Consider the following 229,588-nt stretch of genomic DNA (forward strand, 5'->3'; position numbering starts at 1 on the left):
GTTCCCATGCCGCCGCCGCGCTCCGCGATTTTTCAACGGCTTGTCATTTCTGCCGCGACCTTCGTCGAGAGAGCCGGGGGAGAGCCAAATCGGCGATGTCATGGTGCGCCCCAGCGGACCGGATGAACAGAGGACAAGTGCATGGCCGATTGGGATCGCCATCGCAGCCGGGCCGGGCCCGCGGTTTGCTGGAGGGCGGGTTTGAGGCGGACGTGTGCAATGGCGCATGCGGCCGCCGCCCGGAGTCCTGTTCGATGTCCGATGCCATCCTGTGTCCGTGGTCCGTTCGCGAGCGAAGGCGCGTCGTATTGCGGCGTGGTCCGAGCCCGCGCACGGCGATCGTTCCGACACGCGCCGCTTCCGTGTTGCCGACGTCGGGCCGGGCACGCTTCACGGCGGCCGAATCCATGCCGCCCGCCGTCGCGCGCGCGGGCGACGGCGGCAATTCGCCGGACAGCGGCCGGCGTGACGGCCCTGCACCGGGCCACCGCGCCGATCAGCCGACCGACGCGCCGGGCGGCGGTGGCGGCGATGGCCATCCGCACGACGACCGCGGCGGCCGCACCGGCGGCGACGGCGACGGCAACAACGGCGAAGGCGAACGCCGGCGGTCCGGCAAGAAACCGTTGATCATCCTCGGCGTGGTGCTGTGCGTGCTGCTCGTCGCGGCGCTCGTGTGGTGGTTCGCGACGCGCAACCAGGAAAGCACCGACGACGCGTACACCGACGGCAACGCGGTGGCGGTCGCGCCGCACGTGTCCGGCTACGTGACGCGGCTGGCCGTCGACGACAACACGTTCGTGCGGCGCGGCGACGTGCTCGTCGAGATCGATCCGCGCGACTACCGCGCCCAGGTCGATGCCGCGCAGGCGCAGCTCGGTCTCGCCCAGGCGCAGCTCGACGCGTCGCGCGTGCAGCTCGACATCGCGCGCGTGCAGTACCCGGCCCAGTACCGGCAGGCGCGCGCGCAGATCGAATCGGCGGAAGCGGCTTACCGCCAGGCGCTCGCCGCGCAGGAGCGGCAGCGCGCGGTCGATGCGCGCGCGACGTCGCAGCAGGCGATCGACGCGGCCGACGCGCAGCGCGCCAGCGCCGACGCGAACGTCGCGATGGCCCAGGCGCAGGCGCGCACCGCGAGCCTCGTGCCGCAGCAGATCCGGCAGGCCGAGACGGCCGTCGAGGAACGCCGCCAGCAGGTGCTGCAGGCGCGCGCGCAGCTCGACACGGCCAACCTGAACCTGTCGTACTGCGAGATGCGCGCGCCGTCCGACGGCTGGGTCACACGCCGCAACGTGCAGCTTGGCTCGTTCCTGCAGCCGGGCACGTCGATCTTCTCGATCGTGACGCCGCGCATCTGGATCACCGCGAACTTCAAGGAGTCGCAGCTTGAACGGATGCGCATCGGCGACCGCGTCGACGTGTCGGTCGACGCGTATCCCGATCTCGACCTGCACGGCCGCATCGACAGCATCCAGCTCGGCAGCGGTTCGCGCTTTTCCGCGTTCCCCGCCGAGAACGCCACCGGCAATTTCGTGAAGATCGTGCAGCGCGTGCCGGTGAAGATCGTGCTCGACGGCCCGCTGCCGACCCGTCCGCCGCTCGGTCTCGGCCTGTCGGTCGAACCGACCGTGTACCTGAAATGACCGGCCGCCGCGCCGCGGCCGGGTTCGACCGGAGCGATCGACTCATGCCTGCCATCCGCCTGTCGTTGCCGTTTCCCGGAGCGTGCCGGTGAACCGGCCGCCCGACCGGCCGGCTTCGTCCGGCGACGCATGGCGGCCGGCCGCGAACCCGTGGCTCGTCGCGATCGTCGTCACGCTCGCCGCGTTCATGGAGGTGCTCGACACGACGATCGTCAACGTCGCGCTGCCGCACATTGCCGGCACGATGTCCGCGAGTTACGACGAGGCGACCTGGACGCTCACGTCGTACCTCGTCGCGAACGGCATCGTGCTGCCGATCTCGGGTTTCCTCGGGCGCCTGATGGGCCGCAAGCGCTACTTCCTGCTGTGCATCGCCGCGTTTACCGTGTGTTCGTTCCTCTGCGGCGTCGCGACCAATCTCGGCGAACTGATCGTGTTCCGCGTGCTGCAGGGGCTGTTCGGCGGCGGGCTGCAGCCGAACCAGCAGTCGATCATCCTCGACACGTTTCCGCCCGCGCAGCGCAATCGCGCGTTCTCGATCTCGGCGATCGCGATCGTCGTCGCGCCGGTGCTGGGGCCGACGCTCGGCGGCTGGATCACCGACCATTTCTCGTGGCGCTGGGTGTTCCTGCTGAACGTGCCGATCGGCGCGCTGACCGTGCTCGCGGTGATGCAGCTCGTCGAGGATCCGCCGTGGCGGCGCGGCGCCGAACGCGGGATCTCCGTCGACTACATCGGCATCGGGCTGATCGCGATCGGCCTCGGCTGCCTGCAGGTGATGCTCGATCGCGGCGAGGACGAGGACTGGTTCGGCTCCCCCTTCATCCGGGTGTTCGCGGTGCTGTCGGCGCTCGGGCTCGTCGGCGCGACGCTGTGGCTGCTGCGCACGAAAAAGCCGGTGGTCGACCTGTCGTGCCTGCGCGATCGCAACTTCGCCCTCGGCTGCGTGACGATCGCGACGTTCGCGGCCGTGCTGTACGGCAGCGCGGTGATCGTGCCGCAGCTCGCGCAACAGCACCTCGGCTATACGGCGACGCTCGCCGGGCTCGTGCTGTCGCCCGGCGCGTTGCTGATCACGCTCGAAATCCCGGTCGTGAGCCGGCTGATGCCGCACGTGCAGACGCGCTATCTCGTCGGCTTCGGCTTCGTGCTGCTGTCCGGCGCGCTCGTCTATTCGCGCATGCTGGTGCCCGATATCGACTACCTGCATCTCGTGCTGATCCGCTGCGCGCAGTCGCTCGCGATCGGTTTCATGTTCGTGCCGATCACGACGCTCGCCTACCTGACCGTGCCGCAGCGGCTCAATGACGACGCGTCCGCGCTGTTCACGATGTTCCGCAACGTCGCGGGCTCGATCGGCATCTCGGTGTCGACCGCGTTGATCCGCGAGCGCACGCAGGCGCGGATGGCGCATCTGTCCACTCACATGTCGCCGCTGTCGCAGAACTTCCAGGACGCGCTGCAGCAGAACGCGCAAGCGATCGGCGCGCTGACGGGCGCGCGGCCGGCGGCCGCGCTGCAGACGGCCACCGGGCGGCTGTACGAGACGTTCATCGCGCAGGCGACGATCCTCGCGTATATCGACGTGTTCGCGATCCTCGCGGTGTTCTGCGCGTTCAGCATTCCGCTGACGTTCCTGTTTTCGCCGGCGAAGGCCGCGCGCGGCGCGGGAGGGCATTGAGATGAGTGCGTGCCGCGACAGCCGCCGCCGCCGGATTCGTTCCGTCGCGGGCGATGCCGCCATGCTATTCCTTGCATGCGCAACGATATCGGGGTGCACCGTCGGGCCCGACTACCAGCCGCCGCACGCGGAGGTTCCGCCTGCCTGGCATGCGATGCAGGCGGACGGGCAGGCGGCGCCCGCGTCGGACGTCGCGGCGCGCTCCGCGCCGGTAACCGATGCGGATCCCGATCCCCGCTGGTGGCATGCGTTCGGCGATCCGGAGCTCGACTGGCTCGTCGAGCGTGCGGCGCGCGACAACCTCGACGTGCAGGCCGCCGTGCTGCGCATCGAGCAGGCTCGCGCGCAGGTTCGGGCGGCTGCCGCGCAAGGCCTGCCCGACGTGCGCGCGAACGCAAGCTACCAGCGCGAACAACTCGGCCTGCGAGGCATCGTCGAGGAGCAGGGCATCGACCAGCGAGTCGACCGGCTCGGCGCACCGGGCTCGCCGCTCGACCGGTTCGGGCCCGGGACTGGCGCGAGCGTGCGGCAAGGCGCGCGCGGCGTGCTCGATGCCCTCGAGGCGCCGGTCAACCTGTGGCAGGCCGGGTTCGATGCATCGTGGGAGCTCGACCTGTTCGGGCGCGTGCGCCGCTCGGTCGAGGCGGCCGGCGCACAGGCGAGTGCGGCGGTCGCGAGCCGCGACGACGCGCTGCTGTCGCTCGAAGCCGAAGTCGCGCAGACCTATCTGCAACTGCGTGGCGCGCAGGCGCAACGCGCACTGGCCGACGACCTGCAGCGCGCGCAGCGCGAACTGCTCGACCTGACGCGCGAGCAAGCCGCGCACGGGCTCGCGAGCGACCTCGACGTACGGGCGGCCGAGGCGCGGCTCGCGCAGATCCGCGCGCAACTGCCGCAATTCGACCAGCAGATCGTGCTGCTGCGCAACGGCCTGGCGTATCTGGTCGGCGGCGCGCCGGGCGCGCTCGACGATTGGCTGGCCGCGCCGGCCACGCTGCCCGGCGTGCCGCCGACCGTGCCCGTCGGCCTGCCGTCGACGCTCGCGCGCCGGCGCCCCGATATCCGCCGGGCGGAGGCCGACCTCCATGCGGCCACCGCCGACGTCGGCGTCGCGGTCGCGCAGTTCTATCCGGACATTTCGCTGACGGGGCAGGTCGGCCTGCGCGCGTCGCACGTGCGGGAGCTGGCGCACTGGTCGCACCTGTTCTATGCGTTCGGGCCGGCCGTTTCGCTGCCGATCTTTTCCGGCGGCGCGCTCGTGTCGAACTTGAGGCTGTCGCAGGCCCGCCAGGCCGAAGCCGCACTGGCCTACCGGCAGGCCGTGCTCGTCGCGCTGCGCGACGTCGACAATGCACTGGCCGTGTATCGCACCGACCAGGCGCGTGCGGCGGCGCTCGACGATGCGGTGAAGGCCGAACAGGGGGCGCTGGATCTTGCGCGCGATCGCTACCGGAAGGGGTTGTCGCCGTTCCTCGACGTACTGGATGCCGAACGGCAGTGGTCGCAGGGGCGGCAAGACGCCGAGCAGGGAACCCTGCAGACGACGACCGACCTCGTCGCGCTTTACAAGGCGTTGGGCGGCGGATGGCAGGCCGGACGCTGATCCGGCACACGTGCGGCAGCCGCGGGCGCATGCCGGACGTCGCGGCCCGAGCACCGTGCAACGCCGCATGGTTGCGCGCGCAGCGAATCACTCCCACGCGTGCTTGCTGAACTGATAACCCTTGGAGCGAATGGTCTTGATCCGTTTAGGCTCGGTCGCGTCGTCGCGCAGTTTGCGGCGCAGCTTCGAGATGCGGCCGTCGATCGAACGATCGAGGCCGTCGAACGCGATGCCGCGCAGCAGCAACGTCAGGTCGGCGCGGCTGACCACTTCGCCGGCGCGGCACGCAAGGGCCCACAGCAGGTCGAATTCGGTCGACGTCAGGCGCGGCACGCTGCCGTCGGGAAGGTGGACGCGGCGATCCGTGCGGTCGATCGAGAGCTTGCCGAACGTGAACCGCTGCGGCGATTCCGGCCCGCGGTCGGCCGGCTGCGGGCGTGCCCGCCGCAACTGCGCCTTGATCCGCGCGAGCAGGATGCGCGGCTCGACCGGCTTGCGGAGAAAGTCGTCGGCGCCCAGTTCCAGGCCGAGCAACTCGTCGAACGGTTCGTCGCGGGCCGTCATCATGATGAGGATGCCGTCGTATTGCGTGCGCGCCGCGCGGCAGATCTCGAAGCCGTCCTTGCCCGGCAGGTTGATGTCGAGCAGCACCAGGTCCGGGCGGCTCGCGATGATCGTCGTCGCCGCGCCCGTGCCGTCGGACAGCGTGTCCACCTGGTAATGATGCTGGCGCAGATAGTCGGCGATCAGCGCGGACAGGGGGACGTCGTCTTCGACGAGCAGGATTCGGATGGGCATCGCGGAACGAGGGGGGAAACGGGAAAGTGGCGAGCGGTCAGGCCCAGTCCGAACGCGGGGTAGCCGACGCGACGTGCATGGTACTGCGCGACATTCCGACGGAATGTGACGAAATCTGATTCGTTCGGTGAGCGTATCGATGGGGGGACCGCCGCTGCCTGGCGAAGCGGCGAATGGCTGTCGGCGTGCAGACGCACGTTTGGCCGAAACGGTCGGCGCGATAGCCGGCGCGGGGCCGGCGAGGATGCGTGATCGGGCATCCTTCAGACGAAAACGTTTGCGGAAAATCCGTTGTTCCCACCGTCGTCTGTATGGGCGAAACCGAGGCCAGGCAAGGTTACTCGACATATCATTACAAAATATTACCAATGTCGCCGAGTATCCGTCCCTACAATTTCGGCACCTGTCGCGCGCGCCGGACGGATCGCGATTCGTTGCAGGTGCGCGGGGCGGGGAGCCGGGTCGCGCCACACGAAATCCACGCGGGGATCATCGCGCCGAAGGCGGCACCGCCGCCTCGAGCCGCGCTTTCCGCGCGGGCACCCGATCCGTTTCCCGTCCGGCAACACGAAGCGGATATTCGCTTCCTTTGGAAATGGCATGAGATTCAGAAAACGCACCAGTTATGTCGATGCAACACGGTGGTTCGCCGACGGCGATCATGACCGGGTGAAGAGCCGTCACGGCGTTTGGGCCATCGCGACGCCGGAAGGCTGGCGCACGGTGAAGCCGGGCGACTGGATCCTGCTCGATGAATGCGGAAACTGCTGGCCGATGGACGACAGTCTTTTCAGGCATTTCTACGAACCGGCAGCGGAGTGAGGCGGCCGCCGGATTAACGCGGTATTCGCGCCTATCGACGCCTGCGCGAGAACAGCAACGAATCGGCGTCGTTGAAGCGGATGCGTTCCGGTTCGCCATACCCGGCCTTCTCCGCCACGCGGATCGACGCGACGTTGGTCGGCGCGATCAGGCACACGCTGCGCTCGAAGCGCTGCTGCCCGTCGAGCCACGCCAGCGCGGCCGCGAGCGCCTCGGTCGCATAGCCCTTGCCGTGCGCCCAGCACGCGAGCGCCCAGCCGGCTTCCGGCACGCCGCGCACCGACGGCTCGATGTTCCGGTGGAAATCCGCGAAGCCGAGATCGCCGACATAGCGCCCTGACGCCTTCTCGCGAATCGCCCAGTAGCCGTAGCCGAGCAGCGGCCACAGCCCGCGATACGCGAGCAGGCGCATCCACGAATCGCGCGGCGCGGACGGCTGGCCGTTGAAGATGTGCGCGACGACCGCCGGCTCGGCCCACATCGCCGCAAGCGCGTCGAAGTCGCCGAGCGGATGGCCTTCGAGGACGAGGCGGGGCGTGTCGAGAACGGGCGGGGAAGAGACCGGCGGCATCGAGGTTTCCGGAACAGGGTTGAACAGAACAACCAGGCCGTCAAGGCGCCGAAATCATATCAAAACCCCTGCGCGGCGGTGGCGGCGACGTGCAGCCGCTGTTGCCCGATGCAACGGGCAATCCGCATGGCCGCGGGCATCCCCGCCGTGGAACCCCGTGCGGCCGCAACCGGCAATCGGGCTCCTCCCGTGCAAGGCAAGGCCGCTCGCGGGCGGCGGCCTATTTCCGGCTTTTCAGGAAGGTCCGCCCTTCGGCCGTGATCGACGCGCCGGAGCGGCCATGCACCGGATGACTGACGAAGCCGGCGCTGACGAGCTCCCGCGCGATCGACCAGCCGAGTGCCGGCGCATCGCGTCCGTAGCGGACATCGGCGAGGCGTTCCAGCGCCCAGATGGCGGAGGCGGACAGGTTGGGGGTGTTGGACATGTCGGTATCGCTCATCGCTTCCTCGGGGAGTGGAGATTCGGGGGGCGCGGCGCAATGCCGCGAGACGGGTGGCGCAAGCATCAGCGCGCCTGGAGCAGCGGCAGCAGCGCGTGCAGCGCGGCTTCTTCATCGGGCCCGGTGGCCAGCACCTGGGCCGACGTGCCGCCGTGTACCTGCAGCGACGCGATGGCCGCGCTGTCCTTCGCGTTCCCGCTGAGCCCGTTCGCGATCAGCAGGATGTCGCTTTCGAAGCGGCGCGCTGCGTCGGCGGTTGCGTCGCGGGCGGCGGCACCGCGGTTGCGGTTCCACGCCGAGCCGATCTGAACGTACACAACGGTTGCCACGATGCTGGAAATCCTCCGGACGGGGGCGGGATCGATGTGCGGCGTGCACCGTCGGGCCGGGCTTTCGCGGTTTTCCGCGGGAGCGCGGCGCGCGATCCGGTGCGAACTTGCAGACATCCTCAGTAAAGCTGCCTTCAAGTTCGCTGAATATCGTGAAGTCGAGGATTATAATGCATCGGTCAGAATATGTGTATTGCATTATAATGTCGTGTGCGCCGATGGCGACCTGCGCGTCCCTGGCAGGCGTGTCCCGGTTGCATGACCGGCCGGGTGCGCAACCTGCCCGCCCGGCATTTTCCTGACCGATCCAACTCCTCCCGAATGGAAGCTGCAATGAACGCCGCCCCCGCCTGCCCGCAATGCGCGATGGAAAACACTTACCCGGACGGCACGCTGACCGTCTGCGCCGACTGCGGCCATGAATGGTCGGCGGGTGCCGAAGTGCTCGACGAACCGGCGGGTGACGTCGTCAAGGATGCGAACGGCAACGTGCTGTCGGACGGCGATTCGGTCGTGCTGATCAAGGATTTGCGCGTGAAGGGCTCGTCGATCACGCTGAAGATGGGTACCAAGGTGAAGAGTATCAGGCTCGTCGGCGGCGATCACGAAGTCGATTGCAAGACCGACATGGGCGGCTTCATGCTGAAGGCCTGCTACCTGAAGAAGGTCTGAGCGCACGTCGCGCCCGGCCGTTTTCGCCCGATTGCCCGCCCATGATCGACGATCCAGCTTCCTACGACGCGTTCGTCAAATTCCTGGCGACGCCGCTGAACGACGGCCGGCCGTTCGTGCTGGAGACACGGCATGCGCTGTCGCTGCACTTCGATCATTTCGCGACGCAGAGCTTCATGTCGCTGCGCGATCCCGTGCGGCTCGAGCTCGGTTATACGCGCGTGATGATGGGCTTTCTGCTGCTGCAGCCCGAGCCTGCGCACATCTGCATGCTCGGGCTCGGCGGCGGTTCGCTCGCGAAATATTGCTACCGGCACCTGCCCGGTACGGCGATCGACGCGGTCGAGATCAATCCGGACGTGATCGCGCTGCGCGACATATTCAGGATTCCCGCCGATGATGCACGGTTCTCGGTGATATGCGCCGACGGCGCGGATCATGTGAACCGGGCGGACGTCCGGACGGACGTGATCCTGCACGACGCGTTCGTCGCCGACGGCACGCCGGGCCGGTGTACCGGCGCGGCCTTCCTCGACGCGTGCCGCGCGCGCCTGGGCGACACCGGCGTGCTGGCGATCAACCTGATGGACGACGATCCGGCGCTGCCGCGGCATCTCGAGCACCTGCGAACGGTGTTCGGCGCGTCGTATACGCTGGTGCCGTGCGGCGACGACAACAACTTCGTCGCGTTCGCATGGAAGCACGACACCCGGCTGCCGTCGTTGCGGATCCTGCTCGAACGCGCGCTCGCGTGCGAGCAGGCCGGCACGCTGAAGCTGGCGGCCACGGCGAGGCGCATGAAGGCAGGGGAGAACGTCGATCCGCGGCGGCTGGCGCGGCGCGCGCAAGCGCGCGGGCGATGGGAAATCGACGCATGACCGGCGTGTGACCGCCGTCGCGGGCGCGGCCGGTGTGGCCGCGCTTACTTCACGCGCTTGCCGAGCGCGCTCTTGGTCTTGTACGTGACGCCGTGCCGGTCGAGATAGTCGCGGATCAGTTGCCGCACGACTTGCGACGGCGTGAGATCCTGCTCCGCGCAGAGCATTTCGAAGGCTTCCTTCTTCGCGGGGTCGATCAGGACGGTCAGGCGGGCGGTTTTCGTTTCCATGACGGGTCGAGCGTGGTCGGTATGTTAATCAAATTATAATCGATCCGACTTCGGTGCCGCCGCCGGAACGAGGGCCTCGGGGCCGATCAGCGGCTGCCGCGGAGCAGCGCGAGCAGATCGTCGATCACGGGAACGATCGCGAGCATCACGAGCACCGCGGCGAGCGGCACCGTCGATACGTAGCCGACATGCTTGAAGCCGATCGCGCCGGCCAGCCCGCCGACGAAGAACGACGTGAGCATCATCGCGTGAATCCTCAGTTTCGAGCGGTTGGCGATCACCGCATGCGCGTCGACGTCGATGGCCGACCGGTTCCAGTAGAACAGCTTCCCGAGCTCGATGCCGAGATCGGTCACGATGCCCGTCATGTGCGTCGTGCGGATCTCCGCGCCCGAGAGCTTCGTGATCGTCGCGTTCTGCAGCCCCATGATGAAGCACAGCAACGTCACGGTCACGGGCACGAAGAAGGTTTCCCACAGCGCGAGGTGGCTGCCGAGCAGCCCGAACAGGAGCAGCAACGCGGCCTCGACCAGCAGCGGCAGCACGAACTGGCTATGCAGCCCGCGGCGGCGCCCCCAGTTGACGAGGATCGCCGAGCAACTGGCGCCGAACAGGAACGACCCCAGCGAACTGATGCCGGCCAGGGCCAGCCGGACGTCGCCGAGCGCCGTCTGGTCGGCGATCGCGGACACGATGCCGCTCATGTGCGACGTGTACTGCTTGACCGCGAGAAAGCCGCCGGCATTGGCCGCGCCGGCGACGAAGGCCAGCGAAAACCCGAGCTGACGGTTCGCGGTCGCGCTGCGGTGTTTTCCGGTCAGGTTGCGAAAGTACTGCGCTGGCATAAGGGTTTCGCTCAATCGCCGCGGATCGCGGGCACGGACGGGAAAGCCGGCGCCGGGCGGCAAGGTGGGCACGCTGCCTGCGCCGGAGACCGGGGCTGTCGAATCATGTGATGAACATGATAATGTCATTATCATACTCTGTTAGCCGGATGGGGCTTTCAGTACAATATGCCCGGTACGACCGGCCTGTGGCTTCGCTGCCGCGCGGCCCGCGTTTGCGATTCCTTCGACCCACCGCTTCATGACCCCGATCAAGTTCATCCTTCGCTACACGGCGATCCCGTTCACGGCCATCGTGGCCGTGGTGCTCTGGACTGTCATACCATCGTCGAAAGAGATCGATGCGAGACAATATGCGGCGCTGTCGCGCGCCTACGCGAGTTTCCCGCTGCCGTTCCGGCGCGAGATCTCGGAAGCCATGGATCACGGCCGGCTCAACGACCGGCGCTACCAGGCGCTCGTGCGCGATTCGCTGGGCAACGGCGTCGCGCTGGACTGGCCCGCGTCAGGCGTCGGCGGCATCGCCGACGAACGGAATAAACTGGCCGAACTGATTCAGGCCGATTCGGATCTTCAAAGGCAACAGCAATGAAAACCCTGCTGGTTTCTGTGGCATTCGCGATGATCATCGCGAGCTTGATCTTCGCGCTGTATTTCATGAATCACGATCGCGGCAAATCCAAGCGGATGGCGTGGTCGCTCGCGGCCCGCGTCGGGCTGTCGGTCACGCTGTTTCTGTCGCTGCTGATCGCGTACAAGCTCGGCTGGATCGAGCCGACCGGATTGCCGATCGGACGTTGAGCGGGGCGCCTCGCGGCATGCGGGGCATTCTCGTAAATGCGAGTTTGGTTATCTAATCGCGGTGTTGTGATAAGAATACTTATCCTGACGTCGTTGATGTAAATGAATCCCGTTGGCGGACATACCGTTTCGGCTGTGCCGCCGAGGCCATTCGCGGGCGCCAACAGACGCAGAGGCGACCGGCGCTAGCGGCCCGACCCGTCGGCCAGGCCATGCCGATACGCGCGCGGCGAACAACCCACGATGCGCTTGAATGCGTGTCCGAACGCGCTGTCCGAGTCGTAGCCGAGCCGCTGCGCGATCGCCGATATCGAGACGTTCGAGCGTCGCAGCTCCCGCATCGCAAGTTGTATCCGCCAGCGCAGCACGTATTCGAGCGGCCCGAATCCCAGCCGTCGCTTGAAGTGCAGCGCGAACGTCGAGCGCGACACGTGGCAGCAGGCCGCGAGTGCGTCGACGCTCCAGCGTCGCGCCGGCTCTGCGTGAATGGCGGCCAGCGCCGCGCTCACCCGCGAATCCGCGAACCCCGCAAGCCACCCGACATCGCCGTTCGCACCGTCGTCCACATAGCGCCGCAGGATCTGCACCAGCATCATGTGTCCGAGATGCCGGACCATCAGCGACCCGCCTGGCGACGACGCACCGAATTCCTGCGCGAGTTGCTGCAGCGCCCAGCGCAGCACCGCCGCCTGTTCGGAGCCGCCGTTCACGACGACGACGGGCGGCAGGCTGCCGAGCAGCAGCGGCATGCCTTCTTCGTACACGAAGCGGCCACCGATCAGAAAGCAATCCGCCGGCGCGCCAAAGTGCGCGATACCGCGTTCGACATTCCGATAGACGTCGGCGGCCGGCACCGGGGCGAGCGCGGGATCGCTCGCCAGCGAAAACGCGCGCGGCGAAGCGAGCAGGAAACAGTCCCCCGGGCGTAGCCGGACAGGCGGCCCCGCTCCGTCGACGGTCAGCCAGCAGCTTCCTTCGACCACCGCGTTGAACTTGACCCCGTCGGGCGGCGGAATCGCGACTGCCCACGCACCGCCGGCGCGCAGGCCGGTGAAAAACGAATCGCGCGTTTCCAGCAGCGACAGCACTTCCGACAGCGGATCCATGCGCAACTCCCGGACGATCTCGACGAAAAACCGGATTCTATTGCATTCACAGTCCGGGTGCGTGCCCCGAGAATGGGCTCGTGCGGTGACGTGACCGGCGGGCGGCCGCGTGCCGTGCGTATCATTCCTGGAGCCTTCAATGACGAGCAGGCAACACCCCCTTCATTCCGGATTCGGCGCCGCGTCGACGGCGAGCGATGTATTGGCCGGTCTCGACCTTCGAGGCAAAACCGCCATCGTCACAGGCGGCCATTCGGGTCTCGGCCTCGAGACCACGCGCGCACTGGCGCAGGCCGGCGCGCAGGTCATCGTCGGCGCGCGGAGCGCCGATGCCGCGCGCGACGCGACGCGCGGGATGGCCGGCGTCGAGAGCGCGGCACTCGACCTCGCCGATCTCGCGAGCGTGGCCGCATTCGCCGCGCGGTTCGTCGACGCGCGGCGCGACGTGCATATCGTCATCAACAGCGCGGGCGTGATGGCGTGCCCCGAGACGCGCGTCGGCGACGCCTGGGAAGCGCAGATCGCCGTCAATCATCTCGGCCACTATGCGCTGGTCAACCGGCTGTGGCCCGCGCTCGCGCATGGGCACGGCGCCCGCGTGGTCGCGGTGTCGTCGCTCGGGCACCGGCTTTCGCCGATCCGCTGGGATGACGTTCAGTTTGCGCACGGCTACGACAAATGGCTCGCGTACGCGCAGTCGAAGACCGCCAATGCGCTGTTCGCGGTGCAACTCGACGCGCTCGGCGCCCAGTTTGGCGTCCGCGCCTACTCGTTGCATCCGGGCAAGATCGCGACGCCGCTGCAACGTCATCTCACCCGCGAGGAGATGATGGCGCAGGGCTGGGTGGACGAGCACGGCGTGCCGATCGACCCGACTTTCAAAACGCCGGCGCAGGGCGCGGCGACGCAGGTGTGGGCCGCAACGTCGCCGCGCCTCGCCGAAATCGGCGGCGTTTACTGCGAGGATTGCGACATCGCGGTGGTGACGCGCGGCAACGAGGAGTCGGGCGTGCGACCGCACGCGATCGATCGGGAGGACGCTGAACGTCTGTGGGCGTGGTCCGCTGCGTTGACGGGGGTCGACGCCTTCGCGCCACGCCGCTGACGCCGGAGCGAGCGCCGGGAACCGCTCGGGCCCGGGCCGGGATGGCGAGTCGGCGCATGGGTTCTGCCGGAACGGCGCGGCGGACTGAGCGTTGTCTCTGCGCGCCGCGAGCGGATGGTTTCGTGCGCGGGCATCGTCGTGACCGTGCGTCGCAGGCCCATCCGGCGCCGACACGGCAGCCATGCGCGACCATTCCCGGCGCACGCATAACAAAAGCTGAAATCGGCTTTTCACGTGCGCCGGACGCGTCCCTATACTTTGCGATGCCGCGATCGCACTTCGCCGCGACGCACCCGATCACCTCCCACAAGGATTTACCCGATGACTGCCCGTGATGCCGTCGATCCACGCGACGCGTTGCGCGACGCGCTCGCCACGCTGCCCGATCTCGCGAACGCGATCGGCCAGGATGCCGCGCAACGCGAGGCGCGCCGCGAACTGCCGTTCGAGGGCTTCGCGATCTTTCGGCGCTCGGCACTGGGCGCGCTGCGGATTCCGGTGGCACGCGGCGGCCTCGGCGGCACGCTGGTCGATCTGTTCGATACGATCGCGACGCTGGCCGCCGCCGATTCGAATCTCGCGCACGCCTTGCGCATTCACTACGACCAGACCGAGACGCTGCGGCTGTCGCCGCGCACACCGTTCAACGACGTGCAGCTCGAACGCGGGCTGGCCGGCGCGATCTTCGGCGGCGCGTCGACCGAGCTCGGCACGTCGCGGCCGGGCGAAAACACGACCGTGTTGCGCCGGGACGGCGATCACCATCGGGTCACGGGACGAAAATACTATTCGACGGGCACCGCGTTTGCCGATTTCGCGCGCATCAACGTGGAAAACGAGCAGGGCGACGCGCTGGCCGTGATCATTCCCGTCGCGCGCGACGGCGTGCAGGTGCTCGACGACTGGGACGGGATGGGGCAGCGCATGACGGCGAGCGGCAGCCTGCTGCTCGACAACGTGCAGGTGTTCGCGGACGAAGTGACCGCGCGCGACGGGTCGACGCTCGTCGGCCGCCATTGCGGCGCGCTGCGGCAGCTGCATCTCGTCGCGACGGCGGCGGGCATCGTGCGCAACGTGGTGGCCGATGCACGTCGCTACGTGCTCGCGCACGGACGCCCGGCGCTGCACAGCCCGGCGCCCACCGCGCACGACGACCATTTCGTCCAGCAGGTCGTCGGCGAGCTGTCCGCGCACAGCCACGCGATCGACGCGCTCGTGCGCGAAAACGCGCGGGCGCTCGATCGCTCCGCCGACGCGATCGAAGCGGGCGACGCCGACGCGCATGCGCACGTGCTCGACAGCGCGCTCGCGACCGCGCGCACGCAGCTGATCGTCAGCAAGCTCGCGCTGCATGCGGCCGAGCGGCTGTTCGAAGTCGGCGGCGCGTCGGCGACGGCGCGCGCGCACAACTTCGACCGGCACTGGCGCAACCTGCGCACGATCTTCAGTCACAACCCGCTGCTGCACAAGGCACGCGTGATCGGCGACTACGAACTGAACGGCGTGACGACGCACCTGACCGAAGGGCGCGTGTTCTGATCGCACCAGGCCGGTTGCCGCGGCCGGACGTCAGCGCCGCAAGCCGGCTTCGCGCAGCAACGGCAGCACGCGTTCGCCGAAGAAGTCGAGGTCGGGCCTGAAGTCGTAGAAGCTCAGCTGGATACCGTCGATGCCGGCGCGGTGCAGCCGCACGATGGTGTCGGCGACTTCGTCGGGCGAGCCGGTGATCGAGATGTTGCCGCCGATCGCACGCGCGGCCGTCTGCGAACGCTGGTCGAAGCCGCCGCGCCACGCATGCGCGTCGCTGTCGAAACGGTGAAAGCTGCCTTCGTCCGCGTGCGCGACGATCGCGTCGCGGTACGCGCGCGCTTGCGCCGCCGTCTCGCGGCAGATCACGAGCGGATTGAGCAGCGTGCGGATCGTCCGGCCGCGTGCGGCAGCGGCCGCCTTCACGCGGGCAGTATGCGCGGGCAGCGCGTCGATCGCCCGTTCGGCGTCGGGGCCGGCCGGGCTCGTGACGAACACGATGTCCGAATAGCGCGCCGCGAATTCGATGCCGGCGTCGGAGCCCGTTGCGTTGATCAGCAACGGGCGGCCGTAACGCGGCTTCGGCGTCACGAATGCGCCGCCCAGGCGCCAGTTCGACAGTGCCGGCGTATAACTGAAGTTGTCCGGTTGCGCCCACAACTGCTGGACCGCATCGAGGAATTCCGCGGCCATCTCGTAGCGTCGGTCGTGCTCGATCCGGTTCCAGCCGAACATCTCGTGTTCGATCGCGCGATGACCCGTCACGACGTTGATGCCCCAGCGCCCGCGCGAGATGTGATCGAGCGTCGCGGTGAATTTCGCGAAATGCAGCGGATGCCACGGCCCGTAGAGCACGTGGCTCGTCGCGACGAGGATGATCCGCTCGGTGCGCGCGGTCAGCGCGGCCAGCGTCATGAACGAGTCGAGCGCCTGGCCGTCGAACACGCCGCCGTAGCCGCCTTTCGGCAGCCACTGCGACAGCGCGAACACCAGATCGAAGCCGAGTGCCTCGGCGCGCGCGACCAGATCGGCGTTGTAGTCGAAGGTCCACTCGGTGGAACGCGGCAAGGTCGACGCGCTCCATCCGCCGGCCTGGATCGGCAGGAACAGCCCGAGCATCAGCGGCTGCGCGAGCGCTCGCGACACGGGGCTGTCGGGGAAATCCGCCGGTGAACGGACGTCGACGAACGGCGACGGCGCGAGCGGGGCGGCGAGGGAGGTGTCGCTCATGGCTTGCTCCTGGCGAGGGTGGCGCGCGCCGGGCAACGGCGACGGGCGCGGCGCCCGTCCGGTTCGGCGTTCACGCAGGCGGCCTCGCGCGGCGAAACGCACATTCTCGGCAACCGGGCACGGCGCGGCAAACAACGAATCCCGCTTTGCTTATCGCGCCGCCCCCAATACGCGTGCCGTCAGAACTTCACGCGCAGCCCGCTGACGAACGCGAGCTGCCGGTTCGTCGACGACGCGCTGCCGATGTTCGAGATCGCGGCGATCTTGCGATAGCCGCCCGACGTGGCCGTGCTCGCATCGCCGGCCGCGAGCTGGTAGATGCCCGATACGTAGATGTCGGTGCGCTTCGACAGCGCATAGTCGAACCCGAGCGTGAACTGGTGCCAGCGCGGCTTCAGCGTCTGGCCGCCGGTGCCCGGCAGGCCGCTCGCGCGCCCGTCGGTGAACGTATAGACGCTGATCAGCGTGGCGGCCGGCGTGATCTGGTAGCGCGCGTTCACGTCGTAGTTGTTGAACTTGCGCGACGAGCCGTCGACATAGTCGAGTTGCGTGTGGCTCCAGGCGAAGCCGACCGTCGCGCGGCCGAGCGCGTAGTTCGCGCCCAGCGCCCCGATCTGCTGCTTGAGCACACCGCCGTTCAGCCCGTAGAAGAATGCGCCGCTGTAGTCGTTGCCGGTGGTCGAGGTCGCGCCGCCCACCGCGCCGCTTGTGTTCGACGTCGCGTTCGGGTGATTGAACCGCACGTAGCCGCCGCCGACCGACAGCGGGCCGTTCACGTAGTTCGCCGATACACCCCAGGCGTTGTTGTTCGAGAAACCCGTGCCCGCTCCGCCGTTCGCCTGGTTGCTGAATGCATAGAGCAGGTCGGCCGTGAAGCCGGCGATCGTGTCGCTGCGGAACTTCACCGCGTTGTTCAGCCGGAAGCTCTGGTTCAGGTTGTCGTTGTCGCCCACGTGGGTGGCCGGCGACCAGAAGCCGGCGCCGGAGTACTGCGCGACGAGGTCGGTGATCGGCTCGTACTGGCGGCCGAACGTCAGCGTGCCGAGGCCCGACCTGGCGAGACCCACGTACGCGGAGCGGCCGAACAGTCGGCCGCCCTGGCCGAGGCCGCCGTCGCTCGGCCGGAACCCGCTTTCGAGCGTGAAGACCGCCTGCAGGCCGCCGCCGAGATCTTCCGCGCCTTTCAGGCCCCAGCGGCTGCCGCTCAGCTTGCCGCTCGTCTGCTGAATGTTGCTCGCGCCGCCCTGGTTGTTCGTATACGCGATGCCGGCGTCGACGACGCCGTACAACGTCACCGAGCTCTGCGCGTACGCACTGACCGAACCGATCGAAACCAAACCCAGTACTACCGATTTTTTGATCATCGCTATCCTCTGTTTTTTATGGGTACGTCCGTGAGGATCACGATGCTATTGACGACGGACGCGCCGATGAACGGTCGATCCGTGGTTTGTAAATCGTCGCGCGGTCGATTTGTAATGTGCAGGGTCGCCGGCCCGGCATGTCCGTCGTGATCGCGTCCGGCGTGCATGCTGCGGCGAACACATCGCCTGGACCGCATACGGCGGGCAGCGGCAACCCGTGCGTGATGTCATATCGATCGATGAAATCGTTCGATATCCGCAATATGTGCAGCCCCGACCGCGATGTTTTTATGCAACGCCCGCTAGGCGGCGTAGCACCGATGCGCTATGCGGTCCCGCATATCGATTCCGCAAAACGTTGGTAGGGCCGCACGACGCGTGACGGTAGAGTCGGGCATCCGGTCGCGGGCCGGCATGCGCCGGGAATCGACGCGCACACGGGTGCAAGCGTCCCGGCCGGGTGGATCAACGAACATGGGAGCCGATTGACATGAGTCGCGATGTACTGTTTCTGCTGGAACCGGGCTTTGCCGATCCGAAGCATCCGGGCCAACGCTTCGTCTGTCCGCATGGACTGTCGATCGAAGGACTGCTGGCGAGCGCGCCCGATCGTGCCGGCCGCCTCGACGTGAAACGCGTCGGGTTCGAGCGGCCGCGGGCCGCGGTGATCGACGCGCTCGACGATGCCCATCAGGGCCTGCCGGTCCTCGTGCTCGGCCGCGACCAGCCGGCGCCGGACGACGCGCAGACGCTCGGCGACGTGCGCTTCGTCACCGACGCGCGCCGCATTCTCGAGCTGCTGGCCGAGCGCCACGGATTTCCGGCGCTGCATTGACACGCCGGTTCCGGCAACCCATTCAATCGACAGGAGCACCCGATGTCGTCAATCTCGGCGTCACGCCGCCGCCTGCTGCTCGCCGGCGCCGCGGTCGTGGCGGCACCCCTGGCCGCGAGGTCCGTGTTCGCGGCGCCGGCCGTCAACACCGATCTCGCCGGCACGACGTTGCGCGTCGCGACCTACAAGGGCGGCTGGCGCGCATTGCTGCAGGCTGCCGGGCTCGGCGACACGCCGTACCGGATCGACTGGCGCGAGCTGAACAACGGCGTGCTGCATATCGAGGCGCTCAATGCCGATGCGCTCGATATCGGTTCGGGCAGCGAAATCCCCGCGGTGTTCGCCGCGCGCCAGAAAGCCGACGTGCGGTTCATTTCGCGGGTGCGCGAAGACCTGAACAACCAGGTCACGCTCGCGCGCAAGGACACGCCGATCCGCAGCATCGCGGCGCTGAAGGGCAAGCGCGTCGGCTATGTGCGTGCGACGACGTCGCACTATTTTCTGTATCGCCAGCTGACGGAGGCCGGCCTCGGTTTCGACGACATCCAGCCGATCAACCTGTCGCCGACCGACGGGTTGTCTGCGTACGATCGCGGCGACATCGACGCGTGGGCGATCTACGGCTACAACGGCCAGCTCGCGCGCAATCGCTACGGCGCGCGCGTGCTGAAGACGGGGAAGGGCTATCTGTCGGGAAATTTTCCGGTGTACGCGAATCCCCGGGCGCTCGACGATGCGCGCCGGCGCGCGGCCACCGCCGATCTGCTGCTGCGGTTCCGGCACGCATATGCGTGGGCGAACGGGCGCTTCCGCGACTATGCGCTCGCGCAGAACCGCGAGACGCGCGTGCCGGTTGCCGATCTCGTCGCGATGTTCGACCAGCGCAGCGAAGACTTCGCGCTACTGCCGGTGACGCCCGACGTGGTCGCGCAGCATCAACAGGTCGCCGATGTGTTTACCCGGATCGGCGTACTCGACGGGCCGGCCAACGTCGCACCGTTGTGGGATACGTCGTTCAATTCGGTGGTTGCGGCGGGGTGACGCGCCGCCGCCGGGCGCTGCCCATGTGAACGGGCGATGCGACGGGCCCGGCGGAATCAGGAGAACGTCGTCGCGACCATGATGCCGAATACCAGCCCGATCGCGATCCCGCTGAGCCGGCCGTAAATCGACGCGCGAACATTGTCGTCGAGCACGAACGGCGAGCGCTTGTGCTTCCAGATCGTGCTCAGTGCCACCGGGCGGGTGAGCAGCGCGATGCATGCGATCAGCACGGGCGTGGCGATGAGCATCGCGATGCGCTGCCCGTTCCAGTCGACGCCGTGCATGGCGAGCGAAACCAGCGCGGCGAGCGGCACCTCGACGCACAGGCCGAGCAACGAGCCGCTGACGAATGAATCTCCCGGGGACTGGAACATGATCGGTCCTGGCGTTCGAATGAAATCGGCAACGCGGTCGAGCTGCCGAGGGAAAACTCCACGGCCGGCGCCCGCGGCCGGTCGACCGTGGGCGGCATCGGCGAGGATGACGGCCGGATGGTAAGGCAAATTGCCGGCCGGTTGTCGGTCATTCAAGCTATTTAACAAATGCCCGGCGCCGCGGCATTTTCATCCCGCATCGGGCGCCGGCGCGATCGTGATCGTCGGGCAATCGGGCCGGGTACGACGCACCGGCGTGCGTCTTCAGGAATCCGTCGTTCTTCATTACAATCGGACATCGCTTGTCGAGCGAACGGATGTGTCGATACGAAGCCGCTGAAATGGATTCACCGCGATATCGTATGACGATAACGAATATTCGATTGCTGCCCGGCAACCGGTCTCGCGCGCAAGAACCTGCAGCCGGACTGACTCGATACGCGCCACCTTTTCGCCACCACACGCATGAACACGTCCGATAACAACGAGACCAGCCGCCGCCATCTCGTCGCCTTCGCGATCGACGACAACCGGCAAGCCTGGTACGAGATGGTCATTCCGTTCATCGTCTCGCTGCGCGCGACGGACTACCGCGGGCGCATCGGCGTCATCGGCTACGGCTTGTCCGCCGACAAGCAGCAGCGGCTGCGCGACAACGGTATCGAAGTCTATGCCGGGGCAGGCGTCGGCGACCTTTCGTGGGATCGCTACATCTCCGCGGCCGCGGTCTTCGACGCCGATCCGGAACTGCAGACGCTCGCGCTCTACGACGCCGATATCTGGTTCCCGGGGCCGCGATTCGATATCTTCGACGTCGCGACCGATGACGATCTGCTGCACGTCGCGCCCGACGCCCACTTCTGCGCGTTCGTGATGTCGCCGATCATCGGCGAGCGGCGGGACGCGCTGGTCCGTCAATGCGTCCAGGACGTACTCGATCGGGTCGGGCATCCGTTGCAGGCGGGGCTCGTCGTGGGCGGCCGAGCGCCGTGGGCGCGGTTTGCGCAGTATGTCCGCGAGCAGGCTGGACGCATCGGCCTGGACTTCGCCGGGATCCACGGGCTCGATACGACGTTCCTGCATCTGTGGGGCGGGCTGGGGCAGGTTCGCCTGGTCGGCTGCGAACAGAATTTCGTCACGAAATGGGGGCTTCACGAGCGGCACGATTTCGATGCCGTGCAAATCCTGCTCGAGCATCAGGGCAAGCCGATCCGCGGCCTGCACATGACGGGCGACGTGCGCTTCCTCAATCACTGGCGATATCTGTCTCGCGATGCCGAGCAGGCGATCGCGCTCGGCCAGGCGTTCGCGTTGCCGCCCGAACCCGGCATGCGGGAACAGCCGGCCGCCCTCGACGCGCTTCCGCTCGAACGCCTCGCCGCCAACGGGCTGGCGCTCGTGGCCGCGCACGAGGACGTGCTGCCGGATGTCCCGCGTCTCGCCGCGGGAGCGTCGTTCCGGCACCCGCAGGGCAGTGCGCTCAATGCATGGGCGTCGCACACGGTCGAATTCGAGGTGACGCGCGAACGGACGGTGCTGGACATCGGGCTGTCGCACCTGAGCGGCCAGCCGTCGGCGCCCCGGGCGCATGTGGCGCGCAACGGCGAAAGCGTCTCGCTGCAGGCGCCGTACAAGATCAGCGTCTCGACGCAACCGGGCGACCGCATCGTGTTGAGCGCGCTCACGTTGCCGGGGCAGGCATGCCATACCGCGTGGGATATCGTCGTGCGACACGCGTGATGCCGCGGCTGCCAGGCATGCAGTAGGCCGATACGTGCCGGCGCGGATGCGTCAGGCGGCGAAGATCCGGCGCTGGTAGTCGAGGATCAGGCGATCGATGTCCTGCGTGGCGCGCGGCGGCTGGCTTTTCGGTTCGAGCCAGAGCCATCGCATCATCCGGTAGCGCGCCTCGACGCACATCAGCCAGGCGTCCCAGTCCGACCAGTGGCGCAGCAGCGGGATATTGCGAATGTCCCGCAATCCGTCGCGGATCTCGTACACGTGGAAATGCTGGCTCGCGCGCTGGCTCAATTCGTCGAATGCGCGGGCGGCCTGCTCCGGGTCGGACAGCAGGAAATCGTGGATCTCGATGATCACGTGGCTGCCGGAGAGCTGTTCCAGCAGCGTGTCGTCGAACAGGTCGAATTCCGCGCCTTCGATATCGCACAGGATGACGCGTTCGGCCGGCGCGCCGCCGCGCTCCGACAGGATCGCCGGCAGGTCGCGATCGGCCTTGCCGTAGACCGCGACGCGATCCGCCAGCCCCATCTCCGCGGCGCGGTGCTGGATGGCTTGGCGGCGCTGCTCGTCCATCTCGAAGCACAGACTGCGGGCAAAGACGTTGTTCCGGACCAGGCCGATGCCGAAGATCCCGTCGGCGGCCCCGAGATCGACCAGCACCTTGTCGGGTGACCCGAGCGCCTCGAGGATCGCGCAGACGGCAATTTCATAGGTGCCGAGCAGGTAGCCGCCGACCGCGACTTCCGCCCAGTGACTGAAGCCGATCGGAAACCCGCGAAGGATGCCGTACTGGACGATCGAGCCGGTCTGCTCGCGCAGCAACTGCGACAGATAGTGCAGGCGAAGATTCGCGGCCTGGATCGAGCTTTGGCTGAAGTACTGCGCGTGGTCCATTTTTTCGTTCTCGCTGGGTGAGGAAGCACGTCGGAGCATGCGGCGATGGCCGGACGGGCGTCTTCCGCGGAGGCGAGCGCGTCGTCCTGCTCGGACGAGAATATAGCGCGTTGCCGGCGTATCGCCAGCATGGCATGAACCCGGACGATGCCGGGCGGCGGGCCGGCGGGGCAGCGCAATGGGTTGAACGAACGTGTCGTCTGCTTGGGCGGATGCTTCGGTCACGGTGCCGCGTCGACGCCTCTGCAATGATCCGCCGGTCAACCGCCCGAGAATCGCAGGCGGTTGACCGGCAACGGTCCCCGTCGTTCGCGTGAACGTCGCGTGACCGCGTCCGGCCAGCCTTCGATGCGAAGGACCGAAGGACGGCTGCGCGATCGCCCGACGTTCGACGGGTTCACGCACGCACCGTCAATTCACCCCGACCGCGCTCCAGGCCCGCGCGACCGTTGCGCTTTCGGCCGAGTTCGCGCCATACAGGTCGTTCGCCGCCTGGATCGACGCCCGTCGCGCGTTCGGGTAGCTCGAGTTGGCGTTCAGGTACACGGTCAGCGTGCGGTACCAGATCTTGCCGGCCTTCTCGCGGCCGAGGCCGCTGAAGGTCGTGTCGCCGTTGCAGACCAGTTGCGCCTTCGACAGGCCGGTGTCGGTCGACGGCACCGACGGGCCTTCCGACAGCAGGTAGAAGAAGCGGTTGCCGACGCCCGACATGAAATGCGGATCGTGGCGCGGATTCGACCACGAGAAGCCGCCGGACGGGTAACAGCTGAACGACCGGCCGTCGAGATCCTGCTTGTACATCTTGCGCAGGCCGCCGCTCACCACGCGCGCGCCGATCACGTAGTTGCCGGGATCGTTCGGGTTGTTCGCGTAGTACTTCACGAGCGTGCCGAAAATGTCGGACGTCGATTCGTTCAGGCCGCCCGCGTCACCCGAATAGTTCAGGTTGGCGGTGGCCTCGGTCACGCCGTGACTCATCTCGTGTCCGGCGACGTCGACTGAAACGACCGGTTTCGGCAGGCGAGTGCCCGGATCGCCGTCGCCATACACCATCACGTGCGACGACAGCCAGGCCGCGTTCGCGCCGGTCGTGCCGCTGCCGGTGTTGAAGACCACGTGAGCGTAGCTCTTCACGCCGCGGCCGTCGTTGAAGATGCCGTTGCGGTTGTGCGTGGTCTTGTAGTAGTCCCACGTCAACGCGAGCCCGTAGTCGATGTCCGCGGCGACCGTCTGCCGGTCGGTCGTCGTGTTGTTGCCCCACACGTTCGTGCTGCTCGTGAAGATCGGCAGGTCGGTCGCTTGCTCGACATCGTCCGAGCTCAGCCCACGGCCGTCGTAGACCGATCCGCTGCCGCGGCCCGGATCGAGCATCCGGTACGCGTTCGTGCCGGTCTGGTCCGTGGTGAGCGTCAGGTTGCCGTAGTACAGCGAGCGGCCGGTGCCGGTCGCGGCGGCGGTCTTGATCAGGTCTTGCGCGTCGAGCACGGTGCCGGTGCGTGCGTCGACGTAGTACAGCACCGCATCGCCGTGCGCTTCGCTGGCCTTGCCGTATACGCGCACCGCGTAGGCCAGAACCGGCGCGACGTCGCGCGCGAACACGACGAGTTCCGCGTCATCGACACGGCGTACGTCCGAGTTGAAACGCGCGGCCGCGATGCGCGTGGCCCTGGACACGCCGACATCGGGTGCGTTGCGTACCACCGCGCGGTTTCCGACCTTGCCGATCGTGGCGGCGAGATTGATCGGCGCGGGCTGGGTCAGGCTCGCTTGCTTCAACTGCCCGTTGCGCGAATGGACGACAACGTCGCCGCCTATCACGGGCAGGCCCGCGTGGAAGCGGTCGAAGCGCACGTGCTCGGTGCCGTCGGGATCGACGATCACGTCGCGTACCTGGAACTGATCGCCGTCCGCCGGCGCGTTCGCCTGCGGCCCCGCGAACTTCAACGTGCGTACCGTGCCGCCGGTGGCGAGGCTGAAGGCGGACGGGTTCTGCTGGATCAGTTGCAGCGCTTTGTCGACCGCGGCCGACGGGTCGCCGGCCTGGGCAAAAGCGCTGAGACTCGCGACGGTAATCGCGGTGACGGGCAGCAGTCGAGACAGTTTCTTCATGTAATTCCCCAGATTATGAATGGGTTTGTTCGAGGAATGAATCAAGTGAAGACTTCCATACAAGACATGTCGCGAACAGCAGAGGCATGCTAGAGGGTGGTTTTTATAATTACAAGATATTTCCGGTTGGATTAAATTTTCATATCGCTATCGTTAATCAAGTCATGATTTGGTGATGGATTTGAAATGATCTTGTCGGCTTCATCGGAGGCCTCGCCGGCATTGCATCGGCGGTGGATGACTGCGAGGCGTCTCGTGACGCTCAGCGCGGCGCGGGACGCGGCTCGACGTGGGTCGGGAGGAATGAGCGAAGTGGAGCGGATTGAAAGCGGCCGCAGAAACTTGATTTATTAAACGTCGGTTTTGATTGTTTTCATTTGGTACTGAATTTGCGAGCATGAATAATGATTGAGATATTTCAGTTTTTTGATGGAGAAGACTTTGAATCCACGTTGAGATTTGGGAGGACGCCCGCTACGTAGCGAAATTTTGAACGTGAGGCCGTCAGATATTTTGATGCCGTGTTGATCGTGACCCGATGGCGGGTAATCCCGGTCGTGCAAGCTGCTGCCGGACTGATCGTGTGACGGATATCGAGGCCGGCGACAGGCTTGCCGGGACCGGCCCAAACATAGCCGCTGCCGGTGGCTGCTTCGTCGAAGCGGGCGGCGCACCGCCGCGGGCGCGGGTGGCCGGGTTTATCCGGCCGACGGCTCGATGCTTGCAAGGGAGCGACGGATCGACCGTGGAGACACGAGCTTTCCAGAATCAACTGAGGGCATTCAATCGCAGCAGGCAAGCTCGGAATTATCAATAAAAAAGAGCAAATATCCGCAAAATATCGGGTTTGCCCGATGGTGCGGTATCGTACAAAGAGCGCCGGCAAAGTGACGGATCATTGGCCCGTCGGATTCAGTGCTGTAAAAAAACTGCGGTGAAATCTGATGCCGACCCGCCATTCAATGACATTTCGTTGATTAGGTGAGCGGCATTTAGTGCGCGATTATTCTCGGTCGATCCTCGTTCGGGCAGTCGTTCTCGTTGAAATTTCGTACTCCATGACGTGCGGGTGCCGCGGCATCCATGCACGGGGGCACCTGTACGTCCGTTACTCGACGTCTTTCAGACGGATGCCGGACGGGACGAGGAGTGCTCGTATAGCGCCGATGAATTACCGTCCGGTTGCCGATTACGGTGAAAGGTCGACCGATTGATCTCGGCCGCCGGGATTTTATGCGCCGTTTGAGCAGGATTGATGCAAGGGCTTAATTCGGATTGGTCGATATGTCGCGTCGTTCGAAAGTTTAAATCTATTTAACGTGTTGATCTGCGTCGCAATCGCGGCGTTGTTCGATGCCCCGCTAGATGGATTATCTAGCAATTTGAAACTGGAGAAATGCAATGCAAGAACTGAATCAACAGGAAATCGCACAAGTTTCCGGCGGCTACTACAGCGGCCCGGGCATCCCGTCGGCGTTGGGCAACATCATCGAATGGGGCGGCAGCACCGCGGAGAGCATCGGCAATGCGCTGACGTTCGGCATCTTCGCCGCACCGGTCAAGCAGGCATACAACATCGGCGAGACGATCACGACCGCCGCGGTGAACCTGCTGGACGGCCTGTTCGGCGGCCCGCAGTACTGAGTTGCCTGCATTGAGGCGACGCGGTAGCGGCCGCGTCTCCCGATGATGGAACTGACGATCCGGTATGCACGGGTCTTCCATGTATACCGGATCGCTTTTGCCTGTTCCGACGCGTGGAAGCGGAATGGACGCCGATACCGATATTGGGCGACACGTTGGTGAAAATGGAGTTCGGTCTTTTTCGTTCTGAAGCGGCACAGGCTCGGCGCATGCGGGTGCTGGGCGACATCGTGCTCGTGCACCCTCTGTCCATGACGCTGCTGACGGTCGCCGCGATGGTCATGGCCACCTGCGTGGTGCTGTTCTTCACGTTCGGTACGTATACGCGGCGCACGACGGTCTCCGGTGTGGTGATGCCGGATGCGGGCCTGGTCAAGGTCTATGCATTGCAGCCGGGCATCGTCGTCGAGCGCGACGTGAAGGAAGGGCAGCGCGTGACGCGCGGGCAGACGCTCTACACGGTGTCGACCGACTTGCAAAGCGCGGCGCAAGGTGCGACGCAGGCCGCGTTGATCGCGCAGGCGCGGCAGCGCAAGGCATCCCTGCTCGCGGAAATGGACAAGACCCGCAGCCTGCAGCAGGACGAGCGCGACACGCTGCGCGCGAAGATCGCCAATCTGAAAGGCGCGCTCGCGCAAATCGACGACCAACTCGCGGCCCAGCGGCTGCGCACGTCGATCGCGGCCGACGGCGCCACGCGCTATCGCCGCCTGCTCGCGCAGGATTACATCTCGAAGGACCAGGCACAGCAGCGCGAGGCCGACCTGCTCGACCAGCAGTCGAAGCTGAACGGGCTGCTGCGCGACCGTGCATCGACGCTTCAGTCGCTCACCGAGGCGAGCAACGAACTGTCGGGGCTCGGCTTCAAGCAGCAGAACCAGCTCGCGCAGATCGACCGCAACGTGATCGACGTCGACCAGAACCTGATCGAAAGCGAGGCGAAGCGCCGGATCGTCGTCACCGCGCCGGAGGCGGGCATCGTCACGGCCGCGATCGCGGACGTCGGCCAGTCGGTCGATACGTCGCGGCCGCTCGCGAGTGTCGTGCCGGGCGGCGCGCGCTGGCAGGCGCACCTGTTCGTGCCGAGCACGGCGATCGGCTTCGTGCGGGCCGGCGAGCCGGTGCTGGTCCGCTATCAGGCATTCCCCTATCAGAAATTCGGCCAGTACGGGGCCACGGTCGTGTCGATCGCGCGCACGGCGCTGTCGGCGGCCGAACTCGCGAACGACGGCGGCCCGGCGGCGACCCCGGGCGAGGGGCGCGACGCGACGTTCTACCGTGTGATCGTCGCGCTCGACGCCCAGCACGTCACCGCATACGGCGCGCAGCAGCCGCTGCAGGCCGGCATGACGTTGCAGGCGGACATCCTGCAGGAACGCCGGCGCCTGTACGAATGGGTGCTCGAGCCGCTTTACAGCCTGACCGGCAAACTCTGACGGGCGCACGCATGCGATTACTCGATCGACTCTCGTTCGGCCTCGGCCGCAAGCTGCCGATGGTCCTGCAGACCGAAGCGGCCGAATGCGGCATCGCATGTCTCGCGATGGTGGCCGGTTATCACGGCCATCACGTGGATCTCGCGACGCTGCGCGCGCAGTTTCCCGTTTCGCTGAAAGGCGCGGGCCTCGGGCGCGTGATCGAGATCGCGCAGCGCCTGTCGCTCGGCACGCGCGCGGTGAAGCTCGACCTGGCGCAGCTCGGCCAGTTGCGCCTGCCGTGCCTGCTGCACTGGAATTTCAACCACTTCGTCGTGCTGAAGGAAGTGAACGGCAAGACCGCGACGATCCACGATCCGTCGCACGGTATTCGCAAGGTATCGCTCGCCGATGTCTCGCGCGCGTTCACCGGCGTCGCGCTGGAGCTGTGGCCGAACGCCGGCTTCGCGCCGCGCGCGGCGCGGCCGGCGGTCAGGCTGCGCGAACTGCTGGGCCCGGTGTCGGGGTTGTCGCGCTCGCTCGCGCAGATCCTGGTGCTGGCGATCGCGCTCGAAGTCTTCATGCTCGTGCAGCCGTTCTTCCTGCAATGGGTGATCGACGAAGTGATCGTCAGCGCCGATCGCGACCTGCTGACGGTGCTCGCGCTCGGCTTCGGCCTGTTGCTGCTGATGCAGCAAGCGACCGGCGCGATTCGCGCGTGGGCGCTGATGTATGTCGGCGTGACGCTCAACATCCAGTGGCGCGCGAACGTGTTCACGCATCTGCTGAGCCTGCCGGTGCGCTATTACGAACGCCGCCATCTCGGCGACGTCGTGTCTCGCTTCGGCTCGATCGACACGATCCAGCAGACGCTGACCACGTCGTTTCTCGGCGCGGTGATCGACGGGCTGATGACGCTCGTCACGCTGGCGATGATGTTCGTCTACAGCCGCACGCTCGGCTTCGTCGCGCTGGCGACGATGGCGCTGTACGCGCTTGTCCGATGGATGTGGTACGGCCCGTTGCGGCGCGCGACGGAGGACCAGATCGTGCACGCGGCCAAGCAGCAGAGCCATTTCCTCGAGACGGTGCGCGGCGTGAAGACGATCAAGCTGTTCAACCGCCAGACGGAGCGGCGCGCGAGCTGGATCACGCTGCTGGTCGAGCAAGTGAACGCGAGCCTGCACGTGCAGAAGCTGCAGATCTTCTATCAGCAGCTCAACGGGCTGCTGTTCGGCATCGAGAACGTGCTGGTCATCTGGCTCGGCGCGCGGATGGTGATGGACGGCCAGTTCACGGTCGGCGTGCTGATGGCGTTCAACGCGTACAAGAGTCAGTTCGACAGCCGGGTCGGCAGCCTGATCGACAAGTATTTCGAGGTCAAGATGCTGCAGTTGCAGGGCGAGCGGCTGGCCGACATCGTGTTCGCGGAAGCGGAACCCGACGCGAGCCTGCGCAGCGTGCCGGGCGAGGCGGACACGCTCGACGCGAGCATCGAGATCGACGGGCTGTCGTTCCGCTATGCGGACGGCGAGCCGCTGGTGCTGGACGGCGTCAATGCGACGATCGCGGCCGGCGAATCGGTCGCGATCGTCGGGCAGTCCGGTTGCGGGAAGACGACGCTGATCAGCGTGCTGCTCGGGATTCACGAGCCGACGGGCGGCGCCGTGCGCATCGGCGGGCTCGACGTGGCCAGGCTCGGCATCGAGCGGCTGCGCGCGCTGGTCGGCACGGTGCTGCAGGACGACGTGTTGTTCGCGGGGTCGATCGCGGAGAACATCAGCTTCTTCGATCCGGAAGCGGACCCGGACTGGGTCGCCGAGTGCGCGCGCATCGCGGCCGTGCACGACGACATCGCGGCGATGCCGATGGGCTACAACACGCTCGTCGGCGACATGGGCACCGTGCTGTCCGGCGGCCAGAAGCAGCGCGTGCTGCTGGCGCGCGCGCTGTACAAGCGGCCGCGCATCCTGGTGCTCGACGAAGCGACGAGCCATCTCGACATTCAGCGCGAGATGCAGGTCAATGCGGCCGTCACGCAGCTCGCGATGACGCGGCTCATCGTCGCGCACCGGCCGGAGACGATCGCGTCCGCGCAGCGCGTCATCATGCTGCAGGGCGGGAAGGTCGTGCTCGATCAGTCGACCGCGGCGATGCGCGCGGCGGTCGCGGCGAAGTCGCATGCCGGCGTGCCGGCCGCGTCGCGGCCGGCACCGCACGATGCCGGGCCGGTAGAGCCGGTGGCGGGGCGCTAGATGATGAAGCGATCATTCGCCGTCGTGCTGACCGCCGTTGCGCTGGCCGCCGCGCTGCCCGCGAGCGCGCAGATGCTCGACATCTATCGCACGCGCGACGACGTCGCGGCGACGCAGGCCGGGTCGATGGCATCGGCCACCGCGTGCGGCGCACGGCGCCTCGACGACCGGCCGCTCGCGCTGGAGGACGCGATCCTGCTCGCGATCTGCTCCCATCCGCAACTGAGCCGCACGTGGGCGGATGCACGCGCGGCGACGGCCGAGGTCGGCGTGTCGAAGGCCGCGTACCTGCCGACGCTGAACGCGACGGCCGGGATCCAGCGCGACAACGTGAACACGACCTATACGGGCGGATTCTCCGGCGATCAGCGCAGCACCAGCCGTTACGGCATGCTCAACCTGAGCTGGGTGCTGTTCGATTTCGGCAAGCGCGGCGCGAACCTCGATCGTGCGCGCGCGTTGCTGCGCGCGGCCAACGCGGCGCACGACGACGCGTTGCAGAGCGTCTTCTTCGACGCGGCGCAGGCGTTTTATGCGCTGCGCGATGCGCAGGCGGCGCTCGAGGCCGCCCAGGCGGTCGAACATGCGGCGCAGGAGAGCCTGGCCGAGGCAAGCGCGCGGCATGACGGCGGCGCCGGCACGCTCGGCGACGCGTTGCAGGCGCAGACGACCTATCGCAAGGCGCTGCTCGACCGCGTGAGCGCGGAGGGCGACCTGCAGAACGCGATCGGCACGCTCGCGACGACGCTCGGCGCGGACGCCGACACGCCGCTGCGGATCGCCGACGCGGAACCGTCGCCCGATCGCGACGATTTCACGCGCGGCGTCGCGAACCTGATCGCCGAAGCGAAGCGCGATCACCCGAAACTGATCGCCGCCCGCGAGCGGCTCGAAGCGGCGCGCGACCAGATCCGCGCGGTGCGCGCCCAGTCGCTGCCGACGATTTCGCTGATGGGCAGCCTCTCGCGCAACAACCCGTCGTACCAGCAGCAGCCGTCGCTGTTCCAGTTGCGGAGCAGTCACAGCAACTCGATCGGCATCCAGGTTTCGATTCCGCTGTTCGAGGGATTCGCATCCGGGTATCGCATCGCGCAGGCGAAGGCGCAGGCCGATGCGCAGGAAGCCGATGTGCGCAGTACCGAACTCAAGGTGTCGCTCGACGTGTGGAAGAGCTACCAGAGCTTGCAAACCGACACGACGAACCTCGACAACTCGCAGCATCTGCTCGACACCGCGCTGCATTCGCTCGACATCGCCCGAGGCCGCTACAAGGCCGGGGTCGGCACGTTCACGGAACTGCTGAATGCGCAGTCGGCGCTCGCGGATGCGCGCCGGCAGCGCGTGCTCGCGGTGTCGAGGTGGCGGACCGCGAGACTGAAGCTGGCCGAGAGCCTTGGGAGGTTGGGATTATGGAACGACGCGAGTTGAACGGTACCGGGCCGAACGTGGGCGACGCGCAAGCGTGCGGCTGCGCGTTCCTGTTCCCGGGACAAGGGGCGTTCTATGCGGGCGCGTTGCGGCAACTCGGGCGAGAACACCGCGGCGTGCGGCAGACGCTCGACGCGATCGACGCGGTCGCGAGCGAGCGGCTCGGCCAGCCGCTGACCGGCGCGCTGTGGCGCGACGATGCGGGGCTCGATACGTGGCTGCGCGAGGCGCCCGACTTGTTGCAGCTCGGGATCTTCGGCGCATCGGTCGGGATGTTCGGCGTGCTGCGCGAACGCGGCGTCGTCCCCGACCTGCTGATCGGACACAGCTTCGGCGAAATCGCGGCGCTGGTGTGCGGCGGCGTGTATTCGATCGAGCAGGGCGCGCGCATCGTGTGCGACCGGATTGCGTCGTTGCAGGCCGCGGCGCCGGCCGACGGCATGATGGCCGCGATTTCGGCCGGCGCCGACGCGACACTCGCGCTGATCGACGCGAGCGCGATCACGCACGGGGTGCGCAACGTCTGCATCGCGGTCGAGAACCACGCGTCGCAGACCGTCGTGTCCGGCCCGCGCGACGCGCTGGAAGGTTTCGTCGCGGCCTGCGCGGCGCGCGGCGTGACCGCACAGACGCTCCGGTCTCCGTATGGCTTTCATCACCCCGACCTGGCCGGCGCGCGCGCGCAGTTCGCCGCGCGGCTTGCCGCCTATCGACCCGGTGCACTCGCGATTCCGGTGTATTCGCCGATCCTCGGCCGCCGCTATAGCGGCGCCGACGATCCCGGCATGCGGCTCGCGTCGCATTTCGTGATGCCGGTGCGCTTCGCGGACGCGATTCGCGCCGCGCGCGCGGACGGCATCGCCCGCTACGTCGAGTGCGGCGCGCTCAATGCGCTGGCGCGCATCGTCGTGCGCATCGCCGGGCCGGGCGCGGTCAGGACGTTCGGCGGCCCGACGAGCGTGGCAGAGGAATCGAGCGTCGTCACGACGATCACCCGTTATTTCCAGGAGGACAGCATCATGAAGGACGATATTCGCATCGGCAACGCCGGCTCCGGCTTCGACGCGTTCTGGCAAGCGCGCGGACCGCACATCGTCGACTGGCTCAAGGGCGAACTGCGTCACGCGTTCGACGCGGCGGGCACGGTGCCGGCAGGCACCGCACCGACGGCGACGCCACTCGCGCCGCAGCCGGACCCGATTCTCGCGCCCGCGCCGCGCCTCGCGGCAGTGGGTGGAGCGGCGCTGGCGCCGGTTCCGGCGCCGCCGAGTGAGGGGGCGCCCGCGGCGGTTGCCGCGGCGCGGCCCGCGCACGTGCCGCGCGAGCGGCTGTTCTCGGAGCTTGTCGATATCTACGCGCAGGCGATGGAATATCCGGCCGAGGTGTTCTCCGAATCGATCGAGCTCGAAGCCGAACTCGGTATCGACTCGGTCAAGCAGACCGAGATCATCCAGCGCATCACGGCGCGCTATGCGTTGCCGCCGCTGCCCGCGAATTTCCGCAGCGGCGACTTCAAGGCGATGGGGCAGATCGTCGATTTCGTCTACGAAAACCAGGGAAAGGCGCTCGCCTGACGGCCGCGCGCCGAAACGTTGGTCGGCAGGGGGGGCCCTGCCCGTAATCACAAGTTCTCGATAGGCAGGCGATCCATGTCGAATACCAGCATGCGCGGCAAGCTCGTTCTCGTGACGGGCGGTGCGAAAAACGTGGGCAAGGCGATCTGCAGGCGTTTCGCCGAGCAGGGCGCGCACGTGATCCTGAATTTCTTCCATTCGCTCGACGCGTCGAAGGAGACGGCCGAGGAACTGCGCGCGCTCGGCGCGACCGTCGACGTGATCCGAGCGTCGGTCGCGCAGCAGGCGCAGGTCGACCGGATGTTCGACGAGATCGAACGGCGCTACGGCCGCCTCGACGTGCTCGTCAACAATGCGGCGTCCGGCGCGCTGCTCGGCGTCGACGAGATCGGCGCCGAGCATTTCGATCGCGCGCTCGACACCAACCTGAAAGGCGCGTTCTGGTGCGCGCGCCGTGCCGCGGCGCTGATGGCGCGCTCGGGCGGCGGCGCGATCGTCAACGTGTCGTCGGTGGGCGCGACGCTCGTGCCCGCGAACTATCTCGTCGTCGGCACCGCGAAGGCGGCACTCGAATCGCTGACGCGCTATCTCGCGGTCGAGTACGCGGGGCGCCAGATCCGGGTGAACGGCGCATCGTCGACGCTGATCGACGGCGACGTCGCCGCGCAGTTTCCGGACCCGGAGAACACGAAGCGATCGAGCATCGCGGCGACCCCGCTGAAGCGGCTCGCGCGCGCGGAGGATCTTGCCGATCTCGTCGTGTTTCTCGCGTCGGATGCCGCGCGCTGGATTACCGGACAGGTGGTCGTCGCGGATGGCGGGTTGTCGCTGTGCAGCGAGGGATTGTCGCCGCGCGCGGACTGGGCGACCGCCGGGCTGGATGCGGCCGCTGCCGTCGCGCAACCGGCTGCCCGTACGGCCGCCGCTGCCGACGACGCACCGGACAGCGACGACATCGCCGTGGTCGGCATGGGTCTCGCATTGCCCGGCGCAAGCGATCCGGACGCATTCTGGCGCGCGCTACTGGACGGCCCCGAGCTGTTCGGCAACGTGCCCCCGGATCGGTGGGACTACCGCTCGTTCTACTCGCCGGATACGTCGGCGGAAGACAAGAGCTACCAGTCGCGCTCGGTCTTCATCGAACAGTTCGAGCCGTGCTCGACGGTGCGCGCCGAGCTCGACGCCGGCACCGCGCCGCGCGAACTCACGACGCTGTGGCTGCGCCACGCACTGTGCCAGGCGCTCGACGGCGTGACGCTGCGCGACGCCGATCGTGTCGCGTTTCTGGTCGGCTACACGGCGGACGGCAGCCAGCATCTCGAGGAAGGCATGGTGCTGGCCGCCGCGCGCGAGCGCCTGAACGCGGTGCTGGCCGACGCCGGCGTCGACGCGGCCGAGCGCGCGCGCCGCGTGGCCGCGATCGATGCGGTGCTGAGCGCGCGCTATGCGCGCGGCGCGGGCGATCTTGCGTCGTTCTTCCCGCACCGTGTCGGTCTGAACGCGATGAAGGGCGTGCTGCCGGACGATGCGGAATACATGATGGTCGACACCGCGTGTTCGTCGTCGCTGTATTCGATCGATCTCGGGATCAAGGCGCTGCTGCTCGGCAAGCAGGACGTGGTCGCGTGCGGCGGTGCGTTCGCGCTCGCACCGCGCGGCTCGATCCTGTTTTCGAAGCTGCACGGGCTGTCGCGCAGCGGCGAGGTGCGGCCGCTCGATCGCAACTGCGACGGCGTGCTGTTCGCGGACGGCGCGGGCGTCGTGATCCTGAAGCGCCTGGCGCGCGCGCGCGCGGACGGCGACCGCATTCTCGGCGTGCTGAAGTCGTTCGGCTCGTCGTCGGACGGGAAGGGCAAGGCGATCTACGCGCCGAATTCGGCCGGCCAGCGCATCGCGATCGACCGCGCGTATGCGCGCACCGCGACGGTGCCCGCCGACGTCGACTGGGTCGTGGCGCATGCCACCGGCACGCCGGCCGGCGATCTCGCCGAATTCCAGAGCCTGCGCGACGCGATCCGGCGCGATCGCCCGGTGCAGGTGACCTCCAACAAGTCGCTGGTCGGCCATACGGGCTGGGCGGCGGGCGTCGTATCGGTGATCCAGGTGCTGCTCGGCTTGCGCCACGAGGTCATCCCGCCCCAGCATCGCTTCAGCGAACCGCCGCCGGAATTCGAACTCGGCGGCACGAGCCTGCGGATCCCGGTGGCGCCGGTGGCGTGGCCGGTCCGGCGCGATTCGGCGCGCGTCGCGGCGGTGTCCGGTTTCGGCTTCGGCGGCACGAACGGCCACCTGATCGTGTCGGAGTACCGCGCCGATCTGCCCGCCGGCGGCGCGAGCGGCCGCTTCAAGCGCGAACCGCTGGCGATCGTCGGATGGTCCGCGAAGTTTCCCGGTCTCGACGGCGACGCCGAGGTCGCGGCCTGGCTGCGTGGCGAAGGCCGCGCGCCGGACGCGAGCTTCGGGATCGGCTATCCGCTGCCGAGCTTCGCGCGCGTGAAGATGCCGCCGGCCGTGTTGCGCGCGCTCGATCGCTGCCAGCTGATGGCGCTCGATGCCGCGCACGATCTGCGCGAACGTCTCGGCACGTTCTGGCAGGAGCATGCGGACACGATCGGGCTCGTGATGGGACATATGGGGCCCACACGTAACGCGGCGCTGTATGCGAGCCGCTGCTATCTCGACGACATCGCGGCGGCGGTGCTCGACGCGACGCGGCCGGACGAGCGCGCGACGACCGAGCGCCTGCTGGACGGCTTGCGCGACGCGACGCAGCGGCTCGTCGCGCCGACCACCGAAAACTCGTTTCCCGGGATGATGCCGAACGTGATCCCGGCGCGCGTCGCCAATTACCACGATCTGCACGGGATGAACATGACGGTGGACGCGGGCCACGCATCGACGCTCGCCGCGTTCGAGGCGGCCGAGCGGTTCCTGTGCAGCGGCGAACTCGACATGGCGATCGTCGGCGGGATCAACGGCAACGCCGCGGAGGAGGTGGGTCCGGCATTCGGGCTGCCGCTCGCGGAGGGTATCGTGCTGTTCGCGGTGACGACCGTGCGACACGCGCAGGCCGAAGGGCTGCCGGTGCTCGCGGTGGTCGGCGGCGGCGACGCGCGGGCCGCGGTCGAGCCGGCCGCGCCTTGCGATGCGACGGGCCGCGCGGTCACGTACGCAGGCGCGGATGCGGCGATCGACGTGCTGCGCGCGATCGTTGCGCGTACCCCCGACGTGACGCTGGCACGCGACAGCGGCGGCGACCGGCCGCGCTATGCGCTGCACGTCGCCTGCGAGCCGGCCGCCGCGCAGGCGGCCGCCCCGCGCGAACCGCAAGCCGCAGTTGTAGCCGCGCCGGTGCAGCCGGCGCCGGCTGCCGCACCCGTCGGGCCCGGGACGTTGCTGCCCGGCACGTTGCGCCGGACCGGCGTCGCGGCCGACGGCGAGCCGCTCGGCGTCGCACGATACCGGATCGAATGGCGCGATGCGCCGTGGCGGCCCGCGGGACGATCGACGCCGTTCATCGCGCCGCGTTGCGTGATCGTCACCGACCTGCCGGAAGCGCTCGCGGCACAGGCCGATCCGGGCCCCGGCTGCGTGGTGTTGTCGACGCGTCCGTTCGCCGCGAGCCGGCCGGGCTGGCACTGGATCGAGCGAATCGACGAAACCGTGCTCGACGGGCTGCCCGACGACATCGGCCACGTGCGCGTGCTGACGTCGCTCGATGCCGGCACGCTCGCCTCGGGCACCGCGGCGCCGGCCGCGCCCGCGCGGCTCGCGCTGCACGATCTCGCGTTCCTCGCGATCAAGCGTTGCCATGCGGCACTCAAGCGCGACGGCAGCTTCGTCGCGCTGCTGCTCGATGCGCTCGCGGGCGAGGTGCCGCATCCGGATGCCGGGCTCTACACCGGCCTCGTGAAGGCGCTGGCGATCGAGATGCCGGAAGCGCGCCCGGTGGCCGTGCTGACCGATGCCCGCTCGCTGCCCGATGCGCTGCGCGACGCCGAGCATGAAAGCGGCGCGCGTCACTGGCTGCCGGTCGTCGCACTGGGCGGCGGGCGTCGCCGCACGCCGCGCGTGATCGAGGACGCGGGCGAGCTGCGCGCGGACGAGCGCCTGGCGCTCGGGCCCGACGCGGTCGTCGTCGCGGTCGGCGGCGCACGCGGGATCACCGGCGAGCTGATGAAGACGCTGGCCGCGCACGTGCGCCCGACGCTGTACCTGATCGGCAGCAGCGCGCTCGACGAGGTCGACGCGGACTTGCTCACGATGGACGACGAAGCATTCGCGAAGACCCGCCCCGATTACATTCGCCAGCAGAAGGCACGGCATCCGGAGCAGCCGCTGCCGGCGATCATCCGCGCGTTCGAGCGGCGTGCCGACGCGCGCACGGCGTGCATGAACATCGAGGCGATGCGCGCCTTCTGCGGCGCGCATCGCGTGACGTACCTGCGCGCCGACGTGATGGACCCCGGCAGCGTGCGCACGGCCATCGACACGATTCTCGCGCGCGAACCGCGCGTCGACCTGCTGGTCAACGCGGCCGGACTGAACCGTTCCGCATCGGTGCTCGTGAAGTCGCTGGACGATTTCGTCGCGGTGCGCGACATCAAGGTGCGCGGCTACTGGAACCTGCGCGGCGCGTTCGGCGCCCGGCAGCCTCGCCTGTGGTGCAACTTCGGGTCGTTCATCGGCCTGACGGGCCAGGCCGGCGAAACCGACTACGCGTCCGGCAACGACTTCCTGAACACGCAGGCGTCGTATCACCGCGCGGCGCTCGGCCACGACGAATTCACGATTGGCTGGACGCTGTGGCGCTCGGTGGGGCTCGGCTCGAATCCGGTCACGCGCGCGTTTCTCGAGAAGAGCGGCCTGTTCACGAGCATGCGCACCGCGGAAGGGCAGCATCATTTCATGCGCGAACTCGGTCTCGGCGAGCGCGCGGCGATGTCCGTGCATCTGGGCGAGGCCGAGCGACGGGCGATCGAGACGCACCTGCCCGGCTACTTCGAACTCGACGAAGCGGAAGCGGCGCCGCACGTCGCCACGCCGCGCGAGCCGGATTTCTATCTCGGCCGCGAGCTGGCGCGCACCGGCGACAGCGTGAGCTTCGAGCGCGTGTTCGATCTCGAGCGCGATGCGTATCTGCAGCATCACGTCGTCAACGGTTTTCCGACGCTGCCGGGCACGTTCGTGCCCGAAGTGGCCGCCGAGGCCGCGCTGCGGCTCGTGCCGGGGCTCAAGGTCGTCGGATTCGCGGACGCGGCGTTCCTGCACTTCCTGCGCGTCTACGATGCGAAGCGGCCGAGCGCGAAGCGCATCCACGCGCGCATCGCCGCGCGCGACGGCGACGCCGTGCTCGTGCACGTGCGGATCTCCGGCGATGTGCTGGCGCCCGGCGGCCAGGTGCTCGTGCGCGACAAGCCGCACTTCGAGATCACCGTGCGCCTGGCTGCGGCCTACGCGCCGGCACCGGTGTGGAGCGAACCGCCGGGCGGGACGTTTGTGCCCGTCGCCGATCCGTATCACTTCGACGCGGCGCCGGTGAGACTGACCGGCATGTTCGTGTCGACGACCGACACCGGCATGAGCGAAACGGGCAAGCAGGCGCGCTTCCGGCTGAACGTGCCGGACGGCGATCCGGTGTTCTCGCGCTTCGTGGTGCCGAGCATCCTGCTCGACGGTCTTGCACGCGTGGCGGCGCTCGATCATGTCGCCGGCGACTACATCCCGCTCGCGGCGCCGATGTCGATCGGCCGCATCGACCTGTACGAAGCCGGCAACGACTGCGAGCTGGCGGCGCGCCATGCGTCGATCGCGCTGCGCGTGACGCCGCGCGCCTTCGCGCTCGAAGGGCCGGCGAGCAGCGGCAACCGGTTCGTCGCGGTGCGCCCGGACGGCCGCATCGTGATGCAGATGCGCGACGTGACGGGCATCGTGACCGGCTACGTGCACCGCGTGACCGGCGCGTTCGCCACGCGCGGCGAGATCGATGCGCGGCTCGCCGCGCCCGCGGCTTCCGAACAGGTGTCGGCATGAGCACGAAGCGTCTCGCGCCCGGCCCGCGCGGCAGCGTCGTGATGGGCAATCTCGCGGAATACAAGCGCAATCCCGTCACGATGCTGCTGAAGCTGCAGCAGCAGTACGGCGACATCGCCCGCAACCGGCTGGGCCCGTTTCTCACGCATGCGCTCGCGCATCCGGACGGCGTCCAGCACGTGCTGCAGGACAATCACCGCAACTACGTGCGCGGCCGCTTCTACGACAACTTCAAGATGTTCTTCGGCGACGGACTGCTGACGACGGACGGCGAGTTCTGGCGGCGTCACCGGCGCGTCGTGCAGCCGCTCTTTCACCGCAAGCAGGTGGAAGCGCATACGGCCGCCGTCGGCGACGCGGCGCTCGCGCTCGTCGAGCGCTGGCTGAAGCGGCCCGCGCACGCGCCGTTCGACGCCGTCGAGGAGATGATGCGCGTGAGCCTGCGCATGCTCGGGTTGATGCTGTTCAACGCGGACATCTCGCGGCACGCGGACGAGGTCGGGCCGGCGGTGCGCTTCGGCATCGAGGCGATGATGCCGCAGGGCAACATGAACGATTTCGTGCCGCGCTGGATGCCGACGCCGTTCAACCGCCGGATCGCACGCGCGCGCCGCGGGATCGACACGATCGTCGATGCGATCGTCGCCGAGCATCGCGCGGGACGCTGCGACACGAGCGACGTGATCGCGCTGCTGCTCGCCGCGCGCGACCCCGACACGGGCGCGCCGCTGACCGAGCGCGAGGTGCACGACGAGGTGATGACGGTGTTCCTGGCCGGCCACGAAACGACCGGCAGCGGGATGGCGTGGGGGCTCTATGCGCTCGCGCAGCATCCGGACGTGCTGCGGCGGCTGCGCGAGGAGCTCGATGCGGTGCTCGGCGGTCGCGCGCCCACGGCAGACGACATCGCGCGCCTGCCGTATCTGGTGCAGACCGTCGACGAGATCCTGCGGCTCTATCCGCCGATCTGGGGCTTCACGCGCGATCTGGTCGACGACGACGAGATCGGCGGCTATCACGTGCCGGCCGGTTCGTCGGTATTCATGTCGCCGTACGTCACGCATCGTCATCCGGCGCTGTGGGCCAACCCGGACGCATTCGATCCGGAGAACTTCGGATCGCACGCGCCGACGCGGCACAAGTACGCGTACTTTCCGTTCGGCGGCGGGATGCGCAAGTGCATCGGCTATCAGACCGCGCTGCTGCAGATCCGCGTGCTGATCGCGGTGGTCGCGCAGCACGTCGATCTGAGCGCGGTGCCCGGTCGTTCGCTCGACACGGGCGCGACGATTTCGCTGCGCCCGCGTGACGGCATTCAGCTGGTCGCCCGGCCGAGATCGCGCGAACGCACGAGCGCGGCGCCTGCCGGGCGCGACGTGCAGGTGCCGGCTTCGCGCGGCACGGCGTGTCCGTTCACGGGCGCGCCGGCAGCGACGGCCGGCGGCGAGCGGACGGCAAGCGTGGCGGCGCCGGCCGCGCCCGGGCCTGCTGCCGGACCGGCGCTGGCGCCCGACGTGTGGGCGTTTCTGCAACGCGACGCGATGGCACCCGAAGCCCGGCGCGGCATGGACGTCGAAGCAGACGAGGACGGCGCACCGACCCACCGCTTCACGTGGCGGCCGGTCGAGATCGAACCGCTGCCCGAACGGCCGGCGGCCGAACTGAGCGGCAAGCGGATCGCGATCGTCAACGGCCTCGGCCGCACGGCCGAGCGCGTGGTGGCGGCGCTCGCGCGCGCCTGCGCGAAGCCCGCGGTGTTCGCCCCCGCCGACGGCGTCGATCCGGCGGCGGCCGCGAACGCGTTCGTCGCCCAGTCGGGTCCGTTCGACGGGATCGTCGATCTCGGCGTCGAGGCACCGTTCTCGCTCGACGTGCGCGATCAGTGGGAAGCGCCGCTGCGCCGCACGGTCGCGTTGCTGCAGGCGTGTTACGGCGACTGGGTGCAGGAAGAAGCGACGTCGCGGCTGTTCTATCTCGCCGTGACCTGGCTGGATGGACTGATGGGATACGGCGACGACACGCTCGTCCAGCCGCTCGGCGGATTGTGGGCGGGGCTCGCGAAGACGCTGCCGCAGGAATTGCCGAACTGCAACGTGCGCGTGCTGGACATCGCGCCGGACGAAACCGGCCGCGTCGACGGGTTGATCGCACGCGAGCTGTATCGCTGGGGGCGCTTCGAGGTCGGTCATCGCGACGGGCGCCGCCACACGCTCGTCGCGACCCGCGACGACCTGCCGGCGCAAGCGGCGCCCGACTGGGGGCCCGACGATGTCGTGCTGTTCTCGGGCGGCGCACGCGGTATCGGGTTCCTGGCCGCCTGCGAGATCGCGAAGCAGTATCGCTGCACGGTGATCGTCACCGGTCGCGAAGCGCCGCCGGCCGGCGACGAGCCGTGGCTCGCGCTCGACGATGCGGGCTTCAGGCGCTACGGGCTCGACCTGCTGCGCCAGGCGACGCCGGAGCGGCCGCCCAAGGCGATCCGGCATACGCTGCAGCAACTCGAACGGCGCCGCGAGCTGAAGGCGTCGCTCGACGCCGCGGCCGCGCTCGGCCTGCCGGTACGCTACGCGGTATGCGACGTGACCGATGCGAACGCCGTGCGCGCGTTGTGCGACGCCTTCGGCGCGCGGCTGCGTGGCGTGATCCACAACGCCGGCATCGACCAGCCGGTGCGGTTGCCGCGCAAGTCCGCGGACGAATTCGTCGGTACCGCGCGCGTGAAGGTGCTCGGCTTCATGAATCTGTACGCGGCCGTGCGCGAGCGGCCGCGTGTCGACTGCTTCGTCAACGTCGGCTCGCTGACCGGCCGCTGGGGCGGCATGACGGGCGAGACCGACTACGCGGCCGCGAACGAGGCGCTCGCGCGGCTCGGCTGGTGGGCGCGCCGCGATGCGCCCGGGCGCGACGTGAAGACGCTCGTCTGGCCAACGTGGGACGGCGTCGGCATGATCACGAACCTCGCCGTCACGCGGCGCTACGTGACGCCGATGCGCATCGCCGACGGCGTCCGGCACTGGCTGGCGGAACTCGCGCCGCCCACGCTGCCCGGGGCGCCCGGCGGCGGCGAACCGATGTACATGGGCGCCGTCGGCCGTGCGTTGACGCCGATCCAGCTTCGCGGCTTCGATGCGGTCGACGGCTTGCCGAATCTCGGCGAGCTGGCGACACGCCGGCACCACGCGGGCGAGCCGCGGCGATTCCGGCCGTTCGCGTTTTTCTCGACGCGCTATCGCGCGGCCGGCGCGCCCTATACGCGCGCATTCCGCTTCGGCGGCCGCGCGGCGGTGCCCGCGTCGCTGCTGCTCGAGCACGCGCGCGTCGTGGCCGACTGGGTTGCGCCGCCCGACGGCGAGCGCGCCTACCTGCATGAAGCCGCCGACGTGACGATCGCGCTCGATGCGCTCGCCGACGCGCTCGATGCGCACGGCGACCTCGCGCTCGACACCGACGTGACCGGCCGCACGGCCGGCGACGGCTGGCACGTGACGGTGCGGTGCGCGTCGCTCGCCGGCCGCGTGCTGCTCGATGCGACGTTCGTGTACCGCGGTCATCCGCCCGCGGGGACGACGGTGCCGCTGCCGCACGACGGGCAGGACGATGCGGTCCGGCCGGCCGTGTGCGCGATCTGGCGCGGCGACCTGCTGCCCGACGCGGACTGGCGCGGCGGCATCGCGCAGGTCAGGGCCGCCGACGCCGATGCGTTGTGGCGCGCGCCGGGCGACGGCGACGCGCGCGACGCGGCGCCGTCCCCGCAGGTATGGCTGCCGGTCAATCATCTGGAGAACGTGTTGCGCGTGCTGCTCGGCGCGTGGCCCGCAGACGGCGAGCCGCCGCGCACGTGGCGCATCGGCGGCATCGCATTCGGCGCCGCGTGCGCCGCCGACGCCGAATTGCTGCTGCGCTATCCGGACGGCCGCTTCGCGATCGCCGATCGCGGCGGCGCATCGATCGCCGATCTGCGCGATGCGCGGCTGGCCGGCGCGACCGGCACGCGGGCCGCGGCCGCGCCGGTTCTTTGAACGGAAAGGGGAGATCCACCATGACGGAGCGCAACGACGGCGCGCGGTACTGCATCATCGGCGCGGGCGCGGCGGGAATCACCGCCGCGAAGAACCTGCTCGCGGCCGGGATCGGCTTCGACGTGATCGAGCGCGAGGACGACGTCGGCGGCAACTGGTACTACGGCCGGCCGAGCGGCGCGGTGTATCGCTCGATTCACATGATCAGCTCGAAGCGGTTTTCGGAGTACACCGATTTTCCGATCCCCGACGACTACCCGACGTATGCGCGCGGCGACCAGGCGCTCGCGTACCTGCGTGCATACGCGCGGCGCTTCGGCGTGTACGAGCGGATCGAGTTCGGCCGCTCGGTGCTCGAGATCGCGCCGGTCGACGGCGGCTCGGGGTGGCGCGTCGAGCTGGATCGCGGCGAAGTGCGCACCTATCGCGGCGTGATCGTCTGCAACGGGCATCTGTCGCATCCGCAACTGCCGGACTATCCGGGCCGCTTCGACGGGCTGCAGCTGCATTCGTCGCAATACCGTACGCCGGAGATCTTTCGCGACCGGCGCGTGCTCGTGGTCGGCGCGGGCAATTCGGGCTGCGACATCGCGGTCGAGGCGTCTCATCATGCGCGCGCGGTGTTCCACAGCACGCGGCGCGGTTACTACTACTGGCCGAAATTCCTGTTCGGGATACCGGCGGACCAGTGGGCCGAATGGCCGCTGCGGCTGCGCATGCCTTTGTGGGCGCGCCGCTTCTTCGGCGAGCGGCTGCTGCGGCTGACGACGGCCGGGCAGCCGGAGGACTACGGACTGCGCAAGCCCGACCACAAGCTGTTCGAATCGCATTTCATCATCAATTCGACGCTGTTCTACCACCTCGGCCACGGCGATCTCGATGCGCGGCCCGACGTGCGCGAACTGAAGGGCGATCGCGTCGTATTCGCCGACGGCCGCGAGGAGCCGGTCGACGTGATCGTCTACGCGACCGGCTATCAACCGAGCTTTCCGTTCATCGACCAGGCGCACCTGCAATGGCACAAGCAGCAGCCGTCGCTGTACCTCAACATGTTCGACGCGCAGCATCGCGACCTGTTCTTCATTGGGCTGTTCCAGACGTCGACCGGCAACTGGCCGCTGATGGACTACCAGGCGCAGCTGCTCGCACGCTATCTGCATGCGCGCGACGCGGCGCCGCGCAAGGCCGCGCACGTCGACCGGCTGATCCGGCGCGGACGGTCCGACTGGAGCGGCGGCATCGCGTTCCATCGCACGCCGCGGCACGTGATCGAGGTCGAGCATTTCGCCTACCGGCTGCAGTTGCGGCGGCTGATACGCGGCCTGCCGGCCGTGCCGGGCGCGGCCGGCACCGATGCGCGCACCGCGCCGGCGGCCCCGGCGGCGCCCGTGCACGCGGGAGGTGCGTCATGAGCCTCGTGAACGTCGAACACCTGTCGAAGACCTACCTGCTCGACAGCGTGCGCGTGACCGGGCTCGCCGACGTGTCGGCGACGCTCGAGGCCGGGCGCTTCACCGTGTTGAGCGGCCCGTCGGGCAGCGGCAAGACGACGCTGCTGAACATGATCGGCTGCATCGACCGCCCCGACAGCGGGCGCGTGACGATCGCGGGCCACGATACCGCGTCGTTGTCCGACGATGCGTTGTCCGATTTCCGCGCGCGCCATGTCGGCCACGTGTTCCAGACCTTCAACCTGCTGCCGGTGCTGTCCGCGTACGAGAACGTCGAGTACCCGCTGCTGATGGCGGGCTGGGCGCCGGCCCGGCGCGCGGCGCGCGTGCGCGACCTGCTCGACGCGGTCGGGCTGGCCGACAAGGGACGGCACCGGCCGAGCCAGCTGTCGGGCGGCCAGCGCCAGCGCGTCGCGATCGCGCGGGCGCTGGCCGCCGAGCCCGCGATGGTGCTGGCGGACGAACCCACCGCGAACCTCGACAGCGCCACCGGCCACGCGATCATCGCGCTGATGCGCACGATCCAGCGCGAGCGCGACGTGTCGTTCATCGTGTCGTCGCACGATCCGCAGGTGGTGAGCGTCGCCGACGAGGTGATCCGGATTCTCGACGGCCGCATCGTCGGCCGGGAACGGGCCGGCGACGGCACGGCGGCGCAGGAGGTGTGCCGATGATCCATACGCTGATGCTCGCGCTGCGCAACCTGCAGCGCAACCGCCGGCGCTCGCTGACCACGCTGCTCGCGATGATCGTCGGCGTCAGTGCGATCCTGCTGTTCGGCGGTTTCAGCCGCGACATCACGCTCGGGCTGCAAACCGACTTCGTGCAGCGCAGCGGCCATCTGCAGATCCAGCGGCAGGGCTATTACCTGTACGGCACGGGCGATCCGGCCGCGTACGGGATCCGCCGCTATGCGGCGCTGATCGACCTCCTGCGGCGCGACCCGCAGCTCGCGCCGCTGCTGCAGGTCGTCACGCCGACGCTGCAGTTCGGCGGCATCGCCGGCAATTTCGCGGCCGGCGTGTCGCGCACCGTGATGGGATTCGGCGCGATTCCCGACGACCAGTACCGGATGCAGCAGTGGAACGCCTACGGTTTTCCGCTGCGCCCGCGCGCGTTCGCGCTGCGCGGCAGCGCCGACGACGCGGCGGTGGTCGGTCTCGGCGTCGCGCGCGTGCTGCATCTGTGCGGGCCGCTGCACGTGGCGGACTGCCGCGATGCGCCGCCGGGGCCGGCCGCGCCCGCCGCCGCCGGCCCGGACGCGAGTGCGCCGGCCGACGTGCTCGCGCTCGCGCAGGGCGAGGCCGGCTCGCAGCCGGCCGGCGACGGCGCAACCCACATCGAGGTGCTGACCGCGAGCGCGGGCGGCGCGCCGAACGTCGGCCGCTTCTCGGTCGTGAAGGCCGAGCAGCAGGGCGTGAAGGAGCTCGACGACGTGTATCTCGCGGTGCGCCTGCCGCAAGCGCAGCGGCTCGTATACGGCGGCGCCGAGCCGCGCGCGACCGCGCTCGAGATCCAGCTCGCGCGCACGGCCGATCTGCCGGCGGCGCGCGCGCGCATCGAGCAGCTGCTGCGCGGCGGCTTCGACGGCCAGCCGCTCGACGTCGTCGATTTCGCGACGCTGAACCCGTTCTACGACCAGACCAACCGGATGTTCTCGGTGATCTTCGGCTTCGTGTTCGTGCTGATCAGCGCGATCGTGCTGTTCGTGATCAGCAACACGATGAGCACCGCGATCATCGAGCGCACGGTCGAAATCGGCACGCTGCGCGCGATGGGCATGCGGCGCGGCGGCATTCAGGCGCTGTTCGTCTGCGAGGGCGCGCTGCTCGGCGTGGCCGGCGCATCGCTCGGCGTGCTGGCGGCGCTCGCGATTGCCGCGGCCGTCAATCACAGCGGGCTGGCCTGGACGCCGCCCGCGCGCATCGACGCGGTCGCGCTCACGGTGCGCGTGTGGGGCGAGTGGCGAACCATCGCGGTCACGTTCGCGGGGCTCGCATGCGTGGCCGGGCTGTCCGCGTGGCTGCCGTCGCGGCACGCGGCGCGGCTGTCGATCGTCGATGCGCTGCGGCATGTGTGACGCCGTGCGGATGCGGTCATTTTCGTTCATTTCACTTTCGGGAGAGCGCACGTGCGTCGCCTGTTCGTTTCATGCTGTCTGAGTCTTTCTTTCCTGGCCGGCGCCGCGCACGCGCAGCCGGCGCCCGATCCGCAGAAGGTGCTCGCGGCGAGCGACGCGATCCGCGCGCCGGCGAAATCGTTCGTGCTGACCGCGACGCTGATCGAGTATCGGTCGGGCAAGCAGGTGGACGGCAATACGCTGTCGATCTATTCGAAGCCCGATGCGCCGGGTGGCGCGTTCCGCACGCTGGTGCGCTTCGTCGCGCCGGCGCGCGACACGGGCAAGCTGATGCTGAAGAACGGCAACGACCTGTGGTTCTACGATCCCGCGAACCAGGCGAGCGTGCGGATCTCGCCCGACCAGCGGCTGCTCGGGCAGGCCGCGAACGGCGACGTCGTGACGGTCAATCTCGCGCACGACTACACGGCCGAGCTGAAGGGCGTCGAGGACATCGCCGACGGCGACCGGCAGACCCGCCGCGCCTACCGGCTCGCGCTCACCGGCCACGGCGACGGGCTCACGTACCGCCGCATCGAGATCTGGATCGACGCGGCGAACAACCGGCCGCTGAAGGCGCGCTTCTATTCGGAAAGCGACCGGCTGCTGAAGACCGCGTTCTACCGGCGCTACACGATGCAGCTCGGCGTCGAGCGGCCGACGGAGACGGTCATCATCGACGGGCTCGACAGCAACTGGGTCACGGTCATGCGTTTCTCCGACTACGCATGGCGCGACATTCCCGATGCATGGCTGCAGCGCGACTACCTGTCCCGCTTCCAGGCGCAATGACGGCGCGGCGTCGATGCCGGGTCGCCGCGCTCGCGTTCGTGCTGCTGCCGGCGCTGGCGCGTGCGGCGCCGGCCGGCGCGGAGGCGACGAGCGGGGCGGGCGGCGTGGATGCGGCCGATGCCGCGGCGCTCGATCTCGCCGACCAGTCCGCCACCGCGCCGGCCGATACCGCGAAGCCGTGGAAGCTCGACGTGCAGGACGCATTGCGTGCGAGCCGCTATCGCGACGGCGCGCACGCCGGGCGCAACCAGCTGTCGGTCGAATTCGAGTACGGGCAGTGGCTGACGCCGACGTTCGCCGCGCACTTCTCGATGCGCTTCGACCGGTTCGATCCGCTCGGGACCTCGCGCACGTCGTCGCGCGACGTGACGCTCGTGAAGGAGGCGTACGCGAGCTGGCGCGCGGCGCCGACGTTCGTCGTCGACGCGGGGCGCGTCAACGAGCGGCTCGGCGCGGCGATCGGCTACAACCCGACCGACTTCTTTCGCGCGGGCGCGGTGAGCCTCGACGTGTCGCCCGATCCGGACAGCCGCCACACGAACCGGCTCGGTACGGTCGCGCTGCGCGCGCAGCAGGTGTGGGACACGGGCTCGCTCGCGGCGCTGCTGTCGCCGCGGCTCGAGCGCCGCAGCCTGCCGGGCGACCCGGCCGCATCGTCCGACCTGCAGCGTACCAACGGCGTCGATCGCTGGATGCTGGTCGCGAGCCAGCGGCTCAGCACGGCGATCCAGCCGCAATGGATCGTCTACGGCGAAAGCGGGCAGGCGCCGCAGTTCGGCCAGAACCTGAGCGTGCTGCTCGGCAACTCGGTGGTCGCCTACGTCGAATGGGCGGGCGGCTACCGGCGCTCGCTGATCGCGCGCGCGACCGGTGCGGCCGGCGACAGCGCGTTCCGCACCAGCTCGTCGGTGGGCGCGACCTGGACGCTGCCGATCGACCTGTCGCTGAGTGCCGAGTTCCAGAGCAACGGCGGCGGCGCGGACGCCGCGCAATGGCGCGCGCTGCAGCGCGCGAACCCGGTCGCCTGGGGCAGTGCGGTGCAGACGTCGATCGCCGCGCAGGAACTGCAAACCCGTCACGGCGTGTTCCTGATGGCGGCATGGCGCAATATCGGCGTGCGCCGTCTGGATCTGTCGGGCTTCATGCAGGCCGATCTCGGCGGCGGCCGGCAATACTGGGTCGAGCTGCGGCGGCGCTTCGACCGGTTCGACGTCGCGCTGCAGTGGCTGCATCAGGGCGGGCCGTCGTGGAGCCGCTTCGGTGCGATGCCGGAGTCGACCAGCGTGCAGGTGCTGGGCATTTTCTATCGATGACGCAAGGAGGTTTCGAATGAGCAAACGTGCGCTTCAGACGGCGACCGCCGTGCTTGCGCTGGTCCCGTCGATCACCGGGGTGCTCGGCATGATGGGCATCCACGATCCGCTGTACGCGTCGCTCGGCCTCGCGCTGCCGGCCGACGCGACGCTGGACGGCAACCTGCGCTTCTACGCGGGCGTCTGGCTCGGGCTCGGCCTCGCGGCGTTCTCGGTGATTCCGGGGATCGAGCGCCAGGGGCGGCTGTTCGCGACGCTGTGGACGATGATCTTCCTCGGCGGCATCGGACGGCTGATTTCGCTCGCGACGCTCGGGCTGCCGTGGCCGCCGTTCGTCGGCTTCACGGTGCTCGAAGTCGTCGGCGCGCCGTTGTTCATCGCGTGGCAGCGGCGCGTGGCCGCTCACGCAACCTTGGGGAACGCGCATGCATGACATCGACATCGATATCGCTCGACGCGCCGTGCCGCTGCGACGCCTTGCGCGCGCGTGCGCGCGGTTCCTGGCCGCTGCCGCGCTGCTCGCCGGCGTTGGCGTGGCCGCACCCGCGGCGCGTGCGCAGACGGCGGCCGGCGTCGCGCTCGACGACTATGCGGCGACCCGCTATCCGATCATTCTCGTGCACGGCCTGACCGGCACCGACGACTATTTCGGCGTGGTGCCGTACTGGTACGGGATGCAGGCGGACCTGCAGCGGCATGGCGCGACGGTCTACGTCGCCGACCTGTCGGGGTTCCAGAGCGACCTCGGCCCGAACGGGCGCGGCGAGCAACTGCTCGCCTATGTGAAGCAGGTGCTGGCGGTCACGGGCGCGGCCAAGGTGAACCTGATCGGACACAGCCAGGGCGGGCTGACGTCGCGCTACGTGGCGTCGGTCGCGCCCGCGCTCGTCGCGTCGGTCACGACGATCGCGACGCCGCACCGCGGCTCGCAGTTCGCCGACTTCGTGCTCGCCGCGCTGAAGCTCGACCCGACGGGCATCTCGACGCCGGTGTTCGGTGCGCTGCTGAACCTGTTCGGCATCCTGACCAGCGACACGCACAACACGAACCAGGATGCGATCGCCGCGCTCGACGCACTCGGCACGGCGCGAACCACGCGGTTCAACCAGCTGTTCCCGAGCCCCGGCCTCGGCGCCGGTGCCTGTCGCACCGGCGCGCCGACCGAGACGATCGGCGGCAACGTACACCTGCTGTATTCATGGAGCGGCGCCGCATATCAGCCGGTGTCGCTGCTCGGCATCGTGACGGGCGCCGTCGATACCAGCGTGATTCCGGTGATCGATCCGGCGAATCTGCTGGATCCGTCGACGCTCGTGTTCCTGACGGCCGGCAACGTGATGGCGCTGGCCGGCGCGGGGCCGAACGACGGCTTCACGTCGACCTGCAGTTCGTTGTTCGGCACGGTGATCTCGACGCGCTACCACTGGAATCACTTCGACGCGATCAATCAGTTGCTCGGCATCCGCGGCGCGTATGCGGAAGATCCGGTCGCCGCGCTGCGCGTGCATGCGAACCGGCTGAAGCTGCAGGGCGTTTGAGCGATGACGGTCCGGACGATGCTGTCTCGCACCGTGCTCCATGGCGCCGTCGGCGTGCTCGCGGCCGCAGCGGTATGGCATGCGCTCGACCGGCCGGCGGCGTCGCCGCAAGCCGCTGCGCTGCCTGCCGCGCGCGTCGTGGTGCCCGACGCGGCGGTGCCGCGGCCCGTGCCTGCCGCGTCCGACGTCGCGCCGCCCGCGTCGCTGGCGGGTTCGCGCGCGCCGCGCCTGCCGCTCGGGCCGGACGGGCGTCTGGCGAAACGGCGTGCGGTGCGGGAATTCTTCGATTACTTCCTGCTCGCGCAGCACGACCTGACGCCGGACGCGCTCGACGCGCTGGTTGCGCGGGAGGTCGCCGCGCAGCCGATCGGCGGGCAGGCACAGCGCGAAGCGCTCGACCTGTGGCCGCGCTATCGCGCGTGTCTCGCCGCGCTCGATGCGCAGCCGGGCGCCGTGCAGCCCGGCATGCGTATCGATCCGGACGCGCTCGCGGGCCAGCTCGAGCGACGGGCGGCACTCGCGAGCCGCTGGCTCGGCGACTGGAGCACGCCGTTCTTCGCCGACGAGTTCCGGCAGCAGCATGACGACCTCGACCGGATCCGGATTGCGCGCGACCCGGCATTGAGCGACGCGCAGAAGCGCGAACGCATTGCGGCGCTCGACCAGTCGTTGCCGGCGGACATGCGCGACGCGCACGAGCGGCTCGCGCGGCAGCGCGAGGCGGTCGCGACGGTTGCACGGCTCGACGCGCAGCGCGCGACGCCCGATGCGCTGCGTGCGCAGCTCGGCGCCGACGTCGCGGCACGCGTCGTACGGCTGCGGCAGGACGACGATGCGTGGCAGGCGCGCTATCGCGACCATGCGGCCGAACGTGAGCGGCTCGCCGCGCAACAGCTTGGGCCCGATGCGCGCGATGCCCAGCTCGCGCAATTGCTGCGGCGCGATTTTCCGGATCCGGCGGACGCACTGCGCGCCGCGTCGCTGGACGCGGACAGCGCGGACATCACCGCTCGCCAGCGCGCGCGATAACCGCCCGGCGCCGGCATCCCGGGCAGGCGCCGTCATGGATCTTCCACGTTCTCCGTTGGAGAAGTGTGGGATATGTCACTCAGTCCGCATTATTTCGATGGGGGAATGATTTTTATTTTCAGGATTAACTGCATTCCATTGCATTGGCCACTATTCGGAATTTTCAATGATTCTCCGGGAAGGTGTCTTTTCAAGGGAGGCATTTAAATCGCCGATAATTGATTGACCATGCAAATATCCTCGGTAAACACCTGAAACTGTCAAATTACTTCATGTAACAAAGCCGGAGTGGCGCGAACGACAGGGCTGCGTGATACCTTTTTGTTTAATTAGACCGTAAGGAAAACGGCAAAACCGGAAAACCGGTTCGTTTTAACGCTGCATGAAGATTCGGTGGCCGAGGGGCAGCAATACAACGTACGAGGTGCACCGTGATACATCAGGCCGACAATGTCATCGAGTTGCCGCATGCGCTTGGTGCCAATCAATTCCTGTCTGCGCTCGACGGAATTAGCCGCGCGGAATTGGCGCCTCATTTGATGCTTTCGAATCTCAAGACCGGCCAGCTGCTGTGCGACGCCGGCGAGAATCTGGAGGCCGTCTATTTCCCGGTGACGGCGGGTATTTCGCTTCAATACACGACAGGCGGCAAGACGACGCTCGGCGTGACGGAGATCGGCCGCGAAGGCATCGTGTGCGACGACGTGATCGGCAGCACGATGCAGCGCCGCGTCGTCGTCTATCACGGCGGATTCGCGTATCGGCTGCATGCGCGCCGCTTCGTCGACGCGTGCGATGCATCGACGGCGATCAGGCGGCAGGTCTTCGTGCGGATGCAGCTGGTGCTGGCGCAGGCGTCGCAGGTCATGTTCTGCAGCCGCCATCACGTGATGCGACATCAGGTGGGCCGCTGGCTGCTGATTGCCTACGAGCGCTCGCGGAGCATCGAAATCCCGGTCACGCACGGCACTTTGGGGCAGATGCTGGGCGTGCGCCGCGAGACCATCACGGATACCGTGCGACAGCTCCACGAGCTCGGCCTGATCCATCAGCATCGCGGCGCCATCGTGCTGACGGATCTCGCCCGTCTCGAAGGGCAGGGCTGCGACTGCCATCGCGTCATCCGCGACGAAACGCGCCGCATTCTCGCGATCGATGCCGGTACCGGGGCCGGTGTCGGGCTGTCGCGACGCGTCCGGACGACCTAGTGGCCGCAGCCTCCTGCCGCGCGGCCGGCACCGGCGTGCCGCCGCGACGGCGTGTGCGCCGGCGCGGCGCGCGCAGGGAAGGGGCGAGATCCGGGCGCAAGCCGCGTCGCGACGCGGCTGGCCGGCGGTATCGAGAAGAATCAGAAAAGCAGTCAATCAGGTATGGAAAACATTTCGAAGCTCCAGAGTCAGCGCAGCTCGTTTCACGTGTGGCCATGGAGTCCGGCGCTCGGCATCCTGCCGATCGTCGTCGTGATCGTCGCGCTGGCCGGGTTCGTCGCGGTCAGCCTGATCGTGATCATGTCGCTGCGCGTGTACGTCGGCGGCGAAAGCAGCTGGTCGAAGGCGCAGAAGGACGAGATCATCCTGCTGACCCGCTACGGACAGACCGGTGACGAAAAGCTGTTCGACGATTACCTGGCGGTTGACCGCACCCTCACGTTTCTCGGCGTCGCCCGCCGCGCGATGATCAGCGTGCCGCCGGACCACCGCGCGGCGCGCCAGGCGCTGATCGACGCGGGCATCAATCCCGTCGATGCGGTCGCGGTGGTGTGGTTCTATCCGATCCTGAGCAGCTTCGCGCGCCTGAACGCCGCGTTGCAATACTGGGAGGACGCGGACCGGCAACTGGTCAACCTGCGCGCGATCGCGAACGCGCTGCGCGCGTCCGTGCGGGCGGACGACGTTCGACGCACGAGCCGCCTGAACCGCGCGGTCTGGGACTTCAACTCGCACATCGAGCCGCTGCCGAAACGCTTTTCCGACGAACTGAGCGCCGAATTCCGTTCGGCCGTCATCCAGCTGTTCCTGTCGTACGTCGCGGCCTCGCTGCTGATCGTCCTGCTGTCGGTGCGATGGGCGAGCCGCGCGCAGCGCCAGCAGGCGTCGATGCAGACCGAGCTGGACCGTAGCCAGGCGTTCGCGGAAGCGGCGCTGCGCTCGGTGGCCGATGCGATCGTCACGATCGGCCTCACGCGCAGCATCGAGACCGTCAATCCGGCGGCCGAGCAGCTGCTCGGCGCGCCGTCGCGGCTGTGTGTCGGCAAGCCGATCAACGACGTGCTCGACCTGATCGACACGTCGACCGGCATGTCGATCAAGCTGCTCGCGTCGCTCAGCAACAGCGGCGATCACACGTTCACCCGCGATCTCGACCTGATCCGCGTGTGCGGCGCGGCGGTGTCGGTGCGCGCATCGCTGTCGAGAATGGACAACGCCGCGGGCCGCTGCGTCGGTTACGTGCTGATCCTGCGCGACATGACGCGTGAATACCAGTTGATCGAGAAACTGACCTGGCAGGCGTCGCACGATGCGCTGACCGGCCTGATCAATCGCACCGCGTTCGAACAGCGCCTGGGCGACGCGTTGACCCACCGCGGCGGCGGCATGTTGATGGTTCTCGACCTGGACGGATTCAAGGAAGTCAACGACGTGTGCGGGCACGCGGCCGGCGATGCGCTGCTGCGCGACGCGACCGCGGTGTTCGCGCGCTGTCTCGCGGACGACGACGTGTTCGGCCGGCTGGGCGGCGACGAATTCGGCATCCTGTTGCCGGCCGGCCGCAACGGCTCGCCGGACGACGGCAAGGCCGAGCGCATCCGCGCGTGTCTCGAGGATTTCACGTTCCTGTGGGAGGGCGAGCCGTTCAAGATCAGCGTGAGCATCGGCGTGCTGGATCTCGCCTGTCGGCCCGAGAGCGTCGAGAAGGCGATGCAGATGGCCGACATCGCGTGCTACATCGCGAAGGACCGCGGCCGCAACCGCGTGCACGTCGCGGATTCGCGCGACATGAACTCGGGACGCCAGGCGTACCACATGCAGTGGAGCCGCCGCGTGAAGACGGCACTCGAAACGAATTCGTTCCAGTTGTATGCGCAACGCATCGTGCCGATCCAGCCGGCGCACGGCGCCCAGGAGCGCGCGGAGATCCTGCTGCGCATCCCGGACGCCGACGGCAAGCTGATCTCGCCGGTTTTCCTGCCGGCCGCCGAGCGCTACGGCCACATGACGATGATCGACCGCTGGGTCGTGCGTAACGTGATCCGGCGGCTCGCGCGGCTCGAACGGCGCCAGTACGTCGAATACAACGTGAACCTGTCGGCGATGTCGATCACCGACGAGCGCTTCGTGGAGTTCGCGATCGCCGAGCTGTCGGCGTCGGGGCTGGACCCGACGCTGCTGTGCTTCGAAATCACGGAGACGAGCGCGGTCCGCAACCTGGAGGTCGCGTCGCGTTTCATGCACGAGCTGCGCGACCTCGGCTGCCGCTTCGCGCTCGACGACTTCGGCGCCGGCATGTCGTCGTTCTCGTATCTGCGCCAGTTGCCGATCGACTACCTGAAGATCGACGGCGGCCTCGTGGCGACCATGACGTCCGACAGCGTCAAGCGCGGCATCGCGTCCGCCATCAACGACATCGCTCACGTGATGCAGTACCGCACCGTCGCCGAGCACGTCGAGGACGAGGCGACGGCCGAGATGCTTCGCGCGCTGGGCGTCGACTATTGCCAGGGCTACTACTTCAGCCGCCCCGCACCCTGGCAGGAAGGGGGATTCCATTGAACCAAGCGAGGAACGAACGCATGAGTGCTCCATTTGAACTGACCGGCGACCTGATGGACCTGACGAGCTATCCGGCCTGGCTGCGCGACGTGGTCGGCGCGACCGACGAGTTGAAGGCCCGTGTCCGAGCGCATCCGGTGTTCGCGGCGATGAGCGGCGGGACGCTGCGCGCGTCGCAACTGCGCGCGTTCTTCGTCACCGGGTGGGCGGTGGTCAGCCAGTTTCCGGAATACATGGCGATGAACCTGGTGAAGACCGCGGCCTATCGGTCGCGCGGCGACGAGAAGGCGCGACGCTATCTGATCCGCAATATCCGCGTCGAGCAGAACCACGTCGATCACTGGGCCAACTGGGCTGCGGAATCGGGCGTGACGATCGACATGCTGCTGCACGGCGATGCGCCGCTGGACGGATTCGCGCTGAGCCACTGGTGCTGGAAAAGCAGCAGCGCCGACGCGCTCGCGCCGAGCATCGCCGCGACCAACTACGCGATCGAAGGCGTGACCGGCGAGTGGAGCGCGTTGCTGTGCGCATCGCCGTATGAACGGCAGTTCGACCCGGCCGTGCGGCATCGCGCGATGCGCTGGCTCAAACTGCATGCCGACTACGACGACCGGCATCCGTGGGAAGCGCTCGACATCGTCGCGACGCTGCTCGGCCAGTCGCCCGCGGCCCGCGACGTGCGGGACGTCGAGGCGTCGATCCGCAAGAGCCTGAGCTATCTACTGACGAGTCTCGATTGCTGCATGCATGTGTAGTTGGCTGCGCCGCACGTTCGCGGGTTCGTGCAGGCCGCGCCCGGCCGTTCAGGCCGGAAGGCGGGCCGGCGTGACGTCGCGATACGCCGTGCGGGCCGTCGTGCTGGACGATTTTCCATGGCCACCCACGTTCTTGTCGTAGAGCCCGATCCGCGCATGGGCGACCGGATCCGCGCGCTCCTGCGCGGCTGCCAGATCGCCACGTCGGCACTCGACGACGCGTCGCGGCTGCTGGCGCACGTGACGGCCACGCCGCCCACCCTGATCGTGATGCGGGTCGAACGGCCGGCCACGACGTTCTACATGGCGCTCGGTGCGCTGCGGCGCGCCGGTCACGACATGCCGGTGATCGTGATCAGCCGCGACGCGCAGGTGCTCGACAAGGTCGTTGCGCTCGAAATCGGCGCGGACGACTATCTGGTGGAGCCGTTCGACCCGATGGAACTGATCGCACGCGTGCGCAGCGCGATGCGCCGCTACGCGCCGAACCGTCCCGTGTCGGTGCGCGCGCCGGTGAATCCCCAATCGTACGCATTCGGCGACATCGAGGTGAATTTCGTCACGCGGCGCGCCACCCGCGCGGGACAGGACCTCGGGCTGCGTGCCAGCGAATTCGCGCTGCTCGCGCTGTTCATCTCGCAGCCGATGCGCGTCCTGTCGCGCGCGGAGATTCTCGCGCTGCTGGGGCTGAGCGTGGCCGGGCGCTCCGAGCGCGGGCTCGACGTGCTGATCTTCCGGCTGCGCAACCTGGTCGAGCAGGCGGTCGGCGATTATCGCTACATTCGCACCGTGCGCGGGAAGGGCTACATTTTCGTGCCGCTCGGCAGGCTGGCAGACGAAGCGGATGCGTTGCCGCACGCGTGAGCCGGGCGGCGGCCGTTCCGGGCCGGGATTCGGCGGAAATCGACACCCCTGCGAACGGCGTTTTCGCGCTGCGTCTTCATGCAGACCCGCTCGGGCTGTTCGGGCTGTTCGGGCTGTTCGGGCTGCTCCAACGTCGAGGAAGGGCGCGGAGACTTTCGCGGACCAAGGTCCAAAACAAAAATAATGGTGGACGATGGAAAAATCCCATCCAATTGCGATGCCGTGCTTCTCACTACTGCCGTCAGGTCAACTCACTCCCGCGATGCGGGTTGCCGCAGTGCCAGCGCGAAGAAGCGCCGGATCTCATCCATCAATTCCGTGCGGGCCGACGCGAAATCGAACGCGCGCCGGTTTTCGTGCGCGTAGCGCTGGCGCCAGTCGTCGGCCGCATGCCGCGCTTCGCGTGCGCGCAGATCGTCGAGTTCGGGCGTGCGCAATGCGTGATCGGCGATCAGCGTCACGCCGTCGCGGCTGACCTCCAGCACACCGCCCGCGACGAGGAGACGGCGATGCTCGCCGGTCGGCGCATCGACGAGCATCACGACGCCCGGCCGGATCCGCGTGAGCAGCGGCGCGTGATGCGGATAGATCCCCAGTTCTCCGCTTTCCCCGGAACGACGACGAAATGCGCGTCGCCGGCATACAGCACCGCTTCCACGCTCACGATGTCGAGCCTCATCGACGTCTTCATGCGACTCCTTCAGACCGCCGCCGCGCCGGCGACGATTTCGCACAGCTCGGTGGTGATCTGCGCCTGTCGCGTCTTCTGGTACAGGTGCCTCAGTTCGCGCAACACGCGGTCGGCGTTGTCCGTCGCGGTCTGCATGCTGAACATCCGCGCGCATTGCTCGCACGCGTAGTTCTCGACGACGGCCTGATAGAGCATCGCCTCGACGTAGCGCAGCAGCAACGTGTCGACGACGGGTTTGGGCGCGGGCTCGTACAGATAATCGGACGCGGCCGCGCCGTCGGTCGGCGCGCTGGTGTCGAGCCCCGCGATCGGCAGCATCGCATCGATGCGCGGTTCGTACGCGAGCGGGCTCGTCAGCCGGTTGTACGCGACGTGCACTTCGTCGAGCTCGCCGTTGACGAACGCGGTCAGCGGCACGAGCAGCGCTCCGAGCAACTGCTCGAAGTGCGGTTCGGCGGCCAGGCCGCTCGCGCGCGCCGTGATGGTCGCGCCGTGGCGCAGCAGCGGCGCGATGCCGCGCGCGCCGATCACGCTCAGTTCGCATGAAACGCCGGCCCGGTCCCAGCGTTCGAGCGCATCCACGCATTCGACCAGCAGCCGCGCATTGAGCGGGCCGCACAGCCCGCGATCGGTGCTGACGACGATCAGGCCGACGCGGCGCACGGTATCGCGTCGCGCCATCAGCGCCGATACGTAGTCGGGACGGTCGCGCAGCACGCGTTCCGCCATCGCGCCGATGCGCGCCGCGTACGGGCGGAACTCACGCGCGCGTCGCTGCGCGCTCGCCATCTTGGTGCGCGCCATCATTTCCATCGCCTTGGTGATCTTGCGCGTGGACGAGGTACTGGCGATCTTCGAGCGGATTTCGCGTATGTGCATGTCAGGGAGGGGCGTCGCGGCCATCCGGCTGTCATCGTGCGGCTTCATGCTATCGGGACTTCACCTGAAACGATTGACTGAAATCAAACGACGTCGCCCGGTCCCGCACCAGAATCCGTTCACGTGATCCTTGCAAAGGGGCAGTCGATGACCGAGTTGCGCACGCATCAGAAATACGAAGCGCTGATTGCGCGTTGCCGCGCGTTACGCCCGGTGACGGTCGCGGTCGCGCATCCTTGCGACGAGGTATCGCTGCATGCGGCGGCCGCGGCCGCTCGGGCCGGTATCGTCGTGCCGGTCCTGGTCGGCCCGGTGGCGCGCATCACGATGCTCGCCGCGACGCTCGGTGTCGACCTGTCCGGCTATCGGCTCGTGGATGCGCCGCACAGTCATGCGTCGGCGGCACGCGCCGTCGAACTGGTGCGCGAGGGCGACGCTCAGGCGCTGATGAAGGGCAGCCTGCACACCGACGAGTTGCTGGCGGAGGTGGTGCGCGCCGATACGGGGTTGCGCACCGGGCGGCGCCTGAGCCACGTGTTCATCATGGACGTGCCGACTTACCACAAGCCGCTGTTCATCACCGACGCGGCCGTCAATATCCGTCCGACGCTCGAGCAGAAGGCCGACATCGCGCAGAACGCGATCGATCTCGCGCACGCGCTCGGCATCGCCCGGCCGAAGGTGGCGATCCTGTCGGCGGTCGAGACGGTCAGCTCGAAGCTGCCGTCGACGCTCGACGCGGCCGCGCTGTGCAAGATGGCCGAGCGCGGCCAAATCACCTGCGCGCTGCTCGACGGGCCCCTCGCGTTCGACAACGCGATCAGCCCGGAGGCCGCGCGCCTCAAGCATCTCGGTTCCGAGGTCGCGGGCGATGCGGACATCCTCGTCGCGCCCGACCTCGAGGCCGGCAACATGCTCGCGAAGGAGTTGACGTTCCTGGCGAATGCCGATGCGGCCGGCATCGTGCTCGGCGCGCGCGTGCCGGTGATCCTGACGAGTCGCGCCGACAGCGAACGCACGCGCCTGGCGAGCTGCGCGGTCGCGGCGCTCGTCGCCGCAGCGGCGGCGCCCGGGGCCACGCCGGCGGTTGCGGCCGGCACGCACTGACGGCGCCGCGATGCGACATCCCGTCCTGGTGCTCAACGCCGGCTCGTCGAGCCTCAAGTTCTCGGTCTACGACACGCACGAGGATCGCTCGCTCGATGCGGGCCTGCACGGGCAGGTCGAGAACCTGCACGGCACACCGCATCTGTTCGTGGCCGATGCGCACGGCGAGGTGCTCGCCGACAGCGCCGTCGCGCGACCGGGGCATCAAGGCGCGATCGAGGCGCTGCACACGTGGTTCGCCGCTCACGTCGGGCGAGAGGCCGCGTTCGACGGCGTCGGGCACCGGATCGTGCATGGCGGTCCGTATTTCACCGCGCCGGTGCGGATCGATGCGCGCGTGCTCGATGCGATCGCGTCGCTTTCGCCGCTCGCGCCGCTGCACCAGCCGCATCACGTCGACGCGATCCGCGCGGTTGCCGCCGTGGCGCCGAACCTGCCGCAGGTCGCGTGTTTCGACACCGCGTTCCATGCGACGGTACCGGCGCTTGAACGGGAGTTCGCGCTGCCGCGCGCGCTGACCGAGCAGGGCATCGTGCGCTACGGGTTTCACGGGCTGTCGTACGAGTACATCGCGACGGCGCTCGCGGCCCTCGATCCGTCGTGGGGGCGGCAACGGACGGTCGTCGCGCACCTCGGCAACGGCGCGAGCCTGTGTGCGCTCGCGAACGGCCGCAGCGTCGCGACGACGATGGGGTTCACGGCCGTCGACGGACTGCCGATGGGCACGCGCACGGGCGCGCTGGACCCGGGCGTGATCCTGTACCTGCAGCGTCACGCCGGCCTGTCGCTCGACGAGGTCGAGCATCTGATCTATGCCGAATCGGGCTTGCTCGGCGTGTCCGGCGTGTCGAGCGACATGCGCACGCTGCTCGCGAGCAACGCGCCGTCGGCCGCGCATGCGGTCGAGCTGTTCGCCTATCGCGCGGCCCGCGAACTCGCCGCGCTGGCCGGCGTGCTCGGCGGCCTCGACACGCTCGTGTTCACGGCAGGCATCGGCGAGCACGCGCCGCGCGTGCGTGAACGGATCTGCAGCCGCGCGGCGTGGCTCGGCATCGTGCTCGACGACGCGGCGAACGCCGCCGGCCTGCCGGTGATTTCGAGCGACGCGTCGCGCGTGACGGTGCGCGTGATCCCGACCGACGAGAACCTGATGATCGCGCGGCACACGCGCCGCGTGCTGGACGACGCAATCCCTTCCATGCCGTATCCGACCTCGTGAGACCTCCGATGACAGCACGCGACACGTCTTCCCCTGCCGTCAGCGCCCCCGCGCTGCCGATTTTCTGGCCGATGGCCGCCGCCACGGCGATGTTTGCGGCCGGCTCCGAGATCACGGCGCGCAATCTCCGCTTCCTCTCGGAAGAGGAGAAGCTCCATTTCGAAGCGCATCCGGCGCTGGCATCGGCGAACCGGCCGTTGCTGGAGCTGCGGACGATGACGTTCCGCGATTATTCGTCCGCGCCGGCACATGGGCTGCCGACGATCGTCGATGCGCCGTACGCGGGGCACAGCGCGATGATCGCCGACTACCAGCCGGGGCAGAGCCTGATGCAGACGCTGCGCGAGCACGGCGTGACGCGTCTGTACCTGACCGACTGGCGCTCGGCCACCGAGGACATGAAGGACCTCGAGATCGACCAGTATCTGGCCGAGCTGAACGTGTGCGTCGACGAACTCGGCGGCCGCGTGAATCTCGTCGGCCTGTGTCAGGGCGGCTGGATGTCCGCGATGTACGCGGCGCGTTTCCCGCACAAGGTCGCGAGCCTCGTGCTGGCAGGCTCGCCGATCGACACCGACGCGGGCGACGGCCCGATCAAGCAGATGGCGCACACGTATCCGACGTCGTTCTACGAGGAACTCGTCGCGATGGGCGGCGGGCTGATGCGCGGACGCTTCATGCTGCGCGGCTGGAAGAACATGCATCCCGACCAGCACTATCTCGCCGAGCACGTCGACCTGTACGAGCATCTCGACGATCCCGAATACCTGCGCAAGCGCGAGGTGTTCGCGAACTGGTACGAAAGCCCGATCGACCTGCCGGGACGCTGGTACCTGCAGGCGATCGGGCAGATCTTCAAGGAGAACCGGCTCGCGAAGGGCTCGTTCGTCGCCCTCGGGCGCACGCTCGACCTGAAGGACATCGCATGCCCGGCCTATCTGCTCGCCGGCGAGGCCGACGACATCACGACGCCGGAGCAGGTGTTCGGCGCGCGCGATCTGCTCGGAACGCCTGCGTCGAGGATCGAGAGCCGGCTCGTGCCGGGCGGCCATATCGGCCTGTTCATGGGGACGCGCACGCTGAAGACGGTGTGGCCCGACATCGCGCGATGGATCGCGGCGCAACGCTAGGCCGGCGGGGGGCGACATGACATTGCGACACAAGCGGGGGCTCGTCGTCGGCATCGCGAACGAACGGAGCATCGCGTGGGGATGCGCGCGCGCGTTTTGCCGGGCGGGCGCCACGCTGGCGGTGACCTGGCAGTCGGACAAGACCTTGCCGCACGTCGAGCCGCTGTTCGCGCAACTCGACGCGCCGATCCGGATGCCGCTCGACGTCGGGCGGCCGGACCAGATGGCGGCGGTGTTCGACGCGCTTGCGGCGCAATGGGGCGCGATCGACTTCGTGCTGCATTCGGTCGCGTTTGCGCCGAAGGCCGATCTGCAGGGCCGCGTGGTCGACAGTTCGCCGGAAGGGTTCGCGCTCGCGATGGATACCTCGTGCCACTCGTTCATCCGGATGGCGAGGCTGGCCGAGCCGTTAATGACGCGCGGCGGGAGCCTGATGGCGATGAGCTATCTCGGCGCGGAGCAGGTCGTCGCGAACTACGGGGTGATGGGGCCGGTCAAGGCCGCGCTCGAGGCGAGCGTGCGGTACCTGGCGGCCGAACTCGGCGGCGCGGGCATTCGCGTCAACGCGATTTCGCCGGGCGTGCTGCCGACGCGCGCGGCGTCGGGCCTGCCGGACTTCGGCCGGCTGCTTGACGACACCGCGCGCCGGGCACCGCTGCATCACGCGCTCGACATCGACGACGTCGGTGCGTTCTGCGCGTTTCTTGCCAGCGACGGCGCACGGGCGATCACGGGCGGCACGCACTATGTCGATTCCGGTATGCACATGCTCGGTTAGGCTTCCGCATGCATATGAGGCGATCGTCGATCGAGATCCTGCCTCGAAGAGCAGATCCGCTCCGCCGTGCTCACGATGCTGGCCGAGGCGGGCGACAGCGCGCCGGCTAGCAGTACCGTAACCGACTGAATCGCCCGGAAAATGCCGGTTAGCGCGGAAGAAAGATAAAAGATCGAGGGCTCGCGAACAGGCCTATTGCGCGCAACCCCAATAGCGGCAAGGGCCGGCTGCAGGCAACTCGGCACCCTGAAGTCGCCACATTTCGCATGAAAAGGACGCATACCCCACCCGCGTCATCAAGGGCCAAACCAACGAACAAACGCTCGGGTTGCGACAAATTGCACCGGATACGCCCTTGATTCAAGGGGAAGCGCTACGGGTTTGCACTCGAATCAATTGCAATGCGATTATTTGTATTCCATTGCAATTTTGATGATCCTATCCTTCGCAACATGAATTGACCGGCGGCAACGGCAACCGGTGCAACCTGCGAGGAATGGAACATGGAAGTCGAGGTCGGACTGATCGCAGCACTACAAGCGAAATTGGGCGCAGATGCGGTGCTGACCGCCGAAACTGACATGGCGGGCTTCGTCGAGGACTTTAGAGGGCGTTACAAGGGCCGCGCGCTGTGTGTCGCGCATCCGTCGTCGACGGAGCAGGTCGCTTTCATCGTCAGACAGTGCGCCGCGCACGGCGTGTCGGTCCTGCCGCAAGGCGGCAACACGAGTCTGTGCGGTGGCGCAGTGCCGCGCAGCGCGGGTCCGGCACCTGTGATCGTCAGCCTCGCGCGCATGCGGCGCATCCGTGCGCTTGATGCCGCCAATCGCTCGATGGAAGTCGAAGCCGGTTGCATTCTGAAGACCGTGCAGGACGAAGCGGCGGCGGTCAATTGCCTGTATCCCGTGAGCCTGGGCGCGGAAGGTTCCTGCCAGATAGGCGGCACGCTGTCGACGAATGCGGGCGGCACGAGCGTGCTGCGTTACGGCAATACGCGCGACAACGTGCTCGGCTTGGAAGTCGTGCTCGCCGACGGCAGCATCTGGAACGGGCTGCGTAGCCTGCGTAAGGACAATACCGGTATCGATCTCAAACAGGTGTTCATTGGTGCGGAAGGCACGCTCGGCATCGTCACCGCCGCGACGCTCAAGCTGCATCCGCTGCCCACTCACCACGCGCTCGCGTGGTTTGCGCCGGTCAGCCCCGAAGCGGCTCTGCGCGTACTCGGCATGTTCCAGACAAACTGTTGATCGCGTCTGTCTGCTTATGAATTGATGAACGCGCGGCAATTGCAGCTCGTGGTCGAGCGCGTGTCGGACCGTCGCAACCCGCTGGCGGAAACGCATGCGTGGCACGTACTGGTCGAATTGTCGGATACGCGCGATGGCGCGGAGATGGAGGCCATCCTGCAGCGCACGCTCGAGGAAGCCGCAGAAGCGGATCTGATCGAGGACGCGATCATCGCCATGAGCGACGCGCAGCGCGCGAATCTCTGGGAAGTGCGCCACAGCGTGACCGAGGCAAACAAGGGCGCGGGCGTGGGCTTGACGACAGATTGTTCGGTGCCGATCTCCGCCGTGCCGACCTTCATCGACGATGCCACGCGCGCCGTGCATGAGATCGCGCCAGATCTGGACGTGGTGATCGTCGGGCACATGGGTGACGGCAATATTCACTTCATCCCGATGTTTTCCTTCTCGGCATGGCAAGCGCTGGCCGATGCGCCGTCGATGGGCAGTGCGCTGCGTCGCGCCGTCAACGACGTGGCGCATCGGCTCGGCGGTTCGTTCAGTGCGGAGCATGGCATCGGCGAAACCGGTCTCGTCGAAATGGCGCACTACAAGTCGTCGGTCGAACTGGGCGCGATGCGCGCCATCAAGCAGGCGCTGGACCCGAACAATCTCATGAATCCGGGGCGTCTCATTCCCTGAGCTTGGCGGATGTGATCGGAGCGCAGGCCAGCTCGTCAATCAGTCGATTACTGCGTTCAATGATTAATACGTAGTACAAACCTTTTGAGTTCACGATGAAGTCGAAGAAATCCGAGCACTGCACGATCGAAAATCCGGCACGCCGAAGCGTGATGAAACTGGCGGCCGCCGGTGCGGCGTCGGTGGCGTTTCCATTTGTCTGGACTCCGGCGCGTGCAGCGAACAAGCGCATCGTCGTTCGAGACGACGGTGGGATCTATACGAAGGCGTACCGGGCCGTCTACTACGAGCCGTTCGCCAAGGCGACCGGCATCGAGGTGGTCGGCGTGCAGGCGAACGCGGAACCGACCGCGCAGATCAAGAGCATGGTGGACGCTGGCAGCTACACCTGGGACATGGCGAAGATCAGCCAGCCGGCCGTGCTGATGCTCACGGCGGGCGGCAAGGAATATCTCGAGCACCACGGACTCGAAGCCGATCCGGCCGTATCGAAAGTCCCCAGCCAATATATGTCGCCGTTCGCGGTGGGCACGAACGTGTATGCGACCGTACTGGCGTATCGCACCGATGCGTTCAAGGGCCGCAAGGCGCCGTCGTCGTGGGCCGATCTCTGGAACGTGAACGAGTTTCCGGGTCGCCGCGCCATGCGCAAATATCCGTTCGACACCATCGAGGAAGCGCTGATGGCGTCGGGCGTTCAGCCCGGCCAGGTGTATCCCTGCAATCTCGACCGCGCGTTCGCGAGCCTCGACAAGATCTCGAAGCACGTCGATGTCTGGTGGACGACGGGCGCACAGGTTGAGCAGATGCTCGGCTCCGGCGAAGTCGCGATGGTCGCGACCTGGGCGTCGCGCGCGCAATCGGCGATGGCCAACGGCGCACCGGTTTCCATCGTCTGGAACCAGAACATCTGGGGCTGTGACAGCTGGGCGATCCTGAAGGGCACGCCGAACGCGAATGCCTGCCGCGAGTTCATCAAGTTCGCGACCGATCCGAAGCGCCAGGCGCAACTTGTCGATTACTTCCCGGCGGGCCTCACACTGCCTGCGGCGTTCAATTATGTGAAGCCCGAAGTCGCGAAAAATTGTCCGACCTTTCCGGACAACATGAAGACTGGTGTCCATATCGACGCGAAGTACTGGCTGCAAAACCAGAGTACTGCGCTGGAACGATTCAACCGTTGGATTCTTTCCTGATCTTTCAGCACTTTCCGGATTTCGACGCCAATGTCAGCTACCAATCTCACTGTCAACGGACTCAGCAAACGCTACGGCGATTTCGTCGCGCTTGCCCCGATGGATCTCGACGTCGCCCAGGGCGAATTCCTGACCCTCCTCGGGCCGAGCGGATCGGGCAAGACCACTTTGCTCAGCCTGATCGCGGGGCTGTCGCATCCCGATAGCGGCAGCATTCACATCAACGGGACCGACGTAACCTACGGCGCGCCGTACGAACGTGACATCGGCATGGTGTTTCAGAACTATGCGCTGTTCCCGCACATGACGGTGGGCGAAAACATCGCGTTCCCGTTGCAGATGCGCAAGGTCGACGCCGCCGCGACGCGTAAGCGCGTCGCCGAAGCACTGGAGATGGTGCATCTTCCGCACTTGGCCGGGCGTTATCCTCGCGAGCTGTCCGGTGGCCAGCAGCAGCGGATCGCGCTGGCGCGTTGCATGGTGTATCGCCCGTCGATCATCCTGATGGACGAGCCCCTGGGCGCGCTCGACAAGAAGCTGCGCGATCACATGCAGCTCGAAATCAAGCGCATTCACCGCGACCTCGGCACCACGATCGTCTACGTGACACACGATCAGGAAGAGGCGATGACGATGTCGGACCGCATCTGCCTAATGAACGCCGGCGCGATCGCACAACTTGGCACGCCTGCTGATCTGTATTTTCGGCCCAAAAGCGTGTTTGTGGCCGATTTCCTCGGCGAATCGAATCTGCTCGACGCCACGGTGTCGTCGCGCGACGACGAACGCGTGGGTATCGCCATCGGCGGGCGCCACTGCGGTCACGCGATGGCGTACGACGGCAGCCTGCGCCCCGGCAGCAAGGCGCGGATCATGATCCGTCCGCAGAACCTGCATGTGGAAGCCGGCAACATCGGTGCGAACCAGCCGAACCAGGCGGAGTCGATGCAGGCGCGGCTCACCGACATCATGGTGACCGGCGGCATGACGAAGCTGTATTTGCAGGCCATCGAGCCCGTGAACGGCGGCACGGAAGTGATCGCCGCGTTCCCGACCAACCGGCTCGGCGAGCAATACGAGATCGGCCAGGCGCTGCGCCTGCGCTGGTCGGCGTCCGATGCCGTCGCGATTGCGGAGTAAGTCATGAATCCTTTCGCGCTCACTGTTCCCGCCGAGGCGAACCGCACTGGCCTGCAACGGCTGCGCTGGCGCCGCGCGCTGCGCATCGCCGCGATGGTCGCGCCGATCGTCGTGCTTCTGGCGGTGTTCCTGATTTACCCCGTCGGGCAATTGCTGCTGCTGAGCATTCGCGACGACAGCGGCTTCTCGCTCACCGAATACCGACGGCTGTTCGCGTCGCCCGTCTACATCGAAGTGCTGTGGGTGACGATGAAAATCTCGCTGCTCACGACGTTCTTTTCAGTGCTGACCGCGTATCCCGTCGCGCTGTTCATTTCGACGCTCACGCGCGAGCGCAAGAGCAAGGTGTTGTACTGGGTGCTGCTGTCGTTCTGGACCAGCTTTCTCGTACGTACGTTCGCATGGGTGGTGCTGCTCGGGCGCAACGGCGTCATCAACTGGACGCTGATGCATCTCGGCATCATCGATCAGCCGCTCGATCTCCTCTACAACCTGTCCGCCGTGATCGTCGGCATGGTGCATGCGCTGATGCCGCTCGCGATCCTCACGATGCTTTCAGTGATGGAGAATATCGACCGTCGCCTGCCGACCGCTGCGGCGACGCTTGGCGCGCGCCCGGGCACCGTGTTCTGGAAGGTGTATTTCCCGCTCTCGCTGCCGGGCGTCGCGTCGTCGGCGCTGATGGTGTTCGTCACCGCGATCGGCTTCTTCATCACGCCGGCGCTGCTCGGCGGCCGTCGCCAGACCATGATCACGCAGCTCATCATCGACCAGGTGATGCAGGCGCTGAACTGGCGCTTCGCTGGCGCGATCTCGGTGCTGTTGCTCGTGGTGGTGCTGGTGGTGTTCGTGGTCTACGACCGCATGGTGGGCCTTTCGACGATGGCCGGCGGCAGCTCCACGACGGGCACGCCGCAGAGCGGCCGCCGCTGGAGCCGAAAGGCCGGCGACGTCGTGCTGACCGCGCTCGGAAATCTGACCGACGCCGTGTTGCATATCGTGCCGACGCCGCGCCGCAGCGCGAGCGGCGACAAGCAGCGTTCGCTCCGCACGGTGGTCTGGCTGATCCTGATCTTCTTGAGCGCGCCCGCGTTCCTCATGATTCCGCTGTCGTTCGACTCGCTCTCGGGTCTCGCGTGGCCGCCCCACGGCTTCTCGTTGCAGTGGTATCAGCAGGTCGCGGATTCGCCGCTCTGGATGCAGGCCGTCACGCGGTCGCTCTTGGTCGGCGTGGGCACCGGCGTGCTTTCGATGGTGATCGGTACACCCGCCGCGTTCCTGCTCGTGCGCGGCGGCCTCAAGTGGAATGCGGCGATGCTGGCCTTCGTGCTCGCGCCGATTGTGGTGCCGCGCATGATTCTGGCGGTCGGGGTGTTCTACTTCTTCGCCCGCATCGGCCTGGTCGGCTCGTCGTTCGGGCTGATACTCGCGCATACGGTCGTGGCTGTGCCCTACGTCGTCATCACGATGATGGCGGTGCTGCGCAACTACGACGTGCGTCTCGATCTCGCCGCGCAGAGCATGGGCGCACGCCGTTTCACGACACTGCGCCGCGTGACGTTCCCGATTCTCGGCGCGGGTTTGATGTCGTCGTTCCTGTTCGCGTTTGCCACGTCGTTCGATGAACTCACGATTGCGCTGTTCACCTCGGGCGGTTTGAGCACGACGCTCCCCAAGCAGTTCTGGGACGAGACGACCATGCAGATCTCGCCCGTGATCGCTGCCGTCTCGACGTGCTTGTTTGTCTTCATTTCGGTGCTGATCGCGGTTGCAGACCGCCTGCGCCGCCGCAGTCTGGCTTCCTGACTGGTTTTCCTTGAGAGATTGATTGAATGATCACTTCACAAAATCTGCGCGGCATCCTGCCCGCGATCCCGACGCCGGTCCATGCGGATGACACGATCGACGTCGACGCCGCGCGCAACCTGCTGCGTTACCTGCTCAAACAGGGCATCGACGGTCTGGTTCCGCTCGGCGGCACTGGCGAATACGGCGCGCTCCCGCGTGCTGAACGCATCCGCATGGCCGAGTTGTCGGTCAAGGAAGTCAACGGCGACGTGCCGGTGATCGCAGGCGTGCTCGACCCGGGCTATCACGACGCATTGCAGGCCGGCAAGGAGTTCGCCGCCGCGGGCGCGGACGGGCTGCTGGTGCTAACGCCGTACTACACGAACCCGACCCAGCAGGGCATTCGCGACTACTTCTTGCGCTATGCGGACGAGTCGCCGGTGCCGATCCTGATCTACGAAATTCCGTACCGCACGCGCATTGCAATCGCGCCGGAGGTGCTGCACGAGCTGTCTCGTCACGAACGCATCATCGGCATGAAGGCATGCAACACGGACATGTGGCACTTCCTGCGCACGGTGGCGGGCGTCGACGAATCGTTCTCCGTGCTGAGCGGCGAGGACACGCTGTTCCCGATGCACTTCGCGGCAGGCGCGCGCGGCGGCATCGTCGTGACCGCGACGCTGTTGCCGACCGCGTGGCGCAAGATTCAGGAGCATGTCGAGAACGGCCGCATCGGGCAAGCGCTCGAATTGCATCGGTCGCTGATTCCTCTCATGAATCTCGCGTTCGCGGAGACGAATCCGGGGCCCATGAAGGCAGTGATGGATCTGATCGGCGTCGACGCGCCGCATATGCTCGCACCGCTCGTGAAGCCAGATGCCGCGCTGGCCACGAAGCTGCGTTCCGAGCTCGCGAAGCAGCTCGCCCTGTTCGAGCCGGGGGTTGCCGCCTGAGCGGCGCTGCTACGTCAGCGACGGAAAGTGGAAAGCCGTGACTTCGAAATGGAAGTCGCGGCGACCTGAATGTGTTTGGCGAGTTCGGCTTCGGCGCGCTCGATCGACCAGCGCGAGGTGGGCACGGCGATGTTGATGGCGGCGACTGCGGTGCCACCATGATCGGTGATCGGCGCGGCCACGGCGATGTCGCCCAGCACGGTTTCGTTCTCGACGATGGCATAGCCGCGCCGCGTCGCGACCCGGATGCGTTCGAGCAGCTTGTCGGGATTGATTTCGGTGTAGGGCGTGATCGGTTCAAGGCGCGTCTGGGCGAGGATGCGTTTGACCTGCGCCTCGGGCAAGCGCGACAGGATAGCGATACCGGATGCGGTGAACATGGCTGGCAGGCGCGCACCCACGACGATATCGACATTGACGAGGTGACGGCCCGGGAAGCGCGCGACGAACACGATTTCAGTGCCGTCGAGCTCCTGGAGATTGGTGGTCTCGCCGATTTGTCGGCTGATTTCGAGGAGATAGGGCGACGCCTTGTCGACGAGTTCATTGGCGCGAATGTAGTTGTATGAAAACTGCAGCACCTTCGAGGTGAGACCGTAATTTCGGGTGTCCGGCACGCGATAGAGATAGCCGAGTTCCTCCAGCGTATGCACGACGCGCTGGGTGGCGCTGCGATCGAGATCGGCTACGCGCGCGATGTCGCCTAGCGTCATGTGACGGCTCGGTCCGTCGAAGGCGTGCAGCACGCGAAACGTCTTTTCTGTCGAGCCGATGAACAGCGACGAACGCTCGGCTTTGCGTGCGCTTTCCGTTTTGCGCGGGGATTCGGAGGTAGTTTTCGGCATGGACAGTCCGTAGGAGACGGATGGCGGCCAGGTGGCGACGCATCGATTTTCAATCAGTGTAATTGTAATGCAATTATTTTCTCGCGGAACTTCAGGGGCCGACATGCTGGCTTGTATTGACGATTACCGCCGTGCCGCTCGGGCACGCCTTGCCGGGATTGCATGGGATTACCTCGAAGGCGCGGCCGAAGATGGCGATTCGATGCGCGCGGCGCGCAACAGCTACGGGCGATGGCAGTTCAGGCCGCGTGTCCTGGCGAATGTGTCCGCGTGCTCGCCGGCCACTTCGATATGGGACCGCGAAGTCGCTGCACCGATGATCGTCGGACCAACCGGGCTCAATGGTCTGTTCTGGCCGAGGGGCGACGAGATACTGGCGGCGGCCGCAGCCGAAGCGGGTTTGCCGTTCGTCGTGTCCACGGCGGCAACGTCGTTGCTGGAGGACGTGCGTGCCGCTGCACCGGATGCGGATCTGTGGCTTCAGTTGTACGTGCAGCGCGACCGCGCGATCGCCGAGGACATGATGCGGCGCGCGAGCGATGCGGCGTTCAGCACGCTGGTGTTGACGGTCGATACGCCCGTTCATGGCAATCGCGACCACGATGTGCGCAATGGCTTTCGCATGCCGCTGAGGCCGTCGGCGAAGTTGTTGCTGGACTGCGTCCGGCATCCGCGGTGGTCGTGCCAGATGCTGTGGCACGGCGTGCCGCAACTGCGCAACATCGCGAAGAGCGTGGGCGAAGCCGAGAACCTGGACCGGCAGGCCGCGTTGCTGAGCCGAGAGATGGACCTGGCGTTGCAATGGTCCGATGTCACGTGGATACGGCGTCATTGGCGCGGGCGCGTGGTCGTTAAAGGCATTCTGGATGTCGATGACGCACTTCTCGCTCGCGACGCCGGCGCGGATGGCGTCGTGCTGTCGAATCATGGCGGCAGGCAGCTTGCGAGCGCGCCTGCGCCACTCGACGTGCTGCCGGCGATTCATCGGCAGGTGGGCCGCGATCTGCGCGTTTTCGTCGATGGTGGCGCGCGGCGCGGTTCGGACGTCGTCAAGGCAGTCTCGCTTGGCGCGACAGCGGTGCTGCTCGGACGCGCACCGCTCTACGGGCTGGCCGCGCGAGGCAAGAGCGGTGTCTCGCATGTGCTCGCGCTGATGAAAGCGGAAATGAATACGACGATGACGCTGCTTGGACGAACCCGAGTCGAGAGCTTGAATCGCGAGTGTGTACGGCCTATTGGGACTTCATTGGCGGAAGTCGATTAAGCGAGTCTGACGAATACTTTTGTACTTGTCTCGCTTCTTCGCTTAGATCTACTTATGCGCAGAACTGCGTGCACTGCAAGACCTGCGACATCAAGGACCCGACGCAGAACATCGTGTGGGTCACGCCGGAAGGCGGCGGCGGGCCGAATTACCCGAATATGTAATGACGCAGTCCACCGATCGCGCTGCGTCGAAATCAATGAACACCTCATCCAGATAGCGAGCCACTCATGAAGATTGCATTTATCGGCGCAGGAAATATGGCGAGCGCGCTTATCGGCGGATTGATCAGCCGTGGTGCCGCTCCGGGCGATATCGCCGCGATCGACCCGGGCGCAGAAGCGCGCGCGAAATGCAGCACGACGTTCGGCATCGACGCACACGAACGCATCGATTCGGGGCTGTCGGAAAGCGACGTGATCGTGCTGGCCGTCAAGCCTCAACAGATGCAGGCAACCTGTGCATCGATCTCGCCACTGCTGCGGGGACAGCTCGTCATTAGCGTTGCTGCGGGCGTTCGGGTGCGGGAACTGTCGAACTGGCTGGGCGGGCACACACGCGTGGTGCGCGCCATGCCGAACACGCCCGCGTTGATCGGTTTGGGCGCTACGGGTCTTTTTGCATCCCCGGAAGTCGGTGGCGATGATCGCGAAGACGCATCGACGATTCTCGGCGCGGTGGGCGTTGTCAGCTGGTTCGACGCCGAGGACGATCTGGATTCGGTGACGGCGATCTCGGGTAGCGGGCCCGCTTACGTTTTCTATTTCATCGAAGCGATGCAGGCGGCCGCTGAAGAGTTCGGATTCTCGTCGGCGCAGGCACGCGCGCTGACGCTTGCGACATTCAAAGGCGCCGTGCAACTTGCGTTCGAATCGACCGATCCAGTGAGCGTGCTGCGCGAACGCGTGACCTCAAAGGGGGGACAACGGCTGCTGCGCTCGCCGCATTCGCGCGGGCCGATGTCGCCACGAGCATCAAGCGCGGTGTGCTCGCGGCGAAAGTTCGCTCGAAACAGCTCGGCGACGAATGGGTTTCTGTATAACGACGCGATTCGCCGGCAGAGTCGAAAGATCCAAAGCGAAAAATTGCGCACTTCCACCCGACAAGCGGCTTTGTCACGTGTTCGAGCGCGGCGTGATCTAAGCTATGAAACGATCCGCCGTTGGTGCGACAAGTTCGGCGTCGGTTTCGCCCACCGGATCAAGGCCAACCGGCGGCGCCTTGGAGCCACCTGGCACCTCGACGAAATCTTCGTGACGCTGCGTGGCGAGCCGCATTCGCTGTGGCGCGCGGTCGACGAGCAGGGCACCGAAATCGACATCTTGCTGCAGAATCTACGCGACAAGGCCGCAGCCAAACGCTTCTTTCAGCGAGTGCTGCGCTCGTGCTCCGCACCGAACAAGATCGTCACCGATCAGTTGCGCAGCTATCCGGCGGCCAAGGCAGATGTTCCGGAACTCGTAAACGCGGAGCATATTTTCGTCAAAGCGGCTGCCCGCGTGAACAACCGAGCGAGAACAGTCATCAGCCTACACGCGAACGTGAGCGCCGCATGCGAGGCTTCCGGCTTCCGACTGCCAGAGCGCACGCAGGCATTCCTGGGTATTAATTTTACATAATGTTGATGATCAACTTTTTTGTGTGTAGCAGCTATATCCTAATGTCGTGTTCGGGGGTTTCGGCGCGTGCTGGCGGCGGTTCGAACTGCCGGAGCGCATCGTGGGGCAACCTGGACTGATCACCATGAGCATGCGGGAGCTGGATCGTCTGAAGGTCGTGGAAGCTGTGGTCGAGCAGCGTCTGATGCCTTGGCGGGCCGCGGAGCGGCTCGGGATCAGTCGACGGCAGATTGAACGGCTGGTCGCCCGGTATCGGGCTGCTGGCCCGGCCGGTCCGATTTTTCCAGCGTAGGAGACTCCCAACGAACTTCGTAGCTTCCATCCATTGCGTTTACTGCCGAGGCGGCGCCAATTGCCACGCTCGCAACACTGCACGCCATGAAGAAAGCTTTTTCAGCTTGTACACCTGCTTCGGCTGCCGGCCGTGCGGAGCACTGGCTAGCGCGCCAGGTTGGTTTCCTGTTTATCGGCTTGCACGGCGATTACTTGATCAACTGCATCCCTGCGACCTTGGCGGCCCCGACATCAAAGGTAGCCGTGTACTCACAATCGGCTGCATGGCCGGAACGCTCGATCAGGCAGTCTGCGAAATCCGCCTTTGAAGATGCCGCGTACACGCGAAGTGCCTTTCGCACCGTGTCCGCACCTTCAACTGCCAGTTCCTTGGTGCCGATCATCGAGTCGATGATGTCCTTCATCTGCTCGCGCTCAACGCCGTAGCACCGCCCGAGCACCCACACAACTTCGACCAAGGCGACCTGCGAAACGTATCCCGGCCGCTCGGTCGACAGAGACTCCATCAGCGCCGTCGCCTTCCTCGACTGTACGTCGTCGTCCTGGGCGAAGTAGCGGACCAGCACGTTCGTATCCAATCCGATCATTTCGCGGATGCTCCTTGGTCCGCGATGGCTCGATTCATTTCCTCGATCGACACCGGTTTCGCGGGCTTTTTCACGATGCCCTTGAGCGACGCAAGCGACCGCGTGGCCGGATAGACCTCATACCTGCCAGTTCCCTCGTTAAAGCTGAACTCGATCCGGTCGCCGGCCTGCAAACCAAGCTGATTGCGCACGTCCACGGGAATCGTGACCTGACCCTTTGATGTGATGGTTGCTGCTGTCATGATGGTACCTCCTATATTCCTTACTTTAAGGTAAGGCGATCGCTCACGCAAGGGCAAGATCGATGCATCCACCACACTCGGTCCGACAGGTTCGGCGACCGTCGCACCTTCCCCTGGAAGCCGTTGTCCGGCCCGGGGCCGCCGGCACCCTCCCGATTCTTCCTGGAGCACGTCCATCATGAAAATTTCGTCCACCCGCAGCGGCGCCGTTTCCGAACACACGCAGGACAGCCCGGCCGGGCATCCCGCAGGAAAACCGCGGGCGCCTGCCGCATCGTTAGGATAGCTTTCCAATTTGTCAGCGATGGCTCGCCCGAAGCGGGGTGCAGGTGCAACGGGCCCCGCGATGGGTGCGGACAATGGCACCACGCCGTTTCATGCCGGCACGCAGAACGATTGCGGCCTGCATACCATCGCGTCCCTGACCGGCTGGTCCGAACCCACGGTGGTGCAGAAGCTCGGGCTGTCGGAGCAGGACGTGAAAGACATCAGTGCGCACGGCATGCAGCCCGATACGGTGACCGCCGCGTTCAAGCACATCAACAACGGCAACGTCGAGCATCGCCAGGGCACCGCCGACGATCTCGTCAAGGGGCTGGCTCAATTCCCGGAAGGTCACCAGTTCGCGCTCGGCATGCAGCGCGATTCGGGCATCGGCCACCTGGTGACCGCGAAACGTGTCGGCGACCGCCTCGATATCACCGATCGTCAAATCAACCAGACGACGTCGGTCCGCAGTGAGCAGGAGCTTCAGCAATACCTGCAGCAACAGGGCGCGTCGAAAATCCACACCTGGTACGACAAGTAAACGGGGCACCGGCAACCGGTGCCCTGCCCGATGCCGGCCGGGCATCGCCGAGCAGCGCCTCGGCGGCGGCACGCGGCTTCCATCTGCCGATCATGCGCCGGACAGGGAGAACGGCATGCCACGCCTATCGTCCGCCGTGACCTGCATCTGCAAGCGCGCGGATGAGCCGGTTCTATCTGGTCGGCGTTCAATGGGAGAAGCCCGGGCGACCCAGGACGCGTTGACCCGACACTCCATGGACGGACGCATGCCGGACCGTGCGATGCTCGATCGAGGCTGACACGACGACATCGGGCTGCGGAACCCGCTGCCGATTCGACACGAGCAATTCGTGCGTCGACAATGGGAAGCCACGACTGCGGAGCGGGAAACACTGAGTCAGGCGGGTGCGCAGGCAGACCGCCTTTCCGCGCGCTACGATTCTATCGTCGCATTGCCCGACGCGCTGTCGGGCAACATCCGGCATCAAGGGACCGGGCCATTCGTCCGCGTTCGCTTGACCGCGATTCAGCGCGACGGTGCGCCCGCATGCCGTGCTCGCGAGCGCACCGTCTCTTCCATTCGACAATACGCTCGGCTCTACAGCCCCTCACCTCGTCCAAGCTGAAACACCGACACGACCTCCACGAGTTCCCGGGACTGCTGACGCAGACTGATGGCCGCTGCCGCCGTTTGCTCGACCAACGCGGCGTTTTGCTGCGTCGTACGCTCCATCTGGCCGACGGCTTCGCCGATCTGGGCCACGCCGAGCGATTGCTCGGTGCTGGCGGCGCTGATTTCGCTCATCGTCTCGGTGACGCGACGGATCGAGTTCACGACTTCGGTCATCGCCACCCACGCGCGCTCGACTTCCGCCGAGCCTTGAGCGACGCGCCCCGCGCTCGAGCCGATCAGCTTCTTGATCTCCTTGGCCGCATCGGCCGAACGTCCGGCCAGGCTGCGCACCTCGCTGGCAACGACCGCGAAACCTCTGCCCTGCTCGCCGGCACGCGCAGCCTCGACCGCGGCATTCAAGGCCAGGATGTTCGTCTGAAAGGCAATGCTGTCGATGACACCCGTGATATCCGAGATTCGATGGGAACTGTCGTGGATGCCCTTCATGGTCGCCACAACCTGGTTGATCACTTCGCCGCATTGCGCGGTAACCGTGGACGCGTTCACGGCCAATTGATTCGCTTCGTGAGCGTTATCGGCATTCCGGGCCACCGTGGAACTCAGTTCTTCCATGGACGCGGCGGTTTGCTCGAGCGCACTGGCCTGGCTCTCCGTGCGGGAGCTGAGATCGTCGTTGCCCTGTGCGATTTCGGCACTCGCCGCCGCCAGGTTATCCGAGCCGCGGCGCACATTGGAAACCACGCGAAGAAGTGCAGCTTGCATGTCACGCAAGCTGCCGAGCAATTGGCCGAGTTCGTCCGTGCCATGAACATCGACACGAACGCTAAGGTCGCCTCTGGCCACTCGATGCGCGACGTCCGTCGCGCGCATGAGCGGCCGGGTAATACTGCTGGTGATCAGCCATCCACATACCACGCTCAGCAGCATGCCGACCACGCCGAACGCGATCATCAACGTGCGCCCGAATTGATAATTTGCGTCGATCTCGGCCGCGAGTCCGTCGATTTCCACGCGCTGGTACTTCACCAACGCGTCGACTTTGTCGACCAATTGCCGCGCGGTCGGTATGAACTGCTGTTCGAGCAACTGGTCGGCCTGTTCCGCTTTTCCTTCTTTCTTCAACGCATAGATCCGATCCCGGATAGCGAGGAAAAGCTTGCGTTGTTCGCCGATGGCAGCGAACAAGCGCTTTTCCGTGCTCGACGTCATCAGCGCCTCGATGGCCGTTTGCTTCGCCGCAGACACTTTCGATGCAGCAATGGCTTCGTCGTTGAAATAGCTGGCCAGCCCCGGATCGGCACTCTTGGCAATCGCGGTAGTCCGCGTAACCGCGACGCTGATTTGCCGGGACCAGTCATTGACCAGCCGTTCGGTCTGCAACGGCTTGGCGACCAGGTCGCGGGTTGCCTGGGCAACGGAAGACAAACGCAGCAGTCCGATGACGATCCCGATCAACGACATCGCCAATACCAAGGCAAAACCGAGCCCCAGCCGCTTGCCGATGTTCAACTTCGAAATAACGGTCAACATACCTTTCACTCGTTCATATTGATGAAAAATTGATGAATTCAAGACACGTGATTAATTCGGTTTACTGAGTATTTTTATTATCGTCACGCATCGAATAAACTTGAGGAAAGATGCCGTTCTGGACAAGGTCCGCGCTTTCCCGTAGCGCCACTCCAGGCGGACATATGTTCTGCCCGCGAAGCGCGGGCGCGTGCCCGGCACTTCGCGCGCATCGTCATGCCGAGTACAAGGTGTCGACTGAACCGATCTCGCCTCGGAACGAGAATCGTCGAATATCTTTCAAGCCAACTCGGCTATTCGAGGCGTTGCATCGAGTCCGCTGCCTGTCATGCGTAAAACAAGCCGACATCGCGTGTAGCGGGATACCTGGTCGCGCATGTCGTTCCTGCATACGCGCGGGAATCCCGTAGCGACCGGGCCCGTTCTCCGTCATTGAAATGACTCGAATAAATCCGGAAAGCCACACTCCGAAGCAAGACCATTTTTATCGCATCAGTAAATTAATACGTGCTCGGCGATCGCCTGCTTCAACTCCTTCAAAACAAGCGTGAGAAGACGAGATACTTGCATTTCGACCCCGTCGCCCTCGACGGTAACGAGAGCACTCACCCTGTTTCCTTCGATGCTGCCGAGCCAGTCGAGGTCTTGCGGACGTGTCGACCACAATAGCAACGGCACGCCTCGCGGCAATTGACTCAACCGGTCCTCCCCGCTCGTCTTCGACGCATTGGACATGCTGCCCGACATCAGCGACTCGCTCCATGCACGGTGTGCATCAGCGGGATCGTCAATCTGGAGAAGCGCCACCTCCGGCACCGCCGTCAAGGAGGCTACGGTCGCTGAAACCGCGGCCACGCCAGGGCTTGGATCAACGACGACACACACGCGGGCCCGCTCCGAAGGCGGTAATAGCCAATTCCACATCGAGGCCTCCAACGATACCGCGTCCAGTTTCCTTGCACTCATTCCGACCTCGCCTCGCATTTCATCGAAACAGTCTCGGACCGCATCCGGTGAAGCAATCGCTCGATGCGCTGCCTATCGAAGATTCAACATCGATCGGCATCCCCGCAATGCACTCAAACTCAGCACGCCGAGCAGCATCAGGTAAAACGCCGGCGATGCCAAATTGCCTGTCTGATGTATCAACGATGCGACGATCAGCGGCGCGAAGCCGCCAAACAGCGTGACGCCGATGTTGTAGCTGATAGCCATACCGGTCGCCCGGGTTCCTGTCGGAAATACTTCCGACATCAACGCGGGTAGTGCGCCAAAATAGACCGCCTTCAGCGTCCCGATCCAGGCCATCATCGCAATGAGCCTTCCCAGATCGGGATGCGCCCCAAGCAATTTGAAGACCGGATAAATGGTCAAGATAAATGCTGTCCCGGCCCAGGTCATCAGTCTAACGCGGCCGATCTTGTCCGAAAGATAGCCAACGAACGGCGTGACGAACGTCAGGATGCCGCCGGTCAACATCGTTGCGATGAAGCCGAAACTGGCAGGCAGATGAAGTTCCCGCACCGCGTAGGTGGGAATATAAAGAATGACGTAACTGGCGCCAGTGGAAAGGACGAGCGTACCGATCGCCAACAACATTCTGGTTTTCTGATTGACGAACACCTCCCTTACCGGGAACGATTCGGGCCTTTCATGCCTTGCGCCATCGCTCTCATGCACGTGCTTTCGCAAGTACAGGCCGACGGGACCGATCAGCACGCCAAAGAGAAACGGCACGCGCCAACCCCATGAGTCGATCGCGTCTCCATCCAGGGTCAAGGTGAGGAGAACACCAAAACCGGCCGCGAGCATGTAGCTCAATCCCTGACTCGCGAACTGGAAGCTGGCGAACAATCCCTTGCGTTCGGGACACTGCTCCACCAGAAAGGCCGTTGTACTGCCAAATTCGCCGCCCGCGGAAAAACCCTGAAGCAATCGAGCGCAGATCACCAGGATCGGTGCTGTCACCCCGATCGACTCGTAACTCGGCGTCAGTGCGATCGTCGTCGTGCCGACCATCATCGTAACAATCGAAACCATCATCGATGCCTTGCGACCGCGACGATCCGCATACGAACCCAGCACGAGCGCGCCGATCGGCCTGGCCAAATACGAGATCGCGAATGTCCCGAAGGTCAGAAGCAGGGATACCCCACTGCTCGACGCCGGAAAGAAAGCCTTTGAAATCGAGATGGCGAAGAATCCGTAAATCAGTATGTCGAACCACTCCAACGCATTGCCGACGGTTGCGGCAGACACCAGTCGAAAAACGTTTGGCGCTCGTTCCCTTGTCGGCGCGGCATCCACCATTTCCATCGTACGCATCTCATTCTCCGTTAACTTACGATAACAAGTGCATTAAAAATGGGCGTCTTATGCCCGGTCGACACGTGCTCCTTCCCTGCGTCGATCTCGGACGGCGGATGCCGACTCCCCGAGATCCCAGAATATGCCGGCCATGATCTGCAGCGCCTCACGAGCGACGCTTCCAAGCAGGTGTTCGTTCGGGGCATGCTGGGAGCAGGCTCCGTACGAGTGCGGAATCCAGATCGTTGGAAGGCCCAGAACCTCGGAAAAGACGTCGTTTGGCAGAGACCCGCCAAGATTGGGAAGCAAATCGGGATGCTTGCCCGTCGTCTGCTCGATTGAATCGAGCGCCCATGCGACCCACGGATCTTCCGGCGGCAGACGCGTGGCGCCCATCCGCTCGCCGATCGCAACCTCGACCCTGTCGAAGCCGCACGCGTCGAGGCGACGCCGTAGAACTTCTTCGATACGCTCGCAATCCGTACCGACGACGTATCGGAGTTGGCAATGCGCATGCGCAACGGGAGGAATCGCCCCGATCGGGCTGGTCGGGTTACCGGTGGTGAAGGCCAGTACCTCAAGGGCGTTCCATGCATAGACACGCTCTTGAGCCGTCAAGCCAGGTTCTCCCCAATGACCGTCGACCTGAGGATCGTTGGGACCGCCGCCGACGGCAATATTCTTCAGCGCTGTTCGTACCGCAACCGGAATAGGCTTCGGCAACAGCGCGTCGACGAGGATCCGCCCACGCCCGTCGACGAGCGATGAAATGGCGTTGGCGAGTACGGTTCCGGCATTGCTGAGCGCCCCTCCCCAATTTCCGGAATGATGGGCGCCCGAACGGAGCCGGACGGAAAGCGTGAAGTTGACGAATCCGCGAGACCCAAGAAAAACACACGGGACATTCGATCTGGCCCGGGGGCCATCCGAAGCGATCAGAAGGTCGGCCGCGAGAAGGTTCTTGTGCTGCTCGCACACCGTGCGTAGCCCAGGCGATCCTGTCTCTTCCCCCATCTCGAGCAGCAGCGTCGCATTGAAACCCAGACGTCGATTCCTGGCCTCGATGACTTGCTCCAACGCGGCCAGGTTGATGGTGTGTTGCCCTTTGTTGTCCGCCGTGCCCCGCCCAAACCACCGGTCTCCTTCAACCGTAATGTTCCATGGCGACATCTGGTCCATCCACTGTCCGTCATAACCACGAACGACATCACCGTGCCCGTACATCAGCATCGTCGGAAGCGAGGGATCCTCGATACGCGTCGCAATCAAAAACGGCGCATGCCCTTCAACGGGGTTTTCGACAATACGCGACTCAAAACCAATACGGCCAATCGATGGGGCAATCTCGTCGACGAGGTATGCTCGAAGCTCGCTTAATCTTCCGGAATCCTGACTTTCCGTCATCATGTTGACGCGACGCGCGAGATCTTTCAGGAATCCACCCGAATCGAAATAGTTTGTGGCAGAGTCGATTGCTTGGCGGCGCGTCATCGTGATCCTCGCGTGTATCGTGGAAGAGCGGTGTGTTCAACCCTGATGAGTCAAGCGTACGGAACCAAAATGCGCACTACAATTGACTTTTTCGCCTGCCCCGCTTTCCGATAACGCAAACTTGGCGGCCCGTCATGCACAACGCTGCACTCCGATACTTCCTTGCCGTTGCAAACACCGGTTCGCTGAGCGAGGCGTCCGACAAGTTGCACGTTTCGATCTCGGCGATCAGCCGCCAGATCACGAAGCTCGAGGAGGAGATCGGCTGCCCGCTTTTCGAGCGTCAGGCGCGTGGCATGGTCCCCAACAAGGCCGGGGAGCTGCTGGCCGCGCATGTCCGGAGAACCCTGCTCGAAGGTCAGCAGGTGATCGAGGAGATCAAGGCGCTGAACTCATTCGATCGAAGCACCATCCGCGTCTCGGCGTCGGAAGCGTTTGCCCGGGATGTTCTCCCTCGCGCCATCACGCAATTCCTGGAAAGGTCACCCGGTACCTGTTTCGAGGTCGCGGTGACTGCGCCTGGCGATGTGACGGCACACGTACGGAGTGGCGAAGCGGATATCGGTCTGACCTTCGGTGTCGTACGAGAGCCGGAGATCAACGTCGAGTACACGCAAAGCGCGCCCATTTGCGCCGTCGTGCCTCGCACTCACGCGCTGGCCGGGCACGCGACCGTGTCGATGGCCGAGTTGCGGAATTTCCCGATTGCCCTGCTGGACCGCGGCACGACGATCCGCCAACTTTTCGATACGACCGCCAGCCTCGAGAATCTGCTCTTTGAGCCCGTTCTGACCTGCAACAACTCGAGCACGCTGTATGCGTTCACTCAAATGTCCGGTGTGGTGTCGCTGACTAGCCGCATGACGGTGCAGGCACGTCTGGCGGCGGACGGCCTGGTAGCAATTCCGATCGATCATCCGGGGATGTCGTTACGCGCGATCCAGATCCAGACGCTGGCCGGACGCGTGTTGTCCACCGTATTGGCGGACTTCGTTGGCGAATTGATCAAGCAGTTGCATACGGCCGAGTAGATACGCGGCGGCTTCGTACCGGCTCGTCGCCACCCAGTGCCGGCATGTCACGAACCGCGGCCGATCAAGAGAACACGAACCTGGGCAGGCCCCGTTGGCGTCTGCCCAGGAACGCGCCTTTCCTTTGGTTACCTTTCCTCGGAAGACAAGGAAAAGTGACCGCCGCCCCGCGTAGGGGCGACGCGAATAGACCGTCATTCGGTAGACCGAATTGTCTGTATGTCCGTCGCTTCCGACTCCATCTTGCAGCCGGAACGCAGCCAAGCCTTAACCGTTCTTGAACAAGAAGCTGTAGGCGTTCAGTGCGGGGACGCCGCCGAGGTGCGCATACAAAACCCGGGATCCTTCCGGAAACTCGCCCCGGCGCACCTTATCGATCATCCCGTGCATCGACTTGCCTTCATAAACCGGGTCGGTCAACATCCCCTCGGTCTTCGCGCTCAGTCGAATCGCTTCGAGCGTACCTTCCGACGGGAGGCCGTATTCTGGGCCCCCGTAGCGCGTGTCCAGCACCACATCCGCGGCCTTGATCGGCCGATCGAGTTCCACGAGGTCGGCGGTTTGGCGTGCGATGCGAAGAATCTGCTCGCGCGTCTGCTCGGGTTTGGCCGACGCATCGATCCCGATCACGCGATCCGCGCGTCCGTCCGCCGCGAACCCGACGACCATGCCGGCCTGCGTACTGCCGGTCACCGAACAAACGACGATGTAATCGAACTTGAATCCGAGTTCAGCTTCCTGGGCGCGAACTTCCTCCGCGAAACCGACAAACCCCAGGCCGCCGAGCCGATGCTCGGAACAACCGGCGGGGATCGGATACGGCTTCCCTCCCGCCTTGCGAACGCTCTCCATTGCGTCTTCCCAGCTGGGACGAATGCCGATGTCAAAACCGTCGCTGACCAGCCGAACGTCAGCGCCCATCATGCGAGACATCTGAATATTGCCGACGCGGTCATACACGGCGTCCGAGTAGTTGACCCAATTTTCCTGAACCAGCACGCATTTCAGCCCAAGATGAGCCGCGACTGCTGCGACCTGACGCGTCTGGTTCGACTGGATGCCGCCGATCGATACCAGCGTGTCGGCTCCGCTCGCCAGAACGTCCGGAACGATGTACTCGAGCTTCCGCGTCTTGTTGCCGCCGAACGCCAGACCGCTGTTGCAGTCTTCGCGTTTCGCATAGAGATGAACCTTGCCACCCAGCTCGGTGCTGAGACGGCGCAACTCATGGATGGGGGTGGGGCCGAAGGTCAGCTTGTGGCGAGGAAAGCGATCGAGGTTCACGGAAGTTCTCCGAAAGATGGGTCGGTGGGTTCCGACGCCTGATGTCGTCAGGGCGACCGGGCACGATGAAATTCTAGTTAATTGACCACGAAACGTGCTTGCAAACATGCGTTCGTTGTCGTGCCTTGAAATGCAATTTCCGCCATCCGGACGAATGGTTATTTTTTTGAATCGATGAAATAGACAACAAAATTTCTCGACAAATCTCACCCCGATGACGCGAGCCGCGTCGCGCTTGACCGTACGGACAAAGCGATCCTGCGAGCCCTTCAGAAGGACGCATCGATCTCGAACGTTGCGCTGGCGGCGAAGGTGAATTTGAGCGCGCCGGCCTGTCTGCGCCACGTGGAACGACTCAAGAGTCTGGGTTTGATCCGAGGAATCGTCGCGTTGCTCAACGCTCCTGCCCTCGACACAGGCATGGTCGTCCTCATCGGCGTCGTGCTGGATCGGTCGACTCCCGAATCCTTTTCCGCGTTTGAAAAAGCGGCCCAGAACGTATCCGGATGCGTGGAATGCCACGTGGTGACCGGCGAGTTCGACTACTTCATGGTGCTGTGCACCCGCGGTAGCGAACGCTTCAACCGACTCCATGCCGAGCAGCTTCTTTATCTTCCCGGCATATGTCAGATTCGGACTTTCACGGTGCTCAAACAGGTTTTTCCTTCGACCCGGATCGCTATATAGCGGACGACAGCGAACACGGCATCAGACCGGGCCGCCTGTTGATACAGCGAGCCATTCCGTTTTCGGAACATGACTTGCCGAGGAACAAAAATACGTGTGGTCGAAAACGATGTGATTCATGTTTCCTTCTGCCCGCAAAACCTTGGCTTGACGAAGGTCAAACCCGTGAAGACCGCCCGTGCGAAAAATTGCATATGCACGATCGCCGGTTGCCCGCGGGAGACATTCATGAGCACCAGCACTTCCCCCTTTCACGCGGCACCCGCTCTCCAGCGGGTGCTGATCGCCGTCGACGGTTCGACCGCATCCGCTCACGCGCTCGCGTATGCCAAAGCGTTCCTCCCGTCGAATGCAGCGGTGCACATCATTAGCGTTGCGGAAAATCCGAGAACGCTCGTCCCGCTCGGATCGAAAACCATGGCGTTCCTCGAATCCGCGCGCGCCGAGTTGCTCGGGGATGCATCTGATACGGTGTCGCGCGCCAAAGCCGCCATGGATCGCGGCGACCTCGTCGTCGACACGGAAGTCATCGACCTCGCCACGCGTGGCGGGGATGTCGTGGATGCGTTGGCCGACAGCGCACAAGCCTGGCAGGCCGACCTCCTGATCGTCGGCACACGTCAGCATCACGGCCTGCTCGGCTGGATCGAAGGCACGGTTTCCGGCCCGCTCGGCAAGCTCGTCGGCTGCCCGCTGCTGATCGTTCCGGACGGTTTCGCGTCGGTTGCCGAGCACCTGCCGCGGCGTATGGTGTTCGCCGTCGACGGAAGCGCGATTGCGTTCCACGCATTGCAAACGGGGTTGAAATTCTCGCGACCCGACACCGAATGCCGGGCCATCTACGTGCTCGATCGCCCGACATCGCTGGGTGATTTCGTCCCCGTCGAGACGCTGGAAGGCGCGTTGATCAGCGAAGGCAATCACGTACTGAAAAAGGCCATGACCCTGCTCGACGGCCCACCCGCCGGGCGCGCGCAGTCGCAACTGATTCGAACGGATCGCACCGGTGCGGACGTGCCTCACCTGATCGTGCAAGACGCGCTCGAATGGCATGCGGACCTGATCGTCCTGGGCACCCATGGGCGGCGCGGCGTCACGGGCTGGCTCGTCGGCAGCGTGGCCGGACGCGTTGCACGCATCGCGAAAACGCCGGTTCTTCTGGTGAGTGCGCCGCATGCGTGATGCGTTTCGCCGTCACGCATCCGCTCCGACGGCGTGGAACAGCTCCTCCTCCTGGGCGCAATGCAGGCGCACGATCGCTTCCAGTCCGTACAACAGGCGCTGTATCGCCTGCACCTGCATGGCGTTCGTGCCGTCGCGCGGCAGGTCCGCGACCATCTGCCGGAGCGATCGGACCATCTTGAAGATTTCCCGGTGCGCGCCGCTCATCGCAGCCAGCGGGTCCTCGCCGCCGAGAAGCGGGGCAAGGCGCGCGTAGACGTCCCGATCGTCGGCGCGTTCGTGCGGCAGCAGCCGTTCGTCGAGCGAGTCGATCATCTGGACCAGCTCGCTGGCGATGGCGGCCCCGGATAGTCGCGGCAAGCGATCCGCGAGATCCCTGATCTGGTCCAGCAACGGTGACAATGCCATGTGCTCGCGCCTGAGCCGCTCGACGTCGGCATCGTCGAGCCGGGCGTTCGTCGGCCTCGGGCGAACCAGAGACACGCGCAACGCATTGACGATGACGACGACATCGATGACTTCCTGAATCACCGCGCCGGCAATCGGCTGCAGGAATCCGGCCGCCGCAACCGTCATCGCGACGACCGACAGCGACATGCCGGCCACCACGCTCTCGAGTGCGATTCGGCGCGACCGTCGTGCGATACGGATCGCATCCACGAGTCGGTCCAGCCGATCGACCAGCAGGACCACGTCGGCCGCTTCGGATGACGCGGCCGCCCCCCGCGCCCCCATCGCGATACCGACGTCGGCGGCCGCCAGCGCCGGTGCGTCGTTCACGCCGTCGCCGACCATGATCGTCACGCCCTCCTTGCGCGCGGCCTGGATCGCGACGAGCTTGTCCGTCGGCGTCTGCTCGGCACGCACGTCGGTGACACCCAGCAACTCGCCGACGGCCTGGGCGATGTCCCGCCGGTCGCCGGTGAGCATGACGAGGCGCTCGACGCCTTCTCGTTTCAACAGCCGCAACGCCCGCGGCGTTTCCAGCCGCACCTGGTCGGCCATCTGGATCGCGCCGATCATGATGCCGTCGACGCCGACGAACACGGCAGCCCCGCCCTCGTTGCCGACCCGCTTGAGGAGCGCGTCGCTCCACGGCGCGATCGTCGAACAGGCGGACACGTACCCGAACTTGCCGATCGCGACGGTCCGGTTGCCGACCCGGCCCGTCACGCCCTCGCCCGCCGTTTCCACGACGACCGACGGCGGCGACAGATCGATCCGGCGTTCCCGTGCGGCAACCGTCAGCGCATCCGAAATCACGTGCCCCGAAGCCTGGCCCAATGACGCCGCGAAACGCAGCACCTCGACCGCCCCGACGTCCGTCTCGCATTCGATCGCCACGATGCGGGCCCGCCCTCCCGTCAGCGTCCCGGTCTTGTCGAAGAACAGGATCGTCGCTTGCGCGAGGCGTTCCAGCGCGCCCCCGCCCTTGACCAGGATGCCGCGCTTCGAACAACGCGACATGCCCGACACGATGGCGACCGGGACGGCGAGGATCAACGGACAAGGCGTGGCCACGACGAGCACGGCGAGCGCACGGGTAACGTCCCCGGTCAGCACCCAGGCGATGCCGGCGACGAGCAGCGACGCGAGCACGAAGAAGGCGGCATATCGATCCGCGAGGCGCACGGACGGACTGCGCTCGCGCTGCGCGCGGGCGACCATGCGGACGATACCGGCAAACGTGCTGTCGCCCGCCGTCGTGCGGGCAACCATGTCGAACGGCGCGCCGGCGTTGACCGCGCCGCTGCATGCGTTTTCCCCCGAGCGCCGCCGCTGGATGGACGACTCGCCCGTCAGCATGGATTCGTCGAGTTCCGCGTCATCCGTCAACGTGCCGTCGACTGGCACGCATTCGCCGCTTCGTACGAGCAGCCTGTCACCGGGAACGAGGGTCTCGACGGCAACGGAACGCCATTCGCCGTTCTCGAACCGGGTTGCCTGCCGAGGCGCGCGAGCGAGCAGCGCGGTCATCTCGCGTTGCGCGCGGTCTTGCGCATACCGCTCCAGCGTCCGGCCGCTTGCCAGCATCAAGGCAATGACCGCGGCAGTCAGGGTCTCGTCGAGCGCGATCGCCAGACCGATCGCGAGCCACGCGAGCACATCGATGCCGGCTTGCCGCCTCGCCACGGCCCTGCCAACGGATACCGTCAACGCGAACAAGACCGGCAGCGCACCCAGCAGCCAGACGACGCGCGCGAACGAAGGCAGGCCGAACGCGATGCACGCGCCTCCTGCAGCGAGCGTGACGGCCGCCAGAATCAGCAACGCAAGATCGATCGACCAGGGAATGCGCGACATGACGATTGTTCCGATCGCCGTGCATGGAGGCGTTCACTGCATCCTGTTCCGGTTGCAGACGGCGTGACATCAGTCTAGGGAGCGTCGCGGTTCGACCGTTGACATGGGTCAGCACGATGCGCGTCCCGCGACATGCCGGCACGGCGCGTTGCTTGACGTGAGTCAAGCCGCCGGCCCCTTTCGTCAGCAAAATTGAACCGTGACACCGGATGGCCTGGAATCGAAATCGTGCTGACGCTGGCTATACTTTTTCTGCTGATTCTTCTGCTGAATCTCATGCCTGCGTTCGCCCCGCCTACCTGGATGGCGATGTCGTGGGTCGGGTTCAACCTGCCGGACGGCAATCCGTTGATCTTTGCCATCGTGGCGGCCGGCGCGGCAACGACCGGCCGCGTGATTCTGGCGACCTTCGCACGATCGCTCGTCCGCTCCCGCTGGATGCGGGAATCGGATCGCGAGAATATCGACGTCGCCGCACGCTAGCTGAGAAGGCACCGAACGCTCACCACCGGCGCGTTCTTCTTCTATGCGTTGGGCCCGCTTCCGTCGAACTATCTGTTCATTGCGTACGGACTGTCCGGGTTGCCGCTCAGGATCATCGCGGCGGCCTTCTTCGTCGGCCGCGCGACGACCTATGCGATCTGGGCGCATCTCGGCCGCTTCGCGTCGACCCGGCTCGACGTGGAATCCGAACTTGAAGGCACTTATCTCGGCGGATACTTCGTCGTCACGTAACTGGTGTTGCTGGGTCTCGTGTTCGTGTTGATGAAGCTCGACTGGCGCGCGCTTTTCAACGAACACCGGTTGACGTTTCGGCGCGGCCATCGCCCGCGCAGCTCCGGTTGACATCGCAGGCAGACTTGCCTGCCCATGCCGCGGCAGGCGTTCCTGCCTCAATACAGCAGGAACGACGCCCGCTCGCGCGCGAAAGCGGCGTTTTGCGCCTCGACCACGCGTTCCATCTCGTCGAGCGACCGCCCCGCCTCCAGCATGTCCGCCACCTCGCGCGAGCCGATCGATGCGCGGATCGCGTCGATCCGGAACTGCGCCGGGTAACGCCGGTGCAGCGCCAGCGCGAGTGCCAGCCCGATCACGCCCGGCCGTGCCGGGCCCTGCGGCCGTTCGATGCGCACGCCTTCGCATATCCTGCCGCGATGCGGCCCCTCCGTCGGCACGAAGCGTACTGGCGAGAACGTCGCGTCCAGCCGCATCGCGCGAAGATCGTCGGTGAGGACGCGCCCATCGATCCACGGCGCGCCGACCACGCCGAACGGTGTCGCGGTGCCACGCCCGACGCTGACCGCCGCCCCTTCGACGAGCCCTGTCTCCGGGTAGAGCGACAGCGCGGCGTCATCGCGCAGGTTCGGCGATGGCGGCACCCGGCCGAGCCCGGTGTCGTCGAAGCGCATCGCACGGGCGTAGTTCGCCATCGGCACCACGGTCAGTGCCGCGCCGGTATGCAGGCGGTCGTTGAACAGCCGCGCCAGTTCGCCGAACGTCATGCCGGGCTGAAGCGGCAACGGGAAGTACCCGGTGAACGTGGCCGGCCCGGCATCGGCCACGGGGCCGCCGAACGTATCGCCGCCCAGCGGGTCCGGGCGGTCGAGCACAAGCACCGGGCGATGCGCGGCGGCGCCCGACACGACGACCGCACCGGCAAGACGGCCGTCGGCGATCTCGGCGGCGATCGCCTCGTCGATCGTCGCGGCCGTGCCGGATTCCGCCCGCACATCGGCCGGGGCAAGCGCGAACAGCAGCGCGCCGGTCAGCGCGGCGGCGCAGCGGGACCGTAGCGATCGAGCCGGTTTCACCGCATCCATTTCTTCGTGCCGACGAAATCGGCGCTATCGCGTTCGGCACCGAAATCCGCGACGCCGACGGCGCGCACGCCGCGCATTGCCGCTTCGCCGGTCCCGATCGCGCGCACAGCTAGCGCGCCGGTTGCTGCTGCGATCCGGCACACCCGCTACACAGACGCATCGCCCCTTGCCGTTCGGGGTCGTGCCAGTAGAAGCGCACGTCGACGGCGCCGCGCGCCGGTACGACGACGTGCCGCACCTCCTGAACGCCCCGGTCGTGCGCGGACACCGTATATCGCCCCGGCGGCACGCGGGCGAACAGGAACGGCCCGCTCGTATGCGCGTCGAGCATCGTCGACTTGCCGGACGACAGCGTGACGTCGACATCGGAAAGATAATGGCCCCGCTTCGAGGCGAACGTGATCCGCAGGTTGTATCGCGGTGCGACGTCGCGAAACGCGGCGACCTCGTCCTGACCGATGCCGCCGGTGACATAAGCGACGCCGTTGCGCACGATCGGCTCGGGCGACGTTTCAGCCAGCGCGTTCGCCACGAGATTCAGCAGGCAGGCTGCCAGCAGCAGCCTCTTCACGGTTCCGGTCCACATCTTCACTCTCCTGATCGAGCACGCAGGGCTGCCATGCCGCCCGTCCGGTCGCGGAACGGGGCGCGTGCGGTGACGTCGCTCGGGCGAGCCGACGACGCTGTCAGCGTCGCGCGGAACGTCGATTTCCCGTTGACTCAAGTCAAGTGCGCGTCTCTCGAAGCCGGGTGATGCGGGACGGGCCGCGCGAGACGGTCATCGCGCCCGACCCGCCCCGAACGCGCGGCAAACCCGAAAACTCGGGGAAACAGCATGCGGACGGCGCAATCGTCCGTGACGGCTGTCAGCCGATATTGCACGGCTCGTCGGAAATTTCCGACACGGCGGCCCGACGTCGGACAGCAAGCTCAGGCCACGCTGATTGTTCCGCGCGGCGCCGCTGCCGATACTGGAAACGTGACAGGACGCAATGCTTTCGCGGCCGGCGCCTGGTTCTTCCACCCCGCCGCCGCAGGACCGAGGAGCTGGCGATGATGGATCCGACCGCAGCACACGCCGACGACGCCATGCCGGATGGCGAACCACCGGTCGGTGCGCACCTCGCGACCCGCCGCCCCGGTTACGTGCATCACGGGATCTACATCGGCGACGGCAACGTGATTCATTACGCGGGATGGTCGCGCCGCGCGAACGGCGGCCCGGTCGAGGTCGTCACGCTGGACGGCTTCCGGGCCGGTTTCGGGCTCGCGGTCATCCGCCACGCGCGCACGCTGTACGACGGAGCGGAGGTAGCGCGCCGCGCGGCATCGCGCCTCGGCGAATGCCGCTACCGGCTGCTCACGAACAACTGCGAGCACTTCTGCCTGTGGTGCCTGTTCGGCGTGGGGAGAAGTGAGCAGGTCGCGTCGTGCCTGCGCAACCCGGTGCACGGCATCGCGGTCGCCGTCATGCTCGCCGCGTGCGTGCTGGCCGCGCGGTGGCATCCGGCGATGACCGCGCGCGAATGTCCGGTGCGGTGTACGGCCCAGTTTTGACGGCATGGCGGTCGTGCAGCCACGCGTCACGCTGACCCGCGCGAGCGCCCGCGCAAGTCGGCACGCGCATCTCCCCACCGTTTCGCCCGCGCGATCGCGATGCGGCTCGCGCTGCCCTCGGTCCGCCCCTGCCGCAGCAGCGCATTGGCCATCTCGATCGCCTTGCGGCGAACCGGCGGCGGCAGATACCGCATCGAAGGCGGATAACGTTCGTCATTCCACGGCATGATCGATTCGTCTCTCGCACGTTCGCGCCGCCATGCCCGTGCCGCTCAGCGCGGCAACGCGGCAGGATCGTAGCGATTGCGCGGGTTCCACAGCATCCAGCCGTCCGTGCCCGCCGCGTCGGCCGCGTCGACCTGTGCGCGGATCTCGTCGGCATCGAACGGCCGGCGATCGAACGCATAGTCGCGAAACGCCTGGAGCCACGGCCGAAACCGGACACCGCCCAGGCCGGTCCGGCGCTTCGCCTCGGCCAGCGACCGCGCAACGATCTCGCCGGGATGCTCGGTCGGCTTCCGGCAGCCGGGCAGGCCCCACGTGAAGCCGGACGGATACAGCATCGGCGACACATAGTCGACGACCGGTCCGAGCGCGTCGAGCCGCTGCCCGATCGCGGTGTCGTCGGCGTTCCAGCAGACGTACCCGAAGATGTCGGCCGACACGTAGAGGTTGTACGGCCGCAGCCGTTCGCGCGCGCCGGTCAGGAATCCGGTGATCGCCGCGACCCGGTTGGCCTCGGTATTGGGCTCGGCGAACCGGAGACCGTTGGCGTCGGGGAAACGCAGGTAGTCGAACTGGATTTCGTCGAAACCCATGCGGGCAGCCTCCTCGGCGATATCGTAATTGTGTTGCCAGGCCGCCCGCGACGTCGGGTCGATCCAGCGCTGATGCTCGCGGTCCTGCCAGATCTCGCCCGCCGCGTCGCGCACGGCCCATTCGGGATGCGCGCGCGCCAGCGGGTCGTCCTTGAACACGACGATGCGGCCGATCACGTAAAGACCGCGCGCGTGGAACGTCCGCAACAGGTCCGGCAGATCGGGCGGACGAACGATGGCACCTTCGGTATTGCTCGCGGCACCGGAGATGTCGCGCGCCTGGCTGCGATAGGGCGTCACGCCGCTGTCGCCCTTCACGTCGACGACGAGCGCGTTGATCGCCGTCTTGTCCTGCAGGGACAGCGCCGCGTCGCGCAGCGTGTGGTCCGCCACGCCGTAGGCGGACAGATACACGGCTTTCGGACGCACCGGCGTCATCCGGATCGTATGCGCGCCCTCGGCGGGCGCGAGCGTCACTTCGGTTCGCGCGTAGCCGGGCGCCCGCACGCTCACGCGTGTCCCCGCCGCGTCGATCTCCAGTGACAACGCGCCGTCGCGATCGGCGGTCCGGTTCGCGCCCGCCGCATGGCCGATCGCGCCCGCGAGCGGCTGCCCGTTCGTGGCATCGACGACGGTGATCGTGACGGGCGCCGCCCGGGCGGCGAAGCCGGCGAGCGATACGAGCAGGCAGACGATCAAGCGTTCAATCACGGCTTCCCCCGGCGGTTCTCAACAATCCGTTCATGCACCGTGTGTCGCAGTCGTCCGTCATCAGATAGCGCGGCAACGCCATTGCCGGGTCGGTGACGCGCACGGGGCGCGCGTCGAGCGTGAACGCCGCGACGTAGCCTTCACGGGCGGCCAACTGGTCGGTCTGCGCATCATGGACGCCGAACGGCCAGGCCAGCAGCCTCACCGGCTTACCGGTTTCCGACTCGAGTCGATCTCGTGACCGGCTTAACTGGAACGACACGAAGCGCCGGTAGTCGTCCGGCGTGAGCCGGGCGTGCTCGGTGTGGAAATTCGGATGCCAGTACGTATGGGACTCGATGTCGAACCCGCCGGCCTGCCCGAGCGTGCGCAGCTGGTCCCATGTCATCGCGTAGCTGGCGTTGGAGATGGCGGACGGATAGATGAACAGCGTGACCGGCATCGGACGGGCGGCCAGCAACGGACGCAGCATGTCGTAGACGGAGCGATGACCGTCGTCGACCGTGATCGCGACCGCACGCGCCGGCACGGCATCGGCCTGGCCGCCGTGCCAGCGCACGACGTCGGCAAGCGGCACGATGCGGTAGCCGTTCGCGTCGATTGCCTGCAGCTGATGGCGAAAGGTTTCGGTACGCACCGTCATCGAATCCAGGCGCGTGGCGGCGAACCGGTGATAGACGAGGATCAGCACGCGCGGCGGTGGCGAGTCGACGGTTGCGACGTCGGCGGACGACACCGCCGACACGCACGACAGCAGGAGCAGGCAGGCGATCGGGCGAACGGCCATGGCGGACCTCGTGGAATGGCTGCCCCATTTTTCGCGATCGCGGCGCGAATACCGCTGAGCCAGATCAATGATCGATCGCGCATCGACGCGATCGTGCTTGCGTCCAGCCGGCTAACCGTCAGCTTGCCTGCGCAACCAGTTCGGCATGAATCCGCTCGATGTCGTCGCGGGTGCACAGCGCCGTCCCCGGATGCTCGACCGACGCGGACGATGCCGCCAGCGCGTAGCGGCACGCGTCGTCGAACGGCACGCCGCGCGCCAGCGCCCAGACCATGCCGCCGACGAAACTGTCGCCGGCGCCGACCGTGCTGCATACCGCCGTCGGCCTGGCGGGCAGGCGCAGCGTGCGGTCGCGCGTGACGACCCAGGCGCCGCGCGCACCGAGCGTCAACGCGACGATGTCGGCCTGGCCTCGCGCCACGAGTTCGCTCGCCTTGCGGCACGCCGACGTGTCGTCGAGCGGTTCGCCGGCCAGCGCGCTCAGTTCGCCGAGACTGGGTTTCACGAGATGAACGCCGGCCTCGAGGGCCGCTTGCAGCGCGCGGCCCGCCGCATCGACGACCACCCTGCTTCCCCGTGCCCGGGCCGTTCGCGCGAGCGTCGCATACAGGTCGTCGGGCGCGCCGGGCGGCAGGCTGCCGCTCAGCACGAGGTAACGCGGCGCCGGCTGCATGGCGTCGATGCGGGCCGCGCAGTCCCGCCACTCAGCCTCCGTGACCGGCGGCCCGGGCATCAGGAAGCGGTATTCGCGTCCGGTCGCGGTCTCGGTCACGCACACGTTCTCGCGCGTCTCGCCCGCGATCCGGATGCGCACCGCCGGCAGGCGCTCCGCTTCGAGCAGCAGCGTCAAGACGTCGCCGGTCGGCCCGCCGGCCAGGTACAACGCGACGCAGTCGCCGCCGAGCCGGTGAACGGTCCGGGCGACGTTGATCCCGCCGCCGCCGGGGTCGCGCCGCGGCCGTGCGCAGCGCAGCTTGTGGGTATCGACGATGTGCTCGACCGACGTCGAGACATCGACGGCCGGATTCAGCGTGACGGTCACGATATCGGTCATGGCAGGTTGCTCGTAGTCGATGGCAGGCGCTCAGGATGTCGGCGTGGCTCCACGTTACGTCCGACGCCGGCGACGGCGTTGACCGCCATCAAGCGGTGCCGCGAAAGCACCCGGTTGCGCTCGATCAACGGCACGGCCGGGCAGGCGCCTACATTGAATCATTCGTTGTCGCCGAGCCCCGCCATGGATGAGCAGCCGCTTTGCACCACCGTGTTCGCCGAACGTTATGCGCAGCCCGGCGAAACGTCTCGCGCGGCTGTCTTCCGTCGGGTCGCGCATGCGCTGTCGCTCGCCGAGCCGACCGGATTGCGTGCGCAGATGGAGCAGGCGTTCTTCCGGAACCTGCAGCACGGCGCGATCGGCGCCGGCCGCATCCTGGCGAACGCCGGCGCGCGGACGGGCGGGACGATGATCAACTGCTTCGTCCATCCGCTTGCCGTGTCGCCCGACCGGCCGGTGCAGACCGTCGACGCCGCGCTCGAGCAGGCGCTCGACGACGCGCGGCTCACGCTGTTGATGGGGGGCGGAATCGGCTACGACTTCTCGCCGGTGCCGCCCGCCGGTGCGTACGAACGGCGCCTGTCAGCCGAACGAGGGGCATGCGCGGCCATCGACCGCTTCGATGCCATGTGCGGCGCCCTGCCGTTCACCGGCCCGCGCCGCGGCGCGCAAATGGGCGTGCTGCGCTGCGATCATCCGGATCTCCTCGCGTTCGTCGCCGCCAAGCGCGCACGCATGCGCTGGCCGACGTTCAACCTGTCGGTCGGCATCACGGACGCGTTCATGGAAGCGGTCGCGCACGATCTGCCCTGGGCGCTCGTTCATCACGCGCCGCCCCGCGCCGCATCCGGTGCATCGATCCGGCGGCTGGATGGGCGCTATCTTCATGCAACGGTGCCGGCCCGCGCGCTCTGGCACGAGATCGTCCATGCCGCACGCGACAGCGCCGAACCCGGGTTGCTGTTTCTGGACACGATCCGCGAGGCGAATCCGATGCGCACGCACGAGCGGATCGACGCGACGAATCCGTGCGGCGAGCAGCCGCTGCCGTCCTACGGCAGTTGCGTGCTCGGACCGATCGACCTGTCGCGGTTCGTCTCTCACCCGTTCGGTGTCGACGGCAAACCGCGCTTCGATGCCGCGGCGCTCGCCGACGCGGTGCGCATCCAGGTGCGCCTGCTCGACAACGTGCTCGACCTGACCGCGTGGCCGCTCGCGGCGCATGAACGGGAGGCGCGCCGGATGCGGCGCGTCGGCGTGGGCGTCACCGGGCTGGGCGACGCGCTGACGATGCTGCGGTTGCGCTACGACAGCATCGACGCGCGTACGGTGGCGGCCGGCATCGCGCGGACGATGCGCGAGCATGCGTTTGCCGCGTCCGCTGCGCTTGCCGCCGAGCGCGGCGCATTTCCCGCCTACGATCCGGCCGCCTATCTGAGCGGCCCCGCGTACCGCATGCGCCTGCCGCTGAAGGTCCATCACGCGATCGCGCGGCACGGGCTGCGCAACAGCCATCTGCTGTCGTTTGCGCCGGCCGGCAGCGTGAGCCTCGCCTTCTGCGACAACTGTTCGAACGGGATCGAGCCGGCCGTCGGCTGGACGCAGCGCCGCATGGTGCGCACGGCGGACGGGCGGATCCGTCCGTTTCGCGTGGAGAATCACGCTTACCGGCTGTTTCGCGAGCGGCACGGCGAGCACGTCGCGTTACCGGACTACTTCGTCACGGCGGCGGATATCGCACCGGCCGATCACGTCGCGATGCTCGCTGCATTGCAGCCGTGCGTCGACGCCGGCATCTCGAAGACCGTCACGATGCCCGGCCAGTGTTCGCTCGCCCAGGTCGATGCGCTGTTCTTCCAGGCCTGGCGCGACCGGCTCAAGGGCATCACCGTCTTCCGCCCCGATCCTCAGCTTGCGTCGGTCGTCGCGGATGACGCGGCACGACCGTGCGACAACGCCGTCTGCATCAGCTGTTGACCGGCAACATGGCCGACGGCAGGCGTCCGGCGTCGCTCCGGCGCTCGATCGCTCAGGCGGAGACGCCGTTGACGGCTTCCGTATCGGCTTGCGCCGGGCGGTGCTCCCCGTCGCCATCGTCCGGCGGCCCCATGAGGGCCACCAGCCTGTCGTGATCGATCGATTCGTGCTGCAACAGGCTCTGCGCGATCCGTTCGAGCGCATCGCGACGCGCGCCGAGCGTCGCCGCAACCCGCGCATGCGCGTCCTCGAGCAGCGCGCGCACTTCCCCGTCGATCAGTTGCGCCGTGTGCTCGCTGCAGCGACCGTCGCCCGGCGTCCACACGCCCGGCGCCCCGCCCGGCGATGCCGCGTCGTCGAGCGTCATCAGGCCGATCGCGTCGCTCATCCCGTACTGCATGACCATGTGCCGCGCCAGCGCGGTCGCGCGTTCGAGATCGTTCTGCGCGCCGGTCGAGACGTCGCCGAACGCGATTTCCTCGGCCACCCGGCCGCCCAGCAACACGTCGAGCCGGTCGAGCAGTTCGCTCCGGCGCAGCACGTAGCGATCCTCGGTCGGCACTTGCTGCGTATAGCCGAGCGCCGCGATGCCGCGCGGGATGATCGACACCTTCTTCACCGGATCGCAGTGCGCACGGCTTTGCGCGACGAGCGCGTGCCCTGCCTCGTGGTAGGCGATGGTCCGCTTCTCCTGTTCGTTCATCACGCGGCTCTTGCGTTCCATGCCCGTCATTGCGCGATCGATCGCTTCGTCGAAGTCGGCCATGCCGATCGCTGGCTTGCCGAGTTCGGCCGCATGCAGCGCGGCTTCGTTGACGACGTTCGCGAGATCGGCGCCGACGAAGCCCGGTGTGCGCGACGCCAGCTCGGCCAGATCGACTTCCGGCGCGAGTTTCACGCGCTTCGTATGCACGGCCAGGATCTGCTTGCGTCCGGTCAGGTCCGGCCGGTCGATCGCGATGTGGCGGTCGAACCGTCCGGGGCGCAGCAGCGCCGGATCCAGGATCTCCGGCCGGTTGGTCGCGGCCATGATGATGACGCCCGAATTCGCCTGAAAGCCGTCCATCTCGACGAGCAGCTGGTTGAGCGTCTGTTCGCGCTCGTCGTTGCCCGACATCAGTCCGACGCCGCGCGCCTTGCCGAGCGCGTCCAGTTCGTCGATGAACACGATGCACGGTGCCTTCTGCTGCGCCTGCCCGAACAGGTCGCGCACGCGGGCCGCGCCCACGCCGACGAACATCTCGACGAATGCCGACCCGCTGATCGTGAAGAACGGCACGCCCGCCTCGCCGGCAACGGCACGTGCCAGCAGCGTCTTGCCGGTGCCCGGCGCGCCGACGATCAGCACGCCCTTCGGAATCTTGCCGCCGAGCCGCTGATAACGTTCGGGGCTGCGCAGGAACGCGACGATCTGCTGCAACTCGGCCTTCGCCTCGTCGATACCCGCGATGTCGTCGAACGTGATGCCGGTTTCCTGCTGCACGTACACGCGGGCCTGGCTTTTGCCCATGCCGCTCAGGTCCCTCATCCCGCCCGGCCGCCGCATCATGAAGTGCCACACCAGCAAGAACATGATCATCGGAAACATCCACGTCGCGAGCGTCGCGATCCAGCCCGAATCCGGCATCCCGCGATAGCGGATGCCGGCGGCGGTCAGCGCGGCGACCAGATGATCGTCGCCGACGCGGTTCGTCGTGAAGCGCCACGGCGGCCCGGCTTGCTTGACGGCGACCGCGTCGGAAGCCGGCAGCAGCGCGCCGGCTTCAGGCATGCGCAGCGCCCCCGAGATCGACGACTGACCGATTTCGAGCTCGTCGACGAGCCGCGCGTCGACCAGCCGATGAAAATCGCTGTACGAAATCGATGTCGTCGCCGGCTGGGCCATCAGCAACTGATAGGCGATCAGGATGGCGAACGCGATCGGGATCAGCAACGCGGAGTAGTCGAATGGCTTCTTCATGACGTCGCGCCTGTGCGCCGGACTCGCGACCGCTCAAGCCGCGTCACGCGTCCAGCTCGCGCGCAGCAGGTCCTCGCTGTCGCGATAGTTGAATGCCAGCGCGCCGTGATGCGCATGCAGCAGCGCCTCGCCCATGCGCCTCACCATGTGCACGCCGGTGGTTCGAATCACGAGCGTGTCGCCGGATTGCTCGATCTCCATGATGCGTTCGAGCGCGTGCTCGCTCATTTCCAGACCGGCTTGCCGCTCGAGCAGTTCGAGGATCGCCGAGCGATGCTTGCGCATGTATTCGCCGCGCAGCACCAGTTCGCCCGCCGGCGCGTTTTCGCGCATGCGCTTGCAGGCCGGGCATTCGAGCTGACGCCGGTCGAGCGGCGTCGCGTACCAGGTCCAGCGGCCGGCATCGCAGACGGCCCCGCATCCGTCGCAGATCCGGTCGCCCGATGGCCGTTTCGGCTCGCGGTAACTGTCCTTCGTGTGCGGTTGCATGCGCTTGTCGCGGCGCAGATAGTGGCGGCCGGGGCCGGAATGCGAGCGATTCATGGCTGCTTCTCCGTGGTAATGGACCGTACGGGCGCGACGCTCACGCGACGGTCAACCGGTCGACGACCTCGCGCACGCCCCTGACCGACGCCGCCGCGCCGCACGCGGCGCGTCGTTCCGCCAGCGACGCGACCGTGCCCGTCAGCGTGACGATGCCGTCGTCCGCATCGATCGAGATCCCGGCGGACTCGCGCTGCGCGCGACGGGCCAGCGCTTCGGCGATCCGGGTGCCCACGTCGGGCACCGTATGGTCGGCGCGCACCCGAATGCGGTTCGCGACGCCGACGACGCCTTTCATCCGGCTCACCATCTTTTCCGCTGCGCGGCTCTGGTATGCATGATCGACCTCGCCGTCGAGCGTCACGCAGCCGTGATCGACCTCGACGCGAATCGCGTGATCGCGCAATGCCTCCTGCCAGCCGAGCGCGAACGTGATCGCGATCGCCAGTTCGTGGTCGGCGCAGGCATCCTCCGGCGGCTCGACGTTCAGCTCGAGCACCAGCGCGCGCGCATCCGCGACATGCAGCGCGGTTTTCTGCGCCTCGAGCTTCTGGGCCCAGCTGTCGACCGTGCCGCGCAGCGTCACGATCCGGTCGCGTACGTCGACGTCGATCCGGCGCGCATCGATCGCCGGATTCCAGAACAGCGCCTGCTCGACATCCTGCTTGAGTGCTGCATCGGACTTCATGTCGGTCTCCCGTCCGGGCGCGTGCCGATCGCGAAGCGTGCGACCGGAAGCGTGCCGTACCCGATTCAGCATCGCGCATGGCGGCGCCGGCGGCTTGACGAGGATCAATCAACCGCGGGCTTGCCGGCACGGCACGCGCATGCGTCACCGCTAAATTCGTCTGTTGATGCAGATCAACGGTGCGCCGCGGCGCGACTCGATCATGACCGGAGACGCCGCGAACGCCGCGACAACGCCGGCAGGTCGCGTCGAGAGGGCAGAACCGCTTCCCGGGAGACCGTCATGAACCGAAAGCAGTACCGCATCGCACTCGCGACGCTGAGCGTGTTCATCGCGCTGGCATCGCTGGCCGGCATCGTGCACGGCATGCTGTTTGACGAACGGGTGTTCAGGTATTCGATCGTCACGTTGATCCTGAGCATCCTGTCGTTCGTCGTGCTGCTGAATCTCGCGCCCGGCGACCGCCTGTAAATGGCGCATCGGCCGGACGACCTGGCGCTTGCCTGTCAAGCGAGGGTTCACTCGAAACGCATTACAGCGGCAGTGATGCAGATCAAGGGAGCGCGCGGCAATCGTCGGATATAAGTGAACCCGAAGCGGCGTCGCCATGAAGGCGGCGTCATCCAGTGTTCGCGTATCCGATGGGAGATCCCATGCGCGCCGTCGCGCTTCCGCCGCTGTTTCAGACTGCCTTCGCGCGGCGCATGCGTCTCGTTGCGCTGGCCGCGGGTGCGGCCCTGCTGTCCGGATGCCTGTCGTTCGCGCCACCCGACGAACGTCCGGCCGCCCCGATCCCCGCCGCGTTCCCCGATCCGTCGGCTCGCGGCCCCGCCATTGCACAAGCGCCGCCTGCCTGGCAAGACTACTTCGTCGATGCACGCCTGCGCGTGTTGATCGAGCAGGCGCTCGCCAACAACCGCGATCTGCGTGCCGCCGTGGCCCGCGTCGAACAGGCGCGCGCCGTCTACGGCATCCGCGGCGCGGATCAGTGGCCGACGATCGGCGCCGGCGCGGCCTATGCGCGGTTTCGCACGCCGGGCGGCTTCCTGACGCCCGCGCCGATCGTCGGCCAGGTCTATGAAGTCCAGCTGGCCGAGACGCAATGGGAGATCGATTTCTGGGGCCGCGTGCGCAACCTGAAGGCGTCGGCGCTGCAGCGCTATCTCGCGAGCGACGCGGCCCGGCAGGCGATGGCGTTGAGCGTGATCACCGGCGTCGCGAACACCTACCTGACCCTGTGCGAGATCGATGAACGGATCGCGCTGACGCGCGCGACGATCGATACACGACGCGAGTCGCTGCGGATTTTCCGGCTGCGTCATGCGGCCGGTGCGATCTCGCGCCTGGACCTCACGCAATCGGAGATCCTGCTGCAGCAGGCCGAGTCGCTCGGCACGCAGCTGGCGCAGGCGCGTGCATCGGCTGCCGATGCGCTGGCATTGCTGGTCGGCGCGACGCCGGAGCGGGCGGACACGCCGCTCACGCTCGACGACGGCGCCGTGATGCCGTCGCTCGCCCCGGGCCTGCCCGCCTCGCTGCTGACCCGGCGTCCGGACGTGATGGCCGCGGAGCACGAACTGCAGGCGACGCGCGCGAATATCGGCGCGGCCCGCGCGGCGTTCTTCCCGCGCATCGCGTTGACGAGCGCGATCGGTTCGGGAAGCAGCGCGCTGCACGACCTGCTGTCGTCCGGAGCGGGCGTGTGGTCGGTGATCCCGAACGTCACGCTGCCGCTCGTCGACGGCGGCCGCAACCGGTCGAATCTCGCCCTCGCGCGCGCGCAGCGCGACGAGGCCCTCGCGCAGTACGAGCAGACCGTGCAGCGCGCATTTCGCGACGTGTCCGATGCCCTCGCCGCGCGCTACTGGCTCGCCGATCAGGTCGCGATCGAGCATGCCACGCTCGTCTCCCAGATGGAGCGGGCGCGCCTCGCGAAGCTGCGCTACGACAGCGGCGCCACCCGCTTTCTCGAAGTCCTCGATGCACAACGGGACCTGATGAACGCGGAGCAGCAATGGGTCATGACACGTCGCGCGTTGCTGTCGAGCCGCGTCGCGCTGTACGGCGCGCTCGGCGGCGGAACGACCGATACCGGCAAGACCGCCGCCGCACCGGACCACCTTTCCACCGATTCGGGTTCCCGACAATGAAAACCATCAAGCACCCTCTTCTGATCGGTGCCGGTGCGGCCGTGCTCGCGATCGGCCTCACGTATTACGGGTGGACCCGCTGGCGCGACGGACAGTCGGATGCGGGCCTCGTCAGCGGCAACGGCCGCATCGAGGCGACCGAGATCGACGTCGCGACCAAGCTGCCGGGACGGGTCACCGCGATGCTCGTCGACGAAGGCGACTTCGTGACGGCCGGTCAACCGCTGGCACGCATGGACGTCGTCGTCCTGCAGGCCCAGCTCGACGAGGCGCAGGCGCGGGAGCAGCAGGCCGTGAACACCGCGGCGAGCATCGACGCGCAGGTGGCGCAGCGCCGCAGCGACAAGGCGGCCGCCGCCGCGCTCGTCGTGCAGCGCGAAAGCGAGCTCGACGCCGCGATGCGACGCCTCGCGCGTTCCGAAACGCTGTCGCGGGACGGTGCGTCGTCGCTGCAGGAACTCGACGACGATCGCGCCCGCGCGGGCAGCCTGAAAGCGACCGTGAATGCCGCGCGCGCCCAGGTGGACGCCGCCCAGGCCGGGATCGACGCGACCCGCGCGCAGCTCGTCGCCGCGCGCTCGGCCGTGACGGCCGCGCAGGCGACGGTCGCACGCGTGCGGGCCGATATCTCGGACAGCGAGCTGACGTCGCCGCGCGACGGGCGCGTCCAGTATCGCATCGCCGAACCCGGTGAAGTCCTGCCGGCGGGCGGCAAGGTGCTCAATGTCGTCGACCTGTCCGACGTCTACATGACGTTCTTCCTGCCCGAAACGGTCGTCGGCAGGGTGCCGCTCGGCGCCGACGTGCGGATCGTGCTCGATGCGGCACCGGAATACGTGATTCCGGCCCGCGTGTCGTACGTGTCGAGCACCGCGCAATTCACGCCGAAGACGGTCGAGACGGCCACCGAACGGCAGAAGCTGATGTTTCGGGTCAAGGCACGCATCGACCGCGACCTGCTGCAGCGCCACCTGAAACTCGTCAAGACCGGCCTGCCGGGCGTCGCGTGGCTGAAGACCGATCCGGGCGCAGGCTGGCCGGCCCGCCTCGCGATCAAGGTGCCGCAATGAAGTCGACGTTGCCCGTCGACACCGGGGCCGGCGCGGCGGAAGATCCGCCGGCGTCCGCGCCATCGGGCATGGTCGCCCGGCTGTCGGGTGTCTCGTTGCGCTACGGCGCCACGTGCGCGCTGGACGACGTGACGCTCGACATCCCGGCCGGCCGCATGATCGGGCTGATCGGGCCGGACGGTGTCGGCAAGTCGAGCCTGCTCGCGCTCGTGTCCGGCGCGCGGGCGATCCAGCAGGGCCGGGTCTGGACGCTCGACGGCGACCTGTCGTCGCGCCGCCATCGCGCGCGGGTATGCCGGCGCATCGCCTACATGCCGCAAGGCCTGGGCCGGAACCTGTACGCGACGCTGTCGGTCGAGGAAAACCTGCAGTTCTTCGCGAGACTGTTCGGCCACGATGCGGCCGAGCGGCGCCGCCGCATCGACGCACTCACGCACAGCACCGGCCTTCATGCGTTTCTCGACCGCCCTGCCGGCAAACTGTCCGGCGGCATGAAGCAGAAACTCGGCCTCTGCTGCGCGTTGATCCACGATCCCGACCTGCTGATCCTCGACGAGCCGACAACCGGGGTCGACCCGCTGTCGCGCGCCCAGTTCTGGGAACTGATCGAACGCATCCGCGCCGCGCGTCCTGCGATGAGCGTGCTCGTGGCAACCGCCTACATGGACGAGGCACGGCGGTTCGACCGGCTGATCGCGATGGACGCCGGCCGCGTGCTGGCGACGGGCAGCCCCGCGGAGCTGCTCGCCCGCACCGGTTGCGACACGCTGGAAGACGCGTTCGTCGCGCTGCTGCCGGAAGCGCGGCGGCACGGGCACCAGCCGGTCCGGCCGACGCCGTTCGAGCCTGGCGCGGCCGCCGACTACGCGATCGAGGCCGACGCGCTGACGATGCGCTTCGGCGATTTCGTCGCGGTGGACCACGTGAGCCTGAAGATCCGGCGCGGCGAAATCTTCGGGTTTCTCGGCTCCAACGGCTGCGGCAAATCGACGACGATGAAGATGCTCACGGGCTTGCTCGCCGCGTCCGAAGGCACGGCGACGCTGTTCGGCCGGCCGGTCGCCGCGAACGACATCGACACGCGCAGGCGGGTCGGCTACATGTCGCAGGGGTTTTCGCTGTACGGCGAGCTGACCGTCCGGCAGAACCTCGTGCTGCATGCGCGCCTGTTCGGCGTGCCCGAACCGGACCTGCCCGCGCGGATCACCGAAATGGTCGGGCGCTTCGGGCTCGCCGAGGTGCTCGACGCGCTGCCCGAACGCCTGCCGCTCGGCATACGCCAGCGGCTCTCGCTTGCCGTGGCGATGGTCCACAAGCCCGACCTGCTGATCCTCGACGAACCAACGTCGGGCGTGGATCCGGTGGCGCGGGACGACTTCTGGCGCTTGATGATCGCGCTCGCGCGCAACGATCGGGTCACGATCTTCATTTCGACGCACTTCATGAACGAGGCCGCCCGTTGCGACCGCATCTCGCTGATGCACGCGGGCCGCGTGCTGGCGAGCGCCGCGCCCGACGAACTGGTCCGCCAGCGCGGCGCCGGCACGCTCGAGGAGGCGTTCATCGGCTACCTGAGCGACGCGCAGCGTACCGACGCCGCGGACGGCGCGGACGGCGCACCGTCCGACGCCGGCTGGCTCGCCCCGCCGCCCGCGGCGGCCGGTGCCGGCGGCGGCGCCCATGCGGCGGCGTGGTTCAGCCCGGCGCGCGCCGGCAGTTATCTGTGGCGCGAAGTGCTGGAGCTGCGACGCGACCCGTTGCGCGCGACGCTGGCGCTGTTCGGCTCGCTCGTGCTGATGTGCGTGATCAGCATCGGGATCAGCCTCGACGTCGACAACCTGACGTTCGCGGTGCTCGACCGCGATCAGTCGATCCTGAGCCAGGACTATGCGCAGAACCTCGCCGGTTCCCGCTACTTCGTGCCGCGCGCGCCGCTCGTCGACGATCGCGACATCGAGCGCCGCATGCGCAACGGCCGGCTGTCGCTCGCGATCGAGATCCCGCCCGGTTTCGCGCGCGACGTCGCGCGCGGGCGCCGCGTCGAGATCGGCGCATGGGTCGACGGTGCGATGCCGATGCGCGCGGAAACGATCCGCGGCTACGTGGCCGGCATGCACGAGAACTGGCTGCGCGACCAGGCGAAGCGCCGGCTCGGCATGTCGCTCGCGCCGGCCGTCGACATCGCGATCCGCTATCGCTACAACCCCGACGTCAAGAGCCTGCCGGCCATGATTCCCGCGATCATGCCGATGCTGCTGCTGATGCTGCCCGCGATGCTGACCGCGCTCGCGGTCGTGCGGGAGCGCGAGCTCGGCTCGATCGTCAACCTGTACGTGACGCCCGTCACGCGGGCCGAATTCCTGCTCGGCAAGCAGGCGCCGTACGTCATGCTCGCCATGCTGAACTTCCTGCTGATGGTCGTGCTGGCCGACGTCGTGTTCGGCGTGCGGATCAAGGGCAGTTTCGCGACGCTGGCGGCCGCGGTGCTGATCTTCAATGTCGTGGCCACCGGTATCGGGCTGTTCGCGTCGACGTTCACCCGCAGCCAGATCGCCGCGATCTTCATGACGATCGTCGGCACGCTGATTCCCGTCGTGCAGTTCTCGGGCCTGCTCACGCCGCTGTCGTCGCTCGAGGGCAGCGGCAAGTGGGTCGGCACCGCCTATCCGGCCACCTACATGCTCGCGATCAGCCGCGGCGTCTACAACAAGGCGCTCGGGCTGGCCGACCTGTCGTCCCAGTTCTGGCCGATGCTCGCGGCCGTGCCGGTCATCATGGTGGCGACCGGCATCCTGCTGCGCAAGCAGGAGCGGTGATCATGTCACGCCTGCTCGTCATCTACCGGCTCGGCATCAAGGAACTGTGGAGCCTCGCCCGCGACCCGATCCTGCTCGCGCTGATCGTCTACACGTTCAGCGCATCGATCTACGTCGCCGCCACCGCCCGCCCGGAAACGCTGCACAAGGTGCCGATCGCGATCGTCGACGAGGACGCGTCGCCGCTGTCGGCGCGCATCGCGGCGGCGTTCTTTCCACCGCAGTTCGCGCCGCCGCCGATCGTCGGCGCCGGCGCGGCCGATCGCGGTCTCGACAACGGCGACTACACGTTCTCGCTCGACATTCCGCCGGACTTCCAGCGCGACGTGCTGTCCGGCCGCCGCGCGACGATCCAGCTCAACGTCGATGCGACCCGCATGACGCAAGCGTTCACCGGCGGCAGTTACGTCCAGCAGATCGTGGCGGGCGAGATCGATGCGTTCGTGCACCGCCATCGCGGCACGTCCTTGCCGCCCGTCGATCTCGCGATGCGGATGCGCTTCAACCCGAATCTCGACGAAGTCTGGTTCGGCGCGCTGATGGAGCTGATCAACAACGTGACGATGCTGTCGATGATCCTCACCGGGGCCGCGCTGATTCGCGAGCGCGAGCACGGCACGATCGAGCATCTGCTCGTCATGCCGGTCACCGCGGCCGAAATCATGCTCGCGAAGGTCTGGTCGATGGGGCTCGTCGTCACGGTGGCGGCCGTCGCTTCGCTGACGTTCGTCGTGGGCGGCGCGCTGCACGTGCCGATTCCCGGGTCCGTGCCGCTGTTCGTGGCCGGGATGGCGTTGCACCTGTTCGCGACGACGTCGATGGGGATCTTCCTCGCGACGCTCGTGCGCAGCATGCCGCAGTTCGGCATGCTGCTCGTGCTGGTGCTGCTGCCGCTGCAACTGCTGTCGGGCGGACTGACGCCCCGCGAGAGCATGCCGCCCGTCGTGCAGGACATCATGCTGGCCGCGCCGACCACCCATTTCGTCGAACTCGCGCAGCGCATCCTGTATCGCGGTGCGGGGCTCGATGCGGTGTGGGCCCAGTTCGCGGCGCTGTTCGCGATCGGCTGCGTGCTGTTCCTGCTGTCGTTGACGCGGTTCCGCAAGACGATCGGCCAGATGGCGTGATCGGGGCATCGCCCCCGCGACGTCGGGATTCGTCCGTTGATACAGATCAAGCGGGCGGGCGCGCGGCACGCGATCATGGGGCCATGTGTTGCGCAATCCGCGGCCGCTGCGTCGACGGCAACGCCGTCCGCGGCGGCCGCCTCCCGGGAGAACGTCATGATGGGTCTGCCATACCGAAGCGCGCTCGCGACGCTCTGCGTGTTCGTCGCGCTCGCGTCGCTGCTGGGCGTCGCGCACGCGATGCTGATCGACGCGGGGGTCGCCCCGTACGCAGCCGTCGCGCTGGTTGCCGGCATCGTCGCGTTCGTCGCGCAGCTGGATCCCGCGTCGTCCGGGCGCTAGCGGCACGGCCGGGCGCGCGGGATTCGCGATCACGAACGGCATCCTCCGGCTCGCCCGGCCCGCACGCGGATCCCGCCATCCCTGATTTCGATCAACCGCCGCGCGCGCGTTCGGGATGTAATCGACCTACTGTTCCGTCGACTCGCGGTGAGGCAATCCATGAAACTGACTTTTCTCGGTGCGACCGAAACGGTGACCGGCTCGAAGTATCTGGTCGAGCACGGCAGCCGGCGCGTGCTGGTCGATTGCGGCCTGTTCCAGGGGACGAAGAACCTGCGGCTGCGCAACTGGCGGCCGCTGCCGCTCGCGGCCGACACGCTGGACGCGGTCGTGCTCACGCACGCGCACCTCGATCACACCGGCTATCTGCCGGTGCTCGCGCGCGAAGGGTATCGCGGGCCGGTCTACTGCACGGCGGCCACCGCCGAACTCTGCGACATCATGCTGCGCGACAGCGCGCGGCTGCAGGAGGAGGAAGCCGACTTCGCGAACCGGCACGGTTACTCGAAGCATCATCCGGCGCAACCGCTCTACACGCTGGACGACGCGCAGCGCGCGCTGCGCCTGCTGAAGCCCGTCGCCTTCGACGAATGCACGGCGCTGGGCGGCGGCGTGTCGTTCCGCCTGCTGCCGGCCGGGCACATCCTCGGCGCGGCGAGCGTCGTGATGCACTGGGATCACAAGGTGCTCGCGTTCTCGGGCGACCTCGGCCGGTACCACGACCCGATCATGCAACCGCCGCGCCCGCCCGCTCATGCGGACTACCTGGTCGTCGAGTCGACGTACGGCGACCGGCTGCACCCGGCGTCGGACCCCGAGAACGAACTGGCCGCGCTGTTCGACAAGACCTTCTCGCGCGGCGGGGTCGTCGTGATGCCCTGCTTCACCGTCGGCCGCGCGCAGGAAATCCTGCACTACATCGCGCGGCTCAAGGCGTCCGGCCGCATGGCGCGCGTCCCGGTGTTCCTCGACAGCCCGATGGCGACCGACGTGACCGAGCTCTATCGCCGCCATATCCTCGAACACCGGCTGACCGTTTCCGACGCGAACGCCCTCGGCCACGCGGCCACGATGATCCGCTCGGTCGACCAGTCGAAGGCGATCGCCGAACACCATGGCCCGATGGTCATCATCGCCGGCAGCGGGATGGCGACGGGCGGGCGCGTGCTGCACCACCTGACCCGCTACGCGCCCGATGCGCGCAACACGATCGCGCTGGTCGGCTACCAGGCGGCCGGCACGCGCGGCGCGGCGCTCGCCGCGCACGAGCCGACGCTGAAGATTCACGGCGAATACGTCCGCGTGCGCGCGCAGGTCGAGTCGATCACGACGCTGTCGGCCCACGCCGATTACGAAGAGATTCTGAACTGGCTCGGCACGATGCAGGGCGCGCCCGTGCGGACGTTCGTCACGCATGGCGAGCCCGCTGCCGCGGATGCGATGCGCCGGCGCATCTCGGAGCGCCTGCATTGGCCGTGCGAGGTGCCGACCTACGAGCAGTGCGTCGATCTCGACGAAGCCGAATCGCGCGGCACGCAGGAACCGGCCGCGCTGTCGTCCTGACCGCCGGCGAAGCGCCGGCCAGACGCCCGCCGCGCGTGACGGAGCCCGCAGCCTCCGCGGTTCCCGCCGCACGCGGCCCCGGGCGCGACACTCAGCCGATCTCGATGATGACCTTCAACGCGCGGGTTTGCGCGGCGCGCCCGAACGTGTCGTACGCGCTTTCCACGTCGTCGAGCGAAAACCGGTGCGTGATCAGGCGCGCCGGATCGAGGCGTCCGGCCCCCACGGTCTTCAGCAGCATCGGCGTGCTGACGGTGTCGACGAGCCGCGTCGTGATCGAGATGTTGCGATCCCACAGCTTCTCGAGGTGCAGGTCGGCCTTGACGCCATGGACGCCGACGTTCGCGACCACCCCGCCGGGCGCCACCAGCGACGTGCACATCTCGAACGTCGCCGGAATGCCGACTGCCTCGATCGCGCAATCCACGCCCACGCCGTCGGTCAGCTTCATCACGCCCGCTACCGGGTCGCCGTCGCGGCCGTCGAGGCAGTCGGTCGCGCCGAAGCGCCGCGCGACGTCGAGCCGATGGCTGTCCGGGTCGATCATGACGATCCGCGCGGGGGAATAGAACTGCGCGGTCAGCAACGCGGCCAGCCCGATCGGCCCGGCCCCGACGATCGCGACCGAGCAGCCCGGCTGCACCTTGCCGTTCAGCACGCCGCATTCGAAGCCGGTCGGCAGGATGTCGGACAGCATCACGAGCGCGTCCTCGTCCGCGCCGGCCGGAATCCGGTACAGGCTGGTCGCCGCATGCGGGATGCGCACGTACTCGGCCTGCGTGCCGTCGATCCGGTTGCCGAGGATCCAGCCGCCGGTCGTGCAATGCGAATACAGGCCGCGGCGGCAGTATTCGCAGCGGCCGCACGACGAGATGCATGAAATCAGCACGTGGTCGCCCGGCTTCGGCGAATCGACCGCCGCGCCGACCTGCTCGACGATGCCCACGCCTTCATGGCCGAGAATGCGGCCCGGTTCGCAGGTCGGCACGTCTCCCTTGAGGATGTGCAGATCGGTGCCACAGATCGTCGTGCGCGTCACGCGGACGATCGCGTCGGTCGGCGACTGCAGTTCCGGCCGGGGCCGCTGTTCGAGCGCCTTGCGCCCGGGCCCGTGATACACGAGTGCTTTCATCGCGATTCCTCCATCGAAAGGGGGGCCTGTTCAGGCATCGGGGCGGCGTCGTACCGGACTTGCGCCAGCAACACCGCGAGCGCGCAGGAGGCGAGCCGGACGGCGACGCCGTCGGCGCGGCTCGTCAGCACGATCGGCACGCGCGCGCCCACGACGACGCCCGCGTTCGCGGCGCCGCCCAGGTATTCGAGCTGTTTCGCGAGCATGTTGCCCGCTTCGATATCGGGCACGACGAGGATATCGGCACGGCCGGCAACCGGCGAGTCGATCCCCTTCTCGCGCGCGGCGCGCTGCGATATCGCGTTGTCGAACGCGAGCGGGCCGTCGACGATCGCCCCCGTGATCTGCCCGCGCTCCGCCATCTTCGCGAGCGCGGCCGCGTCCAGCGTCGAACGCATCGCCGGATTGACGGTCTCGACCGCGCACAACACGGCCACGCGCGGGCGCGCGACACCGAGCGCATGCGCGACGTCGACGGCGTTCTGCGTGATCGCCGCCTTCTGCGCGAGATCCGGTGCGATGTTCACCGCCGCGTCCGTCAGGATGAACGGCCGCGAATACGCGGGCGCGTCGATCAGGAAACAGTGGGACATGCGCTTGTCCGTGCGCAGGCCCGATTCCGCGGCCACGACGGCCTCCATCAGCTCGTCCGTATGCAGGCTGCCCTTCATCAGCGCGCCGGCGCGGCCCGCCGCCGCGAGTTGCACCGCGCGGGCCGCCGCCGCATGGCTGTGCGGCACGTCCTCGATCGGCCATTTCGCCAGATCGACGCCCGCCTCCGCCGCCACGCGCGACACCTTCGCGCGCGGCGCGACGATCAGCGGTTCGATCGATGCGCCCAGCGGCGACGCGGCGAGCGCGGCAAGCGCGACGAGGCTGGCCGTGTCGCACGGATGCACGACGGCCACCGTCAGCGGCGGCGCATGGCACGCACGCGCGATCAGGTCGGGCGGCGCGCCGTCCGCGCGCGGCAACAGGCCGGGCAGGCACGCGTCGGCGGGCGCTTCCGGAGGCAGGTTCATCTTCGGGTTCAGGTTCATGTCTCGAGCACGTAACTGCCGGGCGCGGCGCCGAAGCCGGCGGCCGGCACCCGTGCCGGCACGTCGCCCGACGAATGCGCATGCAACCAGTCGCGCCAGCACGTCCACCACGAGCCGTCGACCGCGGGCGTTGCGCTCGCGAAATCGTGCCGGCTGCGGTATGGCGCGCCGGGCTCGCGCGTCGCGCAGCGATAGTGGCGTCCCGGATGGCCGGGTTCGGACACGATCCCGGCATTGTGGCCGCCGGAGGTCAGCACGAACGCCAGCGCGTGGTGCGTGAGCAGATGGAGTTTGTAGACGGAATGCCAGGGCGACACGTGATCGCGCTCGGTCCCGACCGCGAACGTCGGCACGTCGATATCCGACAGCGCGACAGGCCGCCCGTCGACGCAGTAGCGGCCGGCCGCGAGATCGTTGTCGAGGAAAAGCCGCGTCAGGTATTCGGTATGCATCCGGTACGGCATGCGCGTGGTGTCCTCGTTCCACGACATCAGGTCGTTCGGCTTGGTGCGCGTGCCGAGCAGGTATTCGCTCATCATGCGCGACCAGATCAGGTCGCGCGCGTTCAGCAGCTGGAACGCGGCGGACATTTGCGCGCCGTCGAGGTAACCCTGCCGCCACATCAGCGCATCGAGCGCGGACAGTTCGCTGGCATCGATGAAGAGGCCGAGCTCGCCGGGCTCGCTGAAATCGGTCTGGGCGGCCAGCAACGTGATGGACCGCAATACCTCGTGTTGCCGCCCGTCGCGCGCGAGCGCCGCCGCGCCGATTGCCAGCAGCGTGCCGCCGAGGCAATAGCCGACCGCGTGAACGGCCTCGGCGCAGATCGAGCGGGCGGCGTCGAGCGCCGCCATGCACCCGTCGCGCAGGTAATCGTCGAGCCCGAGCTCGCGCGCTTCCGCGCCCGGATTGCGCCACGATACGGCAAACACCGTGTAGCCGGCGTCGACCAGGAAGCGAATCAGCGAATCGTGCGGCTGCAGGTCGAGGATGTAGTACTTCATGATCCACGACGGCACGATCAGGATTGGCTCGCGTGCGACGTCGGCCGTCGTCGGGTCGTATTGCAGCAGCTCGCACAGCGCGTTGCGCCAGACCACGCGGCCCGGCGTGATCGCCACGTCGCGCCCCGGCAGATAAGTGCGCGTGTCGCGCGCCCGCGTGCCGCGCGTGCGTTCGAGCAACGCGTGCGCGTCGTCCAGCCAGTGCCGCAGCCCTGCCGCGAGATTCGCGCCGCCGCTGCGCATCGTCGCGTCGAGCACGACCGGGTTGGTCGCGAGGAAATTGCCCGGCGAGCATGCATCGAGCCACTGCCGCGCGGCGAATCCGACCAGTGCCTCATGGTGCCGTTCGACGCCCGGCACGCCGCGCGTCGCGTCGCGCCACCAGCGCTGGATCGACAGGAAGCCGTCGCGGTACGCGCAAAACGGCCAGCCGGCCCATGCGGGCGCGACGAAGCGCGGATCGGCCTGCCCGGCGTGCACCGCCAGGCCGCTCGTGTCGGCGGCGTCGGCCTCGTCGTCGCCCGGGTTTGCCGCCGGTGCGGCGGCGGCCAGCCACGCCTGCGTCGCAAGCTCGAAGCATTTTCCCGGCGACACGGCCAGATGCGCGCCCCAGTCGAGCACGGCCAGCGCGAGCGACACGGGCGACAGCCCGAAGGTCATCGCGGCCACGTTCGCATGCGCGGCGCGGTTCCATTGATCGGCGGGCGACGGCCGGGCCGGCGGGCATTCGGCCGGGTTCGACGCCGGTTCTTGCGTGACCGTCGGCCGTTTCGGCTCGTGCTCGACCGGCATGCGCGTGACGGATGCTTTCATCGCATGTGCATGCCGCCGTTGACGTCGAATTCCGCGCCGGTCGCGAAAGCCCCCGCATCGGAACACAGGAAGGCGACGAGCTCGGCGATCTCGTCCGGATTGCCCAGGCGGCCGACCGGAATCTGCGGCAGGATCTTGGTGTCGAGCACTTCCTTCGGCACCGTCGCGAGCATCGCGGTCGCCAGATAGCCGGGGGCAACCGTGTTGACCGTCACGCCGTGGCGCGCGAGTTCGAGCGCCAGCGCCTTCGTGAAGCCATGGATGCCGGCCTTCGCCGCCGCGTAGTTCGCCTGCCCGTACGCGCCGCGCGAACCGTTCACCGAGCCGATGTTGACGATCCGTCCGAAGCCGGCCTCGATCATGCCCGGCACGAACGGCTTGGTCATGTTGAACATGCCGTCGAGGTTGGTGCGCAGTACCGCGTCCCACATGCTCTTGGTCATCTTCACGAAGGTCGCGTCGTGCGTGACCCCCGCGTTGTTGACGAGCACGTCGACGCGCCCGAACTCGGCCAGCACGCGCGCCGCGCAGTGCTGGCACGAATCGTAGTCGGAGACGTCGACTTCGAAAGCGTGGAACGTCCTGCCCGCGTCGCGTTCCTGCGCGAGCCACGTCGCGACGTGGTCGTTGCGCTCCGTATGCGACACCGCCACCGTCATGCCCGCGTCGTGCAGACGCCGGCCGATCGCCGCGCCGAGCCCGCCCATTCCGCCCGTGACGAACGCGACACGATCAGCGCACATGATCGTTCTCCCGGGCGTCGGTCACGCCGTTCAGACGGCGATGGGCACCCGGCGCCTCGTCGTTCGCGTCCTCGAGCCCGCGTTCCAGTGCCGTCATCCATTCGGCCCACGGCATGCTGGCTTCGTTGACCGCGGCCAGTCGTCCCAGATCGGGCAGCCAGTCGGTCTGATAACGCGACAACGCACCCGCGCCGTATTCGCGCAACCAGTTGCGCCACGCGCCGGCGTTCTCGAACTGCGCACGCATGCCCAGCTCGACGGCGTCCTGCCAGATCGCGACGCTCGCGATCGCGTAGTCGCGCATCACCTGCCGGGTCGCCTCGCCGAACGCCGTCCATTCTTGCGTTTCAGCCAACGCCTGCTGCAGGTGGCCCACCGCGGCGCGGTCCCGCTCGATGCGCCGCCCGGCCAGCGCATGCCATTCATGCTGCCAGTCGCGGTTCAGCGCGGCCATGCGCAGCGCGAGATCGCAGCCCGCGCGGCAAACGTCGTTCGGTGTCGTCCAAGCGTACGTACTCATCGGCTTCCCTCTTTCGATCCGGTCAATGGGTTGGCATCGCGCCACATGCCGCCTGCCCGGGATCGGCATCGCGACCGCTTCACTGTGCGGGCATCGCGCGCGGGAGCCGTTGATCTGAGTCAAGCACGCGGAAACCCTGCTTCGTAGACTGGATTGCACTGGCGGTTCCCCCGTCGATGGAGCGATTCCGATGAGCTACAAAAGCATGCTCGTGCACCTCGATACAAGCGCCCGCGCGCATTCGCGCCTCGAGTGCGCGTTGCGTCTCGCCCGGCGCTTCGGTGCGCATCTCACCGGGCTGTTCGCGGTCTACACGCCCGAGCCCTACTCGTTCTACGTGATGGCCGGCTCCGCCGACTATTTCCACGCGCACCGCGAACAACGCGACGAGCGGCTCGCCGCGCTGGAACGCCTGTTCCATGCGGAGACCGCCCGGGCAAAAGTACCGGCCACCTGGGTTCGCGCGGACGAGCGCGCGAACGTGGCCGTGCCGCGCGCCGCCCGTCTCGCCGATCTGGTGATTGCCGGCCAGAGCGACCCGAACGACCCCGAGACCTATATCGACGACCAGTTTCCGGAGAACCTCGTGTTGTCCGCCGGCCGCCCGGTGCTGTTCTGGCCGTACACCGGCGAATTTCCGTCGATCGGCGAACGGGTTTTCGTCGCATGGGACGGCAGCCGCGAAGCCGTTCGCGCCGCGCACGACGCACTGCCCTTTCTGGAGCATGCGAAGCGCACGACGGTCGCCGCCGTGGTCGACGGCAACTCGGAAGCGGCGACCACGCGCATTCCGGCCGCCGATGCCGCGCTGATGCTGGCCCGCCATGCACGCGACGTGAACGTGCTCGACATCGATGCCGGCGCCGGCTCGGCGGTCGGCGACACCTTGCTGTCGCGCGCGTATGAAACCGGGTCCGACCTGCTCGTGATGGGCGCCTACGGCCATTCGCGCTGGCGCGAGCTGGTGATGGGCGGCGCCACGCGCACGGTGCTGGCGTCGATGACGCTGCCGGTGCTGATGTCGCACTGAGGGCGGCCGATGCGTACGCTCGCCCTGCTCGTCGTCAATGCCGGCTCGTCGAGCGTGAAGTTCGCGGTCTTCGCGTACCCGCCGCACGGCGCCCCCGCGCGGCGGCCGCTGCACGAGGGCGAAGCGGTCGCGGGCGGCCACCGCGTATCGATCCGCTTCGACGCCGAGCCCGACGGTTCGCTGCCGCTCGGCACGCGGGAAGACCCCTACCGCGCGGTGCTCGCGCGGATCGCGACGTGGATCCGCACGAAATTGCCGCATGTCGCGCTGGGCGCGATCGCGCATCGCGTCGTGCACGGCGGCGCGCGATACGTGGAGCCGGTGCTCGTCGACGACGACGTGCTGGACGCGCTGCGCAGGCTGACGCCGCTGGCGCCGTTGCATCAGCCGCACAGCCTGGATGCGATCGACGCGCTGCGCGACGCGTTTCCGGACGTCCCGCAGATCGCCGTGTTCGACACGGCGTTTCATCGCACGCTGCCGCGCACCGAGCAGCTGCTGCCGCTGCCGCACGCGTGGTTCGACCAGGGCGTGCGCCGCTACGGGTTCCATGGACTGTCGTACGAATACCTGTCCGTCGCGCTCGACGAGTCGTTCGGCGCGCGTGCGCACGGCCGCGTGATCGCCGCCCATCTCGGCAGCGGCGCGAGCCTGTGCGCGCTGCGCGACTGCCGCAGCGTCGCGACAACGATGGGCTTCTCCGCGCTCGACGGATTGATGATGAGCACCCGCTGCGGAACGCTCGACCCCGGCGTCGTCCTGCACCTGCTCGAGGCCGGCAAGCTGTCCGGCGACGCGCTGGGACACCTGCTGTATCACGAGTCGGGGCTCAAGGGCGTGTCGGGGGCTTCCGGCGACCCGCGCGTGCTGCTCGCGCGCGAGGCGGCCGGCGACGCGCCGGCCCGCGACGCGCTGGCGCTGTACGTCCATCGCATCGTGCGCGAGGCGGGTGCGCTGACCGCCCTGCTCGGCGGCCTCGACATGCTCGTCTTCACGGCCGGCATCGGCGAGCACTCGGCGGTGTTGCGTGAGCGGATCTGCGCGGCGCTCGGCTGGCTCGGCGTCGCGCTCGACGCGCGCGCGAATGCCGCCGACGCGCATGTCGTGTCGTCCGCGGCGAGCGCGGTCACGGTGGTCGTCGAGCCGACCAACGAGGCCTGGATCGCGGCGCGCGCGGCGGTGCGCGTGCTGCGCGGCAACCGGGACGCTTGATCCAGATCAGCGCGACCGGCGTGCACGCGCCGATGATGAGTGCATCGACATCCGTTCAAGGGAACTGCCATGTACTCGAACATTCTGGTTGCGCTCGACGGCAGCGACACGTCGTCCCGTGCACTCGACGCCGCGCTGACGCTCGCGTCGGAAACGGGTGCCCGGCTGACACCCGTCTACGTCGTCGATTTCCTGGTGCCGGCCTACGACATGTACGGATACGATCCGTCGATCCTGGTCGATGCATTCCGTGAAGAGGGGCTGCGCGTCACCGAGGACGCGGCGCGACGCATGAAAGCACGCGGCGTGGCCGGCACGCCGCAGATCTCCAACGTCGCGCCCGCGGGCGAAACCGTCCCGCACCGGATCGTCGGTCTCGCCAGGGAGATCGAGGCCGACCTGATCGTGATGGGCACGCACGGCCGTCACGGCTTTCAGCGCCTCTTCCTCGGCAGCGTGGCCGAGCGCGTGCTGCGTCAAGCCACCTGCCCGGTCCTGATGATTCCGGCGAGCTGCCCGTCGGAGCACCCCGCCGAATCCCCCGCCGCCTCAACCGAAAAGGTACCGTCATGAGCTACAAGACCCTGCTCGTTCACCTCGACGACAGCGAGCGTTGTGCGACGCGAGTCGACCTCGCGCTCGAACTCGCGGGACGCTGGAACGCGCATTTGATCGGCCTCTACGTGGTCTGCCAGGATCTCCTCGAGCCGTTGCGCCGGCCCGACGAGCCGCTCAAGCTTGCCGTCTACGAGCGCCTGTGCGACCAGCGGCGCAAGGAGGCGGAAGAACGGTTCCTGACCGCCGCCGAGCACGCGGGACGCAGCGTCGAATGGCAGGCGCCGGCCGGCGACCCGATTGCCGCCACGATCCTGCATGCTCGTCACGCGGATCTGCTGGTGCTCGGCCAGGAAGATCCCGACGACCGCATGACCTACGTGGCGCGCCGTTTCGTCGAGGATGTCGTGATGGGCAGCGGCCGTCCGGCGCTCGTCGTGCCGTATGCGGGCGACGTGCGCACGCTCGGCGAGAACGTGCTGATCGGCTGGGACGGCGGGCGGGAAGCCGCGCGCGTGATGGCCGACGCGCTGCCGCTGCTCGCCCGCGCACGCTTCGTCAACGTCGAGACGGTTGTCCGCGGCCAGCCCGATCCGGACAAGACGCCCGCCGGCGTCGACGTCGCCGCGTATCTCGAACGGCACGGCGTGCGCGCATCGTTCTCGACGACGCCGCGCGATCGGTCGGTCGGCGTGGGCGCGACGCTGCTGAACCGGGTGACCGACCTGCATGCGGATCTGCTCGTCATGGGCCTGTACAGCCATACCCGCGCCCACGAGCGCGTGCTGGGCGGCGCGACCCGCACGATCCTCGAAACGATGACGGTGCCGGTCCTGCTGTCCCACTGAGCCGGCGCGAACGGGCAGCCACTCGCGGCTGCCCGCCTCCTTCCCCTCACAACACGCCGGCGCACGCGTCCGGCCCCTCCCGTACGACCAGCACCGGCCGGTCCGCGATGCGCACCAGCGACTCGGCGACACTGCCGAGCAACGCGCGGCGCACGCCGCGCCGGCCATGCGTGCCCATCACGATCAGGTCCGCCTCGCATTCGGCCGCGGCGCGCGCCAGCACGTCCGATATGTCTTCTCCGCACGCGTCGATGGTTTGCGCGACGCCGCGCACCCCCGAGAGCCGGAACGCCGTTTCGGCGTCCGAGACCGCTGTCGCGGCCCGGTCCGCGTCCAGCCCGGCCGGATCGCGCTGATCGATATAGCCGCTGTCGACGTCGGCGAGCCGCGGCGCATCCGACACCACGCACATGGCGATGACCAGACTGCCCGACTCGCGGGCGAGCGAGATCGCCTCGTCGAGCGCGAGCCGCGCGCCACGGCTGCCGTCGAGTGCCGCAAAGATCCTGTGATACATGACGCCTCCCAGTTGTCGTCCGGGTTCGACCGGTTCATGAAGCCAGTCTGATCCCGGCAGGCGCCGGTCCGTTGACACGGGTCAAGCACGCGCGGCGTCGCCCCCTTGCGCATCGGTCCCGATTGGCGAATGCCGACAAAACGCGCACAATTCAGGGCGATATCGTGGTTGCGGCCCGCTCCGCCCTCCGTGCCCGGCGTCCGGCCCGCCGCCAGCCCGCCGTCGACGAAATCCGTCAGGATGAACGGCAATGACCGTGAATGCGCCCCCCTTCCGGGCCGGACCGGCTTCGCAGCCGATTCGACCCAGCCGATATGCGACCGTTGCCGTGCTGCTGACGCTGGTGCTCGGCGTGGCCGCCTCGTTTGCCGCATCCCGGCTGCTGCAGCATCGGGCGGAGCAAGCCGCCCAGGCACGCTTCGCGCAAACCGCGACGCGCGCGACAGCCGACCTCCGCCGCAGCTTCCTCGCTGCCGCCGTCGTCCTGCGCGGCGCCCGGGAATTCGCGTCGGCACTGCCCGCGCCGCCGGACGGCGGCGCGTGGCGCCGGTATCTCGCCGGTCTCGATCTGGACGGGTTGCAGTCGCCGGTCCGCAGCATCGGGCGAATCGAGCCGAGCCTGGCGAACAACGATCAGCCGACCCGGCAGGCGCTGCAGCGGGCGGCGGAAACCGGCAAGGTCGCGCTCGCCGCGAACGCCATTCAGGACGGCACCGATGCGGCGATCGCCCGGACCGAACTGACGCTGTACTTGCCGATCGATGCACAGGGTGAAGACCGCACGTCGCCCGGCGCGCGGCACGCAACGGCGGCCGGGTACGTGTATGCGGCGCTGAATCCGGCTCGTCTCGTCGATCCGTCCCTGCTCGAACGGCTGCGCCTGGAAATCCTGGCCGACCATCCCGCGGCGCCCGTGTATTCGGGCGGTTTCGGCGGAAGCGACGCATTCGACGCCGGCGCGACGTTCGAGCGGACCGACGCGCTGACGTTCGGCGGCACGCCGCTCTCGCTCCACTACAGCGCGCCGCGCGCCGCGACGGACGCGGCCGCGACGGCCGTGCTGCTGGCGGGCATCGTACTGTCGCTGACGCTGGCCGCGCTCGTGCGGCAGGCCGTCGCGAACCGAACGCCGGCGCCCGCCGGCGACAGCCAGCCCACCGAGGCCCGGATGATGGGCATCATCCGCTCGTCAATGGAGGCCATCATCACCGTCGACGAAAGCCAGACGATCGTGATCTTCAACCCGGCCGCGGAGCGCGTGTTCGGCGTCTCCGCGATGGAGGCGGTCGGTGCGCCGCTGTCGCGTTTCATCCCCGAGCGCTTTCGCGCCGCGCATGCGCGACACGTCGAGCAATTCGGCGTGACCGGCGTGTCGGAGCGCCAGATGGGCCGGCAACGCGTGCTGTTCGGCTTGCGCGGCGACGGCACCGAGTTTCCGATCGAGGCGTCGATCTCGCAGATTCGCGACGGCACCGGCAAGCTGTACACGGTCATGCTGCGCGACGTGACCGAGCGGGTGCGCGCGGAAAACGCCCTCAAGCAGTCGCGCGAGGAACTGCGCGACCTGTCCGCCAACCTGCAGAACGTGCGCGAGGAAGAGAAGACGCGGATCGCGCGCGAACTACACGACGACCTCGGCCAGCAACTCACCGCGCTCAAGATGGATCTGTCGGCCGTCGAACTGGGGCTCGCGGGCGTCGTCGCGCCCAACCCCGGCGTGCGCGAGCAACTGGGCGGCATGCACCGCCTGATCGATTCGACCGTTGCGTCGCTCCGGCGCATCGCGGCCGATCTGCGGCCGGTGATGCTCGACGACCTGGGCCTCGTCCCGGCGATCGACTGGCTGGCGAACGATTTCACGCGCCGCTACAGAATCACGGTCGACCGGGACATCGCCCCCGGCGACATCGCATTCACCGGCGCGGGAGCGACCACGCTGTTCCGCATCGTGCAGGAGGCGCTGACCAACGTCGCGCGGCACTCGGACGCGACGAACGTGAAACTGTCGTTGAAAGCGGAAGACGGTTATTGCGTGCTGCGCATCGCGGACAACGGTCACGGCGCGCCGGCGCCCCCCCGCGATGCGCAGGACCGTCCGTCGTTCGGCCTGATCGGCATCCGCGAGCGCGCGCACATGCTCGACGGCACGGTGACGATCGACAGCCAGCCGGGCAAGGGATTCACGATCACCGTGGCGCTGCCGCTGCACGCCATCGAGCAAGGAGAAATGCGGTCATGATCAGGGTACTCATCGCCGACGACCACGCACTCGTCAGGGACGGTCTTCGGCACATCCTGCAGAGCGCGAGCGGGTTCGAGGTCGTCGGCGAAGCGCAGGACAGTGCGTCGACGATCGCGCTCATGCGCGGCACGGACGCCAACGTGCTGGTGCTCGACCTGTCGATGCCCGGCCGCAACGGGGTCGAGCTCATCAAGCAGATCAAGGACGAGAAGCCGGGATTGCATATCCTCGTGCTGACGATGCATGCCGAGCAGCAGTACGCGGTGCGGGCATTCCGCGCGGGCGCCTCGGGCTACATGACCAAGGAAAGTGCCAGCGCCGAACTGGTCGCCGCCCTGACCAAGATCGCGGCCGGCGGCGTCTATGTCAGCCTGACCATGGCCGAGCAGTTCGCGCAGAGCCTGAACGAGCCGACCGATCTCCTGCCGCACCAGCGCCTGTCCGACCGCGAGTTCGACGTGTTCCGGCGCGTCACCACCGGCGAGTCGATTTCCGAGATCGCGCAGGCGCTCTGCGTCAGCGTCAAGACCGTCAGCACGTACAAGACGCGGATCCTCGAGAAGATGCAGATGCCGAACGACACGGCACTCGTCCGCTACGCGATGCGCCACAAGCTGTTCGAGGACCCGGACGAGCTGTGACGCCGACGGCGGCATCGGGCACGGCCGCTTCCCCGCGCGAAGGGGCCGGACGCATCGGCGCGGCGAAGCGCCGCCCGCCGTCCGTGTCCGGCGCACGCCGGCGACGCTCGCGACAAGATGCCGCAGCGCTGTAGGAAACGTCCTACAAGGCTTCCCTCTCCCCTACCGCAACTTCAATTCCGGCTGATTTTCTTGACGCCGCGCAACCTCCATACTTCGCATCAAGAAAAACGAGCAAACGTGCCTCCCGGAGCCAGGGCAGCATCATCGACGAGACCGGCGTAGCGGTCTCCGGCGCGTCCGGCGGGCTTTCCCGACACGAAGGCGGCAGACACCAAGACCGCCGCTACAACGGCCAGCGCGATCCCGCCCGACGGCGAACCGCCGCTGCCGCCGAACAGGAGCCGATCATGCAGAGCAGTGCCGAAGTCCCGACGACCATGCCGTTACGCCCGTTCATCCCGCTGCGCTCCGTCGAGCCGGCGGATCAGCCCAAGCGCGCCGCGTCCCGCTGTTCGACATGCGCGTTGCGTACCGTCTGCATGCCGCCCGATCTTTCTCCCGACGATTTCGCGCGCGTCGACGCGATGATCTGCACGACGCGCCACGTCCGGCGCGGCGAAACGCTGTTTCGCGCGGGGGACGCCTTCACCAGCATCTATGCGGTGCGGACCGGGTCGTTCAAGACCATCATGATGCATCGCGACGGCGACGAGCAGATCACCGGCTTCCAGATCGTCGGCGAATCGCTCGGGCTCGATGGCGTGCACACCGGGCATCACAACGGCGACGCGGTCGCGCTCGAGGACAGCACGGTCTGCATCATCCCGTTCGGCCAGCTCGAGCAGCTGTGCCGCGAAGTGCGGCCGATGCAGCATCACGTGTACCAGATGATGGGCGGCGAGATCGTGCGCGAATCGTCCCAGATGCTGCTGCTCGGCACGATGAGCGCCGAGCAGCGGGTGGCCGCGTTCCTGCTCAATCTTTCCGCGCGCTTCAAGGCGCGCGGCTACTCGGCCGCGGAATTCGTGCTGCGGATGACGCGCGACGAGATCGGCGAATACCTCGGCATGAAGCTCGAAACGGTCAGCCGCATGCTGTCGAAATTCCAGCACAAGGGGCTCGTCGCGGCGCAGGGCAAGCAGATCCGGATCGTCGATTCGGAAGGCCTGCGGCAAATCTGAGCGCGCCGCGGCGCCGTCGGGCGGATCAGCCGCGCATGCCCAGCACGGCGGCGCCCGATACGCGTCCGCCGCGCAGGTCGTCGAGTGCGCGGTTCGCGTCGGTCAGCGCGTAGCGCACTGCCTCGACCCGCAGCGGCATCGCGGCGGCGACCCGCATGAATTCGACTGCGTCCGCACGGGTCAGGTTGGCCACCGACGCGATGCGGCGTTCGCCCCACAGCCACGCGTACGGAAAGGCCGGGATGTCGCTCATGTGAATGCCGCCGCACACGACGATCCCGCCTTTGTCGACCGCGCGCAGCGCGGCCGGCACCAGCGCGCCCACCGGCGCGAAGATCAGCGCCGCATCGAGCGGCTCCGGCGGCGTTTCGTCGCTGCCGGCGGCCCATGCGGCGCCCAGCGACAGCGCGAGCTGCTGCGCGTCCGTGTCGCCGGGCTTCGTCAGCGCGAACACCTCGCGTCCTTCGCCATGCGCGACCTGCGCGACGAGATGCGCCGCCGCACCGAAGCCATAGATGCCGATGCGGCGCGCGTCGCCCGCCATGCGCAAGGTTCGGTAGCCGATCAGGCCCGCGCACAGGAGCGGCGCGGCTTCCAGGTCGGCATAGCGCCGCGGCAGATGCACGCAATACCGGTGATCGGCGGCCGCACGCTCGGCGTAGCCGCCGTCGATCGTATAGCCGGTGAATCCGGCGGTGTCGCACAGGTTCTCGCGGCCGGACGTGCAATACGCGCAATGCCCGCACGTCGAGCCGAGCCACGGAACACCCACGCGGTCGCCCACCGCGAAGCCCGTCACGCCCGCACCCATCGCGCGCACCGTTCCGACGATTTCGTGCCCCGGAATCAGCGGCAGCTTCGGATGCGCGAGCTCGCCGTCGACGACGTGAAGATCCGTCCGGCACACGCCGCATGCGTGCACGTCGATCAGCAGCTGGCCCGGCGCGGGCGTCGGATCCGGCACGCGCGCTTCGCGCAAGTGCGGCGTCGTGCCGTCAAACATCATCGCGAGCATGCTCCCCTCCCTGCGCGATCGGTCTCGCGCGTTTCGCATTCCAAGCGTAGCCGCACCGCAACGCGCGCGGCTCGCCCGATGACGGGGGCTTGACGTGGGTCAACGGCCGCCGGTCGGTTGCTGACACGATGAAGTGGCATGACGCCGCCCGCGCGGCAACCAGGAGATGATCGATGATATCCGTTCCCCCGCTTGCCGCAAGCGCCCATCCCGACCAGCAACTGAGGGAGCTGCTGGGCTACGCGGTGCTGGCGCCGTCCAGCCATAATTCCCAGCCGTGGCGCTTCCTGGTCAACGGCACCACGATGTCGGTCTGCGCCGACCGCGTCCGCGCGCTGCCGGTGGTCGATCCGTTCGATCGCGAGTTGATCATGAGCTGCGGCGCGGCGTTGCTCAACCTGCGAGTCGCGCTCAATCACGCCGGGCTCGCCCATACGATCCGCACGTTTCCGTCCGAAGTCGATCCCGATCTCCTGGCACTCGTCCGGGTCTGCGACGACGGTTATTCCGATGCGTCGCTCGGCGCGCTGTTCGATGCGATTCCGGAGCGCGTCACCACGCGCGCGCCGTTCGAATCGACGGCCGTGCCGGACGAGATCCAGCAGGCGCTGATCGCGGCGGGCGTCGCGGAAGGTGCCGACGTCGCGTGCGTCGACTCGATCGCGCATCGCGCGCGCGTCGCCGAGCTGGTGGCCGAGGCCGACCGTCAGCAGTTCGCGGACCCGCGCTTTCGCCGCGAGCTGGCGAGCTGGATCGATCCGCGCCGGCACGTCGACGGCATGCCGGCCTTCGCGGCCGGCGTGCCGTCGTTGCTGGACTTCGCCGCGCCCGTCGTGACGATGGCGGTACGGACCTTCGATCTCGGCAATGGGCTCGCCGCGCTGCATCACCAGCTCGTCGGTGCGTCGCCGCTGATCGTGTGCATCGCGACCGTGCGCGACGATCGCGAAGCGTGGCTCGCCGCCGGCCAGGCGCTCGAGCGCATCCTGCTCGTCGCGACGCGCGCGGGTTATACCGCGTCGTACCTGAACCAGCCGATCGAGACGGCCGGCCTGCGTGCCCACCTGCGCCACATGCTAGGGCTGCGCGGCGAGCCGCAGTTGCTGCTGCGCGTCGGGCGCGGTCCGCATACGCCGCATTCGCCGCGTCGCCCGCTCGACGACGTGATCTCCTTCACCTGACCTCGACGAGGAACCGAACATGAACGTCATGCGTTGCGCCGCCCTCTGCGTGATCGCCGTCGCGGCCGGCGCGGCCGCCGCGCAGACGACCGTGCCCGAGCCGACCGAACTCGTCAATGCGCAGCACTGCATGTTCTGCCATACGCTCGACATGACGTTCCTCGGGCCGTCGTTTCACGAGATCGCCGAGCGCTACCGCGGCGATCCGCACGCCGCCGCGGAACTGGAACGCAAGCTGCGCGTCGGCGGCCGTGCGCATTGGGACGACACGCCGATGCCGTCCGCCGTCGATCGCGGCGGGCCGCTGTCTCCCGACGACGCGCATCAGCTCGTGCAATGGGTGTTGAGCCAGTGATCGGCGCGCGGCGCTTCCGTTCATGTCGACCCTCGTGAAACGCGCGCCCGCCGGCATGGCAAGAGGCCGCGCACGCCGCCGCCCCGCATCCGCCGCGACGCTCGCGAAGGCCCGCGCCAAACGGCCGCGCGCGAAGCCCGAGGCCGTCGTCGGCAAGGCCGCCGGCGGGCGCACCCCGCGTGGGCCGCGGCGCGGCGCCCCGTCCCCGAACCGCCCGCCGGCCGACGAAGACACGGCCCTTCTGCACGGCGCAGCCATGCGCGGCATCCGGCTGCAATTCGATTACTGGAAAGCCGAGGAGCGGCTGCAAAACGAGCGGATCGGCCATGCGGTCGTGATCTACGGCAGCACGCGCATCGTCGCGCCGTCGGTCGCGAAGGCGCGGCTGGACGAAGCGAATCGCCTGCTCGCGGAGCGTCCGTACGACGCGGGCCGGCGGCGCGCCGTCACGATCGCCAGCCGGCTCGTCGAATACAGCGTGTATTACCGCGTCGCGCGCGAATTCGGGCGCATCGTCGCGCATGCCGACCGCTGCACGCGCACCGCGCGCCTCGCCATCGTCACGGGCGGCGGTCCCGGCATCATGGAGGCCGCCAACCGCGGCGCCTACGAACGCGGCGCGCCGAGCATCGGCTTCAATATCGAGCTGCCGCGCGAACAGGCACCCAATCCGTACATCACGCCGGCGCTCGGCTTCCGGTTCCACTATTTCGCGATCCGCAAGCTGCACCTGCTCGAGCGCGCGAAAGCGGCCGTCTTCTTCCCCGGCGGCTACGGCACCTTCGACGAACTGTTCGAGGTGCTGACCTTGCTACAGACCCGAAAGATCGCGCCGCTGCCGGTCATCCTCGTCGGCGAGGCGTACTGGCGCCGCGCGATCGACCTGGCGTTTCTTGCCGACGAAGGGATGATCGACCGTCGCGACCTGGAACTGTTCACGTATTGCGAATCCGCCGCGACGATCTGGCAAGCGATAGGCGGCTGGTATGCGCGGCGGCGCGAACGCGCGCCGGCACGCTGCAACGCGGCTTCGACGCCACGTGCCGTGTAGGAATCGGCCGACGGAACGGGCGCGATTCCTACCGCGACTTCGGGGCAGGCTGATTGAACCGCGGGCGCGCGGCAACGATACTGAAATCACGGGTACCGGCCGACCGGCACGCCGATCGCGCAACCACCAGGAGAGACGTCATGTCAAACGCCGACTATCGTTCCGATTCGGGGATGCGGGTTGCCGCGTCCGACACGGCAGCGCTCGACACGCTGGCACTCGTCGCCCTCGCCCGGGACGCCGGCATGCTGGTGATACTCGACGGACAGATCGGGCGCGAGCGGTACGAAAGCGTGACGGGATCGATCGCCACGCTGGCCCGCTTCGCCCAGGCGCTGCAGCTTGCCGCGCTCAAGGCGGCGTGATGCCCGGCATCGCGGCGGCGGGCATCGGCAGCCGTCGCCGGTGCGACGGCCGCTGTCGCCGCGCGGTGTCGCGCGTCCGTTCGAGAGCGGCCACCTTTCAATGAACGGCTGCCTGTCGGGGCACGGCAACCCTTGCGCCCCGACCTTGTCCCGATGAAGCCGCGATGAACCGCCCGTTTTCCGGAAGGGTTGCCCGCATGCTTCCGGGCGTGGCGCTGCTCGCGCACTATCGGCGCGCGTGGCTCGCGCGCGACCTGTACGCGGGAATTGCGCTTTCGGCCATCCTGGTGCCGGTCGGCATGAGCTACGCGCAGGCAGCCGGGCTGCCCGCCATCACGGGCCTCCATGCATCGATCGCCGCATTGCTCGCCTATGCGCTACTCGGCCCGAGCCGGATCCTCGTTCTCGGCCCCGATTCCGCGCTGGCGGCGCTGATCGCGGGTGCCATCGCCCCGCTCGCCGCCCATGATCCGCAGCGCGCGATCGCGCTGTCGGGCGCGCTGGCGCTGTCGGCGGGCGCGATCTGCATCCTGTTCGGTGCGCTCGGTCTCGGTTTCGTCACCGACCTGCTGTCGCGCCCGATCCAGTACGGTTACCTGAACGGCATCGCGATCGCGCTCGTCGTCGGGCGGTTGCCCGAATTGTTCGGCATGCCCGTGTCGGGCAGCGACGTGTTGTCCAGCTTGCCGCGCATCGCGCACGCCTTCGCCGACGGCCGTTTTTCCCTCGCCGCCGGCCTGCTCGGCGCCGCGGTGCTGGCAGCCATTTTCCTGATCAAACGCGTGACGCCGCGCGGGCCCGGCATATTGGTCGCCGTGCTGGCGGCAACGCTCGTCGCTCGCCTGCCGCCGTTGCACGGCGTCGCGACGGTCGGCGCGTTGCCGGCCGGCCTGCCCGCCCCGCACCTGCCGGCCGTCTCGCTGGCCGACGTGGGCGCACTCGCGTCCGGCGCGATCGCCGTCGCGCTGGTGTCGTTCGCCGACATCAGCATGCTGTCGCGCGCGCTGTCCGTACGGGCGGGCGATGCGCCGGACCGCAACCAAGAGCTGATCGCACTGGGCGCGGCCAATCTGCTGGCCGGCGTGACGCAGGGCTGCGCGGTCAGCAGCAGCGCGTCCCGCACGCCGGTCGCGATCGCCGCGGGCGCGCAAAGCCAGGTCACGAACGTCGTCGCCGCCGCGTGCATCGCGATACTGCTCGTTGCCGCGCCGATGCTGCTGACGTTCGTCCCGCGCACCGCGCTGGCCGCGGTCGTGATCTACGCGGCGTTCGGCATCGCCGACGTCCGCGGCGTCGTCCGGCTGTACCGGATGCGCCGCGGAGAATGCCTGATCTCGATGCTGTGCTTCGCCGGCGTGATCGGCATGGGCGTCGTGCCAGGCATCCTGCTCGCCAGTGCACTGTCGCTGCTGTCGTTCGTCTGGCGGGCCTGGCACCCGTACGACGCGGTGCTGGGCCGGCTGACCGGCGTGCGCGGCTATCACGACGTCGCGCGGCATCCCGACGCCGTGCAAACGCCGGGGCTCGTGCTGTTTCGCTGGGATGCGCCGCTCTTCTATGCGAACGTCGAGATCTTCTGCGAGCATCTGGATGCCGCGATCGCACGAGCGGCCGGCCCGGTCACGCGAATCGTGATCGCCGCCGAGCCCGTCACCGACATCGACGTCAGCGCCGCGGACCGGCTCGTCGCGCTGCGCGAGGAACTCGGGGAGCGCGGCATCGCGATGAATTTCGCGGAAATGAAGGGGCCGGTGAAGGATCGCCTGCGCGCCTACGGCCTGTTCGACGCATTCGGCGCGGCCAGCTTCTTTCCGACCGTGACCGATGCGGTCGCCCGTCATGTCCGGCAGCCGGAACGACATGTGCGTGCCTGCCGGAGAAAGCGCGCGCGGCACCGGCGCGTCTCGCGCAAGACGCGGCAAACGCAATAGTCGGGCGCGGACGACCCGGGCGCGCAGCGAATCCGTCGCGGCTTCGCGCTCGATCCCGTGCGTCCCACCGTGCTCGAACGTCCGCCCGCGGATACCGTCCGGTGATTCGAGCGTGACGTGGGGCCGGCAGCGGAAGCCGCCCGTTGCGGCCGCGACCGTCTCGATCGCAACCGCCCCGCCCGTTTCGTGAAGTGCACCTGAAAGCGTCATCCGGCGACCCTGCCGGATCGCCGTGGACCGCCCGTCCGCCTGCCTGACTTACTCGACCACCAGGTCGTCGACGACGGCACGCACGCCGCGCGCGGACCACGCGGCACCCCGCACGGCCTTGCGTTCGGAAAACGAGCCGACCTTGCCGGACAGCCGCACGGTACCGTCGTGCACGTCGATCGCGATGTGCTTCGCCTCACGCTCCGCGTGACGCATGATCGCGCGCTTGATGTTGCCGCCGATGTCGTCCGAACCGACCGTGCCCTGCACCGCGATGTGGTCGGTCACGCCCGTCACGCTGCGCATCTGCGAGATCGCGCGCACGGCCAGATGGCTCTGGTACGCCCAGTCGACCCTGCCCGACAACGTGATCCAGCCGCGCTCGACCTGCACCTTGACCGCGTCGTCGTGCAGCCCGACCGTCCAGTGCAGCACCGAACGCACCGCTTTCGCGATGTCCTCGTCGGTGCGCACGTCGTCGTCCGGCAGATGCACGGTCATGTCGACGACGAGCGCCTTGACGCCGCCCACGCGGTTCGCCGCACGCTCGATCGCCAGCTTCTCCGCGTAGCTCGGCGGATGACCCGAAAGCGTCACGATCCGGTCGGCCACCTCGACGCCGATGCGGGTCGAATCGATCGACGGGTCGGACTCCAGTTCGTCCTGGACATCCTGCTTCAACTGCTTGTCGGTTTTCATCGTCTGCTCTCCTGTGAGCCGCGGCGCGCCTGTCCGCCGCACGTCGTCAGCGTTGCACACGCGGGGCGCCCGGTCGCTGATGCAGGTCAACGGATGCCGCACGCCGCAAGTCGTGGCCGGCCGGTGCGCTGCTTGACGGAAGTCAAGCCGATACGGCCCAGCCGCCTTATCGTGAGATCGCCGATGCGCGAGGTTCCAGGCACGCGCAATCACGCTTCAAGGAGACTCGCATGACCGCACCGCACCTGTTGGCCTATTCGCCGGCGCCCGCCGCGCGGCCGGCGTCGCCCGAGGGCGACTCGCCGGAGATCATCGACCTGCCGCGCCCGATGCTCGACAACGACGTGCCGCTGATGGCCGCGCTCGCGACCCGCATGAGTTCCCGCGAATTCGCCGCCGCGCCGCTCCCGCCGGTGACGCTCGGCACCCTGTTGTGGGCGGCGGACGGCATCAACCGGCCGGCGAGCGGCGGCCGAACCGCGCCGTCCGCGCACGCATTCAACGAAATCGACATCTACGTGGCGCTGCCTGGCGGCGTCTATCGTTACGATGCGCCCGCGCACCGGCTCGTGCTCAAGCATGCCGTCGATGCGCGCAACCTGACCGGCTATCAGGACTTCGTCGGCCGCGCGCCGCTGGATCTCGTCTACGTCGTCCGGACGGCCGCGATACTCGACATGCCGCCCCGGCAACGCGACGTGTTCTCGGCAATCGCGGCCGGCGCCATCGCGCAGAACGTCTCGCTGTACTGCGCGGCGGCCGGCCTCGGCACCGTCGTGCGCGGCTGGATCAATCACCGCACGCTCGCCGACGCGCTGCGGCTGAACGAGGACGAGTTGCCGATCCTCGCGCAGACGGTCGGCTATCGGACCGGCAGTGCGCCCTCGCATGCGTGAGCGCGGAGGCGGCCGCGCCTGCCAGACGGCGCGCGGATCGCTCCGCGCGCCGGATCCTCCCGATGGGCGACGCGTGCCCGCATCGCCCGTTGCCCGTCGTCCGATCAGCTGATCGCGAGTTTCTTCTGCCCGACCGGCGCCTTCTTCGGCAGCGTCAGCGACAGCACGCCATCCTGATAGGTCGCCTTCGCGTTCGCATCGTCGATGTCGCCGGACAACGAGAACGAGCGGCTGATCGCACCGCTGTAGCGCTCGCGCCGGATCACGCGCTCGCCGTCCTTCTGCTCGTTGTTGCGCTCGATCTTCGCGTGGATCGATACGGTGTTGCCCGTCACCTGGACGTCGATGTCGTCCTTCGCGACGCCGGGCAGTTCCGCGTTCACCGTGTACGCCTTGTCGTTTTCCGTGACGTCGATCTTCATCGATGCGAGATCGGGCTCGTCGGCCAGCGTCATGCCGCGCAGCGGCCTGAACAGACCCTGGAACAGATCGGCCACGGGTTCGATCGAAAACGGATCGTAACGCGTCATGTTGCTCATGATTCGCACTCCTCATAGGGATGACGTGCAGCCGGTGCGCTCGTCCCGACAGCAGCGGCCGCGATGAAGACCGGATGGCGCGGCACCCAATGCCGCGCGTGGGACGAATGATCTTTCGAATTCCAGCGTACCTCCGCGCCCCGGCACGCGCTTGATGCGCGTCAAGGGCGGCGGCCGATTACGTGCAGAACCGGAAATGGCCGCTGTGGAGCAGGATCGGCCGTCCGCCGATTTCCTCGAGCAGGCAGCGCGCGGCGCGCTCGATCGCGGGACGATGGCGTGCGAATGCGTCGACGAGGTCCGGCTCGCGAGGAGATGCCGCGCGGAAATGATCTTCCAGCGCGGCCGCGGTGATCGCGCAGCGTACGCGGCGGCCCTCGACGAGCGCCGGAAAGCTCAGTGCGGAATCGAGGTCGCAATACGTCGGATGTTCGGAAGGAAACGAGATCTGCATGATGATCACCTGGGCGGGTAACGCATGGGCCGACGGCGGTACTAGGCCGCCGCGACCGTCGCGTGCGCGGCATCCTCGCCGCGCACGAGCAGGACCGGGCAACGCGATGCGCGGAGGAAGCGCTCGGCGACGCTGCCGAGCACCAGCCGCCGGACACCGCGTCGACCATGCGTGCCGACCACGGCCAGATCGATCGAATGATCGACGACGTAGCGCTGCAGGCGCGCCGCGACATCCTGACCGAAATCGGTCTCGACGAGGTCCGTCTCGCCGTTGACGGCCGCGAGCGCGATCGTCCGGTCGGCATCGTGCAAGATCGCGGCGCCATGGCGCCGGATCTCGTCGAGCAAGGCTTCCGGCTCGATGCGGCCGCGGTAGGCGAGCAGCGCGGATTTGTCGACGACGAACACGGCGAACAGGCGGGCGCCGCATACTTTGGCCATCCTCAGGCCTGCGTCGAGCGCCTGATTAGCGGTAGGACTGCCATCCGTCGCAACCATGATCGTCGTGTACATGCGGGCCTCGCTGAGGAACGGACGCGCGAGCGGCGTCCGAATTCGCTTCCATCATCGGCGCTCGCCGCCGGCGCGCGTTGACCGGGGTCAACGGTTTGAAGCCGCGATGAAACCGGCACGCGCGGAGACTGGCGGCAGCCGCGGCATGCGGGCCCGAGCGGCCGGCATCCGGCCGACCGGGAGGCGCGGCACCGCGTGGCCCGGAATCGGCGGCATCCGACGCTAGCTCGGCGGGTTCTCGTCCGGCCGGAAGCCCTGCTCGATTTCAAGGATCTTCCGCGCGCACACATCGTATTGCCAGCCGGGGCCGCCGTCGGTGTCGTACATGCCCTTGCACATCGCCTTGAGCCGGATCACCGCGCCGCCGCCGCCCGATTCCTCGCGCGACGCCCAGAGATAGACTTGTCCCGCCGCATACGGTTGCGCCGTCTCGATCCGGTCCGCACCGAATCGCGTGATCCGGGTCGACGAATGCGCCTGGACGTAGCGCCGCGTGCGGCTCCACGCTCGGTCGCATTCGGACGGTGTCGAACACGGCAGCGATGCGGCCTGACGCATCGCGAGCAGTCGTGTTTCCATCGTCCTGAATGTCGCGGATCGCTCCGCGCCGGCGCAGGCGCCCAGCGCGAGCAGCACGATCATCGCGAACGCTCGTCGTTTCATCGTCAATGCCTCTCGGGCCGTGAATGAGGCCGTGAATGCCGCACATGGTCGCGCGCCGCTTGACGCAGGCGCCACAGCCGACTGTATGCGCCGCGTCGGCGGCCGCGGTTGACCTGCATCAAGCGCGCTTTCGCGCCTCCGGCTTGACCGGCATCAAGCCGGAATGCGCCGCGCTCGGCTGCAATACGGCTCATCGAGTCGGCAATGCCCGGCCTGCCGGTCCGGCGACATCGGGCAGACGGGAGCGCGCAGGCTCGTGTCGAATCCAACCCGCCGGGTGCGGCAACGCGCAGACGCACCCGTACAACCCATTCGTTCATCATGTCCCGAGCGCCGCATCCCCCGTTCGTGCCGAGTCGCGGAAACACGCGACGACAGTCGACGCAATTCGATCGCGCCATGCGCCGACCTGCCACCTATCCGCACCCCGCGGGCCGGATCGAGCGGATCGAAACCCATCTGTCCGTCGTTTATCTGGCCGGGCGCTATGCGTACAAGCGCATCAAGCCGGTGCGCTTCGCCTTCGTGGATCTCGTGCGGCCGGCGCGGCGGCGCCGCTGCGCGCTCGCGGAATGCACGCTCAACCGGCCGTTTGCCGGCCCGTTGTACCTGGGTGTCTGGCCGCTCCTCGCGCACGGCCGGCGCTGCGCGTTCGGGGCACCGGTGCCGACCGGCGGGCGCCGGCAGCGGACGGTGCCGGGCGAATACGTGGTACGCATGCGCCGTTTCGACGCGCACGCGATGTTGTCGGCTCGCAGCGCATCGCACGACGACGGTCTCGCGGATGCGGACGCCCTCGCCGATACGCTGGCCCGCCACCATCTGCATGCGCCGCGCCGTGCGCCGCGCGGCCATCCCGGTAGCGCCGCCGGCGTCGCGGCCCAGTGCCGCCCCTTGCTCGACACGCTCGACGTCACGGTGCCGGACGAAGCCGCGCTGCGCGCCTGGTACGACGCCGAGCTGATCCGCATCGCGCCGCTGCTCGCCGCTCGGCAATCGCGCGGTTTCGTGCGCGCGTGCCACGGGGATCTGCATCTCGACAACATCGTGCGCTGGCGGAACCGGATCCTGATGTTCGACTGCATCGAATTCGACGACGCGCTGCGCTGGATCGACGTGGCGAGCGATCTCGCGTTCGCGCTGATGGATTTCTCCGCCCGCGGACGCGAGGATTGCGCCCGGCGCCTCCTTTCCGGCTGGCTGGCACGCACGGGCGACCCCGCGGCACTGGGCGTGCTGCCGTGCTACTTCGTCTACCGTGCGCTGGTGCGCGCGCTGACCGCCCGGCTGCGCGGCGACGAAGCGGCGCGCGAGCGCTATCTGCGCACGGCGTCGGCGATGGCCGACGCACGACGCGATGCGCAACCGGTTTTGCTCCTGTGTCACGGGCTGTCCGGCTCGGGCAAATCGCTGGCCAGCCGCGCACTGGCCGAGCGGCTCGGCGCGATCCGGTTGTCCAGCGACGACACACGCAAGCGCGTGGCCGGCGCCTCGGCCGGCACCCGCCTGCCCTCGAATGCGTATTCGGACACGGCGATCGACGAGATCTACGACGGACTGCTTTCGACGGCTCGCGTAGTGCTCGACAGCGGCTACACGGCGATCGTCGACGCCACGTTCCTGCGCGGGTGCCACCGGGCAGCGTTCATCGCGCTCGCCGCACGGCTCGGCGTGCGCGTCGCGATACTGGATTTCACCGCGAGCCCGGCAACGCTTGCCGCGCGTGTCGCTGCCCGGGCGGCACGCGGAGGCGATGCCTCCGATGCCGACACCGCCGTGCTGGCCCGGCAGATCGAGCAGGCCGATCCGCTGACCGAAGCCGAAGCGGCGATCGCCGTCCGCTTCGATACCGACCGCGACGCCGCCGCATATGGCAGCCGCGCGTTCTGGTCGCCGCTGCTCGCCGCACTGCACGCGTAGGCGCGCGGGGCGAATCCCGCCGGCACACGGCCGGGCCGCCCCATCGCCGTGACGGTCAGCGGCCGAACGTGCGGGTGTGGTCGTCGTAGTCGAACAGTCCCGCGTAACGGCCCCAGTCGGTCACGACCCGCAGCGCCTGGTCCGCGCTGCGCGGATCGAGACGATCCTCCAGTTCGAGTTCGAAACGCTCGCGCGGCGCGCGACGCCCCTCGCGTTCGCCGAGCACTTCGTCGATATGCTCGGCGAGCGGCACGAACCGGACGACGTGCTCGCGAAACAGGCGCCGCCGCGCATCGTCGTCGCTTTGCGCGAACACCTGGCCCGCGGCGCTCAGCCGGATGGTCCGGTCGCGCCATTCGGCGAACGCGAGCAGATGGAGCGCGGCCGCCGTCGAATGGAGCGCGTCGACCCGGAGCGCGAGCGCCGCTGCAATCGTGCCGAGTTCCGCATGCCCGTCGTACGGCGCGGCCGCGAGCGTCTCGACGAATCCGGCGAGGTGGTGACTCGACACGTTAGGCAGTTTCATGGCCAGCGCACCGCCCGTCGCTGCGCGGTCGGCCGTCGCATCGGCGATGCGTGCCGTCAGCGCCGCATAGATCTTGCCGACGATCGCCTGCACGGCCGGATCGTGCCGGCTGCGCGGGCGCGGCAGCGGCACGTTCAGCGTCGCCTCGATGTGCGCCGGGCCGCCGCCGAGCACCAGGATGCGATCGCACATGAGCACGGCTTCCTCGATGTTGTGCGTCACCATCAGCACCGACCGCGTCGACAGCTGGTGCGCATCCCACAGGTCGAGAAAGTCGGTGCGCAGCGTTTCGGCGGTCAGCACGTCGAGCGCGGAGAACGGTTCGTCCATCAACAGCAGCACGGGTTCGCTGACGAGCGCGCGGGCGAAACCGACCCGCTGACGCATGCCGCCCGACAGTTCGCGGGGAAACGCCGATTCGAACCCGTCGAGCCCGATCAGCTCGATCGCGGCGGCCGCGCGGGCGCGGGCATCGCCCGGCGCAAGACCCAGCGCGTCGAGGCCGAGCTCGACGTTTTCGATGACGGTCAGCCACGGATACAGCGCGAAGGTCTGGAATACCACCGCGATGCCGTCGGTCGGACCGGCGAGCGGCGCACCGCGATACGTCACCGTCCCGGACGAGGGTCTGACGAGCCCGCCGGCGATCCTCAGCAGCGTGGATTTGCCCGAACCGGAGCGGCCCAGCAGCCCCAGGATCTCGCCCGTGTGCAGCGCGAGGTCGATGTCGGCCAGCACGTGCCGCGGCTCGCCGGACGGCTCCGTGAACGATCGGGATACGGCCCACATCTCGAGCACGACCACCGCCGGGTCGGGCGGCGGCGCCGCCGCGTGCGTGACGTTGCGTTCGGTGTCTTCGCTGAGGTTCGGCACCCGCGTCTCCCGTGCGTAAAGGATCGGTTGAGGGCTCAATCGAGCCGCGTGCGGCGTTCCGCGAACGCGACCATCGGGCGCCACACGAGCCGGTTGGTCGCGATCACGAGCAGCGACATCGCGGCGACGCCGAGCGCGATACGCGGATAGTCGCCGGCGTCGGTCATCCGCGCGATATAGGCGCCGAGTCCGCCGGCATCCAGGCGCGTGCTGCCCCAACTCACGGCCTCGGCGACGATGCTCGCGTTCCATGCGCCGCCCGACGCGGTAATCGCACCCGTCACGAAGTACGGCAGGACGCCGGGCAGCATCACGTGTCGCCACCAGGTCGCCGGCCGTACCCGAAAGCACGCGGCCGCTTCGCGCAGGTCGGCCGGGAACGCGCTCGCCCCGGCGATCACGTTGAACAGGACATACCATTGCGCGCCCAATATCATCAGCGGGCACAGCCAGATGCGGGGTTCGAGCCGCAGGTGCACGATCGCGAACACCGCGACCGGAAACAGCAGGTTGGCCGGAAACGCGGCGAGGAACTGCGTGACCGGCTGGATGCGGGCGGCCACGCGCGGCCGCAGACCGATCGCGATGCCGACCGGCACCCAGATCGCCGACGCGATCGTGACCAGCACGGTCACGCGCACGAACGTCAGCGCGCCTTCGCTGGCGACGACACGCAGGTCCGTCCACGTGAGCGTCGCACGTCCGTGCCGGTACAGTTCGACCGCCGCATACACGCATCCCGCCCCGCACAGTGCAAACCCGAGCACGTCGCCCGCGTGGCGCGGCAGCGCGATCCTGGCGCGCCATGCCGGCACGAACCCGCACAGCCGCGCGCGCGCCGCCCGGCGCAACACCGCCCGGACCGGGCCGACCCCACGGGCGATCCATGGCGATCGGTGGAACAGGTCGAGCATCCAGCTGCGCGACGCGACCGTGGGCGACGCATCGCCATAACGGAACCGCTCCGACCACGCGACCAGCGGCCTGAACAACAACTGGTCGTACAGGGCGATCGTGACGCTCATCGCGACGATCGCCCAGCCCACGGCCGCGAGGTCGCGATTCGCGATCGCCTGCGCGACGAAGGCGCCGACGCCCGGCAGGTCGACGCGCCGGCTGCCCACCGCGATCGCCTCGGCCGCGACCACGAAAAACCAGCCGCCCGACATCGACATCATCGCGTTCCAGACGAGCCCCGGCATCGCGAACGGCACGTCGAGGCGCCAGAAGCGCTGCCATGCCGACAGCCGGAAGCTGCGGCTGGCCTCGTCGAGATCGAGCGGCACGGTGCGCAACGCCTGGTAGAAGCTGAACGTCATGTTCCACGCCTGGCTGGTGAAGATCGCGAAGATCGCCGCGCACTCGGCGCCGAGCATCCGCCCCGGAAACAGCGCCAGGAAGAACGGCACGGTAAACGACAGGTAGCCGAGGATCGGCACCGACTGCAGCACGTCGAGCAGCGGGATCAGCACGCGCTCGGCGCGGCGGCTGCGCGCCGCGGCGGTCGCATAGACGAACGTGAAGACGATCGACGCGAGCAGTGCCGCGAACATGCGCGCGACGGTGCGCAGCGCGTAGCCGGGCAGCGCCGCGGGCGACAGCGAAATGGCCGGGGGAGGCGCCACCGCCAGCGGGCCGGCCATCTGGTGCGCCGAGAGGCCGGCCAGCAACAGGAACCCGACGACGATCAGCATCGCGGCGAGATCCCGCCAGCCCGGCGCCGGCAGCGACCAGCGCCCGCCCCGCAAACCCTCCGCATGGTGCTCCACGACGCCCCTCCCCGCCGATGATGGCGGTTCATCTTCGCGGGCGGGGCGGCCGGCGGGCTTGACTTGCGTCAAGCGCGCCGCAACGGGCGGCGCCATGCATGCGGCGAGTGGTCAGAGGCGATAGATCCGTTCCGCGTTGTCGATGAACAGCGCCTGCCGTTCCGCATCGCTCGCGCCGGCGACGATGTCCGCATACGCTCGCCAGAGCGCCGGATAGCCGGCATGCAGCCGGTCGATCGGAAAATTCGACGCGAACATGCATCGCGCGGCGCCGAACGCGTCGATGCCCTCGAGCACATAGGGCCGGAAGCTCTCGACCGTCCACCGGTGATCGAACATCGCAAGCCCGCTCAGCTTGAGCACGACGTTCTCGCGGCGGGCGAGCCCATGCAGCCCGGTACGCCACGCACGATAGCCGTGCACGCTGTCGCGGTCGACGAACATGCCCGCGTGATTGACGATGAAGACCGTGTCCGGATGCGCGTCGACCAGGGCCAGCGCGGCCTCGACCTGGGACGGATAGAGCTGCAGGTCGAACGACAGCCCGAGCCGGGCGAGCCACCCGAAATGCGCGCGCCAGCCGGGATCGTCGAGATAGTCCCGGTCGACGTAGTTGTACCAGGGGTTCGCGTGACGGTTCAGCACCTGACGAATACCGCGCACGTTCGCGCAGGCGGCGGCCGCCTCGAGCCGCGCGGGCGCGTCGGCACGCGACAGGTCGACGCCCGCGACGATGCCCTCGGGCATGCCGCCGCTCGCCGGCGCATCCGCAAGCGCCTGCAGCCATTCGACCTCGCTCGGCGTGGTCCACGCGTCATGGATCGCCTCGACGTGCACGACTTTCAGGACATCGATCTCGCCCGCGTCCGCGCGCAGGTCGGCCGGGCCATAGGCACGCGGCAGCGCGGCCACCGGCCCGGAGAACGCCGGCTGCGCGCGGTCGAGCCAGCCGTAGCTCAACGCATCGGCATCCCAGAAATGCACATGTGGATCGACGACCTGCATGGCGCCTCCTGACGGTCACGCGAGATGGAACATCGGTTCCAGCGGTTTTTCGAGCGGCCGCCCGTCCTCGTCCGTCGCCATCAGGTCGGCCATGTACGCCCACCACCGGCGCATCACGTCGGCCTGCGCGAGCTCGGCCATCCGGTGCGCGGCCGGGCGTTTCAGGACGGCGAACAGGCAATCCGTTTCGTCGTCGAGGAAAATCCAGTAGTCCGCGATGCCGGCCGCGCGCAGCGCGTCGGCGAGCGCCGGCCAGATCGCGTCGTGGCGCCGCCGATACTCGTCCTTGCGCCCGCGATGCAGCCGCATCCTGAACGCGATCGTCTCCATCTCCGCCTCCTTCATTGCAGGTTCACGTACAGGCCGCCGTCGACGAGCAGCGCCGCGCCGTTGACGTAGCGTGCCAGGTCCGACGAGAGGAACACCACGCAGTCCGCGACGTCGTCGGGCTCGCCGAGGCGGCCGAGCGGAATCCGCTGCTCGAAGTACTCGGCCTTGCCGGGCGCCGCGAGATCCGCTTCGTTGATCTCGGTGCGGATCGTGCCCGGCAGCACGGAATTGCAGCGGATCCGGTGCGGGCCGAGCGCGACCGCGCACGACTGCATCAGCGCATGCACGCCGGCCTTCGTCGGCGTGTAGTGCGTCTGCATGCCGCCGCCGACCAGCGCGCTGATCGAACTGGTCGCGACGATCGCGCCGCCGTCGCCTTGCCTGGCCATTTGGCGCGCGACCGCCTGGGTCACGTGGAACGCGCCGTGCAGGTTGACCTCCATCGTGCGTCGCAGCAGGTCGGCGGGCAGGTCGAGGAACGCGTGGAACGGGCAGATCCCCGCATTGCTCGCCAGCACGTCGATCCGGCCGAACGCAGCGACGGCCCGCTCGACCAGTTCGTCCGCGGTGTCCGGCCGCGCGATGTCGCCCGGCACCGCGAGCGCGCGCCGGCCGGTCGCCCCGATCTCGTCGATCAGCGCGTCGAGCGCGTGATCCGACTGCGCCGGCAGCAGCGGGTTGGCCCAGTAATTGACGACGACGTCGGCGCCATGCCGCGCGCATGCAAGCGCGATCGCCCGGCCGATGCCGCGCGAGCCGCCGGTGACGACGACCACCTTGTTCTCGAGCAGTTTCATCGCGGCGGCTCAGTGCGTGTAGGGCCGTTCGGTGCGCACGGCCGGATTGAGCCGCACACCGAACCCGGGCGTGTCCGGCACCTTCATCCGTCCGCCGCTCGGCACCGGTTCGTCGAGCAGCAGCGGATCGAACATCGGCACGACGCGATCCGCCTGCGGCGCCATCATCAGGAATTCCGCGAACGGGCTGTTGTGCCGCGTCGTCACGAAGTGATAGCTGTAGACCGACGAGCCGTGCGGCACCACCAGCACGCCATGCGCGTCGGCGAGGGCCGAAATGCGGACGAGTTCCGTCATTCCGCCGCACCAGCCGACGTCGGGCTGGATGATGTCGCAGCAGCCCATCTCGAGCAACATGCGGAAGCCCCAGCGCGTCGCCTCGTGCTCGCCCGTCGTCACGAGCAGATCGGGCGGCGCCGCGCGGCGCAATTGCGCATAACCCCAGTAGTCGTCGGGCGGCAGGCACTCCTCGATCCACTTGAACCCGTAGGCGTGCGCCTCGTGCGCGAGCCGGGTTGCATAGCGCACGTCGAGGCTCATCCAGCAGTCGAGCATCAACCAGAAATCGGCGCCGACACGCTCGCGCATCGTGGCCAGTTCATCGAGGTTGCGGCGCAAGCCGTCGTCGCCCTCCGCCGGACCATGATGCAGCGGCAGCTTGCCGCCGATGAACCCCATCTCCTTCGCGAGGTCCGGCCGCGCGCCGGTCGCGTAGAACTGCAGTTCGTCGCGCACCTTGCCGCCGAGCAACTGGTGCACCGGCTCGCCGCGCACCTTGCCGAGCAAGTCCCACAACGCGAGGTCGACGCCGGAGATCGCGTTCAGCACCACGCCCTTGCGTCCGTAATAGAGCGTCGCGTGGAACATCTGATCCCACATCTTCTCGATGTCGGTCACGCGCTGACCTTCGATGAAACGCGCCAGATGGCGCTCGACGATGAACGCGCCGATCTCGCCCCCCGTCGTCACCGCGAAACCGACCGTGCCGTCGCTCGCCTCGATCTCGATCACGAGCGTGCCGAGCACGTTGATGCCGAACGACTGCCGGCTCTGCCGGTATTCGGGGTAACGCGCCATCGGCGTCGCGATGTGATCGTCGATCCAGTGGTCCGCGCCCTGGTCGTGGTAGTCGGCGCCGCCGCCGCGCACCGTCAGCGCGCGGATGTGTCGTATCGTGGGCATGCTCATCGGGACATTCCTCGCAGGGGAAAAGGAAACAGGCAGGCGCGTCAGCGCGCCCAGCGCAGCACGCACGCGTCGAGCCGCCGCGCGATCTCCACGAGGCCCGCGCGCGTCTGCGGGTGCAGCGGCACCAGCGGGCGCCGCGGCGCGTCCGACGCGATCACGCCGCCCGCCTTCATCAGCGCCTTGCAGGCGAGCAGCCCGGCCTGGCGGTTTTCATAGTTGATGAGCGGCAGCCACTTCTCGTAGCCGGCCACCGCCTCGTCGCGCCGGCCGGCGCGATAGGCGGCCAGTATCGGCTGCAGGCCGTCCGGATACCCGCCGCCGAGGATGCTGCCGGTCGCGCCCGCGTCGAGATCGGCGAGCAGCGTGATCGCCTCCTCGCCGTCCCACGGCCCCTCGATCGCGTCGCCGCCGAGCGCGATCAGCTCGCGCAGCTTCGCCGCCGACTGCGGCACCTCGATCTTGAAATAGCGCAGGTTCGGAATCGTGCGCGCGAGCCGCGCGAGGAACGCCGCCGATACCTGCGTGCCGCTCATCGGCGCGTCCTGGTACATGATCGGAATGTCGATCGCGTCGGAAACCTCCGAGAAGAACGCGCCGATCGCCGCCTCGCCGCAGCGGATCGTCGCGCCGTGATACGGCGGCATGATCATCACCATCGCCGCACCGGCCGCCTGTGCGCGCCGGCTGCGTGCCGCGCAGATCACCGGATTGAAGTGGGTCGTGGTCACGATCACGGGCACCCGCCCCGCGACGTGCTCGAGGATCATCCCGGTGAGCCGCTCGCGTTCGTCGTCGGACAGCGAGAACTGCTCCGAGTAGTTCGCGAGGATGCACAGCCCGTCGGCGCCCGCGTCGATGATGAAGTCGACGCAACGCATCTGCCCTTCCAGGTCCAGTTCGCCCGATTCGGTGAAAATGGTCGGCGCGACGGAAAACGCGCCCGTATAGCGGCGAGTGGCCTGCGTGTCGTGAATCATCTTGTCCGCCTCTATTATTTAGGATTACATAAATTATGAAACGATATTTCGCACGTCGTCATACGTTGATTCAGACCCTGCCGTACCGGCCGCGCAGCCCGTCCGTGACGCCGCACAGAATCGCGTGCAGCTTGGTTCGCTTGTCGCGCGCATGCAGCAGGATGAACGCCACGTGCTTCAGCGTGATCAGGTTGATCAGCAGCATGGCCGGATAGCGGCGCCAGTAGTCGCGGGCGACCAGGATGCAATTGCGGGCCGCGTAGTAATGGCGCAGTGCGCTCTGGTCGAAGATCTCGACGCGCGGCCAGTGCTGCCGGGCCGACGGACTGCCGAGTTCGTGCGGCAGCGACACGTCCGCGTTCACGCGCACCGGCACGCCGTTCGCCTGCGCACGCATGCAGTACTCGGCATCGACATGGTCGATGAAGAAATCCTCGCGAAACCGCCCGAGGGCGCGATAGGCGTCGAGCGAGATCGCGGTGCCGGACGAGATGATCACCGAGCACGGCAGCAAGCCGTGCGCGCCGTCGCCGATCGGCGTGATCCGCGCGGACCAGCGGCCCACGGTGAAGAGCGGCAGGTTGCGCCGGAAGTTGCGGTTGAAGATCCGCGGCCCGACCAGAAAGCGCGTATCCCCGATCGTCGCGCACCCCGCGAGCATCCGCTCGAAATAGTCGGCGGGCACGGTCGAATCCTGGTCGAAGATGAAGAAGACGTCGCAACCGCGGCGGATCAGAAACTCCACGCCGGCGTTGAACGCGCCGGCGATCCCGCCGCGGTTGTGGTTCGCAACCACGTCGACGCCGTGCGCGGCGAGCCGCGCGTGCAGTTCGCGATCGACGACCGGCGAGTTGTCGACGGCAACGACGGCCGGACTGTACGCGGGCAAGCCCAGCAAATGATCGATCTGCGCCGCGGACGGCTTGTACAACGTGACCAGCGTGCCATGTTTCATGACGGCACCTCGTAACGAAAGCGTGGCGATGCGCCGCACCGGGTTGCGGGCGGCCCGTCCTCCTTTGCCTTGCGTCTCGTCGGTACGGCCTCGCGATGCACGCGTGCATCGCGGGTCGCCCGTTATTTCGCGTACAGCTTGACGACGCTCGCTTCCACGACCCGCGTGATTTCCTCCATCCGCCAGCGGATGTGCGTGTCGGTCAATGCAACGCAACGTTCCGTGTCGCGCGCGGCGAGCGCGTCCAGGATCTCCAGGTGCTCGGTGAAGGCCTCGTCGCGCCGCTGATCGACGTCGACCCACCGCACGTAGTGAATCCGCGCGTTGATGCCCTGCAGCACGCGCCCGATCTCCGCATTGCCCGACAGCGCGGCAAGCTCCAGGTGAAACAGTTCGTCCTTCAGGACGAGCTCCGACGACGGCATCCGCGATGCGCTCTTCATCACCTGCCGCCAGAAGCGGCGCAGGGTCTTGATGTCGTTGTCGGACGCCCGCTCGCATGCGAGCATCACCGCGGTCGACTCGATCGAACGCCTCAGCTCAAAGAGATCGAACACGTCTTTCCCTTCCAGTTGGCGGATGAAGAATCCGCGATTCGGCACGAAGACCAGCAGGTTCTCCGCGACGAGACGGTTCAGTGCTTCCCGGATCGGCGTGCGGCTGACGTCGAACCGCTCCGCCAGTTCAAGCTCGTTGACCCGCTCGCCCGGCCGGATCTTGTACAGCACGGCCATCTGCTTCAACTGCTCGTAAATCTCGTTGACCGTCAGGCCCGCGCGTTTCGGCGCCAGTGTCTCGCGGCCGCCAAGCACGGAATTCGCTGCCATTTCGCCTCCTCCTTCGTCTGTCGGCGACCGTCATTATCGGCCATGAACCGGCCTGCGGGCGCCTCGGGTGCTGCGGCCACCGTCATTGCATCAACAGGCGCCCGAAACCCGGCACCGGATCGTCGACGCCCGCGAGCCGCAGCGCATGCCACGCAAGCGCGTGATTGCTCGACAGGACCGGCTTGCCGGCGCGCGCCTCGATCTCCGCGAGCGCGTCGACGAGCCGGAGGCTCGTGCACGACACGAACACCGCGTCCACCGCCGGATCGGCGGCCAGCGCGAGCACCGCGCGCTCGATCGACGCGCGGTCGATCCGCGCCACCTCGTTGTCGTCGCGATGCTCGAACGAGCCCGCCCTGACGACGTCGACGCCACGTGCGCGCAGGTAGGCGGCCATGGCTTCGTTGATCGAGCGCTCGTACGGCGTGAGCAGCGCGACACCGCGCGCGCCCAGCGCGCCCAGCGCGACCCGTGCCGCGGTGATCGGCGTCGTGCACGCGACGCCCGGCCGCGCTTCGCGGATCCGCTCGAACACGCGCTCCTCGCCGAGCACCGTCGACGCGGACGTGCAGCCGAACGCGACCACGTCGAGGCGTTCGCCGGGGCGGATCAGCTCGACGGCCGCCGCGATCCCGCCGTCCATCCGCGCGAGCGTCTCCGCGGTGATGTCGGCGGAGTTCGCGATCCGGCTCTCGTAGAACGCGACGCCGTCGAGCGCGAGCACGCGCCGCCATTCGTATTCGATCGTATGGTCGGTCGCAAGCACGACGAGCCCGATCGCCGCGCGGCGCGCGATGCCCGCATCGAGCGAGAAGCCGAAGCGCGCGTACGAACCGGCATCCTGCTGCATGGGGGTCGTAAGAAGTTCGCTCACTGGAGTGTCATCCCGGTAATGTCGATGTCGGGTTGCCGGCCGTGGATCAGGTCGGCGACGATTTTCGCGGTACCGCACGACATCGTCCAGCCCATGTGGCCGTGCCCGGTGTTGAGAAAGAGATTGCGATGGCGGGTCGCACCAATGATCGGCGTGCCCTCCGGCGTCATCGGCCGCAATCCGGCCCAGTACGACGGCTTCGTGTAGTCGGCGCCGTTCGGAAACAGCGCCCGCGCGGTCGCCAGCATGTGCGCGAAGTCCGCGGGCGTGTGGGTCGTGTCGTAGCCGCTGAATTCGGCCGTCGCGGTCAGGCGCAGCCGGTCGCCGAACCGCGCCCATGCGACGAGCTGGTTTTCCTCGACGCCGCCGAGCGTCGGCGGTTCGTGGCGTGCGTCGATCGGCAGCGTGACCGAATAGCCTTTCACCGGATAGATCGGCAAGCGGTAGCCGAGCCCGCGCGCGACGAACGGCGAGTATGCGCCGAGCGCAAGCACGTAGCGGTCGCCGCTCACGCGGCCCTGCGACGTCTGCACGTAGTCCACCGCGTCCGCGCTCGCGCGCATGCCGTCGATCGTGGTGCCGAAACGGAACTCGACACCGAGCGCGCGGCAGCGTTCGGCGAGCGCCCGGGTGAACAGGTGCGCATCGCCGCTCTCGTCGGACGGACAGTAGATCGCACCGGCGATCGCATCCGCCGCGCCGGCAAGCGCGGGCTCGCGCTCGATCACCGCGCGCGAATCGAGCGTCTCGAGCGGCAGGCCGTTCTCGGACAGAATCCGCATGTTCGCGATGCCGCGCTCGAACGATGCGGGATCCCGGTACAGGTACAGCAAGCCGCTGCTGATCCGGTCGTACGCGAGCACCTCGTCGCGCGTCGCGGACTGAAGCTGCTGCTGCGCGTAGCGGCACAGCCGCACCTTGATCGACGTGTTCCGGCGCGAGCGCTCCGCCGTGCAGTTCCGCAGGAACAGACGGCACCACGCCCACATCCGCCAGTCCGGCGACCACTTCAGGCGCAACGCCTGCCCGTCCGAAAACAGCGACTTGAGCAGGATCTTCGGCGCGCGCGGGGAGGCCCACGTATAGGAATGCCCCGGCGCGATCAGTCCCGCGTTCGCGAAGCTCGTCTCGAGCGCGACGCCGTCGCGCCGGTCGACCACCACGACCTCGTCGCCGGCCTTCGCGAGAAAGTACGCGGTCGTCACACCGACGATGCCGCCTCCGAGCACGACCGTCTTCATCGCGCGTCCCCCGCTAGCACGCGGCGATCGCCGCGATTTCGACCGTGTATTCGGGAAACGCGAGCGCCGACTCCACGCAGGCGCGCGCCGGCGCGTCGCCCTGCGGCACCCACGCATCCCAGACCCGGTTCATGTCGGCAAAGCTCCGATGATCGGCAAGCCAGATGCTCGCGGACACGATCCTGCGCTTGTCGAGCCCCGCGTCATCGAGCAGCCGGTCGATCTTGTCGAGGATCTGGCGGGTCTGGCCGGCGACGTCGAGCGCGGTGTCGTCGGCCACCTGTCCGGCAATGAACGCGAAGCCGCCCGCGACCACGAGCTGGCTCATCCGTTCCCCCGCGCCATAACGCTTGATTTCCATCGCACCGCCTCCGCTTCCGTGTCGAGTGGGTTGAATTCTAAGCATCCATATTCACGACTGTATACACTTTTTTCAAAAAGATTCGACGCTGAGCCAATTTGGCGCACGTGCCCGCAGCTGGTGTTTACCGTCGCCCGTATTGTGCATTTCATGCGCTAAAACAACGCATTTTCTTGTGAATTCCGGGGCGCTTCGCGAACCGCTCGAGATTCGTCCAAAAAATGTTTGCCAACGATTTTTGTTCTGTGATTCTGTCGACACTTTTGTATTTCAAACGCGATTCAACATCGATTCAGGAGCGCAAAAATGAAGCTGGGTTGCTGGAGTCTCGGGATCTGCGTCGCGCTCGGCGCGTGGGCAACGTTTCCTGCATATGCGGACGTCAGCGTCGGCGCCGTGTTGCCGCTGACCGGCGCAAGCGCGTCGATCGGCGAGGACCAGCGGCGCGGGATCGAGCTCGCGGTCGCGAAGATCAATGCGCAAGGCGGCGTGCTCGGACAGAAGCTGCAGGTCCGGATCGAGGATTCGGGCGGCACCGCCAACACGGCGCTCGACGCCGCCCGCAAGCTGGCGACCGTCGAGCGCGTGCCGCTCGTGCTCGGCGAATTCTCGTCGTCGGTGACAATTCCGGTCGGACAATTCCTCGTGCGCCAGGGCGACGTGCACGTCAACATCGGTTCGTCGAGCCAGCAGGTCCGCAAGATCGGCGCGGGTTCGTTCAGCACGATCGGGCTCGACGACCAGTCCGCGCGCTTCGCCGCGCAAGACGTGTACGACCGCAAGCTGCGGCGCGTCGCACTGATCGCGCCGAACAACGGTTACGGCCAGGGCATCGCCACCGAGTTCAAAAAGCGTTTCGAGGCGCTCGGCGGCACGATCGTCTCGACGGTTCTCTACACCGAAGGCCAGTCGACCTACCGGCGCGAGCTGGAACAGGCGTCGCGTGCGCAGCCCGACGGCTACGTGTACAGCGCGTACGGACAGGAAGCCGCGACGTTGAACCGGCAGGCGTTCGAGATGCGTCTCAACCAGCGGCCGTGGTACGGCATCTACCTGACGATGTGCACGAGCGACACCCCCGCCCAGATCGCGCAGGGGCAGATCGGCCTGGAGGTCGCGGCGCTCGGCGGCAGCGCCGCCGCGTACGCGGCGGCCTATCGCGCCGCGTACCACGAGGCGCCGCGCTCGGCCTTCGGCAGCTACGCGTACGACGCGACGATGCTGTCCGCCGCGGCAATCAATCGCGCGCGTTCGGCCGATCCGGCGAAGGTGCGTGCGGAACTCGCGGCCGGCCAGCCCTATGACGGCGTGACGGGCACGATCGCGTTCGATGCCGACGGCCAGCGGCTGGTGCAGCCGTACGAGAAGGTCGTGTACCGGCAATCCGTCGTCGCGCAGTAGCCACCGGGAGCCTGCGATGCTGCAATTCCTGATCGATGTCCTGATGCGCACGTCCGACCTGTTGCTGGTCTCCGTCGGCCTGTCGACGCTGTACTCGCTGATTCGCTTCCCGAACATCGCACACGTCCAGTACGCGATGGTCGGCGCGTTCGCGACCCTCGGGTTCGAGCGCGTCGGCATGCCGTTCGCGCTCGCGACCGCCGTCTCGTGCGCGCTGGTCGGCCTTGCCGCGACGCTGCTGAACCTGTTCGTGTTCACGCGCCTGCTGCGCTCGGGCAGCGCGGTCGCGATGATCGGCTCGCTCGCCGTGTCGCTGCTCGCCGTCGCGCTGATGCTCGGCACGGCCGGCTCGCGGCCGCTGCAGTACGCGCAGGCGGTGCGCCCGCCGCTGATGGTCGGGGGCGTCGCGATGTCGTCCGCGCAGGCGGCTTCGATCGCGTGCGGTGGCGTCGCGCTCGCCGTGTTCGCGCTGCTGCTGTACCGCACCCGCCTCGGCCGGGCGATGCGCGCGCTCGCATCGAATCGCGCGCTCGCGCTTGCGACGGGCATCGATGCGCAGCGCGTGACCAACGTGATCACGTTCGCCAGCGGCGTGCTCGCGGCGCTCGGCGGCACGATGCTCGGCGCGACCGAAAGCGTGCACGTCAACCTCGGTTACGGGCTGCTGATCCCGGTGTTTTCCGCCGCGATCCTCGGCGGCCTCGGCAATCCGCTCGGCGCGGCGGCCGGCGCTTTCCTGATCGCGCTGGCCGAGACGATCGCGCTCGACGTCGACTTCGGCGGGCTGGTCGGTCGGCCGCTCGCGTTCTTTCCGGTCGAATACGTCGGCGCGGTGTCGTTCGCGATCCTGCTCGTCGTGCTCGTGTTCCGGCCGTATGGCCTCTTCGACGGGGAGGTCCGTCGTGTCTAGTTTCATCGTCCATCTGCTGACCGTCACGTGCCTGTACGCGACGATGGCGCTCGGCCTGAACCTGCAGGCAGGCTACGCGGGGCTCGTCAATTTCGGCTTCGTGGCGTTCGCGGGGCTCGGCGCCTACGCCGCCGGCATCGCGTCTCAGCTCGGCTGGCCGCTGCCGGCCGCCCTCGCGCTCGCGGCGGGCGCGGCGAGCGTGCTGGCCGTCGCGATCGCGCGGCTCGGTCGTCACCTGTCGGCCGACTACTGGGGCATCGCGACGCTCGCGATCGCCGAAATCCTGCGCACGTTCGCGCTGAACGAGGGCTGGTTGACGGGCGGCGCGCAGGGTATCGGCGGCATCGCGCCGCTCTTTCCCGGATTGCGCGCGCCGTGGGCCGATCTCGCGTTCCTCGCCGTCGCGGCCGGCGGCCTCGCCATCGCCTACGCCGCCTGCCGGCTGCTGACCACCGGCCGCTTCGGCCGCGCGCTGAAGGTGATGCGCGAGGAGCCCGCGCTCGCCGTCTGCTTCGGCTACGACCCGGTCGCGCTGAAGACCTGGGCGAGCGTCGCGGGCGCGCTGCCCGCGGCGTTCGCGGGCGCGCTGCTCACCTGGTACATCAGCTACGTCGGCCCGGACGCGATGGTGGCGTCGGAAACCTTCGCGCTGTGGACCATCGTCATGGTCGGCGGGCTCGGCAGCCACGCCGGCGTGCTGGCCGGCGCGCTGATCGTCCAGGCGGTGTACGCGTTCGCGCCGTTCCTGAAGGACTGGCTCGGCGTCGGCAGCGACCTCGCCGGTGCGGTGCGCCTCGGCCTCGTCGGCCTGATGCTGCTCGCGTGCGTGCTGTGGCGCCCGCGCGGCCTTGTGCCGGAACGACTGGAGGTTCATCCATGAGCGCGCTGCTCGACCTTGAAGGCGTCACGATCCGCTACGGCGACAATGCGGTGCTGTCCGGCCTCTCGCTGTCCGTCGGCGACGGCGAGATCGTCGGGCTGCTCGGCCCGAACGGCTCGGGCAAAAGCACGGCGCTCAACGCGATCACGGGCTTCGCCCCCGTCGCGGCCGGCGCGATCCGCTTCGCCGGGCGTCGCATCGACACGCTTGCGCCGCACCGGATCGCACGGCTCGGCATCCGCCGGACGTTCCAGTTGCCGTCGATGCCCGCGCGCATGTCGGTGCTCGAACTGGCGATGGCCGCGTCGTCGGCCCGTCACGGCCCCGTCGCGGCGCTCCTGCGCAGTCGTGCGACCCGCACGCTGGAAACCGCGACGCGCGCACGCGCCACCGCGCTGCTCGAGGAACTGAAGCTCGCGCACGTCGCGCAACTGGGCGCCGCGGCGATCTCGGGCGGCCAGAAGAAACTGCTCGGCATCGCGTGCGCGATGATGACCGAGCCGAAGCTGCTGCTGCTCGACGAGCCGACCGCGGGCGTTCACCCCAACCTGCGCGGCGAACTGGTCGCCGAACTGCGCCGCATCCGCGGGCTGGGGGTCACGCTGGTCGTGATCGAGCACGACATGCACTTCATCCGCGAGCTGTGCGACCGCTGCATCGTGCTCGATCGCGGCGCCGCGATCGCCGACTGCCGTCCCGCCGAACTCGAAAGCAACCGCCGCGTGCTCGATGCGTACCTGGGACGCGCCCATGCGCGCCGTCTGATGGAGGCGTCATGATCGACGTTCGCGACCTGGTCGCCGGCTACACGGCCGACATCGACATCCTGCACGGCGTATCGCTGTCCGTCGGGCCGGTCGACATCGTCACGATCCTCGGCCCGAACGGCTGCGGAAAATCGACGCTCCTCAAGGCGATCGCCGGCTTCGTCCTGCCCCGCGCCGGCACGGTCACGATGCATGGCCGCGACATCGCGCGCGTGCCGGTACACCGCAAGATCCGCGAACACGACATCGGCTTCGTGCCGCAGACCGACAACGTGTTCGGCGCGCTGACGGTTCGCGAGAACCTGATGCTCGGCGGCCACGCGATGTCCGCGTTCCCCCGCGAAACGCGGATCGAGGAGCTGTGCGAGCAATACCCGGTGCTGCGGCGCCGCTACCGGTCGCCCGCGGGCGCGCTGTCCGGCGGCGAGCGGCAGATCGTGTCGCTCGCGCGCGCGCTGATGTCGCGCCCGGTGCTGCTGTTGCTCGACGAGCCGTCGGCCGGCCTGTCGCCGAAAATGGTCGACGAGGTATTCGACGCGATCGTGCGGATGCGCGATACCGAGCACATCGCCGTGCTGATGGTCGAACAGAACGCGATCGAGGCGCTGCGCATCGCCGATCGCGGCGTGGTGCTGACGATGGGCCGCGTCGCGCTGACGGGCACGTCGGCCGACCTGCTCGACAGCGACGAGATGCGGCGTCTCTATCTCGGCGGGCGCGCGGCATGAGCACGAACACCGCTCCCGCCGCCGGTGCGGCCGGCGCGCCTGCCGCGCGGCCGGTGCACGTGATGGTCGCGCTTGCCTGCGGCTTCGTGATGGCGATGCTCGACGTGACCATCGTGAACGTCGCGCTGAAGGCGATGCAGGCGAGTCTCGACATGTCGCTGACCGCCCTCGTCTGGGTCGTCGACGCCTATACGCTCAGCTTCGCCGCGCTGCTGCTGTTCGGCGGCGCGCTCGCGAACCGTTACGGGCCGCGGGCGATCTACGTCGCCGGGCTCGCGCTGTTCGTCGCCGCGTCGGTGCTGTGCGCGGCCGCGCAGACGAGCGGCATGCTCGTCGCCGCGCGGCTGCTGCAGGGCGTGGGGGCCGCGCTCTTCATGCCGAGCTCGCTGAGCCTGCTCACGCTGGCGTTTCCGGCCGGACCACTGCGCACACGGATGATCGGCATCTGGGGCGCCCTGGTATCGGCGGCGATGGCGATCGGGCCCTGCATCGGCGGCATCCTCGTCGACGCGATCGGCTGGCGCGGGATCTTCTGGGTCAACCTCCCCGTCGGGCTCGCCGGCCTGTGGCTCACGCGCCGCCATGTCGGCCATTCGCCGCGCCATCCCGGCCCGCTGAATACGCTCGGCCATCTGCTCGGCGCGCTCGCGCTCGCGGCACTCAGCTATACGCTGATCGAGGGGCCGGGCGCCGGCTGGCGCTCGCCCGCCATCGTCGCCGGTGCGGCCGTGACGTTCGCCGCCGGCGCGGCATTCGTCTGGCGCGAACGTGGCGCCCGCGACCGGATCCTGCCGCCCGCGCTGCTGCGCAACCGGCGCTTCGTCGCGGGCGGCCTGCTCGGGCTCGCGATCAATTTCGGCATCCTCGCGGAAATCTTCCTGCTGAGCCTTTACCTGCAGCAGGTGCGCGGTGCAAGCGCGCTGCGCGCCGGCTTCGAGCTGTTTCCGCTCATGGCGATGTTCGGCATCGGCAATCTCGCGTCCGCCCGCGTGAGCGCGCGGCTCGGTCCGCGCGGCACGCTGCTCGCGGGCCTGGCGCTCGCCACGCTCGGCAGCGCCGCGCTGATCGGTATCGAGGCGCTCCCTTACACGGCGCTCGCGATCGCGGTCGGCATCGCGAACTTCGGTGCGGGCCAGGCCATCCCCGCGATGAATCTCGTCGTCATGCAGTCGGCCGGCCCCGCGGACGCGAATCTCGCCGCCGCATCGCTGAACGCGAGCCGGCAGATCGGCTCGCTGGTCGGCGTGGCGATCGCGTCGGTCGTGCTTCATGCGATCGCCAGTCCGGACCGCGCAACCGCGGCCGGTTTCGCCGTGATCGCGCTGGTCTACCTGGCCGGCTTCGCGATCGTGTTCGGACGCATCGACCCGGGTTGACGCGCACGCGGGCCCGCCCTTCTTCATGACAGCGAGGACATCATGCACACAGCGACTGGCCGTAAGGGATTGATTCTGGCGGGCGGATCCGGCACCCGGCTCCATCCGCTCACGCATTCGGTATCGAAGCAACTGATGCCGGTGTACGACAAGCCGATGATCTACTACCCGCTCAGCACGATCATGCTGGCCGGCATCCGCGACGTCCTGATCATCTCGACGCCGCGCGATCTCGACGCGTTCCGGCAACTGCTCGGCGACGGCGAACAATGGGGCATGAATTTCTCGTACGCGGTGCAGCCGAGCCCGGACGGACTCGCGCAGGCCTTCGTGATCGGCGCGCCGTTCATCGGCAACGACGCCGCGACGCTCGTGCTCGGCGACAACATCTATCACGGTCCGGCGCTGTCGTCGCTGCTGCAGCGCGTCGCCGCGCGCACGACGGGCGCAACTGTGTTCGGTTATTACGTGCGCGACCCAGAGCGCTACGGCGTCGTATCGTTCGACGAGCACGGGCGGGCGATCGATCTCGAGGAGAAGCCGCGCGACCCGAAATCGCACTACGCGGTGACGGGGCTTTACTTCTACGACAACGACGTCGTTTCCCTCGCGAAGGAGGTGCGCCCGTCCGCGCGCGGCGAGCTGGAGATCACGGACCTGAACCGCGCCTATCTGGCGAACGGCAAGCTGAACGTCGAGATCCTCGGCCGCGGTTATGCGTGGCTCGACACCGGCACGCACGAGTCGCTGCTCGACGCGGCGAATTTCATCCAGGTGATGCAGGCCCGCCAGGGGCTGCAGATCGCCTGCCCCGAGGAAATCGCGTACCGGCTCGGCTGGATCGACTCGCAGCAGCTCGAAGCGCTCGCGCACGCGCTGTCGAAAAGCGGTTATGGCCGTTACCTGCTCGACGTCCTGAACAAGGAGGTCGCCGCATGACGTCCGTCATCGAGACGACGCTGCCGGGCGTGCTGCTGATCGAACCGGCGAGCTTCGGCGACGCGCGCGGCTTCTTCGTCGAAAGCTATCGCGAGTCGTGGCTGCGCGACGCAGGTGTCGATGCAGGTTTCGTGCAGGACAACCATTCGCGCTCGCGGCGCGGCGTGCTGCGCGGCCTGCACTACCAGTTCCGGCATCCGCAGGGCAAGCTCGTGCGCGTGTCGCGCGGCGCCGTGTACGACGTCGCGGTCGACATCCGGCCCGGTTCGCCGCATCTCGGACGCTGGTTCGGCACCGTGCTCGACGACGTGTCGCATCGCCAGCTGTGGATTCCGCCGGGCTTCGCGCATGGCTTCTGCGTGCTGTCAGACGAGGCCGACTTCGCGTACAAGTGCACCGCGTACTACGATCCGTCGTCGGACGCGGGCGTACGCTGGGACGATCCCGACATCGGCATCGAATGGCCCGCGCTCGACGTGCCGTTCGAGCTGTCCGACAAGGATCTCCGGCAGCCGCGCCTGCGCGACCGGCCGCCGACGGCGCCCGACCTTCACGGAGCCGCGCGATGACGATCCTCGTGACCGGCGTACTCGGCCAGGTCGGCCGTGAACTCATGCTGCGCGCGGGGGGACGCCCGGCAATCGGGCTGTCCCGCGAGCAGCTCGACATCGCCGATCGGCAGGCGGTGCGTGACGCGCTCGCCACGCACCACGCGACGCTCGTGATCAATGCGGCCGCGTGGACGGCCGTCGATCGCGCGGAAACCGAACCCGACGCCGCCTGGCGCGCCAATTGCGCCGGCCCGGCGGCGCTCGCCGACGCGTGCGCCGCGGCCGGCATCCCGTTGCTGCACCTGTCGACCGACTACGTGTTCGACGGCCGCGCGCCAGGCGCGTACGACGAAACGGCGGACGTCGCGCCCCTCGGCGTCTACGGACACACCAAATGGGCCGGCGAGGAAGCCGTCCGCCAGCGGCTGCCCGATGCGCATGTGATTCTCCGCATTGCGTGGGTATTCGGCGCGCACGGCGGCAATTTCGTGCGCACGATGCTGCGGCTCGGACGCGAACGCGACGAACTCGCCGTCGTCGCCGATCAGTACGGCGGCCCGACGCACGCCGCCGCGGTCGCCGACGCGCTGCTCGCGATCGCGGATCGCCATCGCGCGGGCGCCGCGATGCGCTGGGGCACCTACCACCTGTGCGGCACCCCCGTCACGACCTGGCACGGCTTCGCCGAGACGATCTTCTCGCAGGCACGGCGCGCCGGCCTCATCGATCGCCTACCGCTCGTGCGCCCGATCCGCACGGCCGCCTATCCGCTGCCGGCGCCACGGCCGGCGAACTCCGCACTCGACTGCACCCGCATTCGCGAGCATTTCGGCATCGACGCGCCGTGCTGGATCCCGGCGCTCGCCGACGTGCTCGATACCTGGAAACGAACCTCATGAGCCATCGACCGAAACATGTCCTCGTCACGGGCGGCGCCGGGTTTATCGGCGCCAACTTCGTCCATCACCTGCTCGCGACGGATCCGCAGGTCCGGATCGTCAATCTCGACCTGCTCACGTATGCCGGCAGCCTCGACCATCTCGCGGGCGCGGAAAGCACCGACCGCCACCGGTTCGTGCTCGGCGACATCTGCGACCGGCCGCTCGTCGAAAGCCTGTTGCGCGACCATGCGATCGACACGATCGTCCACTTTGCCGCCGAGAGCCACGTCGACCGCTCGATCACCGGCCCCGGCGAATTCGTCCGCGCGAACGTCGTCGGCACCTGGACGCTCCTCGAAGCGGCGCGCACGGTCTGGATGAACGGGCCCGACGCCGACGCGCGCGCGCCGCGCCGCTTTCATCACATCGGCACCGACGAGGTATACGGATCGCTCGCCCCGACCGATCCGCCGTTCTCGGAAACCACGCCGTACGCGCCGAATTCGCCGTATTCGGCCAGCAAGGCCGGCTCCGACCATCTCGTGCGCGCGTACTTCCACACGTACGGGCTGCCGGTCACGACGACCCACTGCTCGAACAACTACGGCCCGCGCCAGCACGCCGAGAAGTTCATCCCGACGGTGATCCGCAACTGCGTCAACGGCACGCCCATCCCGCTCTACGGCGACGGCGCGAACGTCCGCGACTGGCTATTCGTCGACGATCACTGCCGGGCGATCGATGCCGTGATCCGGCGCGGCACGCTCGGCGAAACGTACAACGTCGGCGGATGCAACGAGTGGCGCAACGCCGACATCGTCGACCTGATCTGCTCGCTGCTCGACGTGCGGCGGCCGCAGGGCGCGCCGCACGCGCGCCTCAAGCACTTCGTCGCCGACCGCCTCGGCCACGACCGTCGTTATGCGATCGACGCCGGCAAGCTCGAACGCGAACTTCAGTGGCAACCGACGGAAACCTTCGAGACAGGCATCGTGAAGACGCTCGACTGGTACCTGTAGACGTCGCGATGGGTTGACGCGGCCCCGAAAGTCGATCCCTCGGGGAGGTAAAAAACCGGGGGACGGCAGGCGCGCCGCGTCTCGCTCGAAAACCTGAAGAGCCTGAGGGAAGGGTCCGGCCCATGCGGATGGCCGATCAGCCGCACGAGACGCACAAACGCGTACGACCGCGCGGGTCCGCCTAGCCAAGCCAGCGCGCGTCGAGCCAGTGGCCCTGCTCGAACGTGGTCTTCACGCAGTCGAGCAGCACGCCGACCACGCAGCGAACCGGCGCGCTCGCCTGCCGGCTGCCGGGCGCCGCCAGCACGATCGTGCGCCGCAGCCCGGGCGGCGCGAGCGGCGCCGCGCTCAGCGTGCGCTGCGCGATCTCCTGCGTGACGGCGACGACCGGCAGAATCGTCCACCCGTGACCTCGCGCGACCCGTTCCTTCTGCACGCTCAGCGCATTGGTTTCGGCCACCACCCGCAGCGTCACGTCGGCCGCCGCCGCGTGCTCGATTGCCGCGCGCAGGCCCTGCGGCGCGGACAGATCCGACGTGCTGGCCTTCCGGCATCGGAATGTCCGCGCAAACAGACAAGGTCATCCACTGGCTGCTCTCCGGCCTGGAACCCGGAAGCCAATCCGAATGCCTGCGCCGTCGCCGACGGCCGCCCCGCCATCCGCTCAGTTCCACGCATGGCGCGCCGGACGCACGCCGTTCAGGTAGTAGTTGCCGACGAGGTGGTATTTCCAGCGCACCGGATCGTGCAGCGTATGCGTACGCGCATTGCGCCAATGCCGGTCGAGGTTGTGCTCGGCGAGCGTCGACTGCGTGCCGGCCAGCTCGAACAGTTTCTCGCCCGCGAGCAGCGCGACCTCGGTCGTCAATACCTTCGCTTCGCCGACCGCGACCGATGCGCGCGCGACGTCGTCTTCGGTCACGTCGCCGCGCGCCGCGATCTCGTCGAGCGTGCGCGCCGCGCGTTCGAGCAACGCCTCGGCCGCGTGCAGCTGGATGTGGAGGTGGCCGATCTCGCGAATCGTCAGCGGATCGTCGGCCGCGCGCTCGACACCGCTGTCGACCCACGGGCGCGTGCGGGTCCGCACGAACGCCAGCGTATCGTCGATGGCCGCCTTCGCGATGCCCGCGTCGATCGCGGCCTGGATGATCTGCGACAGCGGACCGTTGAGCGTCGGCACGTCCGACACGCGCTGCGCGGGCAGCACGTGCGACGCCGGGACGCGCACCGCGTCGAGCACGACCGTGCCGCTCGCGGTCGTGCGCTGCCCGAATCCCGACCAGTCGTCGATCACGGTCAGCCCGGGCGTCGCTCGCGGTACGTATGCGAGCCACGCCTGGTGCGCGTCGTCGAGGCCGAGCACCGGCACGTAATGCGCGAACAGCGCACCGGTCGAGTAGAACTTCGTCCCGTCGACGATATAGTCGTCACCGTCGCTGCGCACGCGCGTCTTCAGGTCGAGCACGTGCTTCGTGCCCTTCTCCGAGAACCCGTTGCCGAAGCGCTTGCCGCTCAGGATTTCCGCGAAGAAATGGCGCTTCTGCGCGTCGGTGCCGGTCAGCGTGATCACGTCGACCAGCCCGAAATGATTCTGCGGCAGCTGTCCGAGCGACGGATCGGCCGCCGCGACGATCTTGACGACTTCGGTCAGCGTCACATGCGACACGCCCGCGCCGCCGTATGCCTTCGGCACCGTGATCGCCCACAGCCCCGACTGCGAGAACCATTCGATTTCGTCGCGCGGCAGGCGGCGGTCCCGATCGCGCTCGGCCGCGCCTTCGGCGAGCCGTTTCGCCAGCGCGTGCGCGGCTTCGATCGCCTGTGCGTCGTTGGCGATCACGCGGGCGGCATGCGGTTGCGCATCGGCGGGACGCTCCTGAATCCTGGCGCTCGTGTCTGACATCGGACTCTCCTGTCGAATGACGAAAGCATTCAATCTAGCAGCGCAGCGCGAGCCGGAAAAACGAGCGATTCTCGGAACGATATTCCTTTGGATAACAAACGACCGCGCGATTCGCGGCGGCTTCGCGCCGGCGACGTCGTGCTGATGCATCGCAATCGACGCGTCAGCGTCGGTGCGCCCCCGCGTGCCCGAAGTAATACGCATCGACGATAACGATCTGCGAATCCGTTATTGGAACGCGCACGCCGCGCTTCCTATACTGGCCTCCCGGCGCAATCGGCCCCGCTCTTCGAGGAACACCGCATGACTTCGTCGCACGCAGCTCCCGACCTTTCCACCGGCACCGACCACGGCGCGCTCGCGAGCCGGCTCCGGCCGATCCTCGAGCGCGAACGCCGCCGCGAATCGGCGCACGAGGCAACCGGCTGGCGCGCCGGCGCGGCAACGGGAGCCGCGCGATGAGCAAGACCATCCGCTTCAACGCGTTCGAGATGAACTGCGTCGGCCACCAGTCGCCCGGCCTGTGGGCGCATCCGCGCGACCGCTCGTGGCAGTACAAGGATCTCGACTACTGGACCGACCTCGCGCGCGTGCTCGAACGTGGCATCTTCGACGCGATCTTCATCGCGGACGTGATCGGTTATTACGACGTCTACAAGGGCAGCAACTATCATGCGCTGCACCAGGCCGCGCAGATTCCGGTCAACGATCCGCTGCAGCTCGCCGCGCCGATCGCGATGGCCACCGAGCATCTCGGCATCGGCATCACCGCGTCGACGACGTTCGAGCACCCGTACACGTTCGCGCGCCGGCTGTCGACGGCCGATCATCACACGAAGGGCCGGCTCGCGTGGAACATCGTCACGTCCTACCTGGAGAGCGGCGCGAAAAACGTCGGCGATCACGGCCTGCGCACGCACGACGACCGCTATGCGGTCGCGGCCGAATACGTCGAGGTGCTGTACAAGCTGTTCGAGGGCAGCTGGGAGGACGGCGCGGTGGTGCGCGATCGCGACGGCCGCGTGTTCACCCATCCCGAGAAGGTTCACGAGATTGGCCACAAGGGCCGCTTCTTCGACGTGCCCGGCTACCACCTGTGCGAGCCGTCGCCGCAGCGCACGCCGGTGCTGTTCCAGGCCGGCGCGTCCGGCCCCGGCAAGGCGTTCGCCGCGCAGCACGCGGAATGCGTGTTCGTGGCCGCGCCGACCCGCGAGCAGCTCGCGCGCTACGTGGCCGACGTGCGCGCGCAGGCAGCCGCCGCGGGGCGCGATCCGGCGAAGGTGCTGATCTACAACCTCGTCACGGTGATCGTCGACGAGACCGACGAGAAGGCGCAGGCCAAGTTCGACGAATACCGTCGTTACGTGTCGTACGACGGCTCGCTGGTGTTCATGTCGGGCTGGACCGGCATCGACTTCGGCCAGTATGCGCCGTCCGATCCGGTGCGGCGCGTCGAAACGAACGCGATCGTGTCGGCGGTGGAGCATCTGGCGGGCGGCGACACCGCGTGGACGATCGAGGCGCTGGCCACGTGGGGCGGCATCGGCGGACTCGGTCCGGTGTTCGTCGGCTCGGCCGCGACCGTCGCGGACATCCTGCAGGAATGGGTGGCGGCGACCGACGTCGACGGCTTCAATCTCGCGTACGCGGTGGCGCACGAAACCTTCGAGGATGTCGTGCGTTATCTCGTGCCGGAGCTGCAGCGGCGCGGCGTGTACCCCACCGCGTATGCACCGGGCACGCTGCGCGAAAAACTGTTCGGCGGCACCGCGCGGCTGCCGGACACGCATCCGGCCGCACGGTTTCGCGACATCGAGCAGGTCAAGCGCGCGGCCGAACGGGAGGCGGTCAGCGCGTAGTGAAAGGGGGAAGCCGGTCGGCCCGCGTGCGCGTCGACCGTCTTCCGTGCAAAACGAAACGGCTTCGTGCGGTCCGACGAAGCCGTTTGCGTTTTCCTCGGGGCGCCGCTCACGCGCCGGCGGGTGTTCAGGCGATGCTTTCGTCGTCGATGTCGCGTGCCGTCGGCTCGTAGCGCACGATCAGCAGGAACACGATCGGCGTGACCGCGCTGATCGCGACAACCCAGAACATGTCCGTGCCGAGACGGGCCTGCAGGATCGGCAGCACGAACAGCGCGAGCGCCTGGCCGATCCCGCACAGCGACCGTCCGAAGCCGACGCCGGTTCCGCGGATCGCGGCCGGATAGGACAGCGTCGGATAGATCATCATCTGCGCGCCAGGCCCGAACCCTTCGGCGAACAGCCACGTGCCGAGCATCAGCAGCACGACGCCGACCGCCAGCGCGCCGTGCGGATGCCCCGCCAGCGCGAGCGCGACGAGTGCGACCGTCTGCAGCGCGAAGCCCGCGATCGCGACATGGCGCGACGGATAGCGATACGCGAGGCGCATGCCGAGCAGGCCGCCGGTGAACGCGAACAACACGTTCAGCGCGAGCGACGCCGCGATCGTCTCGAACACGCCCGCGCCGAGAAACTGCGACAGGATCGACGGCAGGAAGAACGCAATCGCGGTGTATTCGAACGGAATGCACAGATTCATCACGCTGGCGACGATCGTGCGCCCGAGATACGGGCGCTGGAACAGCACGCGGATTCGCACGGGCGGCGGGCTCGGCTCGCGGCGCGCATCCTCGGCTTCGTGCGCGTGAATGCCGTACGATTCGCGCAGGATGCGCGCGGCATTGGCCAGGTCGCCCTGGTTCGCGGCCCACAGCGGCGATTCGTTCATGAACCGGTTCCGGAACAGGATGATGACGAGCGCGGGCACCGCGCCGAAGATCAGCGACGCGCGCCACAGCCATCCCGCGTGCTCGGCCGGCAGCAGGAAGTACAAGCCGAAGATCAGCAGGAAGCAGACCGACGACGCGACGTACCACATCGGGCACCACGCCGCGAGACGCGACGCCTTGTTGCCGTGCCCGTTGAACTTCGAGAATTCGGCGAGGAACGCCATCGCGACCGGCAGGTCGATGCCGACGCCGAGCCCCATCACGAAGCGTGCGCCGATCAGCACCCAGACGTTCGGCGCGAGCCCGGCCGCGAGCGCCGCGACCACGAAGAACAGCATGTCGGCCATGAACACCTGGTAGCGGCCGATCCGGTCGGTCAGCCAGCCGCCGATCAGGCTGCCGAAGATCGTGCCGATCATGATCGCCGATCCGACCAGCCCGGTCAGCGCGGGCGTCAGGCCGAACTCGCGCGCGACGTCGTCGATGCCGTAGGACAGCGTCGTCAGGTCGTACGCGTCGAGAAACACGCCGCCCAGCGCCAACAGCACGATCATCCGGGCATGGCTGACCGAACTGTCGACCGTGTTGATCAGCCGCGCGACGTCGCTGGCCGAGCGGATGGGGGAAGAAACCGGCGTGATCGCGTTCAGATCGATTGAACTCATCGCATTCCTTAATGGGTCGCCGGATGACCGGCGATGCTCGCAAGGTGCAGGAGCTGACGCGTGCATTCGCGATCGACATCGCATCGCATCGAGCGAATGCCGGCTCGACGATACGCGCAGCCGTCGACTCCCGGAAGCGGGCATTCTGTTCCCCGGCCCCTCGTATCCCAAGCGATATAAAGCGATAAATTAATCGGCCTGGGTCATAAAGTTGCCCGCCGGGTCCCTTAGCAGCAGCGCGCATGTTCAAACGCGGATTTCTTCGTTAACGGATTGCGGGCGCTTCGTTACATTAGTCGGTCACCTGCCTGTTCGCGGCGCATTGCCGCCCTTCCGGAGATTCCCCGATGAAGCTGTCCTGGTCCCGCGCGTGGCAATCCGCGGCCCTCGTCGTTGCCGCGCTTGCCGGTCTCGTATCGATTCAGGCGCACGCGGCGACGCCCGCCGAAATCCGCGTCGACTACGCGTACTACTCGCCCGAGAGTCTCGTGATCCGCCACTTCGGCTGGCTCGACGACGAGTTCAAGGCCGACCGCACGTCGATTCGCTGGGTGCTGAGCCTCGGCAGCAATCGCGCGCTCGAATACCTGAACAGCGGTGCGGTCGATTTCGGCTCGGCCGCCGGGCTCGCATCGGTGCTCGCACGCGCGAACGGCAACCCGATCCACGCGGTCTACGTGTTCTCCCGCCCCGAATGGACGGCACTCGTCGTGCGCAAGGATTCGCCGATCCGCACGCTCGCCGACCTGAAGGGCAAGAAAATCGCCGCGACCCGCGGCACCGACCCGTTCCTGTTCACGCTGCGCGCGCTGCACACGGCCGGCCTGACGCGTGACGACGTCGAGATCGTCAACCTGCAGCATCCGGACGGCCGCACGGCCCTCGCGAACGGCCAGGTCGATGCATGGGCCGGGCTCGATCCGCACATGGCCGCGGCCCAGCTCGACGACGGCGCGCGTCTGCTGTACCGTAACGTCGCCTTCAATACGTACGGCTTCCTGAACGTGCGCGACGGGTTCGCCGGCCAGTATCCGCAGGCGGTCGCGCGCGTGCTGAAGGTCTACGACCGCGCGCGCCAGTGGATCGTCGCGCATCCTGCCGAAACCGCGCAGATCGTGGCCGACGAATCGAAGGTGTCGCTGCCGGTCGCGAAGCTGCAGCTGCAGCGCAACGATTTCAGCGACCCGGTGCCGGGCGAAGCGCAGCGCGCGGCGCTGAAAGCCGCGGCGCCGGTGCTGACGGTCGAGCAATTGACCAAGCCGGGCGTCGATCCCGCGAAGATCGTCGATACGCTGATCGATCCGTCGTTCGCGCGCCCGCTCGTTGCCGCGTCGCAGTGAGGTTGCCGCGATGACGGACACCGCGGCCCGTGGCGATGCACTCGCGCAGCGTCACGCCGTCTCGCCCCGCGCCGGCCGGCGCGATGCGCTTCGCGCGTGGCGCATCGCCGGCCTCGTGCTGCCGTTCGCGGCGCTCGTGGTGCTGGAATGCGTCGTGCGGCGCGGCTGGCTGCCCGACCATCTCGTCCCGGCGCCGAGCGAGATCCTCGATACGCTCGCGCGGATGGGCGTCACGCGTGTCGCACGGCATGTCGGCGCGAGCACGCTGCGGGTCGCGGCCGGTTTTGCGGCCGGCGCCGGGCTCGCGCTCGTCGTCGGCGCGGCGATGGGCCTGAGCCGCCGGATCGACGCGCTGCTCGAGCCGACGTTCCAGGCGCTGCGCGCGATTCCGTCGCTCGCATGGGTGCCCGTGCTGCTGCTGTGGCTCGGCATCGACGAAGCGCCGAAGATCACGCTGATCGCGATCGGCGCATTTTTCCCGGTGCACCTCGCGGTGGTCGCCGGCATTCGAGACGTCGACCGCAAGCTCGTCGAGCTCGGCGCGGTGTACCGGCTCGGCCCGCTGACACTGTTCCGCCGCATCCTGCTGCCGGCCGCGTTGCCGCAGATCGTCACCGGCCTGCGTACCGGCCTGAGCCTCGCGTGGATGTTCATGGTCGCCGCTGAACTGATCGCGGCGACGCGCGGCCTCGGCTTCCTGTTGAGCGACGGCCGGGAAACCGGGCGACCCGATCTCGTGTTCGGCGCGATCCTGCTGCTCGCATTGCTCGGCAAGCTGAGCGACGGCGCGATGCGGCGCATCGAGTCGCACTGGCTCGGCTGGCGCGATGCCTTCGACGGCGCGGCGCGCGAGGGTTCGAATTGAGTACGACCGCTTCCGCGGCTTCCGCGCGCACGACCGAGGGTGCCGATACGCCGCTGCTTGACCTGCGGATCACCCGCAAGCAATACGGCGACCGCACGATCCTCGCCGACATCGCGCTACACGTCGCGCGCGGCGAGATCGTCTGCGTGGTCGGCCCGAGCGGCTGCGGGAAAAGCACGCTGCTGCGGATCGTCGCTGGGCTCGACACGCACTTCCGCGGCAACGCGAAGCTCGACGGCGTCGCGCTCGACGGGCCGTCGGCGCGTGTCGGCGTGATCTTTCAGGAACCCCGGCTGCTGCCGTGGCTGTCGATCGCGGACAACGTCGGCTTCGCGTCCGGCCCGCACGGCGGCCGCGCCCCGAGCGTCACGCGCCTGCTCGACGAAGTCGGCCTGGCCGGCGTCGCGCGGCAACTGCCGGCCACGTTGTCGGGCGGGATGGCCCAACGCGCCGCGATCGCGCGCGGGCTGTTCGGCGAGCCGGATCTGCTGTTGCTCGACGAGCCGTTCAGCGCGGTCGACGCGATCACGCGGATGCGCCTGCAGACACTGCTGCTCGACGTCGTCCGCCGGCACCGGATGGCGGCGATCGTCGTCACGCACGATCTCGACGAAGCGCTGTATCTCGGCGATCGCGTGCTGATGCTCGCGCCGAACCCGGGGCGCGTCGACGACGAGATCCGCGTCGACCTCGCACGGCCGCGCGATCGGCGCGACCCGTCGCTGGCCGCGCTGCGCGCCCGACTGCTCGGTGCGTTTCAGCGCTTTCACGATCATGCGGATGACGCGGAATAAGCCACGATACGCGGCCTGAACGTTCGACCACGGTCAATCCACGCGCTTCTTCGTCGTCTGAACAAGCGGCGCGGGGAAAACCGCGTTCTCCCGTGCGCGGGCCGCTGCTACGCGCTTGCCCATCCATCGAACTCGATCGGCTCCACCGGGGCCGGCGCTGGACAGCCGTGCGGCCCGAACGATTCGAGCAGGCCGCACTGGCCGCGACGACCGGCGCTCGCGTCAATCGTCGAACGTGCCTTGATACTCCGGCGCGGCATCCGCGCGCGTGTTCAGCTCGAACATCACGCCGCCCGGCGCCCGGCAAAAGAATCGCGAACCGCGCCCGTTGTTGAAGATGTCCGTCTCCATCGCGACGCCCTCGTCCCTGAAGCGTTCGAACAGCGCGCGAACGGCTTCGAGGCTCGGCAGTTCGAACCCGACGTGGAAATTCGTCGGCCATGCCGGTACGCCGTCGCCGACGTGATCGATCACGACGTCGAAGCCCGGTCGCTTCAGGATCCAGGATTGGTCCCAGCTTCCCGCGATCGTGAAGCCGAGGTAACGCTCAAAGAAACGGGCCGTCGCCAGCGTATCGGCCGAAGGGAAGCTCAAATGGTTGAGCTTCATCGTGTGTGTCGTTGCGGTCATGGTCGTGCGCTCGCATGCGGTGATGGGCAGAGGCCCCATGCCGTTCCGCCCGACGACTTCAGAATACGAGCCGGCGCCCGCATGCGACAACTCGCATTGCGCAGGCATCCGGACCGTGCGCGAAACCCGCGCCGCACGGCGGTGAGCGCGTGGTCGACGATCGCCGCGGGCGGCGCCGCTCGCATTCCGGGCATGCCCCCTTGACGCGAAAGGCCCGATCGGCGATCGGCATCGAACGCCGCTGGCCCGAGGTCCGCGGACAGACCGCGGGCCACGCATGTCCCGCTGGCGACCGGTCGAACCGCGAATCCCCGGATGCCGGCGGCGCTCGACGCTACGGCTGCGGCCTCAGAACTGATAACCCGCGCCGACCACCGCGCCGAAGTCCGAGCGCGTGTTGCCCGTCACCGACGCCTTGACGACCCAGCGGTTGCTCTCCGTCACGTACGAGTACCCTGCCGCAAAGCCCTGCTGGCCGTGATAGTTCGACGTCGCCGCCGACACCATCGAGCGGCCCGCGCCCGTCGGTTGCGGCAAGCCGGCCACCGCCATCGCCGATGCAACGCCGCCGTACATGTCCTTCTTCAGGTCGTTGAAGGCGTTATACACCTGCCCGATGCGCTGGTCGGTATAGCCCTTCGCCTGCGTCGACGCCGCCGACAGGTTGTCGTTGAGCTGCTGCACGTTCACCGCGTCGGTCGGCGCCGTCCCGGCCGCGACGTTCGTAACCTGGCGCTCGCTGCCCTTCGCGCCGACCGAGAACGAGTTGTCGCGATCGGCGACCGAGCCCTGGCCGACCGCCACGGCGTTCTTGCCGGTTGCCGTCGCCGTCGACCCGATCGAACCGGCATCGGCGCGCGCGATCCACGACGTGTTCGCATCGGTGGCCGCCGCGTGGATCTTGTCGTTGGCCGCGACATTCTGCAACGCGGTGTTGAACTGGCCCATGTTGACCGCGTCGTTCGCATTCACGCCCGCCGCGACGCCGGTCAGCACGCGGTCCCCTGCCGTGCCGGTGAAGTTCACGCTGGTGCCGCCGCTATCCTTCCCGACCGTGATCGCGCCGTTCGGATCCTGCTGCTGCACGAGGCCGGCCTTGCCGTTCGCGATATTGGTCACGCTCCCCTGCAGGTTCGAGATGTCGGTGGTGTTCTTCGACACCTGCTGGTTGGTCGCGTACAGCTGCGAGCCGTTCACCGCATCCGTGCTGGTGGCGCTCAGCGTGCCGGCCTGCACGTTGGTGATGCGCGTGCCGCCGGCGCCGCCGAGCGTGATCGTGCTCTTCGAGCTGTCGTCGTACTGCACCGCGAGCGCGCCGAGCTGGTTGAGGTTCGACTGCACGTCTTTCAGCTGCTTCACGTTCACCGCGTCGGTATCGCTGGTGCCCGCGGCAACGTTCTTGAGCACGACCGCCGAATTGACGTCGCCGCCGACGAGCGACACGGAATTCAACCGGTTGCCGTTCGGGTCGACGTCGTATTTGACGACGTTCTTCACGGCCTCGCCGGCCTGGTTCGACACGTTCGTGATCTGCTGTTCGAGCGCGGTTTTCACACCCGACAGCTGCCCGCCGTTCACCGCATCCGTGCTGCCCGCGGCGACGTTGCCGTCGGCCACGTTCGTCAGCTTCGTCGGCGCGCCGCCGCGCGCGGCGCTGTACGCGCCGAGCGTCGGGTCGAACTGCAGCGCGTCCTGCTGCAGCCCGGCGATCGCGGCCGTGTTGCCCGCGATGTTCGTTTCGGCATTGCCGAGGCGCGTTTCGTGATTCTCGAGCGTCGTCGTGTTGCTGCCGACGCGGCCGTCGAGGTTCGTCAGCGCGTCGCCGACGTTGTTGAACGAACCGCCGCCAACCTTGTAGGACGGCGCGCCGATCGAGCCGTCCGGGTTGACGGTCGCGCCGCCGCCGAGCGCGGCCGCCGCCCCGTCGATCGCGCGGCGCAACTGCGCGCCGTTCACCGCATCCGTGCTGCCGGCCGCCACGTTGCCTTCCGCGACGTTGGTCAGGTGCACCGGGCTCCCGCCATTGCCGGCGCCGAGCGACACCTGCCGCTTGCTCGCATCGTCGTACTTCACGGCGAGCGCATCGAGCTGGCTCGTGCCGTCGTGAATCGCGGCGGTCAGCTGGTCGACGTTGACCGCGTCCGTGCCGTTCGTGCCGGCCGCGACGTTGCCGATGCGTTGCGGGCCATGGCCGCCGTGGCTCGCGTCGTAGGCGCCGAGGCCCGGGTTCCACAGGAGCGCATCCTGCTGGAGCGCCGCGATGTTGCCCGTATTCGTCGTCACCTGGTTGCCGACGGCCATGATCGACTGGTTGAGCGTGTCGGTCGCCTTGCCGAGCTGGCCCACGTTCACGGCGTCGTTCGCGGCCACCCCGTCCGCGACATTGTGCAGCCCGACCGGCGCCGCGGCTCCCGTCCCGCCGAACGTGACACCGCTGTGCGCGTCGCTGTCGTACTGCACGGCGTTCTTCGTCGCGTTGCCGATCTGGCTGGTGATCGACGTGCTCAGGTTGCCAAGCGTCGTGCTGAGATTGTTCGTCACGCTCGTGCTGAGCGATGCGAGGCCGCCGCTCAGTTGCCCGACGTTGACGGCGTCGTGCGCGTCCGTCCCGTCGGCGACGTTGTGCAGCGTCGTGCCGTTGGCGCCCGCGAACGTCACCGAGTCGAAGCCGCTCGCGCCGTCGTACTTCACGTTGCGTGCGTCGGCCGCCTGCAGGCTGCCGATGTTCGCGCTCGCCGTGCTCAGCGATGCGTTGATGCCGGTCACGCTGTTCTGCAGGTTCGTGATGGTCGAAGCCGCGGTCGAGATGGACGTCTGCAGCGGCGCGACGCTGCCCTTCAGCTGGCCGACGTTGACGGCGTCGGTATCGGCCACGCCGGCCGCGACGCCGCCGATCGTGGTGCCGCCGGCGCCGTCGAGCGCGATCGCCGCGTGGGTGTTGTCGGTGTACTTCACGACGTTCTGCGTCGCCGTGACGATGCTCGTGCTGAGGCTGTTGCCGACACTGGTCACGCGCTGGTCAACGTTCGAGATCGTGGTCGACAGCGAATTGCCGACCGACGTCACGCGTGCGTCGACGTTGCCGATGCCCGTGCTGAGCGTGCTGTTCACGTTCTTCAGCTGCTGGACGTTGACGGCGTCCGTATCGGCCGCGCCCGCCGCGACGTTCTTGAGCTGGCGCTCGCTGCCGATCGCGCCGAACGACACCGCTCCGCCGACCGGCGCGGCCGTGCCGCCGAACGCCGGCGTGCCCCCGTTGTTCGCGCCGATGCTGCCCGACCCGATCGCGACCTGGTTGTTGCCGTTCGTCTGTGCACCGGCCCCGATCGCCACCGATTGCGTGCCGCCGGCACGCGTCTGCGTCGCCGCGTCGTATGACGCGCCGGCCGACACGCCGTCGCTCGACGTCGGGTTCGCGCCGCCGATCGCGATCGAGCGGTCGCCGCTGGCCAGCGCCGAGTGGCCGAGCGCGATCGAGCTCGTGCCGTGCGCATCCGCGACGTTGCCGAGCGCCATCGAGAAATCGCCGATCGCGGCCGACTGGCGGCCGATCGCCAGCGCCGTGTTGCCTTGCGCGACGGCCACCGTGCCGATCGCGGTGGACGAGTTCGCCAGCGCCTGCGAGCCGACGCCGATCGCGATCGCGCCGCCGCTGCTGCTGCCGCCGTTGCTGCTCGCGTTCGACTGGTCGCCGATCGCGATGCCGCTGGTGCCGGCCTTCGCATTCGTGCCCTGCGTCACGTTCGCGGTACTCACCGCCACGTAGTTCCCGCTCTTCGTCGCCACGCACAGCGGGTTGGTTCCGTCGATGCACTGCCCGGTCAGTGCGTTGTCCGGATTGCCGCGGTCGACGAAATTGTCGGCATGCGCGGTGCCGGCGATCAGCATCCCCGCGCCCGTGAACATCGCGGCGGCCAGCGCCGAAATCTGCTTCTTCTTCATGGTCTTCTGCTCCGTTGTGTAGCGTCTGGTTTGAATACGGACTACTTACTTTTATGAAAGCTTCGACTTCGATTGCGATTGCGACTTCAGTGCGGAACCCGGTTCCGATATCCGGTCCGGCCATGCCGGAGGCGCGTTGCGTCGACCATCCGTTTCGACAGGACGATCGAAGCCCCCGGGCACGCCGCACGTTCTACGGCCCGTTCCGTCAATCCGGAAACTGAATTAGGAATACGTAATTCGCTTTATGGACGAGTCTTTCCCCGGATGAATCCGGAGATTCAACCTGCCGTTACCCACACCTCTGATGTGATGTCGCGCCGACCGCGACCAACCCCGTTTCTTTTATTTCATCTTCGACTACCGGCGTTTCGCCTCCGTGCCGCGAGCCTTCACCCGGACGCGCATCGATTGCCGCCTCGGATCCGAATCACACAACTTCCGTCACCACTTGCGGTGCCTTCCGTTGCGCTGTGCCACCCGGCGTTCAAAGTTCGGACGAATTATGAGACACGATCTAGAATTATTAAAGGCGACATTCTTTATAGATTGTGAAATTCAATTCATTCAATGACTTGCGCAAAATACGGACATCTCGCAAACGATTTCGCGCCACCGAGATTAATCGAAATGTTTTATGGAGAGGACAAATGCTTTGCCAAAGCGGATTTAAATTCGATTCGACTTCGAAACGATAATCCCGCGACCGACCAATGGAATGGTTAAGCGGAGGATATTCGCGTAAACCATGAGCGGCGACGCATGTCGAAGCGCGGCATTCCTGTCGTAATCCGCCATTTTAAAAATCGGGAAAGCGGAATGGCGCGAATATTCCGGACACGTCTGGCGGGATTCGAAATAAGCTCCTACAATTCCGCTCGCATTGATTTCCGCAGTCGCGATCCTCACGATGCGCGCCCGGCAATCGTCCGTGTCTTTACCGGCCAGGTGATCAAAAAAAACGAACGCCGTGCCATCGGGCGGCCGGTTGCTGCCGCGCCGTGCCGTCAACCTCCGGAACCGATGCGAGCGTGCGATGCGCTGATGCATCGTCATAGAGCGGCGCATGACGTTTCTCCCGAACCGGGCAGGCCACCCGCGGAAACGCATCCAACCGCCTTTCCAGAACAGGTGCACGATGCCTTCATCGACCTCCGCATTGCGCGACGCCCATATCCTGGTCGTCGACGATCAACCCGACCAGCTGCGTTTGCTGACCGACATCCTGCGCGGCACGGGCTGCCGGATCAGCATCGCGTCCGATGGCATGCAGGCATGCCAGCGCGCGCAGGCGCTGTTGCCCGACCTGATCCTGATGGATGTCCGCATGCCGCGGATGGATGGTTTCACCGCGTGCCGGCTGCTCGCCGCCGATCCAGCCACGCGTGCGATTCCGGTCATTTTCCTGACCGTGGCCGGCGCATTGCACGAACGCCTCGAAGGGCTGGAAATCGGCGGCGTCGACTATGTCGTGAAGCCGTTCGAGCCGGCGGAAGTGGTCGCGCGCATTCGCGTGCAGCTCGCGCGGACGACGCGCGAACGACCGGCCGACACGGCGCCGGCGGACGGCCCGTTCGCGGCCGGCGACGACGACGGCATCATCGTGCGCGCGGCGATCCGCCACCTGTCGCGCACGCTGAACGACCCGCCGACGGTGGAGCAACTGGCGCGCGCGGTCGGCACGCATGAAAAGCGGTTGTCGCGCGCGTTTCGCGACAATCTCGGGCAGACGGTGTTCGAGTATCTGCGGCACGAGCGGCTGCGGATCGCGCAGGATCTGCTGGGTTCGACGTCGCTCAGCATTGCGAGCATCGCGAAGGAAATCGGTTTTTCCACGCCGGCCAATTTCGCGACGGCCTTTCGCGAACGCTTCGGCGTCACGCCGACCGAGTGGCGGCGCCAGCGCCGGGCCCGCTCGCGCGCCGCGCCCCGCGAGCCGCAGCGCGGCGCGTAGCGGCGTTCGGCCCGCTCGCGGTCACCAGTCGTATTTCGCGCTGGCCAGCACGGTCCGCTCGTTGCCGAACACGCAGACGGCATATGATTGACAGCCGCTGACGTAGCGCCGGTCGAACAGGTTCGCGACGTTCAGCGCGAAACGCCAGTGCGGCAGGTCGTAATGCAACGCGAGGTCATACAAGGTCGCGCTCGGCACCGTGAGCGAATTGTCGGGCGCGCCGGCCGACGCGCTCTGGTAGCGCACGCCGCCGCCGATCCCGAGCCCGGACAGCGCCCCCGTACGCCAGGTCCAGTCGGCCCACATCGACGCCATCTGCCGCGGCAGCGGCACGGACACCGGCCAGTGGTTCAGCGACGCATCGTTCGCCTGCACGTTCTTGACGTCCTGGTACGCATACGACGCGACGATCGACAGCTCGCGCGTCACCTTGCCGACCGCGCTCAGCTCGATGCCGCGCGAGCGCACCTTGCCGGTCTGCACGGACGTCGTGCCGGTCGGGTCGAGATTCACCGGCGTCGGCGTCACGACGTTGGTCTGGTCGATCTGGTAGACGGCCGCGCTCAGCATCAGGTTCCTGCCGGGCGGCTGCCAGCGCAGCCCGGCTTCGGCCTGCGCGCCGCGCGTCGGTTTCGGCAAGCCGCCGCCGAACATCCGCACGCCGACGACCGGATCGAACGACGTCGAATAGCTCACGTACGGCGACACCCCCGCGTCGCCCTGATAGGTCAGTCCGACGCGCCCGGAAAACGCACTGACGTCCTGCCGCGCCTGCGTGCCGGCCGTCCGGTCGTCGAAACGCGCATTCACGACGTCCTCGCGGCCGCCGAGCGTCAGCGTCCAGCGCCGCCAGCGGATCTGGTCCTGCGCGTACACGCCGACCGCATTCATCGCCGTGTACTGGTCGACATGACCGAGCGACGTCGGGCCGGCGAAGATCGCGGCCGTCACCGGCCGGTAGACGGGGTGGTACAGGTTGAGCGACGGCGCCAGCGCAAGCCACACGCTGTTGGTCGTCGTCTGCCGGTCGAATTGCAGGCCGAACAGCAGCGTATGATCGAGCGGCCCCGTGCCGAAGCGCGCCTGCGCGTGATGGTCGACGTCGAGCCGGCTGTAGTTGAGCTGGAACAGCCCCGCGAAACGCATCATGTTCGTCGTGCTGCGCGGCGCGAGGCCGTTGCCGAACACCGTCGCATCGTCCAGCGACAGGTGCGACCAGCGCACGTCCTGGTGCAGCGTCCAGATCGCATTCACGCGGTGTTCCAGCGTGTAGCCGAGCGACCATTGCTTCTTGCGGTAGTCGTTGAACGACGGGTCGCCCATGTAGATGTCCTGCGACAGGCGGCCGCTCGGGTTCGGCAGTACGGTGCCCGACGCGGGCAGGAAGTTCGACGAAATGTCGCCGCTGTCCTGCAGGAACGTCGCGGCAACCGTCAGCGACGTATCGGCGTCCGGCCGCCAGCGGAACGACGGCGCGAGCGCGACGCGGCGATCGCCGTTCGGGCCCGTCACCGCGTTGCCGTCGCGCGCGACGCCGACGAAGCGGTACGCATACTTGCCGTCCGGATCGAGCGTGTCGCCGACATCGAGCATGACCTGCTTGCGCGCATCGTTGCCGATCTGCACGCCGGCCTCGCGCACGCGTTCGCCATCGGCGCGCTTCGTGTGCGCGTCGACGATCGCGCCGGGCTCGCCCGCGCCGTACAGCACCGACGTCGGGCCGCGCAGGATCGCGATCGAATCGATCGTGTACGGATCGATGCGCCAGTTCGCGATCACGGCCGTATTCGGCGCCGCCACGCCGTCGACGTACAGCGTCGGCGTGAAGCCGCGCAGCGCCGCATACCAGTCGGTCCGGCTGTCGGCGCCGAACGTCGAGAAACCCGGCACGTAGCGCAGCGCCTGGTTCAGGTCGGCCGCGCCGGTCATCTCGATCTGCCGCGCGGTGACGATATTGACCGTTTGCGGGATCTCGGCCACCGGCGTGTCGGTCTTCGTGCCGGCCGTGGTCCGCCGCCCGACGAGCCCGGCGGACGCGGCATCGGCCACCCCCTGCACGTCGATTGCCGGCAGCACGGCCGCGGCGGCGCCTGCCTTCGCCGCCGCCGTGCCCGATGCCTGCGCCTGCGCGCCGCCCGCGACCGCCGCGCACAACGTCCCGCCCGCAACGATCGTCATGGTGCGCCGTATCGCGCCTGTCTGCGTCCGCATCGCTTCAATACTCCGTCGTGCTGTCCTGGCCCGTTCGGCCCGTTCGGCCGGATCGACCGGCGCCGTGCGCCGGCGCCCGTCCCGGGGTGTCGTGATTTTCGTGCCGGCGAAGTCGATCGCGCGCGCACCGGCATGCGCCGGCCCGCCGCGGCGCGCGCGGGCGCAGCGATCATACCGGGTGGATGTGACGCGGTGTTCGGGAAAATTCGTAGGCGTCGCCGGCAGGCACGACGCGAAGGTCGGCGCGCGCGTCCGGGCGCGTCGCAGACGACGGGCCGCGCCGGCATACGCGCTGCCCGCGGCGCCGGTATCGTCAGCGGCGACTCAGATATTGTCCATGCGCCACCGGCGCGGGCTGACGCCGGTCAGGCGCGTGAAGGTGCGCGAGAAGTGACTCTGGTCGGCGAACCCGCACGCCGCCGAGATCATGCTCAGCGGCATCTGCGGGTTGCGCAACCATGTCTTCGCCCGTTCGACGCGCTGCACGATCAGCCAGCGATGCGGCGGCATCCCGGCTGTCTGGTGAAACGCCTTGACGAAATGGCCGCGCGACAAGCCGCAGGCGCTTGCCACATCGGCGAGCCCGATTTTCCCGTCGAGGTGTTCGAGCAGCAGTTCCTTCGCCCGCTGCTCCTGCGACGGCGTGAGCTTGCCGGCCGACTTTTCCCGCCGCTCGCCGACGCCGCCGTACCGATGGGCGACGTGTGCTTGAAACGCCAGCCCCACATGATCGATGAAGAGCTGCGACGCCTGGTCGGGGCTAGACAGCGCCGGCAGCAACGCGCGGCCGAGCGCATGGATGATCGGGTCGTTCGCGCTGAGGTGAGGCGGCAGGTAGAGCTGCGGGCGTTGCCGGCCGCCGAGGTCGTCCACCGTCTCCTCCAGCGTATGGCGCGGCAGGTGGAAATGGAGGCAATCGAACGCGCCCTTGAGATCCGCCACCCAGTTGCGGTCGAGGTCGTGGATCGTCACGGTCCCCGCGTCGTACGGGACGAACGGCGCGCGACGGCCGTCGAGCCACAACTCCTGTTCGCCGAACGGGCGCAACTGCAGGACGATGAGATCCGAGTGCTCGGGCGTGTAGGGGGCGGTCAGCCCCATGTTCCTGCGCAGCGTCTTCAGCCGGCTGATGCCGACCTGCCCTTTCGGCAACGTCTGGGTAACGACGGTCTGCCGCACGTCGGCCGGCATGAAATCGGAGGTGGCGGTGTCTGACTGAGGCGCAGTCATCGGTTGACGCGAGCGGCGAATGACGAGGCTCGCCAGTCTAGCAAATCGCGGTGGGACGCGCTGCCCGTACCGCGCATGCGCTGGTATGATGCGCGAGCCCCTCCTCCCGGAACCCGCGATGAAGCTGTCATTCGAAGCGCTCGAGGCGCTGGACGCGATCGACCGCACCGGCACCTTTGCCGAAGCCGCGGAACTGCTGCATCGCGTGCCGTCCTCGCTGACCTACCTGGTGCAGAAACTCGAAAGCGATCTCGGCGTGATGCTGTTCGACCGCAGCGGGCGGCGCGCGAAGCTCACGCATGCGGGACGCATCGTCGTCGAGGAAGGCCGACGCCTGCTGCGTGCGGCCGAGCAGCTCGAAATCAAGGCGCAGCGTGCGCAGCAAGGGTGGGAAACCGAAGTCCGCGTCTGCATCGACGAAATCCTGCCATTCGACGCGCTGTGGCCGTACGTGCACCGGTTCTACGCGCTCGGGATGGACACGCGGCTGCGACTGTCGACCGAAGTGCTCGGCGGCGCATGGGACGCGCTGATTTCGCGCCGCGCCGATCTGGTCGTCGGCGCGGCGGGCGACCCGCCGGAGCTGCCGGGCATCGTCGCGCGGCCGATCGGCTCGCTCAGGCACGTCTTCGCCGTCGCGCCGACGCATCCGCTCGCGTCGCTGCCCGAGCCGCTGCCGATGGCGTCGGTCGTCCAGTATCGCGGCGCGGTGATCAGCGATACGTCGCGCGAACTGCAACCGCAGTCGGTCGCGATCGACGCCGGCCAGCCGTATCTCGCGGTGCCGACGCTCGCGGCCAAGCTCGATGCGCAGTGCGAAGGGCTCGCGGTCGGCACGCTGCCGGAATGCATCGCCGCGCGCGCGATCGCCGACGGCAGGCTCGTCGCCCGCCAGGTGACCGGCATGCGCGACACCACGCACTGCTATCTCGCGTGGCGCGGCGACGAAGCAGGCCGCGCGCTGCACTGGTGGGTCGAGCAGCTCGACCGTCCCGACCTGGTCGAGCGCTTCACGGCGCCCGACAAATCGACCGGCTGATTCGTCCATTCACGGCCGGGGCTGGCGCGGGCAGCCATCCGTCCGACGCTTGACCGCGCACCCGTCATGCACGCCGCCGACCCGGCCTGCGCGCAACCGCACCATCCGCCTCACACCGCCCCCACCCGCCTCGATCGTTTCCTTTCAGATCGTTTAAGACGCCGCTCAGGACTTTCATCCGCGCGTCCCTTAACGTTGGAGTACGACGCCGACACGCGACAGCGTGCCGGCACGCCTCCACGACTCGCCGCGCGAGTACTCAAGGGAAACGCCAGATGACAGCCCAGACGAACGACGTGCCGATCGCGGACACGATCTTTTTCAACGGCAAGATTGCGACACAGGACGACAAGCGCTCGTTCGTCACCGCGCTCGCGGTGAAGGACGGCCGCGTGCTCGCCGCCGGCAACGAACACGACGTGATGCGCCACGCACGCGGCGACACGCCGCGCGTCGACCTCAACGGCCGCACCGCGATCCCGGGCCTGAACGATTCGCACCTGCACGTGATTCGCGGCGGCCTGAACTTCAACATGGAGCTGCGCTGGGACGGCGTGCCGTCCCTCGCGGACGCGCTCGACATGCTGCGCCGCCAGGTGCAGCGCACGCCCGCGCCGCAGTGGGTACGCGTGGTCGGCGGCTGGAACGAGCTGCAGTTCGCCGAACGCCGTCTGCCGACGCTCGACGAAATCAACGCGATCGCGCCCGATACGCCGGTGTTCATCCTGCACCTGTACGACAGCGCGCTGCTCAACGGCGCGGCGCTGCGCGCGGTGGGCTACACGAAGGACACGCCGAACCCGCCGGGCGGCGAGATCCGGCGCGATCGCCACGGCAACCCGACCGGGATGCTGATCGCGCGGCCGAACGCCGGCATCCTGTATTCGACGCTCGCGAAAGGCCCGAAGCTCGGCTACGACGACCAGGTGAATTCGACGCGGCACTTCATGCGCGAACTGAACCGTCTCGGCGTGACGAGCGCGATCGACGCGGGCGGCGGTTACCAGGCCTACCCGGACGACTACGCGGTCATCATGGATCTCGCGAAACGCGGCGAGCTGACGATGCGCATCGCCTACAACCTGTTCACGCAGAACGCGAAGCAGGAGATCGAGGATTTCGCGAAGTGGGTGAAGATGACGAAGCCCGGCGACGGCGACGAATTCCTGCGCGTGAACGGCGCGGGCGAGATGCTCGTGTTCTCCGCCGCCGACTTCGAGGATTTCCTGGAGCCGCGCCCCGACCTGCCCGACACGCTCGAAGCCGAGCTGACGGCGGTGGTCCGCCTGCTCGTGCAGAACCGCTGGCCGTTCCGGCTGCATGCGACCTACGACGAATCGATCAGCCGCTTCCTGAACGTGTTCGAAGCCGTGAACCGCGAGATCCCGTTCAACGGGCTGCGCTGGTTCTTCGACCACTGCGAGACGATCTCGGACGCGAACATCGCGCGGATCGCCGCGCTCGGCGGCGGCATCGCGGTCCAGCACCGGATGGCGTTCCAGGGCGAGTACTTCATCGCGCGCTACGGCGCCGACGCGGCCACGCGCACGCCGCCGATCCGCGCGATGCTGGACGCCGGCCTGCCGGTCGGCGCCGGCACCGATGCGACGCGCGTCGCGAGCTACAACCCGTTCGTGTCGTTGTACTGGATGGTGTCCGGGCGCACCGTCGGCGGCACCGCGCTGTACGGCGAGCGCAACCGGCTCGACCGCATGGAAGCGCTGCGCCGCTATACCGTCGGCAGCGCCTGGTTCTCGAACGAGGACGATCGCAAGGGCGCGCTGGTGCCCGGCCAGTACGCGGATTTCGCGGTGCTCACCGACGACTACTTCACGGTCGACGAGCCGCAGATCAAATACCTGTCGTCGGTGCTGACGGTCGTGAACGGCAAGGTCGTGCACGCGGACGAGGAATTCGCGCCGCTCGCGCCGCCGCCGCTGCCGGTCAGCCCCGCGTGGTCGCCGGTGGCCGAGTTCGGCGGCTACAGCCGCTATCGCCCGGTCGCGGCTGCCCGCGCCTGCATCGACAGTTGCGCGAACCAGTGCGGCGTGCACGGGCACGGCCATCTGGCCGCGTGGCGCAACGACGTGCCCGTGAGCGACCACAACGGTTTCTGGGGCGCGCTCGGCTGCAGCTGCTTCGCGTTCTGAGCGCCGGCCACCCGGCCGGTTTCCTTCGCCGAAACGCGACGGGCGGCGCCGCCGCTCGTCCGCCGTGCACCCATGTGTCGCGCGTGCCGCGCGCACCGCATGGATGCACACCCTTCCAGGCTGTGCCGATCCGATATCGGCGCGGCCCAACCCGTGCGTCGATCGTCTTCGGCGCCCGACCTACTCTTGGAGAATTGCAATGCCCACCGCTTCGGCCCAACCCGGCAAGTCGCTGATCAACCCGACCAATCACACGCTGATCATGATCGACTTCCAGTCGCAGATGTCGTTCGCGACCAAGTCGATCGATCCGAACCTGCTGCGCAACAACACGTCGCTCGTGTCGAAGGCCGCGAAGGAATTCAACGTGCCGACGATCCTCACGACGGTCGCCGAGAAGACCTTCTCCGGTCCGATGTACGAGGAAATCACGTCGGTCTTCCCCGAGGAAAAGCTGATCGACCGCACGTCGATGAACACCTGGGAAGATCCGCGCATCGCCGAACGCGTGAACGCGATCGGCAAGAGCAAGATCGTGCTCGCCGGGCTGTGGACGTCGGTCTGCATCGTCGGCCCGTCGCTGTCGGCGATCGATCAGGGCTTCGAAGTGTATGTGATCGCCGATGCATGCGGCGACGTATCCGACGAAGCGCACGAGCGCGCGATGCAGCGCATGATCCAGGCCGGCGCGCGCCCGATGACGTCGCTGCAATACCTGCTCGAGCTGCAGCGCGACTGGGCGCGTACCGAGACGTACGCGCAGACCACGAAGACCGCCGCGCAACATGGCGGCGCATACGGCCTCGGCATCACCTACGCGAAGTCGATGTTCGGCGCGAGCGAAGGTCACTGACCGGTGTCGCGGGCGGCATGCCGCCCGCGAACGCCGCATGCTGCCGGCGGCGCCTGCGTCGCCGGCAGTGCCCTTGCCGGGCATCGCGTCAGCCGGTCGAACCGGGCGGACGCTTCATCTCCTTCCTGATCCGTACGATCGAGCCGAGCGGGGCATGCCCCGTCCCGGCCGGCGGGATCATCTTCCATTCTTCCATCGCGCCCCGTTCGATCGCGAACCCGCTCGTCGCCCGCGCCGGTTCGGGTTTGCCGCCGACGACCGGGCACACGTCATCGCTTCGACGCCGACGGACGCTCGGCGCGGCCACCGCACGGACGGCCATATGAAGCCGCGGGCCGATGAAACCCGCTCGTCCGATCGGCGCCCCATGGCGGGCCGCGCCGGAGCAATCCGATATAGCGATACGAAAACCGGACGCTCGCGGCACCGGAGCCGGCTGGCTTCGTCCGGCCGCGAACGGCGCACGGGTATGCGCCGACGCAGGCCGCCAACGCGCTATTCCTGCCGGCGAATGACGGCGGGCAGCGCATAACGGCCGGCGCCCGCGATGGCGATCGTGCCGAACAGGATCAGCAGCATCCATGCGAATTGCCCGTCGCGCAGCGACCAGTCCGGATGGACGAACACCAGCGCGACGAGCGTGACGATCAACACCGGCAGCGCTGCAAGCCTCGTCCATACGCCGACGATCATGAAGACCGGGCAGACGACTTCGGCGAAGATCGCGAACAGGATCGACAGCGTCCGGCCGAGATGAAACGGATCCTCGATGGCGGCGGCTTCCGCCGTGTAGTGGATGAGCTTCGGCAGGCCGTGAACGGCGATCAGCAACAGACTGGCGGCAACCCGCAGGAACAGCAGGCCGAGATCGACGGCGTGGCGGGAAAGATTCGATTGGGCAGGATTCATGCGACGGGAAAAGGATGAGGTTCGGTTCGGCGCAAGGCCGCGGCGACGCGCGTGTCCGGCGTCGGGCGCGTGTTGCCGCGCTTGCGATGGACGGCGTCGCGCGACCCCGGCGCACGCGCGCGGCGGGCGCCGCATGCGTGCCGGCGAGTCGCCGACGCGTTCGTGCAATCTACGCGCGCCGCCCGCCGCTGTCCCGCTGTTGGTCCCGCCGATTGCCTGAAACGTTCTGAAGCGCGATACCGCGGCCGACGGGCGTGTCGTTACGACCCGCCCGAACGCGGTTCGGCTTCGGCCGCATCGAGTCCGATCGCGTGCGCGTCGGGCCACGTTACCTGCACGGCCGTCTGCGCGGTTGCCGCGGCATGGACGGCCAGCAGCCGTGTGCGCGTGTCGACGGACACCGGCGGCGCATCCGGATCGCGCATCGCGTCGAGCGCCGCGCGCGCCCGTTCGCGGCACTCGTCGACGAGCGACAGCTCGAACAGGCAGGGCACCGCGACGGCCGCGAGCGCCATGCCGAGCGCGGTGTCGCCGTGCACGGAGAACGCCCAGTCGAGCGCCTCGCGCAGATTGTCGAGTTCGCGCCGCACCGCATCGAGCCGCGTGCCGCCGTCGTCGGGCGCATCCGTGAACGACGTCAGGAAATAGTGTGCGTGCGCGCGTGCCGCCGCCTCGCACTCGCCGTGCGCGTCGAGCTGCTGCTGCGCATACGCGCGCGTGGTCGCGAGCAGCCGGTAGCGCGGCACCTCCTGCGCGGCGTCGAGGATCAGCAGCGACTTCGACACCAGGCCGGCGATCGTGTCGAGCAGCCGCGTGCCGGTCAGGCCGCGAGTCCCGACAACGCCGCGCACGGCCTCGATCGAAAACCCGCCGCGGAACACGCCGAGCCAGCGCAACAGCAGGCGCTCGTCGTCGTGGAGCAAGCGGTCGCTCCAGTCGTACATCGCACGCAGCGTCCGGTGGCGCGGCAACGCAGTGCGAAAGCCGCCGGTCAGCAGCCGGAAATGGTCGTCGAGGTGCGCGGCCAGCACGTCGATGCCGAGCACGGCGGCACGCGCCGCGGCCAGTTCGATCGCGAGCGGCAAGCCGTCGAGCCGGCGACAGACCGATGCCATCAGCGACACGCTGCGCGCATCGAGCGGGAAACGCGGGTCGGCCGCGCAGGCGCGCGCCGCGAACAGCTGCACCGCGCTCGCGCGCATCGCGTCGTCATCGTCCTCGCCCGGCACGTCGAGCGGCGGAACCGGGCAGACGCGCTCGCCGTTGATGCGCAACGCCTCGCGACTGGTCGCGAGCACGCATGCCCCGCCGGCCGCATCGGTCAGCGCGCTGGCGAGCTGCGCCGCCGAATCGAGCAGATGCTCGCAGTCATCCAGCACGAGCAGCATCCGGCGATGCGCGACGCGGGCGAGCACGGTCTCGAGCGTCGGCGATCCGGCCGGCTGCGCGACACCCAACGCAGCGGCCAGCGCCTCGGGAACGAAACGCGGGCACGCGACCGTCGCCAGCGACACGACGACCGTGCCGTCGGGAAACCGCGCACCGGCACGCGCGGCCGCCTCGACCGCGATGCGCGTCTTGCCGATGCCGCCCGCGCCGACCAGCGTCACGACGCGGGCAGCCTGCAGCGCGGCCAGGACGTCGGCCACCGCCTGTTCGCGGCCGAACAGCACGCTCGACACACTCGTGGCGCGCACCGCTGCGGTACGCACGGGCACCTCGCCGTCATCCTGTCGTGCGACGAGGCGATAACCGCGGCCCGGCACCGTCACGATCAGGTTGCGATCGTCGGCCAGCGCCTTGCGCAGCGACGCGATGTGCACCTGCAGGTTGTTTTCCTCCACGACCGTGTGCGGCCAGACGCGCTGCATGATTTCGTCTTTCGAGACCAGTGCGCCGTTCGCCCGAATCAGCAACTCGAGAATGTCGAATGCGCGACTGCCGATACGCAGCAGCTTGCCGTTCGAACGGATTTCACGTCTGTCTAGAAAAACGTGAAGTGTTCCAATCCGGATCATGGGAATTTCTTGTGGATGACATTCAACGGCGCACAGTCGAAATCGCGCGCCGGTTTCGACTTCAATGCTACGGCATTTGCATGAATGAAAGATTCAAATTATTGAAATGAAGCGATCGAATTTTTTGAAATGACGCGCATCGGTCCGGATGGCAGCCTGCCGCGGCGGGGCCGGCCCCGCCCCGCACACGCCGGCCTGCGTCATGCGCGAATGCCTCATTCATTCGTGAATGCATTTCCAATTCCCTGATGAAATGCATTTCAGGATGTTTTCAGAAAAATACAGCTTTTCGTCGTATCGAAACGAGCGGCCGTGGTTAATGGGTGGCCTGAATCGGCCCGCCGATTCTTTCAAATTCATTTCACCGCAGTCGCTATGTCGACAGGCAGCGCGTCACGCCCGCACCGGGCGCGACACGAACTGGTCGACCGCGGACGCGAGAACCATCTCGCGGCAATTCGCCGGACGTTTCGCGCCGCGCCACTGCGGCTTGTAGATCGCGTCGCCATGACGGATCTCGTGGCCGGTGAGCGCGCAGCGACCGCGGGCGCGCGCCTTCGCGCTGATCCAGCGCTGCTCGTCGTAGCGGCAGTGCGTCGGGTCGCTCCACGACACCAGCACCGACGAATCGGTCTGCCGCTCGACGGCGACGATCGCGCTGTGGCGCCGCACGCTGCCGCTCGACGGTATCGAGACGTCGCCATGGCGACGGCTGCGCGGCGCGATCCAGCGGCCCGCATCGAGCGGCGGGCCCAGCAGCGTCATCGTGTGTGCCCAGCGGTTGAAGGCATCCATGTCGGCATCTCCAGGCAAATGTCGGGCGGTCCGGCGCGATCGGACCCGTTTGTGCCGCGACACGCGTCGTGCGCCGGCGCGCATCGGCGCGAATCGGCGCGCCCCGTGCGATCCACGGCAAGCGGACGGATCCCACGATAGCCACGCGCGGCTGAATAGTCCCGGTCGCGCGCTTAATCGATCTGCCGTGCGGTCGTCGCGGCCGGCCAACCGGCCGTGTTCATAACAATTCAGCCGTCATTCAGTACGGCGCGCAGTCCGCCGGGATAGGCTCCGGTCGGCATGCATTCGTCGGCATTGCGCGCCCTGCCGGGTGCGCAACGACCGGCGCGGGCCTGCTGCCAGGCGCCACGGCTGCGGCCGCCGCCTCGCCCGCCATTTCCCGCGGCGCCCCGGCGCCGCACCTATCAGGAGTTTCGATGGATTCCGTCAAGAACGACGTGGTGCCGTCGGCCCGCCGCCGCGACATGCTCGTGGCCGGCGCGACCGCCGTCGCCGCAGCCGCCCTGCCGGCCGCGGCTGCCGCGGCCGCCACGCCCGCCCGCGCCGCCTCTTCCCCCACGCTGGAGCACACACGATGAACACGATCGTCACGAAGGACGGCACGCAGATCTACTTCAAGGACTGGGGCACCGGCCGCCCGGTCGTGTTCTCGCACGGCTGGCCGCTGTGCGCGGATGCCTGGGACGCGCAGATGCTGTTCCTCGTGCAGCACGGTTATCGCGTGATCGCGCACGACCGCCGCGGCCACGGCCGTTCGAGCCAGCCGTCGCGCGGCAACGACATGAACACGTACGCGGACGATCTCGCCGCGCTGCTCGACGCACTCGACGTGCGCGACGCAACGCTCGTCGGCCACTCCACCGGCGGCGGCGAAGTCGCGCGCTACATCGGCCGTCATGGCACGAAGCGCGTGGCGAAGGCCGTGCTGATCGGCGCCGTGCCGCCGCAGATGGTGAAGTCGCCGACCAATCCGGGCGGCCTGCCGATGGACGTGTTCGACGGCATCCGCAAGAACGTCGCGGAGAACCGTTCGCAGTTCTACAAGGATCTCGCGGTGCCGTTCTTCGGTTTCAATCGCCCGAACGCAAAGGTGTCGCAGGGCACGATCGACGCGTTCTGGTCGCAGGGGATGATGGGCGGCATTCACGGCCAGTACCTGTGCGTGAAGGAGTTCTCGGAAGTCGACTACACCGAGGACCTGAAGAAGTTCGACGTGCCGACGCTCGTGCTGCACGGCGACGACGACCAGATCGTGCCGATCGACGATTCGGCCCGGCTGTCGTCGAAGATCGTCAAGCATGCGGTGTTGAAGGTGATCGAGGGCGGCTCGCACGGCATGTGCGTCGTGAGCGCCGATCGCATCAACGCCGAGCTGCTCGCGTTCCTGCAGGCGTAAGCGCGCCGTCCGTCGCGGCGGCGCGCATGCCGCCGCGGCGGACGCCGCCCATGCGCCGTTCAGGACTTTTCAGGAAATTTCAGATCGCCCGGTGCGGCGCTCACGGCGTCCGCACCGGGCGCAGCAGGATGCCGAGCAGCGCGCCGGCGAGCGCGAACGCCATCGCCACGCGGAAGTTGTCGGCCAGCGCGAGCGTCGTAGCCTGCACGCGCACCGCGCGATCGACGAGCGCATAGGCCGCCTGGTTGCCCGTCGCGAACGTGGCGCCATGCGCGACCAGCGACGCCGCGCCGGCCCGCAGCCGTTCGAGCGTTTCCGGATCCGACAGCGACACATGCAGACCGACGAGATTCGAATGGGTAGCCTCCCTGATCCGCTGAACCACCGCGATCGCCGTCGTACCGAGCTGCCCGCTCAGCAGGCGCGTCGCCTGCACGACCGCGCCGAACGTCAGCGCATGCTCGGCCGTCACGTGCTTGCCGAAGAAGAAGATGACCGACGTGAGCGCCATCGTCTGACCGAGCGCCTGCAACAGTTGCGACGGAATGAAGTCGGGCTCGGCCCAGACCGGCGTGAGCCGCGACCCGAGCGCGAACGCGATCGCCACCATCGCGAAGCCGGCGACGATCAGCCGGCGCGGATCGACCCGTTGCAGCAACAGCGCGACGCACGGCGCGAACAGCAGTTGCGGGATCGCGATCCAGCGCAGCGTATCGCCGATCTGCAACGGCCGCAGGCCGTACGTGCTGGCGAGGAACAGCGACGGGATGAAGCTCGTGTTGAGCACGGTGAAGCGCACGAGGCCGACGAGCACGATCAGCAGCGCGATGTTGGGCCGCGTGAGGTAGCCGAGGTCGAGCCCCGCCCGCGGCGAAGCGAGTTCATGGATCAGGAACGCGGCGATCATCAGGATGCCGGCAGCCAGCAGCGCGACGATCAGCGGCGACTGCAGCCAGAACAGCCGCTCGCCCTGGTCGAGCGCGATGCACAGGCACGCGAAGCCGCCCGCGCCGAGCAGCATCCCGCGCGCGTCGACGCCGGACGCGAAGCGCTTGATCGGCTCGTCGCCGAGCGACAGCATCAGGCACGCGATGAACGGCACGGTCAGCGCCGCGTTCTGCCAGAACAGCCAGCGCCAGCTCAGGTGTTCGCTGTACCAGCCTTCGAGCGTGGCCGACAGGTTCAGCGACATCTCCAGATTCATCGCATACGCGGCGATGCCGAACGGAATCAGCCGCGGCGGCAGCGTGCGCACGACGAAGCCGACCGTCAGCGGCACGAACACGCCGGACGCGAGCCCCGCGACCGCCTGGCACACGATGAACGCGCCGAACCGCGTGCAGAGCGGCAGCACGCTTTCCGCGCCGAGAAACACGACGGCGCCCGCCACCAGCACGCGGCGCGTGCCGAACATGAAGGCCGCCGCGATCGCGAGCGGCCCGACGAACATCTGCGACGCGGTAAACGCGGTGTTGATCCACGCGCCTTCGTCGACGCCCACGCCCAGCGCGCCGCGCACGTCGGCCAACCCGAGCGACGTGATGCGCGACGTCAGCGTCGCGATGATCGCGCCCAGCAGCACGGCCGCGATCGCGGCGATCGACCGAAACGTCGGAATGTCGGAGGCCGGCCCCGCGGCCGGCGCCGGCGCGGCACGGCCGGTGGCGAACGTCGTGTTCATCGTCGAGCGGCTCCCGCCTGTCAAGCTGGCGCAAGCATAACGCGGTGCGTCGAATCCTGCCCGTACGATGGAGTTGGCCGATCATGACCCCACCCCCACCCCCACCCACTCCCGCGCCGTCGCCCGCCGGGCCCGCGCGTTCCCGAAAGCCGGCCATCGTCGCGATCGCCGCGATCGCGCTGCTGCTCGTCGCCTTGCTCGTGTACGAGTTCGACGCACGCGATCGCGGCACCGACGACGCGTACGTGACCGGCCACCTGCACGTGATCTCGCCGCGCGTCGCCGGCACGGTCGAACGTGTGCTCGTCGACGACAACCAGTTCGTGCACGCGGGCGACGCGCTCGTGCAGATCGACCGGCGCGACTTCGACGTGCGCGTCGCCGCGCAGCGCGCACGCGTCGCCCAGGCACATGCCGATGCGAGCCGCGCACACGCGCTGATCGAGCAGGCGGACGCCGCGCTCGTATCGGCGCACGCCGATGCCGACAAGGCCGAACTCGATTACGCGCGTGCACGCGAACTGACCCGCGAGACGCCGCGCGGCCTGTCGAGACAGGAGTTCGATGCGGCCGATGCCGCACGCAAGTCCGCCCGCGCGCGCGTCGCGGCGGCCGACGCGCAACGGCGCAGCGCCATCGCCGCCGCTCAGGCCGCCGACGCGGCGTCGAGCCAGAACGACGCCGAGTTGCGCGACGCGCTGCTGCAGCTCGGCTATACGGCGGTCGTCGCGCCGTCGGATGGCTACGTCGGCAAGAAGACCGTCGAGACCGGCGAGCATGTCGCGCCCGGCCAGGCGCTGCTCACGCTGGTCGAGCCGCATCCGTGGATCGTCGCCAATTTCCGCGAGACGCAGCTGCGGCACGTGCGCGTCGGCGACGCCGTGCAACTGCGCTTCGATGCGCTGCCGGCGCGCGCGTTCAGCGGCCGCATCGACAGCCTGTCGCCCGCGACCGGCGCGCAGTTCGCGCTGCTGCCGCCCGACAACGCGACCGGCAATTTCACGAAGGTCACGCAGCGCGTACCGGTGAAGATCCTGCTCGATGGCCCGGCCGCGACGGAGCCGCGCATCCGGCCCGGGTTGTCGGTCGTCGTCACGCTGCAACCCGCCCGCGAATCGCGATGAAGCGCGCCTTCGCCCTGCTCGCCGCGAGCCTGCTGGCCGCATGCTCGATTGCGCCGCAACCGCTCGCCCCCGTGCCGGTCGGACACGACGGGTTCCGCCATGTCGACCCGTCGACCGATGCGCGTGCGCCATCGCTCGATACGTGGCCCGCCCGGTTCGGCGACCCGCGGCTCGGCCGCCTCGTCGACGCCGCGCTCGCGCACAATCTCGATATCCGCGCGGCGGCCGCGCGCGTCGACCAGGCGCAGGCGCTGCTCGGCGTGCGCGAGGCCGCGCTGGCGCCGACCGTGCGCGTCGACCCGTCGTTCAGCCGTACGCGCGTATCCGGCACGGTCGACAACGCGCTGCCGAAGCGCACGATGCACAACTGGTCGGTTCCGCTCGCCGCGCGCTACGAAGTCGATCTATGGGGCCGCTTGCGCGGCGATACCGATATCGGCGAACAGAACGTGCTGCAGGCGGCGGCCGACCGCGATGCGGTGCGTCTGCGGGTGGCGACCGAAGTCGCGGCCGACTACCTGACGCTGCGCTACGTCGACGACGATCTCGTGACGCTCACCCGCGCGATCGGGCTGCGGCGCACCGCGCTCGACGTGATCGCCGCTCGCGTGCGGGCCGGCGCGGCGAGCGATCTCGACGGGCTGCGCGCGTCGGCCGATCTCGATACCGCGCATGCCGATCTCGCGGAGAGCCGCCGGCTGCGCGAGAACCTCGTCGACGCCATCGCGGTGCTGACCGGCGTGTCGCCGACCGCGTTCGACATCGACACGGCCGCCGTGCCCGTGCAGGTGCCCGATGTGCCGGCCGGGCTGCCGTCCGCGCTGCTTGCCCAACGCCCGGACGTATTCGCGGCGGCACGGCGTGCCGACGCGGCGTCGCTCGAGCTGGGCATCGCGCGCACCGCGTGGCTGCCGACGCTCACGCTGACCGCCGACGGCGGTTTCGCCACCCGCGACCTGCGGTCGTTTCTCGACCGCAACAGCTCGCTGTGGAGTCTCGGCGCGAACGTCGCGCTGACGGTGTTCGACGGCGGCAAGCGCGACGCCGCGGTGGCTGCCGCGCGAGCCGGCACGGACGTCGCCGACGCCAACTATCGCGCGGCCGCGATCGGCGCGTTGCGCGACGTGCAGGATGCGCTCAACGACATCGCCGCGCAGAAGGAACGGATCGCGCGCTACGACCACGCGGCGCACGCGACGGACGCCGCGGCGCGGCTGTCGCTGAGCCGTTACGCGCACGGTTACGTCAGCTATCTGGAAGTCATCGACGCCGATCGCGATGCGCTGAATGCGCGACGCCAGCTGATTCACAGCCGGCAGGCGCTGGCCGTCGCGACGGTGACCCTCGTCCGCGCGCTGGGCGGCGGGTGGACGCCGCCGGCGCGCGCCGGCCGGGACGGGTGGCACGACGCGACGCGGGCCGACGCGCGATGAATGCATCGAACGGCCCGCGCGCGCGTCACGTGCCCGCGAGCCGATGCGCATCCTCGCCGAGAAACCGGTGCACGAAGGTCACGGCCATCGCGCCTTCGCCGACCGCCGACGCGACGCGCTTGACCGATCCCGATCGCACGTCGCCGGCCGCGAACGATCCCGGCACGCTGGTTTCCAGGTGGTACGGCCGCCGCTCGAGCGGCCACACGCGCTCGAACGCCGGACAGTCGTACAGGTCGCCGCCGGTGACGAGATAACCGCCCGGATTGCGGATGATGTCGGTGTCCTTCGCCCAGTCGGTATTCGGCGCGCCGCCGATGCACACGAACAGGCGCGTGGCCGGCAGCCGTTCGAGCGTGCCGTCCGCCGAGCGAAGCTCGATCGCGTCGAGCCAGCCGTCGCCGTGCAGCGCGGCGACGCTCGACCGGTAGCGGACCTCGATGTTCGGCGTGCGCTCGATCCGGTCGATCAGGTAGCGCGACAGCGTGTCGGCGAGCGACGCGCCGCGCACGAGCATCGTCACCTGGCGCGCATGCCGCGCGAAATTCATCGCGGCCTGGCCGGCCGAATTGCCGCCGCCGACGATGAACACCTGCTCGCCCGCGCACATCGGCGCTTCGCTCGACCCGGCGCCGTAGAACAGCCCCGCATTGAGAAACGCCGGCTCCTCCGGCAGCCCGAGGCTGCGATATTCGATGCCGGTCGCGCAGATGTTCGCGCGCGCGACCAGGATCGACCCGTCGGCGAGCTCGACGCGAATCTTGCCGTCCACGAACGTCGCATGCACGCCCTCGCGCATCGTCAGCAGCTCGACGCCGAACTTCACCGCCTGCTCGCGCGCGCGTTCCGCGAGCTCCGCGCCCGGGATGCCGTCGGGGAAGCCCATGTAGTTCTCGATCAGCGAACTCGTGCCGGCCTGCCCGCCGATCGCGCCGCGCTCGATCACGACCGCGCGCAGCCCTTCGGACGCCGCGTAGACCGCCGCCGACAGCCCGGCCGGCCCCGCGCCGTAGATCGACACGTCGTATTCGACGAAGCGCGGGCGCGCGACCCAGCCGAGCCGTGCGGCGATTTCGGCCAGGGTCGGCTGGTACAGGCGCGACCCGTCCGGAAAGATCACGACCGGCAGCCGGATGTCGCGCAGCGGCGCGATGCCGAGCACCTGCGCGCAGTCGGCGTCGGATGTCAGCTCGCACCAGTCGTACGCAATCATGCGCCGCTGCAGGAAATCGCGGATCGCATACGCGTCCCTGCTGCGCGGCAGGCCGACGATCCGCACGTGTTGCGGTTGATCCATGAGCGCCTCCCGATGATGTCGATGTCGGATGCGGCCCGGCCGGTGCCGCGGCCGGACGCATTCGCGACTGTACGCCGCCGGCGCGGGCCGCGCGGGCCGCTTCATGACAATTAAGGTCCGGCCGCGACGCGACGCTGCACAATGCCGCATCCCCTCCCGCTTGCGGCCTCGTGCCGGCCGCGCCGCAAGCGTCGCTCCCGCGCCGGCATCGGAGCGCAAGATGGCCAACGCCTGTACGCATCTCGACGAAGCACGCGTGTTCGACACCGACAAGGACGACTGTGAGGCATGCGTCCGATCGGGCAGCCGCTGGGTGCATTTGCGGATGTGCCTGATCTGCGGGCACGTCGGCTGCTGCGACTCGTCGCCGAATCGCCACGCGAGCCGGCATTTCCGTGAAACCGGCCACCGGCTCGTCCGCTCGATCGAGCCCGGCGAGCGCTGGATCTGGTGCTACGCGGACGAAGTCGTCGCCGGCGAGGTTCCGTCATGACGCGGCGCGCGGGGCCGCCGCGCCACGGCGCGCCCGTCATCCGCCCCGCGCGCCGCATCCCGGCCGAGCCTGGGCCGGACACCGTTCAGAACGTTTCAGCGCCGCTTAAGGCAATGGTCGCGGCCTCTGCGTAGACTGCGTTCATGAGCTGCCGCGCAGGACGGCGCTTGCGCCCGTTATCGACTGCTGGAGTGACACCATGATCCCCGTCGCCAATCACCGCCGCGCCGCAACCCGGTCGCGGCCGCATCGGGCGGCCGCGCACGGCCGACCCGCATCGTCCGGCGTTGCCGCGCACCGCATCGCTTGCGGCGCACCGCGTCGCGTGGAGCGCGCATGAAGCACAAACGACTCTGGTTCGGCGCGGCCGGCGTGGCGATCGCGGGCATCGCGGTCGCGATCGGCATCATGGTGCGGCCGTCGATCGCGCCGATCGATCCGCCCGCCCCCGCTTCGTTCGATCCACAGCTGGTGCGCGCCGGCGCGCGCGTCGTCGCGCTCGGCGACTGCATCGTGTGCCACACCGCGAAGGACGGCAAGCCGTTCGCGGGCGGGCTGCCGCTCGCGACGCCGTTCGGCACGATCTATGCGACCAACATCACGCCGGATGCCGAAACGGGGATCGGCCGCTGGTCGCGCGACGCATTCGCCCGTGCGTTGCGCACCGGCATCGGACGCAACGGCCAGCCGCTGTACCCGGCGTTTCCGTACATTCATTTCACGCGGATGTCGGACGACGACATCGCCGCCGCGTACGCGTACCTGATGACGCGTGAGCCGGTACGTGCGACGGCGCCCGCGAACGACCTGATATTTCCGCTGAACTTCCGGCCGCTGGTCGCGTTCTGGAACGTGCTGTTCTTGCGCGAGGGCGCGTATCGACCGGACCCCGCGCAGTCCGCGCAATGGAATCGCGGCAGGATGCTCGTCGACGGGCTCGGCCACTGCGCGTCGTGCCATTCGCCGCTGAACGCGATCGGCGGCGAGCAGCGCGGCCGCGCGTTCGACGGCGGTATCGTCGACGGCTGGGAAGCGCCGCCGCTCAATGCGCTCGGCCAGGCCGCACGGCCGTGGACGCAGGCGCAGCTCGTCACCTACCTGCGTACCGGCCGCGCGAGCGAGCATGGCGCGGCGGCCGGGCCGATGCTGCCGGTCACGCGCGACCTCGCGACGGTGCCGGTGGAGGACGTGGAGGCGATCGCCGCGTACATCCTGTCGATCCAGAAGCCGGCGAATGCGCGCGCGGCCGCGAACCCGGTCGAACGCGCCGCGACGACGCCGGCCGGGCGGCGCGGCGCGGTACTGTTCCAGGCGTCGTGCGCGCAGTGTCACGGGCCGGCCGCGCCGATGCAGTCGATCGGCGAACGGCCGACGCTCGCGTTCAGCACGGCCGTCAACGCCGATACGCCGCGCAACGCGATCCAGATGATGTTCAACGGGATCGGCTGGCACGGCGAGGACACGCTGAACTACATGCCGTCGTTCATCGACCAGTACGACGACGCGCAGATCGCCGATCTCGCCGCGTACGTGCGCGAGACCTATACCGACCGTCCCGCCTGGCCGGGCGTCGACGCGATGGCCGCGAAGCTCAGAAAAGAGGACACCGCACGATGATTACCCTCACCGTCAACGGCGTGCGGCACACGCTGGACATCGATCCGTCCACGCCGCTGCTGTACGCGTTGCGCAACGACCTGCACCTGCACGGCGCGAAATTCGGCTGCGGCCTCGGACAATGCGGCGCCTGCACCGTGATCGTCGACGGCAAGCCGACCTTCTCGTGCCTGATGCCGGTGGCCGCGGTCGGCGCGCGCGGCGTGCGCACCATCGAAAGCCTCGGCACCGCCGAGCATCCGGGCCCGCTGCAACGCGCGTTCATCGAGCACCAGGCCGCGCAGTGCGGCTACTGCATCGCCGGGATGATCATGCGCGCGCAGGCGCTGCTCGAACGCAATCCGAAGCCGACCGAACAGGAACTGCGCACGCACATGGAACCGAACCTGTGCCGCTGCGGCACGCACATGCGGATTCTCGCGGCGGTGCGCTCGGTCGCGGGGCTGCCGGCCCCCGAACCCGCGTCCGCTCCCGTCACGATCAGCAAGGGGCTGTGATGAATTCCCACGACGACATCGACGAAGGCCGCCGGCACTTCATCGTCTCCGGCGCGCTGTTCGTCGCGTTCAGTCTCGCACCCGCGTCGCGCGCGGCCGCGCAGTTGGTGATCGCCGACGAAGGCGCGGCCGTCCACGTGGCGAAAGCCACCCAGGCGCTCGCCGGCAGCCTGAAGACCAATCCGCTGCTCGACGCGTGGGTCAAGATCGCGCCCGACGGCAAGGTCACCGTGTTTACCGGCAAGGTCGAGCTCGGCACCGGCGTGCGCACCGCGCTGCTGCAGGTGGCCGCCGAGGAACTCGACATGAAGCCGTCGCTGATCACGTTCCTGACGGCCGACACCGGCGCGTCGCCGGACGAAGGACTGACCGCCGGCAGCCATACCATGGCCGACAGCGGTTCCGCGCTGCTGAACGCGACCGCGCAGGTGCGCGCGCTGCTGGTGGAAGGCGCCGCGAAACGCTTCGGCGTCGATCCGCGCGCGCTGACGACCGCCGACGCGGTGATCAAGGCGCCCGACGGCCGCACGATGACCTACGGCGACGCGATCCGCACGGTCGACCTGCACCGCAACGCGACCCCCACGTCGCCGCTGAAGAACCCGGCGACGTTCGCCGTGATCGGCACGTCGCTGCCGCGCGTCGACATACCAAACAAGGTCACGGGCGGCATCAGCTACGTGCAGGACATGCAGTTGCCCGGCATGCTGCATACGCGCGTCGTGATGCCGCCGGTGTACGACGCGAAGCTGCTGTCGTTCGACGAAGCCGCGATCCTGAAGCTGCCCGGCGTCGTGCGCATCGTGCGCAACGGCAGCATGCTTGCGGTGGTTGCACAGGGCGAGTGGCAGGCGGTGGTCGCGCAGCGCGCGCTCGCGGCCGCCTGCCGCTGGTCGCCGGGCCGCCAGCTGCCCGAGCGCGGCACCGTCCATCAGGAGCTCAAACGGATTTCGACGCAGCGCATCGAAATCGCGAACACGCATGCGCCAACCGCGCCGGCCGTGAAGACGCTGAACGCGACGTTCCTCAAGAATTACCTGATGCACGGGTCGATCGGACCGTCGTGTTCGGTCGCGCATCTCGATAACGGGATGATGACGGTGTGGACCCACTCGCAGGGCGTCTATCCGCTGCGCGACGCACTCGCCGAGATGCTGTCGATGCCGAAGGCGAGCGTGCGCTGCATTCACACCGAAGGGTCCGGCTGCTACGGGCACAACGGCGCGGACGACGCGGCGGCGCACGCCGCGCTGATCGCGGCCGCGATGCCGGGCAAGCCGATTCGCGTGCAATGGATGCGCGAACAGGAACACACGTGGGACCACTTCACGCCGGCGATGGTGACGGAGGTCAGTGCATCGCTCGATGCGGGCGGCCGCATCGTCGACTGGAACTATGCGTTGTGGAGCAGCTCGCACAACGAACGGATCGTCAACGCGGGCCGGCTGCTGCCCGCGCGCATGCTCGAGCCGCCGTTCGTGCCGGCGCCGTCGACGCCGATGCTGCAACCGGAGGGCGGCGGCGACCGCAACGCGATCCCGCTGTATGCGCTGCCGAACCAGCACATCGTCAACAATTTCTCGCCGACGATGCCGCTGCAGACGTCCGCGATGCGTTCGCTCGGCGCGCACACCAATGTCTGGGCGATCGAAAGCTTCATGGACGAACTCGCGCACGCGGCCGGCGTCGATCCGGTCGAATTCCGGCTTCGTCACATGGAAGACCATCGCGCGCGACAAGTGATCCAGCTCGCCGCGAAGCACTTCGGCTGGCCCAGGCCGCCGCGTGCGCGCAATCGCGGCGTCGGCTTCGCGTTCGGCAAGTACAAGAACCTGATGGCATACGTCGCGATCGCGGTCGAGGTGTCGGTCGTCCCGGAAACGGGCCAGGTGACGCTCGAACACGCGGAAGCGGCCGTCGATGCAGGCCAGATCGTATCGCCGGACGGCATCCGCAACCAGATCGAGGGCGGCATCGTGCAGGCCGCGAGCTGGACGCTGTACGAGGCGCTGAAGTACGACACCGAGCGCATCCGCAGCTTCGACTGGAGCAGCTACCCGATCCTGCGCTTTTCGGCCGCGCCGCAAAGCGTGAAGGTTCATCTGGTCAATCGTCCCGGCGCGCCGTTTCTCGGCGCGGCCGAGGCGTCGATGGGGCCGACCGCCGGCGCACTGGCCAACGCGATCTTCGACGCGACCGGCCAGCGCCTGCGGGAAATGCCGTTTGCCGGCGACGCGCTGCGCAAGCGCATCGACGCCTGACGGCCCGATCAACGACACAGCGCCGGCACGCCCCGGCGCCGCAAGCCGACAGGCTGGAGAACCCCGACGATGGACACCTTGCTTTCGATGCGCGTCTTCACGCGCATCGTCGAAACCGGCAGCTTCACGCGCGCATCCGACACCACCGGCCTCACGACGCCGCGCGTGTCCGCCCTGCTGAGCGGGCTCGAGCAGCATCTCGGCTGCCGGCTGCTGAACCGCACCACGCGCCGGATCTCGCTGACCGAGGACGGCCAGGCGTACTACGAACGCTCGGTCGCGGTGCTCCGCGAGATCGACGACATGGAGGCCTCGGTATCACAGGCCCGCAACGTGCCGCGCGGCCGGCTGAAGGTGAACCTGCCGCCGGCCATGGCCAAGCAGATCATGGTGCCCGCGCTGCCGGCGTTTCTCGCCGCCCATCCGGGCATCATGATCGAACTCGGCGTAACCGATCGCCAGATCGATCTCGTCGGCGAAGGCGTCGACTGCGTGGTGCGCATCGGCGCGCTCGACGATTCGGGGATGATCGCCCGGCGGATCGGCAGCCTGACCACCTGCACGTGCGCGTCGCCCGCCTATCTCGCGCAGTTCGGCGAGCCCGCCACCGTCGACGATCTCGCGCAGCACGTCGCGGTCAGCCACATCTCGGCCGACACCGGGCGGCCGCGCCCGTGGGACTACGTCGTCGACGGCGAGCCGCGCGTCATGCAGATGTGCGGCACGGTCGCGGTCAACGATGCGGACAACTACATCGCGTGCGGCGTCGCGGGCATCGGGCTGATCAAGACGTCGCTGTACCTGGTCGAGCCGTACCTGCAGTCGGGCCGGCTGCGCGAAGTGCTGACCGACTTCAACGCGCCGCCGCGCCCGATCTCGGTGCTGTATCCGCCCAACCGGCACGTCCCGGTCAAGCTCAAGGTGTTCTTCGACTGGCTGGCCGGCCTGTTCGCGCAGATTCCGACGCTGCAGGGCCAGCGCGGCTGAACGCACGCGTTCCGGCACCTTTGCGCGGCACGCAATGCTCGATTGCGTGCCGGACCCATTCCGCGCCGGCCGCCCGGTCAATAGCATTCACGGTATCGCGGCCGGTTACGTCGCCGCCCTGTTTCCTTCCCGGAGCCGACCATGTCAACGGATACCCCCCCGCTCGCCTCGCCCGCGCCCGCGGTCAAGCTCACGCAGGCGCTCATCCTGCTGTTCGCGTTCAGTTGCGGCGCGATCGTCGCGAACCTGTACTACGCGCAACCGATCACCGAACTCATCGCCCCCGGCCTGCACATGTCGAGCGGCACGGCGAGCCTGATCGTGTCGCTGACGCAGATCGGCTATGCGTTCGGGCTGTTCTTCATCGTGCCGCTCGGCGATCTGCTCGAAAACCGCAAGCTGATGATCGTCACGGCCGTCGTGTCGATCGCGAGCCTCGCGGCCGCCGCGGTCGTCCGCACGCCGGGGCTGTTCCTCGCGGTCTCGCTGCTGATCGGCTTCAGCTCGGTGGCGGTGCAAATCCTCGTGCCGCTCGCCGCGCATCTGGCACCGGACCACTCGCGCGGCCGCGTCGTCGGCACGATCATGAGCGGGCTGCTGCTCGGCATCCTGCTCGCCCGGCCGCTGTCGAGCATCGTGGCCGACGCGTTCGGCTGGCGTGTCGTGTTCGCGGGCGCCGCCGTGGTGATGACGCTCGTCACGGCCGTGCTCGCGCTGACGATTCCGTCACGCCAGCCCGACCATCGCGCCACCTATTTCGCGCTGATCGGCTCGCTGCTGCATCTCGTGCGCACGATGCCGGTGCTGCGCCATCGCGCGTTCTACCAAGGCCTGATGTTCGCGTCGTTCAGTCTGTTCTGGACCGCCGTGCCGGTCGAACTGACGCGTCACTACGGACTGTCGCAATCCGCGATCGGCCTGTTCGCGCTCGTCGGCGCGATCGGCGCGACGTCGGCGCCCGTCGCGGGCCGTCTCGCGGATGCCGGCCACACCGTGCGCGCCACGCTGATCGCGCTGGTCGCCGGCACGCTGGCGTATGCGAGCGCGCCGGTTCACGGCGCCGGCGTGTACGGCCTCGTCGTCACCGGCATCGTGCTCGACTTCGCGGTGCAGATGAACATGGTGCTCGGCCAGCGCGAGATCTACGCACTGCACGCGGCGAGCCGCAACCGGCTGAACGCGCTCTACATGACGAGCATCTTCGTCGGCGGCGCGGCCGGCTCCGCGCTCGCGAGCCCGCTGTACGAGCACGGCGGCTGGCCGCTCGTCGCGGCCGTCGCGGCGGCGTTCCCGCTCGTCGCGCTCGCCCACTACGTCGCGATCGGCCGCCCGCACGCGCGACGTCACGCACACGCGTGAACCGCCGCCGACGGCGCGGCACCGCGCGGTCGGCCTGTCACACGGCATCGTTGCCGCGCGGTCCTGACCGCGCCCATCCTCACCCATGAAGGAGTCCTCATGTCTTCCCTGCTCGCTCCGTACGACCTGCGCGGCCTCGCGCTGCCCAACCGCGTCGTGATGGGCCCGATGACGCGCTCGCGCGCGCCGTCGCGCGGCCTGCCGACCGAACTGATGGCCGAGTACTACGCGCAGCGCGCGTCCGCCGGCCTGATCGTGACCGAGGCGACCAACGTCAGCGCCGCGTCCGCGGCATTCGAGCTGACGCCGGGGCTCGTCGACGACGCGCAGGCCGCCGGCTGGAAAAAGATCACCGACGCGGTCCATGCGAACGGCGGACTCATCTTCGCGCAGCTGTGGCACGGCGGCCGGGTCAGCTCGCTGACGCTGCTCGGCGGTGCCGCGCCGTTGTCGCCGTCCGGCGTCAACGACGATCTCGAACAGTTGCAGGTCTGGGCGCAGTTGCAGAACGGCTATTACACGAAGATTCACGCGACGCCGTCGCGCGCGATGACGACCGCCGAGGTCGTCGACGCCGTGGACGAATTCCGCCGCGCGGCGGCGCGTGCGATGGCGGCCGGCTTCGACGGCGTCGAGATCCATGCGGCGAACGGTTATCTGCCGCACCAGTTCCTGTCGTCGACGCTGAACCGCCGCGACGATCGCTACGGCGGGTCGGTCGCGAACCGCGCGCGCTTTCTGGAGGAAATCGTCGCGGCGGTCGGCGGCGTGATGCCGCTCGCGCGTGTCGGCGTGCGCATCTCGCCGTACGCGAAGTACAACAACGTGCGCGATGCCGACCCGGATGCGACGCTGGCCTACGTCGGCCGCATGCTCGACGAAGCCGGCGTGGCCTATCTGCACGCGGCCGACACCAACGGCTGGAGCGGCGAGCCCGACCTGCCGCGGATCGTCGAGCATGCGCGCCAGTCGTTCGGCGGCACGTTGATCGTCAACGGCGGCATTGCGCCCGATGCCGCGCAGGCGCTGATCGACGCGGGCGACGCCGATCTCGTCGCGTTCGCGCGTGCCTACATCGCGAATCCGGATCTCGTCGAACGCATTGCCGCGCGCGCACCGCTCGCCGAGCCGAAAGCGGCCGGCTGGTACGGCGGCGATCGCGCCGGATATGTCGATTACGCACGGTACGACGCGGCAGGCGCGCACGCATGAGCGGCGTATCGGCCGCCGCGCCCGCACCGCGGCCCGCGCAGGCGGCCGGCGCGGCGCCGGCCGCCCGCCGTCAACCGTCGTTCCAGCGCGCGCCGAGCACGCGCCCGCAGAAATTCGGCCGGTAAAATTCCGGATCGAAGCGTTCGAGCACGTCCGCGCTCCATGTGCCGAACGTCGACGGCGCCCGATGTTCGACGCCGCGCGCGACCGCTTCGAGGAAGGCTTCCGCGAAACCGCCGTCGCGCGGGTAAGCGGCGAGCAGCGCGTCGCGCTCCTGCAGCGTGTACGCGTCGAAATCGGTTGCCATCAGGTCCGTCGAGACGGCCGCCGCCAGCGCGCGCGAGAGCGGCGATACGCGGGCGGCCACGCCCGGCGTGGTATGCAGCGCGATCGCATACCACACGTCGTCGCGCATGCGCCGCGGCCGGCGATGCCGAAGCAGCAGCGCGCGCGCCGCATCCGCGCCGTCGACTTCGTATCGCGCGGTCGAACGGCAGTACGCGTAACTCAACCCCATGTTGGCGTACATCGCGGCCACGAACAGCGCATCGGCGTCGCACGGTTCGCCCGCGCGACGCGCGGCGAGCGACGCGAGAACGAACACGCGTCCGGCATGATCGGCGAGCGCGGCCGGCAACGCGGCGCGTGCCGCATCGGCCGCCTCGATCGCAACCGGCGTGCGCGGAATGCCGACGCCCGCCACTTCGTCGCCCGCTGCCTGAGCGCGCGTACGCGCAACCTTCATCCTGCCTCCTCCAGGCCCCGCGCCGGGGGCCGAAAAACGATCGTTTCGCGCGGCGCCTGCGCGTCGGCGTTTCCTGCGCACCGGCACGCGCAGGCTAGAAAACGACGCAGCGGCGCCCAAACGCCGCGCAGCGATCGACCGCGCCGGACGCCGCCGGATAACGCGACCGCGCGAAGCGCCGCGCGGCGCCGCGTGCGCGGCACGCATCCGCGCCGACGTCGGCGCACGCTTCGCCGCAGCCCGCCGCCCCCGTACGGTCGCGGCTGCCCGCCGCGGCTCCGGCCACCGGCGACCATCCCGGGCTGACCGGCAGCGGCGGCGGCGCGAGCGACAGGAATTCCGCATCCGCATGCACGATCCGGCCGTCGACGACCGTCAGCACCGACGCAAGCGACGGGATGCGCGGCGCATCGATCGTGAAGTAATCGTCGGTGAGCACCGCGAAATCCGCGTACTGGCCGGGCATCAGCGCGCCCTTGCACGCGTCTTCGTTCGAGAACCATGCACTGCCCACCGTAAAGCGGCGCAGCGCCTCCATCCGGCCGAGCCGGTTGCGCGCCGGATAGAGCGCGGTGCCGCCGACGGTACGTCCCGATACCATCCAGTACAGCGCCACGAACGGGTTGTAGCTCGCCGCGCACGTCGCGCCGGTCCCCGCGCCGACCGGCAGGCCGGCGTCCAGCATCGCGCGGATTGGCGGCGCGCGCGTGGCGGCGCCGGCGCCGTAGCGGGCCACGAAGGCCTCGCCCTGGAACGCCATCCGCGGCTGAATCGTCACGCCGCCGCCCAGCGCCGCGATCCGCGCGATGTTCGCGTCCGCGATCCGCTCGCAACGGTCGAAGCACCAGCGCAGCCCGTCGAACGGCGTCTCGCGGTCGACGGCCTCGAACACGTCCAGGAAGCGGCCGATCGACTCGTCGTGGATCGCATGCAGGCGGAACGGCCAGCGGTGACGCACGAGCAGCCGGACGACCGGGGCGAGTTCGGCTTCGAGCGACGCCGGCAGATCGCGGCGCAGGTCGAGGAAATTGCCCAGATCCACGGCCGAGAATACGAGCCGCGCACCCGCGCCGTTCGTGCGCAGGAACGCGTCGCCGCCGCCGGGCGTCATCTGCGCGATCCACTGCGCGAAGTCGTCGAGCTCCCGTCCCGCGCGTTGCGCGCCGACACTGTAGGCGATGCGCGCCGTCAGTTCGCCGCGCCGCGCGAGCTCGACGATCGCCGCGTAGTCGTCCGGATAGGCCAGCCCGTCGCCGCCGGCATCGATCACGCTCGTCACGCCGACGCGATTCAGCGCATGCAAGAGCTGCCGCGTGGAATTCAGCCGGTCGCCGCCGCCGAGCGTCGGGCCTTGCGCGAGCGCCGCCTGCAGCACGGCCGGGTCCGGGCGTGCCAGCAGCAGGCCGGTCGGCCGCCCGTGGCGGTCGCGCCGAAACTCGCCGCCGGGCGGATCGGGCGTGTCGCGCCCGTAGCCGAGCGCGCGCACCGCGGCCGCATTCAGCCACGCGCTGTCGTCCAGATGCTGGATGAACACCGGCGTATCGGGCGCGATCGCGTTCAGTTCGGCCACCGTCGGGCCGCGCTTTTCCGCGAACTGGAAGGCGGTCCAGCCCGCCGCGACGCGCGCCCACTGCGGCGCGGGCGTGCGCTGCACCTGGCGGCGCAGCAGGTCGAGCGCATCGGCGAGCGACGTCACGCCGTCCCAGCGCAATTCCATGTTGAAGCTCAGGCCGCCGCCGATCGCGCCCAGATGCGCGTCGTTCAGGCCGGGGATCGCGGTGCGCCCGTTCAGGTCGATGCGGGTCGTGCCGGCACCCGCGTGACGCAACACGTCGCGATCGCTGCCGGTCGCGACGATGCGCCCGCTCGCGACCGCGATCGCGCTGACGAACGAACGCGTGTCGTCCTGGGTCGCGATCTTGCCGTTGAAGACGACGAGGTCCGCCGCACGTGCGGAGTCCACGGCCCTAAGCACCCTGCGCCCTCCCGAGCGGCTCGGCGGGCGCGCGGCGGCCGCCCCCCGGCATGCCGTCCGGCGGCACGCGGCGAGCCCGACGTCGCGCGTCCGTATGCCGGCACGCGGGCGCCGCGCCCCCGTCGAATGCGCCGTTGCGTGCCGTGTGCGTGCGCGGCCTGTCCGCCCTGCCGTTCTCGCGCATCGTCATGCCACCGGCTGCGCCGCGTCGACGGCATCGCGCCGCACGCGCGCCCGGCTTGCCGCGGGCATCGCGTCGGGGCGGACGAAATTCTGCACGCGCAGCAAGCGGCGCACGTCGTTCGCGCGCGAATGCGGATCGAAGTGCCGCGTGAGGCCCGCGACCAGCGTCGATGCCTGCCCGGTACGTCCGCGCTCGATCAGGTGATCGGCGAGATCGAGCGTGCTGCGCAGCGCCCACATCGCGGCGCCCTGCGCGTTCGCGGTCTGGATGGCCAGCTGCAGATGACGATGGCCGTCCGCTTCGTATGCCGCCGCGAGACTCGCGGTGGCGGTGCGCGCCTGTTCGAGCGTCGCCACGCCCCTGACGCGCAGCAGTTCGGGCACGAACAGATGTTCGCCGTGCGCGCGGCAGCGCGCGAGCGTCGCGTCGAGCCGGGTGCGCGCCTCGGCCGCGCGGCCGGTGCGCGCGAGTCCTTCCGCATGCGCGGCGGTCAATGGCGCGAGCAGGCGCCGGAAGCCGCTTGCCTCGAGGCGCCGCAACGCGGGTTCGAGTCGCGCGAGCCCCGCGCCCGGATGGCCGGTCTGAATATCGAACTGTCCCGTCAGGCATTCCGCATGGGTACGCCAGATGTCGAACCCGTGCGTGTCGGATACCGATCGCAGCGTCGCGAGATAGTCGGTCGTCGCGTCGTGGTCGCCGTAGCGCATGGCGATCGGCACGGCAGCCGTGCCGAGCACGAAGCACAGCGCCAGGGCCGACGGGCCGCGGCGCGCGCCCTCCACCGCTTGCGCGGCCAGCCGCATCGCGTGCTCGGGGTCGCCCTGCAGCCACGCGAGCCGCGTGAGCATCGTGCCGCCGAACGTCGCCATGTCGACACCCAGCGCCGCCTGCGCGCACGGCGGCTCGCCCGCGCCGGCCAGTTCGGCCGTCGCGGCCTCGAGCCGCTCGCGCGCCTGCGCGTGCTCGCCGAAGTAATGCAGCGACGTCGCGACCATCGCGTTCGCCAGCAGGCACTGCGCGCGGTCGCCGCGCCGCTCGGCGGCCCGCTCGAAGCGCGTCGCGTAGCGCAGCGATTCGTGAATGTCGGACAGCGCCAGCATCGTGTGCCACAGCCCCATCAACGCGCGCGCGTCGTACGCGTCGTCGCCGGCGCGCGCCGCGAGGTCGAGCGTCCGGTCCCACATCGCGGCGGCGGCGAGCGCGTCGCCGTCCGTGTGCAGCAGCGCGGACGCATACGCCGAGCGCAGCCGCATCTCGCCGCCCGCATCGACCGGCCCGGCCGTCCCGGCGTCGATGTCGCCGAGCATCCGTCGCGCCTGCACGGTACTTTCGCGCATCCGCGCCGGCTCGAGCAGCGCGCGCGCCAGCGCGTCCGGCCCGGCCACGTCCGGCGCGGTGCCCGCCGGCTCGCCGGCGGCCGGCGGACTCACCGCGACCGCCGCCGGCGACGCGGCCGGCACGTGGGCTTGCGCTTGCGTGCGTTCGTAGTGCGCGTGGCGTTCGGCGACGAGGTCGAACTCGCCCTCGTTGCGGAGTTTTTCGAGCGCATACGCGCGTGTCGATTCGGTCAGCCGGTAGCGCGCGGAAGCGCCGTGGAATTCGACCGTCACGAGCGATTTCGCGACCAGTTCGCCGAGCACGGCGATCATGTCGGCGGCCGACGAACCGGGCTCGGCCGCGACGGCGCGCGCCGCATCGAACGTGAACGGGCCGACGAAGCACCCCATGCGCCGAAACAGTGCGCGTGCCGCCGGCTCCAGCAGCACGTAGCTCCAGTCGAACGTCGCGCGCAGCGTCTGGTGACGCGGCAGCGCCGACCGCAGCCCGCCCGTCAGCAGGTTCAGGCGGTCGTCGAGGCGCGACGCGACGACCGCGAGGCCGAGCGTCGCCACCCGCGCGGCCGCCAGTTCGATCGCGAGCGGCAGCCCGTCGAGGCGCCGGCAGATGTCGGCGATCAGCCGCATGCCGGCGGCGTCGATCCGGCAATCGGGCGCGGCCGCGCGCACCCGTTCCAGAAACAGTTCGACCGCCGGACTGCGGACGATCGCGTCGTCCGCCGCGCCGCTGTCCGGCACCGCGAGCGGGCTCACACGCACCACGGCTTCGGCCGAAATATGCAGCGGCTCGCGGCTGGTCGCCAGCACCCGCAGCGAACCCGCGCCCGCGGTCAGCGTGTCGGCGAGATCCGCGACCACGTCGACGATATGTTCGGCGTTGTCGAGCACGAGCAGGCAGCGCGCATCGGCAAGCGCTTCGCCGATGCGCTCGACGGCGGGCGCCCGGTACGTGTCGACGCCGGGCGCGATCCCGAGCCCGGCGGCGAGCGCGGCGAGCACGTCGCCGCGCGTCGACGTGCGCGCCAGCTCGACGAACAGGACACGCTCGCGCGACCGGCTGCGGACGTCGTGCGCGACCCGCGCGGCGAGACTCGTCTTGCCGATGCCGCCGGCGCCGACGAGCGTGACGACCGCCGTCCCGTCGAGCATGTCGACGATCTGCGCGATGTCGGCCTCGCGCCCGATCAGGCGGGCCGGCAAGGACGCCGCGGCCGCCCCTGCGTCGGGTGCCGCCGCGGCGGGCGGCGGCTCGGCCGCCGGCGCGTGCGCCGCGCCCGCCACCAGCAGATAACCGCGGCCGGGGACCGTCTTGATCAGGTCGCGACTCGCGCCGAGCGCCTTGCGCAGCGTCGCCACATGCACCTGAAGGCGGTTCTCCTCCACGATCAGGCCCGGCCAGACCGCGTCCATGATGTCGTCTTTCGACACGACCGAACCGCCCGCGCGATGCAGGACCTCCAGAATGTCGAGCGCACGCGCGCCGATGCGCAGCGACGCGCCCTGGCTGCGTATGTCGCGCTGCTCGAAATCCACCGACAACGTTCCGATCTGGATCATGGCCGCCTCCGGGTACCTCGGGATGACAGCCCGGTGAACGCGGCAGCTCACCGGGCAGGAAGTCCGCGTCCGGCGCGCTGGGCGCGCCGGACGAAAAATGTCGAATTCGGGATCGAGTGTAGACACACGTGTCACGAAAATCTTGAAAGATAATGCGCTGTCCGGCGACTGCCGCCGGACCCCGTGCGGCCGGCCGCCGGCGACGCGCTATACTCCGCCGGGCCGCGTGTACAGGCGTTGCAACGGGGCACGCAACGACCGCGTGCGGTCGCTTCGCCCCCGGGCGGCAGCGGACGTTTGTGCAAAATCATTTTTGAACGATCGCGCGCCCCTCTAAACTGGACCCGACATTTCGCGTGCCGAGTCCCTCCAGGAAAGCTTCATGCCAGAGCCCGCCCTCGCGCCGCCCGCCCCGTCGCCGGCGCCCATCCCGAAAGACACGCTCGGATGCGTGTCGAGCCTGCTGTCGAAGGATATCGAGCAGACCGTCGGCGGCCTGCGGCTGCATCGCAAGTGCATGCGCGACGCGTTCGTCGAGCACATCGACATGCCCGCGTGCGACCGCGGCTTCCTGGTCGGCGTCTCGCTGAACGGCGGGCACTCGCGCACCATCTACAGCCGCACGGGCGCCTCCGAGCGCCGGTTCCAGCCCCATTCGATCTACATCCGCGATTTCTCGCGGAATTTCCGGGCGGACCTGCACGGCCGGTTCGACTTCCTGCTGGTCGAGCTGCCGCACACGTATCTCGCCGGCCTCGGCCCCGAGCACGACGGCAGCGCGACCGGCGGCCTGCGCTGCCGCCCGGACGCGTGCGACCCGGTGCTCGGCCACCTCGCGCTCGCGGTGGCCGAGGGCCTCGACGCGACGGGGCCGTTGAACACGCTGTTCGTCGAGCAGGTCGGGCTCGCGATCGGCACCCACGTCGTGCGCCGCTACGGCAATCTGCGCGCACGCGACCTGCAGCGCACGGGGAACCTGTCGCCGGCGAAAGTCGCGCGCGCGCAGGAACTCCTGATGGAAAAGGCCGATCTCGGCGTGTCGATCGAGGAAGTGGCGGCCGAGTGCGAGCTGTCGCGCGGGTATTTCATCCGCGCGTTCTCGCGCACCACCGGCCGCACGCCGCACCAGTGGCTGCTCGAACAGCGCGTGATGCGCGCGCGGGACCTGATCGAAACGTCCGACATGACGCTCGCCGACATCGCGATGGCGTGCGGTTTCTCGGACCAAAGCCATCTCAGCCGCGTCTTCGTCAGGATCGTCGGCCATCCGCCCGGCGCCTGGCGGCGCGCACGGTCGCGCTGACGGGTGAAGCCGCGCTCGCGGGGCATCGCCTGAATCGTTCTGAAATCGTCCTGAAAGCCCGGCCCGCGCGCCGGCGGGCGCGCCGCCCGGCGCTAGAATGCGCACGGCATGCAACGCGACGTTGCATCCCGCATACGAGGCGATGACATGGACAAGCTCTCCGCGCTGCGCGCGTTCGTGGAAGTGGCGGAAGCCGGCGGCTTCTCGAGCGCCGGGCGGCGCCTGTCGCTCGCGGCGTCGTCCGTCGTGCGCGCCGTGGACGCGCTCGAGGCGTCGCTCGGCACCGTGCTGCTGAACCGCACGACGCGGCAGGTGACACTGTCCGACGCGGGAGCCGTGTACTACGCGCGCGCCCGGCGCGTGCTCGAGGAACTCGCCGAGGCCGACGCGCTCGTCGCCGATCGCGGCGACACGCCGTCCGGGCCGTTGCGCGTGTCGGTCCCGGTCGCCTACGGGCTGCGCTGCATTGCGCCGCACATCGCCGCGTTCGTCGCGGCCCACCCGAAACTCGATGTCGACCTGCAACTGACCGACGAGCGGGTCGACCTCGTCGCGAACCGGATCGACGTGGCGATCCGCCTCGGCGACGCGGCGCCGTCCGCGGACGTCGTCGCGCGGCCGCTCGGCACGTTCCGCCGCTACGTCGTCGCGAGCCGTGCCTACCTCGAGGCGCACGGCACGCCGTCGACGCCGGGCGAGCTCGTCGACCATGCGTGCCTGCGCTTTCACTTCGGCGTCGACCAGCAGACCTGGACGTTTGCCGACGCGCAGCGCACGACGCGGGTGATCGTCACCGGGCGGCTGAAATCGAATCACAGCGAGGTGCTGCGCGAGGCCGCGCTGGACGGCGCCGGCATCGCGCTGCTGCCCGACTGGCTGATCGGCGCGGATGTCGAGTCGGGTCGGCTGTGCCGGCTGTTCGATCGCCACGACGTCACGCCGGGCACGGCCCGCTCGGTCGTCACCGCGCTTTACCTGCCGAACCAGCGCGGCTCGAAACGCGTGGCCGCGTTCATCGATTTCGTCGCCGCGCTGGCGCGCGAACCGCACTGACGCGCGCCGCCGCGCCCGGCGCGTCACCACCCGAACTTCGCCTCCATCCCGACGTAGTCGGCATTGCGGCCGCCGAGCGCACGGATCGAGCGACCGAGCTGGAAATGCACGGCTTCCACCGCCAGCGCGACGTTCGCGTTAACGAGCCAGTCCACGCGCGCCTGCGCGTACATGCCGGTCCACGCATCGCCGCGGCCGGCCGTGCCCGGCACCGCGGCCATGCCCTGCCCGTAGATCGCGTCGGCCGTCGTCGCGCGCCACTGGAAGCCGAGCGCCGTCAGCACCGTGACGCTGCTGGCCGGCTTGAACGTCAGCGACGGCTTCACGTGAACCAGGTTGCTGTACCCGGTATAGCCGGCCAGCGTGAAGTAGTACCCGTTCGGAAACAGCGGGTTGAAGGTGCCCACGCGGCCGTCGCCGGAGTGCGTGTCGCCCGACGCGCCGTCGATCTGGATGCCGATACGCGGCGTGCCGGCCGTCTTCGCGAACGTATAGCCGCCGAGCATGCCGAACGCCCACGCGCCGATCGTCGCCTGCCCGACGTGCCCGGTCTGCAGCATCGCCTCCGCGTCCCAGTCGAATCCGGCGGCCTTGCCCGCGTAGCGCATGTCGAACACGTCGCGCCGCTCGGTGCCGGACGCGCCGGCATAACGCGCGTTGTCGCGCGTATAGCGCGACCAGTACGCGGACAGATCGCCTGGTCCGGTGCCGTTGCGCTCGATGCGCACGCCGTCGAATCGCAGGTGCCGGTTCGACACGTCGTCGAACACCGCGTCGTCGCGGTATTGCACCGGGCGCGTCGCATAGCCGATCAGCCGCCACGGGCCGATTTCGTAATCGGCCCATACCGCATCGAACGCCTGGCGCACGTTCGGGCCGTCGCGCACCGACACGAAGCGCTGCAGGTCGAACGCCATCTCCTGCCGGCCGACCCGCGCCTTGAACGTGCCGGTGCCGAACTGGCCGACGTACGCGACGAACGCCTGCTCGATATCGAGCAGGTTGCGGTCGACCGTGCCGACCGTGTCCTTGCCGAACGGACGCGCATCCGCGAACTGCACGAATGCCTGCAGATGCTCGCGATAACGCAGGTCCGCATGCACCGTCGCCCGCTCGATCACGTAGTGGTCGTCGTGCGCGGCGCCGAGGCCGAACAGCGGCGCGTTGTTCAGCTCGAAACGCTCGCGCAGGTTCGCGCCGAGCGACAGATAGGTCGACGGGTCGCCGCCGATCGGCAGGTACTTCAGCGCGTCGAACGGCTTGCGCGGCACGCACGGCGCCGCGAGCGCCGACCAGTCCTCCTGCCAGCGGTTGAACAGCACGGCCGGCCGCTTCGCGCCGCACGACGTGCCGGCGGCGTCCGTCGTCGCGGGCGCCTGAGCGCCGGACGCCGCGCCCGCGCACGTCGCGATGCCGCCGGCGAGCACGACGGACGGCAACGCGTTGCGCCACGATCGACCGATCGATCGCCGCACGCTCATTTCGACCGCGCGTGGATCTCGGCGACGTAGCCGCCCGGGAACTGCACGAGCGCCGCATCGCGGCCGTCCGACGCGAACGGCGGCACGAGCACGGTCACGCCCGCGGCCTCTGCCTGCTTCAGCGTCGCGGCGAGATCGGCCACTTCATAGCCGGTCATCTCGCGGCCGAACGGGTAAGGCAAATGGCCGTCGGTGGCGAGCACCGTCATCTTGCCGAAGCCCGATTCGATGCGGATGCGCCGGTACGTGTCGTTCGGCCGGCCGATCTCGATGCCCGGCGCGCGGCGCACGTCGGACACGATCTTGCCGTGCGAGAACGCGACGAAGTCGCGCGCGAGCTTGCTCGCGCTTTGCGGCGACACGTACACGCGGTTTTCCGGCACCGTCTGCAGCGCGTCGTAGTGCGGCGGCTCGTTGTGCCAGTACAGCTGCATGTTCACGCCGCCCGGCCAGCGGACGATCGCGTCTCGGCCGATCGGATCGGGGAACGTGTCGACCACCACGTCCGCGCCGTGCGCGCGCGCCGACTTCATCGCGACGTCGAGATCGGTAACGAGATAACCGGTGCGCTCCGCGCAGAACGGATACGGAATCGGCGTCTTGAAACCGAACACCGAGATCGTGCCGACCGGCGTGAGCACGAGCTGCGACATCGTCTGGCTCGGCGTGGGCGTGACCTGGAACACGCCCTGCTTCGACTTCTTGCCGCCGAAGGTCGCGACGAAGCTGTCGGTGAAACGGTCGAAGTCCTCGGGCGCCACGCACACGTGCGTCGTGTCGTACTGCGGGCCGACCGAGACGTTCGGCGAGCGCGCGGCGGCGGTCTGGCGCGCCGTATCGTCCAGGTGCGTCTCGTCGGCGCGCGACGGCGCGGCGGCCAGCAGCGCGGCCAGCACGGCCGTCGACGCGGCCGTCATGCGCAGCACCTGGCGCAGGTTCAATGCATTCATCGGATTCTCCTTCGTTGGGGTGGCGGGCACGGCGGCACGCCGCGCCCGGATGCAGCGTTCGGCGTCAGGCCGGTTGCCCGGCGCGGCGGCCGGAGCGAAACGCGAGGAAGCCCAGCACCGCGAGCGGCAGCGCCAGCGCCCAGAACGCGGCGTACAGATAGGCGGTCGCGCCGGCGCCCGCCCCGAGCGCGAAACTCGCGACCGGCGGCAGCGTGCGGCGCAGCCGCGCACGCGCGGCTTCCCGTTCGGCGGGTGCGGCGATCGGCACGAGCCAGTCGAACGCGTCGATCACGGCCTGCGTGACGTTGCCGGTCATGACCGTGTTCGCGACGACCGCGCGTGCCGTCAGGCGCCCGTGCGCGTTCTGAACGCCCATCGCCGCGGCGCCGAGCAGGCCGCAGACGATCGTCGCCGGCGCATCGGCGTCGGCGATCGGCGACGCGATCACGCCGGCGAGCATGAATCCGCCCAGCAGCACCGCCTGCAGCGCATACAGCGAACACGCCCGCGTGCCGTGCCCGTATGCACGGATCCGGTGATCCAGCACGCGCGCCGCCACGATCCCCGCGATGAACGCCGGAAACGCGAGCAACTTGATCGCGAGCCCTTGCCCGACCCCGGCCAGGCCGGAGCCGATCAGGATGAAGTTGCCGGTGACGTGCGCGGTGAACAGGCCGAACAGCGCGACGAAGCCGAGCGTGTCGACGTAGCCGGCGATCGATGCGAGCAGTACGTCCTCGCTCCACGCGGCGCCGGGCGCGGCCGCGCCGCTCCCCGTTACTTGCCCCGGTTGCATGACGCGGGGTCCTGCGCGGGGTTGGCGGCGCTCGCGTCCTGCACCTGCGCGGCGGGCGGGCGCATCTGCGCCTGCACGAACGGGATCGCGTGCTCGCCGACGACGATGCCGAGCAGCCCCGCCAGCGCGATCAGCGGCGGCGCGGGCGACTGCACGCGCACGAGGTAGTACAGCAGGCCGACGGCGATGCCGGCCCCCATCGAGATCAGATAAGGCATGGTCCGTTCCGGTTGCGCCGCGCGGCCCGGCGCGGCCGAATGGCGCCCGGCCCGTGCGGCGGTTCGGAAGCAAGACTAGGGAACGGGGATCTGAAAGTCATGGCGGCGAACTGAATTGTTCTGAACGCGCCGCACGGGACTGCTTTCGAACCACGGATCATGCGCGCATCGCTCGCCGACCATGGCGTCGATATTCGTCAGGGGGAAAGAGGAACGAATGATGAGAACGCCGGGCTGCTTGCGGAACGGAAGCACCCGCGCCCGCGATGCCGGCGGCCTCCGCGGCGGCCGTCGACGAGTCGCATGGCGATCTGCCTGCCGGCGGTTGCCGGATGCCGCGCAACGCGCGGCCCGTCGCGGCGAAGCCCCGGCTCGACCCAAGTCAGGCCGGTGTCGGGCAGGCGCCCGCCGCGCCGACATTCCTGCGGCCGAAACGGCGTGCCGGCATCCCCTGCATCGACGCGCCGAAGAAAGGCTCGGTGACGGAACGCGAATCGACGCAACGGCGGGCGCGCGTCCCGCCGTTTTCGTCACCCCCGCACGCGCCGCATCCTGAGCGTCGCCGACGGCGATTCGCCGAACGCCCGCTTGTACTCGATCGCGAACCGCCCGAGGTGCGCGAAACCCCATTTCAGCGCGATGTCCGTCACCGACGCGAGCCCCGGCGTCTCGTCGGCCAGCAGTTCCTCGCGCACATGCTGCAGCCGCAACTGCCGCACGAAGCCCATCGGCGTGATCCCGTGGCGATTCCGGAACCCGGCGAACAGCGTGCTCGGGCTGACGCCGGCGAGTTCGGCGAGCCGCTCGATCGTCAGCGGCTCGTCGAGATGCGCGCGGATGTATTCCTCGACGCGCCGCACGTAGAACGGCGCGAGCACCACCGGCACGTGCCGCGTGCCGGCGCGCGCGCTGTTCGGGTGGCCGTGCAGCAGCAGGTTGAGCAGCGTCGATTCGAGCTGCTCGAACGCAAGCGGATGACGCAGCGGATGCGCGTCGGTCGAGATCGCGCCGGCGAGGATCGGCAGCAACTGCGCGAGGCACGTCCCCTGCGAAGACGACAGGCTGAACGCCGGCTCGAATTCGACCGGCGCACGCCGGTCGTCGCCGAAATGCCGCTGCGCATGACGCTCCATCACTTCGCGCTCGATGCGCAGGATCACCTGCGGACAGGCATCGCCCCACCGCATCTTCAGCGGCAGCGTCGGCGAGATCAGCGACGCGATGCCGGGCGCCGACACGAAGCGCGTCGAACCGCACTCGATCTCGGCGTCGCCGCGCAGCGGGATCTGCAACAGGAAGAAATGTTCGAGCGGCCCGGGCTCGATGCTGACGCCGCCGCCATAATCGAGCAGGTTCAGCGACAGGTTGCCCCAGCGCGCGTGATGCATGCAGCTGTGCAGCGCACGCGATTCGCCGGTCGGCGTGAGCCGGTGCGGCTTGAACACGTCGGCGACGCGTGCGCGCACCTCGTCGACGTCGTTCGACTGCAGCATCAGGTTGTCGTGATTGAAACAGGCGGCGTCGGCCAGCCAGCCGGTTTCGGAAAATTGCGCCATCGAAGTTCTCCCGTCATGCTCCATCGCACTCGCGCCGTGCATCCGTTCCCCGGATCGGGGAATCCGCCGCACGATCCGGACAGCGCCCGGAGTATCCGGACAGTCCGGCCGTCAAGACACGCAAGTCCCGCGCAAACGACGCAAGAAGCGGACCGTCCGCGCATCGTAGAAAACTGTGCGGGGATTCCGCATCCGCACATACCCGCAGTCAGCCGCGCGCCTGCCCACGCGCGGCGGCCGGTGCAACAGGTTTCCGGAATTCGCGGATACCGGCCGAAGAAAGCGGATAGAAGCGCCCGTTTCGTCCGCCAATACTGGGCCCGTCACCGAGATGAACCGAATGGAGGGACACATGAAAGGACGTCACATCGAGATTCCGTCGCCGGACGGCGGCGCGTTTCGCGCGTACCTGAGCACGCCGGCCGGCGGCGCGGGGCCGGGCATCGTGCTGTGCCACGAGATCTTCGGCGCGAACGCGACGATGCGCGAAACCGCCGACTACTACGCGGAGGAAGGCTATACGGTGCTCGTGCCCGACCTGTTCTGGCGCCAGGCGCCGGGGCTCGAGCTCGGTTACGCGGCGGCCGATGTCGAGCGTGCGATGGCGCTGTATCGCGAATACGACGAGGACAAGGGCGTCGAGGACGTCGGCGTCGCGCTGGACGCGCTCCGGCAACGGCCGGAATGCACGGGCGAGGCCGGCGTGCTCGGCTACTGCCTCGGCGGCAAGCTCGCGTACCTCGCCGCGTGCCGGCTGCCGGGCGTGGCCGCGGCGGTCAGCTACTACGGCGTCGGCATCGAGCACGCGCTGGACGAGGCCGCGGCGCTGCGCGGGCGGCTCGTGCTGCAGATCGCGGGGCAGGATCGCTTCTGTCCGCCCGACGCGCAGCAGCGCATCGCCGACGCGCTGTCCGCGCGCGACGGCGTCGAGGTCTACGTGTATCCGGGTGTCGATCACGCGTTCGCCCGCCCCGGCGGCGATCATTTCGACAAGGCCGCCGCGATCATGGCCCACCAGCGCGCGATCGCCGCGTTCCGCGCCGCGCTCGGCCCGCACTACGACCTGTCCACCCTGTGGGAAACCCATCTGAAGCACGAATTCGACACGCGCAACGTCGACGCGACGATCGCCACGATGGTCGCCGAGCCGTACGTCAACCATATCCCGACGCTGACGGGCGGCGTCGGCCACGACGAGCTGAAGCGCTTCTACACTCACCATTTCGTGCATGCGAATCCGCCCGACACGACGATCACGCCGATCTCGCGCACGATCGGCGCGAGCCAGATCGTCGACGAGCTGCTGTTCTGCTTCACGCACACGACCGAGATCGACTGGATGCTGCCGGGCGTCGCGCCGACCGGTAGGCGCGTCGAGATCCCGCTCGTCGCGATCGTCAAGTTCCGCGGCGACAAGCTGTATCACGAACACATCTACTGGGACCAGGCAAGCGTGCTCGTCCAGGTCGGCCTGCTCGACCCGGCCGGACTGCCAGTGGCCGGCGTCGAAACGGCCCGCAAGCTGCTCGACGAAACCGTGCCGTCGAACGGCCTGATGCGCCGCTGGCAGGACAGCGAACCATCGGCGGGTGCGCGCTGACGCGCCCGTCCCCCACTCACTCAACGATTCCGGGAGACACCCCATGACCGCCCTTGCAGGCAAAGTCGCGATCGTCACCGGCGGCGCCACGCTGATCGGCGCCGCGGTCGCGCAGGACCTGATCCGCGTCGGCGCGCACGTCGCGATCCTCGATCTCGATGCGCAGAACGGCGCGCGCGTGGCCGACTCGCTCGGCGAGCAGGCGCTGTTCGTCGCGCTCGACATCACCGACGACCGCGCGATCGCGCATGCGGTATCGGCCATCGTCGAACGGTTCGGCGCGATCGACGTGCTCGTCAACCTCGCATGCAGCTACGTCGACAACGGCATCCAGGCGACCCGCAACGACTGGCTGGCCGCGATGGACGTCAACGTCGTGTCGGCCGCGATGCTGGCGAAGGCCGTCCATCCGCACATGGCCCGGCGCGGCGGCGGCGCGATCGTGAACTTCAGCTCGATCTCGGCGCAGTGCGCGCAGACGGGCCGCTGGCTGTATCCGACCTCCAAGGCGGCGATCCGCCAGCTCACGCGCAGCATGGCAATGGATCTCGCGCCCGACCGCATTCGCGTCAACTCGGTGTCGCCGGGGTGGACGTGGTCGCGCGTGATGGACGAGATGACGCACGGCGACCGCGCGAAGACCGACCGCGTCGCCGCGCCGTTCCACCTGCTCGGCCGCGTCGGCGATCCGTCCGAGGTCGCGCAGGTCGTCACGTTCCTGTGCAGCGACGCGGCGAGCTTCGTCACCGGCGCCGACTACGCGGTGGACGGCGGCTACGCCGCGATGGGCCCCGAACAGGCGGTGCCGGCCATTCCACGCCTGGCGGAGTGACCACGCGTCGCCACCGCTTCCCGCAACCTTCCGGCCGTCACCCGGCCAACCAAGGACATTCCATGAGACGCATCGCTATCGTCGGCGCCGGCCAGTCCGGCCTGCAACTCGCTTTCGCCCTGCTCGACCAGGGCTATCACGTCACGCTCTCGACCAACCGCGACGCCGAGCAGATCCGCACGGGCAAGGTCATGTCGAGCCAGTGCATGTTCCACACGTCGCTGCAGATCGAGCGCGACCTCGGTCTGAATGCATGGGAGGAAGCCTGCCCGGCCGTCGAAGGCATCGGCATCGCGGTGCCGCATCCGGACGGCAACGGCCGCAAGGCGATCGACTGGTCGTCGCGGCTGACGCGTTATGCGCAGTCGGTCGATCAGCGCGTGAAGATGGCCGACTGGCTCGACGGCGTCCGGCGCCGCGGCGCGGACGTGCGGATCGGCGACGTCGGTGTACCCGAGCTCGAGGCACTCGCGCGCAGCCACGATCTCGTGCTGCTCGCGGCCGGCAAGGGCGACATCGTCAACCTGCTGGGCCGCGACGACGCGCGCAGCGCGTTCGACCGCCCGCAACGCGCACTGGCGCTCACCTACGTGAAGGGCATGGCGCCGAGCCAGCCGTATTCGCGCGTGCGCTTCAACCTGCTGCCCGGCATCGGCGAGTATTTCGTGTTTCCCGCGCTGACCACGACGGGCCCGTGCGAAATCATGGTGTTCGAAGGGATTCCGGGCGGCCCGCTCGACTGCTGGGCCGACGTGAAGACGCCCGAGCAGCATCTCGACCGGAGCCTGTCGTTCCTGCGGCAATACGTGCCGTGGGAATTCGAGCGCTGCCGCGACGTCGAGCTGACCGATCCGAACGGCACGCTGGCCGGGCGCTTCGCGCCGACGGTGCGCAAGCCGTTCTTCCGGCTGCCGTCGGGCCGCACGGTGTTCGGGATGGCCGATGCGGTGGTCGTCAACGATCCGATCACGGGCCAGGGATCGAACAACGCCGCGAAGTGCGCGCACGCGTATGCCGGCGCGATCGTCGCGCGCGGCGCCGCGCCGTTCAGCGAAGACTGGATGCAGCAGACGTTCGACGGCTACTGGGCGTACGCGCAGCATGTGGTGCGCTGGACCAACTCGCTGCTCACGCCGCCGCCGCCACACATCCTCGAACTGCTCGGCGCGGCCGGCCAGCTGCCGTCGCTCGCCAAGGCGATCGTCGACGGCTTCGACGATCCGCGCCGGTTCTCGCCGTGGTGGTTCGAGCCGTCGGCCTGCGCGGCGACGATCCGCGAACACAGCGTGCGGGCGGCATGAACGACATGGAAACGATCATGACCGACCGTTCCGTCCTCGACCCGATGCAACTGCGCGCCGCGTTCGGGCAATTCCCGACCGGCGTCACCGTGATCACCACCTGCGGGCCCGACGGGCGCAAGGTGGGCCTCACCGCCAATTCGTTCTCGTCGCTGTCGCTCGATCCGCCGCTCGTGCTGTGGAGTCTTCGCAAGGTCGCGCCGAGCCGGCCGGATTTCGTCGCGGCCACCCACTTCGCGATCAACATCCTCGCGCACGACCAGATCGACCTGTCGCGCCGTTTCGCGACGCCGAGCGCCGACAAGTTCGACGGCGTGCCGCATGCCGAATCGGACAGCGGCGGCGTGCCCTGCCTCGACGGCGCGAGCGCGCGCTTCGTGTGCCGCAACGTCGGCCACTACGAAGGCGGCGATCACCTGCTCTTCATCGGCGAGATCGAGCAGTTCGACGCATTCGGCAAGGCGCCGCTCGTGTTCCATGCGGGCCAGTATCGCGCGATCGCCGATCATCCCGATCTTTTACGCACTATTTGATTAGTCATCCATAAAAATACCCAGGAGGTGGTGAACATGAAACTCGGCTCTCGCCTGCTCGTCGTCGCAGGCCTCGCGATCGCCGGCATCGCCGGCAGCGCGCCGGCCCACGCGGCCGACCTGCCGTCGGTCAACCTCGGCATGACCAGTTTCCTCGACGGCATGCCGCCGGCCGGCTCCGGCTGGTACGGCACGCAGTACCTGCAGTACTACACGGCCGGCCGCGTCAACGACAATGCCGGCAACAAGGTCGGGCTGCCGAAGCAGGACATCGACCTGTTCGCGGGGCTGAGCCAGCTCGTCTACCAGTCGCCGCTGACGTTCGCGGGCATGCACCCGGGGCTCGACGTGATCCTGCCGTGGATCGCATCCGCGCGGACCGACGACGGCATCGGCAACGTCGCGCTGAATGCGCGCGCCGGGTTCGGCGACCTGCTGATCGGCCCGTTCATCCAGTTCGACCCGGTGATGGGCGCGCAGGGCCCGCGTTTCGCGCAGCGCGTCGAGTTCCAGTTCATCGCGCCGACCGGCGCGTACGATCCGGCGCGCGCGATCAACCCGGGCAGTCATTTCTGGTCGTTCGACCCGTACTGGGCGGCCACGCTGTGGCTCACGCCGAAATGGACCGTGTCGTGGCGGCTGCACTATCTGTGGAATGCGACCAACCATCGGCCGGCCGCGTCGCTCGGCCCCGACGTGACGTCGACGCGGGCCGGCCAGGCGATCCACGTGAACTTCGCGACCGAGTATGAAGTGCGTCCGGGCCTGCGACTCGGGCTCAACGGCTACTGGCTGCGCCAGACCACCGACATGCAGGCAAACGGACAGGACGTGCCCGGCACGCGGGAAGCCGTGTTCGCGATCGGGCCGGGCGCGATGTATAGCTTCTCGCCGCACGACCACCTGCTGTTCAACACGTACTTCGAGACCCATGCGCGCAACCGGCCGCAGGGGACGCGGCTGGTGCTGCGCTACGTGCATCACTTCCAGTGACGTAGGGCGCCCCGGCGCGTCGATGCGCGACACGCCGCTTCAATGGTTAGCAGTAGGGGGCAACCGTGAAGGCGGTGGACTACGGCTTGTTCCATGGCCGACCATGGGTCCAGGATGCGTTGACGCCGCTATGGTCGACCTGTCTCGCGGCGCCGCCTGGGGAGGGAGCCTCCATGAAGCCTGTTGCCGTGCCGGCCGACGGCGGTGTCGGGGCCGGCACGTTCATCCTGTGCAGCGCGGCCGGCGTCATGCCGGCTCGCCGCTCACTGCGCGATGCCCACGAACGTCGGCAGCAGCACGCGATAGACGTGGATCATCGCCGGCCCGAGCAGCACCAGCATCAGCGCGGGGAAGATGCAGAAGATCAGCGGAAACAGCAGCTTCAGCGCGATCTTCGCGGCCCGCTCCTCCGCGCGCATGCGCCGCCGCGTACGCAGCATGTCCGACAGCACGCGCAGCGATTCGCTGATGCTCGTGCCGAAGCGATCGGCCTGGATCAGCATCGCGCAGAACGACTCGATGTCTTCCACGCCGGTGCGCAGCGCGAGATTGCGCAGCGCGGTTTCCTTCGTGAAGCCGGAGCGCATCTCGAGCAGCAGCAGGTCGAGTTCGCTCGCGACCACCTCGCTGCTGAACCGCAGCTCCTCGCTCACCTTCATCAACGCCGCGTCGAGCCCGAGCCCCGCTTCGACGCACACGGTCAGCAGGTCGAGCGCATCGGGGAAATCCTCGAAGATCTTCTGCTGGCGCACCTTGATCCGCTGCGACAGCACGATGTTCGGGATGTAGTAGGCGATACAGGCGAGCACCACGAGGATGGCCGACAGCAACGCGCGCTCGTCGCCGAGCGACGTCGTGATCAGCACCGGCAGCACCGCGCACGGCAGCGCGAGCGCCGCCACCGTCTTCGCGGTGAAATACAGCGCGGCCGCACCGGGGTTGCGCCAGCCGGCATTCATCAGCCGGATGCGCAGCGGCGAATTCTCCCAGCCCTCCTTCGGCACCGACAGCTTCGAGATCGGGGTGGACAGCTCGACCAGCTTCGCGACCCAGCGCGACGTCAGGTCGTCGTCGCCGCCCGTGCCTGTACCTGGGCCTGCGACGGCGCCCGCACCGGCGCCGCCGGCCTGCTGGATCCGGCGCTGCAGGTTGCGCGGCGCGAACAGCAGCATCGCGACGAGCACACCGCCGGCTACGAAGATGAACAAGCCGCCCAGCATCACGGCCTGGACCACGCTCAGGTTTTGCATGACAGCCTCGCTACGGTTCGTTATTCGGCTCGCGCGTCAGACGCGAATGCGGACGATGCGGCGAATCCAGAACAGGCCGAACGCCATCGACACCAGCATCGTGCCGACCATCCGGATCCCGGCCGGATCCTCCCAGAGCACCGACAGGAATTCGCGGTTCAGCAGCGCCATCACCGCGGCGGTACCGAACGGCAGCAGCCCGAGAATCCACGCGGACAACCGCCCTTCCGCCGACAGCACCCGCACCTTGTCGAACAGCTTGAAGCGTTCGCGGATCAGCGCGCCGATGCTGTCGAGCAGCTCGGCCAGGTTGCCGCCCGTCTCGCGCTGGATCAGCACCGCGATCACGAAATAGCGCAGGTCCTGCACCGGCACGCGCGTGGCGAGGTTCATCAGCGCGTCGTGCAGCGACACGCCGTAGTTGACCTCGTCGAACGTGACGCGGAATTCGCCGCCCATCGGATCGGGAAACTCGTCGCCGACCATCCCGAGCGTGCTCGTGAACGAGTGGCCGGAACGCAGCGCGCGCGAGATCATGTCGCAGATGTCCGGCAACTGCCGCTCGAGCTTGCGCAACCGGCGCCCGCGGCAGCGCATCACGTACATCAGCGGCAGGCAGCCGGCCAACAGCGCGACCGGCAGCGCGGCGAGCTGCATGCGCGTGGCGACGCTCGTCGTGAACCATGCGAACGCCGCGAACACGGCACTGAGCACGATCAGCTTCGGCAGCGTCCAGTCGAGGCCCGATTGCTGGATCACGAGATCGAGCGCGTGCACGCGCGGCACGCGCAGCAGCATCCGGTCGAACGGCCTCGACTCGTCGAGCATCCGCTTCTTCAGGATCGACAGCCGCTCCTGCTGCACGCTGCCGCCGGCCGACATCGCGCGAATGCGCGATTCGATCCGGCGCGCGGCGGAGCCGTGCCGCGCGTTCCACCATTGATACGCCCCTTCGACGGTCAGCACGACCGCGACGAAGGTGAGAATCACAAAACCGTAAAAGATCGTGTTCATGAAGCCTCCCCGGCAGCAAACGGCGCGCTGTGATCAGTTCGTCTCGTACCGCTGGGACGGGTCGTAAAGCGAATCCGGCAGGTTGATGCCGAACGCCTGCAGCCGCTCGACGAACTTCGGCCGCACCCCGGTCGCGCAGAAGTGGCCGCGTACCGAACCGTCGCGGTCCACGCCCGTGCGCTTGAACGTGAAAATCTCCTGCATGTTGATGATGTCGCCTTCCATCCCGGTCAGTTCCTGGATGCTGACGATCTTGCGCTTGCCGTCGGTCAGCCGCGCGGCTTGCACGACCACCGAGATCGCCGACGCGATCTGCTGGCGCATCGTCTTCGGCGGCAGCGACAGCCCCGCGACGCTGATCATGTTCTCGAGCCGCGTCAGCGCGTCGCGCGGCGTGTTCGCGTGGATCGTCGCGAGTGACCCTTCGTGGCCGGTGTTCATCGCGTTGAGCATGTCGAGCGCTTCGGCGCCGCGCACTTCGCCGAGGATGATCCGGTCGGGCCGCATCCGCAGCGCGTTGCGCACCAGCGTGCGCTGCGTGATCTCGCCCTTGCCCTCGATGTTCGGCGGGCGCGTTTCGAGCCGCAGCACGTGCGGCTGCTGGAGTTGCAGCTCGGCCGCGTCCTCGATCGTCACGATGCGCTCGTTGCGCGGAATGTAGCCGGACAGGATGTTGAGCAGCGTCGTCTTGCCGCTGCCGGTGCCGCCCGACACGAGCACGTTCACCTTCGCGCGCGACAGCGCGTCGAGCAGCTCGGCCATCGGCGGCGTCAGGCTGTGGAAGCGCACCAGATCGTCCATCTTCAGCGGATTGACCGCGAAGCGCCGGATCGACATCAGCGGCCCGTCGATCGCGGACGGCGGGATGATCGCGTTCACGCGCGAGCCGTCGGGCAGCCGCGCGTCGACCATCGGGCTCGATTCGTCGATGCGGCGCCCGACGCGCGACACGATCTTCTCGATCACCTTCATCAGGTGCGCGTCGTCGTAGAACGTCACGTCGGTCAGCTCGAGCTGGCCGCAGCGCTCGACATACACCTGGCGGTACGTGTTCACGAGGATGTCGGAGATCCCGGGGTCGCGCAGCAGCGCTTCGAGCGGGCCGAAACCGAACATTTCGTCGTACACGTCGATCGCGAGCTGCCGGCGCTCGATGTCGTTCGCGGGCAGCCGCTCCTCGTCGAGGATGCGCGCGATCAGCGCGCCGATCTCCATGCGGACCTGATCCTGCGGCATCCGCGACAGGCGTTCGAGTTCGACGCGCTCGAGCACGGTCAGGTGAATTTCGCGGCGCAGCTTCTGGTAGGCGTCGCGTACCGACGAATGAGCCGGACCAGCCGGTTCGCTGCCTGCCGACAGCGGCTGGGCCCGGTGCAAGGACATCTGTTCGCGCAATGACATGATGGTTCCCCGGAAGAATTACATGGACTTGAGCTTCGGCGTGGCCTTGCGGCCGAACAGCCGGGACATCAGCGGTTCGCTGGGCGCCACGCTGCGTCCCGCGCGCGTTTCGCCGTCGACGAGTTGTTTCGCGCAGGCCTGCAACGCGCGCGCGACCGCCGTGCCGCGCGCGAGCCGCGACACCGGATGGCCCTGGTTGATCGCTTCGAGCACGGTATCGGCGTCGTCCGGAATCGTGCAGGCGGCATGCAGGCCGAGCACTTCCTCGAGCGCCGTGCGGGTCCGGTCGCTCGCGCGCGTCGCGCGGTTCACGATCAGGCGCAGCTGGTCGGTCGAGTAGCCGAGCGACACGAGGATCTCCAGCAGCCGGCGGCCGGCGCGCACGTGCGGCATCGCGGGCTGCAGCACGATCTGGATCTGGTCGCTGCGATCCAGCGCGACCATCGACAACGGATTGATGCCGACCCCGACGTCGAAGATCACGAAGTCGTAGCGCGGCGCGGCGACGCCGAGGATCCATTCGAGTGCATCCTCGCGCATCTCGGCGGCCTTGACCGGGTCGCCGGCGCCCGCGAGCACGTGAAAGTTCTCCGTCACGTGCGCGACGCTCGCGTCGAGAAACGCGCTGTCGAGCCGCTCGATCTGCGCGCATAGCTGCGGCAGCGTCGACGGCGGGGTTTCGTCGCTGACGAGGAAAGCCGCGTCGGCGAACTGCTGGTTCAGGTCGATCAGCAGCACGCGGCGCTTGAAACCCTCGGCGATCTCGAACGCGACGTTGCTGGCCGCGAAGCTCGTGCCGGCCCCGCCCTTGCACGACATGAACGACACGATCCGCGTATCGTCGCTGTCGCACCGCGTGCTTTGCGCGGCGGCGCGTTCGAGCGCGTTGCCGAGCGCCTGAGGATCGATCGGCCATTGCAGCACGTCGCGCGCGCCGGCGCGCATCGCGTCGAGCAGCACGTGCGGCGACGCATCGGCCGTCACCAGGATGCAGGTCAGGTTCGCATGCGCGCGGCAGATCCGCTCGATCGCCGACAGCTCCGACGGATCGAGCGACGTGCCGTCGACCAGCAGGATGTCGAACGCGTCGAGCCCGTCGGTACGATGCTCGATCTGGGACGGGCGCCCGGTCGCGCGCGTCGCGCGATAGCGTCCGCAGTCGGCCACGAGACGCGCGATCTGCGTGAGCCGCGCGGTATCGTCGGAAGCTACGAGGATGTTGATCATGTCGTGTGCCTCGTTTGTTCGGTCAGTTGCAGGCGGTGCCGCCCGTCGAGGACGTCAGGCTCTCGCGCGGCAGCGTCGTCGTGAACGGCGGCATCCTGACCGTGACGTTCACGAACGGGATCATGGTCTTGACGGTGACGTTGGTGACGCTGACGGTCACGAACGCGCACGAGTTCACGTCGCAGCTCGCCGGCGAGTAGTTCACCGACACGTTCGCGTTCGACAGCAGCGGCATCAACGACCTCACGCGCTTCGTGACGCCGGCCGCGTTCACGTCGCACACCACCGCCGTGCGTGCGCCCAGACGCACGGCCTCGCTCGCGGTGTTCCAGTAGAACAGCACGCGGCCGAATTCGAAGATGCCGATCAGCAGCATGATCAGGACCGACGCGATGAGCCCGAACTCGACGATCGCCGAGCCGCGTTGACCGCGCCGGCGCGACAGCGGAACATGGCGCGCGTTCATGACACTTGCCTCATCACGGTGACGATGTTGTTGAAGGTGATCGACGGCAGCCACGGGTACGCGGGAATCGGCTGGTACCGGTAGCCCTTGATCTTCACTTCGACGACGTTGATCGCGCCCGTCGCCGTCCCGCTTGCCGCGTTGTTGTTCGAGTCGTAGGTCGGCAGGTTCGCGAACTGCGCCGGATCGGATGCGTCGCCGCAGCCGGTCGTGCGCTGCGCGTCGCAGATGGTCACCATCGACGTCGTGAGCCCCGGCACCAGCTCCGTGCCCGACGAACCGCACGTCGTGCTGCCGTAGACGACGAGACACTGCGCCTGCGACACCGGATACGCGCTGTCGGTCGGCAGCCAGACCGACAGGTAGCGCGCCGCGTCGCGCGTCGCCTTGGTCAGCGTCTCGTACTGGTAGATCGCGCGGCCGAACTCGGCCACGCCGGTCGCGAGCATGACCATCGGCATCAGCACGAGCGCGAACTCGACGGCAACGACGCCACGGGTACGCGAACGGCACAACGGGAGCTTGTTCATGATCGCCTCGCTATTGAACGAGCATCGGAACCTGGGTCCCCGATGCACTGCCGCTGCCGGGTAATCCATGCGTCGCGCACGGGCTGTTGCCGGACACCGACGAGCCGAGGTATTCGAGGTGCGCCACGACGGCGCCGCTGCCGGCGCTGAACGGCAGCGGATCGAGCATCAGCACGCAATCCCATTGCGTGACGTGTACCTTCCCGCTGTTTCCCTTCAGCGTCGAGCAGTCGCCTTCCGGCGCGAGCGCGACGCGGCGGTCGCCGCCGTAGGTCGGGTAGTTGCTCGCCGTGACCGTGCCGTTGGTGGAAATCCCGCTTCCCGACGGCGGCGCGCCGTCGCCCTGGTACGGCTTGAAATTCGCGCGGTCGGTAACGAACTGCGTGTAGGCGTCACCCTTGATGCCAGCCGTTCCCGGCGGCCCGTAGTTCGGCCCGACGTACGCATAGCCGCTGAAGTCCGGCTGACCGCTCGAGCCGTTCGCGCCGTTCGTGTAGATCCCGAAGCGCGTATTCCACGCGCGCAGCGACGCCGACTTCAGGCCGGTGGTGCTCAGGTCGGGCGGGCTCGTGATGTTGCAGGTGTTGCCCGACAGCTCGCCCGCGAGCGTCGTCTCGTTCGTCGAGCCGTCGAGCGCCGCCCAGCCGAAGTTGCCGGGCCCGTAGGTCGACGACGAACCGGACGGCGACGAGATCCAGTCGCCGACCTTGTAGGCCGGATCGGACGGGCCGCGGCACACGAACACCGGAATCGCGCAGGTGGTCTGCCCGCCGCCGACCGTCGCGATCGCGCTCGCCGAGACTTCCGCCGCGTTCGCGAGCTTCATGCCCGGCAGCACGTTCAGCACCTCGATGAACCAGTGCGCGATGTTGCTCAGCTTGGCCGTGCATTGCACGTACTTCATGTTCGCCGGCGTCGTGACGGCGTTCTTCGTCAGGAACGGGTTGGTCAGCGAATCGCTGAACGTGACGTTCGCGTTCGTCGACATCTGCACCGCGTTGTTCTGGAAGAACACCAGATTGAGGTGGCCGGCGGCGATGCCGTCGGCCTCGGCCACCGACAGGCTGATGGCCGACGTCAGGTCACGCGCAGCCGACAGCGCGCACGCATCGGCGCTGTTCTGCAGCTCGCTGCGCGTGACGTACAGCTTGCCGAGATCCAGCGCGAGACCGACGAACCCGATCATCACCGCCAGCGCGAGACCGACGATGATCGCGACGGCACCGCGCTGGCGATGCGGGCCGCGACGCGTGACTTTCGGATGACGTGCTGCGCTGTTCATGGCGTTCTCCCTGAGCATGCCGTCGTTACTGGGTGGCCTTGCCGATGCCGATCACGAACGCATTGGCGGGCGGCACGGTCTGCTTGAACGACCTGTCGTAGTTGTCGAGCGCGGCCGCGGCGGCGCTGCCGTCGACGCCCGGCGCCGAGGCCGCGTGTTCGGCGGCATGCGGGTCGATGATCTGGGCCTGCATCACGGTGCGGACCGAGTCGCCGAAGCGGCTGTCCCACACCGGTGTCGACGACATGCAGCCGGCAAGCGCGAACGCGAGCGGGACGGCGAGCGCCGCGCGGCGCACGAATACGAGGTAGGCGGTTTTCATGAGTGTCCCCTTGACGGGTTTCAACGATCGGTGGACTCGGGTGCCGCGCTCACGCGCGCAACCTGCGCCCGCGCTGCGACCGGGATCCGGTGCCTGGGCCGCGCCGCCGGCTGGGCCGGCGTGTCGGGGCCGGCCGTCGCGAGACGCGCGGCGGCGGCCTCGATGCGCGCGATGCGCGCGGCGTCCGACGTGCCGGACAACGGTGCGGCGGCCACCACCGGCGCGGGCACCTGCTGCGGCTCGGCCAGCACCGGCTGCTGCGCATCGGCGCCTTGCGGCGCGCGCGGTGCGGGCAGCGCGGCGGCCGGACCGGCGGGCGCTTCCGATTGCGGCGCCGGTGCGGGTGCCGGCGCCTGGGCCGGTGACTGCGGTGCGGCGGCTGCGCCGTTCGCGGGTGGCGTGCCTGCCTTGCGAACCCCGCCGCGGCCTTCCATGTTGCCGGTCGCATAGACGTCGGCTTCGTTCGGCTTCGAGAAGCTGTCGGTCGGCAGCGCGACGTCCGCGGTCTGCAGCGGCTTCACCAGGTGCGGCGTGATCAGGAAGATCAGCTCGGTGCGATCCTGCTGGAACGACGTGCTGCGGAACAGCGCGCCGAGCACCGGTACTTCGCCGACACCCGGGATCGCCTTCAGCGCACCGGTCGCGTTGTCCTTGATCAGCCCGCCGATCGCGAACGATTCGCCGTCGCTCATCTGCACCGTCGTCGACGCGCGCCGCGTCGTGATCAGCGGCAGGATCGACGTGCCGCCGATGTTGGTCGCGCTCAGCGTGACGCCCGTCTGCGACAGCTCCGACACTTCCGGCGCGACCTTCAGGCTGATCCGGCCGTTCGCGAGCACCGTCGGCGTGAACTTCAGCGCGACGCCGAACTCCTCTTCCTGCAGCGTGATCGACGACGTGCCGTTACCGCTGCTTTGCGGGATCGGGATGAAGATCTTGCCGCCCGCGAGGAACGTCGCTTCCTGGCCGCTGATCGTCACGAGATTCGGCTCCGCGAGGATCTTGACGAGGTTGTCGGTGTTCTGCGCGTCGGCCGCGATGCTGAACGGCTTGTTGTTCGCCTTGTTGAAGACGGCCCCGCTGGCGACGCCCGCGAGCAGGTTGCTGACCAGCGCGCCGCTCCACGAACCGAACCCGCCCTGGATGTTGAACGCGCTGCCCATCTGGTTGATCAGCGTCTTCGACACCTCGGCTACCTTCACCTCGAGCATCACCTGCTGCGGGGACGTGACGTTCAGCATGTTCAGCACGCCGCCGCCGCCCTTGCCGCCCGCGGCGGGATCGCCGGCGCTGTCGCCGTAGGCGCGGGCAATCTGCACGGCCTGCTGCGCGGCCTGCGAGCTCGACACGGTGCCCGCCAGCACGATCGTGCCGGCCGCGGTCGAGACGTGGATGTCGCGCTCGCCCGGCATCAGTTGCAGCAGCGACGCCTGCAGGCCGCCCGCATCCGCGCCGACCGCGACGTCGATCACGCGGCACGCGCCGCTCTTGCCCTGCACGATCATGTTGGTCGTGCCGACCGCGAGCCCGAGGATGTACAGCGTCTGCGGCGACACCATGGTGGCCTGCGCAACGGCCGGATTGCCGATCGTCCGATTGCGGACCGGCTCCGGCATCGGCACCAGCAGCGACTTGCCGAGCGGCACGCTGACGCTGGTCGACTCGCGCACGGCGCCGACGCAGTTCGGCCCGCGCAGCGGCCCCGCCGACGCGGCGGGCGCGGCGGCCGGCACCGGCCCCATGCTGATCGTCATCTGCATCGGCCCCTTGCCGACCGCGGCCGGCGCGCTGGCGCCGCCCTTCGTCAACGCGGCCGACTCGACGCCTTCCTGCGCGAGTGCGCCATAAACGGTCAGCCATCCCGAACAGAGGATCGCGGCCATCATCGTGCCCCGTGCGACGCGCGTCCGCAGTGGGCCGGTACCTGTGCATTGCGGTTTGATCTTCATTTCGTCTGATCCCCCGAGAGACCGGCGCCGTGCCGGTTATCGACTTCCCAGGCCGCCGCGCGTGGCCGGCGGCCAATCTGTTGGTCTGGCTGGTTTGATCTGCTTCAGAAACACTCGACGCTGCCCTTCACGCCCGTCAGCACGCCGACGCAGTCGCGCCGTGCTTCCGGCGCCGCGTGCGATGCGACGTGCACGCGCACCGGCCGCACGTGGGCGGGAGGCGGCGGCGCGTCGGGCACGGGTTCCTTGCCCAGCAGCGTCAGCTTGGTCGCGCCGCCGGTGTTCAGCGTCTTCTGGTCGACCTGGTTGCGCAGCACGAGCGACAGCGTGCCGACGCTGCGCGCGAGGTCGAGCCGTTCGGCCTGGTCGGGCGTGACTTCCAGCGTCACCGCGTTGACGACCTTCGGTGCGGTGTCGTCGCGGCTGACCTGCTGCGCGACGGCCAGCACGAGGATGTGTTCGAGCACGATCTTGGAGATGCTCTGCCCGTCGGTCTTGCCCTGTTGTTCCTGCGTGTTGACGATCACGTCGACGTAGTTGCCCGGCAGCGCGAAGCCCGCGACGCCGACCACGTCGTTCACGCGCACCGTGATCGCGCGGCTGCCGTCGGCGATCACCGCGGACAGGCCGCCCTTGGTGCCGACGGGCGCGAGCTTCGACTCGATCACCGGCTCGCCGCGCGCGAGGCTGGTGCGCACGACGCGCCCTTCGAGCGCCTTCGTGTCGGTGAACGCGCCGGTCGGCACGCTGCCCGCCGGCCAGCTGACCATGTGGATCTGGTTCGGCCCGAGCGGTTCGCCCAGGTTCAGGTCGGTGGTGGCCACCGCGACCGGCGTGACCGAACTCGTGGATGTCTGCACCAGCCAGTGGGACGCGAAGACGACCGCGGCAAGACCCGCGACCATCGCGACGACCAGCATCATGACCGCTCGACTGTTTTTCATGGCAATGCTCCTCGACGAATCGTGAAAGGATCGGCTCAGCCGGTAATGAACGTGCGGCCGCCGCGCTCGATGGGCGGCGGATGGCCGCCGTCACGTTCGGGGGCCGCGCCGAAATAGCTCGCCCAGGCGTCGTACAGCGCGTCGTGCGTCACTTCGGGCGGATCGCCGCGATACCGCGCGCCGGCGGCCACGAGTCGCAGCAGGTCCGCCGGGAAACAGGCGAGAAACGCCTTGCCGGTCGGCAGGTGCAGCCGATGCAGCAGGTAATCGAAGGCATCGCTCGCCGACACCAGCCCGAGCGACGCGCAGGCCGCTTCGTACACGGCACGGTAGTCGTCGATCGACATCGGGCCGACATGCAGCTTCGATCCGAGGCGGCGCAGGAACGCGTCGTCGCAGAACTGTTCCGGCGCCAGGTTGCTCGAGAACACCGGCCACACGTCGAACGGCATCACGAAGCGGTTGCCGGATTCGAGCGTCATGAAATCGACGCCGCGGTCGAGCGGGCGCAGCCAGCGATTGAGCAGGTCGCGTGGCTCGACGCGCTGGCGGCCGAGATCGTCGACAACGTACATGCCCATGTTGGCTTTCATGTGCGGGGGCGCCTGGTAGAAGCCGGCGGCCTCGTCGCGGCGCAGGTCGAGCTCGTCGAGCGTCAGCTCGCCGCCCGACATCACGACCGGCCGCGCGCACAGGCGCCAGCGACGATCGACCGACCGGCTGCCGGGCGACTGCCCCGCCTCGACATGCACGAGCGGGTCGTAGACCTGGATCACTTCGCCGGCCGCGCAGATCGCATGCGGCACCGGCACGCGGCCGTGCATCAGCGAGCCGAGCCGCTCGGCGAGGAAGGTCTTGCCGCTGCCGGCCGGGCCGTAGATCAGCAGCGGACGGCCGGCGTTCAGCGCCGCGGCCGCCGCATCGAGCACCGACGTGTCGATCACGATCCCTTCGAACGCGGCCCACACGTCGCTCTGGCCGATGTGCAGCTTGCGGACCGAATGCGCGCTCACGCATTTGAGATACGCGTCGAGCGTCACCGGCGCGGGGCCGCTGTAGCCGCTGCGTGCCCGTTCCTCGAGCGCGAGCACGCGGCCCGCGTCGGTCAGGCGGAACGTCACGTCGAGATCGGTCGCGCCGCGATGGGTCAGCTCGACGAGATGCTCGCGCACCAGGAACGCGAAGACCTCGTCGAGCACCGCGAGCGGCAGGCAGTGCCGCTCGACCAGGTCGCCGTACGACGGGCGACCGAGTACCAGCGTCGACTTCAGCACGAGCCCGGCGACGAACGTCATGCTCAGCCCGGTTTCCTCGAGCGTGCGCGGCGCCGCCGGCAACTGCGTGCCCAGTTTCGTATGGGCCTCCCGCGACGGCAACGGATCGGGCAGGTGCGCCACCTGCGCGTCGCGTCTCGGTTCGGTATGGTTCGTGTTCATGATCGCTCCGTCCTCGTTGCCTGTGCGTCGCGCTATGCGCACGACGCGAACAACATGCCCAGCGTGCCGGCCGCGATCGCGACGCCATACGGCAGCGTGCCGACCGAGGCGATTTCCACGGAGCCGCCGGCGGCCTCCGCGTGCGCCCCCTGCGAACGGCGCGCGATCAGCACGCGGACGTTCGCCCACATCTGGCGCATCCGGCCGCGCAACAGCGCGAACGCAACGGCGCCGATCCCGCCGGCCAGGAACGTGGCCAGCACGATGTAGAACGTCATTTCCGCCCCGACCCACGCGCCGATCGCGAGCATCAGCTTCACGTCGCCGGCCGCCATTCCGCGCAACAGGTAGAACGGCAGCAGCAGGCCGAAACCGGTCGCGGCACCGGCGAGCCACGCGAGTGCGCCGGCCGGCAAGCCGTGCAGCATGCACTGCGCAACCAGCGCGCCGACGAGCCCGACCGCGACGAGACGGTTCGGAATGCGGCGAGACGCGATATCCGTGCTGGCCGCCGCCACCGCGAGCAGCGTCACGCACAACGGAATCGGGTAAGGCGGCGCAACAGGTAGCATGGCGAACCTCTCGGGTCGAATTCGTCGAATCAGGAAACCATTGCCAGCGCGGTGGTGACCGCGGCCGTCACGGCCGCTGCAATCACCTCGTACGTATCGGCAAGCGAGCCTTTCAGCGTGACGACGCTGCCGAGCACCGCGGTGGCGAACATCGCCGCGAGCAACGCGTATTCGATCGACGTCACGCCCTGCTCGTCGACGATCCAGCGACGGACGGCACGCATCGTGGCTGCCATGATGGTCTCCGGTTCCAGGTTGACTGAATGGCCGGGGACGGCTCGAGCACTGCACCGGCCGAGCCGTCCGCGGCACGGTCCATCAGATACCGGCAACCGCGGAATCCAGGTCGGCCGCGATCGTGCTGAACACGGTCTTCAGGTCCTTCCCGATGGTCGACAGCGCCAGGATGATGCCGACGGCGATCAGTGCGGCGATCAGGCCGTATTCGATGGCGGTCACGCCGTCCTCGTCGCGAACGAAACGGCCGGCTTGTTGAATGAACTTGGACATGGTGAATCTCCTTTCGTGGTGACTTTCAAAACCCTCGAGCACCGGCTGGTCGGATGACCGTGCATCGATACGTCGAGGCAGGTTGTTGATGCCGTGTGGTGCCGACGAACGAAGCGGGCGAGCCGTTCGCCGTACCGTCCATCAGATGCCCGCTACTATCGAGTCCAGATCCGCCGCGACCGTGCTGAACACCGTCTTCAGATCCGTACCGATCGTCGTCAGCGCGACGACGATGCCGATCGCGATCAGCGCGGCGATCAGGCCGTATTCGATGGCCGTCACGCCTCGCTGATCCCGGATCAACCACGCGATCTTTTCGATGATTCTTGACATGAGTACTCTCCTTTCGGACTGCTATTGAATTCCCTTCGTCGATCGCGACGTCGGGGCGGGCACCACCGGCACTACAAGAAAATCGAAACGCGACGCTCAGCGGCGGGAACGGGGATGCACACCGTCGTCCGTGCGAACGGGAATCAGTGAAGCGGAGCGCGAGAGAGGCGGATACGGAGCGACCATCCGGATGAACCGGGCTGGCCGGGCGACCGGAACGGCACGACGGCCATTCGACGCATGGAATCCAGTTGACCGGGAAACGAATGCCCGGCAAATCCGCAATATGTTTTTAACGCGGATTGCGAGCCGCGATGTGCTGTGGTCTTTCATTTTTATTCCCCGTCTGCTGCCATGCCGATGTCTTATTGCCCTGAAGATTCCGGGTCTGATAAGTCGATCGACGATCGTTTGCGCGGTTCGTCGACCTGGCGCTGTGTATTCCCCTGCGCGCTCCGGTCATTTTTTCCGCATGTGGCGCCGAGGCCGGTTCCATGTGTCTGCCTTCAGAACCGCCGGTCGCCACATCGTCGACTGCCGTGCCAACGCTTACGCAAAGAGCAGGCCATGCTCAGCGAAATCGAGGCGTGTCAAGGGTTCCAGCGATGTCGGCCTTCCCCTGACCCAGGCCCGATGACCGATATGTTTCAAATTTGAACGATCCGGGGACGCCGGTGCGGCTGGTCCGAATGTCGGTCGTCGCGCTGCACAAAGGCCGGAAAAAATTTCGTTGGGACTTTCCCGGACGCGGTAAGCCGGTCGCGTGCCGCGCGTTCGGCGGGCTGCAACGCCGGTAAAAATCGCGGAATGTTTCACGCCGGAAACATGAAACCCGATCGCGTGGATTTCTCATACCTGAAAACGGGGTTTTCAAGCCCGTTATTCGACAGTCCCCATATCGTCTGCCAGTGCGTGGTTTGCATCGCGCGATTTTTTCTTCAACAATGAATTCACCGGACAACGCGGTTTCAACGCGATTCGATCCGCAGGCACGACAACATCAGACGGCCGCGACAGACCACGCAGCCACCACGACATACGGGGCATCATGTACACAGCCAATCGTGAAACGCGCGATCGCGCCGTCCGCTGCGCTCAATGGCTGACGGCGGACCGGATCATTCCGTACAGCTGCGTCATGCTGATGCTCTTCGCCGCGCTGCTGGTGGTGTGGGGCGTCGTGACCGACGGCTTCACGTCGAGCGCCATCGCCCGTCCGGGCACCGACTTCTCGGTCTTCTGGACTGCTTCCCATCTCGTGTTGCAAGGCCATGCCGCATCGGCCTACGACCCTTCGTCATTCGTGCAGGCCGAGTTCGCGCACTTCGGTGCGTTTCTTCAACACCGGCCGCTTCCCTGGCTCTATCCGCCGACGATGCTGCTGTTCATCGCGCCGGTTGCCCTCGTGCCTTTCCTGCCCGCTTACTTCCTCTTTTTCGCGGGCAGTCTTTTATGCTATGCGTTCGCCGTCTCGAGGCTGTCGGGATTGCGCGCGCACCTTCCCGTGCCGCGCGCCGCGGCGCTCGTCGTGGTCGCGTACTCGGCCGT

Annotated in this window: 196 protein-coding genes and 9 pseudogenes (1 of these 205 cut by a window edge); 112 read left to right on the top strand and 93 right to left on the bottom strand. The window is 68.2% G+C overall.

The features are described 5' to 3' along the window. Positions 1-254: 254 nt before the first annotated feature. From VXM69_RS35800 to VXM69_RS35810, 3 genes are all read left to right on the top strand, one after another. Positions 255-1,643, top strand: a complete 1,389-nt coding sequence (locus VXM69_RS35800; RefSeq protein ID WP_367190716.1) for an HlyD family secretion protein — start codon at positions 255-257, stop codon at positions 1,641-1,643. Positions 1,644-1,731: 88 nt separating this feature from the next. After that, positions 1,732-3,324 carry a DHA2 family efflux MFS transporter permease subunit gene (locus VXM69_RS35805; RefSeq protein WP_367190717.1) on the top strand — a complete coding sequence of 531 codons (1,593 nt, stop codon included), beginning with the start codon at positions 1,732-1,734 and terminating at the stop codon, positions 3,322-3,324. A 1-nt stretch (position 3,325) separates the two neighbouring features. Next, the gene (locus tag VXM69_RS35810; protein ID WP_367190718.1) at positions 3,326-4,927 is read left to right on the top strand and encodes an efflux transporter outer membrane subunit; all 1,602 of its coding nucleotides are present in this window, start codon (positions 3,326-3,328) and stop codon (positions 4,925-4,927) included. An 87-nt stretch (positions 4,928-5,014) separates the two neighbouring features. On the opposite strand, the gene VXM69_RS35815 is transcribed toward VXM69_RS35810, so the two are convergent. Continuing rightward, entirely contained in the window at positions 5,015-5,725 is a 711-nt protein-coding gene (locus tag VXM69_RS35815) for a response regulator (protein WP_059561100.1), read from the bottom strand. A gap of 600 nt (positions 5,726-6,325) precedes the next feature. On the opposite strand from VXM69_RS35815, the gene VXM69_RS35820 reads away from it, so the two are divergent. Continuing rightward, positions 6,326-6,547 carry a hypothetical protein gene (locus VXM69_RS35820; RefSeq protein ID WP_034190039.1) on the top strand — a complete coding sequence of 74 codons (222 nt, stop codon included), beginning with the start codon at positions 6,326-6,328 and terminating at the stop codon, positions 6,545-6,547. A 31-nt stretch (positions 6,548-6,578) separates the two neighbouring features. Here VXM69_RS35820 and VXM69_RS35825 read toward each other — a convergent pair whose 3' ends face one another. The 3 genes from VXM69_RS35825 to VXM69_RS35835 all read right to left on the bottom strand — a co-directional run bounded on the left by VXM69_RS35825 (position 6,579) and on the right by VXM69_RS35835 (position 7,889). Further along, positions 6,579-7,118: a GNAT family N-acetyltransferase gene (locus VXM69_RS35825; RefSeq protein ID WP_367190719.1), complete on the bottom strand. Its 540-nt coding sequence runs from the start codon at positions 7,116-7,118 to the stop codon at positions 6,579-6,581. Positions 7,119-7,338: 220 nt separating this feature from the next. Then, positions 7,339-7,560 carry a hypothetical protein gene (locus VXM69_RS35830; protein ID WP_034190041.1) on the bottom strand — a complete coding sequence of 74 codons (222 nt, stop codon included), beginning with the start codon at positions 7,558-7,560 and terminating at the stop codon, positions 7,339-7,341. A 65-nt stretch (positions 7,561-7,625) separates the two neighbouring features. Continuing rightward, positions 7,626-7,889, bottom strand: coding sequence for an HPr family phosphocarrier protein (locus tag VXM69_RS35835; RefSeq protein WP_034190042.1), 264 nt, complete (start codon positions 7,887-7,889; stop codon positions 7,626-7,628). Positions 7,890-8,222: 333 nt separating this feature from the next. On the opposite strand from VXM69_RS35835, the gene VXM69_RS35840 reads away from it, so the two are divergent. Continuing rightward, positions 8,223-8,561 (top strand): zinc ribbon domain-containing protein YjdM, encoded by a 339-nt coding sequence (locus VXM69_RS35840; protein ID WP_367190720.1) that lies wholly within the window; start codon positions 8,223-8,225, stop codon positions 8,559-8,561. Positions 8,562-8,602: 41 nt separating this feature from the next. Beyond that, positions 8,603-9,439 carry a spermidine synthase gene (locus VXM69_RS35845; protein ID WP_367190721.1) on the top strand — a complete coding sequence of 279 codons (837 nt, stop codon included), beginning with the start codon at positions 8,603-8,605 and terminating at the stop codon, positions 9,437-9,439. A 44-nt stretch (positions 9,440-9,483) separates the two neighbouring features. Here VXM69_RS35845 and VXM69_RS35850 read toward each other — a convergent pair whose 3' ends face one another. Together VXM69_RS35850 and VXM69_RS35855 are read right to left on the bottom strand one after the other, a co-directional pair. Beyond that, positions 9,484-9,669, bottom strand: a complete 186-nt coding sequence (locus tag VXM69_RS35850) for a ribbon-helix-helix protein, CopG family (protein WP_034190045.1) — start codon at positions 9,667-9,669, stop codon at positions 9,484-9,486. Positions 9,670-9,755: 86 nt separating this feature from the next. Continuing rightward, a complete protein-coding gene (locus VXM69_RS35855) occupies positions 9,756-10,514 on the bottom strand; it encodes a YoaK family protein (RefSeq protein WP_034190046.1) in 759 nt (252 codons plus the stop codon). Positions 10,515-10,755: 241 nt separating this feature from the next. Between VXM69_RS35855 and VXM69_RS35860 the strand changes: the two genes are divergently transcribed. Further along, on the top strand, positions 10,756-11,106 hold the full coding sequence (locus tag VXM69_RS35860) for a hypothetical protein (RefSeq protein WP_034190047.1): 351 nt from the start codon (positions 10,756-10,758) through the stop codon (positions 11,104-11,106). Next, on the top strand, positions 11,103-11,315 hold the full coding sequence (locus tag VXM69_RS35865) for a twin transmembrane helix small protein (RefSeq protein ID WP_006489184.1): 213 nt from the start codon (positions 11,103-11,105) through the stop codon (positions 11,313-11,315). The genes VXM69_RS35860 and VXM69_RS35865 overlap by 4 nt, the downstream gene beginning before the upstream one ends. Positions 11,316-11,500: 185 nt before the next feature. On the opposite strand, the gene VXM69_RS35870 is transcribed toward VXM69_RS35865, so the two are convergent. Continuing rightward, entirely contained in the window at positions 11,501-12,421 is a 921-nt protein-coding gene (locus VXM69_RS35870; protein ID WP_367190722.1) for an AraC family transcriptional regulator, read from the bottom strand. Between the two features lie 139 nt (positions 12,422-12,560). Here VXM69_RS35870 and VXM69_RS35875 point away from each other — a divergent pair, with 139 nt between their 5' ends. Then, positions 12,561-13,526 (top strand): SDR family NAD(P)-dependent oxidoreductase, encoded by a 966-nt coding sequence (locus VXM69_RS35875; protein WP_367190723.1) that lies wholly within the window; start codon positions 12,561-12,563, stop codon positions 13,524-13,526. A 321-nt stretch (positions 13,527-13,847) separates the two neighbouring features. Next, complete coding sequence (locus VXM69_RS35880) at positions 13,848-15,065, top strand: acyl-CoA dehydrogenase family protein (protein ID WP_367190724.1); 1,218 nt, start codon at positions 13,848-13,850, stop codon at positions 15,063-15,065. A gap of 30 nt (positions 15,066-15,095) precedes the next feature. On the opposite strand, the gene VXM69_RS35885 is transcribed toward VXM69_RS35880, so the two are convergent. Together VXM69_RS35885 and VXM69_RS35890 are read right to left on the bottom strand one after the other, a co-directional pair. Beyond that, a complete protein-coding gene (locus VXM69_RS35885; protein ID WP_367190725.1) occupies positions 15,096-16,283 on the bottom strand; it encodes an LLM class flavin-dependent oxidoreductase in 1,188 nt (395 codons plus the stop codon). Between the two features lie 179 nt (positions 16,284-16,462). Beyond that, a complete protein-coding gene (locus VXM69_RS35890; RefSeq protein ID WP_367190726.1) occupies positions 16,463-17,647 on the bottom strand; it encodes a porin in 1,185 nt (394 codons plus the stop codon). A gap of 490 nt (positions 17,648-18,137) precedes the next feature. Here VXM69_RS35890 and VXM69_RS35895 point away from each other — a divergent pair, with 490 nt between their 5' ends. After that, positions 18,138-18,482, top strand: a complete 345-nt coding sequence (locus tag VXM69_RS35895; RefSeq protein WP_034190052.1) for a DUF3088 domain-containing protein — start codon at positions 18,138-18,140, stop codon at positions 18,480-18,482. 42 nt (positions 18,483-18,524) lie between these two features. Beyond that, positions 18,525-19,523 (top strand): ABC transporter substrate-binding protein, encoded by a 999-nt coding sequence (locus VXM69_RS35900; protein ID WP_367190727.1) that lies wholly within the window; start codon positions 18,525-18,527, stop codon positions 19,521-19,523. A gap of 56 nt (positions 19,524-19,579) precedes the next feature. Here VXM69_RS35900 and VXM69_RS35905 read toward each other — a convergent pair whose 3' ends face one another. Then, on the bottom strand, positions 19,580-20,056 hold the full coding sequence (locus VXM69_RS35905; RefSeq protein ID WP_367190728.1) for a hypothetical protein: 477 nt from the start codon (positions 20,054-20,056) through the stop codon (positions 19,580-19,582). Positions 20,057-20,365: 309 nt separating this feature from the next. On the opposite strand from VXM69_RS35905, the gene VXM69_RS35910 reads away from it, so the two are divergent. Continuing rightward, positions 20,366-21,640 carry a hypothetical protein gene (locus tag VXM69_RS35910; protein WP_069705731.1) on the top strand — a complete coding sequence of 425 codons (1,275 nt, stop codon included), beginning with the start codon at positions 20,366-20,368 and terminating at the stop codon, positions 21,638-21,640. Positions 21,641-21,691: 51 nt separating this feature from the next. Here VXM69_RS35910 and VXM69_RS35915 read toward each other — a convergent pair whose 3' ends face one another. Further along, on the bottom strand, positions 21,692-22,534 hold the full coding sequence (locus VXM69_RS35915) for a hypothetical protein (protein WP_059561077.1): 843 nt from the start codon (positions 22,532-22,534) through the stop codon (positions 21,692-21,694). 411 nt (positions 22,535-22,945) lie between these two features. After that, the gene (locus VXM69_RS35920) at positions 22,946-24,643 is read right to left on the bottom strand and encodes a M4 family metallopeptidase (RefSeq protein ID WP_367190729.1); all 1,698 of its coding nucleotides are present in this window, start codon (positions 24,641-24,643) and stop codon (positions 22,946-22,948) included. Positions 24,644-26,044: 1,401 nt separating this feature from the next. Here VXM69_RS35920 and VXM69_RS35925 point away from each other — a divergent pair. The 19 genes from VXM69_RS35925 (at position 26,045) to VXM69_RS36015 (ending at position 56,645) form a co-directional block, all read left to right on the top strand. Then, positions 26,045-26,287 (top strand): hypothetical protein, encoded by a 243-nt coding sequence (locus VXM69_RS35925; protein WP_034190058.1) that lies wholly within the window; start codon positions 26,045-26,047, stop codon positions 26,285-26,287. 164 nt (positions 26,288-26,451) lie between these two features. Beyond that, positions 26,452-27,723, top strand: coding sequence for an HlyD family efflux transporter periplasmic adaptor subunit (locus VXM69_RS35930; RefSeq protein ID WP_034190059.1), 1,272 nt, complete (start codon positions 26,452-26,454; stop codon positions 27,721-27,723). Between the two features lie 11 nt (positions 27,724-27,734). After that, positions 27,735-29,957: a peptidase domain-containing ABC transporter gene (locus VXM69_RS35935; protein ID WP_124608251.1), complete on the top strand. Its 2,223-nt coding sequence runs from the start codon at positions 27,735-27,737 to the stop codon at positions 29,955-29,957. Continuing rightward, positions 29,958-31,385, top strand: coding sequence for a TolC family protein (locus VXM69_RS35940; protein ID WP_367190730.1), 1,428 nt, complete (start codon positions 29,958-29,960; stop codon positions 31,383-31,385). It begins immediately after the preceding gene. Beyond that, entirely contained in the window at positions 31,367-32,959 is a 1,593-nt protein-coding gene (locus tag VXM69_RS35945) for an acyltransferase domain-containing protein (RefSeq protein WP_082744757.1), read from the top strand. The genes VXM69_RS35940 and VXM69_RS35945 overlap by 19 nt, the downstream gene beginning before the upstream one ends. A 75-nt stretch (positions 32,960-33,034) precedes the next feature. Next, on the top strand, positions 33,035-38,992 hold the full coding sequence (locus VXM69_RS35950) for an SDR family oxidoreductase (protein WP_367190731.1): 5,958 nt from the start codon (positions 33,035-33,037) through the stop codon (positions 38,990-38,992). Then, positions 38,989-43,011, top strand: coding sequence for a cytochrome P450 (locus VXM69_RS35955; RefSeq protein WP_367190732.1), 4,023 nt, complete (start codon positions 38,989-38,991; stop codon positions 43,009-43,011). The genes VXM69_RS35950 and VXM69_RS35955 overlap by 4 nt, the downstream gene beginning before the upstream one ends. A 20-nt stretch (positions 43,012-43,031) precedes the next feature. Next, positions 43,032-44,423, top strand: coding sequence for an NAD(P)-binding domain-containing protein (locus VXM69_RS35960; RefSeq protein WP_080287900.1), 1,392 nt, complete (start codon positions 43,032-43,034; stop codon positions 44,421-44,423). Then, positions 44,420-45,136, top strand: coding sequence for an ABC transporter ATP-binding protein (locus tag VXM69_RS35965; RefSeq protein ID WP_034190064.1), 717 nt, complete (start codon positions 44,420-44,422; stop codon positions 45,134-45,136). The genes VXM69_RS35960 and VXM69_RS35965 overlap by 4 nt, the downstream gene beginning before the upstream one ends. Next, on the top strand, positions 45,136-46,542 hold the full coding sequence (locus VXM69_RS35970; protein WP_175868115.1) for an FtsX-like permease family protein: 1,407 nt from the start codon (positions 45,136-45,138) through the stop codon (positions 46,540-46,542). The genes VXM69_RS35965 and VXM69_RS35970 overlap by 1 nt, the downstream gene beginning before the upstream one ends. Positions 46,543-46,593: 51 nt before the next feature. Next, the gene (locus VXM69_RS35975; protein WP_034190065.1) at positions 46,594-47,373 is read left to right on the top strand and encodes an outer membrane lipoprotein-sorting protein; all 780 of its coding nucleotides are present in this window, start codon (positions 46,594-46,596) and stop codon (positions 47,371-47,373) included. After that, on the top strand, positions 47,370-48,686 hold the full coding sequence (locus tag VXM69_RS35980) for a hypothetical protein (RefSeq protein ID WP_367190733.1): 1,317 nt from the start codon (positions 47,370-47,372) through the stop codon (positions 48,684-48,686). The genes VXM69_RS35975 and VXM69_RS35980 overlap by 4 nt, the downstream gene beginning before the upstream one ends. Positions 48,687-48,702: 16 nt before the next feature. Further along, the gene (locus VXM69_RS35985; protein WP_034190067.1) at positions 48,703-49,119 is read left to right on the top strand and encodes a DUF4345 domain-containing protein; all 417 of its coding nucleotides are present in this window, start codon (positions 48,703-48,705) and stop codon (positions 49,117-49,119) included. Then, positions 49,112-50,224, top strand: coding sequence for an esterase/lipase family protein (locus VXM69_RS35990; RefSeq protein WP_367190734.1), 1,113 nt, complete (start codon positions 49,112-49,114; stop codon positions 50,222-50,224). The genes VXM69_RS35985 and VXM69_RS35990 overlap by 8 nt, the downstream gene beginning before the upstream one ends. 18 nt (positions 50,225-50,242) lie before the next feature. Next, positions 50,243-51,253: a lipase secretion chaperone gene (locus VXM69_RS35995; protein WP_301742432.1), complete on the top strand. Its 1,011-nt coding sequence runs from the start codon at positions 50,243-50,245 to the stop codon at positions 51,251-51,253. Between the two features lie 431 nt (positions 51,254-51,684). Continuing rightward, positions 51,685-52,461, top strand: a complete 777-nt coding sequence (locus VXM69_RS36000; protein WP_175028216.1) for a Crp/Fnr family transcriptional regulator — start codon at positions 51,685-51,687, stop codon at positions 52,459-52,461. Between the two features lie 162 nt (positions 52,462-52,623). Further along, positions 52,624-55,023, top strand: a complete 2,400-nt coding sequence (locus VXM69_RS36005; protein WP_069706210.1) for an EAL domain-containing protein — start codon at positions 52,624-52,626, stop codon at positions 55,021-55,023. Positions 55,024-55,043: 20 nt separating this feature from the next. Further along, positions 55,044-55,781 (top strand): TenA family transcriptional regulator, encoded by a 738-nt coding sequence (locus VXM69_RS36010; protein WP_034190071.1) that lies wholly within the window; start codon positions 55,044-55,046, stop codon positions 55,779-55,781. A 117-nt stretch (positions 55,782-55,898) separates the two neighbouring features. Next, entirely contained in the window at positions 55,899-56,645 is a 747-nt protein-coding gene (locus VXM69_RS36015) for a response regulator transcription factor (protein WP_367190735.1), read from the top strand. 251 nt (positions 56,646-56,896) lie between these two features. On the opposite strand, the pseudogene atpC reads toward VXM69_RS36015, so the two are convergent. Continuing rightward, positions 56,897-57,336 (bottom strand): annotated as a pseudogene (atpC, locus tag VXM69_RS36020) (ATP synthase F1 subunit epsilon). Between the two features lie 9 nt (positions 57,337-57,345). Beyond that, complete coding sequence (gene atpG, locus VXM69_RS36025; RefSeq protein WP_034190074.1) at positions 57,346-58,215, bottom strand: ATP synthase F1 subunit gamma; 870 nt, start codon at positions 58,213-58,215, stop codon at positions 57,346-57,348. Between the two features lie 147 nt (positions 58,216-58,362). Between atpG and VXM69_RS36030 the strand changes: the two genes are divergently transcribed. The 9 genes and pseudogenes from VXM69_RS36030 to dapA all read left to right on the top strand — a co-directional run bounded on the left by VXM69_RS36030 (position 58,363) and on the right by dapA (position 69,460). Then, entirely contained in the window at positions 58,363-59,322 is a 960-nt protein-coding gene (locus VXM69_RS36030; RefSeq protein WP_367190789.1) for a phosphate acetyltransferase, read from the top strand. Positions 59,323-59,332: 10 nt separating this feature from the next. Then, on the top strand, positions 59,333-60,541 hold the full coding sequence (locus VXM69_RS36035; RefSeq protein ID WP_367190736.1) for an acetate/propionate family kinase: 1,209 nt from the start codon (positions 59,333-59,335) through the stop codon (positions 60,539-60,541). 8 nt (positions 60,542-60,549) lie between these two features. Beyond that, positions 60,550-61,671 carry an alpha/beta fold hydrolase gene (locus VXM69_RS36040; protein WP_049032569.1) on the top strand — a complete coding sequence of 374 codons (1,122 nt, stop codon included), beginning with the start codon at positions 60,550-60,552 and terminating at the stop codon, positions 61,669-61,671. A 16-nt stretch (positions 61,672-61,687) separates the two neighbouring features. Continuing rightward, complete coding sequence (gene fabI / locus VXM69_RS36045) at positions 61,688-62,449, top strand: enoyl-ACP reductase FabI (RefSeq protein ID WP_034190077.1); 762 nt, start codon at positions 61,688-61,690, stop codon at positions 62,447-62,449. A gap of 503 nt (positions 62,450-62,952) precedes the next feature. Next, positions 62,953-64,380, top strand: a pseudogene (locus tag VXM69_RS36050) (FAD-binding oxidoreductase). A 95-nt stretch (positions 64,381-64,475) separates the two neighbouring features. Beyond that, positions 64,476-65,576 (top strand): ABC transporter substrate-binding protein, encoded by a 1,101-nt coding sequence (locus tag VXM69_RS36055; protein ID WP_367190737.1) that lies wholly within the window; start codon positions 64,476-64,478, stop codon positions 65,574-65,576. A gap of 30 nt (positions 65,577-65,606) precedes the next feature. Continuing rightward, on the top strand, positions 65,607-66,716 hold the full coding sequence (locus VXM69_RS36060; RefSeq protein WP_367190738.1) for an ABC transporter ATP-binding protein: 1,110 nt from the start codon (positions 65,607-65,609) through the stop codon (positions 66,714-66,716). Positions 66,717-66,809: 93 nt separating this feature from the next. After that, a complete protein-coding gene (locus tag VXM69_RS36065; RefSeq protein ID WP_226193875.1) occupies positions 66,810-68,522 on the top strand; it encodes an ABC transporter permease subunit in 1,713 nt (570 codons plus the stop codon). Positions 68,523-68,548: 26 nt separating this feature from the next. Continuing rightward, complete coding sequence (gene dapA, locus VXM69_RS36070; protein WP_367190739.1) at positions 68,549-69,460, top strand: 4-hydroxy-tetrahydrodipicolinate synthase; 912 nt, start codon at positions 68,549-68,551, stop codon at positions 69,458-69,460. Between the two features lie 14 nt (positions 69,461-69,474). Here the strand turns inward: dapA and VXM69_RS36075 are convergent, their stop codons facing one another. Further along, on the bottom strand, positions 69,475-70,305 hold the full coding sequence (locus VXM69_RS36075) for an IclR family transcriptional regulator (RefSeq protein WP_124608263.1): 831 nt from the start codon (positions 70,303-70,305) through the stop codon (positions 69,475-69,477). 103 nt (positions 70,306-70,408) lie between these two features. Here VXM69_RS36075 and VXM69_RS36080 point away from each other — a divergent pair, with 103 nt between their 5' ends. The 5 genes and pseudogenes from VXM69_RS36080 to VXM69_RS36100 all read left to right on the top strand — a co-directional run. Then, on the top strand, positions 70,409-71,569 hold the full coding sequence (locus VXM69_RS36080; protein ID WP_367190740.1) for an alpha-hydroxy acid oxidase: 1,161 nt from the start codon (positions 70,409-70,411) through the stop codon (positions 71,567-71,569). A gap of 56 nt (positions 71,570-71,625) precedes the next feature. Continuing rightward, positions 71,626-71,733: pseudogene (locus tag VXM69_RS36085) on the top strand (4Fe-4S dicluster domain-containing protein); the annotation flags it as partial. 66 nt (positions 71,734-71,799) lie between these two features. Further along, positions 71,800-72,611 (top strand): annotated as a pseudogene (proC, locus tag VXM69_RS36090) (pyrroline-5-carboxylate reductase). A gap of 97 nt (positions 72,612-72,708) precedes the next feature. Continuing rightward, positions 72,709-73,145 (top strand): annotated as a pseudogene (locus VXM69_RS36095) (IS6 family transposase); the annotation flags it as partial. Positions 73,146-73,288: 143 nt separating this feature from the next. Next, positions 73,289-73,462: pseudogene (locus VXM69_RS36100) on the top strand (helix-turn-helix domain-containing protein); the annotation flags it as partial. 208 nt (positions 73,463-73,670) lie between these two features. Here VXM69_RS36100 and VXM69_RS36105 read toward each other — a convergent pair. Both VXM69_RS36105 and VXM69_RS36110 read right to left on the bottom strand, forming a co-directional pair. Beyond that, positions 73,671-74,069 carry a PIN domain-containing protein gene (locus tag VXM69_RS36105; RefSeq protein ID WP_034192154.1) on the bottom strand — a complete coding sequence of 133 codons (399 nt, stop codon included), beginning with the start codon at positions 74,067-74,069 and terminating at the stop codon, positions 73,671-73,673. Then, positions 74,066-74,311, bottom strand: coding sequence for an AbrB/MazE/SpoVT family DNA-binding domain-containing protein (locus tag VXM69_RS36110; RefSeq protein WP_034192153.1), 246 nt, complete (start codon positions 74,309-74,311; stop codon positions 74,066-74,068). The genes VXM69_RS36105 and VXM69_RS36110 overlap by 4 nt, the downstream gene beginning before the upstream one ends. Positions 74,312-74,657: 346 nt before the next feature. On the opposite strand from VXM69_RS36110, the gene VXM69_RS36115 reads away from it, so the two are divergent. Next, positions 74,658-75,119, top strand: coding sequence for a hypothetical protein (locus VXM69_RS36115; RefSeq protein ID WP_367190741.1), 462 nt, complete (start codon positions 74,658-74,660; stop codon positions 75,117-75,119). Between the two features lie 579 nt (positions 75,120-75,698). Here VXM69_RS36115 and VXM69_RS36120 read toward each other — a convergent pair. From VXM69_RS36120 to VXM69_RS36135, 4 genes are all read right to left on the bottom strand, one after another. Next, positions 75,699-77,264 carry a methyl-accepting chemotaxis protein gene (locus VXM69_RS36120; RefSeq protein ID WP_367190742.1) on the bottom strand — a complete coding sequence of 522 codons (1,566 nt, stop codon included), beginning with the start codon at positions 77,262-77,264 and terminating at the stop codon, positions 75,699-75,701. Positions 77,265-77,756: 492 nt separating this feature from the next. Continuing rightward, complete coding sequence (locus VXM69_RS36125; protein WP_200087751.1) at positions 77,757-78,230, bottom strand: hypothetical protein; 474 nt, start codon at positions 78,228-78,230, stop codon at positions 77,757-77,759. Positions 78,231-78,302: 72 nt separating this feature from the next. Continuing rightward, positions 78,303-79,589, bottom strand: coding sequence for an MFS transporter (locus tag VXM69_RS36130; RefSeq protein WP_367190743.1), 1,287 nt, complete (start codon positions 79,587-79,589; stop codon positions 78,303-78,305). 48 nt (positions 79,590-79,637) lie between these two features. Beyond that, entirely contained in the window at positions 79,638-81,062 is a 1,425-nt protein-coding gene (locus VXM69_RS36135) for a M20 family metallopeptidase (RefSeq protein ID WP_367190744.1), read from the bottom strand. A 134-nt stretch (positions 81,063-81,196) separates the two neighbouring features. Between VXM69_RS36135 and VXM69_RS36140 the strand changes: the two genes are divergently transcribed. After that, complete coding sequence (locus VXM69_RS36140) at positions 81,197-82,093, top strand: LysR family transcriptional regulator (RefSeq protein ID WP_367190745.1); 897 nt, start codon at positions 81,197-81,199, stop codon at positions 82,091-82,093. Between the two features lie 267 nt (positions 82,094-82,360). Here VXM69_RS36140 and VXM69_RS36145 read toward each other — a convergent pair whose 3' ends face one another. Further along, complete coding sequence (locus VXM69_RS36145; protein ID WP_367190746.1) at positions 82,361-83,377, bottom strand: 1-aminocyclopropane-1-carboxylate deaminase; 1,017 nt, start codon at positions 83,375-83,377, stop codon at positions 82,361-82,363. Positions 83,378-83,632: 255 nt separating this feature from the next. On the opposite strand from VXM69_RS36145, the gene VXM69_RS36150 reads away from it, so the two are divergent. Both VXM69_RS36150 and VXM69_RS36155 read left to right on the top strand, forming a co-directional pair. Next, positions 83,633-84,064 carry an Lrp/AsnC family transcriptional regulator gene (locus VXM69_RS36150; RefSeq protein WP_367190790.1) on the top strand — a complete coding sequence of 144 codons (432 nt, stop codon included), beginning with the start codon at positions 83,633-83,635 and terminating at the stop codon, positions 84,062-84,064. 228 nt (positions 84,065-84,292) lie between these two features. Next, the gene (locus VXM69_RS36155; protein ID WP_367190747.1) at positions 84,293-85,246 is read left to right on the top strand and encodes a universal stress protein; all 954 of its coding nucleotides are present in this window, start codon (positions 84,293-84,295) and stop codon (positions 85,244-85,246) included. Positions 85,247-85,258: 12 nt separating this feature from the next. Here the strand turns inward: VXM69_RS36155 and VXM69_RS36160 are convergent, their stop codons facing one another. Continuing rightward, positions 85,259-87,550 carry a heavy metal translocating P-type ATPase gene (locus VXM69_RS36160; protein ID WP_367190748.1) on the bottom strand — a complete coding sequence of 764 codons (2,292 nt, stop codon included), beginning with the start codon at positions 87,548-87,550 and terminating at the stop codon, positions 85,259-85,261. Between the two features lie 228 nt (positions 87,551-87,778). Between VXM69_RS36160 and VXM69_RS36165 the strand changes: the two are divergent. Further along, positions 87,779-88,396: pseudogene (locus tag VXM69_RS36165) on the top strand (hypothetical protein). 47 nt (positions 88,397-88,443) lie between these two features. Here the strand turns inward: VXM69_RS36165 and VXM69_RS36170 are convergent. Together VXM69_RS36170 and VXM69_RS36175 are read right to left on the bottom strand one after the other, a co-directional pair. Continuing rightward, a pseudogene (locus tag VXM69_RS36170) lies at positions 88,444-89,199 on the bottom strand (exo-beta-N-acetylmuramidase NamZ domain-containing protein); the annotation flags it as partial. Between the two features lie 280 nt (positions 89,200-89,479). Next, positions 89,480-89,956 (bottom strand): hypothetical protein, encoded by a 477-nt coding sequence (locus VXM69_RS36175; RefSeq protein WP_034192142.1) that lies wholly within the window; start codon positions 89,954-89,956, stop codon positions 89,480-89,482. A 467-nt stretch (positions 89,957-90,423) separates the two neighbouring features. Here VXM69_RS36175 and VXM69_RS36180 point away from each other — a divergent pair, with 467 nt between their 5' ends. Next, complete coding sequence (locus VXM69_RS36180; RefSeq protein ID WP_367190749.1) at positions 90,424-90,927, top strand: lecithin retinol acyltransferase family protein; 504 nt, start codon at positions 90,424-90,426, stop codon at positions 90,925-90,927. Positions 90,928-90,953: 26 nt separating this feature from the next. Here the strand turns inward: VXM69_RS36180 and VXM69_RS36185 are convergent, their stop codons facing one another. From VXM69_RS36185 to VXM69_RS36200, 4 genes are all read right to left on the bottom strand, one after another. After that, positions 90,954-91,154 (bottom strand): hypothetical protein, encoded by a 201-nt coding sequence (locus VXM69_RS36185; RefSeq protein ID WP_367190750.1) that lies wholly within the window; start codon positions 91,152-91,154, stop codon positions 90,954-90,956. Positions 91,155-91,199: 45 nt separating this feature from the next. Continuing rightward, positions 91,200-92,456, bottom strand: a complete 1,257-nt coding sequence (locus tag VXM69_RS36190) for a putative glycoside hydrolase (RefSeq protein WP_069706193.1) — start codon at positions 92,454-92,456, stop codon at positions 91,200-91,202. After that, positions 92,449-93,243, bottom strand: coding sequence for a polysaccharide deacetylase family protein (locus tag VXM69_RS36195; protein ID WP_367190751.1), 795 nt, complete (start codon positions 93,241-93,243; stop codon positions 92,449-92,451). The genes VXM69_RS36190 and VXM69_RS36195 overlap by 8 nt, the downstream gene beginning before the upstream one ends. 118 nt (positions 93,244-93,361) lie before the next feature. Next, a complete protein-coding gene (locus VXM69_RS36200) occupies positions 93,362-94,297 on the bottom strand; it encodes a 1-phosphofructokinase family hexose kinase (protein ID WP_034192137.1) in 936 nt (311 codons plus the stop codon). Positions 94,298-94,480: 183 nt separating this feature from the next. Here VXM69_RS36200 and VXM69_RS36205 point away from each other — a divergent pair, with 183 nt between their 5' ends. After that, the gene (locus VXM69_RS36205) at positions 94,481-96,274 is read left to right on the top strand and encodes an adenosylcobalamin-dependent ribonucleoside-diphosphate reductase (protein ID WP_367190752.1); all 1,794 of its coding nucleotides are present in this window, start codon (positions 94,481-94,483) and stop codon (positions 96,272-96,274) included. 52 nt (positions 96,275-96,326) lie between these two features. Here the strand turns inward: VXM69_RS36205 and ftsH are convergent, their stop codons facing one another. The 3 genes from ftsH to VXM69_RS36220 are packed head-to-tail and all read right to left on the bottom strand — an operon-like array spanning position 96,327 to position 99,465. Further along, on the bottom strand, positions 96,327-98,234 hold the full coding sequence (gene ftsH / locus VXM69_RS36210; RefSeq protein WP_367190753.1) for an ATP-dependent zinc metalloprotease FtsH: 1,908 nt from the start codon (positions 98,232-98,234) through the stop codon (positions 96,327-96,329). A gap of 33 nt (positions 98,235-98,267) precedes the next feature. Beyond that, positions 98,268-98,777 (bottom strand): BCAM0308 family protein, encoded by a 510-nt coding sequence (locus VXM69_RS36215; RefSeq protein WP_367190754.1) that lies wholly within the window; start codon positions 98,775-98,777, stop codon positions 98,268-98,270. Positions 98,778-98,817: 40 nt separating this feature from the next. After that, positions 98,818-99,465, bottom strand: a complete 648-nt coding sequence (locus tag VXM69_RS36220) for a BON domain-containing protein (protein WP_034192133.1) — start codon at positions 99,463-99,465, stop codon at positions 98,818-98,820. Positions 99,466-99,747: 282 nt separating this feature from the next. On the opposite strand from VXM69_RS36220, the gene VXM69_RS36225 reads away from it, so the two are divergent. The 7 genes from VXM69_RS36225 (at position 99,748) to VXM69_RS36255 (ending at position 108,533) form a co-directional block, all read left to right on the top strand. Further along, positions 99,748-99,936 carry a DUF2964 family protein gene (locus VXM69_RS36225; protein ID WP_034192132.1) on the top strand — a complete coding sequence of 63 codons (189 nt, stop codon included), beginning with the start codon at positions 99,748-99,750 and terminating at the stop codon, positions 99,934-99,936. Positions 99,937-100,169: 233 nt separating this feature from the next. Beyond that, complete coding sequence (locus VXM69_RS36230; RefSeq protein ID WP_367190755.1) at positions 100,170-101,615, top strand: efflux transporter outer membrane subunit; 1,446 nt, start codon at positions 100,170-100,172, stop codon at positions 101,613-101,615. Further along, positions 101,612-102,685 (top strand): HlyD family secretion protein, encoded by a 1,074-nt coding sequence (locus tag VXM69_RS36235; protein WP_367190756.1) that lies wholly within the window; start codon positions 101,612-101,614, stop codon positions 102,683-102,685. Before VXM69_RS36230 ends, VXM69_RS36235 begins: the two co-directional genes overlap by 4 nt. Continuing rightward, complete coding sequence (gene rbbA / locus VXM69_RS36240) at positions 102,682-105,501, top strand: ribosome-associated ATPase/putative transporter RbbA (protein ID WP_367190757.1); 2,820 nt, start codon at positions 102,682-102,684, stop codon at positions 105,499-105,501. Before VXM69_RS36235 ends, rbbA begins: the two co-directional genes overlap by 4 nt. A gap of 2 nt (positions 105,502-105,503) precedes the next feature. Next, positions 105,504-106,628, top strand: a complete 1,125-nt coding sequence (locus VXM69_RS36245) for an ABC transporter permease (protein WP_069706188.1) — start codon at positions 105,504-105,506, stop codon at positions 106,626-106,628. A 156-nt stretch (positions 106,629-106,784) separates the two neighbouring features. Then, entirely contained in the window at positions 106,785-106,970 is a 186-nt protein-coding gene (locus VXM69_RS36250; RefSeq protein ID WP_343726819.1) for a hypothetical protein, read from the top strand. A 159-nt stretch (positions 106,971-107,129) separates the two neighbouring features. Continuing rightward, positions 107,130-108,533, top strand: a complete 1,404-nt coding sequence (locus VXM69_RS36255) for an MBL fold metallo-hydrolase RNA specificity domain-containing protein (RefSeq protein ID WP_124608279.1) — start codon at positions 107,130-107,132, stop codon at positions 108,531-108,533. 91 nt (positions 108,534-108,624) lie between these two features. Here the strand turns inward: VXM69_RS36255 and VXM69_RS36260 are convergent, their stop codons facing one another. The 5 genes from VXM69_RS36260 to VXM69_RS36280 are packed head-to-tail and all read right to left on the bottom strand — an operon-like array spanning position 108,625 to position 113,785. Further along, positions 108,625-109,665, bottom strand: a complete 1,041-nt coding sequence (locus tag VXM69_RS36260) for a zinc-dependent alcohol dehydrogenase family protein (RefSeq protein ID WP_367190758.1) — start codon at positions 109,663-109,665, stop codon at positions 108,625-108,627. After that, complete coding sequence (locus VXM69_RS36265) at positions 109,662-110,705, bottom strand: bifunctional enoyl-CoA hydratase/phosphate acetyltransferase (protein WP_367190759.1); 1,044 nt, start codon at positions 110,703-110,705, stop codon at positions 109,662-109,664. Before VXM69_RS36265 ends, VXM69_RS36260 begins: the two co-directional genes overlap by 4 nt. After that, entirely contained in the window at positions 110,702-112,522 is a 1,821-nt protein-coding gene (locus VXM69_RS36270) for a PHA/PHB synthase family protein (RefSeq protein WP_367190760.1), read from the bottom strand. Before VXM69_RS36270 ends, VXM69_RS36265 begins: the two co-directional genes overlap by 4 nt. After that, on the bottom strand, positions 112,519-113,265 hold the full coding sequence (locus tag VXM69_RS36275) for a beta-ketoacyl-ACP reductase (RefSeq protein WP_034192122.1): 747 nt from the start codon (positions 113,263-113,265) through the stop codon (positions 112,519-112,521). Before VXM69_RS36275 ends, VXM69_RS36270 begins: the two co-directional genes overlap by 4 nt. Next, entirely contained in the window at positions 113,255-113,785 is a 531-nt protein-coding gene (locus tag VXM69_RS36280; protein ID WP_200087772.1) for a hypothetical protein, read from the bottom strand. The genes VXM69_RS36275 and VXM69_RS36280 overlap by 11 nt, the downstream gene beginning before the upstream one ends. A 190-nt stretch (positions 113,786-113,975) precedes the next feature. Between VXM69_RS36280 and VXM69_RS36285 the strand changes: the two genes are divergently transcribed. From VXM69_RS36285 to VXM69_RS36300, 4 genes are all read left to right on the top strand, one after another. Next, positions 113,976-114,815, top strand: coding sequence for a universal stress protein (locus tag VXM69_RS36285; RefSeq protein WP_034192120.1), 840 nt, complete (start codon positions 113,976-113,978; stop codon positions 114,813-114,815). A gap of 9 nt (positions 114,816-114,824) precedes the next feature. Next, positions 114,825-116,027, top strand: coding sequence for an acetate/propionate family kinase (locus VXM69_RS36290; RefSeq protein WP_226253010.1), 1,203 nt, complete (start codon positions 114,825-114,827; stop codon positions 116,025-116,027). Positions 116,028-116,096: 69 nt separating this feature from the next. After that, the gene (locus VXM69_RS36295; protein WP_034192118.1) at positions 116,097-116,600 is read left to right on the top strand and encodes a universal stress protein; all 504 of its coding nucleotides are present in this window, start codon (positions 116,097-116,099) and stop codon (positions 116,598-116,600) included. Further along, positions 116,597-117,430 (top strand): universal stress protein, encoded by an 834-nt coding sequence (locus VXM69_RS36300; protein ID WP_226229830.1) that lies wholly within the window; start codon positions 116,597-116,599, stop codon positions 117,428-117,430. Before VXM69_RS36295 ends, VXM69_RS36300 begins: the two co-directional genes overlap by 4 nt. A gap of 46 nt (positions 117,431-117,476) precedes the next feature. On the opposite strand, the gene VXM69_RS36305 is transcribed toward VXM69_RS36300, so the two are convergent. Next, on the bottom strand, positions 117,477-117,947 hold the full coding sequence (locus VXM69_RS36305) for a universal stress protein (protein ID WP_034192116.1): 471 nt from the start codon (positions 117,945-117,947) through the stop codon (positions 117,477-117,479). A 250-nt stretch (positions 117,948-118,197) separates the two neighbouring features. Here VXM69_RS36305 and VXM69_RS36310 point away from each other — a divergent pair, with 250 nt between their 5' ends. From VXM69_RS36310 to fnr, 3 genes are all read left to right on the top strand, one after another. Further along, entirely contained in the window at positions 118,198-120,186 is a 1,989-nt protein-coding gene (locus VXM69_RS36310) for a PAS domain S-box protein (protein ID WP_367190761.1), read from the top strand. Beyond that, positions 120,183-120,830, top strand: coding sequence for a response regulator transcription factor (locus VXM69_RS36315; protein ID WP_034192114.1), 648 nt, complete (start codon positions 120,183-120,185; stop codon positions 120,828-120,830). Before VXM69_RS36310 ends, VXM69_RS36315 begins: the two co-directional genes overlap by 4 nt. A 410-nt stretch (positions 120,831-121,240) precedes the next feature. Beyond that, positions 121,241-122,014, top strand: coding sequence for a fumarate/nitrate reduction transcriptional regulator Fnr (gene fnr, locus VXM69_RS36320; RefSeq protein ID WP_034192113.1), 774 nt, complete (start codon positions 121,241-121,243; stop codon positions 122,012-122,014). A 25-nt stretch (positions 122,015-122,039) separates the two neighbouring features. On the opposite strand, the gene VXM69_RS36325 is transcribed toward fnr, so the two are convergent. Then, complete coding sequence (locus VXM69_RS36325) at positions 122,040-123,029, bottom strand: zinc-dependent alcohol dehydrogenase family protein (protein ID WP_034192112.1); 990 nt, start codon at positions 123,027-123,029, stop codon at positions 122,040-122,042. Positions 123,030-123,202: 173 nt separating this feature from the next. On the opposite strand from VXM69_RS36325, the gene VXM69_RS36330 reads away from it, so the two are divergent. The 5 genes from VXM69_RS36330 to VXM69_RS36350 all read left to right on the top strand — a co-directional run bounded on the left by VXM69_RS36330 (position 123,203) and on the right by VXM69_RS36350 (position 127,912). After that, a complete protein-coding gene (locus tag VXM69_RS36330; RefSeq protein ID WP_034192111.1) occupies positions 123,203-124,210 on the top strand; it encodes a nitroreductase family protein in 1,008 nt (335 codons plus the stop codon). A 19-nt stretch (positions 124,211-124,229) separates the two neighbouring features. Beyond that, positions 124,230-124,565, top strand: coding sequence for a c-type cytochrome (locus VXM69_RS36335; RefSeq protein WP_367190762.1), 336 nt, complete (start codon positions 124,230-124,232; stop codon positions 124,563-124,565). A 22-nt stretch (positions 124,566-124,587) separates the two neighbouring features. Then, positions 124,588-125,616 carry an LOG family protein gene (locus tag VXM69_RS36340; RefSeq protein WP_367190763.1) on the top strand — a complete coding sequence of 343 codons (1,029 nt, stop codon included), beginning with the start codon at positions 124,588-124,590 and terminating at the stop codon, positions 125,614-125,616. 173 nt (positions 125,617-125,789) lie between these two features. Then, positions 125,790-125,981, top strand: a complete 192-nt coding sequence (locus tag VXM69_RS36345) for a hypothetical protein (RefSeq protein WP_226193873.1) — start codon at positions 125,790-125,792, stop codon at positions 125,979-125,981. A gap of 164 nt (positions 125,982-126,145) precedes the next feature. Then, positions 126,146-127,912: a SulP family inorganic anion transporter gene (locus tag VXM69_RS36350; protein ID WP_034192107.1), complete on the top strand. Its 1,767-nt coding sequence runs from the start codon at positions 126,146-126,148 to the stop codon at positions 127,910-127,912. Positions 127,913-128,170: 258 nt separating this feature from the next. Here VXM69_RS36350 and VXM69_RS36355 read toward each other — a convergent pair whose 3' ends face one another. Further along, positions 128,171-128,821 (bottom strand): BON domain-containing protein, encoded by a 651-nt coding sequence (locus VXM69_RS36355; protein WP_034192176.1) that lies wholly within the window; start codon positions 128,819-128,821, stop codon positions 128,171-128,173. Between the two features lie 230 nt (positions 128,822-129,051). Between VXM69_RS36355 and VXM69_RS36360 the strand changes: the two genes are divergently transcribed. After that, the gene (locus tag VXM69_RS36360; RefSeq protein WP_367190764.1) at positions 129,052-129,717 is read left to right on the top strand and encodes a nitroreductase family protein; all 666 of its coding nucleotides are present in this window, start codon (positions 129,052-129,054) and stop codon (positions 129,715-129,717) included. Positions 129,718-129,821: 104 nt separating this feature from the next. Here VXM69_RS36360 and VXM69_RS36365 read toward each other — a convergent pair whose 3' ends face one another. The 4 genes from VXM69_RS36365 to VXM69_RS36380 all read right to left on the bottom strand — a co-directional run bounded on the left by VXM69_RS36365 (position 129,822) and on the right by VXM69_RS36380 (position 131,888). Further along, positions 129,822-130,256, bottom strand: a complete 435-nt coding sequence (locus VXM69_RS36365; protein WP_049030574.1) for an Hsp20/alpha crystallin family protein — start codon at positions 130,254-130,256, stop codon at positions 129,822-129,824. Between the two features lie 178 nt (positions 130,257-130,434). After that, positions 130,435-130,710 (bottom strand): DUF1488 domain-containing protein, encoded by a 276-nt coding sequence (locus VXM69_RS36370; protein WP_034192175.1) that lies wholly within the window; start codon positions 130,708-130,710, stop codon positions 130,435-130,437. Positions 130,711-130,751: 41 nt separating this feature from the next. Beyond that, a complete protein-coding gene (locus tag VXM69_RS36375) occupies positions 130,752-131,225 on the bottom strand; it encodes a universal stress protein (RefSeq protein WP_367190765.1) in 474 nt (157 codons plus the stop codon). Between the two features lie 222 nt (positions 131,226-131,447). Then, positions 131,448-131,888 (bottom strand): hypothetical protein, encoded by a 441-nt coding sequence (locus VXM69_RS36380; RefSeq protein WP_034192174.1) that lies wholly within the window; start codon positions 131,886-131,888, stop codon positions 131,448-131,450. 399 nt (positions 131,889-132,287) lie between these two features. Here VXM69_RS36380 and VXM69_RS36385 point away from each other — a divergent pair, with 399 nt between their 5' ends. Continuing rightward, on the top strand, positions 132,288-133,808 hold the full coding sequence (locus VXM69_RS36385; protein WP_367190766.1) for an AAA family ATPase: 1,521 nt from the start codon (positions 132,288-132,290) through the stop codon (positions 133,806-133,808). Between the two features lie 55 nt (positions 133,809-133,863). On the opposite strand, the gene VXM69_RS36390 is transcribed toward VXM69_RS36385, so the two are convergent. The 12 genes from VXM69_RS36390 to VXM69_RS36445 form a co-directional block, all read right to left on the bottom strand. Further along, a complete protein-coding gene (locus tag VXM69_RS36390) occupies positions 133,864-135,123 on the bottom strand; it encodes a nitrate/sulfonate/bicarbonate ABC transporter ATP-binding protein (RefSeq protein WP_367190791.1) in 1,260 nt (419 codons plus the stop codon). A 119-nt stretch (positions 135,124-135,242) separates the two neighbouring features. Continuing rightward, positions 135,243-136,976: an ABC transporter permease subunit gene (locus VXM69_RS36395; RefSeq protein WP_034192102.1), complete on the bottom strand. Its 1,734-nt coding sequence runs from the start codon at positions 136,974-136,976 to the stop codon at positions 135,243-135,245. Between the two features lie 111 nt (positions 136,977-137,087). Then, positions 137,088-137,981 (bottom strand): amidohydrolase, encoded by an 894-nt coding sequence (locus VXM69_RS36400; protein ID WP_367190767.1) that lies wholly within the window; start codon positions 137,979-137,981, stop codon positions 137,088-137,090. 15 nt (positions 137,982-137,996) lie between these two features. Then, the gene (rhaM, locus tag VXM69_RS36405; RefSeq protein WP_034192172.1) at positions 137,997-138,311 is read right to left on the bottom strand and encodes an L-rhamnose mutarotase; all 315 of its coding nucleotides are present in this window, start codon (positions 138,309-138,311) and stop codon (positions 137,997-137,999) included. Between the two features lie 11 nt (positions 138,312-138,322). Continuing rightward, positions 138,323-139,108 carry an SDR family NAD(P)-dependent oxidoreductase gene (locus tag VXM69_RS36410; RefSeq protein WP_367190768.1) on the bottom strand — a complete coding sequence of 262 codons (786 nt, stop codon included), beginning with the start codon at positions 139,106-139,108 and terminating at the stop codon, positions 138,323-138,325. A 9-nt stretch (positions 139,109-139,117) separates the two neighbouring features. Continuing rightward, positions 139,118-140,296, bottom strand: a complete 1,179-nt coding sequence (rhmD, locus tag VXM69_RS36415; RefSeq protein WP_367190769.1) for an L-rhamnonate dehydratase — start codon at positions 140,294-140,296, stop codon at positions 139,118-139,120. Between the two features lie 41 nt (positions 140,297-140,337). Further along, the gene (locus VXM69_RS36420; protein ID WP_059560929.1) at positions 140,338-141,273 is read right to left on the bottom strand and encodes a dihydrodipicolinate synthase family protein; all 936 of its coding nucleotides are present in this window, start codon (positions 141,271-141,273) and stop codon (positions 140,338-140,340) included. A gap of 70 nt (positions 141,274-141,343) precedes the next feature. Further along, positions 141,344-142,228: a glycosyltransferase family 2 protein gene (locus tag VXM69_RS36425; protein WP_034192097.1), complete on the bottom strand. Its 885-nt coding sequence runs from the start codon at positions 142,226-142,228 to the stop codon at positions 141,344-141,346. Positions 142,229-142,350: 122 nt separating this feature from the next. Next, positions 142,351-143,055: a GntR family transcriptional regulator gene (locus VXM69_RS36430; protein ID WP_034192096.1), complete on the bottom strand. Its 705-nt coding sequence runs from the start codon at positions 143,053-143,055 to the stop codon at positions 142,351-142,353. 82 nt (positions 143,056-143,137) lie between these two features. Continuing rightward, positions 143,138-143,905 carry an aspartate/glutamate racemase family protein gene (locus VXM69_RS36435; protein ID WP_034192095.1) on the bottom strand — a complete coding sequence of 256 codons (768 nt, stop codon included), beginning with the start codon at positions 143,903-143,905 and terminating at the stop codon, positions 143,138-143,140. Between the two features lie 20 nt (positions 143,906-143,925). Further along, positions 143,926-145,170 (bottom strand): D-amino acid dehydrogenase, encoded by a 1,245-nt coding sequence (locus VXM69_RS36440; protein ID WP_049032443.1) that lies wholly within the window; start codon positions 145,168-145,170, stop codon positions 143,926-143,928. A 13-nt stretch (positions 145,171-145,183) separates the two neighbouring features. Beyond that, positions 145,184-145,531 (bottom strand): RidA family protein, encoded by a 348-nt coding sequence (locus VXM69_RS36445; protein ID WP_069706176.1) that lies wholly within the window; start codon positions 145,529-145,531, stop codon positions 145,184-145,186. A 306-nt stretch (positions 145,532-145,837) separates the two neighbouring features. On the opposite strand from VXM69_RS36445, the gene VXM69_RS36450 reads away from it, so the two are divergent. Genes VXM69_RS36450 through rfbB form a run of 10 tightly spaced genes read left to right on the top strand, consistent with a single transcriptional unit; the run spans position 145,838 to position 154,983 of the window. Beyond that, entirely contained in the window at positions 145,838-146,932 is a 1,095-nt protein-coding gene (locus tag VXM69_RS36450; protein ID WP_049032445.1) for an ABC transporter substrate-binding protein, read from the top strand. Positions 146,933-146,948: 16 nt separating this feature from the next. Then, on the top strand, positions 146,949-147,842 hold the full coding sequence (locus VXM69_RS36455; protein WP_059560921.1) for a branched-chain amino acid ABC transporter permease: 894 nt from the start codon (positions 146,949-146,951) through the stop codon (positions 147,840-147,842). Next, the gene (locus VXM69_RS36460) at positions 147,835-148,722 is read left to right on the top strand and encodes a branched-chain amino acid ABC transporter permease (protein ID WP_083286585.1); all 888 of its coding nucleotides are present in this window, start codon (positions 147,835-147,837) and stop codon (positions 148,720-148,722) included. Before VXM69_RS36455 ends, VXM69_RS36460 begins: the two co-directional genes overlap by 8 nt. Then, positions 148,719-149,501, top strand: a complete 783-nt coding sequence (locus VXM69_RS36465; protein WP_049033652.1) for an ABC transporter ATP-binding protein — start codon at positions 148,719-148,721, stop codon at positions 149,499-149,501. The genes VXM69_RS36460 and VXM69_RS36465 overlap by 4 nt, the downstream gene beginning before the upstream one ends. Continuing rightward, complete coding sequence (locus tag VXM69_RS36470; protein ID WP_034192088.1) at positions 149,498-150,217, top strand: ABC transporter ATP-binding protein; 720 nt, start codon at positions 149,498-149,500, stop codon at positions 150,215-150,217. The genes VXM69_RS36465 and VXM69_RS36470 overlap by 4 nt, the downstream gene beginning before the upstream one ends. Next, on the top strand, positions 150,214-151,593 hold the full coding sequence (locus tag VXM69_RS36475) for an MFS transporter (RefSeq protein ID WP_069706174.1): 1,380 nt from the start codon (positions 150,214-150,216) through the stop codon (positions 151,591-151,593). The genes VXM69_RS36470 and VXM69_RS36475 overlap by 4 nt, the downstream gene beginning before the upstream one ends. A gap of 42 nt (positions 151,594-151,635) precedes the next feature. Beyond that, complete coding sequence (gene rfbA / locus VXM69_RS36480) at positions 151,636-152,532, top strand: glucose-1-phosphate thymidylyltransferase RfbA (protein ID WP_034192086.1); 897 nt, start codon at positions 151,636-151,638, stop codon at positions 152,530-152,532. Continuing rightward, positions 152,529-153,101 carry a dTDP-4-dehydrorhamnose 3,5-epimerase gene (gene rfbC, locus VXM69_RS36485; protein WP_367190770.1) on the top strand — a complete coding sequence of 191 codons (573 nt, stop codon included), beginning with the start codon at positions 152,529-152,531 and terminating at the stop codon, positions 153,099-153,101. Before rfbA ends, rfbC begins: the two co-directional genes overlap by 4 nt. Continuing rightward, on the top strand, positions 153,098-153,982 hold the full coding sequence (gene rfbD, locus VXM69_RS36490; protein WP_124608295.1) for a dTDP-4-dehydrorhamnose reductase: 885 nt from the start codon (positions 153,098-153,100) through the stop codon (positions 153,980-153,982). Before rfbC ends, rfbD begins: the two co-directional genes overlap by 4 nt. Continuing rightward, on the top strand, positions 153,979-154,983 hold the full coding sequence (gene rfbB, locus VXM69_RS36495; protein ID WP_069706172.1) for a dTDP-glucose 4,6-dehydratase: 1,005 nt from the start codon (positions 153,979-153,981) through the stop codon (positions 154,981-154,983). The genes rfbD and rfbB overlap by 4 nt, the downstream gene beginning before the upstream one ends. 181 nt (positions 154,984-155,164) lie before the next feature. On the opposite strand, the gene VXM69_RS36500 is transcribed toward rfbB, so the two are convergent. Beyond that, a complete protein-coding gene (locus tag VXM69_RS36500; RefSeq protein ID WP_367190771.1) occupies positions 155,165-155,458 on the bottom strand; it encodes a LysR substrate-binding domain-containing protein in 294 nt (97 codons plus the stop codon). A 189-nt stretch (positions 155,459-155,647) separates the two neighbouring features. After that, on the bottom strand, positions 155,648-156,886 hold the full coding sequence (locus tag VXM69_RS36505) for an SfnB family sulfur acquisition oxidoreductase (RefSeq protein WP_343726833.1): 1,239 nt from the start codon (positions 156,884-156,886) through the stop codon (positions 155,648-155,650). Between the two features lie 303 nt (positions 156,887-157,189). Here VXM69_RS36505 and VXM69_RS36510 point away from each other — a divergent pair. Together VXM69_RS36510 and VXM69_RS36515 are read left to right on the top strand one after the other, a co-directional pair. Beyond that, positions 157,190-157,315 (top strand): annotated as a pseudogene (locus VXM69_RS36510) (monooxygenase); the annotation flags it as partial. A 29-nt stretch (positions 157,316-157,344) separates the two neighbouring features. Next, a complete protein-coding gene (locus VXM69_RS36515; RefSeq protein WP_034192081.1) occupies positions 157,345-158,745 on the top strand; it encodes an LLM class flavin-dependent oxidoreductase in 1,401 nt (466 codons plus the stop codon). 127 nt (positions 158,746-158,872) lie between these two features. Here the strand turns inward: VXM69_RS36515 and VXM69_RS36520 are convergent, their stop codons facing one another. After that, positions 158,873-160,300 carry an MFS transporter gene (locus tag VXM69_RS36520; protein ID WP_034192080.1) on the bottom strand — a complete coding sequence of 476 codons (1,428 nt, stop codon included), beginning with the start codon at positions 160,298-160,300 and terminating at the stop codon, positions 158,873-158,875. Positions 160,301-160,647: 347 nt separating this feature from the next. Between VXM69_RS36520 and VXM69_RS36525 the strand changes: the two genes are divergently transcribed. From VXM69_RS36525 to VXM69_RS36535, 3 genes are read left to right on the top strand one after another with little or no spacing between them, the layout of a single operon-like run. Continuing rightward, complete coding sequence (locus tag VXM69_RS36525) at positions 160,648-161,640, top strand: aliphatic sulfonate ABC transporter substrate-binding protein (protein ID WP_367190772.1); 993 nt, start codon at positions 160,648-160,650, stop codon at positions 161,638-161,640. A 10-nt stretch (positions 161,641-161,650) separates the two neighbouring features. Then, positions 161,651-162,505: an ABC transporter permease gene (locus tag VXM69_RS36530; RefSeq protein ID WP_175028278.1), complete on the top strand. Its 855-nt coding sequence runs from the start codon at positions 161,651-161,653 to the stop codon at positions 162,503-162,505. Further along, positions 162,502-163,299, top strand: a complete 798-nt coding sequence (locus VXM69_RS36535; protein WP_367190773.1) for an ABC transporter ATP-binding protein — start codon at positions 162,502-162,504, stop codon at positions 163,297-163,299. Before VXM69_RS36530 ends, VXM69_RS36535 begins: the two co-directional genes overlap by 4 nt. A gap of 222 nt (positions 163,300-163,521) precedes the next feature. Here VXM69_RS36535 and VXM69_RS36540 read toward each other — a convergent pair whose 3' ends face one another. The 3 genes from VXM69_RS36540 to VXM69_RS36550 form a co-directional block, all read right to left on the bottom strand. Then, positions 163,522-163,929: a VOC family protein gene (locus VXM69_RS36540; RefSeq protein ID WP_185732806.1), complete on the bottom strand. Its 408-nt coding sequence runs from the start codon at positions 163,927-163,929 to the stop codon at positions 163,522-163,524. Positions 163,930-164,277: 348 nt separating this feature from the next. After that, positions 164,278-167,871, bottom strand: a complete 3,594-nt coding sequence (locus tag VXM69_RS36545) for a YadA-like family protein (RefSeq protein ID WP_367190774.1) — start codon at positions 167,869-167,871, stop codon at positions 164,278-164,280. Positions 167,872-168,540: 669 nt separating this feature from the next. Next, positions 168,541-168,939: a hypothetical protein gene (locus tag VXM69_RS36550; protein WP_367190775.1), complete on the bottom strand. Its 399-nt coding sequence runs from the start codon at positions 168,937-168,939 to the stop codon at positions 168,541-168,543. Between the two features lie 70 nt (positions 168,940-169,009). On the opposite strand from VXM69_RS36550, the gene VXM69_RS36555 reads away from it, so the two are divergent. Beyond that, positions 169,010-169,825 carry a response regulator gene (locus tag VXM69_RS36555; protein WP_059560883.1) on the top strand — a complete coding sequence of 272 codons (816 nt, stop codon included), beginning with the start codon at positions 169,010-169,012 and terminating at the stop codon, positions 169,823-169,825. Between the two features lie 21 nt (positions 169,826-169,846). Here the strand turns inward: VXM69_RS36555 and VXM69_RS36560 are convergent, their stop codons facing one another. Next, positions 169,847-172,036, bottom strand: a complete 2,190-nt coding sequence (locus VXM69_RS36560; RefSeq protein WP_367190776.1) for a TonB-dependent siderophore receptor — start codon at positions 172,034-172,036, stop codon at positions 169,847-169,849. A gap of 324 nt (positions 172,037-172,360) precedes the next feature. Next, positions 172,361-173,266, bottom strand: coding sequence for an AraC family transcriptional regulator (locus tag VXM69_RS36565; RefSeq protein WP_059560878.1), 906 nt, complete (start codon positions 173,264-173,266; stop codon positions 172,361-172,363). A 118-nt stretch (positions 173,267-173,384) separates the two neighbouring features. Between VXM69_RS36565 and VXM69_RS36570 the strand changes: the two genes are divergently transcribed. The 3 genes from VXM69_RS36570 (at position 173,385) to VXM69_RS36580 (ending at position 177,308) form a co-directional block, all read left to right on the top strand. Beyond that, positions 173,385-174,305 carry a LysR family transcriptional regulator gene (locus tag VXM69_RS36570; RefSeq protein WP_034192074.1) on the top strand — a complete coding sequence of 307 codons (921 nt, stop codon included), beginning with the start codon at positions 173,385-173,387 and terminating at the stop codon, positions 174,303-174,305. Between the two features lie 275 nt (positions 174,306-174,580). Further along, the gene (locus VXM69_RS36575) at positions 174,581-176,455 is read left to right on the top strand and encodes an amidohydrolase (RefSeq protein WP_034192073.1); all 1,875 of its coding nucleotides are present in this window, start codon (positions 174,581-174,583) and stop codon (positions 176,453-176,455) included. A gap of 199 nt (positions 176,456-176,654) precedes the next feature. Next, complete coding sequence (locus tag VXM69_RS36580; protein WP_034192072.1) at positions 176,655-177,308, top strand: hydrolase; 654 nt, start codon at positions 176,655-176,657, stop codon at positions 177,306-177,308. Between the two features lie 88 nt (positions 177,309-177,396). On the opposite strand, the gene VXM69_RS36585 is transcribed toward VXM69_RS36580, so the two are convergent. The 4 genes from VXM69_RS36585 to VXM69_RS36600 all read right to left on the bottom strand — a co-directional run bounded on the left by VXM69_RS36585 (position 177,397) and on the right by VXM69_RS36600 (position 181,030). Continuing rightward, the gene (locus tag VXM69_RS36585) at positions 177,397-177,576 is read right to left on the bottom strand and encodes a hypothetical protein (protein ID WP_124669446.1); all 180 of its coding nucleotides are present in this window, start codon (positions 177,574-177,576) and stop codon (positions 177,397-177,399) included. Between the two features lie 227 nt (positions 177,577-177,803). After that, positions 177,804-178,217 (bottom strand): DoxX family protein, encoded by a 414-nt coding sequence (locus VXM69_RS36590; protein WP_034192071.1) that lies wholly within the window; start codon positions 178,215-178,217, stop codon positions 177,804-177,806. A 260-nt stretch (positions 178,218-178,477) separates the two neighbouring features. Continuing rightward, positions 178,478-180,235, bottom strand: a complete 1,758-nt coding sequence (locus VXM69_RS36595; RefSeq protein ID WP_367190777.1) for a winged helix-turn-helix domain-containing protein — start codon at positions 180,233-180,235, stop codon at positions 178,478-178,480. Between the two features lie 393 nt (positions 180,236-180,628). Further along, a complete protein-coding gene (locus tag VXM69_RS36600; RefSeq protein ID WP_059560869.1) occupies positions 180,629-181,030 on the bottom strand; it encodes a DUF3331 domain-containing protein in 402 nt (133 codons plus the stop codon). Between the two features lie 419 nt (positions 181,031-181,449). On the opposite strand from VXM69_RS36600, the gene VXM69_RS36605 reads away from it, so the two are divergent. Together VXM69_RS36605 and VXM69_RS36610 are read left to right on the top strand one after the other, a co-directional pair. Further along, positions 181,450-181,611 (top strand): hypothetical protein, encoded by a 162-nt coding sequence (locus VXM69_RS36605; RefSeq protein WP_367190778.1) that lies wholly within the window; start codon positions 181,450-181,452, stop codon positions 181,609-181,611. Beyond that, positions 181,608-182,429 carry an alpha/beta hydrolase gene (locus VXM69_RS36610; protein WP_206141381.1) on the top strand — a complete coding sequence of 274 codons (822 nt, stop codon included), beginning with the start codon at positions 181,608-181,610 and terminating at the stop codon, positions 182,427-182,429. The genes VXM69_RS36605 and VXM69_RS36610 overlap by 4 nt, the downstream gene beginning before the upstream one ends. A gap of 100 nt (positions 182,430-182,529) precedes the next feature. On the opposite strand, the gene VXM69_RS36615 is transcribed toward VXM69_RS36610, so the two are convergent. Next, complete coding sequence (locus tag VXM69_RS36615; RefSeq protein WP_124669444.1) at positions 182,530-184,110, bottom strand: MFS transporter; 1,581 nt, start codon at positions 184,108-184,110, stop codon at positions 182,530-182,532. Positions 184,111-184,193: 83 nt separating this feature from the next. Here VXM69_RS36615 and VXM69_RS36620 point away from each other — a divergent pair, with 83 nt between their 5' ends. Beyond that, positions 184,194-185,234, top strand: a complete 1,041-nt coding sequence (locus VXM69_RS36620; RefSeq protein ID WP_367190779.1) for an HlyD family secretion protein — start codon at positions 184,194-184,196, stop codon at positions 185,232-185,234. Next, complete coding sequence (locus VXM69_RS36625; protein WP_367190780.1) at positions 185,231-186,667, top strand: efflux transporter outer membrane subunit; 1,437 nt, start codon at positions 185,231-185,233, stop codon at positions 186,665-186,667. Before VXM69_RS36620 ends, VXM69_RS36625 begins: the two co-directional genes overlap by 4 nt. A 25-nt stretch (positions 186,668-186,692) precedes the next feature. Here VXM69_RS36625 and VXM69_RS36630 read toward each other — a convergent pair whose 3' ends face one another. Beyond that, positions 186,693-187,964 (bottom strand): NAD(P)/FAD-dependent oxidoreductase, encoded by a 1,272-nt coding sequence (locus VXM69_RS36630; RefSeq protein ID WP_367190781.1) that lies wholly within the window; start codon positions 187,962-187,964, stop codon positions 186,693-186,695. Between the two features lie 220 nt (positions 187,965-188,184). Between VXM69_RS36630 and VXM69_RS36635 the strand changes: the two genes are divergently transcribed. The 7 genes from VXM69_RS36635 (at position 188,185) to VXM69_RS36665 (ending at position 196,390) form a co-directional block, all read left to right on the top strand. Further along, positions 188,185-188,457, top strand: coding sequence for a UBP-type zinc finger domain-containing protein (locus VXM69_RS36635; protein ID WP_034192064.1), 273 nt, complete (start codon positions 188,185-188,187; stop codon positions 188,455-188,457). 336 nt (positions 188,458-188,793) lie between these two features. Beyond that, positions 188,794-190,074 (top strand): cytochrome c, encoded by a 1,281-nt coding sequence (locus VXM69_RS36640; RefSeq protein ID WP_301741708.1) that lies wholly within the window; start codon positions 188,794-188,796, stop codon positions 190,072-190,074. Next, complete coding sequence (locus tag VXM69_RS36645; RefSeq protein WP_034192062.1) at positions 190,071-190,571, top strand: (2Fe-2S)-binding protein; 501 nt, start codon at positions 190,071-190,073, stop codon at positions 190,569-190,571. The genes VXM69_RS36640 and VXM69_RS36645 overlap by 4 nt, the downstream gene beginning before the upstream one ends. After that, a complete protein-coding gene (locus VXM69_RS36650) occupies positions 190,571-192,832 on the top strand; it encodes a molybdopterin cofactor-binding domain-containing protein (protein WP_367190782.1) in 2,262 nt (753 codons plus the stop codon). Before VXM69_RS36645 ends, VXM69_RS36650 begins: the two co-directional genes overlap by 1 nt. 69 nt (positions 192,833-192,901) lie before the next feature. After that, complete coding sequence (locus tag VXM69_RS36655) at positions 192,902-193,819, top strand: LysR family transcriptional regulator (protein ID WP_367190783.1); 918 nt, start codon at positions 192,902-192,904, stop codon at positions 193,817-193,819. 141 nt (positions 193,820-193,960) lie between these two features. Beyond that, entirely contained in the window at positions 193,961-195,178 is a 1,218-nt protein-coding gene (locus VXM69_RS36660; protein ID WP_367190784.1) for an MFS transporter, read from the top strand. A 99-nt stretch (positions 195,179-195,277) separates the two neighbouring features. Continuing rightward, a complete protein-coding gene (locus VXM69_RS36665; RefSeq protein WP_367190785.1) occupies positions 195,278-196,390 on the top strand; it encodes an alkene reductase in 1,113 nt (370 codons plus the stop codon). Between the two features lie 70 nt (positions 196,391-196,460). Here VXM69_RS36665 and VXM69_RS36670 read toward each other — a convergent pair whose 3' ends face one another. The 3 genes from VXM69_RS36670 to VXM69_RS36680 form a co-directional block, all read right to left on the bottom strand. Further along, positions 196,461-197,135 (bottom strand): hypothetical protein, encoded by a 675-nt coding sequence (locus VXM69_RS36670; protein WP_034192057.1) that lies wholly within the window; start codon positions 197,133-197,135, stop codon positions 196,461-196,463. A 94-nt stretch (positions 197,136-197,229) separates the two neighbouring features. Next, a complete protein-coding gene (locus VXM69_RS36675; protein WP_367190786.1) occupies positions 197,230-199,110 on the bottom strand; it encodes an amidohydrolase in 1,881 nt (626 codons plus the stop codon). Positions 199,111-199,296: 186 nt separating this feature from the next. After that, entirely contained in the window at positions 199,297-202,188 is a 2,892-nt protein-coding gene (locus VXM69_RS36680) for a winged helix-turn-helix domain-containing protein (RefSeq protein WP_367190787.1), read from the bottom strand. 382 nt (positions 202,189-202,570) lie between these two features. Between VXM69_RS36680 and VXM69_RS36685 the strand changes: the two genes are divergently transcribed. Beyond that, positions 202,571-203,491, top strand: coding sequence for an AraC family transcriptional regulator (locus VXM69_RS36685; protein ID WP_069245802.1), 921 nt, complete (start codon positions 202,571-202,573; stop codon positions 203,489-203,491). Between the two features lie 147 nt (positions 203,492-203,638). Next, a complete protein-coding gene (locus tag VXM69_RS36690) occupies positions 203,639-204,544 on the top strand; it encodes a LysR family transcriptional regulator (RefSeq protein WP_301741711.1) in 906 nt (301 codons plus the stop codon). A gap of 23 nt (positions 204,545-204,567) precedes the next feature. On the opposite strand, the gene VXM69_RS36695 is transcribed toward VXM69_RS36690, so the two are convergent. The 5 genes from VXM69_RS36695 to VXM69_RS36715 form a co-directional block, all read right to left on the bottom strand. After that, the gene (locus tag VXM69_RS36695; protein WP_069245801.1) at positions 204,568-206,025 is read right to left on the bottom strand and encodes an alginate export family protein; all 1,458 of its coding nucleotides are present in this window, start codon (positions 206,023-206,025) and stop codon (positions 204,568-204,570) included. Next, positions 206,022-206,975: a VOC family protein gene (locus VXM69_RS36700; RefSeq protein ID WP_059560829.1), complete on the bottom strand. Its 954-nt coding sequence runs from the start codon at positions 206,973-206,975 to the stop codon at positions 206,022-206,024. Before VXM69_RS36700 ends, VXM69_RS36695 begins: the two co-directional genes overlap by 4 nt. 64 nt (positions 206,976-207,039) lie before the next feature. Next, positions 207,040-207,771, bottom strand: a complete 732-nt coding sequence (locus VXM69_RS36705; RefSeq protein WP_069245800.1) for a YoaK family protein — start codon at positions 207,769-207,771, stop codon at positions 207,040-207,042. Then, positions 207,753-207,989, bottom strand: coding sequence for a DUF1427 family protein (locus tag VXM69_RS36710; protein ID WP_034191750.1), 237 nt, complete (start codon positions 207,987-207,989; stop codon positions 207,753-207,755). The genes VXM69_RS36705 and VXM69_RS36710 overlap by 19 nt, the downstream gene beginning before the upstream one ends. 530 nt (positions 207,990-208,519) lie before the next feature. Next, positions 208,520-209,545 (bottom strand): AraC family transcriptional regulator, encoded by a 1,026-nt coding sequence (locus VXM69_RS36715; RefSeq protein ID WP_059560825.1) that lies wholly within the window; start codon positions 209,543-209,545, stop codon positions 208,520-208,522. 352 nt (positions 209,546-209,897) lie between these two features. Here VXM69_RS36715 and VXM69_RS36720 point away from each other — a divergent pair, with 352 nt between their 5' ends. The 5 genes from VXM69_RS36720 (at position 209,898) to VXM69_RS36740 (ending at position 214,804) form a co-directional block, all read left to right on the top strand. Beyond that, a complete protein-coding gene (locus VXM69_RS36720; RefSeq protein ID WP_367190431.1) occupies positions 209,898-211,145 on the top strand; it encodes a dienelactone hydrolase family protein in 1,248 nt (415 codons plus the stop codon). A gap of 43 nt (positions 211,146-211,188) precedes the next feature. Next, on the top strand, positions 211,189-211,977 hold the full coding sequence (locus tag VXM69_RS36725) for an SDR family oxidoreductase (protein ID WP_367190432.1): 789 nt from the start codon (positions 211,189-211,191) through the stop codon (positions 211,975-211,977). Positions 211,978-212,039: 62 nt separating this feature from the next. After that, positions 212,040-213,278 (top strand): styrene monooxygenase/indole monooxygenase family protein, encoded by a 1,239-nt coding sequence (locus VXM69_RS36730; RefSeq protein WP_367190433.1) that lies wholly within the window; start codon positions 212,040-212,042, stop codon positions 213,276-213,278. A gap of 5 nt (positions 213,279-213,283) precedes the next feature. Then, the gene (locus VXM69_RS36735; protein ID WP_343726892.1) at positions 213,284-213,811 is read left to right on the top strand and encodes a flavin reductase family protein; all 528 of its coding nucleotides are present in this window, start codon (positions 213,284-213,286) and stop codon (positions 213,809-213,811) included. A 36-nt stretch (positions 213,812-213,847) separates the two neighbouring features. Continuing rightward, a complete protein-coding gene (locus VXM69_RS36740; RefSeq protein ID WP_034192010.1) occupies positions 213,848-214,804 on the top strand; it encodes a transporter in 957 nt (318 codons plus the stop codon). A 263-nt stretch (positions 214,805-215,067) separates the two neighbouring features. Here VXM69_RS36740 and VXM69_RS36745 read toward each other — a convergent pair whose 3' ends face one another. From VXM69_RS36745 to VXM69_RS36815, 15 genes are all read right to left on the bottom strand, one after another. Continuing rightward, positions 215,068-216,054, bottom strand: a complete 987-nt coding sequence (locus tag VXM69_RS36745) for a type II secretion system F family protein (RefSeq protein WP_034191755.1) — start codon at positions 216,052-216,054, stop codon at positions 215,068-215,070. Between the two features lie 36 nt (positions 216,055-216,090). Then, positions 216,091-217,068 carry a type II secretion system F family protein gene (locus VXM69_RS36750; RefSeq protein ID WP_367190434.1) on the bottom strand — a complete coding sequence of 326 codons (978 nt, stop codon included), beginning with the start codon at positions 217,066-217,068 and terminating at the stop codon, positions 216,091-216,093. A 33-nt stretch (positions 217,069-217,101) separates the two neighbouring features. Beyond that, positions 217,102-218,469, bottom strand: a complete 1,368-nt coding sequence (locus tag VXM69_RS36755) for a CpaF family protein (protein ID WP_034191757.1) — start codon at positions 218,467-218,469, stop codon at positions 217,102-217,104. Positions 218,470-218,487: 18 nt separating this feature from the next. Continuing rightward, positions 218,488-219,696 carry an AAA family ATPase gene (locus tag VXM69_RS36760; protein WP_034191758.1) on the bottom strand — a complete coding sequence of 403 codons (1,209 nt, stop codon included), beginning with the start codon at positions 219,694-219,696 and terminating at the stop codon, positions 218,488-218,490. 22 nt (positions 219,697-219,718) lie between these two features. Then, positions 219,719-220,162: a TadE/TadG family type IV pilus assembly protein gene (locus VXM69_RS36765; protein ID WP_069704808.1), complete on the bottom strand. Its 444-nt coding sequence runs from the start codon at positions 220,160-220,162 to the stop codon at positions 219,719-219,721. Next, on the bottom strand, positions 220,159-220,692 hold the full coding sequence (locus VXM69_RS36770; RefSeq protein WP_367190435.1) for a TadE/TadG family type IV pilus assembly protein: 534 nt from the start codon (positions 220,690-220,692) through the stop codon (positions 220,159-220,161). Before VXM69_RS36770 ends, VXM69_RS36765 begins: the two co-directional genes overlap by 4 nt. Before the next feature lie 10 nt (positions 220,693-220,702). Next, positions 220,703-221,974: a pilus assembly protein TadG-related protein gene (locus VXM69_RS36775; RefSeq protein WP_069704809.1), complete on the bottom strand. Its 1,272-nt coding sequence runs from the start codon at positions 221,972-221,974 to the stop codon at positions 220,703-220,705. Between the two features lie 25 nt (positions 221,975-221,999). Further along, complete coding sequence (locus VXM69_RS36780; RefSeq protein WP_367190436.1) at positions 222,000-222,296, bottom strand: hypothetical protein; 297 nt, start codon at positions 222,294-222,296, stop codon at positions 222,000-222,002. 20 nt (positions 222,297-222,316) lie between these two features. After that, entirely contained in the window at positions 222,317-224,245 is a 1,929-nt protein-coding gene (locus VXM69_RS36785; protein ID WP_367190437.1) for a type II and III secretion system protein family protein, read from the bottom strand. A 104-nt stretch (positions 224,246-224,349) separates the two neighbouring features. After that, positions 224,350-225,189: a Flp pilus assembly protein CpaB gene (gene cpaB / locus VXM69_RS36790; RefSeq protein WP_034191764.1), complete on the bottom strand. Its 840-nt coding sequence runs from the start codon at positions 225,187-225,189 to the stop codon at positions 224,350-224,352. 35 nt (positions 225,190-225,224) lie between these two features. After that, complete coding sequence (locus VXM69_RS36795) at positions 225,225-226,625, bottom strand: ATP-binding protein (protein ID WP_034191765.1); 1,401 nt, start codon at positions 226,623-226,625, stop codon at positions 225,225-225,227. Between the two features lie 32 nt (positions 226,626-226,657). Further along, positions 226,658-227,197, bottom strand: coding sequence for a prepilin peptidase (locus VXM69_RS36800; protein WP_175027737.1), 540 nt, complete (start codon positions 227,195-227,197; stop codon positions 226,658-226,660). A 29-nt stretch (positions 227,198-227,226) separates the two neighbouring features. After that, a complete protein-coding gene (locus VXM69_RS36805) occupies positions 227,227-227,433 on the bottom strand; it encodes a Flp family type IVb pilin (RefSeq protein WP_034191767.1) in 207 nt (68 codons plus the stop codon). Between the two features lie 82 nt (positions 227,434-227,515). Further along, complete coding sequence (locus VXM69_RS36810) at positions 227,516-227,707, bottom strand: Flp family type IVb pilin (protein ID WP_034191768.1); 192 nt, start codon at positions 227,705-227,707, stop codon at positions 227,516-227,518. A 141-nt stretch (positions 227,708-227,848) separates the two neighbouring features. Further along, entirely contained in the window at positions 227,849-228,040 is a 192-nt protein-coding gene (locus tag VXM69_RS36815) for a Flp family type IVb pilin (protein ID WP_069704812.1), read from the bottom strand. A gap of 1,048 nt (positions 228,041-229,088) precedes the next feature. On the opposite strand from VXM69_RS36815, the gene VXM69_RS36820 reads away from it, so the two are divergent. Beyond that, on the top strand, positions 229,089-229,588 hold the start of the coding sequence (locus VXM69_RS36820; protein WP_367190438.1) for a glycosyltransferase family 87 protein. 739 nt of this gene lie beyond the right edge of the window; the window shows 500 of its 1,239 coding nt (coding positions 1-500); the start codon lies at positions 229,089-229,091; the stop codon falls past the right edge of the window.

It is taken from the genome of Burkholderia sp. Ed8 (genome assembly GCF_040761425.1).
Lineage (GTDB): Bacteria > Pseudomonadota > Gammaproteobacteria > Burkholderiales > Burkholderiaceae > Burkholderia > Burkholderia seminalis.

What these genes read in the sequence shown, in the direction of transcription:
- VXM69_RS35800 (WP_367190716.1), top strand. Translation starts at nt 255, where the DNA reads ATGTCCGATGCCATCCTGTGTCCGTGGTCCGTTCGCGAGCGAAGGCGC.
- VXM69_RS35810 (WP_367190718.1), top strand. Translation starts at nt 3,326, where the DNA reads ATGAGTGCGTGCCGCGACAGCCGCCGCCGCCGGATTCGTTCCGTCGCG.
- VXM69_RS35815 (WP_059561100.1), bottom strand. Translation starts at nt 5,725, where the DNA reads ATGCCCATCCGAATCCTGCTCGTCGAAGACGACGTCCCCCTGTCCGCG.
- VXM69_RS35820 (WP_034190039.1), top strand. Translation starts at nt 6,326, where the DNA reads ATGAGATTCAGAAAACGCACCAGTTATGTCGATGCAACACGGTGGTTC.
- VXM69_RS35825 (WP_367190719.1), bottom strand. Translation starts at nt 7,118, where the DNA reads ATGCCGCCGGTCTCTTCCCCGCCCGTTCTCGACACGCCCCGCCTCGTC.
- VXM69_RS35830 (WP_034190041.1), bottom strand. Translation starts at nt 7,560, where the DNA reads ATGAGCGATACCGACATGTCCAACACCCCCAACCTGTCCGCCTCCGCC.
- VXM69_RS35840 (WP_367190720.1), top strand. Translation starts at nt 8,223, where the DNA reads ATGAACGCCGCCCCCGCCTGCCCGCAATGCGCGATGGAAAACACTTAC.
- VXM69_RS35845 (WP_367190721.1), top strand. Translation starts at nt 8,603, where the DNA reads ATGATCGACGATCCAGCTTCCTACGACGCGTTCGTCAAATTCCTGGCG.
- VXM69_RS35850 (WP_034190045.1), bottom strand. Translation starts at nt 9,669, where the DNA reads ATGGAAACGAAAACCGCCCGCCTGACCGTCCTGATCGACCCCGCGAAG.
- VXM69_RS35855 (WP_034190046.1), bottom strand. Translation starts at nt 10,514, where the DNA reads ATGCCAGCGCAGTACTTTCGCAACCTGACCGGAAAACACCGCAGCGCG.
- VXM69_RS35860 (WP_034190047.1), top strand. Translation starts at nt 10,756, where the DNA reads ATGACCCCGATCAAGTTCATCCTTCGCTACACGGCGATCCCGTTCACG.
- VXM69_RS35865 (WP_006489184.1), top strand. Translation starts at nt 11,103, where the DNA reads ATGAAAACCCTGCTGGTTTCTGTGGCATTCGCGATGATCATCGCGAGC.
- VXM69_RS35870 (WP_367190722.1), bottom strand. Translation starts at nt 12,421, where the DNA reads ATGGATCCGCTGTCGGAAGTGCTGTCGCTGCTGGAAACGCGCGATTCG.
- VXM69_RS35875 (WP_367190723.1), top strand. Translation starts at nt 12,561, where the DNA reads ATGACGAGCAGGCAACACCCCCTTCATTCCGGATTCGGCGCCGCGTCG.
- VXM69_RS35880 (WP_367190724.1), top strand. Translation starts at nt 13,848, where the DNA reads ATGACTGCCCGTGATGCCGTCGATCCACGCGACGCGTTGCGCGACGCG.
- VXM69_RS35885 (WP_367190725.1), bottom strand. Translation starts at nt 16,283, where the DNA reads ATGAGCGACACCTCCCTCGCCGCCCCGCTCGCGCCGTCGCCGTTCGTC.
- VXM69_RS35890 (WP_367190726.1), bottom strand. Translation starts at nt 17,647, where the DNA reads ATGATCAAAAAATCGGTAGTACTGGGTTTGGTTTCGATCGGTTCGGTC.
- VXM69_RS35895 (WP_034190052.1), top strand. Translation starts at nt 18,138, where the DNA reads ATGAGTCGCGATGTACTGTTTCTGCTGGAACCGGGCTTTGCCGATCCG.
- VXM69_RS35900 (WP_367190727.1), top strand. Translation starts at nt 18,525, where the DNA reads ATGTCGTCAATCTCGGCGTCACGCCGCCGCCTGCTGCTCGCCGGCGCC.
- VXM69_RS35910 (WP_069705731.1), top strand. Translation starts at nt 20,366, where the DNA reads ATGAACACGTCCGATAACAACGAGACCAGCCGCCGCCATCTCGTCGCC.
- VXM69_RS35915 (WP_059561077.1), bottom strand. Translation starts at nt 22,534, where the DNA reads ATGGACCACGCGCAGTACTTCAGCCAAAGCTCGATCCAGGCCGCGAAT.
- VXM69_RS35920 (WP_367190729.1), bottom strand. Translation starts at nt 24,643, where the DNA reads ATGAAGAAACTGTCTCGACTGCTGCCCGTCACCGCGATTACCGTCGCG.
- VXM69_RS35925 (WP_034190058.1), top strand. Translation starts at nt 26,045, where the DNA reads ATGCAAGAACTGAATCAACAGGAAATCGCACAAGTTTCCGGCGGCTAC.
- VXM69_RS35930 (WP_034190059.1), top strand. Translation starts at nt 26,452, where the DNA reads ATGGAGTTCGGTCTTTTTCGTTCTGAAGCGGCACAGGCTCGGCGCATG.
- VXM69_RS35935 (WP_124608251.1), top strand. Translation starts at nt 27,735, where the DNA reads ATGCGATTACTCGATCGACTCTCGTTCGGCCTCGGCCGCAAGCTGCCG.
- VXM69_RS35940 (WP_367190730.1), top strand. Translation starts at nt 29,958, where the DNA reads ATGATGAAGCGATCATTCGCCGTCGTGCTGACCGCCGTTGCGCTGGCC.
- VXM69_RS35945 (WP_082744757.1), top strand. Translation starts at nt 31,367, where the DNA reads ATGGAACGACGCGAGTTGAACGGTACCGGGCCGAACGTGGGCGACGCG.
- VXM69_RS35950 (WP_367190731.1), top strand. Translation starts at nt 33,035, where the DNA reads ATGTCGAATACCAGCATGCGCGGCAAGCTCGTTCTCGTGACGGGCGGT.
- VXM69_RS35955 (WP_367190732.1), top strand. Translation starts at nt 38,989, where the DNA reads ATGAGCACGAAGCGTCTCGCGCCCGGCCCGCGCGGCAGCGTCGTGATG.
- VXM69_RS35960 (WP_080287900.1), top strand. Translation starts at nt 43,032, where the DNA reads ATGACGGAGCGCAACGACGGCGCGCGGTACTGCATCATCGGCGCGGGC.
- VXM69_RS35965 (WP_034190064.1), top strand. Translation starts at nt 44,420, where the DNA reads ATGAGCCTCGTGAACGTCGAACACCTGTCGAAGACCTACCTGCTCGAC.
- VXM69_RS35980 (WP_367190733.1), top strand. Translation starts at nt 47,370, where the DNA reads ATGACGGCGCGGCGTCGATGCCGGGTCGCCGCGCTCGCGTTCGTGCTG.
- VXM69_RS35985 (WP_034190067.1), top strand. Translation starts at nt 48,703, where the DNA reads ATGAGCAAACGTGCGCTTCAGACGGCGACCGCCGTGCTTGCGCTGGTC.
- VXM69_RS35990 (WP_367190734.1), top strand. Translation starts at nt 49,112, where the DNA reads ATGCATGACATCGACATCGATATCGCTCGACGCGCCGTGCCGCTGCGA.
- VXM69_RS35995 (WP_301742432.1), top strand. Translation starts at nt 50,243, where the DNA reads ATGCTGTCTCGCACCGTGCTCCATGGCGCCGTCGGCGTGCTCGCGGCC.
- VXM69_RS36005 (WP_069706210.1), top strand. Translation starts at nt 52,624, where the DNA reads ATGGAAAACATTTCGAAGCTCCAGAGTCAGCGCAGCTCGTTTCACGTG.
- VXM69_RS36010 (WP_034190071.1), top strand. Translation starts at nt 55,044, where the DNA reads ATGAGTGCTCCATTTGAACTGACCGGCGACCTGATGGACCTGACGAGC.
- VXM69_RS36015 (WP_367190735.1), top strand. Translation starts at nt 55,899, where the DNA reads ATGGCCACCCACGTTCTTGTCGTAGAGCCCGATCCGCGCATGGGCGAC.
- atpG (WP_034190074.1), bottom strand. Translation starts at nt 58,215, where the DNA reads ATGCACATACGCGAAATCCGCTCGAAGATCGCCAGTACCTCGTCCACG.
- VXM69_RS36030 (WP_367190789.1), top strand. Translation starts at nt 58,363, where the DNA reads ATGACCGAGTTGCGCACGCATCAGAAATACGAAGCGCTGATTGCGCGT.
- VXM69_RS36035 (WP_367190736.1), top strand. Translation starts at nt 59,333, where the DNA reads ATGCGACATCCCGTCCTGGTGCTCAACGCCGGCTCGTCGAGCCTCAAG.
- VXM69_RS36040 (WP_049032569.1), top strand. Translation starts at nt 60,550, where the DNA reads ATGACAGCACGCGACACGTCTTCCCCTGCCGTCAGCGCCCCCGCGCTG.
- fabI (WP_034190077.1), top strand. Translation starts at nt 61,688, where the DNA reads ATGACATTGCGACACAAGCGGGGGCTCGTCGTCGGCATCGCGAACGAA.
- VXM69_RS36055 (WP_367190737.1), top strand. Translation starts at nt 64,476, where the DNA reads ATGAAGTCGAAGAAATCCGAGCACTGCACGATCGAAAATCCGGCACGC.
- VXM69_RS36060 (WP_367190738.1), top strand. Translation starts at nt 65,607, where the DNA reads ATGTCAGCTACCAATCTCACTGTCAACGGACTCAGCAAACGCTACGGC.
- VXM69_RS36065 (WP_226193875.1), top strand. Translation starts at nt 66,810, where the DNA reads ATGGTCGCGCCGATCGTCGTGCTTCTGGCGGTGTTCCTGATTTACCCC.
- dapA (WP_367190739.1), top strand. Translation starts at nt 68,549, where the DNA reads ATGATCACTTCACAAAATCTGCGCGGCATCCTGCCCGCGATCCCGACG.
- VXM69_RS36075 (WP_124608263.1), bottom strand. Translation starts at nt 70,305, where the DNA reads ATGCCGAAAACTACCTCCGAATCCCCGCGCAAAACGGAAAGCGCACGC.
- VXM69_RS36080 (WP_367190740.1), top strand. Translation starts at nt 70,409, where the DNA reads ATGCTGGCTTGTATTGACGATTACCGCCGTGCCGCTCGGGCACGCCTT.
- VXM69_RS36105 (WP_034192154.1), bottom strand. Translation starts at nt 74,069, where the DNA reads ATGATCGGATTGGATACGAACGTGCTGGTCCGCTACTTCGCCCAGGAC.
- VXM69_RS36110 (WP_034192153.1), bottom strand. Translation starts at nt 74,311, where the DNA reads ATGACAGCAGCAACCATCACATCAAAGGGTCAGGTCACGATTCCCGTG.
- VXM69_RS36115 (WP_367190741.1), top strand. Translation starts at nt 74,658, where the DNA reads ATGGGTGCGGACAATGGCACCACGCCGTTTCATGCCGGCACGCAGAAC.
- VXM69_RS36120 (WP_367190742.1), bottom strand. Translation starts at nt 77,264, where the DNA reads ATGTTGACCGTTATTTCGAAGTTGAACATCGGCAAGCGGCTGGGGCTC.
- VXM69_RS36125 (WP_200087751.1), bottom strand. Translation starts at nt 78,230, where the DNA reads ATGAGTGCAAGGAAACTGGACGCGGTATCGTTGGAGGCCTCGATGTGG.
- VXM69_RS36130 (WP_367190743.1), bottom strand. Translation starts at nt 79,589, where the DNA reads ATGCGTACGATGGAAATGGTGGATGCCGCGCCGACAAGGGAACGAGCG.
- VXM69_RS36135 (WP_367190744.1), bottom strand. Translation starts at nt 81,062, where the DNA reads ATGACGCGCCGCCAAGCAATCGACTCTGCCACAAACTATTTCGATTCG.
- VXM69_RS36140 (WP_367190745.1), top strand. Translation starts at nt 81,197, where the DNA reads ATGCACAACGCTGCACTCCGATACTTCCTTGCCGTTGCAAACACCGGT.
- VXM69_RS36155 (WP_367190747.1), top strand. Translation starts at nt 84,293, where the DNA reads ATGAGCACCAGCACTTCCCCCTTTCACGCGGCACCCGCTCTCCAGCGG.
- VXM69_RS36160 (WP_367190748.1), bottom strand. Translation starts at nt 87,550, where the DNA reads ATGTCGCGCATTCCCTGGTCGATCGATCTTGCGTTGCTGATTCTGGCG.
- VXM69_RS36175 (WP_034192142.1), bottom strand. Translation starts at nt 89,956, where the DNA reads ATGTGGACCGGAACCGTGAAGAGGCTGCTGCTGGCAGCCTGCCTGCTG.
- VXM69_RS36180 (WP_367190749.1), top strand. Translation starts at nt 90,424, where the DNA reads ATGATGGATCCGACCGCAGCACACGCCGACGACGCCATGCCGGATGGC.
- VXM69_RS36185 (WP_367190750.1), bottom strand. Translation starts at nt 91,154, where the DNA reads ATGCCGTGGAATGACGAACGTTATCCGCCTTCGATGCGGTATCTGCCG.
- VXM69_RS36195 (WP_367190751.1), bottom strand. Translation starts at nt 93,243, where the DNA reads ATGGCCGTTCGCCCGATCGCCTGCCTGCTCCTGCTGTCGTGCGTGTCG.
- VXM69_RS36200 (WP_034192137.1), bottom strand. Translation starts at nt 94,297, where the DNA reads ATGACCGATATCGTGACCGTCACGCTGAATCCGGCCGTCGATGTCTCG.
- VXM69_RS36205 (WP_367190752.1), top strand. Translation starts at nt 94,481, where the DNA reads ATGGATGAGCAGCCGCTTTGCACCACCGTGTTCGCCGAACGTTATGCG.
- ftsH (WP_367190753.1), bottom strand. Translation starts at nt 98,234, where the DNA reads ATGAAGAAGCCATTCGACTACTCCGCGTTGCTGATCCCGATCGCGTTC.
- VXM69_RS36215 (WP_367190754.1), bottom strand. Translation starts at nt 98,777, where the DNA reads ATGAATCGCTCGCATTCCGGCCCCGGCCGCCACTATCTGCGCCGCGAC.
- VXM69_RS36220 (WP_034192133.1), bottom strand. Translation starts at nt 99,465, where the DNA reads ATGAAGTCCGATGCAGCACTCAAGCAGGATGTCGAGCAGGCGCTGTTC.
- VXM69_RS36225 (WP_034192132.1), top strand. Translation starts at nt 99,748, where the DNA reads ATGAACCGAAAGCAGTACCGCATCGCACTCGCGACGCTGAGCGTGTTC.
- VXM69_RS36230 (WP_367190755.1), top strand. Translation starts at nt 100,170, where the DNA reads ATGCGTCTCGTTGCGCTGGCCGCGGGTGCGGCCCTGCTGTCCGGATGC.
- VXM69_RS36235 (WP_367190756.1), top strand. Translation starts at nt 101,612, where the DNA reads ATGAAAACCATCAAGCACCCTCTTCTGATCGGTGCCGGTGCGGCCGTG.
- rbbA (WP_367190757.1), top strand. Translation starts at nt 102,682, where the DNA reads ATGAAGTCGACGTTGCCCGTCGACACCGGGGCCGGCGCGGCGGAAGAT.
- VXM69_RS36245 (WP_069706188.1), top strand. Translation starts at nt 105,504, where the DNA reads ATGTCACGCCTGCTCGTCATCTACCGGCTCGGCATCAAGGAACTGTGG.
- VXM69_RS36250 (WP_343726819.1), top strand. Translation starts at nt 106,785, where the DNA reads ATGATGGGTCTGCCATACCGAAGCGCGCTCGCGACGCTCTGCGTGTTC.
- VXM69_RS36255 (WP_124608279.1), top strand. Translation starts at nt 107,130, where the DNA reads ATGAAACTGACTTTTCTCGGTGCGACCGAAACGGTGACCGGCTCGAAG.
- VXM69_RS36260 (WP_367190758.1), bottom strand. Translation starts at nt 109,665, where the DNA reads ATGAAAGCACTCGTGTATCACGGGCCCGGGCGCAAGGCGCTCGAACAG.
- VXM69_RS36265 (WP_367190759.1), bottom strand. Translation starts at nt 110,705, where the DNA reads ATGAACCTGAACCCGAAGATGAACCTGCCTCCGGAAGCGCCCGCCGAC.
- VXM69_RS36270 (WP_367190760.1), bottom strand. Translation starts at nt 112,522, where the DNA reads ATGAAAGCATCCGTCACGCGCATGCCGGTCGAGCACGAGCCGAAACGG.
- VXM69_RS36275 (WP_034192122.1), bottom strand. Translation starts at nt 113,265, where the DNA reads ATGTGCGCTGATCGTGTCGCGTTCGTCACGGGCGGAATGGGCGGGCTC.
- VXM69_RS36280 (WP_200087772.1), bottom strand. Translation starts at nt 113,785, where the DNA reads ATGAGTACGTACGCTTGGACGACACCGAACGACGTTTGCCGCGCGGGC.
- VXM69_RS36285 (WP_034192120.1), top strand. Translation starts at nt 113,976, where the DNA reads ATGAGCTACAAAAGCATGCTCGTGCACCTCGATACAAGCGCCCGCGCG.
- VXM69_RS36290 (WP_226253010.1), top strand. Translation starts at nt 114,825, where the DNA reads ATGCGTACGCTCGCCCTGCTCGTCGTCAATGCCGGCTCGTCGAGCGTG.
- VXM69_RS36295 (WP_034192118.1), top strand. Translation starts at nt 116,097, where the DNA reads ATGTACTCGAACATTCTGGTTGCGCTCGACGGCAGCGACACGTCGTCC.
- VXM69_RS36300 (WP_226229830.1), top strand. Translation starts at nt 116,597, where the DNA reads ATGAGCTACAAGACCCTGCTCGTTCACCTCGACGACAGCGAGCGTTGT.
- VXM69_RS36305 (WP_034192116.1), bottom strand. Translation starts at nt 117,947, where the DNA reads ATGTATCACAGGATCTTTGCGGCACTCGACGGCAGCCGTGGCGCGCGG.
- VXM69_RS36310 (WP_367190761.1), top strand. Translation starts at nt 118,198, where the DNA reads ATGACCGTGAATGCGCCCCCCTTCCGGGCCGGACCGGCTTCGCAGCCG.
- VXM69_RS36315 (WP_034192114.1), top strand. Translation starts at nt 120,183, where the DNA reads ATGATCAGGGTACTCATCGCCGACGACCACGCACTCGTCAGGGACGGT.
- fnr (WP_034192113.1), top strand. Translation starts at nt 121,241, where the DNA reads ATGCAGAGCAGTGCCGAAGTCCCGACGACCATGCCGTTACGCCCGTTC.
- VXM69_RS36325 (WP_034192112.1), bottom strand. Translation starts at nt 123,029, where the DNA reads ATGCTCGCGATGATGTTTGACGGCACGACGCCGCACTTGCGCGAAGCG.
- VXM69_RS36330 (WP_034192111.1), top strand. Translation starts at nt 123,203, where the DNA reads ATGATATCCGTTCCCCCGCTTGCCGCAAGCGCCCATCCCGACCAGCAA.
- VXM69_RS36335 (WP_367190762.1), top strand. Translation starts at nt 124,230, where the DNA reads ATGAACGTCATGCGTTGCGCCGCCCTCTGCGTGATCGCCGTCGCGGCC.
- VXM69_RS36340 (WP_367190763.1), top strand. Translation starts at nt 124,588, where the DNA reads ATGTCGACCCTCGTGAAACGCGCGCCCGCCGGCATGGCAAGAGGCCGC.
- VXM69_RS36345 (WP_226193873.1), top strand. Translation starts at nt 125,790, where the DNA reads ATGCGGGTTGCCGCGTCCGACACGGCAGCGCTCGACACGCTGGCACTC.
- VXM69_RS36350 (WP_034192107.1), top strand. Translation starts at nt 126,146, where the DNA reads ATGAACCGCCCGTTTTCCGGAAGGGTTGCCCGCATGCTTCCGGGCGTG.
- VXM69_RS36355 (WP_034192176.1), bottom strand. Translation starts at nt 128,821, where the DNA reads ATGAAAACCGACAAGCAGTTGAAGCAGGATGTCCAGGACGAACTGGAG.
- VXM69_RS36360 (WP_367190764.1), top strand. Translation starts at nt 129,052, where the DNA reads ATGACCGCACCGCACCTGTTGGCCTATTCGCCGGCGCCCGCCGCGCGG.
- VXM69_RS36365 (WP_049030574.1), bottom strand. Translation starts at nt 130,256, where the DNA reads ATGAGCAACATGACGCGTTACGATCCGTTTTCGATCGAACCCGTGGCC.
- VXM69_RS36370 (WP_034192175.1), bottom strand. Translation starts at nt 130,710, where the DNA reads ATGCAGATCTCGTTTCCTTCCGAACATCCGACGTATTGCGACCTCGAT.
- VXM69_RS36375 (WP_367190765.1), bottom strand. Translation starts at nt 131,225, where the DNA reads ATGTACACGACGATCATGGTTGCGACGGATGGCAGTCCTACCGCTAAT.
- VXM69_RS36380 (WP_034192174.1), bottom strand. Translation starts at nt 131,888, where the DNA reads ATGAAACGACGAGCGTTCGCGATGATCGTGCTGCTCGCGCTGGGCGCC.
- VXM69_RS36385 (WP_367190766.1), top strand. Translation starts at nt 132,288, where the DNA reads ATGCGCCGACCTGCCACCTATCCGCACCCCGCGGGCCGGATCGAGCGG.
- VXM69_RS36390 (WP_367190791.1), bottom strand. Translation starts at nt 135,123, where the DNA reads ATGTGGGCCGTATCCCGATCGTTCACGGAGCCGTCCGGCGAGCCGCGG.
- VXM69_RS36400 (WP_367190767.1), bottom strand. Translation starts at nt 137,981, where the DNA reads ATGCAGGTCGTCGATCCACATGTGCATTTCTGGGATGCCGATGCGTTG.
- rhaM (WP_034192172.1), bottom strand. Translation starts at nt 138,311, where the DNA reads ATGGAGACGATCGCGTTCAGGATGCGGCTGCATCGCGGGCGCAAGGAC.
- VXM69_RS36410 (WP_367190768.1), bottom strand. Translation starts at nt 139,108, where the DNA reads ATGAAACTGCTCGAGAACAAGGTGGTCGTCGTCACCGGCGGCTCGCGC.
- rhmD (WP_367190769.1), bottom strand. Translation starts at nt 140,296, where the DNA reads ATGAGCATGCCCACGATACGACACATCCGCGCGCTGACGGTGCGCGGC.
- VXM69_RS36420 (WP_059560929.1), bottom strand. Translation starts at nt 141,273, where the DNA reads ATGATTCACGACACGCAGGCCACTCGCCGCTATACGGGCGCGTTTTCC.
- VXM69_RS36425 (WP_034192097.1), bottom strand. Translation starts at nt 142,228, where the DNA reads ATGAAACATGGCACGCTGGTCACGTTGTACAAGCCGTCCGCGGCGCAG.
- VXM69_RS36430 (WP_034192096.1), bottom strand. Translation starts at nt 143,055, where the DNA reads ATGGCAGCGAATTCCGTGCTTGGCGGCCGCGAGACACTGGCGCCGAAA.
- VXM69_RS36435 (WP_034192095.1), bottom strand. Translation starts at nt 143,905, where the DNA reads ATGCAGCAGGATGCCGGTTCGTACGCGCGCTTCGGCTTCTCGCTCGAT.
- VXM69_RS36440 (WP_049032443.1), bottom strand. Translation starts at nt 145,170, where the DNA reads ATGAAGACGGTCGTGCTCGGAGGCGGCATCGTCGGTGTGACGACCGCG.
- VXM69_RS36445 (WP_069706176.1), bottom strand. Translation starts at nt 145,531, where the DNA reads ATGGAAATCAAGCGTTATGGCGCGGGGGAACGGATGAGCCAGCTCGTG.
- VXM69_RS36450 (WP_049032445.1), top strand. Translation starts at nt 145,838, where the DNA reads ATGAAGCTGGGTTGCTGGAGTCTCGGGATCTGCGTCGCGCTCGGCGCG.
- VXM69_RS36455 (WP_059560921.1), top strand. Translation starts at nt 146,949, where the DNA reads ATGCTGCAATTCCTGATCGATGTCCTGATGCGCACGTCCGACCTGTTG.
- VXM69_RS36465 (WP_049033652.1), top strand. Translation starts at nt 148,719, where the DNA reads ATGAGCGCGCTGCTCGACCTTGAAGGCGTCACGATCCGCTACGGCGAC.
- VXM69_RS36470 (WP_034192088.1), top strand. Translation starts at nt 149,498, where the DNA reads ATGATCGACGTTCGCGACCTGGTCGCCGGCTACACGGCCGACATCGAC.
- VXM69_RS36475 (WP_069706174.1), top strand. Translation starts at nt 150,214, where the DNA reads ATGAGCACGAACACCGCTCCCGCCGCCGGTGCGGCCGGCGCGCCTGCC.
- rfbA (WP_034192086.1), top strand. Translation starts at nt 151,636, where the DNA reads ATGCACACAGCGACTGGCCGTAAGGGATTGATTCTGGCGGGCGGATCC.
- rfbC (WP_367190770.1), top strand. Translation starts at nt 152,529, where the DNA reads ATGACGTCCGTCATCGAGACGACGCTGCCGGGCGTGCTGCTGATCGAA.
- rfbD (WP_124608295.1), top strand. Translation starts at nt 153,098, where the DNA reads ATGACGATCCTCGTGACCGGCGTACTCGGCCAGGTCGGCCGTGAACTC.
- rfbB (WP_069706172.1), top strand. Translation starts at nt 153,979, where the DNA reads ATGAGCCATCGACCGAAACATGTCCTCGTCACGGGCGGCGCCGGGTTT.
- VXM69_RS36505 (WP_343726833.1), bottom strand. Translation starts at nt 156,886, where the DNA reads ATGTCAGACACGAGCGCCAGGATTCAGGAGCGTCCCGCCGATGCGCAA.
- VXM69_RS36515 (WP_034192081.1), top strand. Translation starts at nt 157,345, where the DNA reads ATGAGCAAGACCATCCGCTTCAACGCGTTCGAGATGAACTGCGTCGGC.
- VXM69_RS36520 (WP_034192080.1), bottom strand. Translation starts at nt 160,300, where the DNA reads ATGAGTTCAATCGATCTGAACGCGATCACGCCGGTTTCTTCCCCCATC.
- VXM69_RS36525 (WP_367190772.1), top strand. Translation starts at nt 160,648, where the DNA reads ATGAAGCTGTCCTGGTCCCGCGCGTGGCAATCCGCGGCCCTCGTCGTT.
- VXM69_RS36530 (WP_175028278.1), top strand. Translation starts at nt 161,651, where the DNA reads ATGACGGACACCGCGGCCCGTGGCGATGCACTCGCGCAGCGTCACGCC.
- VXM69_RS36540 (WP_185732806.1), bottom strand. Translation starts at nt 163,929, where the DNA reads ATGACCGCAACGACACACACGATGAAGCTCAACCATTTGAGCTTCCCT.
- VXM69_RS36545 (WP_367190774.1), bottom strand. Translation starts at nt 167,871, where the DNA reads ATGAAGAAGAAGCAGATTTCGGCGCTGGCCGCCGCGATGTTCACGGGC.
- VXM69_RS36550 (WP_367190775.1), bottom strand. Translation starts at nt 168,939, where the DNA reads ATGCGCCGCTCTATGACGATGCATCAGCGCATCGCACGCTCGCATCGG.
- VXM69_RS36555 (WP_059560883.1), top strand. Translation starts at nt 169,010, where the DNA reads ATGCCTTCATCGACCTCCGCATTGCGCGACGCCCATATCCTGGTCGTC.
- VXM69_RS36560 (WP_367190776.1), bottom strand. Translation starts at nt 172,036, where the DNA reads ATGCGGACGCAGACAGGCGCGATACGGCGCACCATGACGATCGTTGCG.
- VXM69_RS36565 (WP_059560878.1), bottom strand. Translation starts at nt 173,266, where the DNA reads ATGACTGCGCCTCAGTCAGACACCGCCACCTCCGATTTCATGCCGGCC.
- VXM69_RS36570 (WP_034192074.1), top strand. Translation starts at nt 173,385, where the DNA reads ATGAAGCTGTCATTCGAAGCGCTCGAGGCGCTGGACGCGATCGACCGC.
- VXM69_RS36575 (WP_034192073.1), top strand. Translation starts at nt 174,581, where the DNA reads ATGACAGCCCAGACGAACGACGTGCCGATCGCGGACACGATCTTTTTC.
- VXM69_RS36580 (WP_034192072.1), top strand. Translation starts at nt 176,655, where the DNA reads ATGCCCACCGCTTCGGCCCAACCCGGCAAGTCGCTGATCAACCCGACC.
- VXM69_RS36590 (WP_034192071.1), bottom strand. Translation starts at nt 178,217, where the DNA reads ATGAATCCTGCCCAATCGAATCTTTCCCGCCACGCCGTCGATCTCGGC.
- VXM69_RS36595 (WP_367190777.1), bottom strand. Translation starts at nt 180,235, where the DNA reads ATGATCCGGATTGGAACACTTCACGTTTTTCTAGACAGACGTGAAATC.
- VXM69_RS36600 (WP_059560869.1), bottom strand. Translation starts at nt 181,030, where the DNA reads ATGGATGCCTTCAACCGCTGGGCACACACGATGACGCTGCTGGGCCCG.
- VXM69_RS36605 (WP_367190778.1), top strand. Translation starts at nt 181,450, where the DNA reads ATGGATTCCGTCAAGAACGACGTGGTGCCGTCGGCCCGCCGCCGCGAC.
- VXM69_RS36610 (WP_206141381.1), top strand. Translation starts at nt 181,608, where the DNA reads ATGAACACGATCGTCACGAAGGACGGCACGCAGATCTACTTCAAGGAC.
- VXM69_RS36615 (WP_124669444.1), bottom strand. Translation starts at nt 184,110, where the DNA reads ATGAACACGACGTTCGCCACCGGCCGTGCCGCGCCGGCGCCGGCCGCG.
- VXM69_RS36620 (WP_367190779.1), top strand. Translation starts at nt 184,194, where the DNA reads ATGACCCCACCCCCACCCCCACCCACTCCCGCGCCGTCGCCCGCCGGG.
- VXM69_RS36625 (WP_367190780.1), top strand. Translation starts at nt 185,231, where the DNA reads ATGAAGCGCGCCTTCGCCCTGCTCGCCGCGAGCCTGCTGGCCGCATGC.
- VXM69_RS36630 (WP_367190781.1), bottom strand. Translation starts at nt 187,964, where the DNA reads ATGGATCAACCGCAACACGTGCGGATCGTCGGCCTGCCGCGCAGCAGG.
- VXM69_RS36635 (WP_034192064.1), top strand. Translation starts at nt 188,185, where the DNA reads ATGGCCAACGCCTGTACGCATCTCGACGAAGCACGCGTGTTCGACACC.
- VXM69_RS36640 (WP_301741708.1), top strand. Translation starts at nt 188,794, where the DNA reads ATGAAGCACAAACGACTCTGGTTCGGCGCGGCCGGCGTGGCGATCGCG.
- VXM69_RS36645 (WP_034192062.1), top strand. Translation starts at nt 190,071, where the DNA reads ATGATTACCCTCACCGTCAACGGCGTGCGGCACACGCTGGACATCGAT.
- VXM69_RS36650 (WP_367190782.1), top strand. Translation starts at nt 190,571, where the DNA reads ATGAATTCCCACGACGACATCGACGAAGGCCGCCGGCACTTCATCGTC.
- VXM69_RS36655 (WP_367190783.1), top strand. Translation starts at nt 192,902, where the DNA reads ATGGACACCTTGCTTTCGATGCGCGTCTTCACGCGCATCGTCGAAACC.
- VXM69_RS36660 (WP_367190784.1), top strand. Translation starts at nt 193,961, where the DNA reads ATGTCAACGGATACCCCCCCGCTCGCCTCGCCCGCGCCCGCGGTCAAG.
- VXM69_RS36665 (WP_367190785.1), top strand. Translation starts at nt 195,278, where the DNA reads ATGTCTTCCCTGCTCGCTCCGTACGACCTGCGCGGCCTCGCGCTGCCC.
- VXM69_RS36670 (WP_034192057.1), bottom strand. Translation starts at nt 197,135, where the DNA reads ATGAAGGTTGCGCGTACGCGCGCTCAGGCAGCGGGCGACGAAGTGGCG.
- VXM69_RS36680 (WP_367190787.1), bottom strand. Translation starts at nt 202,188, where the DNA reads ATGATCCAGATCGGAACGTTGTCGGTGGATTTCGAGCAGCGCGACATA.
- VXM69_RS36685 (WP_069245802.1), top strand. Translation starts at nt 202,571, where the DNA reads ATGCCAGAGCCCGCCCTCGCGCCGCCCGCCCCGTCGCCGGCGCCCATC.
- VXM69_RS36690 (WP_301741711.1), top strand. Translation starts at nt 203,639, where the DNA reads ATGGACAAGCTCTCCGCGCTGCGCGCGTTCGTGGAAGTGGCGGAAGCC.
- VXM69_RS36695 (WP_069245801.1), bottom strand. Translation starts at nt 206,025, where the DNA reads ATGAGCGTGCGGCGATCGATCGGTCGATCGTGGCGCAACGCGTTGCCG.
- VXM69_RS36700 (WP_059560829.1), bottom strand. Translation starts at nt 206,975, where the DNA reads ATGAATGCATTGAACCTGCGCCAGGTGCTGCGCATGACGGCCGCGTCG.
- VXM69_RS36705 (WP_069245800.1), bottom strand. Translation starts at nt 207,771, where the DNA reads ATGCAACCGGGGCAAGTAACGGGGAGCGGCGCGGCCGCGCCCGGCGCC.
- VXM69_RS36710 (WP_034191750.1), bottom strand. Translation starts at nt 207,989, where the DNA reads ATGCCTTATCTGATCTCGATGGGGGCCGGCATCGCCGTCGGCCTGCTG.
- VXM69_RS36715 (WP_059560825.1), bottom strand. Translation starts at nt 209,545, where the DNA reads ATGGCGCAATTTTCCGAAACCGGCTGGCTGGCCGACGCCGCCTGTTTC.
- VXM69_RS36720 (WP_367190431.1), top strand. Translation starts at nt 209,898, where the DNA reads ATGAAAGGACGTCACATCGAGATTCCGTCGCCGGACGGCGGCGCGTTT.
- VXM69_RS36725 (WP_367190432.1), top strand. Translation starts at nt 211,189, where the DNA reads ATGACCGCCCTTGCAGGCAAAGTCGCGATCGTCACCGGCGGCGCCACG.
- VXM69_RS36730 (WP_367190433.1), top strand. Translation starts at nt 212,040, where the DNA reads ATGAGACGCATCGCTATCGTCGGCGCCGGCCAGTCCGGCCTGCAACTC.
- VXM69_RS36735 (WP_343726892.1), top strand. Translation starts at nt 213,284, where the DNA reads ATGGAAACGATCATGACCGACCGTTCCGTCCTCGACCCGATGCAACTG.
- VXM69_RS36740 (WP_034192010.1), top strand. Translation starts at nt 213,848, where the DNA reads ATGAAACTCGGCTCTCGCCTGCTCGTCGTCGCAGGCCTCGCGATCGCC.
- VXM69_RS36745 (WP_034191755.1), bottom strand. Translation starts at nt 216,054, where the DNA reads ATGCAAAACCTGAGCGTGGTCCAGGCCGTGATGCTGGGCGGCTTGTTC.
- VXM69_RS36750 (WP_367190434.1), bottom strand. Translation starts at nt 217,068, where the DNA reads ATGAACACGATCTTTTACGGTTTTGTGATTCTCACCTTCGTCGCGGTC.
- VXM69_RS36755 (WP_034191757.1), bottom strand. Translation starts at nt 218,469, where the DNA reads ATGTCATTGCGCGAACAGATGTCCTTGCACCGGGCCCAGCCGCTGTCG.
- VXM69_RS36760 (WP_034191758.1), bottom strand. Translation starts at nt 219,696, where the DNA reads ATGATCAACATCCTCGTAGCTTCCGACGATACCGCGCGGCTCACGCAG.
- VXM69_RS36765 (WP_069704808.1), bottom strand. Translation starts at nt 220,162, where the DNA reads ATGAACGCGCGCCATGTTCCGCTGTCGCGCCGGCGCGGTCAACGCGGC.
- VXM69_RS36770 (WP_367190435.1), bottom strand. Translation starts at nt 220,692, where the DNA reads ATGAACAAGCTCCCGTTGTGCCGTTCGCGTACCCGTGGCGTCGTTGCC.
- VXM69_RS36775 (WP_069704809.1), bottom strand. Translation starts at nt 221,974, where the DNA reads ATGAACAGCGCAGCACGTCATCCGAAAGTCACGCGTCGCGGCCCGCAT.
- VXM69_RS36780 (WP_367190436.1), bottom strand. Translation starts at nt 222,296, where the DNA reads ATGAAAACCGCCTACCTCGTATTCGTGCGCCGCGCGGCGCTCGCCGTC.
- VXM69_RS36785 (WP_367190437.1), bottom strand. Translation starts at nt 224,245, where the DNA reads ATGAAGATCAAACCGCAATGCACAGGTACCGGCCCACTGCGGACGCGC.
- cpaB (WP_034191764.1), bottom strand. Translation starts at nt 225,189, where the DNA reads ATGAAAAACAGTCGAGCGGTCATGATGCTGGTCGTCGCGATGGTCGCG.
- VXM69_RS36795 (WP_034191765.1), bottom strand. Translation starts at nt 226,625, where the DNA reads ATGAACACGAACCATACCGAACCGAGACGCGACGCGCAGGTGGCGCAC.
- VXM69_RS36800 (WP_175027737.1), bottom strand. Translation starts at nt 227,197, where the DNA reads ATGCTACCTGTTGCGCCGCCTTACCCGATTCCGTTGTGCGTGACGCTG.
- VXM69_RS36805 (WP_034191767.1), bottom strand. Translation starts at nt 227,433, where the DNA reads ATGGCAGCCACGATGCGTGCCGTCCGTCGCTGGATCGTCGACGAGCAG.
- VXM69_RS36810 (WP_034191768.1), bottom strand. Translation starts at nt 227,707, where the DNA reads ATGTCCAAGTTCATTCAACAAGCCGGCCGTTTCGTTCGCGACGAGGAC.
- VXM69_RS36815 (WP_069704812.1), bottom strand. Translation starts at nt 228,040, where the DNA reads ATGTCAAGAATCATCGAAAAGATCGCGTGGTTGATCCGGGATCAGCGA.